Origin of the sequence: Halomonas sp. BL6, assembly GCF_006228115.1 — a bacterium.
Lineage (GTDB): Bacteria > Pseudomonadota > Gammaproteobacteria > Pseudomonadales > Halomonadaceae > Vreelandella > Vreelandella piezotolerans.
Map to the genome: position 1 here is coordinate 306,546 of NZ_VDGL01000002.1, position 226,711 is coordinate 533,256.

Here is a 226,711-nt window from a genome sequence, read left to right on the forward strand (position 1 = left end):
AGCTGCACGACTTTTCTTGTGATTAGCGGGCGCTCGCCCGAGACGTCCAGGGTGTAGAAGCTCGTGCCGAAGAAGCTGTCCGTCTTCTTGTAGCGGTGGCTCAGCGTGTGCCAGTTGAACCGCAGCTCGGCCGTCTGGTCGTCTTGCGACAGGATTTCGAGGTTGGTCACCTGGTGCGTGGTGCGCGGCTCCGGCGTGCTCGCCCCGCTGCGCTCGGTCTTGATCCGGTAGACCCGATCTTCCAGCCCTTCGCGGTTGGGGTAGTAGATCAACGAGATCTCGCTGTGCGGATCGCGGGTGAGCTGATCATCGTCGTCCCAGGCGGGCATCCAGAACTCGGCGTCCTTACGATACAGCGCAAGCCACTCGTCCCACTCGCGGTCATCTAGTAGGCGCGCTTCGCGGTATAAAAAGGCTTGGATGTCGTGATAGCTGATGCTCATGGCGTTCTCTCCTCTCTTCTGGCATCGGACGTTTAGGCGGTCGCCGTGGCGATGAACTGGCGACGCTCTTTGTCGATGGCGCGCAGCATTTCGCTGACCCAGTGTTGGTGGTGCAGCACGTAGAGCCCTTCGTCTTCGGGGGAGGCGCCGCTGAGCAGCGGTTTCATGTCGATGGCCTGGGCGTTCTCATCAGCCCCTTCGATCCATTGTTGGGCGCCGCGGGAGAGGTCGTTCCATTCGGCCAACGCGCCGTTGTAGCCTTCTTGGCAGGCGCGGAACTCTTCGAGGTCGTCCGGCGTGCCCATGCCGGAGACGTTGAAGAAGTCTTCGTATTGGCGGATACGTACGCGACGGTTTTCGGCCGACTCGCCTTTGGGGGCGAAGCAGTAGATCGTAACTTCGGTTCTGTTGACGTCGATGGGGCGCAGCACGCGGATCTGTGTGGAGAACTGGTCCATCAGGTAGACGTTGGGGTAGAGGCAGAGGTTGCGCGTCTGGTTGACGATGGCGTCGGCACGCGCCTCGCCTAGCTGCTCTTGGATCCACTCTTTTTCTTGGTAGACCGGGCGCACCTCGGGGTTGAGTAGCCGGGTCCAGAGCATCATGTGGCCGTTTTCGTAGGAGTAGAAGCCGCCTTTACTCTTCGACCAGCCGTCGGCGTCCACCGCCTTGGTACCACCGGCGTCGTAATTGCGGCGCTCCATGGTGGAGGCGTAGTTCCAGTGCACGGAGCTGACGTGATAGCCGTCGGCGCCGTTTTCGGCCTGCAGTTTCCAGTTGCCGGTGTAGGTGTAGGAGGAGGTGCCACGCAGCACTTCCAGACCCTCGGGGGCTTGGTCGACGATGTTGTCGATGACCTTGGTGGTTTCGCCCAGGTGCTGCTCGAGGGGCAGCACGTCGTCGCTGAGGCTGCCGAACAGGAAGCCTTTGTAGTTCTCGAAGCGCGGTAGGCGCTTGAGGTTGTGGGAGCCGTCTTGCTTGAACTGGTCGGGGTAGGCGCCAGTCTTTTCGTTTTTGGCTTTGAGCAGCTGGCCGTCGTTTTTGAAGGTCCAGCCGTGGAACGGGCAAGTGAAGGTGCCTTTGTTGCCGCGCTTGCGGCGGCATAGGGTGGCACCGCGGTGGGCGCAGGCGTTGATCAGGCCGTGCAGTTCGCCCTGCTTGTCGCGGGTGATGACGATCGGCTGACGGCCAACGGTGGTGGTGAAGTAGTCGCCCGGCTCGGCCACTTGGCTCTCGTGGGCCAGAAAGACCCAGTTGCCTTCGAAGATGTGCTTCATCTCCAGTTCGAAAAAGGCGGGGTCGGTGAACATGCTGCGGTGGCAGCGGAAAATGCCGTGATCCGGGTCGTCTTGTACCGCTCCGCGCACGCGGGCTTCGAGTTGATCAAGCTGTGTGGTCATGATCGCTCTCCTCGTTAGGATGTCACGCTGTTAGGGCGTCAAGGCGGGCCAAGGGGAAGGTCCGCCTCTTGAACAGGGGGGGTTATACCTTGGCCGTTCCGGCCAGTTGACTGGCCAGATCCTGCTCGTCTTCCTTGGCGCGGGGGCGGGCGTGGCGTACCTGCAGCTCGGCGGCGTCGGTGGGCGCTAACTCGACATCGAACACCACATGGGCGAAGGGGCCGTCCAGGTCGCGTTGGGCGATCTCGGTGGGATCGTCGATGCGCTCGGCGGGCACCACCAGCTCTTCGCGCGTGGCAAAGGCGAAGTCATCGAAGGTGTAGGGGTCACCGGCGAGGTTGATCTGAGTCGTCAGGTGTTGATGGCCGGGGGCCGAGACGAAGTAGTGAATGTGCGCCGGACGCTGGCCGTGGCGGCCCAGCGATTTGAGCACGACGTCCGTGGGGGCGCCTTCGGGCACACCGTAGCCCGACGGGACGATGCTGCGGGCGGTGTAGCGGCCGTCGCGGTCGGCATAGATCGTGCGGCGCATGTTGTACTCGTCCTGGGAAGGGTCGAAGAACGAGTAGCCGCCTTTGGAGTTGCAGTGCCAGATCTCGACCTTGGCGCCGGGGATCGGCTGGCCGTTCACGTCGCGCACTTGGCCGGTCAGCCACATGGTCTCGCCGTCGGGATCGCTGCCGTCGTCCATCCGGGCGAAGCCGTCAGCTTCCGGGGCGCCGGCCACGTAGAGCGGGCCTTCAATGGTGCGCGGGGTGCCGCCGGTGCGCTTGGCTTCGGCGTCGATGGCGTCGTGGCGCATGTCGAGGAAGTGGTCGAACCCCAGCCCCGGCGAGAGCAGGCCGAACTGGGTCTGGCTACCCAGCGCGTTGAGCAGGTTCACGGCGGCCCAATACTCTTCTTCGGTGACATCGAAGTCGTCGATCAGTTTGAACAGGTCACCTACCAACCGATGCACGATCTGCTTGGCGCGGTCATTGCCGCCTGCCTGATCCAGGCCGGCCACGGCGTTGAGAAAGTCTTGAACCTCGGGCGTGTCGAAGATTTTTACGGTCATGGTTAAAGCCTATTGTTAGTTTTATCGTTATTTATCTCCCAATCACCGAATGGACGTTTGTCGATGAAGTGATTGAGTATCTACTTAGGACATGAGGACACTGTGTCTCTGTACTCTTCACGACAATATCGAACAAACACCCATTAACAGACCAATATCGTTTGAGTTCTCACCCATACTTCGAAGGTATCTCAAGCAGCGTTCGTTTTTTGTGCGGTCGCACACAGGACATCACACGAAAAGCACAACCTTTTGTTTTTATTTAATAAAAAACCAAACACAAGGATAGCAAGCTAACAAATAAACCCACCTCTCAACGCATTATCGAGTATATCCCGTCGCGCAGGTAAGGATGGGCTAGGAACGGCCAACACACTCTGTCCAAAGTCGGGGTGGGATACGACCAAAGCACAAAGGTCTCAACGGGCATCCATAGAAAAAAGCCCGCACTGCCTAAGCATGTACGGGCCAAACGCATCAAAAGAGTAACAAAGCAGAACTTGCTATCCGCTATGTTTCTGGGCCGCTCTACGCGTAAACATGACGTCAAAATCTTTGGTTTCAAAAATGGCCGATACTACCACTCCAAGGACCAGGGCCCAGAACGTTGCGCCGATTCCCAATATTTGAATACCGGAAGCGGCAATTAAAAAGGCGAACAGCGCTCCTACTTCGTGTTTCTTGCCCGCAAACGCAATGGTCATGGAGGACGTGATGACACGCATCAGCGCCAAGCCAGCGATGATGGTGATGAAGTAGCGAGGCGTGGCTTCCAGCAGGCTGACCACATAACCATAGAAAGGCGCCGCCACGATAAAAATAGCCCCGGCAATGACCGCTGCGACCCAGCGTTTGTCATGGGCACCGGCCTCCGGTGAGGCGCATACCCCGGTCATGGGTGCCGCGATGCAAGTACTGTGTAGATTGAAGAACGATGACACGATGGTTCCGATGCCACCCACGGCCGTGATCGCGTTCGCGGGCGCGTCCTTATAGCCCATTCCTTTGACCAAGCCCACGCCTGCCGGCGTCTCCATCCCAACCAGAATAATCGCGAGCGGCAACCCATAGGTGAGAAACGCCTCCAGAGTGAACGTCGGCAGAGTGAACTCCGGAAACCGGATGGTCGCTTGGATTCCCGAAAGATCCACTCCGGTGACTGTCAGGTAAGCAAGCCCTGCCGCCATGGCGATGATGAGCGGGGGAATTTTGCGAAAGACTCTCGCCGAGATAAAGAAAGCCAACATCATGATCGCGGCTGGCACCATCGCGTTTTCCAGCGGCTTGACCATGTTGAGCCCAAAGCTAAGCAGCATACCGCCGACCATGCCCATCACGATTGGCATCGGTATCAACCGCATCACGATGCCCATGACACCGGTCACGCCCGCTATCAGCGTAATGATGCCAGCGATAAGACCAGCGCCCAAGGCCGCTTCTAGCCCGATCACCGGAATGACCGCGGCAAACATCAGCGCACCTGGAATGGAGTTTGCCATCGGCAGCGGTAGACGGTAGTAAGCGGGCATGAACAGCCCAAACAAACCGTTGATCATCAAATAGCTGATGACCCAGATCATGATGAAGGAGGGGTCGAGACCTGCTGACGTGCCCGCACTGATATGGACGACGCCAACGCTGAGACCTAAGATGCCGGCGACTAACCCAGTACTGGCATTCTCAGCATTGAGGTCACGTAGAAAATCGCGAGGCGCATGCAGTAAGCTCACGCCTTTTTCTATATGTTTCACGGTGTGCTCCAGGGGTTTTTGTAGTATTTAGCGTTATTTTGACAACGGGTTTACGACGATGGCTAACGGTTCGATTAGCCTTGATCACCCCCACCGACCGGTAGAACGCTCCCTGTGATGTAGCTCGCCTCATCGGACGCCAGAAACAGAATGGGGGCGGCCATCTCATCGAGCGTACCGTAGCGCTTCATGAGGCAGCTTTGCTTGGTCTGGTCGATGTGGGCTTGGAACCAAGCGCGCTCGGTGTCATTACTGGGCTCGGGCGTTCCACGAGAGATGCGGCGCGGTGGCGCTTCGGTGCCGCCAATGCCCGCCGCCACGACACGAATGCCCGCCTCAGCGTACTCAAAAGCCAGCGACTCAGTGAGTGCGTTGACACCGCCCTTGGCCGCCGAGTAAGGGATACGATGAATCCCTCGTGCCGCCACGGAAGAGACGTTGACGATCACACCCGCGCCCTGGGACACCATCGTTGGCAGCGCCGCGCGGCAGCACCATAGCGTCGGCATCAGGGAGCGGGTGATCTCTGCGGAAATTTGCGCTTCGCTAAACTCCGTGAAGGGTTTGAAATTGATGGCGCCCCCCACGTTATTGATCAAAATATCGATACGCCCAAACGCGGTGACCGCCGACTGCATCGCCTGCTCGGCACCTGCCCAGGTCTCCAGGTCTGCTTGTACCGCCACCACCTCACGACTGCCCTGACGGATGTCTTCCACGACCTCGTGGATATAGTCAGAGCGGTCTACCAGCACCAGGCGCGCGCCTTCCATCGCCGCACGTTCGGCCACCCGCCGCCCAATCCCTTGAGCGGCCCCGGTGACGATCATTACTCGGTCCTGAAATCGAGCCCTATCCAAACGTTGATCGCTCATGCTGACGCTCCCGCCTGGTTAGGCGTAAACTTTTCATAGTGGAAGCTTTGCGGTTCGATGCCTTCCGTGTCGAAATGCTTGAGCACTGCGTCGACCATCGGAGGCGGCCCACACAAGTACACATCCACATCCCCGTCATGCATCACGGCGGCATCCATATGGTGGGTCACATACCCTTTTCGCGGGTGCTCGCTGGCCTCGTCCACCACCACGGTGGCGTAGCTAAAGCTGGGCAGCTTCTCCGCGATCGCCTCCAAGGCATCGATTTTTACCAGATGATCGTCTTTATTGACACCGTAAATCATGTGGATGGACGCGTCACAGCCCTTCTCGACCAGCTGCGCTAGCATGGACAAAAAGGGTGCCAGCCCCGTACCGCCTGCCAGCATCAGTATCGGGCGCGTGACTTCACGTAGGTAAAAGCTGCCTAACGGGCCTGTCAGTGTAAGCTTGTCACCCACGGCGGCACGGTCGGTCAGATAGCCACTCATCACCCCATTGGGGATATTGCGAATCAGGAACGTGGCCCGCTGATCGCCTGGCTGAGAGCTAAAAGAGTAAGAGCGATGCAGCTCCGTGCCAGGCACGTCGATATGGATGTACTGGCCAGGCAAAAAGGCAAGCTCCTGACCCTCCTCCAGTTCGACTACCAGCTCGATGCTGTCTTCGGAGAGCTGCTCGACGGCAGCGACCGTTCCCTCGACCTTGCCCACCTGGGTTTTACACATCGTAGACGCGACGGGCACTTGGATAACGCAGTCTGAAGAGGGCACCATCTGGCAGGTCAGCACTTGGCCTTCGGCCGCTTCCTCATCAGAGAGCGCCTCCTCCAGATACTCGTCGCCCATATCGAACTCGCCCTGCTCGCAGTGGCCTTTGCAGGTGCCGCATACGCCGTCGGAACAGTCCATCGGAAGATTCACTTTCTGGCGGTAAGCCGCGTCAAGAACGGTTTCCCCTTCTTTACAGCCGATGAAACGCGTCACGCCGTCTTCGAAGTTGAGGGCAATGGTATAGCTCATGATGAAATCTCCTCTCCCATCGAGTCACACGTGATACACGTCGATGACTTGATGGATGTAGTCGTTGTTCAACTGCACGACTTTTCTTGTGATTAGCGGGCGCTCGCCCGAGACGTCCAGGGTGTAGAAGCTCGTGCCGAAGAAGCTGTCCGTCTTCTTGTAGCGGTGGCTCAGCGTGTGCCAGTTGAACCGCAGCTCGGCCGTCTGGTCGTCTTGCGACAGGATTTCGAGGTTGGTCACCTGGTGCGTGGTGCGCGGCTCCGGCGTGCTCGCCCCGCTGCGCTCGGTCTTGATCCGGTAGACCCGATCTTCCAGCCCTTCGCGGTTGGGGTAGTAGATCAACGAGATCTCGCTGTGCGGATCGCGGGTGAGCTGATCATCGTCGTCCCAGGCGGGCATCCAGAACTCGGCGTCCTTACGATACAGCGCAAGCCACTCGTCCCACTCGCGGTCATCTAGTAGGCGCGCTTCGCGGTATAAAAAGGCTTGGATGTCGTGATAGCTGATGCTCATGGCGTTCTCTCCTCTCTTCTGGCATCGGACGTTTAGGCGGTCGCCGTGGCGATGAACTGGCGACGCTCTTTGTCGATGGCGCGCAGCATTTCGCTGACCCAGTGTTGGTGGTGCAGCACGTAGAGCCCTTCGTCTTCGGGGGAGGCGCCGCTGAGCAGCGGTTTCATGTCGATGGCCTGGGCGTTCTCATCAGCCCCTTCGATCCATTGTTGGGCGCCGCGGGAGAGGTCGTTCCATTCGGCCAACGCGCCGTTGTAGCCTTCTTGGCAGGCGCGGAACTCTTCGAGGTCGTCCGGCGTGCCCATGCCGGAGACGTTGAAGAAGTCTTCGTATTGGCGGATACGTACGCGACGGTTTTCGGCCGACTCGCCTTTGGGGGCGAAGCAGTAGATCGTAACTTCGGTTCTGTTGACGTCGATGGGGCGCAGCACGCGGATCTGTGTGGAGAACTGGTCCATCAGGTAGACGTTGGGGTAGAGGCAGAGGTTGCGCGTCTGGTTGACGATGGCGTCGGCACGCGCCTCGCCTAGCTGCTCTTGGATCCACTCTTTTTCTTGGTAGACCGGGCGCACCTCGGGGTTGAGTAGCCGGGTCCAGAGCATCATGTGGCCGTTTTCGTAGGAGTAGAAGCCGCCTTTACTCTTCGACCAGCCGTCGGCGTCCACCGCCTTGGTACCACCGGCGTCGTAATTGCGGCGCTCCATGGTGGAGGCGTAGTTCCAGTGCACGGAGCTGACGTGATAGCCGTCGGCGCCGTTTTCGGCCTGCAGTTTCCAGTTGCCGGTGTAGGTGTAGGAGGAGGTGCCACGCAGCACTTCCAGACCCTCGGGGGCTTGGTCGACGATGTTGTCGATGACCTTGGTGGTTTCGCCCAGGTGCTGCTCGAGGGGCAGCACGTCGTCGCTGAGGCTGCCGAACAGGAAGCCTTTGTAGTTCTCGAAGCGCGGTAGGCGCTTGAGGTTGTGGGAGCCGTCTTGCTTGAACTGGTCGGGGTAGGCGCCAGTCTTTTCGTTTTTGGCTTTGAGCAGCTGGCCGTCGTTTTTGAAGGTCCAGCCGTGGAACGGGCAAGTGAAGGTGCCTTTGTTGCCGCGCTTGCGGCGGCATAGGGTGGCACCGCGGTGGGCGCAGGCGTTGATCAGGCCGTGCAGTTCGCCCTGCTTGTCGCGGGTGATGACGATCGGCTGACGGCCAACGGTGGTGGTGAAGTAGTCGCCCGGCTCGGCCACTTGGCTCTCGTGGGCCAGAAAGACCCAGTTGCCTTCGAAGATGTGCTTCATCTCCAGTTCGAAAAAGGCGGGGTCGGTGAACATGCTGCGGTGGCAGCGGAAAATGCCGTGATCCGGGTCGTCTTGTACCGCTCCGCGCACGCGGGCTTCGAGTTGATCAAGCTGTGTGGTCATGATCGCTCTCCTCGTTAGGATGTCACGCTGTTAGGGCGTCAAGGCGGGCCAAGGGGAAGGTCCGCCTCTTGAACAGGGGGGGTTATACCTTGGCCGTTCCGGCCAGTTGACTGGCCAGATCCTGCTCGTCTTCCTTGGCGCGGGGGCGGGCGTGGCGTACCTGCAGCTCGGCGGCGTCGGTGGGCGCTAACTCGACATCGAACACCACATGGGCGAAGGGGCCGTCCAGGTCGCGTTGGGCGATCTCGGTGGGATCGTCGATGCGCTCGGCGGGCACCACCAGCTCTTCGCGCGTGGCAAAGGCGAAGTCATCGAAGGTGTAGGGGTCACCGGCGAGGTTGATCTGAGTCGTCAGGTGTTGATGGCCGGGGGCCGAGACGAAGTAGTGAATGTGCGCCGGACGCTGGCCGTGGCGGCCCAGCGATTTGAGCACGACGTCCGTGGGGGCGCCTTCGGGCACACCGTAGCCCGACGGGACGATGCTGCGGGCGGTGTAGCGGCCGTCGCGGTCGGCATAGATCGTGCGGCGCATGTTGTACTCGTCCTGGGAAGGGTCGAAGAACGAGTAGCCGCCTTTGGAGTTGCAGTGCCAGATCTCGACCTTGGCGCCGGGGATCGGCTGGCCGTTCACGTCGCGCACTTGGCCGGTCAGCCACATGGTCTCGCCGTCGGGATCGCTGCCGTCGTCCATCCGGGCGAAGCCGTCAGCTTCCGGGGCGCCGGCCACGTAGAGCGGGCCTTCAATGGTGCGCGGGGTGCCGCCGGTGCGCTTGGCTTCGGCGTCGATGGCGTCGTGGCGCATGTCGAGGAAGTGGTCGAACCCCAGCCCCGGCGAGAGCAGGCCGAACTGGGTCTGGCTACCCAGCGCGTTGAGCAGGTTCACGGCGGCCCAATACTCTTCTTCGGTGACATCGAAGTCGTCGATCAGTTTGAACAGGTCACCTACCAACCGATGCACGATCTGCTTGGCGCGATCATTGCCGCCTGCCTGATCCAGGCCGGCCACGGCGTTGAGAAAGTCTTGAACCTCGGGCGTGTCGAAGATTTTTACGGTCATGAGATAGCTCGCTACATTATTATAGATGTTATGGATCAGTACCTTGGCGTGCTCCGCCGAGCATTAGCTGTCGTCGTCACGCACGGACGAGGGGTGGCGGCAAAGCGGCTTGACGCTGATCTCCATGTAGGGGAACAGCGGCAGGTTACTGACCAGCTCTTGAAGCTCGGCATTGTCCTCTACGTCAAAGATACTGACGTTCGAGTAGCTACCGGCCACCCGCCACAGGTGGCGCCATTTGCCTTGACGCTGTAGGTCCTGGGAGTACGCTTTTTCGGTTGCCTTGATACTCGCGGCCTGCTCGGCGGGCATATCGGTCGGCAATTTGACGGTCATCTCGACTTGAAACAGCATATCGATGGCTCTCCTTTTCGTTTGCGGTCTTTGCGTGCGGCGCGTTGGCTAGCGCGCGTAGTGCGCCAACTTATCTTCATCCAAGGTGATCCCCAGACCTGGCCCAGGCGGTAAGGCCACCCCAAATTCGCTGTAGTCGAGAGGCGACACCACGATATCGTCTTGCAGCAAGAGCGGGCCGAACATTTCCGTTCCCCAGGTCATGGTCGGTAGCGTTGCCCACGTATGCAGCGACGCGGCGGTACCGATCGTGCCTTCCAGCAAGGTGCCGCCATACAGGCCGATGCCAGCCGCCTGGGCGACATGCGCGAGCTCCAGTGCGCCATAAATCCCGCCCGACTTGGCGAGTTTCAGTGCAAAGGCTCCGCTGAAGCCGCCGCATACCAAATCAAGGCCGTCACGCGCATCCTGGACGGCCTCATCGGCGAGCATGGGCACATTGAAGCGGTTCGCCAAACGCACCAACCCCGCATGCTCACGCGCGCCGATGGGCTGCTCGATCAACTCGATACCCGCCTCTTGTAACGACTGAATACCGCGAACGGCGGTGGATTCGTCCCACGCTTGATTGACATCGACGCGCACGCTCGCCCGGTCTCCCAAGGCCTCCTTGATGGCCGCTACGTGGCGGACGTCCTGGCCCACGGGATTGGCGCCAATTTTCAATTTGAAGTCGCAGTGCCGACGCTGCTCTAAACGCAGCATGGCTTCATCGATATCTTTCGCGGTATCGCCACTCGCGAGCGTCCATAGCACGGGGATATGATCCTGACGCACGCCTCCCAGCAGCTCGGCCACGCTCAACCCCAGGCGCTTGCCTTGGGCATCGAGCAGCGCCATTTCCAGTGCGGATTTAGCGATCATGTTGCCGCGCGCATGCCGATTGAGCAGCGCGCGGGCGTGGTGAATGTTCTGGGAAGGCTGGCCAATCAGCAGAGGTGCCAAGTACGTATCGATGTTGCGCTTGATGCTCTCGGGACTTTCCGGGCCATAGGCTAGGCCGCCGATGGTCGTGCCTTCGCCCAACCCCTCGATACCGTCTGAGTGATGCATGCGGATGATCACCATGGTCTGGCAGGCCATGGTGGTCATCGATAGTTTATGAGGACGGATGGTCGGTAAATCGACCAGAAGCGTCTCTATTCGTTGGATAACAGTTGACATGGCGGCTCCGGCATCAGGCAATCGTTTCGCTATCGAGCAGTTTGCGTGCCCGTGCAAGCCGGAACCAATATTGTTTAAGTGCGCGTCCATACCAAGGAGGTATCACAAGCGCATGACAGGCTCGGCTATTCAGCCACTTTTTCCCCATAACCCCGAGTGCGAGAGCCGCTGCACGAGACGTGCCCTCGCCAGGGGCGCTCAGCGCCGGATAAAGCGCGTATCGATACGCAACCGCGTGTTAAAGAGCCACGCAATCACTTCGCCGTGATACAGAGCGCCATAAGACAAAAGAATGATCCAAGCGTGTTGCTCGACGCGCACTCGCCTCAAGCGGAGTTTCTAGAGACGGTCTCGAGATACGGTTTCGAGATACTGCCGAGCCGCAATGACATCGTCGTGTGGATCGTGATTCCACAGCCAGTCGAAGCGATTTTCCAGATCGTGGATGAGCTTGCTCTCATCGCCCCCAATGCCTTTTCCCGAATATTCATAGACATCGCCGGCGTCGTGGGAAGTACGCTGCGCTCGACACGTGCGTGCATGGCGCACGTGCTCGAAAGCGGCCAACACATCGCTCACGGGGCGGTGATCGCAGCGGACGTCTGTCAGTAGTGTCGCCAGCACGTAGGCATCTTCGAGCGCCTGTCCAGCCCCCGCCCCTTGGTGGGGCACGAGCGCATGGGCGGCGTCGCCGACAACCATGACGCGCTCGCGCCGATAGAAGGGAAGCTCGGGTAGCTCATGCAGCGCCCAGCGCGTTGGTTCGGCGATGGATGCGAGAATGGCCTGGCAAGCCGGGCTCCAGCCTTGGAAGACGTGTAACATTTCCTGCTGGCTGACGGCCTGAACCCACTCCTCCCCGTCGGGTAGCCGCGGGTGAGGAACCGAGCGGTCCGTGATGAAGGCTACGACGTTGACGAGCTGGGACTGTTTGACCGGAAACGTCAAAATATGGCGATCTTTACCGAGATACATTTGCGGCACCCATGCCAAACGTTTCTCGCTGCCATTAGCCTCGAGCGCTGTCTCTAAGGTGTGGGTGGGGATCATGCCACGATACGCGTAAGTACCGCTCCAGAAGGGCGCAATATCGCCAAACTGGTCGGGCGGTAATACATGGGAGCGAACCGCCGATTTGATGCCGTCAAAGCCGATGATGACATCCCCCGTAAAGTGCGTGCCATCATCGAAGTGGGCAGTGGCGCTAGCGGCGTCTTGCGTCACCGCGACACAGCGTTTGCCGAAATGCGCGATGCCCTCCGGCAGATGGGCCACGATCGCATCCAGGAAGTCGGCACGGTGTACCGAGGATTGGCCAACGCCCGGCGCTAGGCTGGCCGTCAAGTAGGTATCATCACTGCCTCGGCGCCACTCGAACCACACATCTTCGAAGGGGGCTGGTGAGGCGTCGGCAATACGTTGATAGGCCGCTTCCAACCCCAACAGCTGAATGGCTCGTACCGCATTGGGGCCAAAGGAGACCCCAGCGCCGATTTCGGAGAACTGGGGAGCGGCTTCGAATAGCTGGACATCAAGGCCGCTATCTCGCGACAGCGCAACGGCAAAGGCGACGCCACCGATCCCGCCCCCCACAATGCCAATGGAGAGACGTTTTGGCTGGGTATGTTTGACGTGCATGCTTCACTCCCTTTCACAGTGTATCGTTATCATGTCGAGCCTCACGCTCTACTGATAACGCTATTAGGAGGAGGCAACGGTCACCACACAGCCCTCTTCATGTAAACTATAAACGGCGCTAATAACGATATGAAACAAAGAGTTGAGCTAGCACTCCGCGACAGAAGTAGACAATCGTCGCATGCCCGTCAGAGGCCATTGTGATGATCAAGCTTGCCGATATCGATCTCAACTTGCTGGTGGTGTTCGATCTGCTCTACCAAGAGCAAAACACACAGCGTGTCGCGCTACGCCTGGGCATTACCCAGCCTGCGGTCAGCCATGCCTTGAAGCGTTTACGTCTTCTATTGAACGACGAACTCTTCGAACGCACCTCGCAAGGGTTACAGCCCACGCCCCGCGCAAGCCAGCTTTATCCCGGGTTTGCCGACGCGTTAGGGAAAGTGAATGACACGCTGAACCTACACAACGATTTCAACCCAGCCCTTAGTAGCCGTACCTTTCACCTCAACATGACCGACATTGGGGAAATCGTTTTCCTGCCCCGTTTACTGCAGCATTTATCCCAGGTGGCTCCCAGCGTCTCGCTCCACACCGCTCGCAGCAGCCATCACGCGCTGAAGTATGAGATGGAAGAGGGGCAGATCGATCTAGCCGTTGGGCTGATACCGCAGCTGGGCGCTGGCTTTTATCAACAGCGGCTATTCGAGCAGCGCTATGTTTGCCTGATGCGTGACAACCACCCACTCGCCAAGGGCGATTTTGGTCTCGAGGAGTTTCGCTCAGCCCATCATGCCGTCATCGTCGCGAGCGGTACCGGTCATGGCGTGGTAGAGGAGCAGCTCGCCAACGCGGGCATTCAGCGCCCGGTGAGATTGACGCTGCCGCATTTCGCTGCCATTCCCTACATCGTGGGCAGCAGCGATCTCGTCGTGACGGTTACGAATAAATTGGCCGAAGCGACTTGCGAACGATTTGGCCTCACCGTTCGCGAGCACCCGCTGGCCTTTCCAGACATTCCCATCAATCTTTTCTGGCATCGCCGTTTCCATCAAGACCCCGGCAACCGCTGGCTAAGGGGGGTTATATTTAGCATGTTTTCCGAGTAAGCCACCTAGAGCGGCATCTGCCTTAAAGAGGACGGTCTTGTTAAAACCCCTCTGTCGCCATTTGGATAAAATTATCGAGCACCGGCAATACATTACCAGCTCGCCACGCTAACCACAGTGGCATATCGCAGGCGGTTAGCTCATCCAGCTCAATAAAATGAATGCCGGGCATGGGGTGACTTCGGCTAGCGGCCGGTACGATTGCCAACCCTAATCCAGCCGCCACCATGCTAAGAATCGTAATATTATCAGCGCCATACTGCACCACACGAGGCTCAAAGTTGAACCGCGAAAAGTGCGCCACCACCCGATCGTAATAGACCGGTGAAATGCTGCGGTACCCCCAGACAAATTCAGCATCGGCAAGCTCTGCTAGTTTTTTAGGTGGCACTTGCACCCATGTCGAGGTAGTGGGGACGGCAAGTATCAGGTGGTCGTGCTGGAGTAAACGTGCTTCGATATCTGACTGTGCATGATCATCAAGATAAAGAATACCGACATCAAGGGTGCCCTGTTGCAGCCTATCCAACTGTGGGCCGGAAAGTAGCGGAAAGACATCCAGCGCCACATGAGGAAAGCGACCACGATAGCCGCCCATGAGCTTAGCTACTCCGGGAACCCATAAGTGCGTGACGGTGACTCCTAGACTGAGCTTGCCCGTTTGACCGCTACCAAGTGCCAGTAGTCGCGCTTTGATATCAGAGCGCTCGTCTAGCATCCGTGTGGCTTCACTATAAAGTGCTTGCCCCGCAACCGTCGGCCGAATCCCCCGAGCATGGCGATATAGAAGCTGGGTACCTACATCCTCTTCCAACAACCTCATCTGGCGAGTCAGCGCTGGCTGCGCAACATACACTTTCCGGCTAGCAGCGGAAATTGAGCCTGTTTCTACCACGGCAATAAAGTACTCCAACTGGCGAAATTCCATTGTTGTTATCTCCCCCCAATCAGTCACTTTTCTTCTTCAACTTACTACTTAACATACCTATATGATATGGCTAGCATCTAAAATCTATATTTTTGGTATCTCTATTCTTGTTTCATAGTGACACAACAACTCATAACAAGACTCGCCATGGCGAGCAGGACTCTGCTATGAACAACAAGTACCACCTTGTAACGGGGTTGCATTTTGCGGTGTGCACCCTGGCGATGATCTGGCCCGGCGCACTGATCGCCAATCGTATCGAACCCACCGTGCTCGGACTGCCCTTTCTATTTTTCTGGTACATCCTATGGATGCTGATCCTATTTATCGGCATGTGGGTCGCCTTTGCCGTTCGCCACGGAGGTGGACGCCATGAATGATTCGATCATTGTTGTCGGCATCACTTTGACCTATCTCGCCTTGATTCTATGGGTGGGGCTTCGCGCTCGCGGTCAGGAAAACTCCAGCTTGGAAGGTTATGTCGCGGGCGGTCGCCACGTGGGCGTCGTGATCCTGTTCTTCATTCTTGGCGCTGAAATCTTCTCCGCTTTCGCCTTCCTGGGCGCTCCGGGCTGGAGCTATCAGCATGGCGCGCCAGCCTTCTATATTCTCGCCTACCTCTCCCTGGTTCCCATCACCATCTGGGCCATGGGGCCGCGTGTAGCCAAGCTAGGTCGCGAGCGAGGTTACCTCACCCAAGGCGATATGATTGCCGATTACTACCAAAGCAAATCGCTGGGCATGTTGGCGGGCGTGATTGGCGTGTTAGCACTGGTGCCCTACCTCACCATCCAGATTGCCGGTGCAGGCCTGCTGTTTCAGGCAGCAACGGATGGGGTGATCCCCTTCTGGCTGGGTGCGCTGCTGGCTTTCTTAGTGGTTGCTGCTTATGTCTTCTGTAGTGGCCTAAACGGCATCGGTTGGACCAACCTCATTCAGGGCATCATGATGATAGCCATCGCTTGGTTCCTGGGTCTTAGCATCTCCGAACGCCTCTACGGCGGCGTGGGCGACATGTTCAGCCAAATCCAACTGACGATGCCCGAGTACCTCACCATGCCAGGCGCAACGGGCATGAACTGGGGCTACTTCAGCACGGCGGTATTGGTCAGCGCGTTCGGCGGCGCCATGTGGCCGCATCTGTTTATGAAGTTCTACTCGGCTGATAGCGGCAAAACGCTGCGCAAAGTCAGCGTCTTTTACCCCCTCTACGCCTACCTACTGGTACCGCTGCTGTTTATTGGCTTTGCTGGCATCATAGTGTTTGCTGACACACCGTTAGAGCGCTCCGACACAGTGCTACTGCGCATGGTGATGGACGTGGCCAACTTCTCGCCCTGGGTTATCGGCTTAATGCTCTCTGGCGCGCTGGCCGCCGCTATGTCGACCGGCGCCAACTTAGCGCATACCGCGGCGGTGGTATTAGTCCGCGATGTGGTCGGCCCAACCATGATGAAAGACGCCAGCGAGAAGGCGGTCGTCAGCGCAACACGTTGGAGCGTACTCGGCCTGTCGCTGATTGCTTACCTGTTTGCACTGGCTAACCCCTCATCCCTGGTACTGCTGCTACTCGGCGCTTACGGGTTGATTGTCCAGCTATTCCCTATGGTGATCGGCGCGCTGTTCATGCCACAGCTGCGCCGCGCCAGCGTGATGGCGGGTGCTCTTTTCGGCAGCGTGGCCTACCTGTTGATGGAATTCGCCTGGAGCTCACCTTTTGGCTGGCACGCTGGCGTCTGGGCGATGCTGCTCAACGTCGCTGTCGTGGTGGTTTGGCAGTGGCTCACCAAGCCCACTGTTACCAACCCCACCCCTTCCCATACTTAAGAAGTGCCAGGAGAACAGCATGAGTATCCAGACAGATCACTTAGATTTAAAGAGTGCCATCGCCTCTCAACTAGAGGCAGCATTCGACGATATTCAGTCGCTCTACCACCAGTTACATCAAACGCCCGAGCTGCCCTTTCAGGAACATAAGACCAGCGCACGGCTCGCCGACGCTTTGGAAAGTTTTGGCTATGAGGTGAGCCGCAACGTTGGCGGTACGGGTGTCGTGGCATTGCTGCGCAACGGCAAGGGCCCTGCCGTCATGCTCCGCGGCGATATGGATGCCTTACCCATCAAGGAAGAAACGGGGCTAGATTTTGCCAGCTGTGAAATGGCCACCTCAGAAACGGGTAGTGAAGTGCCATTGATGCATGCCTGCGGACATGACCTACACAGCAGCTGCATCGTCGGCACCGCGGCCGTCATGGCAGGACTAAGGGAGCAATGGGTCGGCACCTTGATGCTGATTTGTCAGCCCGCCGAGGAGATATTTGGCGGGGCAAAAGCAATGCTTGATGACGGCCTCTATACGCGCTTCCCTCGCCCAGACATTATTCTTGGCCAGCACAATATGCCCGCTCTTGCAGGCACCGTTGGACACCGTCCGGGTAGCGCTATGGCCGCTTGTACCAATTTGGCCGTTACCATACACGGCAACGGGGGCCACGGCTCCATGCCCGCCCAAACGGTGGATCCCGTGGTCATTGCCGCCCATGTGGTCACCCGCCTGCAGACCGTCGTTGCTCGCGAGGTTCCGCCGGAGGAGACCGTGGTGGTCACGGTTGGCAAGCTTCACGCTGGCACCCAGGCCAACATCATTCCGCACTCGGCAGAGCTTGAGATCAATATCCGCAGCTTTGATGACGCATTACACAGCCAAGTGGTTGAGTCGATCGAGCGTATCGTTCGTGCGGAGTGCGATGCGGGAAGAGCGCCCAAGCCCCCGACCTTAAAGGTGCTCAATGAAACCATCGCCTTGAACAACGACGCGATAGCGGTTGAGCATGTACGTCGCGCCCACGCAGAGCATTTCGGTGACGCCAACCTTTATGACATGCCACGGCTTAACGGCAGCGAGGATTTTCCGTTTTTTGGGAATGCAAAAGCAGCCGGTTTTGGTGGCGAGGATATTCCATACGTGTACTGGTTTATTGGCTCCACCCCCGCAGAACGCTGGGCAAACACCCCAGGAACGAACGTCTCACAGAAAATGCGTCATCTAGAAATGCCTCATTCGCCCTACTACTTCCCAGGCAATGACGTAACACTGCGCACAGGTATCGAAGCCATGGTCGTAGGCGCAATGGCATATCTAACGTAGCAGCGTTAAAAACGAAACGGCAGTGCGAGGCCCTGCCGTTTCATTCCGTCGGTATGCCTTTGCCGCGCGTTTACGGCTGGGCCCAGGATGCGCGGCTGCTGTGCGCAGCCGTCTTATTGGTAATTTTCCATTTACCATCGATTTTGATCAGCGCAATCACATCGACCCAAGAATCTTCAAGGTTGTCGCTATTATCGAAGCCTAATAGCACGCTGGCGACCTCTCCGGCCTGGGTGATGGCAATGAAACGGCTCTTGACCTGCCGCTGGCTATTCGCCCATCGCTCAAAACGGTCGCTAATGAGATCGGTTGCCAAGGCACCCGCCGCGTCCAGCGCAAAAATCCACGCCTCTTGATGAAACGCCTCCTCCAGCTTCTGCCTACTGCCTCGAAAACCATCGACATATAGCTGCACGACTCGTTTAATCTCGTCGATGTCAGGTGCATCACCGACCATCGTGGTATCTACCATCTCGTCACTCCTGCTTATCAAGTGGTTGTTTCTTATCGTTATAACCCAAGCATCTCACGCGCTTGCTGCCAAGTAGCCACCGGGCGCTGATACTTTTCGCAAAGGGCTACGGTGCGCTCGACCAACACCGCGTTGGAGGGCGCCAAGGTGTCACTATCCAAGCGCACATTATCTTCGAGCCCCGTACGGGTATGGCCGCCAGCCGCAATCGACCACTCGTTGAGTAGGTACTGATGGGCACCAATGCCTGCACCGCACCACTGCGCATCCGGCGCCAGCCGCTTGAGCGTCTCGATGTAGAAATCGAAGGTGGGCTTGTCCGCTGGCATCGCATTCTTCACCCCCATGACAAACTGCACATAGAGCGGCGTCTTTAGCTTGCCTTGCTGGGAAAGACTCACGGCTTGATGGATATGCGACAGGTCGAACGCTTCGATTTCAGGCTTGACGCCGTACTTGAGCATCTCATCGGCCAACCACTCCACCAGTTGGGGCGGATTCTCGTAGACACGATTGGGGAAATTATTGGAGCCCACCGAGAGGCTGGCCATATCAGGCTTCAGCGGGAGCATCCCACCCCGGGCTTCTCCTGCCCCGGAACGCCCGCCGGTGGAGAGCTGAATAATCATTCCCGGGCAGTGCTTCTTAAGCCCTTCCATCAGGCGGCCAAACTTTTCTGGGTCAGATGAGGGGGTTTGGTCATCGTTGCGCACATGGCAGTGGGCAATGGTCGCCCCTGCTTCGAACGCTGCCTGGGTGCTCTCAACCTGCTCCTCGACCGTAATCGGTACGGCTGGGTTGTTCTCTTTGCGTGGCAGGCTGCCGGTAATGGCGACACAGATAATGCAGGGCTGGGACATGGGAGCCTCTTTGTTCTTATTGCGAACATTAATTTGTATAACGAACACTTTAGGCTGTCTATCCGGTATCGTCAAATCAACAGGGCGACCAACGACATTGAGCATCACGGTTTAGAAAGAGACATCGAAGACCAGCGGTACGATGGTGTAGAGCGCCACCATGATCACCAGCAGGCCGATGACATTGAGCCAGACACCTGCTCGAATCATGCTTTGGATAGGCAGATCTCCCGTGGCGAACGCCACGGCATTGGAAGGCGTTGCGACCGGCAGCATGAAGGCACAGCTCACAGCAAAGGTGACCACGATGGTCATCAGGAAGGGCTCGATACCCAGCCCCACGGCAATCGATCCCATGATCGGGAAGAAGGCCGCCGCCGTCGCCGTGTTACTGGTGAGTTCGGTCAATAGAATGATGACGAAAGCCGTGATGGCGAGAATCAGGATCGGCGGTAGCCCCGATAATCCCGATACGCTTTCGCCCACCCAGGCACTCAAGCCAGTGGCAGTGAACTGGGCTGAGAGTGTTAGGCCACCGCCAAACAAAATCAGGACTCCCCAGGGCACATCGCGGGTGGCCGACCAATCCAGCAATGCCCCCTTTCCCTTAGAGGCGGGAATCACGAACATCAGAATCGCCGCGAGGATCGCCACACTGGTGTCGTTGATATTGGAGAGCCAGGGTAAGACGTTCTGCACCGACAAGATTCGCGCTATCAAGGGTAAACATACCCAGCAGAACACGGCCCCGCCAAACACCATCAGTACGCGCGCCTCTTCAGGCGATAGGCGGCCCATCCTTTCGAGCTCCGACGCGATCATCGCTCGACCGCCCTGAATGTTTTCGACTTCCGAGCGGAACACCAGCTTGTTCAGAACGAACCAAGCCAACACTAGCATGGTGAATGAGAATGGCACTCCCACCAGCATCCAGTGGCCAAACCCGATACTCAGCCCGTGGGTATCTGCCATGTATGCGCGCATTAGCGCCATCGGCGGCTGACCAATCAGGGTGGCCATGGAGCCGATGGTGATGGCGTAGGCAATACCCAGTAAAACAGCGGCGGAGAACTTGGGCGTGTCATCACCGTTACCCAGTGATGCCACCAGCGCGATGATCGAGCCGCCGATGGGTACCATAATGACGGCGGTGGCGGTATTGCTCACCCACATGGTGATAAACCAGCTAGCGAACATCAAACCGAAAACGATTTGCGCAGGCTTGGTACCCACCGTTAGCACCGTCAGTAGCGCAAAGCGGCGATGTAAATTCCAGCGCTGCGTTGCCAAGCCCAGCAATACGCCACCCAAGACGAGAAAGACGATGCTATGGGCATAGGGCGCAGCGGTCACACCGACCGACGCAATATCGAAAAAGGGGAACAGTACGAGCGGAAGCAGCGATGTCGCCGGAATGGGAATCGCCTCTGTCATCCACCAGGTGGCCATCAGCATTGCAATGCCAGCGACGAGACGCGCATTGAAGGTCAGCGTTTCGGGCAAAAGGAAGAAAACTCCCAAACTTACTAGAACGCCCAGAACAAGAGACATCGGCTTGAAAGCCGAGGCTTCAGTAGAGGGCGCTGGCTCAACGGCCCCAGTGGAGTGCGACATGGCAATGACCTGCATCGGAATAGAAATAACGTGCAAATCAGTGTCACGACGGACGCGCAATGCCGCCAATACCTCTCAGGTTGATGTGCATACCCGGACAAACCGCACCGCCCAAGCACACACCCTCCCTACACAACAGAAACGATGAATCGAGCTTCCAGGGGCTATCCACTTCCCATCTTTTTGGGAGAAGACTGCCAACACATCGTCTCCGTGCTCATCCGTGCGACGTATGGCTTACGACTAATGGATTTTACGATTAGTCCTTATTGCCGAGCGAGGGCCATTGACGTATCAACGCGCTCCCTTTTGGTACAGGTTGAGGCATTAAAGGCCCAACTGAGTGGTAAAAAGTCCTAACGAGGCGCCAGGAATTGAGTACAAAGAGCACACAACGTGCTACGCTCTACCTATGAAAACGATCACATGGAACCCAGAGAAGAACAAACTTCTCCAAGTGGAAAGAGATATCTCGTTTGAGGATGTGGTTTTTCACATCTCGATCGGAGGTATCCTAGATACGTTTGAGCATCCGAATCAGGAGCGGTATCCGGGTCAACAAATCCATGTGATTGAGATAGAGGAGTATGCATACCTCGTACCCTTCGTGGAGTCAGAGGATGAGGTTTTTCTGAAAACGATCATCCCGAGCCGGAAGGCGACCAAAACCTATTTGGGAGGTCCGAAATGAGCAGGTTGGATAAAGAAGAGCTGGAAATCCTGGATGCTTTTGAAGCAGATGAAATGCAGCGCGCACCAGATGTAAAGGATAGGAAAGCGCGGCATCAACAGTACGCCGACGCTATGTTCAAAAAAGATGCCCGTATCAACATCAGGCTTTCTTCCAAGGATCTCAGGGGGCTCCAGAAGAAGGCGCTGGCCGAAGGTATTCCCTATCAAACACTGGTTGCCAGTATCCTTCACAAGTATGTGGAAGGTCGCTTACATGAGGATCGGTAGCTAATACACTGTTGCGGCGCCTATTACGTAGCGCCTTAGGTTTCATTACATGGGGCACATGCTACAAGGGCTGCATGGGATTATCTAAATAATCGCTCATAAGCGAAGCCAGCCAAACAAAAATGGCCTGCGAGAAATCGCAGGCCATTTTTTCAATTTGGCGCGCCCGGCAGGAATTGAACCTGCGACCTTCGGCTTCGGAGGCCGACACTCTATCCAACTGAGCTACGGGCGCTTTGGATGCGTATCGTACCCGTGTGGGCGGGCCGTGTCTAGCGGCGGGGCGGTTTTAGGCCGCCTTGTGATTGACCGTTTTCCCTGCGGTGGTGCATGCTCTGTGGGCACTTTTGCACCTCTTAACCCCCTTGGTCATATTGGGAACATAATAAATGAAAACATTTGCACGTAGTACGCTGGCACTGGGCATCTCACTGGCGCTGGTCAGCGCCGCGAACGCCAACGATTTTGCGGATATGGACCCGGTCACGCTGCGCCTGGCCCACGTGGTCAACGAGCAGGATGGCTTCCATATCGCGGCCACCAAGTTCGAAGAGCTGGTGGAAGAGCGCACCGATGGCAAGGTGAATATCGAGATCTTCCCCAACGCCTCGCTGGGCGATGAGCGCACGCTGCTGGAAGGCATGCAGATCGGCACCGTGGACATGGGCGTGATCACCAACGGCCCGGTGGCCAACTTCGTGGAAGAGATGGCGGTCTTCGAACTGCCCTTCCTGTTCCCCACTCCCGAAGCCGCCTATGGCGTGCTGGATGGCCCCATCGGTCAGGAGCTGCTGGACAAGCTGGCCGACGTGAACCTGAAAGGCCTGGCCTACGCCGAGCGTGGCTTCCGCAACCTGACCAACAGCGAGCGCGCCGTGAATTCGCCGGAAGACCTGGATGGCCTGCGCATTCGCGTGATGGAAAACCCGGTCTACACCGACACCTTCCGCGAGCTGGGGGCCAATGCGATCCCCATGGCCTGGACCGAAGCGCTTACCGCCATGCAGCAGGGCACCATCGACGGCCAGGAGAACCCGGTGAACGTGATCCACTCGTTCAACCTGGATGAAACCCAGAACTACATGACGCTCTCGCGCCACACCTACGCACCGGCGATCTTCGTGATGGGCATGCCCGCCTGGAACCAGCTCCCCGAGGCTGCCCAAGCAGTATTGGAAGAAGCCGCCCAGGAAGCTGCCGAGCACGAGCGCCAGGTGAACGCAGAGATGGAAGCGGAGCAGTTGCAGGCGCTGCGCGACGCGGGCATGGAGATCAACGACACCCCGGACATGGAAGCCTTCCAATCCGCCGTTGCGCCGGTGTACGAGAAGTACGGTGAGCAGTTCGGTGACTACCTGCCGCGTATTCAGGAGGCGCTGCAACAGTGATGTCGTTTGCACAGCCTCTGTTGACGCTGCTGCAACGCATTGAACGCGGGCTGGATGCCATCATCCAGCCCGTGGTGTTTGCGGGCATGGCGGCGTTGATCGGTGTGATCACGCTACAGATCGTTTCGCGGGTGCTGTTCAGCGCCGTGGGTTGGACCGAAGAGGTCGCGCGGTTTCTGCTGGTGTGGATCACCTTTCTCGCGGGCACGCTGGCGTTTCAGCGCGGGCGACATATCGCGGTCAGTTTCGCAGTGGATGCCTTGCCCCTCCCGATGCGCAAGCTGGCCAGGCTGGCGGCGCTGGCGATTGTGGTGGCGTTCATGATCACGCTGATCGTCATCGGCTACCGCTATATGCAGGTGCAGAGCTTCCAGAAATCCGCTTCGCTACGGCTCTCGATGACCTATGTCTACGCCGTGATGCCCGTCTGCGCGGCGATCATGGCGTGGTATGCGCTGGTCGATATGGTCGAGCTACTGGTGAACGGCGAGATGCCCCCGTCCCAGGAGGCGTCGTTATGACCCTGCTGCTGTTCGGGCTGTTCTTTCTGTTCATGCTGCTAGGCGTGCCGATTGCCTTTGCGATTGGGGCCAGTACACTCTACGCGCTGTATCAATCCGGCGTGCCGCTGATGGTGGTCACCCAGCAGATGTTCCAGGGCATCAACTCCTTTGCTCTGGTGGCCATTCCGATGTTCATTCTGGCCGGGGATTTAATGGCCCAGGGCAAGGTTAGCGAGCGCCTGGTGAGCTTTGCCGATTCGCTGGTGGGCTTCATGCGCGGCGGCTTGTCGGTGGTGTCCGTCATGGCGGGCATGTTCTTCGCGGCCATTTCTGGCTCCGGCGCGGCCACCACGGCGGCGGTGGGCTCAAGCCTGGTGCCGGAGCTCAAGCGCAAAGGCTACGACCCCGCCTCGGCGGCCAGCCTGATTGCCGCCAGCGGTACCATTGGTGTGGTGATTCCCCCGTCGGTGCCGATGATCATCTACGCGGTCATCGCCCAGCAGTCGGTTTCCGAACTGTTCTTGAACGGCTTTTTGCCGGGGCTGGCGATGGGCGTGGCCCTCATGGCCATCGCCATTACCCAGGCGTACAAACGCCAGTACCCGAAAGGGACCCCGCTGTCGCTGGCCACCATGTGGCACACGTTCAAGGCCGCGAGTTGGGGCTTGATGACCCCGGTGATCATTCTAGGGGGCATCTTTTCGGGGATTTTCACGCCGTCGGAAGCGGCCGTGGTGGCGGTGAACTACGCCCTGCTGGTGTCGCTCTTCGTGTATCGCGACTTGACCCTGCCCCAGGTTTACAAGCTGTTGATTCGCTCGGCGATGACCACGGCGGTGATCATGCTGGTGATCGCCATGTCGGCGGTGCTGAGCTGGACGCTCTCTAGCTGGCAGGTGCCCGGCGCGATTGCCCAAGCGGTGCTGTCGCTCTCCACCAACCCTTACGTGATCATGCTACTGATCGTGGGAATCATTCTGCTCACTGGGGTATTCATCGAAACGGCCAGCGCTTTGATCATCCTCACACCGGTACTGCTGCCGCTGGTGCTGCAGCTGGGCATCGACCCGATCCATTTCGGGCTGATCATCGTGGTGGGGCTATCGATTGGCATGATTACCCCGCCCGTGGCGATCAACCTGTACGTGGCGTCGTCCGTGACCCAACTGCCGCTGGAGCGGATCACCCGCGCCATCATCCCCTATCTGCTAGGGCTGATTGGCGTGCTGCTGCTGGTGGTTTACGTGCCTATCCTGCTGGGCTGGTCGGGAAGCTGACGCCAAGCACCGAGCTCACGCGCGGTTTACTGCGCTTGGCCACTGGCTTGGCACGACTTCCGAAACTGGCCGGGCGTGACGTCGAACAGTTGATAAAAACAGCTGCGAAAATGGGAGATACTGACGAAGCCCGTGGCCACCGCCACCTCGGCCACGGGCTTGTTGGTTTGCTGCAGCAGCTGCCGCGCGCGGGTCAAGCGAAGCTCCATGTAGTAGCGCGAGGGGCTGGCATCGACGTACGTGCAAAACATACGCTCTAACTGACGTCGCGAAATGTTGACCCAGTTGGCGATTTCGGCAATCGTCAGCGGCTCTTCGATATTGTTCTTCATGAGCTGCAAAGAGACTTTGAGCTTTTCGGGTAGGGTCGGGTTTTGGTCGACGTTGAGCGTCGAGATATCCGGCGAATCGAGCCCCTTGTCGCAACTCAACATCTCCTCCACCGCCGCGACCACGGCGTTGCCGCAGTCCGCGCGCACCACCTCGAGCATCATGCTCAGCGAACTGCTGGCACCGGCGCAGCTCAGCCGGTTGCGGTCCACGATGAAGCTACGGCTGGTCACGGCGACATCCCAAAACTGCTCGGCCATCATCGCCCGGCCATCCGGATGATAAGCGCACTGATAACCGCTCAGCAGTCCCGCCTCCGCCAGAAAATAGGCACCGTTCCACAGCCCACCCAGCACGATGCCCTGAGCATCAGCACTTCTCAGCCGGTTACGTAGCAGCGGCGTCGACTTGGGCTGCACGCGCAGCCCCCCGCAGACGATCAACACATCGACCGGCGGCGAGGCGCTATCGAACGCGTCGAGCGATAGGTCGGTGGCCACCTCGATGCCCAAGTCGGACATCGTGGCGCCCGACTCGCCGCCCACCACCACCACGTCGTACAGCGTGGCGGCTTTCATCAGGTTGGTGGTCACCAGCGCATCCACCGCACCGGTAAACGCCATCATCGAAAAGTGCTCCAACAGAACGAATGCGACGCGACGCGTGCCGTGGGGCGTATCACGCTCCTCGGAAGGCGTAATGTAGGGCAAATTCTTGCTCTTTAACGTGCTAGAGAACCGGTCTCGCATGTGCCCTCGGTGTTCATTGGCAGCCGTGGTTTTTCTCGAACGTCGTTCACGAAGGAGGGTCGATCGCGTCGAGCACTTCGTCTACCGACATCACCTCACCGCACCGGCTGGGGGCGTACCCCGGTAGTTGGCTAACGGCCTCCTGGAAAGGCGTACCGCGCAGCGTCTTCAAAAAGAGCTGAACGCGGGGCTCTTTCAAGGCGCGGTGGTGGCAGGCCAGCAGGTAATCCTCGGTGGCCAGCGGAAGGAAATCGAGCCCAAATTTTTGGGCGGCTGCCTCCACCCCAAAACCGACGTCGGCCATGCCGGCCGCCACGTAGGCGGCGACGGCGGAGTGGGTGTACTCCTCGATATCAAAGCCGCGAATCTGATGACTAGGCACGTGCGACTCTTCCAATAGGCAGTCTAGCAGCGAGCGTGTACCTGACGAGCGTTGACGATTCACGAAGCGAATGCCGCTCGCGTTCAGCGAGGTGATCGCGTCGATACCCAGCGGGTTTCCTGGGGCCACCATCAGTCCCTGGGTGCGGGCAATGAAGCCGATCACCCGATGCTGCTGAGGCTTGAGTAGACCGTCATACGTGGCCCGCACACGCTCACCGACCGACCCACGCGGCAGATGAAACCCTGCTACGTCGCACGCCCCCCGTTCGAGCGCGGCCAGCGACTCATGGGGGCTGCAGTACTGCAGGTCCAGCGGCAGCGCTTCCAGGTGCTTGGGCAACAGCTCCACCGCAAAGCCGTGGCTGGCGTGCAGCCGCAGCACCGACGAGGCTCCCTGGCAAAGCTGCTGAATGGTGAGGTTGAGCTCCGAGCCGAGACTCTCCAGCTGTGGCCCTAGACGAGCCATCGCGCGCTGTTCGGCCCACAGCAGTTTTTCGCCGAGCAGCGATAGCTTGGCACCGCGTCCCCGTTGGAGTTCCACGAGCGGCACGCCAAAAAAATCGTCGCCCTGACGCAATAAGTTCCAGGCATGCCGGTATGAGACACCCACCTCTGCGGCGGCTTTGGTTAACTTACCCCGTCGATAGACCGCGCCCAGCAGGCGAAGTAACTGTACGTCGAGCTGATGTCCCGCCTCGTCTCGAAAGCACCAGCTAGGAATGACGGAGATTTTTTTCATTGGCACAAACTTTCATATTTTTTAGCTCGTAACTTGATGCTAGCGTGAAATTAACCGTGATGCACGCGAAATGACCATTCAAATATAGGCAAAAACGTGCATATTTATAATCAACAATTTGCACCGGGGAGAGACATGATGAACGGGTCTCCAAAATGGTCGCTGCCGTCGATCCAAGCCGAGATCGATGCGCTCAAACACCTACCAGGCGCGCTGCTACCGATCCTCCACGCCTTGCAGGATCGCTTCGGCTTCGTGCCATCAGACGCCATTCCCCTGATCGCCGAGTCGCTGAAGACGACCCGCGCGGAGGTGCACGGCGTCATTACCTTTTATCACCATTTTCGCACCACGCCGCCAGGCCGCCACGTAGTACAGGTGTGCCGCGCCGAAGCCTGCCAGGCGGTGGGTGGGCGGGCGCTCGAAGTCCACGTTAAATCTCGCCTGGGGATCGATTACCACCAGACTACCCCGGATCGAGAGATCACCCTGGAAGCCGTTTACTGCCTGGGCAACTGCGCCTGCGGCCCGTCGGTCCGCGTGAACGACGAGGTACGCGGCCGCATCACGCCCGAGGCGTTCGATACCCTAATGGACGAGCTACAGACGCAGCCCCTGGAGATGATCTCATGAGCGTGCGCGTCTTCGTTCCCCGGGAAACCACCGCGCTGTCATTAGGTGCCGATACCATCGCGCGACGCCTGGAGCGCGACGCCGCCGCCCGGCACGAAGGCATCACCCTGGTACGCAACGGCTCGCGAGGGCTGTTCTGGCTCGAACCCATGATCGAGGTGGAGACCCCCAAAGGGCGCTTCGCCTACGGGCCGGTCACGCCTAGCGACGTCCCCGAGCTGCTCGATAGCGGCATGCTGGAAGGCTGCATTAGTCACCCGCTAGCGCTGGGGCCGGTCGACGAGATCGAGTACCTCGCCCGTCAGCAGCGCCTGACCTTTGCCCGTATCGGTATCACCGACCCGCTCTCCATCGACGACTATCAAGTCCACCGCGGTTTCGCCGGTTTGGAGGTCGCCTTGGCGCTGACGCCCCAGGCCATCGTCGATGAAGTGAAGGCCTCCGGGCTACGCGGGCGCGGCGGCGCGGCGTTTCCCACCGGCATCAAGTGGCAGACGGTGCTGGATGCCCCCGCCGACCAGAAGTACATCGTCTGCAACGCCGACGAGGGCGACTCCGGCACGTTCGCCGACCGGCTGGCCATGGAGTGCGACCCCTACATGCTCATCGAGGGCATGACCATCGCCGGGCTCGCCGTGGGCGCCACACAGGGCTATATCTACCTGCGCTCCGAGTACCCGCTGGCGAAAAAAGTGCTCGACGAGGCCATCGCCCGCGCCGAACGGGCGGGCTTCCTGGGTGACGACATTCGCCACAGCGGCCACACCTTCCACCTGGAAGTCCGCCTGGGGGCCGGTGCCTATATCTGCGGCGAGGAAACCTCGCTGCTCGAAAGCCTGGAGGGCAAGCGCGGTCTGGTACGCTTCAAGCCACCGCTGCCCGCCATCGAGGGGCTCTTCGGCCGCCCCACCGTAGTCAATAACGTTCTCTCCTTAGCAGCGGTGCCGTTCATTCTGGCCGAAGGGGGCGACGCCTATGCGAACTACGGCATGGGCCGTTCGAAGGGTACGCTGGCGCTTCAGCTAGCGGGTAACGTCAAGCGCGGCGGACTGGTGGAGCTGGCCTTTGGCACCACTTTGCGCACGCTGATGGAGGAGTTTGGTGGCGGCACGCTCACCGGTAAGCCGTTGCGCGCCGTCCAGGTAGGCGGCCCGCTATGCGCCTATCTGCCCGAGAGCCAATGGGACATGCCGCTGGATTATGAAACCTTCGCCGAGGTAGGCGCAGGCATTGGTCATGGCGGCGTGGTGATGTTCGACGACAGCGTCGACATGGCCGAGCAGGCGCGCTTCTCGATGGAGTTCTGCAAGGTGGAGTCCTGCGGCAAGTGCACCCCGTGCCGCATTGGCTCGACCCGTGGCGTGGAGGTGATCGACCGCATTCGCGCGGACGATGATCGTGAGGCCAACCTCGCGCTGCTCAGTGACCTTTGCGACACGATGGTGGATGGCTCGCTCTGCGCCATGGGCGGCATGACCCCCTTCCCGGTACAGAGCGCGTTGAAACACTTCCCCGGCGACTTCCAGCGCCCGGCGAATGGAGAGTACTCATGATCCAACATTTCGATCCCCGCCGTCAGGCCAACAGCGTCGACTTCAGCCGCGACTTCGGCACCCCCGCGCCAGCCCCCGGTGCGGCCAACGTCAACCTCGAGATCGACGGTGTCACGCTCAGCGTGCCGGAAGGCACCTCCGTACTGCGCGCCGCCGCCCTTGCCGATATCAGCATCCCCAAGCTCTGCGCCACCGACAATCTCGAGGCGTTTGGCTCTTGCCGCCTGTGCGCCGTCGAAATCGAAGGGCGTCGCGGCCTGCCCGCCTCCTGCACCACGCCAGTCGCGGAAGGCATGAAGGTAACGACGCAAAACGCGCGGCTCGCCAAGCTGCGCCGTAACGTGATGGAGCTCTACATCTCCGACCACCCGCTGGACTGCTTGACCTGCCCGGCCAATGGCGACTGCGAACTGCAGGACATGGCGGGTAGCGTCGGCCTGCGCGAGGTGCGCTACGGCTTCAGCGGCGAGAACCACCTGGAAGCGGTCAAGGACGAGTCCAACCCCTACTTCACCTTCGACCCGAGCAAGTGCATCGTCTGCTCGCGCTGTGTGCGCGCCTGTGACGAGGTGCAGGGCACCTTCGCGCTGACCATCGACGGCCGGGGCTTCGACTCCAAGGTGTCGGCGGGCCAGAACGACGCCTTCATGGACTCGGACTGCGTCTCCTGCGGCGCCTGCGTGCAGGCCTGTCCCACCGCCACGCTGATGGAGAAGAGCGTAATCGACCAGGGCGTGCCGGACAGAAGCGTGGTGACCACCTGCGCCTACTGCGGCGTGGGCTGCTCCTTCGAAGCGCAGATGAAGGGCGACAAGCTGATCCGCATGGTGCCCTACAAAGGCGGCGACGCCAATCACGGTCACTCCTGCGTCAAAGGGCGCTTCGCCTTCGGCTACGCCACGCACAAGGATCGCATCCGCGAGCCCATGATCCGTGACAGCATCGACCAGCCTTGGCGCAGCGTCTCCTGGGAGGAGGCCATCGGTTTCGCCGCCCGCCGCCTACAGGAGACCCAAGCGCGCTACGGTCGTGAAAGCATCGGGGGTATCACCTCTTCCCGCTGCACCAACGAAGAGACCTATTTGGTTCAGAAGCTGATCCGTGCGGCGTTCGGCAACAACAATACCGATACCTGCGCGCGGGTATGCCACTCGCCCACCGGCTACGGCCTGAAGACCACGCTGGGCGAGTCGGCCGGCACGCAAACCTTCGACTCGGTGATGAAGGCCGACGCGATCATCGTGATCGGCGCCAACCCCACCGACGCCCACCCGGTGTTCGCCTCGCAAATGCGCAAGCGCCTGCGCCAGGGCGCCAAGCTGATCGTCGCTGACCCGCGCCGTATCGATCTCTTGAAAACGCCGCACATGGGCGAGGCCCAGCACCTGCCGCTGCGCCCGGGCACCAACGTAGCGCTGGTCAACGCGCTGGCCCACGTGGTGATCAGCGAAGGCCTCGAAGACACGGCGTTCGTCGCCCGTCGCTGCGATAGCGAGGCGTACCAGAGCTGGCGCGCCTTCATCGAAGACCCGCGCCACTCGCCGGAAGCCAGCGAAAGCATCACCGGCGTGCCCGCCGAGGCCGTGCGCCAAGCGGCACGCACCTACGCCACCGCCGACAACGGCGCGATCTACTACGGCCTGGGCGTCACCGAGCACAGCCAGGGCTCGACCATGGTGATGGGCATCGCCAACCTCGCCATGGCCACCGGCAACATCGGCCGCGAAGGCGTGGGCGTGAATCCGCTGCGCGGCCAGAACAACGTGCAGGGCTCCTGCGACATGGGCTCTTTCCCCCACGAGTTGCCGGGCTACCAGCACGTCGCCGACCCCATCGCCCGTGGCCGCTTCGAGGCCGTGTGGGGCGTGAAGCTCGACGACGAACCGGGCCTGCGCATTCCCAACATGTTCGATGCCGCCATCGAAGGGAGCTTCAAGGCGCTCTACGTACAGGGCGAGGACATTGCCCAGTCCGATCCCAACACCCAGCACGTCGAGGCAGCGCTCTCGTCGCTGGACTGCCTGATCGTGCAGGATATCTTCCTCAACGAGACGGCCAAGTTCGCCCACGTACTGCTGCCGGGATCGAGCTTTTTAGAGAAGAACGGCACCTTCACCAACGCCGAGCGGCGCATCAACCGGGTACGTAAAGTGATGCCCGCCGTAGCCGGTATGGAAGATTGGCAAGTCACCCAGGCGCTGGCCAACGCCCTGGGCGACCCGATGCACTATACCCACCCCTCCGAGATCATGGATGAGATCGCGCAGCTCACCCCGAGTTTCGCGGGCGTTAGCTACGCCAAGCTGGAGGAGCACGGCAGCCTGCAGTGGCCATGTAACGCCGACTACCCGCTGGGCACGCCGACCATGCACGAGCATGAATTCCCCATTGGCCTGGGCCGCTTTGCGATCACCGAGTACGTGGCGACGGAAGAGCGCACCAACCGCCGCTTCCCGCTGCTACTCACCACTGGCCGCATTCTCAGCCAGTACAACGTGGGCGCCCAGACCCGGCGCACCGACAACCAGTACTGGCACGACGAGGATGTGCTGGAGCTACACCCGTCTGACGCCGAGGTACGCGGCGTGCGCGACGGCGACTGGCTGGGTATTACCAGCCGCTCAGGCCAGACGGTACTGCGCGCCCGACTCAGCGAACGTATGCAGCCCGGAGTCGTCTATACGACCTTCCACCATCCAGGTAGCGGGGCGAACGTGATCACCACGGACAACTCGGACTGGGCCACCAACTGCCCCGAATACAAAGTGACCGCCGTGCAGGTAGAAAAAGTCAGCCAGCCATCGGCTTGGCAACAGCGTTTCAACGCCTTCGATCAGGCCCAGCGCGACCATTTGGCCAAGGCGCACCAGGAGGCGCCATGAGCGCAGCGGACACCCGCCATGCCTCGGCTTCGGCCGAGGCCGCGCTCATGCGCCTGCCGGTGGAGGAGCGCCGCGGCAGCAACGGCTGGCATGCCGACACCCACGAGGATGGCCTGGCCCTGGAGCAGCCGGTCGCGCTGGTCTACAACGGAATTTCGCACGCGGTGATGATGGCCAGCCCGACGGATTTGGAGGCGTTCGCGCTGGGGTTCAGCCTGACCGAAGGCATTCTGCACAGCGCCGACGAGTGCTACGACCTAGAGGTTCACGAAGCTCCAGGCGGTTTGGCCATTCACCTCACCATCGCCAGCCAGCGAATGGCCGAGCTCAAGCAGCGACGGCGCAGCCTGACGGGGCGGACCGGCTGCGGGCTGTGCGGCACCGAAGCGCTGGAGCAGGCCATCCGCCCGATCCCAGCAGTCACCGCGCCGTCGCTGAGCGACGCCGCCATCCAGCGCGCGCTTCAGGAGCTGTTCGCCCACCAGCCGCTCCAGGCCGTGACGGGCGCCAGCCACGGCGCGGCCTGGTGCGATCTTCAGGGGCGCGTCCAGTGGCTCTGCGAGGACGTGGGTCGCCATAACGCCCTCGACAAACTGGTTGGCACTTTAGCGCGCGAGAACGCGCCTTTGGCCAGCGGCTTCGTACTGGTCACCAGCCGTGCCAGCTACGAGATGGTCCATAAATGCGCCAGCGTGGGCATCGGTGCCCTGGTGGCCGTCTCGGCGGCGACGTCGCTGGCCGTTGAGCAGGCCCAAACCGCAGGGCTCTTTCTGGCAGGCTTTGCACGGCCCGGCCGCCACCTGATCTACCATCGCCCCGCCACGGCGGCGGTGGCCCACGGCTAAGGAGCCACATCATGTCGTCGAATCACACCACGCAACTAATCAGCATGACCAACCAAATCGCCGCTAACCTAGGCGGCGGTCGCGATGAAGAGGCCGCCGCCGCAGCCACCTGCCGCCACCTGGAAACCTTCTGGGCACGGTCGATGAAGCAGCGCCTGGTCGCCACCCTGGAGCACGACGATACCGAGCTCTCTCCACTAGCGAAACGTGCCGTCGTTCTACTCAGTGAGCGGCTCGCCGAGCGCCAGGCGGGGTAGTAAATCGGGCGCGCAGATACAAACGGGGGTGGCCAGTCGACCACCCCCGTTTGCATCGTCATGATGGGACAGATCAAGCCTCAGCCAAATTATGCCCGGTCTGGCCTGCGTCGAACGCCAGTACGTTATCGAACGCATCGCCAAAATAGAGCTCGTAGCTATCTTTCTCTACATAGCCCAGGTGAGGCGTGGCCAGAAAGTTGGGCAGCGCCAGCAGCGTATGTTCCACCACCGGTTCTTCATCGAACACATCCACGGCGGCCATGCCAGGGCGACCCGCTTTCAGCGCTGCTTCCAACGCGCCCGCCTCCACTAACGGCGCGCGGCTGGTATTCACCAGCACGGCGGTTGGCTTCATGCTGGCCAAATTCGCGGCCGTGACGATGCCGCGGGTTTCCGGGTTCAAGCGCAGGTGCAGGCTGAGCACATCGCTGCGCTGGAAGAAATCCTCTTGCGAGGCCGCGACCTCAAGCCCCGCCGCAGCGGCCCGCTGGCGGGTGCCTTCACGTCCCCATACCAACACGTTCATCTCGAACGCCTGGCCGTAGCGGGCGACCAACTGACCAATTTTGCCGTAGCCAAATACGCCCAGCGTGCGCCCTTTCAAGCCAGTGCCCAGGGTCCGCTGCCAGCGGCCTGCCTTGAGGTTTGCCATCTCTTCGGGAATGCGTCGCATGGCCGAGAGCACCAGCCCCCAGGTCAGCTCGGCCGCCGCAAAGGGCGAGCCGGTACCGGCCAGTACCACCACACCGTGCTCGCGGCAGGCGGCCATGTCCACATGGGCCGCGCCGCCGCCGGTTTGGCTGATCAGCTTGAGCTTGGGTAGCCGCGCCAGCAACGACGCGGTGATCGGCGTGCGCTCGCGAATCAGCACTAGCGCGTCGGCGTCTTGAAAGCGCTCGACCAGCGCGTCTTCCTCGCTGACGGTGTCGTTGTAAATGGTGACCCGGTGCCCCGCCAGCTTGGCGAAGGCATCGAGTTCACGCACGCAATCCTGGTAATCATCGGGAATGACGATGTGCATCAAAGCGGCTCCTTGCTCGGTGAACGCGCTAAAGAGCGATCCCCTTTAGCGGAATGGCTGAAAAACCGCTGCCAGGCGAAGATGCCGACGATGACGGCAATACCTACGACGTCCGTCATGACCTGACCGTTGATCAGCATCAGCGCGGCAAACAGCAGCAAACCGCGCTCTATCCAGGAGCAGGGGCGGGCAAAGTAGCCGATCGTCGAGGCCGCCAAGGCGATGATGCCCAGCACTCCCGAGGCCACCGCCATGGCGATGTCCAGCTTGGAGCCCTGCCCGAGCAGCGGTGGATGGTAGATAAACATAAACGGAATCAGGAAACCGCCCAAGGAAATTTTCGTCGCTGTCAGTGCCGTACGGAACCAGTGGGATCCCGCAATCGCCCCGCCAATGTAGGCCGCCAGCGCCACCGGAGGCGTCACACCCGACAAAATTGCAAAGTAGAGAATGAAGAGGTGAGCAGAGAGGCTCGGCAAGCCCGCCTCGACGAACGCAGCGGCGACCACTGACGCCGCCAGCATATAGGCGGCCACGGTGGGCAAGCCCATACCGAGAATGATGGCCACCACCATCGCTAGTAGTAGTGTGACCAGCACGTCACCGCCGCTCACCATCAAAATCAGCGAGGAGACTTTCAACCCTAGCCCGGTGATGCTGATCACCGCCGCAATGATCGCTACGCTGCCGATGATGACCGCAATCATCGCCGCGGTCATTGCCCCAGCTTCCAACGCGGCCGGTAGCGATTTCACCCGCTCCCAGAGCGTGCCTTGGCTGCGCGGCGACACCAGGTATAGCCCCATGGCGGTGAAGTAAGCCGCCACGGCGGCGGTAGTGGGCGTGTAGCGCAGCACCAGCATGGTAATCAGTACCACTAGCGGCAGCAGCAGGGTTTCGACATTGAAAAGCCCCTCCCGCAGCGTCGGGCGCTGGTCTTTCGGAATCGGGTTCAACCCCAGGCGTTTGGCTTCGAAGTGAACGCTCATCCAAATGGCAAGGTAGAACAACAGCGCAGGAATCAGCGCGGCGCTGATGATATCCAAATAGCTCGTGGAGATGACATCGGCCATCACGAACGCCGCGGCGCCCATGATCGGCGGTAGGATTTGCCCACCCGTCGAGGCAGAGGCCTCCGTGGCGGCCGCAAAGCGCGCGCTGTAGCCGTTTTTCTTCATCAGCGGAATGGTGAATACGCCGGTAGTGGCGACGTTGGCGGCGGTACTGCCGCTGATGCTGCCGAACATCGCGCTACACAGCGTAGCGGCTTTGGCAGGGCCACCTGCCATACCGCCCGTCGCGGCATTGGAGAGACGCATGAAGGTGTCACCGCCACCGGTGGTGACCAAAAGCGCGCCAAACATGATGAACACGACAATGACGGTGGATGAGGTGCGCATCAGACTGCCGAAAATGCCGGTCGGCCCTAAATAGAAGGTGGCAACGAGGTCATCCCAGCGGAACCCACCGTGCCCCCAGACGCCGGGCAGATGTTGCCCAAAGGCGGCATAGGCCAACGCAATCAACACCAAAATGGGGAACGCGAGGCCAATCGCCCGACGGCAGGCTTCCAGCAACAGTAGAATCGCGCTCACGCCGAAGACAAGATCCAGCGTCGTGGGCATTAAGTAGCCCAGCTGATAAATGATGCGATCAAAGTGATAAACGTAATAGGCGCTGATCACCACGCTCAATAAAATCGGAATGACATCGAACCACGGAATGCGCTGGGTATCCCGCACGCGGCAGTGGTACGCCAGAAAGATCAACGGCAGCGCAAACAGCAAATGCACCGCATTTTGGGTGTTCACCGGCCCAGTGACGGCGGTATAGAGGTGGAAAATGGCCATTGCCACCGCCGCCGTGCGGGCCACCATAAACCAGGCGCCGGTAAGCTGCCGCTTGCCTGCATCCTCCTGGTATTTTTCGACGACTGATACTTTTGCGGTTTCCATGGGGAACTCCCGCGCCGCCTATCAAGGGGAGGCTAGGCGGCGCGTCAGGCTAGTAGCAAACCACCCCGCCCGTAAAGGAGCGGGGTGCATGGGCGGGTTACTGCGCTTCAGGTGGAATGATGTCGGCGGGGATCTCCAGCCCTAATTCCTGGTAGTAGCGCAGCGCGCCAGCATGCAGCGGGAAGGTGGCCGTATCGACCACGGTTTGAGGATCGACGCTGCCCGCAGGTTTGAAGGAAGCAGCCACTTCGTCGTGATTTTCCCAGTAGGCTTTGGTGAGTTCATACACGGTGTCGGCATCGAGGTCGGTGGTGGCCGCAATGCCCATGTAAATGCCCAGCGACTGCGCTTCGCTCATGCCGGTGTAGGTGTCGGCCGGCACGATGGCGGGCGACAGGAAGGGCAGCTCAGTGGTCACCGTCGATACTTGCTCATCGGTGAGTGACAGCAGCTGTAGCGGCCGCGAGGAGTGCACTTCGGTGAACAGCGGAATGGGCGGTACGCCGTTATAGCTAAAGCCCACTAAACGACCATCGGTGACCCCTTCCGCCGCATCGTTGACGCGCATGCGCTGGAAATCGGGCTCGATGCCTAGGATGCCGAACACCTGCTCGGTGATGTACTCGCCACCCCCGCCGATGCTGCTGGGGTTGAAGCGCTCACCGTTGAGGTCTTCGAAGGTCTCGATGCCACTGTCCTGACGAACGGCCCAGTGCATGGTCGAAGGCGCAATCCAGTACACCAAGCGCACATCGGGGTTGGGCATATCGGCAAAGCGGCCTTCTCCGTTGTACTGCTCGTAACCCACTAGCGCCTCGGTGAAGGCCAGATCCAGTTCACCGTTGGTGAGGCGAATGGCGTTTTCGCGGGTGCCGCCGGTTTCCCGCACGGTAATTTCGTAGGGCGTGTTGGCGCTGATCACCCGTGCGCCTTCAGAAATACCAAAGAACCATCCCGTGCCCGTCGGCACCGAACCCATGTTGAGTGCCGTTTGCGCTTGGGCAGTCGCAGCGGTCAGCGCGCTGACGGCTAGCAGAGAAGCAGGAAGTACGTGGCGTAATTTTAGCGTCATCATTGTTATGTCCTCAAAGCGTCGGGAAGCATGTTGTGATGTTGTGTGCTGTGGGAGGCCTGGACTGCACCTCTCCCGAGAACCGAGTCAGCAAGGGGAGTCGCTTAACGGTGACTAAAGTGATACCGCCAATCCAGAGAGCTGTACATTGGTCATTGATGAACCTGCCTTCTCCAAACGCGAAAGCAGCGCCGCCAACGTGGCGTCAAAGCGTCGTTGCAGCGCCGTTGGCGGCCTGAGTCAAATGCTCCACCAGCACTCGCGCCGCCATGGAAAGCCGGTCTAAATCTTTGACATAAATACTCAGCTTGCGCCGTGCCCAGTCGTCCTCGATCGGTAACACGGTCACGTTGAGCCCATCCACGTACTGACGAATCGCCCCACGAGGCAGCACGCCGACGCCTAGCCCCGCCTGAACCATCAGGCAGAGCGCATCGTAGCTGGTCACCTGAATACGAATACGTAGCGTTTTGTTGGCTAGGCTGGCCGCCCGCATGATCTCTAAGTTAATTGCGCTGGCGGTGTGTAGACCCACGTGGGGGTAGTCCAAACATTCTTGAAAAAACACCCTCTCCCGCGTGGCCAACGGGTGATGCTGGGGCACCACCAGCACCAAATCATCGACATGGTAGGGGAACTCGATCAGGTCATAGCCGTGTAGCATCTGCGCGCAGACCCCGATGTCGGCGTTGTTGTTCATCACTTCACGGGTGATGATCGGGCTGACCTTCTCTTCCAACTGCACGCCAATATCCGGATGCCGCTCGAAAAAGGCACGCATTTCATGGGGCAGGTATTGGGTGATCGCCGACATATTGGCGAAGACCCGCACGATGCCTCGCTGGCCGCTGGCGTAATCGCGCATCTGCAGGTCGAGGTCTTCTAAGTTGTGCAGAACGCCTCGGGAAAGATTGAGCAGTGCGCTGCCCGCAGGCGTTAGCTCGATGCCCCGGTTATTGCGCTTGAGCAACGGCGTATTGAAGTACGCCTCCAGCTCGCTCAGGCGCTTACTCACCGCAGAGGTCGCCATGAACGATGCATCCGCCGCGCCAGTGATGGTGCCCAGCTCGGCCACTTTCACGAACAGCTTGAGCGAGGTGGGATCGAGTTTCATGAGAGCTGCCGCGCCAAGTCGATAAAATCTTCTGCGACCAGATCAAAGCAGGGGTCGACGCTCAAGTCCGGCGTGGAATCGGGCCCAAACTCTAACGGGCGCTTCACGAAGGCGGTGCGCATACCCTCCCGGTGAGCGGCCTGTAAATCGTCTTGATGGGCGGCGACCATCAATATTTGCGACGGCTTCAGGTCGAGGAGATGGGCCGCCATGTGGTACACCTCCGGGTCGCGTTTATAGTGCCCGGCAAGCTCCGAGGAGAGCACGCAGTCCCAGGGTAGCCCCGCATGGCGCGCCATGTTCACTAGCAGCGAGATATTACCGTTGGAGAGCGTGGCCAAAATATAGCGCTGCTTGAGCTGCGTTAGACCGTCCACGCTGTCTGGCCAGGGCGTCAAGCGGTGCCACACGCGGTTGAGATGCGCTTTTTCGGCGTCATCCAACTGCTCGGCAATATCAAAGGCGACCAGCAGACGGTCGAGGGTCATGCGGTGCAGGTCATCCAATTTGGTCCAGGGCAGCTCGCCTTGGCGGACACGGTTCATCGCGGGGGCGTAGCCTGCCCGCCACTCATCGGCAAACCGCGCCCAGTCGATAGTCAGCCCTTTGGCCTGGTTCAACCGTTCGCCTTCGCGGATGACGCTACCGCGCCAATCCACCACCGTACCGAACACATCGAAAGTGAGCGCTTTAATCTCGTGGGCAATGCCTGTTGTTGTCATGGAGTCTCTCCGATGGCGCCTGTGGAAGTGAGCAAGTGATCGACCAAGTGGCGAGCCACTACGGGCAGCGCTGCGTAGTGGCGCATACCGATCACCAGCTCGCGGGTGGCCCAGTCGTCGGCCAGCGGTATCATGCGCAGCTTGAGATCGTTCAAATCGCGGTACAGCGTGCGCTGCGGCAATACGCCGATGCCCATCCCGTAATGAATCATGCGGCAAATGGCATCGAAGCTGCGCACCTGTATACGCATGCGCAGGGTGCGTCCCGCTTGGCTCGCTTGCTCGTGGAGCAGGGATTGCAGCGAGGCATCCTGCTGCAAACCGACAAAGTCGTACTCAGCGGCCTGATGTAAATAGAGTTTGTCATGCACCGCCAGCGGATGGTCGTGGGGAGTCACCAGCACCAGCTGATCGCGCCGGTAAGGACGCACTTCCAGCTCGTCGGCAGCGACGTGGCTGGCGAAGATGCCAATATCCGCCACGCCATCGCGTACGGCGGTAATCGCCTCGCTGCTGGTGCGCTCCTGCAAATCGATTTTGATTTGCGGGTACTCCATGGCAAAGGCGCTCAAGTCTTGCGGCAAAAACGCAATGATGGCCGAGGTATTGGAGTGAATGCGCACATGCCCCCGCACCCCTTCCCCATACTCGCTCAGTTCCGCCTGTAGCCGTGCCACGTCTTCCAAAATACGTCGGGCGTGGTGTAGAAATGCGCGCCCCGCCGGGGTCAGCTCCACGCCGCGGGGGCGGCGATAGAGAAGCTCGGTGCCCACCAGCGTTTCTAAATCGCTCACCCGCTTGCTCACGGCCGCCAGCGCCAAGTGTTCGCGCTCGGCAGCGGCGGTCAAACGCCCTTCGTCGGCAATAGCGACGAACAGCCTTAGCGTTACAAAATCGAATCGCAGCATCACGTTTACCACGTCGTTATGGGGTAGGCCGTACCGGTCGCCTGCGAAAGGGTTCGTCGCTGGCGAACGTCTAGTTCCTGATTGCCTAATTGTGATGCTCAGCAGGCTCACAGATGCTTGAGGAACAACAAGGCATACAGACACGCTGACGCGACGGCTCAGCATTACCAGGAGCGTTCATTATGACCACCCGCCAGCTTCCTCTCGATGGCCTTAAAGTCGTAGAGCTTGGCCAGCTCATCGCCGGGCCGTTCGCCACCAAGCTGTTGGGCGAATTTGGCGCCGACGTGATCAAAATCGAGCCGCCCGGCACCGGCGATCCCCTTCGCAAATGGCGTATTCTCGAAGAGGGCACCTCGCTGTGGTGGCATGTGCAAAGCCGTACCAAGCGCTCGGTCACGCTGGATCTGCGCAGCGAAGAGGGGCAAGAGATGGTGCGCCGCTTGGCCGCCGAGGCCGATGTCATTGTCGAAAACTTTCGCCCGGGCACGCTAGAGGGTTGGGGGCTGGGGTATGAGGCCCTCTCCACGATCAATCCTAAACTGATTATGGTGCGCGTATCCGGATTTGGCCAAACCGGCCCCTACCGCAACAAGCCAGGCTTTGGGGTCATTGGTGAAGCCATGGGCGGGCTGCGCTATTTAACTGGCCACGCGGGTGAGCCGTCGGTACGCGTAGGCGTGAGCATTGGCGATTCGCTCTCGGCACTTTACGCGGTCATTGGCACGCTGCTGGCCCTACAAGAGCGCCAGCGCAGCGGCCTAGGGCAAGAGATCGATGTCGCTCTGTACGAATCCGTGTTCGCCATGATGGAGAGCCTGCTGCCGGAGTTCGATGCCACCGGCCAGGTGCGGGAACCGAGCGGCAGCGCGCTGCCCGGCATTACCCCCTCCAACGCCTACCGTACCTGCGAAGGCGAGTATGTGCTGATTGCCGGTAATGGCGACAGCATCTTCAAGCGTTTGATGGGCGTGATTGGCCGTGACGACCTCGCCAACCATCCTGCCATGGCCCACAACGATGGCCGCAGCCAGCACGCCAACGAGATCGACGCGGCCATCGAAGCCTGGACCCAGACCCGCCGCCGCGACGATATTCTCAGCGCCTTGGACGACGCCCGCGTACCGGCGGGCTTCCCCTACACCGCCGCCGATATCGCCAACGACCCCCACTACCTCGCCCGGGAGATGATTCAAACCGTCACCCGCGCCGATGGCCGCCCGCTCAAGGTACCGGGCGTACTGCCCAAACTCAGTGCCACGCCCGGCAGGCTGGGGCAAGGCGGGCCGTCGCTCGGCGCGCATACCGATGACGTACTCGACGAGCTGGGCATCGATGCCGCCACCCGCGACAAGCTACGCCAAGCGGGCATCATCTAAGTGGAGACCCCCATGACGACGTTACAAATCAACGAAGTGGCCCCGCGTGATGGCTTTCAGAGCGAAGAGCGCTTCATCCCTACCGAGCAGAAAATTGCGCTGATCGATGCCCTCACCGCCACCGGCATTGCGCGTATCGAAGCGACGTCTTTCGTTTCGCCCAAAGCCATTCCCAACCTGCGCGATGCCGCCGACGTGGTGAGCGCCATCCAGCGCCGCGAGGGCGTGGACGTGACCGTGCTGGTGCCCAATCTCAAAGGGGCCGAGCAGGCAATGGCGTGTGGCGTGGACGAGATCAACCTAGTCATGTCGGCCAGCAACGCCCACGGCCGCGCCAACCTGCGCATGACCCCGGAAGAGTCGCTGACACAGTTCGGCGCCATCCTTCAGGCGGTGCGCGGTAGCGGCGTCTTCATCAACGCTTCGCTCTCCACCACCTTTGGCTGCCCGTTCGAGGGGCACGTGCCCGAGGCACGCGTGTTCTCCCTCGTCGAGCAGCAGCTAGCGCTGGGCGTCGAGGGCGTCACGCTGTGCGATACCACCGGCGTGGCAAACCCCGCCCAGGTAGAGGCGCTTTGCCGCCAAGTGCTCGAACGCTTTCCCGGCGTGCCGTTTACGCTGCATTTTCACAACACCCGCGGCATGGGGCTGGCCAACGCCTTAGCGGCGTGGCAAGCGGGCATTACCCGGTTCGATGCCTCGCTGGGCGGCTTGGGCGGCTGCCCGTTTGCCCCTGGTGCCACGGGCAATGTTTGCACCGAAGACCTCGTGCATATGTTCGAGCAAATGGACGTTGCCACCGGCGTGAATTTGCCTGCCTTGCTGGACATATCCGCCACGCTACCGGCATTGATTGGCCATGAAACGCCCGGACAAGTGGTGAAAGCCGGCAGCGCAGATCGTCGTTACGCCCTGCCTTGAATACGTTTTTCCCCTACCTCCTCTGAGCTTTCGATAACAACGACAATCGGATAACTGACCATGACCTCAACCTCCTCTGCTCAACCGTTAAATCTTGCCCAGCAACTGCTCCAACGCCATCTCGTCAGCGGTGAGCTAACCCCGGGCAGTGAAATTGCCCTTCGCATCGACCAAGCCCTGCTGCAAGACGTGCTAGGCACGCTGGTCATGTTAGAACTAGAAGCCATGGGGCTCGATCGTGTGCATACCGAGCCCAGCGTGCAGTACATCGACCACGGCTTGGTGCAGGCCGATAACCTGAACGCCGAAACTTACTTGTTTTTGAAAAGCGCCTGCGAGCGCTTTGGCGTGTGGTATTCAGGCCCCGGTAACGGCATTAGCCACCCGGTGCATATGGAAAACTTTGGCGTGCCGGGCCAATCCATCGTCGGTTGCGACAGCCACACCACGGCGGCGGGTGCGCTCGGGATGCTGGCGATTGGTGCGGGCGGCATCGAAGTAGCCATGGCGATGGCCGGCGAACCGCTGTATGTCACCATGCCGAAAATTTGGGGCATCAAACTGGAAGGCCAATTGCCCGATTGGGTCTCGGCGAAGGACATCGTGCTGGAACTTTTGCGACGCCACGGCGTGGCGGGTGGCAAAAACACCATGATCGAGTATTACGGACCGGGGCTTGCGCATCTTTCTGCCATGGACCGCCATGTATTGGCCAACATGGGCACCGAAATGGGCGCCACGGCCACGGTCTTCCCCAGTGACGAAGAGACCCGGCGCTTTTTAGCCTCCCGAGGCCGGGAAGCCGACTGGGTGGCGCTGGCCGCCGAACCCGGCTGCCACTACGACCTGCACGAAACGCTCGACCTCAGCCAGTTGGAGCCCATGATTGCGCTACCTTCTAGCCCCGATAACGTCGTCACCGTGCGCGAGGCAGCAGGCCAGCCGCTGCATCAGGCCTACATCGGGTCGTCGGGCAACCCGGGGTTTCGAGATTTTGCCGTGGTGGCCGAGATTGTACGCGGCAAGCAGGTGGCCGACGGAGTTTCGCTCGATATCAATCCCTCTTCCCGCCAGGTGCTGACCTCGCTCATCGAGCAGGGTTACCTGGCCGACCTGGTCGCCAGCGGCGCTCGGCTGCACCAGGCGGGCTGTAATGGCTGTATCGGGATGGGCCAAGCACCCGCCGTGGGGCTCAACAGTCTGCGTACCGTGCCGCGCAATTTTCCCGGGCGCTCCGGCACGCGGGAAGACAGCGTGTTCTTGTGCAGCCCTGAAACGGCGGCGGCCTCGGCCATCCAGGGTGTCATCACCGACCCGCGAACCCTCGACATGCCTTACCCCCGCCCCCAGGAGCCCGTCCAGGTCAAGGTGGACCGTGACATGTTCAAGGCTCCGCTTCCCCTTGAAGAAGCCCGGTTGAAAGCGCTGCAGAAAACCGACAACACCCCCGCGCTGCCAGAACTCAGCCCGCTGCCCCATCGTCTCGACATTCCCGTCCTGCTGGTCACGGGAGACAATATCTCCACCGACGACATCATGCCCGCCGGACAGCGGGTGCTGCCGTATTGGAGCAGCGTGTATGCGTCGGCGCCGTTCACGTTCGAGGCGGTCGACCCGACCTACGCCGAGCGCGCAGACAGCACCCGCACCCAGGGCGGGCACGCAATTATTGGCGGGGCGAATTACGGGCAAGGCTCCAGCCGCGAGAATGCCGCACTGGTGCCACGCTATTTGGGGCTACAGGTGGTGGTCGCGAAGAGTTTTGCGCGGATTCACTGGCAAAACCTGATCTGCTTCGGGGCTCTACCACTGACGTTTACCCGCGAGCAAGACAATGCCCTACCCGCAGAGGGCGACCGCTTGGTGATCGAAGATCTCTATGAGCAACTGGAGTGCGGGGACACGCTGACCGCGCATGTCCCCGGTAAAGGCGAGCTGACGCTACATCATGGTCTCAGCCCCCGCCAGCGGGAGCTGATCGCGCAAGGTGGCGTGATCAACCACCTGCGCCAGCGTCACGCTTAGAACTCTTCCCAGTCGTCTGCGCTATGCTCGGCAGACGACGGCTTGGCGGCCAGGGCTGGACGCTTGAGCTCCTGGCCCGCCCCCGTGCCGTTGGCGCCGCTGGCGGGCAACGCTTGGCGCGCCCCGCTGCGTGACGGCGCTGAGGCGCTGTCTTCTCCTAGCACGAACGAGTTGATCAGTTCGTTCAGGTGCTCGGCGTGGCGGCGCATGTCCGCTGCGGCGGTGGTGGCCTCTTGCACCATGGCGGCGTTTTGCTGCGTCATGGTGTCCATCTCGGCCACGGCGGTGTTGATCTGACCAATGCCACTGCTCTGCTCTTTGGCCCCCGCGCTGATTTCACCGATCACGTCAGTGACCTTCGAGACGCTTTCGACGATGTCACGCATGGTGGCCCCTGCACTGCGGACCAGCTCCGCACCGGTGTGGGTGTGCTGTACGGATGCATCGATCAGCTCGCGGATCTCTTTCGACGCGTTACTGGAGCGACTGGCTAGCGTGCGAACCTCCTGAGCCACCACCGCAAACCCACGACCGTGCTCCCCTGCGCGGGCGGCTTCGACCGAGGCATTAAGCGCCAGAATATTGGTCTGGAAGGCAATCGCGTCGATCATCGTGATGATGTCACTGATACGCGAGGCGGAGTCGTTGATATCGCGCATGGTGCGCTCGACCTGCCCCATGGCCTCTTCGCCTTGGTGCGCCACTTCGGCGGTGGACTGCACTAACTTGTTGGCCTGCTGGGCATTATCGGCGCTGTGGTTCACGGTGGACGTGATCTCTTCCATGGAAGCCGAGGTTTCTTGCAAGTTGGCCGCTGCCTGCTCGGTGCGCGTCGCCAGTTCTTCCGAGCTGTGGGAAATGTCGCCCGCCGAGTGGTAGACGCTTACGGTGCTGCGGCGTACGTCGCGCAGGGTATCCTGCATGCGGCCAGCAAAGGCGTTGAACTGGACAGCGAGATTCCCCACTTCGTCGTTGCTCTCTATGGTAAGACGACGGGTTAGGTCACCACGACCCTGGGCAATATCAAGCATGGCATCAGCAGCGCGTTTAATCGGGCCTACCAAACGACGAACGAAAGCATACGTCAGCATGGCTATCGCGATGAACAAGGCAGCCGCCATCAGGACAGTGATCCCGATAGAGTCACGTAAATCGCTCATTGCCCGTGTTTCGATCTCGGCCAAGGCGTTTTCCATATCCACCACATAGACCCCCGCACCGATCAGCCAATCCCACTTTTCGAGGCGCCCCACGAACGAGTGCTTCGTTTCCATGGCTTGCGTGCCGGGGTGATCCCATACGTAGCTATAATAACCACCTCCGCTACGAGCAAGCTCGATGATGTCACGAATCAAATAGGTGCCATCGGGCGTTTGCGCATCGATCATATTGGTTCCCTCTCGCTCTGGAGCGGGTGCCGTGACGATATTGTTACCGTCGAAGTCATAAATGAAGAGATAGTTGTTATCTTCAAACCGCATAGCACGGATGATACTGGCCACTTCTTGTTTCGCCGCTTCATCGTTAGGCCCTGCTGCCTCATAGATCGGGGCAATGGCCGTCATGGCCACTTGGACAATGTCTTGGACGGCTGCTCGGCGCTCTTCGATCAACATGTTGCGCTGTTCGGCCAACATCTCCTGAGTATCTTGCGTGCGGCTATACGCATCAAACGACACCAGCGCAACGGTGACCAGCAGCAAAGGAAGCAGCACCAACATCAGTACTTTGGTTTGCAGACTCGAACGGCGCTTTTTCAGCGTGGAGGGGGGATTACTCGTCATGACGTTTCTTCCAATGGAGTCGTGGTCAGATATTTGAATTTTTGTAAATTCATTATCGACCTACTTGCCATCAGCTTTAGCTTGGGATGCGTTTTTTAGTTTATGGACAGTAAATTAGCGTATGAACAGCCGTTTCATAACATGGGTTAAGGTTATCGATCGATTATCGGTTCATGGTGTCGAAGTGGTGGCCAGGGACGGCCCGTTTTGGCGCGGTGCCAGCCACGAAACAACGCTGCCCAGCACCGGGTTTCCCGGGCTGGGCAGCTTTTTTATGCGTCTTTTATGCGTCGAGCGTCGTGAGCAGTTAGGCCGTGGCCACCTGCGGGCGTCGCTCCTCCAGCATGCCTTTATCGAGAATGAAGCGAATGATCTCTTCGAGGCCCACGCCGTCGTAGAGATTGGTGAACACGAACGGCCGCTCGCCGCGCATTTTCTTCGAGTCGCGCTCCATCACCTCCAGCGAGGCGTGTACCTGCTCGGCGATGTCGATCTTGTTGATGATCAGAAGGTCCGATTTGGTGATGCCCGGGCCCCCTTTGCGGGGAATCTTATCGCCAGCGGACACATCGATGACGTAGAGCGTCAGGTCGGAAAGCTCGGGGCTAAAGGTAGCAGAGAGGTTATCCCCGCCGGATTCGACCAGCACCAGCTCCAACTTAGGATGACGGGCGTGTAACTCATCGATGGCCGCCAAGTTCATGGAGGCATCTTCCCGAATCGCCGTGTGCGGGCAGCCGCCGGTTTCGACACCGAGAATGCGGTCGGCGGGCAGCGCATCGTGCTTGAGCAGGAAATCGGCGTCTTCGCGGGTATAGATATCGTTGGTGACCACGGCGATATCGTAGTGGTCGCGCAGTGCCGAGCAGAGTTGCTTGAGCAGGGCGGTTTTGCCGGAGCCGACCGGGCCACCCACGCCAACGCGTAAACAGTGAGTCATGATGTTTCTCCTAATGGATAACGCCCGCTAACTTCGAAACAGGCGGGAGTATTGGGTTTCGTGTAGAGCGCTGGCGAGCGCGACGCCTGGCAGAGCGGGGCCAAGCTCGTCATCGTCGAGTTGATGCGCTTGGTCGACCGCCGTCACCAGCTCTCCCCGTAACCGTTCGATGATGCGTTGCGCCGCCGTATGGCCCAGCGGTAATGCCTTACAGGCCACCGCAAGCTGGTTTTCCAGCCACGCCCAGCCAAACCCCAGCAGCGCTTGACGCACCGGAATGCCACGCTGGTAGGCCGCCCAGGCAAACAGCGTGACATAGCCTGCCTGAGGCGGCAGCAAGGGCGTGAGTGAGTCTTCACTAGGCAGCCGTTCATGTTGGGGTAACAGGTCGAGACTACCCAGCAGCCGCTTGAGCGAGGCGCCAAGGCGGCTATCTTCGGCGGCGAGTTCGGCGGTTTCACGGGTAGCGGCCAGCCAGTCATCCCATTCGGCAACGGCGGTGCCATCCTGCTGTTCGAAAGCGCGATGTAGCCGCTCGATCACGGGCAGCTCGCAGCGGCTCAAGCCATCGTCCAGCACGCCGGAGAGCCACTCGGCTAGGCTCTGCTCGTCACTCACCCAGCCCAGCTCAAAGGCGCTCTCCAGCCCTTGCGAGAAGGCAAAGGCACCGATGGGCAGCGCGGGGCTAACGAGCTGCATCAGCCCGAGCAGCGCGAGGTCGGATGGCGGCTCAGTGGGCATGGTGGTGGTGCACATGGTCGTGGTCGTGGTCGTGGTCGTGGGAATGAGCGTGGTGATGACTGTGCGAATGCCCACCACCCACTTGATTATAGGCGCCGGGTTCGGGGTCGAAGGTGGCGTTGTGGTGCTCGAGCGTCGCGCCTAGCAGCTCGGCCAGCTCTTCGAGGACGTGGTCGGGTGGAAAACGTACCCAGCCGCCCTGCTCGTCTTCACCCAGTGCCAGCTGCACATGGCGATTGCCGAGGTGGTACGCCAGCCGGGCCAGGGGTAAGCCAGTACTCACTCGCGCGGTCACTACAGGCTCGATCGCGGCGCACACGCGGACGACCTCCCCATTGTCGGCCTTCAGGCCATCGCCATCGCGCAATACCGGGCCGCGATCCAGAAACAACCCCAGCTCGCGGCCGCTATCGCTCTCGGCTTTCAAGCGGCCACGAATGCGCAGCTCGAAGGGCAGTGTCAGCGTGTCGCTGGCGGTGCTTTCGTCTATCGGCCCTAAGCGCTCAATTAATTTCAGCATGCTCTCATCCTTTCTCGATCCTTGAAGGCTGAGCCGGGGGTAGGCCGTAGAGAGGGTCTTTTGCCATGGATGGCAAAAGTAGCGTACAGGGACGTATTTACAGCGCCCTCTCGTAGGCCTACCCCCGGCGCCCCGGGCAACAACTCAATCAAAACAAGTGATACCGCTGCGCCAGCGGCAGTTCGTTGGCGGGCTCGCAGGTGAGCAGTTCGCCGTCGCAGCGCACTTCGTAAGTTTGCGGGTCGACGGTGAGCTCTGGGCAGGCGTCGTTGAGCTTCATGTCCTTTTTACGCACGCCGCGCACGTTCTTGCAGGCGGACAACGTGCTTTGTAGGCCAAGCCGCTCCTGGATGCCCGCATCGATGGCGGCCTGGCTGACGAAGTTGAGCCTTACCTGACTGGCCGCGCGGCCAAAGGTGCCGAACATGGGGCGGTAGTGCACCGGCTGCGGTGTAGGAATCGAGGCGTTGGGGTCGCCCATGGGTGCAGCCGCAATCATGCCGCCTTTCAAAATCAGCGATGGCTTCACGCCGAAGAACGCGGGCTTCCACAGCACCAAATCCGCCAGTTTACCTACCTCAATCGAGCCCACTTCATGGGCGATGCCGTGGGTAATCGCAGGGTTGATGGTGTACTTGGCAATGTAACGCTTGGCGCGCAGGTTATCGGCCCCCATCGCCTCGTCTTCCGGCAGCAGGCCGCGCTGCACCTTCATTTTGTGCGCCGTTTGCCAGGTGCGGCAGACGACTTCGCCCACCCGGCCCATGGCCTGGGAGTCGGAAGCGATCATCGAGATCACGCCCAGGTCGTGCAGGATATCCTCGGCGGCGATGGTTTCGCGACGAATACGTGAATCGGCAAAGGCCACGTCTTCGGGAATATTGGGGTCCAGGTGGTGGCACACCATGAGCATATCCAAGTGCTCGTCGATGGTGTTCACCGTGTAGGGACGTGTGGGGTTGGTGGAGGACGGAAGCACATACTCCTTGGAGCAGGCGGTGAGAATGTCCGGGGCGTGACCGCCGCCTGCGCCTTCGGTGTGGTAGGTGTGGATGCCGCGCTCTTTGAAGGCCGCCAGGGTGTCTTCCACGAAGCCGGATTCGTTGAGCGTATCGGTGTGGATGGCGATCTGCACGTCGTACTTTTCCGCCACGCTCAGGCAGTTATCGATAGAGGCCGGGGTAGTCCCCCAGTCTTCGTGGAGTTTGAGGCCCATGGCACCGGCTTCCAACTGCGCTTCGAGCCCCTCCGGCAGGCTAGCGTTGCCCTTGCCGAGCAGGCCGATGTTCATGGGCAGATCGTCCACTGCTTGCAGCATCTTGCCAATGTGCCACTCGCCGGGGGTGCAGGTGGTGGCGTTGGAGCCGGTGGCGGGGCCGGTGCCGCCGCCGAGCATGGTGGTGACGCCGCTCATCAGCGCTTCTTCCACCTGCTGGGGGCAGATGAAGTGGATATGCGCGTCGATGCCGCCTGCAGTGAGAATTTTGCCTTCGCCCGCGATCACTTCGGTGCCAGGCCCGATCACGATCTCAACATCGGGCTGGGTGTCGGGGTTGCCGGCTTTGCCGATGGCGGCGATGCGGCCGTTTTGCAGCCCCACATCGGCTTTGACGATGCCCCACCAGTCCAGAATCAGCGCGTTGGTGATCACGGTGTCCATCACCGAGGCATCCTGGCGCTGGCTTTGGCCCATGCCATCGCGGATCACCTTGCCGCCGCCGAACTTCACTTCTTCACCGTAGTGGGTGGCGTCTTTTTCGACTTGGATCCAGAGTTCGGTGTCGCCTAGGCGCACGCGGTCGCCTACCGTGGGGCCGTACATATCGGCGTAGGCTTGCCGACTGATCTTGTTTACCGATTTCATATTTGCCTCTGCCTCAAGCGTTGAGTCCAGTGCTGGGCGGTCATCGGCTGTGTGAACAGTCACCCAGCCGATGCCCGCCCTACCGACGGTTGTTCTTTATTAATCCGTTGGCTAATCGAGCGGCCCCATCACATCGCCACGGAAGCCGTAGATTTCCCGCTTGCCGACGAACGGTATCAGCGTGACGTCGCGGGTTTGGCCAGGTTCGAAGCGGATGGCGGTGCCGGCGGCGACGTCCAACCGGTAGCCACGGGTCTTGTCGCGGTCGAACACCAGCGCCGGGTTGGCCTCGGCAAAGTGGTAGTGGGACCCCAGCTGAATGGGGCGGTCGCCGGTGTTGGCCACCTCGACGGTGATGCGTTCTCGGCCCGCGCACAGCTCGATATCACCTTCTTGCAACTGATACTCACCGGGAATCATGGCGCTCTCCTAGCGGTGGACGGTTAATTGATTGGGGTGTGAACGGTGACCAGCTTGGTACCGTCGGGGAAGGTGGCCTCCACCTGCACTTCATCGACCATCTCCGCCACGCCCTCCATCACGTCGTCGCGGGTCAGGATCTCGCGGCCGTAACTCATCAAATCGGCCACGCTCTTGCCATCCCGTGCGCCTTCCATGATCTCGAAGCTGATCAGCGCCACGGCTTCGGGGTAGTTGAGTTTCAGGCCGCGCGATTTGCGGCGTTCGGCAAGCTGAGCCGCGGTAAACAGCATCAGCTTGTCTTTGTCTCGTGGGGTTAACTCCATAGGGCTGCTCTCCAGCAGTGCTCGAAAGATAGATTCAGGTTAGCCAAATACGCGGCGTGTGCGCCTTGCGCTCGATCCAACGGGGCCGCAGTAGGTGCCAGGCCTGCTCACACAGCGCCCAGGCCTCATTTCGGGATGCACCTAAATAGCGCAATAGCAGTACGCCATGGCGAACGGTCACCGCCCAGCGGGAGTTGCTCGGCAGCGCTTCACGCAATGCTTCAATAGCCGCAGCGGCATCGTCGATGCCCACCGCCCAGAGCGTGGCCTGCACCGTTGCGCCGCCTTGGCCCCAGCGGCCCACAAAGCGTGGGTGCCCGGGGTCGAGCGGCTGGCGTTCAAGCCACAGCGGTTTGCCATCCAGAGTCAAGCGAAAGTGCTGCTCGATGCGCCCGGAGACATAGGGCAGGTCGCTTGCCGGGCGGCCGAGGGCCATTACCTCCCAGCCTAAGCAGCGGGCTCGGCCCTGTAGCGCGATATGGGTGCGCTGAGTGCCCTTTGAGCCATCGAACGCGATGGTTTCCTGGGGCAGCCACTCCAAGGCGCCGCCCTCTTCGACCGTCAGCTCGGTGTTCTGGGTCCAAGCCACACCTTGGCTGTCAGCTTTGTAGAGCTTGTTGGCAGCGGGGGTGGTGAGCAGCGCGTGTGCGCCGCGCTCGACATGGGCACGAATGGTCAGCGCATCGCCGCTCACCAGCCCCCCGGGCGGGTGTAGTACGTATACGTGGCACGCCTCATGGCTGCCCTCTGGATAGAACGGGCGCTGCACCCGTAACGGTCCTTGGTGGCGCGCCTGCACTAGCCGGGTAACACCATCGCGATGGGCAAAGCGTAGCGCCAGCGAGGCGGCCCAGCGGCGCTCGGCATCGAAACGGTGGCCTGAATCGGCGGCGGGTGGGGCAAGTTCGCTCAGCATCATGGGGCGCTATCGCTTCCTTGTGGATACATCATTGCCTTACGAATGCAAAGAGTGCGCCAAAATGGTGAAAGCGTGGTATCGGCGCTGCGCAGCCACCCACATCGCGGTCTACCTCTACCGACATGCGTTTCATTACCGCTCTCAAGCACCAAAAAAGAGCACCGCCATCCGATATTGCACCAAATAGTCTCAATGACCGAAGGCGTCCTTCGCGGCAATACACCACAGCGTTCATATACGGCACTGAGTGCGCTGCTCACGCGTCAAGCTGTACAATTCTCTCTCTTTAAGCCGCTTACAAAGCATAGTGTGAGATGCGACCTTTCCGCTCGGCAAATTCCATGGGGTACCGTGTAGCGCTCTACTTGGCGTTCGCGGCGCTCTTTCTGGTATTTGCCGGGCCGCTCCTCTCGCAGTTTCAAGCGCAGGGCCACGCTACCGCGCATGCCCATGGCCAGCATGCCACGCATTCTACGACGTCGCCCGCCCCGTCGCCGCACGACCATGATCCGCTCCACCGCTGGTATCACCCCTGTGATTATTGCGGCTTATGGCAGCATACGCCGACCGCCCCTCAACACTTACCCGCCATTGGCAGCACGGCATTTCCATCGCGTACACCCCTGCCCTCGGTGTTCGCTTCGCGCGCTGCAGTGTCACGTCACTATCCCCACGCTCACTCCCGCGCCCCACCGTCGCCACGCCTCATTTAACGCACCGATCTTTCCCCTTTGCCACCCCATGACGGGCCACCCCATAACGGGTGTGGCTAACCACTTATTTTGCCCGTGACGTCGCTGGTACGCCCGGCGCGGCGCCACGGGCACTTGGAGCGTTGTATGACGATGCCGTCTTCCCAGGTGGCGCGCAAAGCGTCACTCGATCTGTATCGCGCCGTTTGGCGCTGGCACTTTTATGCAGGCCTGTTAGTCCTGCCTTTTTTGATTACTCTGTCGCTGACCGGAGCGCTTTACCTGTTCGATGACGAGCTGGATGGCCTCATCCACTCCGATCTCAAGCGCGTGGAGGCACAGCAGGACGTGCAGCTACCCGCAACGCTCGTGAGCGCCGCGCTGCAGGCGCACCCCGGCACGGCGGTGAAGTACACCTCCCCCACCACGCCGGAAAGCTCGGCTGAAATTACCGTCAATGCCCTTAGCGGAGAACGGTTGGCCGTCTATGTGAACCCGTACACTGCCGAGGTGCTGGGCTCGCTGGATGACCGGGGCACGGTGATGTGGACCGTGCGCTACCTGCATAGCTTTAAATTTTTCGGGCAAACGCCGCGCAAGCTGATCGAGATGGCCGCGGGCTGGTCGATCTTGCTGGTCGCCACGGGCATCTATCTGTGGTGGCCACGCAAAGGTAGCGGCGGCGTGGTGCGCGTGCGCGGCAAGCCCAAAAGCCGCGTATTCTGGCGCGACCTGCACGCGGTGCTGGGGCTCTTTGTCGGCGGGTTTATCGTCTTTCTGGCCATTACCGGCATGCCGTGGTCGGGGGTGTGGGGCGCGCAGGTGAATGAGTGGGCCAACGGCAATAACTTTGGCTACCCGTCCGGCGTGCGTGTTGAAGTGCCGATGTCCAACGCCTACCTGAGCGACCAGGGCAGCACGAGCTGGTCGCTGGAGCAGGCGCAAGTGCCGGAATCGACACCGCCCGCCGCGCCCACCCCGCGCATTGGGTTGAACAACGCCGTGGCGCAGCTGGAAGCGCTGGGCTTGCAGCAGGGCTACACGGTCAACCTACCTACCACGGCCGCCGGGGTGTACACCGGCTCGATTTATCCCGATGACTTGTCCCAGCAGCGCGTGGTCCACCTCGACCAGTACAGCGGCAAGCCGCTAATCGATATGCGCTACGCCGACTACGGCCCGCTCGGTCGCTGGCTGGAGTTTGGAATTAATGTACATTTGGGGCAGGAGTTTGGGCTGATCAATCAGCTCGTGCTGCTGGCGGTGTGTATCGCGATCATCGTGATGTGCGTGGCGGCCGGTGTGATGTGGTGGAAACGCCGTCCTTCGGGGGGCATGGGCGTGCCGCCCTTGCCCACTGATAAGCGCGTGTTTCGTGGGCTGATCGCCATGTTAGTGATAGGCGGCGTGCTGTTTCCGCTCGTTGGGGCGTCGCTGCTCGTGATGCTGATCATCGACTGGCTGATCGTGCGGCCATTGCAAGAGCGCCGCCCCGCTCGCCAAGGCTAGCGGGGCGGTAGACTGACGCGGCGGGCTGCTTAGTGCGCCGCGTGATTATGGCCATGACTATGACCACTTTCATGGTGGTGACCCTCTGGAGACTCCCCTACGGGCAGCACCCGAAGCTCGATCTCCATCGGCTCGGCGTGTTGGAACTCCAGCGTCACGGGGACGGGCTCACCCTCGACGATGGGTGAGTCCAGTTCCATCAACATCAAGTGCAAGCCGCCCGGCGCGAGCGTCACGCTCCCACCTGCCGGTAACTCGATGCCACCGGGCAGGGGGGCCATGCGCATCACATCGCCGTCCATCTCCATGATGTGAATCTCGACACGCTCGGTGACCGGACTGGTCGCTCCTATCAGCATGTCGTCGCCATCGCCGTGATTGGTAAGGGTGACGAAGCCACCGCCCGCCCCCGCTCCCGGCGGCGTGGCACGGGTCCAGGGTTGCTCCGCTTCGATAGCGGAGTGCCCTGCCATCGCCTCAGAGGAATCGCCACCGTGATGGGCCGCCAACAGCGGGGTACTCATCATCAACAGTGCTGTAAGTAGCGTAGCGCGCATCGACATGGTGTTCTCCGTAGATAAATGACCGAAACAAGGCAGACAGCGATATTACTCAGTGGCAGCGGCCACCACCACCCGGTCGCGCCCACTGCGTTTCGCTTGGTACAGCGCTTGGTCGGCACGCTGCATCGAGCGCTGGTAATCGGGGTGACCATCGTGCAGCGTGACACCGATACTCACCGTGACGTTCAGCAGCGTATCGGCAGCGGCCAACATCGGCTCTTTGGCCACGGCGTGGCGCAGCCGCTCGGCAAACAGGCGGCTACCGTCTTGGTCCGTATCCACTAGCACGATCAAAAACTCTTCACCGCCCATGCGGAACACGTAGTCACCGCCCCGGGTCGAGCGGTCGAGAATGCTGGCCACCTGCTGCAGCACATGGTCGCCCGCGTCATGGCCGTGGGTATCGTTGATCGCCTTGAAGTGATCGATATCCACCATGAGAAGCGCAAAACACTTTTCCGAGTGGCGCGCGATCTCTATTTCACGGTTCAGCACCACCGAGAGGAACTTGCGATTGAGCAAACGCGTCAGGCTATCGCGGCCTGCTTCGAGCCCCGAGGCGCGATCCAGAACGTCATCCAACAGCATCAAGATCGTGCGAGCCGCATCGCGAATGCTGCTCAACGCGGTCAGGCGACGCTGGCTGTCTGAGTCGCCTAGCTGGGCGAGCCACTCCTCGTCCACGCGGCGAACATGCCGTGAAATGGTGGTAATTTCCGGCGCGCCCTCAAAGGCGTGACACGCCTTGTGGTGATACCAAAGCCCAAACTCGGAACTGGCTAATCGGGGTAAAGCCGTCGTTGCCTGCTGCGCAGCGACGGCAAACATCAGTGCGTTTTCCCAATCGAGCAGCGCCGAACGCTGCCGCTCGCGCTCATCGCCGATGCTCTGGGTCAAAGAGAACAGCTTATAGGCTTCTTCGGTGCGGGTATTGCGATTGTTGGCCACGGAGTAGGCGTGGCTCATGATTTCCATCGCCATATCGATATGATCGGACACATACACCGCCGCCTCGCCGGAGGAGAGTTCCGCCCCCAGGGTAGCGTGAATGTGCGCATACAGCGCCTGCTTCAACTGTCGCGCGCCGTTGAGCACTAAATTCACGGGAATATCGATACGCGCATGCACTTGGCCAACCTTTTCCTGCTGCTCGACCAGCGATTCGAAATCCGCATGCTCGACGGCAAACATAGCACTGAGCCAGCGCTGCATGGAGGGGTGCAGCCGGTTTTTTACCTGCTCATTGGAGAGAAACAGCGACGCGTGGGGGTCTTCCAACATCACTTGATAAAAATGATCGGCAAAGATATCGCGGCGGGATTCCACCAGCGTCTCCACCGCCTGGCGAAGCGCCACCGGCGTGCGCTCCAGGAGTGCCTGCCACTCGGCAGCGAGCTGATGTTTGTCTTTATAACGCATACCCCACCCAACGATTGTTGTTGAAACTGGCCATGTTACACATAAAACGCAGCGCCAAAACCTACTCAGCGCAGGGTTTTAAGCAAAAAGCCCCCTCTTTTCTACATGAAACGAGAGGGCTATTAGAGTGTGCTCAGTAAACAGGAAAAGAAAGGTTAAAGGGGGTGTGGATAACTCAAACCGTCAAATGCTGCTTGATCAGCTCGTTGGAGAGTTCGCTGATCTCGCCTTTGGCCACCGGACGGCCGCGGTCCATGATGACGAAGCGATCGGCGTATTTGCGGGCAAAGGGCAGCTTTTGCTCGACCAGCAGCACCGTCAGGCCGTCCTCTTTGATCAGTTGGCGAATCACCTGGCCGATTTGGGCGACGATATTGGGCTGAATGCCCTCGCCGGGCTCGTCCAGAATCAGCAGCTTCGGTTCGATCACCAGCGCGCGGCCAATGGCAAGCTGCTGCTGTTGCCCGCCGGATAGGTCACCGCCACGGCGGTGCTTCATCTCCTTGAGCACTGGAAATAGCTCGTAGATGCGCTCGGGAATTTTCTTCAGCCCGTCGCCTCGGGCGGCCAAGCCGGTGCGCAGGTTCTCCTCCACCGTGAGCAGCGGGAATATCTGCCGCCCCTGTGGCACGAAGCCGATGCCCAGTCGCGAGCGCGCTTCCACGGCTTTTTTGGTGAGTTCGATCTCGCTGCCGTCGCCCTGGTAGCGCAGCTGGCCACTTTTCACCGCGACTTCGCCCATGATGGCTTTCATCAGGGTGGTTTTACCCACCCCGTTGCGGCCCATCACGCAGGTGCACTGCCCGGCGGGCACGTCTAGGTCTAAGTCCCACAAGGTGTGGCTCTCGCCGTAGAACTGGTTGAGCTTTTCAATGGCTAGCATCAGGCGCTCTCCTCTTCATCCGACCCTAGATACACCTCGACCACTTTAGGGTCGTTGGAGACCTGATCCATGCTGCCCTCGGCCAGCACGCTGCCCTGGTGCAGCACGGTCACCTTGCGCGCAATCGAGCGCACGAAGCCCATGTCGTGCTCTACCACCACCACCGACTGCTTGCCCGCCAAGCCGGTGAGCAGCTCGGCGGTGCGCTCCATCTCCTGCTCGGTCATGCCCGCCACCGGCTCATCCACCAACAGCAGACGCGGGCGCTGCATCAACAGCATGCCGATCTCCAGCCACTGTTTTTGGCCGTGGGAGAGGATCCCGGCGGGCTGAAAGCGCAGCTCGGTCAGGCCGATGGTTTCCAGCACGTCGTCGATGCGGTCTTTGATCTCCCCAGTCATGCGGGCGGTCAGCGTGGGGAAGATGCGCTTGTCAGCGGCCATCGCCAGCTCCAGGTTCTCGAACACGCTGAGCGCTTCGAACACCGTGGGCTTCTGGAACTTACGGCCAATGCCGAGGCTAGCAATGTCTGGCTCGTTCATTTGCAGCAGGTTGTGGCGGCTGCCGAACCACACGCTGCCCTCGGTAGGCCGCGTCTTGCCGGTGATGATATCCATCATGGTGGTTTTACCGGCCCCGTTGGGGCCGATGATGCAGCGCAGCTCGCCGTCGTCGATGGTCAAGTTCAAGTTGTTGATCGCCTTGAAGCCATCGAAGCTGACGGTGACGTCTTCCATATACAGAATCGGGCCGTGGCGCACGTCGACCGGCGAGGACTGGGTCGCCATGAAATCGAACACCCTATCCCGCGCTTTTAGCGATTGTAATAGGCTCATGCGGTGGCCTCCTTGGGTGGGTGATCCTCCTCTTTACGGCGCTTTAGGTGGCCTAACAGCCCCGCTACACCTTTCGGCAGCAGCACCGTGACCAGCACGAACAGCGCACCCAGGGCGAACAGCCAGGCGTCGGGCATGATGCCGGTGAAAATGGTTTTGGCGTAGTTGACCAAAATCGCGCCGATCACCGCGCCGTACAGCGTGGCCCGGCCACCCAACGCCACCCACAGCACGATTTCGATGGAGAACAGCGGCGAGAACTCGCTGGGGTTGATGATACCCACCTGCGGTACATAAAGCGCCCCGGCAAGGCCTGCCAGCATGGCCGAGACCACGAACACGAAGAGCTGGAAGCGCTCGACGCGATAGCCTATGAAACGCGTGCGCGCCTCGGCATCCCGCGTGGCCACACAGACCCGGCCCAGCTTGCTGGTGACGATGGCGCGGCAGAGGATATAGCCCAGCGCCAGCGCCACGCCGGTGGCAATGAATAGCCCCAAGCGGGTGGCGTCGCTACGCAGGTTGAAGCCCAGCAGCTCGCGGAAATCGGTCAGGCCGTTATTGCCGCCAAAGCCCATCTCGTTGCGGAAGAAGGCCAGCATCAGGGCAAAGGTGAGCGCCTGGGTGATGATCGAGAGATACACCCCCGTGACCCGCGATCGGAAGGCCAAAAAGCCGAACACCAGCGCCAGCATCCCCGGTGCCAGTAGCACCATGGCAAAGGCGAACCAGGCCATGTCGAAGCCGTGCCAGTACCAGGGCAGGCTGTCCCAGTTGAGGAACACCATGAAGTCCGGTAGGACCGGATGGCCGTAGGTGCCGCGATCACCGATTTGGCGCATCAGGTACATGCCCATGGCGTAGCCGCCAATGGCGAAAAACGCCCCGTGGCCCAGGCTCAAGATGCCCAAATAGCCCCACACCAAATCCACCGCCACCGCGAGCAGCGCGTAGCTCAGGTACTTACCGAACAGGTTGACGGTGTAAGCGTTCACATGCAGCGGATGCCCCTGGGGCACCGCCAGATGCAGCACGGTGACCAGCACCAGGGCGCTCAACAGGACGCCGAGGAAAAGTTGCGTGGCCCGCTCACCGAACGGGCGTGTCAGCCAGAATTGACTGGACGTCGATTGCATCGTCATCACTTAGCCCTCCGCAGCCCGGCCCTTCTGCGGGAAGAGTCCACGCGGGCGTTTTTGAATGAATAGAATGATGAACACCAGCACGATGATCTTGGCCAACACGGCACCGGCCCAGGGCTCCAGCACCTGATTGATCACGCCCAGCGAGAGCCCCGCCACCAGCGTGCCCCACAGGTTACCCACGCCGCCGAATACCACCACCATGAACGAATCGATGATGTAGTTCTGGCCGAGGTTGGGTCCCACGTTGGTGAGCTGGGAGAGCGCCACGCCCGCCAACCCCGCCACGCCCGAGCCCAAGGCAAAGGTCATGATGTCCACGCGAGTGGCACGAATGCCCATGGAGCGTGCCATGGCGCGGTTCTGGGTGACGGCACGCACTTCGAGTCCTAGTCGGGTGCGGCGCATGATCAGCATCAGCGCGGCAAACACCACCAGCGCAAAGCCCAGCACGTACATGCGATTGAGGGTCAGCGAGAGCGCGTCGTTGATCACCAGCGAGCCGCTCATCCACTCCGGCGTCACCACGGTGCGGTTGAGCGGTGAAATGACCGTGCGCACCAGCTGCTGAAGAATCAAGCTGATACCGAAGGTGGCCAGCAAGGTTTCCAGCGGGCGGCCTTTGAGGAACTGAATCACACCCCGCTCGATGGCAATGCCTACCAGGGCGGCCACCATAAAGCCCGCCGGAATCGATAGAATCAGCGCCAGCCCCGGCTGGCCCGGCAGCAGCTGCTGCATCATCCAAGTGGTGTAAGCGCCCAGCATCATCAGCTCGCCGTGGGCCATGTTGATCACGCCCATAACGCCAAAGGTAATCGCCAGGCCAATGGCTGCCAGCACCAGCACCGAGCCCAGGCTCAAGCCGAAGTAGAGCGTCTCCAGGCCGCGGTTGATCTTGAGTTGCTGCTCAATGCCAGCCAGCGCCGCTGTTGCTGCATCGGCAACAACAGCGTCGTCGCTGTTCGCCGCACGGCCCAGCGCCACGCGAGCTCGCGGGTGTAGGCTGCCGGTGAGGGCTTCTACGCCTGCCATCTCACCCTGTTCCGCGCGGTATATCGCCACCGCTTGCGCCAAGCGTGTGCGCACGTACTCATCTTCTGCGTCGGCAATCACCGGTGCCAACGTCTCGGCAAGCTCGCCGTCCACTTCACCCAGCAGACGGTCGGCGGAGGTGCGGCGGCGCTCGACGTTGGGGGAGTAGAGATCCACCACGGCAATGGCGCTACGCAGCTGGTTACGCAGCGCATTGTTGATGCCGATGCGGTCCAAGTCGCGGCGAGACATGTCGCCCAGCGGCTCGTTGGTCAGCGCATCGGCCACCGGCCAGTCGCGGCCGCGATTATCCAGCACCAGCACGAAGCGGCCATCGTCGGTGCGCTGCAGGCGGCCATCCAGCAGCGCCTGCAGCCAGTCGCGGGCGCGCTCGTCGTCGCTTTGCAAAATGGCGGTAATGGCGTCGCCTTTATCGCGGTAGGAGTCCACATCCAGCGCTGTCAACAGCGCGAGGGCTGCTTGGTCATCGGGGGTCGAGGAGCTGCTTTGTGCCTGCGCCGTCAAGGCGGTGCCGAGTAGCATCAGACACAGTAGCCCCAAGGAAAGGAAACGCCTCATGGGGTTCTTCCTTTGGTGATCGAAGAGGGGAGATAGCGTGCTCCCCTACTGCACCGATAAACAGGCACAGTAGGGGCAAGGATTGCCCGGCGAGCGTTATTCGGCGAGCGCTGCTTCGGCTTCTTCTGCGGCGGTGCTACCCCCGCACGAGCCGTTCACAACGTTGAAGTTGCCGCACTCCATGGGCTTGCGCCAATCGGCGATCAGGTCGCGGGAGCCCGGTAGGTAGTCCGACCACGCATCACCGGCCACGGTAGAGGGCGTTTGCCAAACGATATCGAACTGCCCGTTATCCTGAACTTCACCAATCAGCACTGGTTTGGTGATGTGGTGGTTGGGCATCATCGCCGCATAGCCGCCGGAGAGGTTCGGCACGGTCACGCCGATAATCGCGTCTTTCACCGCGTCCACGTCGGTGGTACCCGCTTTACGCACCGCTTCGGCCCACATGTTGAAACCGATGTAGTGCGCTTCCATGGGGTCGTTGGTCACCGACATCTCGTCACCGGTATGCTCGATCCAGGCATCGATGAAGTCGTAGTTGGCGTCGGTATCCACGCTCATGAAGTAGTTCCAGGCGGCCAGGTGGCCCACCAACGGCGCGGTATCGATACCGGACAGTTCCTGCTCGCCCACCGAGAAGGCGATGACCGGAATGTCGGCGGCGTCGATACCCTGGTTAGCCAGCTCGCGGTAGAACGGCACGTTGGCGTCGCCGTTAATGGTAGAGATCACGGCGGTGGGCTTACCCTCTTCGCCAAAGCGGCGGATTTCGGAGACGATGTTCTGCCAATCCGAGTGGCCGAAGGGCGTGTAGTTGACCATGATGTCCTCTTCCGCCACACCGTGCTCATCTTTCAGGAAGGCTTCTAAGATGCGGTTGGTGGTGCGCGGGTAGACATAGTCGGTACCGATCAGCGCGAAGCGCTCGATGCCCACTTCGTTGATCAAATACTCCACGGCAGGAATGGCCTGCTGATTAGGGGCAGCCCCGGTGTAGAAGACGTTTTCCGACGACTCTTCGCCCTCGTACTGCACCGGGTAGAACAGCAGGCCGTTGAGCTCTTCGACCACAGGCAGCACCGCTTTACGGGAGACGGAGGTCCAGTTGCCGAAGATCACATCCACCTCTTCCTGGGCCAGCAGCTCACGGGCGCGTTCGGCAAACAGCGGCCAATTGGACGCAGGGTCGACCACCACGGCCTCTATCTGACGGCCCAACAGGCCACCGGCCTCGTTCTGCTGCTCGATGAGCATTTCCACGGTGTCTTTCAGGGTGGATTCACTGATGGCCATGGTGCCAGAGAGCGAGTGCAGAATACCGACTTTGATGGGGTCGTCATCTTGGGCGACCGCTTGGGCGCTCGCGCTTATAACGGCGGCGGTGATCAAGGCAGTAGCGAAACGGCTAAGGGTACGAGGGTGTGTCTTGCGCTGCAGTGTGGTCACTTGAACCTCCTTGCGCCCCTTATGGTTGGGGCTCGTGTTTGGGGTACCGCGGCCAAGCGTTGTCGTTATCGAGGCGACGGAGCACTTGGTGCGTCCACTCGTGGGTAGCGAGTTGCTGCTCGTTCTTCACACGTCGCTCTACACACTGCAAGGGGTGCGCCAATGTGGAACAAAGACCATGATTAAAAACACAATCAACCACTTAGCCGTATACAAAAAACATGCTCCAGGCCACTTAGCACCAAAATAGCGCAATACAGTAGCGCGCATGCACGGTTGTCATGCACCAACAAGATGCTTTGCACCACAGGCGGTGATATAGCATAAAAAAAAGCGTCCTCGCAGACGCGAGGACGCTTTAGGGTTCCGCCATAGCGGGTCAGTTAGCAGCGGTGGCCGCTTTGTTGCGCCGCTTTTTGAGCAGCGGCAGCCCCAGCGACAGCACCGCAATCACCAGTAGCGCCAGCGAGATGGGCTTGTCGATGAAGGTGGTCCAGTCACCGCCGGAGATCTGCAGCGCCCGGCGCATGGACTCTTCCATGATGTTGCCGAGGATCAGCGCCAGAATCAGCGGCGCGGTGGGGAAGCCAAACAGACGCATACCCAAGCCCAACAGGCCAAAGCCCAGTAGCAGCAGCAGATCGAACACGCTGAAGCTCATGCCGTAAACGCCGATCATGCAGAAGATCAGGATCATCGACAGCAGCAGCGGGCGCGGCAGGTCGAGGATTTTGGCGATCAGCGGAATCAGCGGCAGGTTGAGTACCAGCAGGAAGATGTTGCCGATGTACATACTGGCAATCACGCCCCAGAACACGTCTGGGCGCTGCTCCAGCATCATCGGGCCAGGCGTGACGCCCATCACCAGCAGCGCGCCCAACAGCACCGCCGTCGTGCCGGACCCCGGCACCCCCAGCGTCAGCAGCGGTACGAACGAGCCGGTACACGCGGCGTTGTTGGCCGCTTCCGGCGCGGCCACGCCTTTGATGTTGCCTTGACCAAAGGTGTCGCCATCTTTCGCCAGGCGCTTCTCCATGCTATAGCCCAGGAAGGAGCCAATGGTGGCGCCCGCCCCCGGCAATACGCCGGTAAAGAAGCCCAGTACGGAGCTGCGGCTGATGGGGCCAGCGATCTTCTTCACTTCGCCACGGCTCAGCTTCAGCGAGCCGATCACGTTGCGTGGCACTTCTTTACCACCGCCGCCGCGTAGCAGCATGTAGAACACTTCCGCCAGGGCGAAGATACCCAGCGCCACGACCAGGAAGTCGATCCCGTCGAGCAGCTGGATCGAGTCGAAGGTAAAGCGCTCGGTGCCGGTTTGCGTGTCGATCCCGACGATCGAAATCATCACGCCGACGACCGCCGCAATCAGGCCTTTGACCAGCGACTTGTCCGACAGTGATACGACCGCCGTCAAGCCCAGCACCATCAGGGCGAAGTACTCAGCCGGGCCAAAGCTCACCGCCACTTTGGAAAGCAGCGGGGCCACCAGCATCAAAAAGATCACCGACACCGTGCCGCCGATGAAGGAGGCGTAAGCGGCAATGGCCAGCGCCTTACCCGCCATGCCCTGCTTGGCCATCGGGTAGCCATCGAAGGAGGTAGCCACCGTGCCCGCCACGCCCGGGGCGTTGAGTAGGATGGAGGAGGTCGAGCCGCCGAAGATGGCGCCGTAGTAGACCCCGGCCATCAGAATCAACCCGGAGGAGGGCTCCATGGCAAAGGTAATCGGAATCATCAGGGCCAGCGCGCTGATCGGCCCTAGGCCGGGCAGCATGCCGATGATGGTACCGGCAAACACACCGGCAAATACGTAGGCGATATTGATGGGCTCTAGCGCGATGCCAAAGCCGTACATCAGATTGTTCAAGGCATCCATGGGAGTGTCTCTCGTTAAAGCCTGCTAAGCGTGCGCTTGCACACCTGCTTAGAACGGCAGTAAGCCGGTGGGCAGATAAACATCCATTACCCGCGTCATGGTCAGGTAAAGGGCCAGTACCACGCCCAGCGACGCCGCCAGGTTGACGCCATGGCGTCGATAGCCGTAATAGGCGGTCAACCCCACGCTCAGCAGCGTGGAGGCCAGCACGAAACCCAGCGGCACCAGCAAGAAGGCATAGGCGGCAATGGCCAGTGCCGTCACGATGACGCGTGCCCAGGGAGTGAATAGGAGCGGACCTCGGGTGGCCTCATGGTCGATCTCATCGGCCCCAGCGATGGCACTCGGCTTCTCGAAAAACAGTAGCGCAGCCAGAATCAGCAGCGACACACCCAGCACTTTGGGGAAGAGGTCCGAATCCACTGGGCGCGGCAGAGGGAACGTCGGAATTTGCCAGGCCATGGCCAAGTAAACAGCCGCCACTAGCGCCAGCACGAGCGCTAGCCACTGGTTGATATTCAATCGAGTCATTGGGATTTCTCCGAAGACACCAGCGCTGACGCGCTGGCTCTCGCGGTAACAGATAGACGCATCCGGCGGCGCTTGGCCGCCGGCGTATCGCTAACGGGTGTTGGCGCTTATTGGCGCAGCAGGCCCAGGTCGGTCAGCACGCTGCTGAACTGCTCTTGCTGCTCATCCAGAAAGGCGCCGAACTCTTCGCTATTCTGGTACGCATCGATCCAGCCCAGCTGGTCGCTGGCTTCGCGCCATGCGTCGGTTTCGAGCATGTCAGCAAACAGCGTTTCGTAATATTCGACCGCCTCTTCCGGCATTTCTGGCGCGCCCATCACACCGCGCCAAATGTCGAAGGTGTAGTCGTAGCCCTGCTCTTGGTAGGTGGGCACGTCGGCCAAGCCGCCGCCCAGACGCTCTTCGGAGGAGACGCCCAGCGCACGCAGTTGGCTGCCTTCGCCTAACTGACCCACCGCTTCACCGGCACCGCCGATCACCGCTTCGATGTGGCCGCCCATCAGGTTGGTCATGGCATCGCCACCGCCGGAGAACGGAATGTAGTTCACTGCAGACGCTTCCATTCCCGCTGCCGAGGCCAGGCCCGCCATTGAAATGTGATCCATGGAGCCAGGCGCACTGCCGCCGCCTACGCTCAGGCCGGGGTTGGCTTTGAGTGCTTCGAACAGGTCATCGAGGGTTTGGTACTCGGAGTCCGCCGCCACCAGGATGATGGAGTAATCGGTATTGATTCGCGCGATCGGCGTAAAGTCGGTGTGGTCATAGCGGGAAGCGCCTGCCAGCGGCACCAGAATCATCGGCGGGCTGGTGGCAAACAGTTTATGCGGGTTGCCGCTATCACGGGCGACCTGGGCCCACGCCACTGCGCCGCCGCCGCCGGGTACGTTGATGGCCGCGAAGCTTTCGTCTGCCAGAGACTCCTGCTGAATCACGCGGGACATGGTGCGTACCAGCGTATCCCAACCGCCGCCGGGGTTGGCGGGGGCGATGAATTCGATGGACTTGCTCGGCGTCCACTCCTGCGCTTGGGCAGCGGTCGTCATGGCCAGGGCCGCCATCGGCAGGGCCAGCACGGCGATGCGCTTCAAGGAAAGCGTAGTCATTGGCGTTCTCCACGTTTTTGTTCAGGCGTTATTGTTCAAACGGTGTTTTGGTGGGCGCGGTTTGTTGTGTGCGCCGAACGAACCAAAAGCACGGCTAACCAGCAGCGCTTGGCACTCGATGATTAGCTTTGTGTGGTTACGCCCTGAACGTTAGAAGAGTGCCACCCTCCTCGACAAGCTTATGGCCATTAACGACAAACTGTTCTTTTTGTGCGTTTTGTTCATTTTGTTCACGCTGTGCTGCTCATAGCGTTTCCAGCCATCCTTTGGCGGCGCTCAATAGCCGATAGCGCCGCTCGGGACGGCCTACATCGCCATAGCCCAGCTCGGCACTGACGGCCTGCTCGGCGACCAAAAACTCCAAATAGCGACGCGCCGTCGAGCGGCTCGCCCCCATGGTGCGCGCCACCTGCATGGCCGTGAGCGAATCGGACTCGCAGGCCAGCGCGTCTACGACCCGACGCAGCGTCAAGCGGTCGATACCTTTGGGCAGCGTTCGGCTTGCCGTGCGCGTGGGCTCGCTGGGCGTCATCCGGGACAGCACGTGATCCAGTTCGTCCTGGCTCATTTCCGCGCGATTGGCCAGCGCCTCACGCTCACGGCGAAAGCGGGCCAGCATCTGGTTCATGCGGGTCGCTTCGATGGGTTTGATCAGGTAGTCGAACACGCCGCCACGCAGCGCTTCGCTGATGGTTTCCACCTCTTTGGCGGCGGTGACCATGACGATGTCCACATGAACATGATCCCGTCGGATAGCCCAGAGTAGTTCGAGCCCCTCCACGTCGGGCAAGTAGGCATCGAGCAAAATGAGCTGAATATCGGCGGCGTGCTGTGCCATTAGCGCCTTGGCTTCGCTGCCGTTGCGCGCCATGCCGACCACGTAAAACCCTTCGCTCTGCTCGATGAAGGCGCGATGGATATCGGCAATGCGAAAATCGTCTTCGACGACCAAAATGCCGTATTGCGTCGTAGACATGCGGTGTCCTCTTATTATCGTCGTGTGCTCGTCATGAAGTCAGGGAAGAGTTGGCGGAGTCTGCGCATAGCGCGCGATCCAGCACGGCGATGAAGCACGCCCCCCCCAGCTCACTCTCCTCCAGCGTCACCGCACCGCCATGCTGACGGCAAAGCCTGGCCACCAGGGCGAGACCAATACCCCGGTGTTTGCCGGTCTTGGTGGAGAACCCGTCGACGAAGATCGACTCGGCATGCTCGGCGGGCACGCCGGGTCCGTTATCTTCCACTTCGATGAGCAACTGCTCGCCAAGATCGGTAAAGAATAGCCGCACCTGGGGCTGGTCACCGTGCGGCCCGTTGAGGGCGGCGTGGCAGGCGTTATCCAACAGATTGCCGACCACGCTCATCATCACTTCCTGGCCCGTTGGGGTCAGCGGACAGGAGAGCGAACTCTGCTCGTCGATCTCCAGCGCAACGCCCAGCTCGCGGGCACGGGTGAGCTTGCCCAGCAGTGTACCGCTCAGTACGGCATCCGCCACGTGGCGCATTAAAAAGCTCATTTGCGCCTGGGCACGCTCGGTTTCCTGGTGAATTAGCGCCAGCGCCTCCTCGATGCGCTGAAGCTGCAGCAGTCCCGAAATGGTGTAGAGCTTATTGGAAAACTCATGGGCCTGGGCGCGTAGCATGTCCACATCGCGGCTCGCCTGGGTCAACGCTTGAGAGAGGTCGATGATCTCCCGACGGCTGCGAAAGGTAGCGACGGCCCCCTCTATTTCGCCTTCATGCACAATCGGCACGCGGTTGACCACCACCGGATGATCGCCGAGCCACATCTCCTGGTCGAACTCCTGCTCACCGCGCTTCAAGACTTCCAGTAGCCGCGAGTTGGGCACCACCTCCCGAATGGGCTGGCCTAACAGCACATGCTCGTCGGGCAGCGCCAAAAAGCGCCGTGCCTGCTGATTGACCAGGGTGATATGGCCCTCTCGATTCACCGCAAGAATACCTTCGTGAATCGACTGCAGAATGGCCTCTTTCTCCATGGCCAAGCGAGCGATTTCATAGGGTTCCAAGCCTAAAATGATCTTCTTCAAATGCTGTGAAAGCCAATAAGCACCCGCGAAGCCCAACACGATCATGAGCGCCACGAGGGCCCAGCCCAGACTGGTGTAGCGGGCAACGTCCATATCGACCCGTTCGAGCATGAAGCCCACCGATACCACGCCGATGATATTGCCCTCTTCGTCCCATACCGGTGTCTTGCCACGCATGGCCGTGCCGAGCGTGCCGGTCGCTTCCGAGACATAGGACTGGCCATAGATCAGCGCCTGCTCGTTATCGCCGCCTACCATGGGCTGGCCGATCCGTTCGGGAACGGGATGGGAGTAGCGGATAGACTGGGCATTGCCCACCACCACATAGCGCGCGCCGGTCTCATGGCGCACGCGCTCGGCGAGCGGCTGAATGATGGCAGAGGGGTCAGACGTCGCAAACGCGTTGACGATCTGCGGCATCCCGGCCACGGTCTTGGCCACCGCCAGCGCCCGCTCGCCCATTTGATGGGTGATGATCTCGGCTTTGCGGTGGTTGAGATACGTGCCCTGGGCCAGCAACATCCCCGCCAGCAGCAGCCCCACCAGCATCATGACTTGCAGGCGAAAACTGCGTTTGTACCAGCGGCGCTTGGCACGAGTGCGGCGCCAGCGCTGTAATTCGGCCAGTGTTCGGGGGCGAGGAGCAGTCATAACGGAACTCATGGTGCGCGACCGCGTCATTATGGCACGCAGCGCCTAATGGCCGTTAGTCGTTGCGCTGCTGCCTCACTGTGCTTATATAGCAGCCTCTTAACGACTCTACGCTCAAGGAGGAGTGTCGTGCGACACCTATTTTGCTCCCTGATGTTTGGCACCACGCTCCTGTGGACAACCGGGGCCATAGCTTATCCGTTCTACGCTCCGCCACCGCCCAAAGAGGACTCGCCGGTGTTCAGCGGCGACGCCGAGCTCGGCTTTACCCACCTGTCGGGCAACACCGATAGCCAAACACTGATCGGCAAATCGCGTCTGACCTGGCTGACCGGTCAGTTGACCCATTCGCTGCGAGGGGAAGTGCGTAACGTCAGCAAGGATGGCGAAACCAGCGCGGAGCAATATCTGCTCGCAGGGCGTGAACGCTACGACTTTAGCGGGCCGCACTACCTGTTTGGCTTTGCCCGCTGGGAGAAGGACCGTTTTGCCGGTTACGACCAGCAGCTCTCGGTGATTGGCGGCTATGGGCGACAGCTATTGGAGAGTAAGCGCCATACGCTATCGCTAGAAGCAGGGCCCGGCTATCGCAACGACCGCCTGCGAGATACGGATAACGAGCAGCTCGCCGTCGCCTATACCGCGCTGGATTACCGCTACCGATTCTCTGAATTCGCCGATCTCGCCCAGGAGATGTCGGTGGAGTACACCGAAGCCAACACCACCGCTCGCTCGCTGACCTCTCTCACTGCCCGGCTGAATGCCAAGCTGTCGCTGCGACTCTCTTACGAAGTGAAGCACAACTCTCAACCGCCCGAAGACGCCAGCGAGCGCACCGATACCACCACCAGCGCCTCGCTGCTATATAGCTGGTAAACAGCAGTGGCTGCTAGCGGTTCTGCCCTCGGTGAGCCCAACCGGTCATGCGCTTTTCCAACAGCGCGAACAGCTCGTACATCACCATCGCCATGGCGCTGATCACCAGCAATCCGGCGAACACCAAGCCCATGCGCATCTGTGAGCCAGCGCTCATCATCAAGTAGCCAATGCCTTGGTTAGACGCCACGGTTTCCGACACCACCGTGCCCACAAACGCCAGGGTGATGGCGATTTTTAGCGAAGCAAAAAAGTACGGTAGCGAGCGCGGCAGGCCCACCTTGAGCAGCACGTCGATACGCCGCGCACCCAATACGCGCAACACGTCCTCCATTTCCGGCTCCAGCGTCGCCAGCCCCGTCGCCACGTTCACCACGATGGGAAAGAAGCAGATCAAAAACGCGGTGAGGATGGCGGGCACGGAACCGATCCCAAACCAAACCACCAGAATGGGCACGAACGCGACTTTTGGGATGGCGTTGAAACCCACCAAGAGCGGGTAGCAGGCGTTATAGAGAAAGCGTGACGATCCCACGATGAAACCCAGCACCAGCCCCACCACGACCCCCAACCCAAAACCAATCAGCGTGGTCCAAAAGGTTTGCCAGGAGTGCATGGCAATCGGCCCGGAATACGTCATCAGCGCCTGCAGGGTGTCCAGCGCACTGGGAAAAATGAAGCTCGGTACGTTGAAGAGCCGTACGGAGGCTTCCCAGACGGCCACGAGAACGGCCACAGCGATCCAGGGCGCGAGCCGTTCAATCAGCTTGCTGTTATGGGTCATGTTCATATCCGTTAGGTGCTGCGCACGTCGCCAATCTGGGCGCGTAAGTCCTGCACTAGGTCGATAAAGGGCTTTTCGTAGGTGGTTTCCAGCGCTCGCGGGCGAGGCAGTTCGATACGGCGCCGTTCGATGACGCGGCCGGGGCGGCGGCTCATGACGTAGACCGTGTCGGCCAGGAACGCGGCTTCGCGGAGATCGTGGGTCACCAGCACGACGGTAAAGCGCTGGGCTTCCCATAAGTCCCGCAGCACGCACCACAGCTCTTCGCGGGTAAAAGCGTCTAGCGCGCCAAAGGGCTCGTCCAACATCAGCAGGCGCGGCCAATGAATCAGCGCGCGGCAAATGGAGGCCCGCTGCTGCATACCCCCCGAGAGCTGCCAGGGATACTTATCTTCGTGCTCGGCCAAGCCAACCGTGGCAAGCAACGCCCGCGCCCAGCCTTTGAACTCCTCGCGGCGCTGCCGAAACTGCCGCCGATACGGCTCGACGATCTCCAGCGGCAGCAGCACGTTATCCAGGGTAGTACGCCAGGGAAGTAGATTGGCGTTCTGAAACGCCATGCCCGAGATCTTCAGCGGTCCGGTCACGGGTGCATCGTCCACGCGCACGCTGCCCTGGGTCGGCGCGTGCAGCCCGGTACATAGCTTCATGAAGGTGGATTTACCGCACCCGGAGGGCCCCACGAAGGCGACGAACTCGCCTTCGTGGATAGCGAGATTGATATCCTCGATGGCGTTGCCGGTGCCATCATAGGCCAGGCTTACGTCATCGAAACGGACAAACGCTGCCGACATCACTCGGTCTCCGATAGCAGCATGCGCTCTTCTACCGGCGGCAGGTAGCGGGAATCGAACACTTGATCGGGCGACGGCAGCGTCGGCAAATCATAGGCATCAGCGACCAGTTGAATCGCCTGCATCAAGCGCTCGTCATCCACGCCGCCTACGCCAAACTCGCGGGCATCCGGGGTGTCCACCACGCTCTCCAGCGCCAGTTTCAAACGGCGGGTCTCCATCTCCACATCGATCAAGCCATCGCGGTTTTTCACGTACTCGATGGCGGCGTCTGGGTCGGCCAGCGTTTCTCCTAGCGCACGGTTAAAAGCACGCAAAAATCCCTGAACCGCCTCGGGATTGTCTTGGGCAAAGGCTTCGCTAGCCAATATCGCGTTGCCGTAGAGCGGCACGCCATAGTCAGGGAACGGCATGATGGTCAGATCCTCTTCGCTCATTCCCCGCTCTTCCAGGTTCAGCAGGCTGGTGAAGTAGAACCCGGTGATGGCATCTACGTCGCCACGGGTCAGCAGGGTTTCCCGTAGCGTGGGGTCGACGTTTTGCCACTCCACGGCATCGGTTTCTAGCCCGTTGGCAGCCGCGAAAATGCCCCAGGCGCGGTAGCCGGTATCGAAGGCGGGCGCGGCAATGGTTTTGCCTGCAAGATCGGCGGGGCTTTCAATGCCGCTCTCTTTGCGGGCAAATACCGCCGCTGGCGTGCCGTCATAGACGATGTAGACCCCCTGGATGCCAGGGCCTTCGGGATTTTCGGCCAGGAACTCGATCAACGCGTTCAGGTCGCCAAAGCCCATTTCGTAGGCGCCTGACGCCACCCGATTCACCGCACCTGCCGAGCCGCTGCCGGAATCGATCTGCACGTCCAGGCCTTCTTCGGCGAAATAGCCCTTTTCAGCCGCCATCAAGAACGGTGCAGCGGGGCCTTCGAATCGCCAGTCGAGCTGGAAACGGATAGGGGTCATGTCTGCCAGAGCGCCCATCGGCAGCAGCGATAGCGCTAAGCCGCCTAGCGTGCTGGAGATCGTGCTGGAGATTGAGCGGGGTGAAGCAGAACCAGGGCGTTGTGTCATGGCTTGAGGCACCTTGTATACAATGATGCCCTGCCCGTTGCAGCAATACTGCCATTTTTCGATTTTTACTATTTTTTCATAGCGTTATAGGGCTGCCGATAGCGGAAGGCGCTCCGTAAACGTTCAAAATGGTGCAATCACTTTGCGGCACGCACCATTTTTAAACATTTCCGCTCTAATCGTTAGACTTTGGTCTAATTCATCGGTACACTGTGCTCAGTTTCCTGTCCTCGCGCCATTCATTGAATGGCGCTTTTTTTTGTCCTGAAAATTTGTCCTGAAAACGGGCGGCGACGACGGGTATCGCATCCAATGCTCCTGGGCCGTTAAGTCGGCTCACGCAGCGGTTTGTTAAACTCGTGGTTCTGCTTCCGCATTTCTCCCTGCCACTCCCATCCATAGGTGTTCATCATGAACCAACCTCCTCGACACGCCGAGGGGTCTTCGCGTTTCTCCCTCGGCGATCCTATCGTGCTGCTGCTCAGCATCGGCTTTATCGTGGCGTTTCTTGGGCTCTCGTTTTATGACATCGAACGAGTCGCCAGCTCGATTAGCGCAGGCTTCGCCTGGACGGCCCTCGTCCTGGGCAGCTATTTCCAACTCCTGCTGTTACTGACGTTTTTCATTGCGATGGGCGTGGCGTTGACGCCCGCGGCGAAAGCCAAGATCGGTAACCTCGATGCACCCGAAATGAGCACGTTCAAGTGGCTTTCGATCATTCTGTGTACCCTGCTAGCCGGTGGCGGCGTGTTTTTTGCCGCAGGCGAGCCGGTGTATCACTTCGTCGTGACACCGCCTGCGTTCGATACCGAACCGGGCACCGCCAACGCCGTTGCCGGTGCGTTGGGTCAATCGTTCATGCACTGGGGCTTCATGGCCTGGGCCGTGCTGGGCTCGCTCACCGCCGTGGTGCTGGCCCATGCGCACTACGTAAAAGGCCAGCCGCTTCAGCCGCGCACGCTGCTCTACCCGGTGTTGGGCGAGCGCTTGATGCGTGGCCCGCTGGGCAGCATCGTGGATGCCTGCTGTGTGATTGCTCTGGTGGCGGGCACGGTCGGCCCCATCGGCTTTTTGGCCACGCAGGTGAGCTTTGGCTTGCATGAGTTGTTTGGTCTGCCGGAGGGCTACACGGGCCAGCTCATCATCCTAGGCGTATTGGGCGTTATCTATGTGCTCTCTTCCATGAGCGGCGTCCACAAGGGCATTCAGCTGTTGAGCCGTTTCAACGTGCTGCTGGCGCTGGCCATCGGCGCCGTCATCATCGTATTCGGCCCCACGCTGTTTTTGGTCAATACCTATCTGTCCAGTATGGGGGCCTATATCAGCGAGTTTTTCACCATGGCGACGATGACCGCTGAAACCGCCCCGGCGTGGTGGATGCAGTGGTGGACGGTGTTCTTCTTTGCCTGGTTCATTGGCTATGCGCCGCTGATGGCGATCTTCGTGGCGCGCATTTCACGGGGCCGCAGCATTCGCGAGATGATCGTGGCCGTGGCGGTGCTCGCCCCGATTGCCACCACCGTGTGGTTTACGCTGCTGGGCGGTTCGGGCATCTATTACCAGCTCACCGGTGTGATCGACCTCAGCGAAGCGCTCAACAACTTCCAATTCGACGTGGCGACGCTCACGGTGGCCCAGGCGCTGCCCGGCGGCACCTGGATGGCGCTGGCGATTCTGCTGCTAACGACGATTTTCGTGGCCACTACCGGCGATTCGATGAGCTATGCCATTGCCGTCGTCGGTGCGGGACACGATGCCCCCAGTCCCTACATGCGCGCTTTCTGGGGCATTGCCATGGCGCTGATGGCGGCCGTGCTGCTGTACATGGGCGCAGGGCAAATCAGCGCGCTGCAGCAGTTCATCGTGATCACCGCGATCCCGGTGTCGCTGATACTGCTGCCTTCGTTATGGAACGGGCCGCAGGCGGCTTATGCCATGGCACGGGAACAGGGCATCATCGACGAACGCTGATCGGCGGCTCGTCGTTATAGCCCCTCCAGCAGCCGCAGAATCAGCTGTGGCTGCTGGTTGACCCGGGTCAGCATGGCGATACCCACCTGTTGTAGCAGTTGGGCACGAATCAGATTGGAGACTTCTTGCGCGTAGTCGGCGTCTTGGATACGCGACTGGGCGGCGGAGGTGGTGATGATGTTGGTATTGAGGCCGTCGATGACGCTCTCGAAACGGTTCTGTACCGCGCCAAAATAACTACGCTGACGATCGACCTGCTTCATGGCCTCATCCACGACATCCATCGGGTTGGGCGTGGCCGAGCCATCGTCCAATACGCTGAAACCGTCCATGCCCAAGGCCTGGCGCCCCATTCCCGAAAAGCGCACGCCAATCACATCTCCGGCGTTGGCGCCCACCTGAATGTTGAGGGTTTTATCGCTCTCGACCAGCCTGATGCCGTTAAAATTACTCTGCCCAGCGACGCGATCGATCTCCTCCAGGCGCTGGTCGATTTCCAACTGAATAGAGGCAAGATCGTCTGACGAATTGGTGCCATTGAGCGCCTGAACGCTCAACTCGCGAATACGCTGCAGGCTGTCGTTGATCAGGTTCAGCGAACCTTCGGCAGTTTGCACCATGGAAATTCCGTCATTGGTATTACGGATCGCCTGGTTCATGCCGCGGATCTGCGCGCCCATGCGATTAGCGATGGCCTGACCCGCAGGGTCGTCTTTGGCGCTATTGATACGCAGCCCAGACGACAGACGCTCCATGGAGGTCTGCATCGCTTGTTGGCTCGTACGCAAATGGTTCATTACCAGTAGCGACGTGATATTGGTCGCAAGGCTGATCACATAAGTGACCTCGACGGTAAGCGCGAAGGCGCCGTTAGCATCGTTATCGGCCAATGGCCAAAAAACATGAGGCCTGCAGCATCGACGACACCTCACATGCTGGCGATGGCAGGGCTACGAGACGGGGCCTGCGCTTATGGAGCGCCCGCTGGCGCTCAATACCGCATCGACCGGGCCACGCACGTACTGATGCTTGAAGTAACCGTCGTCGACGATTTCACCGTCCCACGCCACGATGTCTAGATCCATGGTTCGAGGACCGGATTTGATCGGCCCGCGCACCCGTCCCAAGCGATCCTCGACCTCTTTCAGATAGGCTTTGAAGGCGTCCCGATCCAGCGCAGTGCGCACCACCAGCGCGGCATTGAGAAAATCGGGCTGATGTTGAAAGCCCACCGGCGACGTACGGACGGCGGACGAGCGGGCCACCAGCTCGCACTCGCTGCTCAAAATCTCCAGCGCTTGAGAAAAGTGGTGTTCGGGTTCGATATTGGACCCCACTGAGATCACGCACTCATGGTGCATGCTGCCGGTTGTTGCATGCGACGACGTTGATGACATAGCGACATTCCATAGATAAGCCGATGATGGTGTAACGAGGTCAAAACGCTTTCACACGGCCATGCACTCATCCAAAGGCCGATAGACGCAAGCAGGCTGCGTTTTCACAGAGTAGAACGTGGGTCATTTTGTTCAAGCTCTGTACAAGTTATTGACAAACGCTGCGCTCACGCAGAGAGTCTTCGTTATTGCTCCACCACCATTCACTTCCTATCGACAGCGAGGGATTCGTCATGCCGACACCTGCGGCACTCGTCACCGGCGGCGCCACACGGCTTGGTCGCCACTTTGCAGAAGCCTTGGCCGACAAAGGTTTCGATATTGCTCTGCACGTGAACAGCTCACGCGGGGAGGCTGAAGAGGTCGCCACGGTGATTCGCGGCAAAGGGAGGGAGTGCGAGATACTACCCTGTAACTTTCTGAGCGACTCGCTGGAGAGCCTGATACAACAGGCGGTAACACGCTTCCCCGGCTTGAACGTGCTGCTCAATAGCGCCTCGGCCTACGAGCCCGCGCCCATCGCAAAGACCGAGCTGGCAATGCTGGAGACCCAATTTCGGGTCAATATGTTCACCCCGCTGCTTCTCACACGCCATTTTGCCGATGCGGTAGCGCAGGGCCAGGTGATCAACATCATCGATAACAAGGTGGCCTATCACCAGTACCCGTATGCGGCCTACTTGCTCTCCAAAAAGAGTTTGGCCGAGATGACGCGGATGGCCGCGCTGGAGTTTGCTCCACGCCTGCGCATCAACGGTATTGCGCCGGGAGTGGTGTTACCCGCCTCTCAACGCACCAGCGACTATATCCAGTGGCGCATCGACGGGATTCCGGTGGATCACCAGGGCGATCCAGCCCACCTTGTACAAGCCTTGCACTATCTACTGGACAACGCCTTCGTCGCCGGACAAATCCTGTTCGTGGACGGCGGCGAGTCGATCAACCTCGAAGGTCGCCACTCCGAGAACTATCATCCCAAAAACCATCACTCCAAAAACCAACCCGGCGACCGCTGACCCAACGCAAAGAGGCCGCCCGGAGGCGGCCTCTCGTAGGTCACGATATCAATGCTTAGGTCTCATCGACATCGTCATGATCCGGCTTGTGATGCTCCGGGTTATGCTGTAGTGCGTCTTCGCTGCGCTCTGACAAGGGCGCCGTTTCGGTCCGTTTTTTCTCGGCTTTCGCCTCCAAAATACGCACGTTGGCGGGCGGCGTCTTGCCCCCTTTGGTTTCGCCAAAGTAGAGCGTGGTATGCGGGAACGGAATCTCGATGCCCGCGGCGTCGAAGCGCAGCTTGACCAAACGATTGTAAGCGCGGCCCACGGCCCACTGATCGCCTGGCGTGGTCTTGATCACGACACGGATATTGACCGAGCTGTCGGCCAGCGCGGTGACACCCGCCACGGTCATGTCCGCCAACAGTTTATGACCATGCTCTTCGCTGGCTTTAAGATCTTCGAAGGCTAGCTGTAGCTGCTCGATCGCCTCGTCGATACTTTCGTTGTAACCAATGCCGTACTCGCCCACATGGTTGCCGTACTCACGCATGTAGTTGGAGACGGTATCGACGCTGGAGAACGGTACGATATGGTAGGTACCGGACAGGTCACGAATGCCCACCGAGCGGATACTCAAACGCTCGGCCGTGCCGGTCACGCCGCCCACGGTGACCACGTCGCCGGTGTTCATGGCGTTCTCTACCTGAATGAACACCCCGGTGATCACATCCTGCACCAGCTTCTGCGCACCAAAACCAATCGCCAGACCCAGCACACCGGCACCGGCAATCAGCGGCCCGATGTTGATGCCGATTTCCGACAGCACGATCATGCCGGTGATGGTCACCATGGCAATTGCCAGCGCGTTACGGAATAAACTCAGCAGCGTTTTGGCGCGAGCCGACGGCTCACCATGTCCGGTTTCCGGGTTGAGCTTGTGCTCGATCAGGCTCGCCAGCCCCAGCCAGACACCGAGAGCCACGATCAGAATGACGGCCACGCTGATCAGGTTACCCACTAGGTTGGCGCCACGCTCGGAAGCATACCAAGCGGCGAGGTTAAAGGCTCCCCAGGCGTCCAGCACGACCATGATTACCGCGACGACGATCACCGTGCGCAGCACGCGCAGCGCGTTGGGCACGTAGCTATTCAAACGCACTTCCAAAAGCGGCAGTTTGCGGCGCAGATCGTCGGAGAGCTGGATACGACGGCCAATGGTTTGCGTCAGAAACGCAGAGAGCAGCAGGCCTACGACCACGGCCCCCAAGGTTTTTAGTGTCGCGTAAAGTACGAAGGGCAGCGCATCGCCTGGACGGGTCAGGGTCAGCACGAACACCATCAGGAAGTAGATCAATGCAAACAGGTGCCACGTCCGGGCAAACAGCTGCAGCGACACACGGCTCGCCGTCAGCGTCGAGCGCGCGCTCATTTGATTTAGATTATCGCGCAGGCGCACGCGGTTTTTGAGCACCACGCCCACCGCATAGATAAACGCCAGCAGCATGATCAGCGTGCCGACCGCTTGTCCCAGGGTGGCGGCCACATAGAAGTTGACCAGCGGCACGACGACCATCAGGCCGTACCCCACCATGCCAATCAGGCGCGCCAGCCAGCGGTTCCAATACGAGGCTTCTTGAGCTGAAATCGGTAATAAGCGAAGACCCTCGTAACGCGAGGAGAAGAGCATTCGTACACCGGCTTTGAGCAGTTCGATGATCAAGAAGGCATTTAAAAAGAGCGACGCGCGGGTAGAGAGTTCACCGGTCTCTCCCACGGCAAAGGTGGCCACCAAGTTACCGCCAACGTACGCCAGGGCGATCAAAAGAATATCGACGACCGCGGCGACCGCGACACACAGCACTAAACGTAGCACCGGCGTCAGTCCCGTGCCCTGCTGTGACCAGCCGCTGATTTTGGTGAACAATGATTTTGCCAACCGGCGGAACACCATAAAAATGGCGAAGGTCGCCACGATCACGATGCCCAGGTTGATGGCTGCGCTCATGAAGGCCGCCATATCGAAGCTGCTGCCCGTGCCTTGGCCGGTGAACATATTGCCGACGATCGCCGCAGCCTGCTCGATCTGACCGCCCACATCACCTACTACACGGCTGGTCAACTCTGCCAACTGGCGGGGTAGTGAGACGTCCTCGGGCGCTACGTTGCCCCCCGCGGCAGCGGCTTCCGGCGACAGCTCGGCCGCAACGCCAGCAGGCAACTCAGACGCTTGATTACGCAGCAGTTCAATGAGCTCCTGGCGGGCCTGCTCGTCTTCCAGCAGGTCGGCCAGCGCCGCATAAGAGGGCTGCTCTTCAGCGACGGACGCATCGCTCTCGGCGCTTAACGTGGTTTGCGCCATGGCTGGCCCGGCCAGCATGGCGAACAGCGCCAGCATCCAGACGCTGAGCCAGGGGAGTAAACGTAGTGACGTCACACCATAACCTCCTTTTGGGTGAGTATTTGCCATCCTGCCCTCGTTAAAATTCAACCTAAGAATGTTAAACACAGGATAGTGCATCCAATGGAAATGCAAGCTTTGTATAACGCTCGATCCAAAGTGACTAGCGTAACATGACTCGAAGAAAGAGACGTTAACGCGACTGTTTTTTGCGCGCCATATAAGACAAGGTAACCTTCAGTGGCAGTAAGGGGCTAACCACTGCTGAGCCATGGTGATCAACAGAGCGTAACGCGCCCCTTTGGCCAATACGATCCACAACATCGCCCGCCACCAAGCAAGGCGCATCACCCCTGCCAGCACGGTGAGCGGATCGCCAATCACGGGTAACCAAGACAGCAGCAGGCTCGCCTCACCAAAGCGGTGATACCAGCGCTCGGCGCGGGCCAGCCCCTCAGGCGACGCCGGAAACCAGCGGCGATCTTGAAACTGACGAGCGTAGCGGCCCAGGGCCACATTGATCAAACTGCCCAGCGTGTTACCCACGGTAGCCACAGCCCACAACGCCAGCGCAGGCTCGCCCACACACCATAGCCGCGCCAGCCACACTTCCGAGCCACCGGGTAGCAGCGTGGCGCTCGCCAGCGCCACCCAAAACAGGCTGAACACGTTACGCGTCCTCTCTCGCTCAGCGGGGCAACTGCCCCCCCAGCTGTTGCGTGATCTCTGACGCGACCTGGCGCACTAGCGCACCGAGCACGAGCAGGCGCTCTTCGGGGATACGCGCCATGGGGCCCGAGACAGAGATGGCGGCCAGCGGCGTGGCGTGCTCATCGAAGATGCAGGCCGCCACACAGTGCAGGCCAATGGCGTGCTCTTCTCGATCACAGGCAAAGCCCTGGGCACGAATGTCGGCCATTTCTGTCTGCAGCGAGTCCGTTCGGTAGAGGGTGTTCTCCGTGACGCGTGCCAGCTCATAGCCGCCTTCCAGCAGTGCACTACGCTCCTCTTCGCTCGTCCACGCTAGCAGCGCCTTGCCCACGCCGGAGGCGTGCAGTGGGGCGCGGGAGCCCAAGCGCGTAATCATGCGCATCATCTGCGGAGACTCGTTTTGAGCAAGAAAGACCGCCGTGGCCCCGTCGCGAATACCTAGATTGGCCGTCTCACCGGTCTCCGCGGTGAGGCGGCGTAAAAAGGGGCGACTTTTAGCCACCACGTCGCGGGCCTCTAGAAAACTGTTACCAATACGGAAGGTTTTGACATCGATACGCCACAGGCCCTGGTCACTCTCCTGGGTCACGAAGCCCTGGCCTTGTAGCGCTTGCAGCAGGCGATGGGTGGTCGAAGGGGCCAAGTCGGCCATCTCCGCCAGCTCCGAGAGTGCAAGGCCCAGCGGGCTAGCGGATAGGTATTCGAGCAGCGTGAGGCCACGCACCAACGATTGGCTATGCCCTCCGCTCGCTTTCGTGGCTCCCGCCGGACGTCCGACTGATCTGCGCTTGGCTTCACTCACCTGACTACTCTCCTGACGGCGCTCAATACGTAAAAAGCCAGCAGGATAACGCGCCGCAGGGGGCGCTGTCGCGTTTACGGAAACAAATTCCACCAATGGCTAGCAGCGTGTACTAGCGATGCTGCCAGCGAGGCGCGCGCTTTTCGATAAACGCATCGATGCCTTCTGCCACATCCTCGGCCAGCATGTTGCACGCCATGGTGTCGCCCGCAAAGGCATAGGCCTCTTCCAGCGGCATAGCGAGCTGGCGGGCAAACATCGCTTTGCCGGTACGCACCGCCACCGCGCTTTTACCACCAATGCTGGCCGTTAGCGACGCCACGGCACTGTCTAGCTCGCCCTCTTCGGCAACACGATTGATCAGCCCCCACTCGGCGGCGGTGTCGGCGCTAATGAAGTCACCGGTCAATAGCATCTCCATGGCGCGTTTACGGGGAACATTACGCGAGAGCGCTACGGCGGGCGTCGAGCAAAACAGGCCCACGTTAATGCCGGAGACGGCAAAGCGGGCGCTGCTGGCGGCCACGGCCAAGTCGCAGCTGGCGACGAGCTGGCAGCCGGCGGCGGTCGCGATGCCCTGTACTTTGGCAATCACAGGGACAGGACAATGAACAATGCTTTGCATCACCTGGCCACAGCGCGCGAAGAGCGCTTGGTAGTATGCTTCGTCGGGGTTCGCGCGCATCTGCTTCAGATCGTGGCCTGCACAAAACGCCTTGCCGTTGGCCGCTAGCACCACACAGCGCACCCGATCGTCTTGGGCAATGTCATCCAGCGCCGTTTGCAGCGCGTCCAGCATCGCCTCTGAGAGCGCATTGAAGCGCTCGGGCTGGTTGAGCGTGAGGGTGACGACGCCCTCCTGCGCGGTGCGCATTAGGCAGTCGTTGGATGGGGATGCATGAGTGGGCGACATGGCAGGCTCCTGGGCAGATGTGGCTACCCAGTCTAGCGCTTGCTGGGGCCGCCGAGGGCGCGCTACGACCAAAGTGGCCTCCCGGTCAGCGGCAGGCCACCTCTGGGTTACGCCTTCTCGCGGGCGTCCTGGCGAGGGTTGTAACCCAGCGGGTGAGGTTCGCCGCGCGCTTTGGCCAGCTCGATCTGACGCTGACGCTCGCGGGCGGCGGCGCGGGTTTTCTCGGGCAGCGAGTCGATGCAGTGGGGACAGCTGATGCCTGGCTCGTAGGCCGACGACTGCATATCCTCCTGGGAGATCGGCATCCGGCAGGCGTGGCACTGCTCGTGCTCGCCTTCGCTAAGATCGTGACGCACGGTGACTCGGTTATCGAACACGAAGCACTCGCCCCGCCACAGCGACTGCTCTTCCGGTACTTTTTCCAGATAGTTCAACACGCCGCCTTTCAGGTGGTAGACCTCTTCGAAGCCCTCTTTCAGCATAAAGCTGGAGGCTTTTTCGCAGCGGATACCGCCGGTGCAGAACATGGCGACTTTTTTATGCTGTTCCGGATTGTAGTGCTCGCGGACATACTCCGGGAACTCGCGGAAGGTGGTGGTTTTTGGGTCGATCGCCCCCTCGAAGCTGCCAATCGACACTTCGTAGTCGTTGCGCGTATCGATGACCAGTACGTCCGGGTCGGAAATAATAGCGTTCCAGTGCTCTGGCTCGACATAGGTGCCCACGGTGTCGTTCGGGTCGATACCCGGCACGCCCAGCGTCACGATCTCTTTTTTGAGCTTTACTTTGGTGCGATAGAACGGCGGCTCGTCACAAAACGACTCTTTGTGGTCGATATCGGCCAGGCGCGGGTCGGCGGTCAGCCAGGCCAGCAGGGCGTCGATGCCCTCGCGGCTCCCAGCCACGGTGCCGTTGATGCCCTCTTTGGCGAGCAGCAGCGTGCCTTTTACGTCGTTATCGACCATCGTTTGACGCAGCGGCTCGCGCAGCGCTTCGAAATCGTTCAGAGTAACAAATTTGTACAGCGCCGCCACCACGATGGGCGGCGTTGGGGTCGGGGTCGTCATGGCGTGCTCCTGGTAGTCGCCCTCGCAAAGGGCGGACCGGGTTAAATGAACGCGCGTATGATAGCAAAAAGTGCGCCTTCGGCGCATCTCGGCGAGGCTGACCCAGATCAAAGACGTGTCAATCGTCGATTATTTCGACGCCATCATTGAGAAAGCTTCATCCCACGACGCACACACTCGGTCGTATAGTAGACGGCAACTCGACTCCGTCATTGAGGTGCTTTCATGAAGATTCGTCGTTCCAACGAGCGGGGCTACGCGGACCACGGCTGGCTGCGCTCCTACCACACCTTCTCCTTCGCCAACTATATGGATCCCAACCATATGGGCTTCCGTGCGCTGCGGGTGATCAACGAAGATCGCGTCGCACCCGGCCACGGCTTTGGTGCCCACCCCCACCGGGATATGGAGATCATTTCCTACGTGCTCGAAGGCGAGATGGAGCACAAAGACAACATGGGCAATGGCGAAGTCATGCGCCCTGGCGACGTGCAGCGCATGTCGGCGGGTACCGGCGTCCTGCACAGCGAGTTCAACCACTCCCAGGAAAACGGCCTTCACTTTTTGCAAATCTGGATCGAAACCGCCCAGCGTGGCATTCGGCCCAGCTACGAACAGAAGCACTTCCCCAGCGCCGAGCGGCAGGGCCAGTGGCGTTTGGTCCTCTCCCCCGATGGCCGTGATGGCTCGGTGAGCGTGAACCAAGACGTCAACCTTTACGCCAGCCTGCTAAGCGCCGGGGACCACCTCACGACACCGCCCTCACGCTACGCATGGCTACATGTGGTGAAAGGGACCATCGAGGTGAACGGCGAACGGCTCACCACCGGCGATGCCGCTGCGTTTACGCCGGATGAGCACGTCGAGCTCACCAGCAGCGACGCCAGCGAAGTGCTGCTGTTCGATCTAGCCTGATAACGTCTTGTTAGGTCATTGATGAAACGCAAAACGGCCCCTGCGGGGCCGTTTTGGTGACAAGCGCTAACTCACTATTTACTTAGCTATTTTGCTTGCTTAGCTATTTTGCGCCGAGTAGAGCACACGAATCTTCAGCGTGTGTTCCACTTCCTTCAGCGCTTCCAGCGCCTGCGGGCCGTAGGCTTTATCGACATCGATGACCACGTAGCCGACCTTATCGTTGGTCTGCAGATACTGGCCCGAAATATTGATGCCGTTTTCCGACAACACGCGGTTGATCTGAGAAAGCACGCCGGGCACGTTGTCGTGAATGTGCAGCAGACGGTGCTTGTCCGGATGGGCGGGCAACGCCACTTCGGGGAAGTTGACCGAGGTGACCGTGGTACCGTTGTCCGAGTAAGTGATGAGCTTCTCGGAGACTTCGATACCGATATTCTCCTGAGCCTCCAACGTCGAACCACCGATGTGTGGCGTCAGAATCACGTTGTGCAGGCCACGCAGCGGGCTTTGGAACTCTTCGTCGTTGCCCTTCGGCTCGACTGGGAAGACATCGATGGCCGCGCCATTGAGTTTTCCCGCTTTGATCGCCTCGGCAAGCGGCTCGATCTCAACTACGCTGCCGCGGGCGGCGTTGATCAGAATCGCTCCGTCCTTCATGGCCGCGATCTCTTTGGCACCGATCATCCAGCGGGTCGAGGCCAAGTCCGGCACGTGCAAGCTGACCACGTCAGCGCGGCCGAGTAGCTCTTCCAGGCTGCCTACCTGATTAGCGTTCCCCATACCCAACTTGGTAATCACGTCGTAGTAAATGACGTTGAAGCCCAAGGATTCGGCCAATACGGAGAGCTGCGCGCCAATGCTGCCATACCCCACGATACCGAGGGTTTTGCCACGCGCCTCGTGGGAGTTTTTCGCCGATTTCAACCAGCCCCCCTGGTGAGCACGGGCATTCTTTTCGGGGATACCGCGCAGCAGCATGATCGCTTCGGCCAGCACCAGCTCAGCCACCGAGCGTGTGTTGGAGTACGGCGCGTTGAAGACCGCGATACCGCGCTTGAGCGCCGCATCCAGGTCGACCTGGTTGGTACCGATACAGAAACAGCCCACACTCACCAGCTTCTCGGCCGCCTCGAACACGCGCTCAGTCAACTGCGTGCGGGAGCGGATACCGATGAAGTGAACATCGCGAATCTTCTCGATCAGCGCCTCTTCATCCAGCGAGGTCGGCAGAAGCTCGATGTTCTCGTAACCGGCGTTGTGAAAATTGTCCACCGCGCTTTGGTGGACGCCCTCGAGTAGCAGGATCTTGATCTTGCTCTTTTCCAGGGACGTTTTGGCCATGGCTGAATCAACCTCTATGGTCGGCGGCATGCGCCGTGTATCGGTTCACGGGAGGCGCATATGGTAGCACAGCCGCTGGCGCTCTCGGCGGCCTGGTGTGATGAAAAGTGTGCGCTTTCAAGATGAACGCAGCGCAAGTCGATCAATCAACCCATGGTGAGGGCAGACGCCGCCCCCTCGCCTCGGTGTATACTGTGCGTTTATTTGACAGCACGCAGCCACACTCGTCGCCCTGGCGGACACTAGGGCGCCCGGAAAACGGTAGGCACTGCCCGATGAGCGACACGACACCCCCACACGATTTTGCCGCAACGGTGGCCCAACTCGAGACCATTGTGGAACGCCTGGAGTCCGGCGAACTCTCATTGGAAGATGCGCTGACCGCCTTCGAGCAAGGCGTACGACTCACCCGCGACGCCCAGCAGCGGCTCGACAGCGCCGAGCTGAAGGTCCGGGCGCTGAGCGAAGATGCCGACGGCAAACTCGACGTCGCTCCCTTTGCCAGCACCTCGGAAGCAGGCGATGACAGCGAGGAGACGCCGCCATGGTAACGGCTCAAGCTTCCCGGCTTACCACGCTGCGCCACGCCAGCAGCCGCCGTGTCGACGCGACGCTTGCCGCTCTGTTCGACGCTCGCCCCGCCGTCGATGCGCGCCTGGAAGCCGCCATGCGCCACGGCCTGCTGGTCGGTGGTAAGCGCCTACGTCCACTGCTGGTCTATTTAGCGGGCCAAGCCCTCGGGGCGAGCGACGACGACCTTGACGCGCCAGCGGCCGCCATCGAACTGATTCACGCCTACTCGCTGATTCACGACGACCTGCCTGCCATGGACGATGACGACTTGCGGCGCGGTCAGCCCACGGTGCACAAAGCCTTTGATGAGGCCACCGCCATTTTGGCGGGCGATGCCCTGCAAGCGCTGGCATTCGAAGTGCTCGCGAGTCGCCCATCTCCTCGCCTGAGCCAACTAGTCACTACCCTGGCAGTCGCCTCGGGCCGTGACGGTATGGTGGCGGGGCAAGCGCTGGATCTGGCCGCCGTGGGCGGCCACCCGGATGCCGAGGCCATGGCCCACATGCATGCCCATAAAACCGGCGCGCTGATCGTCGCTGCCGTCCGGCTAGGGGGGCTCGTCGCCGTGGATGACCACGATCCGCGCCTGGCGGCGCTGATTCGCTACGCCCGCGCCATTGGGCTAGCCTTCCAGATTCATGACGACATCCTGGATGTGACGGGTGACACCGCCACGCTGGGCAAAATGTCCGGCGCTGACGCTGCCCGCGCCAAACCTACTTATCCCAGCTTGCTGGGTCTGGAAGGGGCGCAGCGTAAAGCGAACACGCTTATTGACGAGGCCATTGCCGCCCTCGCCCCGCTAGGCGAGCAGGCCGCACCCCTGGCCGACCTTGCCCACTATATGATCGAGCGCGACCACTAACGATGCCTATGAAGCTGTTCGACGAGATACCCCGCGAGCGCCCGGCGACGCCACTGCTCGACTCCTTTGACCACCCCGCCGCGCTGCGGGCCATGAACGCCAAGCAGCTCGCCCAGCTCGCCGACGAGCTGCGTGCCTACTTGCTCTACAGTGTCGGCGTTACCGGCGGCCACTTTGGTGCCGGGCTAGGCGTTGTCGAGCTCAGCGTCGCGCTGCATCACGCCTTTCACACACCGAAAGACCGCTTGGTATGGGACGTGGGCCATCAGGCCTACCCGCATAAAATCCTCACTGGGCGGCGCGATGCCATGCTCAGCATTCGCCAGCACGGCGGCTTGGCGGCATTTCCACGTCGAGCCGAGTCCGAGTACGACACCTTTGGCGTGGGCCACTCCAGCACCTCGATTTCTGCCGCGCTAGGCATGGCTCTGGCCGCCCAAGCGCAGCGAGACCCGCGCAAGGTATGCGCCATCATTGGCGACGGCGCGCTGACCGCGGGAATGGCGTTCGAAGCGCTGGCTCACGCAGGCCACGTCAATGCCAATCTGTTGGTCGTGCTCAATGACAACGAAATGTCGATTTCCGAAAACGTCGGCGGCATTGCCACCTACCTTGCTCGGGTGCTCTCCAGCAAGCCCTACCTCAAAATGCGCGAAGAGGGCAAAAAGGTGCTCTCGCACCTGCCCGGCGCGCTGGAGCTTGCCAAACGTACCGAAGAGCACATGAAAGGCATGGTCAGTCCCGCCACGCTATTCGAAGAGATGGGCTTTCACTATGTCGGCCCCATCGACGGTCACGACTTGGAAGCGCTGACCCAAACGCTGCGTAACCTGCGCGACCAGAAAGGGCCGCAGTTTCTGCATATCAAAACGGTCAAAGGGAAAGGTTTCCTGCCCGCCGAAGCGGACCAGATTGGCTACCATGCGATCACGAAGCTGGAAAAAACCAGCGCAACCGTGAGCGCCCCGCTGGTGAGCAAACCGGCCAGCCCCAGCGCGCCGAAGAACGCCCCCAAGAAAAAGTACTGCAACGTGTTCGGCGACTGGCTGTGCGATATGGCCGCCGCCGACCCACGCCTGATGGGCATTACACCTGCCATGGGTGAGGGCTCGGACTTGATACGCTTCTCGCAAACGTATCCCCAGCGTTACTTTGACGTGGCGATCGCCGAGCAGCACGCGGTGACTCTCGCCGCAGGGATGGCCTGTGAAGGTATGAAACCGGTGGTGGCGATCTATTCCACCTTTCTGCAGCGCGGTTACGACCAGCTGATTCATGACGTGGCGGTGCAACATCTGGACGTGACGTTCGCTATCGACCGTGCAGGTCTCGTGGGCGAAGACGGCCCCACCCACCACGGCAGCATGGATCTTTCGTTTCTGCGCTGCGTGCCGGGCATGGTGATTCTGGCGCCTGCCGATGAAGCCGAATGCCGCGCCATGCTCAGCGCCGCCTACTACCATCCTGGACCAGCCGCCGTGCGCTACCCCCGCGGCACCGGTCCTGGGGCCGTCATTCCAGAGCACCTAGAGCCGCTGGCGATTGGCGAGGCCCAGGTGCGTCGCGAGAGCACCAGCGACGGCGTGCGCATCGCGCTGCTGGCCTTTGGCAGCGTGAACAGTGCCGCCGCCGACGTGGCTGAGAAGCTCAATGCCACCCATATCAACATGCGTTCCGTAAAGCCGCTGGACCGCGACGCGGTGCTTCACGCGGCGGACGAACATGAGCTGCTGGTCACCTTGGAAGAGAACGTCGTTGCGGGCGGTGCAGGCAGCGCAGTCAACGAGCTGCTCAACGCCGAAGGCGTTCAAGTGGAAGTCCTTAACCTAGGCCTGCCAGATGCCTTCGTAGAGCACGGCACGCCCGCCGAGCTACTGCGCGACTGTGGCCTGGACGCGGAAGGTATCGAGCGCGCCATTCGTGCCCGGCTGCCGTAACGTTCATGCGCACCCCACGTGAATATAAACTATCGAGATCTCTATGTTATTTCTAATCATTGTGTTTGGTTTGATTGGCCTCGCCATCGGGGGCCCCATTGGCCTCCTGGTGGGTGGGGGCCTAGGTTGGTGGCTGGGACGGCGCATTAGTCGTCGCTTGCACGCAGCTCGCATGCAGCTTCAAGAAGGCTTTTTGGAGTCGATCTTTTCGGTGATGGGCTGCCTGTGCCAAGCGGACGGCAAGGTTACCGAAGGCGAGCTCGGCGTGACCGAAAAGCTCTTCGATCAGATGCGTTTGCAGGGTGAACACCGCGCCAAAGCGCGCGCGGCCTTCGAGCGTGGCCGCGCCGATGATTTCGATCTGGAAGCGGAGCTGGCCAAGGTCAACCGCCTGACCCAGCGCCAGCCGGTACTTCGTCAAGTCTTTTTGCAGGTTCAATTGAGCGCCATTGCCGCCGATGGCGTGCTGCACCCTGCCGAGCACGAGATGATACTGCGTGTGGCTCGCGGCGTTGGCTGTAGCGATGCCGAGGTGCAGCAAATCGAAGCCATGCTGCACGGTGCGGCGGCCAATTCTCAAGGCGCCAGCGAGGAGGCGTTGAAAGATGCCTACCGCGTGCTTGGGGTATCGGAAGATGCCAGCGACGCCGAGATCAAGAAAGCGTATCGTCGCCTGATGAGCCAAAACCATCCGGACAAACTGGCCGGCAAAGGGCTGCCGGAGAGCATGCGCGACGTCGCCCAGGCACGCACTAGCGAAATCGGCAACGCTTACGAACGTATCCGCGCAGCCCGCGGCCAATAGTCGGTCCGTGACAGACGGCAAGGGAGTCGCTACATTGAAAGCTTCACGGTACTGCCTGGAGCCGACGAATGATCTCGCTATACAGCTTTCCCAACTCCCGCTCTTTACGAGCCGCCTGGACGCTTGAAGAGCTGGGTCTGCCATACCAGTGCCACCACGTTGCGCTGGATAAAGGCGAAGGGCAAAGCACCGAGCATCTCGCCCGCCATCCGGATGGCAAAGTACCGGTACTGGAAGACGGGGAGCTAACGCTATTCGAGTCAGCCCCCATCTGCCGCTACCTCGCCGAGCGATATGGCGAGGGGCAACTGCTGCCACAGCACGAGACCGAACGCGCACAGGTCGACCAGTGGCTTAGTTTCATCGTTACCGAGATCGAGCAGCCACTGTGGCTGCAAGCCAAGCACAAATTCGCCCTGCCTCAAGACAAGCGCGTCCCTTCAGTGCTACCCACCGCCGCTTGGGAATTCCAGCGAGCCCTGCTCGCGCTCGAGCGCCGCTATCGTGGCCAGGAAAATCTGGTGGGCGATACCTTCACGTTGGCGGATCTGTTCTTAACGCACACGCTCACTTGGGCCACAAGCATGAAACATCGCTTGCCGGAGCCGCTGGTGGCCTATCGCGCCCGCCACGCCAATCGCCCAGCGCTTGCCCGCGCCGCCGAAAAAGAGCAAGCAGCGGCGCAAGCGAACCAATAATCACGCATGAGGCGCAGGAAGCCGGGGTGGCAACTGCGCCTGACCCTCTTCGGCGCGGGCGGCACCCCAGGCACTCTTCAAGCCCCCCGGAAAACCACTTCGCTGGCTATAATCTGGGGTGATACCGCCTTGATAGGCATGGCGTTGGCTCAGCGCTTTGGCGCAGCCATAATCCACTATCGTCAGCACGCCTACGGCGGTGAGTGCCAAATAAAGGTTCTCTTTATGCGACGGGTGACGCTTCAAGGCAAACGTAAGCGCTGAAAAGTCGAGCACATCCCCCACCACGCGGCTCCATATCGCGCGGGTCGGATTATCAGACAGCGCGCCGATGCCGCTGACGACTCCGCGGGCACCGCACGCGCGTATTTTATTGTGCCGCTGCGGCATTCCCAGCGCTCGGCCTAGCCGACGCGGCGCCACTAACTGATACAACCCCATCCCTAGGCTTAACCACCCCAAACCTCTGGCCAGCTTGTCCGCTGGTGACATCGAGCGTGTTGATGAGCGGGAATGGCGTTTCATCGGTGTGTTCATGCACTCCTCCCTGGGTAGCATCACGGTTTCAGTATGACTTTGACGCAGCCATCCTGTTTATCTCGAAAGGTTTGATACATTTCAGGCCCCTGGGCCAAATCCACCGCGTGGGTAATCACAAACGAAGGATCGATTTGTCCCTCGTCGATACGCCGTAACAGATCGTCCGTCCAGCGGTTGACGTGGGTTTGCCCGGTGCGCACGGTGAGGCCTTTGTTCATCAGTGCCCCCATAGGAATTTTATCGACCAACCCGCCATACACCCCGGGAATGGATAGAATACCGGCCGGACGGCAGACGTAGATCATTTCACGTAACACGTGAGCGCGGTCGGTTTCTAACCACATGGCCTGCTTTACCCGGTCGTAGACCGAGTCCAGCGAGCGCGTGGCGTGGGCTTCTAGCCCCACCGCGTCGATGCACTTTTCAGGCCCTTTACCGTGAGTCAGCTCCTGCAATCGGCCGAGTACGCTCTCGTGGGCAAAATTGAGCGGAATCGCACCGCCGGCAGCAGCCATCGAGAGTCGCTCGGGCACGTTATCAATGACCACGACCTGCTTGGCGCCCAACAGTACCGCACTGCGAACGCAGAACTGACCAACCGGGCCTGCGCCCCAGATCACGACGGTATCGGTGGGCTGAATGTCACACTGCACGGCGGCCTGCCAGCCGGTGGGAAAGATATCGCCTAGAAACAGCACCTGCTCATCGGTGAGCGTATCGGGCACTTTAATGTGGGTGGTATCGGCGAAGGGCACCCGCACAAACTCGGCTTGGCCGCCTGCATAGCCGCCAGTGAGTTGAGAGTAGCCAAATAGTCCAGCACCGCCATGGCCAAAGACTTTATCTGCCAGAGACTTGTTACGATTGGAGCGTTCGCAAACCGAGTAGTTACCGCGCTGACACTGCTCGCATTCGCCACAAAAAATGGTGAAAGGCACCACCACCCGGTCGCCTACCTTGAGGTTTTTCGTCTCGCTGCCCACCTCCATCACCTCGCCCATGAACTCGTGGCCGAGGACATCGCCACAGGACATACCGGGCATATAATGGTCGTAAAGGTGCAAATCAGAGCCGCAGATGGCGCAGCTACTCACATTGATAATGGCGTCGCGGGGATGTTCGATTGCGGGGTCGGGCACGGTGTCGTAACGAACATCGTTCTTACCGTGCCAGCACAATGCTTTCATGACGGCTTCTCCTGACTAAGGTGCATATAGCGTCCTGCTACGTATCACCATAGCTCAGACACCCAACAACCAAAGTTAAGAAAAGCAGGTTATTGCACGTTCGAAGAAAAACGCGCTTTTAACGGGCAACTTAGATTAAAAACGCGATCAATAAAGGTTAGCTACTTAGCCTTTGCGCTCGATATCCACATCGCTGGCTTGGGTAAAGTCGTCCAGCGCCATCATATGGCCAAGCTTTCCCGCCTTGGTGGAAAGATACTGCTCGTTGTGGGGATTCAAGCCAGTGGTGATCGACAGCCGCTCGACGACGTTTACCCCATCGCGACTCAACGCATCCACCTTACGAGGGTTGTTGGTCATCAGCTTAAGCGCGGTGATGCCCAAGTGGTCGAGCATCGGGACGCAGAGGTCGTAGCGGCGCATGTCGGCACCGAAACCGAGTTGCTCATTGGCCTCTACGGTATCGGCCCCCTGGTCTTGCAGATGATAGGCACGGATTTTATTGAGCAGCCCAATACCCCGCCCCTCCTGACGCAAGTAGAGCAGCACGCCGCGCCCCTCTTCGGCGATGCGCTTCAGCGCTTCTTGCAGCTGGTAGCCGCAGTCGCAGCGCATGGAAAACAGCGCATCGCCCGTCAAGCACTCGGAGTGTACGCGCCCTAGTACCGGCTCGCCGCCGCTCACATCGCCCAACGTCAAGGCGATGTGGTCCTTACCCGTGGCGTCGTCTTCGAAGCCATGCATAGTGAATGTGGCCCAGGGAGTGGGCAGCCGAGAGGCAGCAATGAAGCGAATGGTCACAGGTTTCCTCGCTGATTAACCAAACCAGTTAACCACACCAGTGTTGGCGAAGTGGGCGGACAGTTTATCAGGAAGCCGCGCGGGCCTCACGGTCTTCGCAGGGTACGACGATGTTGGCCACGGTTTGCGCCGCCATCCCCGGCGATCTTCACGTACAATTCCTATCTTCAGGTAGAATGACTCCCTTACAATGCGGGCAAATTTCTCAAGAGCAAGTGTTTATGACCACCACACCTTTGCAAAACGACCGTTTTCTTCGCGCGCTGGCTCGCCAGCCCGTTGACCGCACTCCGGTGTGGATGATGCGTCAAGCAGGACGCTACCTGCCGGAGTACCGCGCCAGCCGCGCCGACGCGGGTAGTTTCATGGACCTGTGCCGCAATCATGACCTGGCTTGCGAAGTCACCCTTCAGCCGCTGGAGCGCTACCCGCTCGACGCCGCGATTCTGTTCTCGGACATTTTGACCATCCCCGACGCCATGGGGCTGGGCCTCTACTTCGAAACCGGCGAAGGCCCCAAATTCAAGAAGACCGTGCGCACGCCGGAAGAAGTAGCGGCACTGACCGTGCCGAACGCCGAGCGCGATTTGGACTACGTGATGCGCGCGGTGTCCACTATCCGCCGCGAGCTGAATGGCCGCATGCCGCTGATCGGCTTCTCCGGCAGCCCTTGGACGCTGGCGACGTATATGGTCGAGGGCGGCTCCAGCAAGGATTTCCGTCATCTGAAAACCATGCTGTACGACACGCCGGACACCATGCACCAGCTACTGGATACCCTGGCGCAGGCGGTCACCGACTATCTGAATGCGCAGATTCGTGCGGGCGCTCAGGCCGTACAGATTTTCGACACCTGGGGTGGCGCGCTCTCCACGCCGGCGTATCTAGAGTTCTCGCTGCGCTATATGGAGCAGATCGTCTCCGGGTTGATCCGCGAGCATGACGGCCGCCACGTGCCGGTGATCCTGTTCACCAAAAACGGCGGACAGTGGTTGGAGCATATCGCCTGTGCCGGTGCCGATGCCCTAGGCATCGACTGGTCGACCGAGCTATCCGATGCTCGTGCACGCGTGGGCCATAAAGTCGCCCTGCAGGGCAACCTGGACCCCAACGTGCTGTTTGCCCGCCCCTCGGCCATTCGCGCCGAAGTGGCACGCGTGCTGGAAAGTTACGGCCACGGTCCGGGTCATGTATTCAACTTGGGCCACGGCATCAGCCAGTTCACCAACCCCGATCACGTCACCGCCTTCATGGAGGCGCTGCACGACCTAAGCCCGCAGTACCATCAGGGCATTCCGACCCAAACGAACGATCAATGCCCAGGAGCCAAGTAATGAGCGACCTACGCGACGACCAGTGGTTTACCGAAGTCTTCGATAGCCATGGCAGCGCTTTCTCGCTGAAAGTCACCGAAAAACTGCTGGATGTACAGAGCCCCTACCAACACCTGGAAGTCTACGCCACGGAGACCTACGGCCACCTGATGGTGCTGGATGGCTGCGTGATGCTGACCGATCGCGATAATTTCCTGTATCACGAAATGATTGCCCACCCGGCGCTGTTCACCCATCAAGACCCCAAGCGGGTGGTGATCATTGGCGGCGGCGACTGCGGCACCTTGAAAGAAGTGTTGCGCCATCCGGGCGTCGAGAAGGTCACCCAGATCGATATTGATGAAGAAGTGACCAAGGCGGCTGAGCGCTTTTTCCCGTCGCTGGTGGAAGCCAACGGCGACCCCCGCGCCGAGCTGCTGTTTGCCGACGGCGTGAAGTGGGTCGACGACGCCGCCGACGAGAGCATCGACGTGCTGATCATCGACTCCACCGATCCGGTCGGCCCTGCCGAAGGCCTGTTCAAGACCGACTTCTTGAAACGCTGCCACCGTATTCTGAAAAGCGGCGGGGTGATGGTACAGCAGAGCGAATCGCCGCTTTATCATAGCGGTTCGATCATCCGCGAACTGCGCAACGACATGCGCGAAGCAGGCTTCGATAGCGTCGCCACGCTACCCTTCCCCCAACCGGTGTATCCCTCGGGTTGGTGGAGCGTGACGTTGGCCGGTAAAGCGACCAGCGTTGAAAGCTTCCGCGAAGAGGCTGCCGCCGATCATGAAATGCCGCTACAGTACTACACAGTAGATGCCCACCGGGGTGCCCTGGCGCTGCCGCCCTTTATGCGTAAAGCCTTCGCATAAGCGGGCAGCTACGCTAGGTATCTGGCCGGGCTCTGCCCGGCTTTTTTATGCGCCAATCATCGTGCGCGCCACGTTAAGGAATAACAAATGAACACCACGCGTTGGTTTGGATGGGGAGTCACCCTGTTAGCGCCCGCCCTATGGGTACCCACGGCCATGGCCGATACGCTACAAACGGTGCAAGAGCGCGACAGCGTGCGCTGCGGCGTCAACGCGGCTCAGCCCGGCTTTTCGTCCTTAGACGATAACGACGAGTATCGCGGTCTGGATACCGATGTGTGCCGTGCCGTGGCGGCCGCCGCGCTGGGTGATGCCAGCAAGGTCAACTTCGTGCCGTTGGATTCGGTGGAGCGCTTTGCCGCGTTGCAATCAGGTGAAGTAGATGTCCTTTCTCGCACCACCACCTGGACGTCTAGCCGCGACACCACACTGGGCATGCACTTTACCGGTGTGAGCTACTACGACGGCCAAGCCTTCATGGTGGCCAGCGACTTGGGCGTGCAGAGCGCGCAAGAGCTGGATGGCGCGGCGGTGTGTACGCAGTCGGGCACTACCAGCGAACTCAATCTTTCCGACTACTTCCGTATCAACGACATGACCTACGATGCGGTGGTGTTCGATTCACCCGAGCAGTCGATTGCGGGCTTCGAAGCAGGCCGCTGCGACGTCTTGAGTTCGGATGCCTCGCAGCTCTACGCCCAGCGCATTCAACTGGCCGATCCCAACATGGCCGTCGTCCTACCGGAAATCATCTCTAAAGAGCCGCTAGGCCCCGCCGTACGCCAAGGCGATGATCAGTGGTTCAACATCGTGAAGTGGTCACTGTTTGCCATGCTGAATGCCGAAGAGCTGGGCGTCAGCCAAGCCAACGTGGATGAGCAGCTAAGCTCAGAAAATCCCGATGTGATGCGCCTGCTTGGGCAAGACGGTGATTTTGGTGAGGCCATGGGCCTACAATCAGATTGGGCTTACCAAATCGTCAAACAGGTCGGTAACTATGCGGATATTTATGAACGCAACGTGGGCACCCACTCCGACTTCAACATTGCCCGTGGCCTGAATGCCCTGTGGAAAGATGGGGGCATTCAGTACGCGCCGCCCATTCGCTAGTGCGCTCGGTCACTCGCCAGCGGCTGCGCACCAAAAAGGCGCAGTGCGTAGCCGCTGGCGCACTTTTTTGCACCAAGACCTTCGTTAAATTCGCTGATTTTACGTTGAAAAGCGCTGAATTTGACGACATATCTTTTTTGGCACCTTCCTTGCTAGCTTTTAGTGATGCATCACCATGCATAACGACACTAAATCGAGGAAGGGGAACACAACATGATCAATAAGAAACACCTGGTACTTCTGGCCTCCGCAGGCGCCATCTCTCTTGCGGGCGTGGCGACCGCCCAAGCCGATACGCTGGAAGATACCCGCGAACGTGGTGCCGTACAGTGTGGCGTCAGCGACGGCCTGCCAGGTTTTTCCGCCCCGGACGATAACGGTAACTGGCAGGGCCTCGACGTTGACGTATGCCGTGCCGTGGCCGCTGCGGTACTGGGCGACGCCGATGCCGTCAACTACATCTCTTTGAACGCCGTCGAGCGTTTCACCGCGCTGCAGTCCGGCGAAGTGGACGTTCTGTCTCGTAACACCACCTGGACCACGACCCGCGACACTACCCTGGGTCTGAACTTCACCGGCGTTAACTTCTACGACGGCCAGGGCTTCATGGTCTCTCGCGACCTGGGTATCACCAGCGCGGCCGAGCTGGATGGCGCGGCGATTTGTATTCAATCAGGCACCACTACCGAGCTGAACCTGGCTGATTACTTCCGTGCCAACGGAATGGAGTTCGACCCCATCGTTTTCGATACCTCCGAGCAAACCGTAGGTGGCTTCCAGGCTGGCCGCTGTGACGTTCTGACGTCTGACACTTCTCAGCTGGCGGCCCTGCGCATTCAGCTCGACGACCCGTCGGGCGCGATGATTCTGCCCGACGTCATTTCCAAAGAGCCGCTGGGCCCGGTCGTACGTCAGGGGGACGATCTGTGGTTCAACATCGTGAAGTGGTCGCTGTTCGCCATGATCAACGGTGAAGAGTACGGCGTGACCAGCGAGAACGCAGAAGAGATGCTCAGCTCCGATAACCCGGACGTAGCGCGTCTACTCGGCCAGGACGGCAACTATGGTGAAGGCATGGGTCTTGACGCCGACTGGGCCTATAACATCCTGAGCCAAGTGGGTAACTACGGTGAAAGCTTCGAGCGCAACGTAGGTATGGGTTCACCGCTGGAAATCGAACGCGGTGTCAACGCCCTGTGGAACCAAGGCGGCTTCCAGTACGCACCGCCGATTCGCTAAGCGTCTCGCTTGACCCCGGCCCGCCACCCTTTTTGGTCATGGCGGGCCATTTGATTGACCTTCCGTATCGCGGAGACGCCACCCATGTCCGTAAGACCTAACGCTCGCCCCGTTGGCCAAAAGCCACCGTTCTGGCGAGACCGCGCCAAACGTGCGCTCATCTTTCAATGTCTGCTGATTGCCGCTGTCATCGCTTTTCTGTTCTATATCGTCGGCAACGTGCAAGACAACCTCTCCTCACGGGGTATCACCACAGGTTTTGGCTTCCTGAGTAATACCGCCGGTTTTGGGATCGTTCAGAGTCTGATCGACTACTCTTCCCAAAGCACCTATGGCCGCACCTTCTTCGTTGGCCTGCTGAATACGCTGCTGGTGGGTGGGTTGGGCGTTATTGCCGCCACCATCATTGGCTTTATCGTCGGTATCGCTCGTCTATCGCCCAACTGGCTGATCGCCAAGCTAGCCGCCGCGTATATCGAAACCTTTCGTAACATTCCGCTGCTGCTGCAGATTTTCTTTTGGTACTTTGCCGTGCTGCGGGCGCTCCCCAGCGCTCGAGAAAGCCTCGCGTTCGGCGAGGCCGTGTTTCTTAACGTACGCGGGCTTTATCTACCTGAGCCGCTGTTCGAATCGGGCTTCGGGCTGATTCCTGTCACCTTCGTGATCGCCATCGCGGCCAGTATTGCGCTGGTGATATGGGCAAAACGCCGTCAGGAAGCCACGGGGCAGCGAATTCCCGCTTACTGGATCTCCTTTGTACTGATCTTTGGGCTGCCCCTGTTGGTCATGTTGGCCACTGGCGTACCCATTACTTGGGAAATGCCCGAGCTGCGTGGCTTCAACTTCCGCGGCGGCATCACGGTGATTCCTGAGTTTCTGGCGCTGTGGTTCGCACTCTCGATCTACACGGCGTCGTTCATTGCCGAGATCGTGCGCTCCGGTATTCAGGCCATTTCACATGGCCAAACCGAAGCGGCGCAGGCACTGAGTCTGCCGCGCAACCTGGTGCTGCGCCTCGTCATCATTCCTCAGGCATTGCGGGTCATCATCCCCCCGCTCACCAGCCAATACCTGAATTTGATCAAAAACTCGTCGCTGGCCACGGCCATTGGCTATCCGGACCTCGTGTCGGTGTTTGCAGGCACCACGCTGAATCAGACGGGCCAGGCCATCGAGGTCATCGCGATGACCATGGCGGTGTATCTGACGATCAGCCTGCTGGTGTCGATGTTCATGAACTGGTTCAACGCCCGCGTGGCGCTGGTTGAACGCTAGGCTGAGGCGAGGAGCCACACATGATTCATAATCAAACGATGATCGAACAGCGGCCAGCGCCCAGCAACTCCGTTGGCGCGATTGCTTGGCTGCGAACGAACCTATTCAACGGGCCGATCAATACGATCTTCACGTTAATCGGCCTCTATATCCTCTATCTGCTCGTCGTGCCTACCGTGCAGTGGGCGTTCATCAACGCCGATTGGGTAGGCACCACACGCGACGACTGCTCACGGGAAGGCGCTTGCTGGGTCTTCATCAACGCACGTTTGACGCAGTTTATTTATGGCCTATATCCCAGTTCAGAGATCTGGCGCGCCAATATCGTGTTCGCCATGTTCTTTACGCTGATTGGCTGGCTGGCGATTCCCAAGCTGCCTTTCAAGCGCTGGGTGGCCATCTTTGCGCTGGTGGCATTCCCCATTATCTCGTTCGTACTGCTTTACGGCGGCTACTTCGACCTTCCCCAGGTGCCTACGCACCGCTGGGGCGGCCTGATGCTAACGCTGCTGCTGGCCACTGTGGGCATGGTAGGCGCGCTACCGATCGGCATCGTACTGGCGTTGGGACGTCGCTCGAACATGCCGATCGTCAAAAGCTTTTGCGTGGTATTTATCGAATTCTGGCGCGGCGTACCGCTGATCACCGTGCTGTTCATGGCCTCGGTGATGTTGCCGCTGTTCCTTCCTTCGGATATGAGCGTCGACCGCCTGGTGCGCGCTTTGATCGGCTTGACGCTGTTCCAAAGCGCCTACATGGCGGAGGTCATTCGCGGGGGCTTACAGGCCATCCCTAAAGGCCAGGAAGAGGCGGCAGCGGCTCTCGGCATGACCTACTGGAAACGCATGGGGCTGATCATCCTTCCCCAGGCGTTGAAGATGATGATTCCAGGCATCGTGAATACGTTCATTTCGCTGTTCAAAGATACCACCCTGGTCATGATCATCGGCCTCTTCGACCTCTTGGGGATCGTGCAAGCGGCTCTAGCCGACTCACGCTGGCTCGGCTTCTCGTTGGAAGGTTACGTGTTTGCCGCCTTCATGTTCTGGATCTTCTGTTTCAGCATGTCGCGCTACAGCCAGTACCTAGAACGCAAGCTGCATACCGGCCACAAGCGCTAACGCCGCTTTTATCAACGATTTTTTAGCAGGATAGTGACATGACTCAAGCAGCGACCAACACCCCTGGCACCAGCCCCTCTGACCTAATGGTCGAAATGCGCGGCGTGAACAAGTGGTACGGCGATTTCCACGTGCTGCGGGATATCTACCTGGAAGTGAAACGCGGCGAGCGGATCGTCATTTGCGGGCCTTCTGGCTCGGGCAAATCCACCATGATCCGCTGCATCAATCACCTAGAAGAGCACCAAAAAGGCGAGATCGTGGTGGGTGGCGTACCGCTGACCCAAGACGTCAAACGCATCGAGCAGATTCGCCGCAGCGTCGGCATGGTATTCCAGCATTTCAACCTGTTCCCTCACCTCACGGTGCTGGAAAACTGCTGTATCGCGCCAATGTGGGTACAGAAGAAGCCCCGCAAAGAGGCCGAAGCCATGGCCATGCAGTATCTGGAGCGGGTGCGTATTGCCGAGCAGGCCAAGAAGTATCCCGGCCAGCTCTCCGGCGGCCAGCAGCAGCGGGTAGCGATTGCCCGCTCGCTGTGCATGCATCCGGACGTGATGCTGTTCGATGAGCCCACCTCGGCCCTCGACCCGGAGATGATCAAGGAAGTACTGGACGTGATGATCGAACTGGCCGAAGAGGGTATGACCATGCTCTGCGTGACCCATGAAATGGGCTTCGCCAAGACCGTGGCCGACCGCGTGATCTTCATGGACCAAGGACAAATCATCGAAGAGAACGCGCCGGAGCCGTTCTTCAACAACCCGCAGTCCGAGCGTACCCAGCTCTTCTTGAGCCAGATTCTGGGGCATTAAGTCAGCTTACAGCGCCCCACAGTGCTGAACCTGGGCCTCCTATGAGGCCCATTTTTATGGGTTTTCTACGCCACAACACCACAACGAGCGAGTCATCATGGAAAAGCTATTTATCGATCGTGCACCGCAACCCATTGCGCCGTTTTCACACGCCTGCCGCGTGGGGGATTTGGTGTTCATCACCGGCCAGATGCCCACGGTGCCGGAAACCAATGAGATGCTGCTAGGCACCTTTACCGAACAAACGCACCGGGTGATGCAGAACCTGGCCATCGTACTGGAAGAGGTGGGCAGCCGCTTCGAGTACGTGGTGCAGTCGCGGGTGTTCATCACCAATATGGGGCACTTCGATGAAGTGAACCGGGTCTACGCCAGCTATTTCGACAAGCCGCTGCCCACCCGCACCTGCATTGGCGTGACTGGGCTTGCGGGCGGCGCGGATGTGGAGGTGGATATGATCGCCTGGATTCCTCCCAAAGAGGGTGCTTAACCGCCGACGAGGGTAATGCTGGCGGGTAGCAGCGCAGGCTGCTCCCGATGCTGTGTCAGCGGCTTGCCCGCCAGCGCCGTGAGCAGAATTTGTAGCGGATCGCCGTGGCTGACGATCAGCACCGTTTCGTTAGTAAAGCGCTGCTCCAAGGCTTCCAGCACGGCACACATCCGTGCTGCTACTCGGCTAACCGGCTCTACCTGCCACTGGGTATGCTCGGCGCTCTTGGCATCGAAGGCCCACACGTCTGGGTAGTGGCTATCCGCCTGCCCCTCCAATTCGCCAAAGTGGCGCTCCCTCAAGCCCGCCTCTTGCTGCATTCCCACCCCAAACGCGGCGGCCACTCGGGCGGCGGTGTGTGTCGTACGTAAAAAGTCCGAATGCACGATCTGTGTCGGCACCGGCCAGGACCACTGCGCCAGCGCTTCGGCGAGTTGCTGTTCACCCTGCTCTGATAACCCGTAGTTCGCCAGGCCCTGCTCCGGAGAGCTGATGATTTTCCCCTGAGCGTTGGCCTGGCTATGGCCATGGCGCATCAGCAGATAGCGGTTTCGCCAATGGTAGGAGGGGGTCAGGAAAGTGTTTGACATATCTTTGTAACAAACCCTAGATTGAAGATGCTCGTTTTCGAAAAATAAACATCTGCGCTTTTAAATGTCCATTTGCGAAACAGACGCTGATCGAAGCACACACTTGCGACGCAGCAGTGGGCATACGCGACAACAATAATGCACGTAAGAGGCTGACTATGAAAACGCTACATCTGCGCAAGCGTCCGCTTGCCATGCTCACGGCTATCTCGCTACTTCCCCTTGCGTTACTCTCCAGCCCTGCCTACGCCGAATGCGAGCGGGGCGACTTGGACACCCTTTACTGCGATGAAAATGGTGACATGGTCGCCGACCGCCCGGCCGATGAGTCGGAATGGGCCAACCCCGACACGCTGATTTTTGCCTATACCCCAGTGGAAGATCCCGCCATTTATTCCGATATCTGGCAGCCCTTTATCGACCACTTATCGGACGTCACCGGGCGCGATGTGCGCTTCTTTGCGGTGCAGTCGAATGCCGCCCAGGTAGAAGCCATGCGCAGCGGTCGTCTTCATATCGCGGGGTTCTCTACTGGCCCAACGCCGTTTGCGGTCAACCTAGCCGGTGCCGTGCCCTTTGCGCTGATGGGCTCTGATGACGGCCAGTTCGGTTACACCCTGCAGCTATTTACCCACGTCGACTCGGACATCGAGACGCTGGAAGACTTGAAAGGGAAGCGCGTGGCGCATACCTCGCCCACTTCGAACTCGGGCAACTTAGCGCCGAGAGCGCTCCTGCCCGAGCTGGGCATCACGCCGGAAAAGGATTACGAGGTGGTTTACTCCGGTAGCCACGATCAATCCATGCTGGGCGTGGTAGCCAGAGATTACGATGCTGCTCCGGTCGCCTCTGAAGTCGTCGAGCGCATGGCCGCGCGTGGCCTTTACGATACCGACGATGTTCGACTGATCTACGAATCCGATCGCTTCCCCACTACCTCGTATAACTACGCTTATAACCTACATCCTGACCTAGTAGAGAAAATCGAAGAAGCGTTTTTTACTTTCGATTTCGTGGGCACCGAGCTAGGTGACGAATTCGAAGGCGTCGAGAAGTTCATCCCCATCACCTACAAAGACAACTGGCAGGTGATTCGCACCATTCAGGCCGCCAATGGCGTGACCTACACGCCTGACAACCTGGAGTAACGCGTGCTGCGCCGCTTGTCGCGGCGCGGTTCTTCGTCTTTCGATGGATGCGGACACATGCTGGAAATCACGAATTTGGTCAAACGATATGGCCACAGCGAGGCCGTGCTGAAAGGCCTCGATTTGAAGGTGGAGGGCAACAGCGTGGTGTCTATCGTAGGTGCCTCCGGCGCCGGTAAAAGCACCATGTTGCGCTGTATCAATCGCTTGGTAGAGCCCACCTCTGGCTCAATCAAACTCAATGGCACCGAACTTGTGAACCTGAAAGGGGCCGAACTGCGCCGGGCACGCCGTAAAATTGGCATGGTGTTTCAAGGATTCAACTTACTTGATCGGTTAACCGTGATGGAGAACGTGCTGGCAGGGCGGCTAGGCTACGTCAGCTTTTACCAAGCCATTTCACGCCGCTACCCACCCGCCGATATCGAGCGTGCGTTTGTGCTCATGGAACGCGTAGGCATTGCCCACTACGCTAACAAGCGCGCAGACGAGCTGTCTGGTGGCGAGCGCCAGCGGGTGGGCGTTGTACGTGCTTTGATGCAAGAGCCGGACGTGTTGCTGGCAGATGAACCCACCGCCTCGCTGGACCCGCGCACCTCCGAGCAAATCATGATGCTGCTACAGAGCCTGGCGAACGAGCTGTCGCTGCCGGTATTGATCAACATCCATAACGTCGCCCAAGCCAAAACCTATACCGAGCGCATCGTGGGCCTGCGTCACGGCAAGATGATTTTTGACGGCCAGCCTGGGGATTTCAATAAAGACGCGTTGGACGCCATTTATGGCGGCATCGAAGCGCCGGACGATGCCATCACCGAGACGCCGGGCACCGCCGTGGAGGGGGCACGCCATGACGCCGTCTAACCCGCCCACGCCTAGAGCCTGGAAAAAGCCACCGTTTATCGCCAACCCACTGCTGCGCTACGGATTACTCGTGATGACAGTAGGGTATCTGGTGTGGGCGTTTGGCTCGCTGCCCTTTAACTGGGAACGTATTTCGGAGGGTCTCCCCCGCGCGGCGCGCATTTTTAGCGGCGGTTTTCCGCCGAACCTAGAGCGCTATGAGCTACTGCTCACCGGGTTTAAAGAGAGCTTTCAAATTGCCATTCTCGCCACGCTATTAGGGGTGTTGCTCTCGATTCCATTTGCGGTGATGGCTGCCCGTAATATCGCGCCGCTGCCTGTTTACCTGTTAGGGCGCAGCATCATCATTATTTCGCGTAGCTTTCACCCCGTGATTGTCGCCATCCTGTTCGTTGCCGCCGTGGGATTTGGCCCGCTGGCGGGAATACTCACGCTGACACTCTACTCCATTGGCTTTGTCGGTAAGCTGCTCGCTGAAGAGATAGAGGAGATCGACTGGGGCCAAGTAGAGGCCATGCGTTCGACCGGGGCTGGCTATCTCGTTACGCTGTTTTATGCGGTGTTCCCACAAATTCTGCCACGCCAAGTCGGTCTGTCCATGTACCAGCTCGATAGTAATCTGCGTGCTTCTGCCGTCGTGGGCATCGTCGGTGCAGGCGGCATTGGTGGCACCTTGATGAATGCCTTTGGGCGCTACGATTACGACTTTGCGTTTGCCATCTTACTGGTCATTATCGCGGTGATTCTGCTCAGCGAAGGGATCAGCGGCTGGGTGAGGAAAAAAATATGGTAGATCGCGAACAGCTACTCGCTGACCGTATTTGGCAGCGTTACGACCGCAAAGAGCGGCTGATCCGTTACGCCGCCCTGCTCGCCACGCTGATGCTGGTGTTTTGGGCCGTGCGTGATATCGATATTTTTTGGCCCTGGGTGTGGGATGCTCCCAACCAAATATCGAACCTCGGGGCGCGCATGTGGCCGCCAAGCGCGGTCGGACTCAGCGGTATTCTCAATGCGCTCATGGAAACCGTGCATATCGCCACGCTGGCGACGTTCCTGACGATTTTTCTAGCCTTACCTGTTGCCTACATGGCGGCCCAAAACACCACACCTAACCGCGCTTGCCTGTGGTTAGGCCGTTTCATTTTGGTCTCTAGCCGCTCGGTGAATACGATCATCTGGGCCCTGCTGTTCGTGGCCATTTTTGGGCCCGGCGTGCTGGCGGGCATTCTGGCCATCGTCTTTCGTTCCATTGGTTTTATCGGCAAACTCATGGGCGAAGCCATCGAAGAGATCGACCGCCGCCCCGTGGAAGCCATGGAGGCGACGGGAGCATCGAAAGCGAAAGTCGTGGCCTACGCCATCGTACCCCAGGTGATGCCTGCCTTTTTTGCCATCGTGGTGCTGCGCTGGGATATCAACATTCGTGAATCCACGGTATTGGGCTTGGTAGGCGCAGGGGGCATTGGGGTCATTCTGCAAGGCGCGATCGATACCTTTGCCTGGCCAACCGTGGCGACCATTCTCATCGCCATTATCGTGCTGGTACTGCTCGGCGAAGCGGTGACCAGCCTGCTGCGCAGTAAGGTACTTTAACGGGCCTTGGGGCAAATGGGCAGGCGTTTGACCAAACCCTAAACGCTTGCCATGGTTAAAGGGTAATCAACGACATGGAGGACGTATGACAATGACCACCTATATCGTGGTAGCCGATGCCGCACGCGCACGTATCTTCACCCGTGATGCGCTCCATCTCGCCGAGCAGGAGAGCTTGGTACACGCCGCAGGCAGACTGCATGAAGGCGACTTGATCACGGACCGTCGCGGTGCCGACGTCCACGAGTCGACGTCGACGTCATCACGCTCCTCTGGCGAAGAGGGCGCAGCCTCTCAACATGAAAACGAGCTATTTGCCAAAGAAGTCGCCCAGCGACTCTATGCTGCCCGGGTAGACAACCGCATGGAGAAGCTGATCATGGTCGCGCCTCCCAAGTTCTTGGGTCTGCTCAAAGAAAAACTCGATAATCCCACGCAAAAGCTGGTCACGCATACGCTATCGAAAGATTTTAGCAAGGCCTCGTTGGCCGACATCCAACAGGCGGTCAGCGATTTGCGTTAGTCAACGCAGTTAGCACTTACTTACTATTTTCCTGCTTTTTGCTAAAGACAGCGTCGCTCTCGCCGATACCCATCATGAATCCTGATGATCCCGAGAGCGACCATGTTTTCCTCCCTACGTACACGCATCCTTCTGGCGGCCCTCATGGCTATCGTGTTGGCTTTGACGGCCAATGGTATTGCCAGCTACACCACCGTTAAGCATCATAATAGTGAACAGGTAAACCGCAATCTCAGCGCTGTTGTGAATGGAAACACACAGGCCATTAACGAATGGTTCAACGCTCGCTTTACGATGCTGGCCAGCATGGAGCATGCCGTTGGTAGCGAGGCACCGCTACAAGCGCTGCGGCAGCTAGCCGACTCTGGCGACTTTATGACCGCCTACATCGCGTACCCGTCTACCTCAGAAGGGATTTTCTCAGACGGCTGGCAACCTCCCAGCGATTATGACCCGCGCCAGCGCCCTTGGTACCAAGGTGCCGTGAGCGCACAGGACACCATCATTACTGCCCCTTATGTCGATGCGCAAACAGGCGGTTTGATCGTGACCTTCGCTCGGCCTTTCTATCAGAATGGTGACCTCACCGCCGTGGTAGGCGCCGACATCACGATTGCCGACGTCATCGATATCGTCGCTAGTATCGCGCCGACCCCATCCAGTTTCGGCTTTCTAACGACGAGCGACGGCACTCTGGTCGCCCACCCCGACGCGTCACTGACGCTGGAGCCTGCAAGCGCGCTTAGCGATGCGCTCACCCCTTCCGACCTGACACGCATCGTGCAAGCGGACACCCCGCAACCGCTCACCCTACAAGGCAACGACAAACTCCTGATGGGCAGCAGTGTAGGTGGCAACAGCGGTTGGCAGTTGGTCGTGGCGCTGGATGACGCAGAAGCCACGGCAGGTCTACGCGCCATTGCGACAACGTCCATCGTGACGCTGCTGATCGTTGCGGCCATCACGGCCGTCGTGTTTGGCATGCTGCTGTCACTGCTGCTGCGTCGTCTACTAGGCGTCCGCAATGCGATGGATAACATCGCCTCGGGTGAAGGGGACCTGACTCAGCGCTTGCCGGAAGAAGGCACCGACGAAGTCGCCCAAATCGCCAGTGCTTTCAATCGCTTCGTGGGCAAGATGGAAGCAGTCTTGATCGACGTGCGTACCAGCAGCGAATCGGTGCACCACGCCGCCAACGAGATTGCCATGGGTGGACAAGATCTTTCCCGCCGCACCGATAACGCCGCTTCGAGCCTGCAGCAGACCTCGGCGTCAGTCGAAGAGATCACCAGCACCGTGGCGCATACGGCGGCCTCGGCCCAGGAAGCCAACAAGCTTTCCCACGCGGCCACCGAAGTCGCCAAAGAGGGTGGGCAGGTCGTGTCGAACGTAGTCACCACCATGGAAGACATCTCCAACGCCTCCCATAAGATTGGCGAGATCGTCACGCTGATGAACAGCATCGCCTTCCAGACCAACCTGCTGGCCCTCAACGCCTCGGTCGAAGCCGCCCGCGCAGGCGAACACGGTCGCGGTTTTGCCGTCGTGGCGGATGAAGTGCGCAAATTGGCAGGCCGTAGTAGCGATGCAGCCAGCGATATCCAGCAATTGATCGAGGACTCCCAAGCCAAGGTGAATAACGGCACCTCCTTGGTGCGTAATGCTGGCAGCACCATGCAGGATATCGTCGCACATATCACCCGCGTCACCGACGTCCTGGAAGAGATCAACGCGGCCACCAGCGAGCAGAGCGACGGCATCAAACAGGTCAATATTGCGGTCGCCGAACTGGACCGGATGACCCAAGAGAACGCCGCCATGGTCGAAGAGTCAACCACCGCCGCCGAGCAGTTGAAAGAGCAAGCGGATCACCTAACCGGCACGATCAGCAGTTTCAAACTTTCTAAAGCGGCATCACCCACGCTACAAGCGCCGCAGGATCGCCTACCGCGCACTACAGAGAGTTTCTAACCGTTAGTCACTCATGGCCGCTTCCGCCCTCACGTCTGCGGAGGCGGCCATGTCACGCGTTAGCCATGAATCTTTGTTCTACTGATTCGAAGATGGCACCCGATAGGCTCTTTCGCCGTTTGCTGAAACAGGACCGCGCTTCTATGCACTTTCGCTCCCTTCGCTCTCTCGTTTTGGCGTTGGCAGGCCCTTGCCTGCTCGCCGTTGTTGCCGCGCTGGTGGTTTATAACCTCATCGCGGCCGCCCGCACCCAACAAACCGTCGAAGAGCACACCCAAACGCTCATGCAAAGCGCACTGGACGCGCGACTCGATGCCATTGCCCAAGCAGAAGGGGAGCGGATTCAACGCGAGCTGGACAAGGCCATGACGTTGGCCAGCCAGCTCGCCACCACCAACGCCCTCATGGGCGTGGAAGATGCCGAAGGCCAGCGCGCGCTCTATCTGAGCCGCCGTCAGCTCTCCAATTTGGTGCGGCAAACGGTGGCTGACAACCCGGCGCTATTGGATGCCTTCATCGGCTGGGAGCCCAACGCCTTTGGTGACGATGCCCGCTTTGCTGGCGACGAGCGCTACGGCCACGATGGCAGCGGCCGCTTCATGCCCTGGTGGTACCGCACCGGGGATGGCTCGCTCGACGTCTTGCCACTGGGTGACACCATGGAGAGCGACACCCGCCTAGCCAGCGGCGTGCGAGAGGGAGAGTACTACCTTTGCCCGCGCGAAACGCTCGCCCCCTGTGTGATCGACCCAGCCGCCTACGATTACGACGGCGAGACACAGCTGGTCACCTCGTTTAACGCACCGATTTTGGTGAATGGCGAATTTCGCGGCGTGGCTGGGGTCGACCTCTCGCTGAACTTCATCCAAACGCTGCTGAGCGACGCTAACGCCGCGCTATATGACGGCGCAGGCCGGATGGCGCTGGTTGCCGGGCGCGGCGGCTTGGTGGCGGACACCCACGGTGAAGAGGCCCTGGGCCTGCCTGCCAGCAACGCACTGAGCGACACGGCGCTTGACGGCATTGCCGAAGCCACGACACAAGGCAGCCTCTACAGCAGCATGGCCAACGGCATGTTTCAGCGCTACCAGCCGCTGACCATTGGCGATACCGAACAGCCATGGGTGCTGGTACTACAGTTGCCCGAGTCCGTCGTGCTCGCCGAACTCAACGCGCTACAGAACGTTTTGAGCGACCAGCGCCAGCAAAACACCCTGGGCATGACGCTGGTGGGGCTGCTAGTGGCAGCCATCGGCATCGCCGCACTGTGGTGGATTGGTGGCCGCATTGCCCGACCGCTCAAGCGCTTAGCGAACAGAATGGAAGAGATCGCCTCTGGAAATGGCGATCTCACTCAGCGCCTGCCCGTGCATGGCCGCGATGAAAGCGCCGCCGTGGCCGAGCAGTTCAACGCCTTTGCCGAAAAAATTCAGGCCATCCTTCTGGACGTGCGGCGCAGCAGTGAGGCCGTGAACCACGCGGCCAGCGAGATCACCCAGGGCGGCCATGACCTCTCACGGCGCACCGAGCAAGCCGCTGCCAGCCTGCAAGAAACGTCGGCAGCGATGGAAGAGATCAGCAGCACCGTCAGCCACACCACCCACGCTTCCCAAGAGGCCAGCGGGCTGTCCAACACCGCCTCGCAGCTAGCTTCCCGTACCGACAAAGCGTTTGTTGAGGTAGTCTCGACCATGGATGACATCCGTGCGACCTCGGCAGAGATTCAAAGCATCGTCAGCGTGATCGACGGCATTGCCTTTCAAACCAACCTGCTAGCGCTCAACGCCTCAGTGGAAGCTGCGCGAGCTGGCGAGCACGGGCGCGGCTTTGCCGTGGTGGCCGATGAAGTGCGCAAGCTGGCCTCGCGCAGCAGCGACGCCTCTAAGGATATCCGCCAGCGCATCGATGCGTCTGCCGACAAGGTCGAAAGCGGCACGCAACTAGTACGCGATGCCGAGGCCGCCATGCACGAGCTGGCCGATAGCGTGACGCGCGTCACCCACATGCTCGGCGATATCAGCACCGCCGCCGGTGAGCAAAACGATGGCATCAATCAAGTCAGCATCGCGGTGAGCGATCTGGACCAAATGACCCAGCAAAACGCCGCTCTAGTGCAAGAGTCCACCACCGCAGCGGAGCAGCTCAAATACCAGGCGGACAGGCTGGCCGCGCTGGTGGGAGGCTTTACGCTAGAAGCATCACAGCAACCGGCCCAGACGCTGCCAAGCCCTGACGAGGCCAAGGTTTAGCCGCTAGGGAATCGGCGGCAGCGGGATATCGTCGCTGCGCTTGGCCCCGGCGGTCATTTCGCGACAGAGACGTAAAAACTCGCGCACGCCGGTGGTCAGGTACTTGTGACGATGCCAGATGAACGTGAACTGGCGTTTTAAATCCAACTCCGGCGTGGGCAGCGGCACCAGGCTGCCGCGCCGGAAGGCATCGCGCAGCGCCAGCCGCGAAACGCAGCCAATGCCCAGCCCCGATTCCACCGCGCGCTTGATGCCCTCGGTATGCTCCAGCTCCAGCAGGGTATTGAACCGGCTGCGGCGGTGGCGGGCGGCATGCTCCAGCGTCATGCGTGTCCCCGAGCCCTCCTCGCGCATGATCCAGTCTTCGCGCAGCAGTTGATCCAGCTCCAGGTGCTCGCGTCCCGCCAGCGGGTGACGCGGCGAGCAGAACACGCACAGCTCATCCTCGACCCAGGGCTGGCTGATGATCATGTCGTCATCGCACTGCCCCTCGATCAGCCCTAAATCCAACGAGTGCTGGCGCACGCCTTCGATGATATGCCGCGTGTTGCGCACCGCCAGCCGAACTCGACTGCCGGGATAGCGCTGCATGAAATCGCTGATCAGCAGCGTGGCGAGATAGTTGCCGATGGTGAGCGTGGCCCCCACGTCCAAAGCTCCCACGCCCTGTTGGCCCCGCAGCAACTCTTCGACCTCCTCGGCGCGGTCCAGCAGCGCCACCGCCTTGGGCAGTAGCTGAAAGCCGAGCGCGTTGAGTTTCAGCCGTTTCCCAATGCGGTCGAGCAGCTGGCAGTCGAACTGGCGCTCCAGCTCGGCCAGCGCCGTACTGGTGGCCGATTGCGACATGGCCAGCGCACGCGCCGCGTGGGAAACGCTCTCGTGCTGGGCAACGGCCACGAAGACCTCTAGCTGCCGCAGGGTGTAATGCATGACCAAAACCTCTCTGTCGAGTGAGCGGCGAAGGGCTATATCGATTTTAAAGATAAGCGTTATCAAGATAATTTGCTTAACAGATATACCACCCTTTATTTAGAATTAGCAGCAACCTATAGAGATAATTTTTATTCTTTTTTGGAATATGGCGAGCAAGGCTTAGGCTGCGCCGCCTCTGGAGGAGTGAGCATGAGCAAGTTTGCCCTGGAAGAAGTGCTAAGCGTTCACCACTGGAACGATACCCTGTTCAGCTTCCGCACCACTCGCGAGCGCAGCCTGCGCTTCAAGAACGGCCAGTTCGTCATGATCGGCTTGGAAGTGGACGGCAAACCGCTGATGCGCGCTTACTCCATCGCCAGCCCCAACTACGAAGATCACCTGGAATTCTTCAGCATCAAGGTGCCGGATGGCCCGCTCACCTCGCGCCTGCAGCACCTGCAGGTAGGCGACCAGATCATGGTCAGCCGCAAGCCGACCGGCACGCTGGTGTGCGACGACCTGCTGCCAGGTCGTAACCTCTACATGCTCTCGACCGGCACCGGCTTGGCGCCGTTCATGAGCCTGATTCAGGACCCGGAAGTCTACGAGCGCTTCGAGAAAGTCGTGCTGGTACACGGCGTGCGCGAAGTCTCCGAGCTGGCCTACGCCGACTTCATCACCAAAGAGCTGCCCGCCCACGAATACCTGGGCGAGGAGATCGCCGAGAAGCTGGTGTACTACCCCACGGTGACTCGCGAAGAGTTTCACACCATGGGTCGCCTGACCGACCATATTCGCACCGGCAAGCTGTTCGAAGACACCGGCCTACCGCCCATCGACCCGCGCCAAGACCGCGCGATGATTTGCGGCAGCCCGGCGATGCTGGACGACACCAGCGCCCTGCTCGATGAGCTGGGCCTGAACATCTCCCCGCGTATGGGCGAGCCGGGCGACTACGTCATCGAACGCGCCTTCGTTGAGAAGTGAGCCCCGTTCGAAGGGTGAAGGGTGAAGGGTGAATAGAAAATTGTAGCCCGTGTCATCGTCGCCTTATGCACAAAGCCCCTGTGGATATTATCCACAGGGGCTTTGTCGATTCAGCGCGACTCACTGTTCACGCCTTACCATTCACCGTGGTTAGACAGCGTCTTTACCGGTTTCGCCGGTCCGGATACGGATGACCTGCTCGAGCGGCATCACGAAGATTTTACCGTCCCCGATTTTGCCGGTATTGGCGACCTGGGTAATCGCGTCGATCACCTGCTCGGCCATAACGTCGTCGACGGCGACTTCCAGCTTCACCTTGGGCAGGAAATCCACCACGTACTCTGCGCCACGGTAGAGCTCCGTGTGGCCCTTCTGGCGGCCAAAGCCTTTCACTTCCGTGACCGTAATGCCTTGCACGCCGATATCCGAGAGCGATTCGCGTACGTCATCAAGCTTGAAGGGCTTGATAATGGCTGAGATCAATTTCATTGCGACATCCTCTAGCTTGGTGGCCCGCTGTCATGCAGACAGCGTTATTAACCGATTGTCATAACCATCGAGGTTAGCGGGGCGCTCACGTAGCCAAGCCCGTTACCCAGTCGATTAAGCATACACCGCCAAGGGCGGAGAATAAAAAACCCGAACGTCACTAGCTCATAACCACCGACGTACCGCGTATCCATCAACGACAAAAAGGCCTCCCACTCGGGGAGGCCACAAGGAGCACGCCAGCTCACATGATTAGCGCAAGCTTATTTCTTGACGCTAAACTCGGGATAGGCTTCCAAACCGCATTCAGCGATATCGACGCCTTCATACTCTTCTTCTTCGCTCACGCGAATGCCCATGACCGCTTTCAGCACCAGCCATACCACAAGGCTTGCGATGAAGACCCAGCCAAAGATGCCCACGATACCGATTAACTGTGCACCGAAAGAGGCATCGCCATTGGTGAGCGGCACAGCCAGCACGCCCCAGATACCGACCACACCGTGAACGGAAATCGCACCCACCGGATCGTCCAGCTTCAGCTTGTCCAGCGTGACGATCGCAGCGACGACGATCAGGCCACCTACTGCGCCGATGATGGCGGCACCCAGCGCCGAGGGAGAGAGCGGATCCGCCGTGATGGCGACCAGGCCAGCCAGCGCACCGTTCAGCGCCATGGTGAGATCTGCTTTACGGAACCACAGTTTAGCCAGCACCAGAGCGGCAATCACACCGCCTGCTGCCGCAGCGTTCGTGTTGACGAATACTTGCGCAACGTTGTTGGCAGAGCCGATATCGGACATTTTCAGCTCGGAACCACCGTTGAAGCCGAACCAGCCCATCCATAGGATGAAGGTACCCAACGTGGCCAGCGGCATGTTGGCACCGGGAATTGCGTGGATAGAGCCGTCTTTACCGTACTTGCCTTTACGCGGGCCCAGGACGAGTACACCTGCCAGCGCGGCGGCCGCACCCGCCATGTGGACGATGCCAGAACCGGCATAGTCAGAGTAGCCCACTTCAGACAGCCAGCCGCCGCCCCAGGTCCAGTAGCCCGACACCGGGTAGATGAACGCCGTCATCACCACGGCGAAAGCCAGGAAGGCCCACAGCTTCATACGCTCAGCAACCGCACCCGAGACAATCGACATGGCGGTGGCAACGAACACCACCTGGAAGAAGAAGTCAGAACGCATGGAGTAGTAAGGCGCATCGTCGCCACCGGCCAGCACCGCATCGACGCTGTTCTCGGTACCGATCAAGAAGCCCAAGTTCGGCAAGAAACCGCCTGCGCTGCTGGAGTACATGATGTAATAACCCACCAGCAGGTACATGGTGCAAGCAATCGCAAACAGCGCGATGTTTTTGGTCAGAATTTCGGCGGTATTCTTGGAGCGAACCAAGCCCGCTTCCAGCATCGCGAAGCCAGCGGCCATCCACATGACCAGCACGCCGCAGATCAAGAAGTAGAACGTATCGAGCGCATAGCTCAAATCAGCTAACTCATTCATGAGGTGTTCCCCGTTGGTACTTAAGAAGAGGTACTTGGAAGATGTACGTGGCAGCGCGGCGACATCATCAGCCGCCCAGCATTACCCTTACACGGCATCTGCACCGCGCTCACCGGTACGAATACGGATCACATCTTCCAACGGCGTGACGAACACTTTGCCGTCGCCGATCTTGCCGCTATTCGCTGCGTTACAGATGGCGTCCAGCACGCTTTCCAGGCGTGCATCGTCCACGGCGACTTCCACTTTCACCTTTGGCAGAAAATCGACCACGTATTCCGCGCCGCGGTAGAGTTCGGTATGACCTTTCTGGCGGCCAAAGCCTTTCACTTCGGTTACCGTAATCCCTTGAACGCCGTTGTCGGCGAGTGCTTCACGAACGTCGTCAAGCTTGAATGGCTTGATGATAGCGGTGATGAGTTTCATCCCGGATCTCCCCTGCTGGATCAGTCCCACTCGGTGAAAAGCGGCATGGCCGCCCGAATTTAGTGCTTGCCCTACTAATGCGCATACCGTGCCACCCGCTTTTTTATTATTAACTTTCAATTACTTAAAATAATTATATAAGCAATTCACGGTAGCTTAGACGTGCTACCCAATGAGGCTCACCCTGGCTTTGCACCATTAATGAACATTAATAAAAGCTAGCCGCTCCATTTCGATGCATTGATTCTTCCCGCTCACCACGCTTAATTCACACGCGGCGCATGCGAATCGGCGTCGGGTTGCGTATCCTTACTGACAAGCAGTTCATATTCATGCATGCCCTTTCAAGGAGAGAGCCATGGCGCCCCAAGATCGCATTAGCCGCTTAGCCCAGCAGATCGGCGACCGTCTGCAGAATGCGTCGCAAGCCCCGGAAGATATTCAAAAAGGTGTCCAGCAGGTGGTACGCGGCGCCTTTGACCGCCTGGAGCTGGTATCGCGGGAAGATTTCGATATTTTGATGGATGTGCTGCAGCGCACGCGCTCGCGGGTTGAAGCCTTAGAGCGCCAAGTGGCCAGTCTGGAAGCGGCCGTAGAAGCCTCTAGCAACACCGCGTCCACGCCCGTAGAAGCCGAAGTGCCGCCCGCCCCTGTGCACCCCTCCGGGACGACGAAACCAACGTCCGATAAACCGTCCACTGACGATACTGAGTAAGCCGCCGTTGTGCTCAGAATGGGGCAGGCTGAGCTGCCCCAAATTAGCGAACAAGAATCACTATCATTGACTCCCGTCGCGATAGTGCTATCGTGCGTTGATTGGCTGCCTCATTCACGATAGCGACGGCTCAGATGCCCCCGCAGGAACGCCTCATCACGCCCGAAATCACCCACCGCTCGCTGGTCCAGCTTGGCCAACGATTTGGCATTCACTACCGCGTGGACGGCACCCCTTTACAACACCAGCCGGTCGCGCTGGGCCATGTGCACGATGTTGGCTTACCCCAAGGGCTGCACCTAACGCTGTCTAATCTGCAAGTAGAGCGCGGCTATACCTCCACGTCTTACCAAAGCGTCCCCTGGTTCTTTAGCATTATTTTGGAAGGCACGATTCAACTACAAATAGGCCAGCAGCACCTGCAGCTAGGTGCCGGGGAGGGAGTGTGCGCTCACTTTGATGCCCACCAACCGCTAACGGTGCACCAACCGGCTCAGCCGCGCCTGAGTACCGTGAATATTGCGGTGCGTACGACCGCACCGTTAGGGCTTCCCGCTCCCGGCAGCCAACCGGCCTTGCACCGTTGGCGGCTGCCGAGTGCCTTACACCAGCACCTTTGCACCATAAGTGAGCAACCACCCACCACCTGGCGCCAGCCCCTCGTGTGGCAAGGTCTCGCGATACAACTGATTGGCCTGGGACTACCGGAAACGACGCCCGCACTCCCCAAGCATCACGGCCTCTCCACCCGAGACAGACGCCGCCTAGCAGCGCTGCACGCGCGCATCACTCAGCATCCCGCCGAGCCCTATAGCCTCGCGGCTCTAGCCAAAGAGGCCGCCATGAGCGCCAGCAGCCTGCGGCAGAAATTTCGTGCCTACTACGGCTGCACACTGTTCGACTACATTCGCCAAGCGCGCCTGGAGCAGGCGCACGCATCGTTGCGCCAAGGCCACAGCGTTCAACACACGGCCCACCGCTGCGGTTACCGCCATGCCAGCAATTTTTCGAGCGCCTTTAAGCGCCACTTCGGTATTTCCCCTCACGAGCTTCAACGAGACAAGCCATAAGCCATCGTTCCCTTGATGCGATCACTTATGACAGCGCGCATAGCTGGCTTGGCACAACGCATACCTTTACGATGCCATAAAAAGTAATAATTCTCATTGCTCAATAAAACTGATTCCACTTCCTCTCAGGATCACTTATGGCCTCCCCCCATCGTCCGTTCTTATTGGCTCCACTCACTAGCACGCTGCTGATGGTGCTGATGTCACCCGTGGCGGCACAAACCAGCACGCCCTTGGCCACGGTTACCGTGACGGCTCAACAAGCAGCCACCAAAGTCGCCACGCCTTTTATTGAAACGCCGCAGAGCGTCTCAACCATCACCGACACGCAGATGACACAGCGCGGTGTCACCACGGTGCAACGCGCTACCGACTACACGCCCGGCGTGTACAGCAATCAAATAGGGGCTTCCAACCGTTTTGATTACCTGGTGCTGCGCGGCTTCTCCGATGGCAGCTTGAGCAACACCTTTTTAGATGGTTTGAAGGTGATGGGGGACGCCAACTCCCATAGCAGCATGCGCATCGACCCCTGGTTTCTAGACAGCATCGAGGTGGTGCGCGGCCCGGCGTCCGTGCTGTATGGCCGTGCCTCACCGGGCGGCGTGGTGGCTCTTAACAGTAAACGCCCCGAGTTCGAGCCGGGCGGCGAGCTGCGCTTCAGAGTCGGCAACAATAACCAGCGCAGTGCCGCGTTCGATCTCACGGGCCCGCTGGGGGCAGAGCAGCGCGTCGCGTTTCGGCTCACCGGCATTGCCAGCGCCGCCGATACCCAGTTTGGCCCAGCCGAGGAGGAGCGCTACGCCATTGCGCCACGGCTGACCTGGGACATGACCGACGCTACCAGCCTCACCGTAGAAGCCTACCTGCAAGACGAACCAGAGGGCGGCTACCACTCCGGCGTACCCTATGAAGGCGCGGTGATCGCTCGCAATGGCCGCCAAATAAGCAATAACTTCTTCGATGGCGAAGCCGACTACGACGCCTATCAGCGCACCCAGCGCATGCTTGGCTATACCCTCGAACATCGCTTTAACGACCGCGTGTCCGCCCGCCAACTGCTGCGCTATCTCAATTCAGACGTGACGCTGAATCAGGTGTACGGCTTTGGCTGGGCATCGCCGACCTCCAACGAACTGGCCCGCTACTACTCCGGCAGCGAGGAGTCGCTTCAGGCCCTGACGGTGGATAATCAGTTAGAAGCCCGACTGACCAACGGCTTCATGGAGCACACCCTGCTGCTCGGCGCGGATTACCAGCAGCGCGAGAACGAGGTTGCTTGGCCTTCCGGCGCGTTCCCCTCGCTGGATGCCTTCAACCCAGTCTACGGTAGCGAGCCGCTGGTGTTCTACGCGCCCGTTCGGGAGAACCACGAGCTGGAGCAAACCGGGGTCTATCTGCAGGATCAGATCGCCATTGACCAGTGGCGCGTGACGCTGGGCGGGCGTTTTGACTGGGTCAATATCGACAACACCAACCGCGACAGCGGCGCGACCAGCGCGCTCAGCGACACCCAGTTTAGCGGCCGCGCCGGGGTGGTGTACCTGTTCGATAACGGCATCGCACCCTATGCCAGCTACTCGACGGCCTTTACCCCCACCAGCTTTGTGGATGCCAACGGCGACCTGCTTTCTCCCATGGAAGGCGCGCAGTGGGAAACCGGCGTGAAATACCAGCCCAACGAACAGCAGCAGTACAGCGCAGCGCTGTTCCACATCAGCCAGGAGAACGTGGCGACCAAAGAGCAGCCCACCGACCCCTACCGCGCTGTAGGCGAGATCGAGTCGCAAGGTATCGAACTGGAGGCCCAAACGCAGCTCACCGAGGCGCTCTCGCTTCAGGCGGGCTACAGCTTTACCGACATTACTTACGCCAAGAGCGACGACGGCAACCAGGGCAATCACGCCATTTACTCACCCCGCCACCAAGTGCAGCTGTGGGGTCACTATGCCGTGCAGGAAGGCTGGCTGAGCGGTGTGGATGTTGGCATAGGCGTGCGCCACTACGCAGACATTGCCGCCGACCGCGCCAACACCGCCACGGTGCCGGATTACACATTGGTTGACGCCACGCTGGGCTACGACTGGCGCCAAGTAGGCTTGAACGGCGTCGAAACCCGCCTGAATGTGCACAATGCGTTGGACAAAGCGTACGTGGCATCGTGTAACTCACTGGAGTACTGCTACTTCGGTGCCGAACGCGGTATCACTGCCAGCGTTCACTACCGCTTCTGAGCAGCGCCCACCAAGCCCACACCCAGGCCTACGCAACCTGCGCTTGCCTGGGTGTTTCTATTTGCAATTGATAAATAGACTCGTTTAAATAAGGCGCTTATTGCTAGGTACTAATGCCATGCGCCGTTTTCCCCGACTGCTTATCCTGGCTCGCCACGGCCTTCTCGCGGCAAGCCTGCTGCTGTCTACCGCCAGCCACGCCCAGTGGGCCACCATCGACTGGACCATTGCTGAAACGCTGCTAGCCATTGATGCCCCCGTGAGCGGCATTGCGCAGCAACCGGCCTACCACGACTGGGTGGGCGAGCCGCGCATTCCCGAGGGCGTGATGGATATTGGCCTGCGCACCCAGCCCAACTTCGAGCTGCTGGCCCAATCGCCCCCCGAGCAAACGCTGCTCTCGCCCATGTTTACCGGGCTCATTCCCCGGCTGGAGAAAATCGCCCCAGTGGGCACCTTCGCCCTCTACTCACCGGGTGCGGATACGTGGCAAGAGATGCAGAGCCTCACTCGCCAACTGGGCGAGCTGACCGACCGCAACGCCGAGGCCGATGCGCTGATCGAGAACACCCAGCAGCTGATGGCCGACCTGCGTCGCCAGCGCAGCGACTCGCCCCCACTGCTGATGGTGCAGTTCATGGATGCCCGCCATGTGCGCGTGTTTGGCGAGAACAGCCTCTACAACGCCGTGCTAGAACAGCTCGAATTGCCCAACGCCTGGGATCAGCCCACCAACGCCTGGGGATTTTCACTGGCCGGTATCGAAGCGCTGGCACGCTACCCCGATGCCACGCTGGTGGTCGTCGACCCACTCCCCGCAGGCGTGGAAGAGCAGCTGGAAGGGAGCGGCCTCTGGCAGCACCTGCCGAGTATTCAAAACGGCAACCTGCTGCGCCTGCCCCCGGTGTGGAGCTTTGGCGCTCTCCCCTCCGCCCAGCGCTTTGCCCGCGAACTGACCACTGCGCTGAACGCCCATTTTGCTGGGTAGTCCCAACCGGCCCTTACTGCCTCAGTAGCGCTCAACGCTTGAAATAAAGTAGGCTTAGCCAACAAGCAGGCTCATTAAACTGAGTGAGCCGATTGAGAGACGTTGCGAGGGAGCGCCATGACACTAGCGATTGTGGCCACGCGGGCAGGCGTGGGGTTGGAAGCACCGGCGGTACATGTAGAGGTTCATTTGGCTAACGGTTTGCCGGGATTAACCCTGGTGGGCTTGCCGGAAACCGCCGTGAAAGAGAGCCGCGAACGCGTGCGCAGCGCCTTGATCAACGCGGGCTTTGACTTCCCCAATACCAAGCGCATTACCCTCAACCTCGCCCCGGCGGATCTACCCAAAGAGGGGGGCCGTTTTGATTTGCCGATTGCGCTGGGCATCCTCGCCGCCTCTGGCCAAATCCCGGTAGATGCATTAGAAGGCATGGAGTGCGCGGGCGAACTGGCCCTGGATGGCAAGCTGCGGGCAGTGCCCGGCGTGCTGCCGTTTGCCCTGGCGACCCGCCGCGCCAATAAAGCGTTGATCGTCCCCCGCGCCTGCGCCGATGAGGCCGCCCTGGCAGGCGATTTGTCAGTGCTGCCCGCCGACTCGCTTTGGCAAGTGGTCGCCCATTTGCTGGGCCAGGAGAAAATTCAGCCCCACCAGCTCTCAGCCTCCGTCAAATCCACCGCCCCGGTGGCGGACTTAGCCGACGTGCGCGGCCAGCATCAGGCCCGCCGGGCGCTGGAAGTAGCCGCGGCAGGGGGCCACAACTTATTGCTGGCAGGCCCACCCGGCACCGGCAAAACCATGCTCGCCAGCCGCTTGCCCGGCATTCTGCCGCCGCTGTCAGAAGATGATGCGCTTCAAGTGGCAGCCGTGCGCTCGGTATGCGGCTTGCCGCTGGAAGCCGACTGGGGCCAACGGCCCTTTCGCCAACCCCACCACAGCGCGAGCGCCGCCGCGCTGGTCGGCGGGGGCTCGAAACCCAAACCGGGTGAAATATCGCTCGCGCACCACGGCGTGCTGTTTTTGGACGAGCTGCCGGAATTTTCTCGTAACGTCTTGGAAGTATTACGCCAACCGCTGGAAACGGGCGAAATCCACCTCTCCCGCGCCAGCCAGGAACGTCGCTACCCCGCCCAATTTCAGCTCGTTGCCGCCATGAACCCTTGTCCCTGCGGCCACCTGGGCGACCCGCGCCAACGCTGCCAGTGCAGCGCCAGCCAAATTCAGCGGTATCAGGCACGCCTCTCTGGCCCGCTGTTGGATCGTATTGACCTGCAAGTGGAAGTGCCCGCTCTGCCCCCCGAGCAGCTCACCGCACAAACGCAAGGCGAGCCTTCCAGCGCGGTGCGCGAGCGGGTAATGGCGGCTCGTGAGCGGCAAATGGCCCGGGGCGCACTCAACAGCCAGCTCAGCGGTAAAGCGCTGGAAGCCGCCTGCGCCCTCAATGAAGAGGAGCGCGCCTGGCTCGCTGGCGTGCTTGAAAAGCTCAAGCTCTCCGCCCGCGCCTACCACCGCGTGCTGCGCGTCGCGCTCACCCTGGCCGACCTGCAAGGCGAACCCAAGCCCTCACAGCCGCACTTTATCGAAGCGATCGGTTACCGGCAGTTGGATCGGCTGTTGAAAGGGGCGTAAGCCCCCTTCGTCATTGGGCGTGCGTTGCTGCAAGGGCATCGACCAAGCGCTGGCACAGCGCATCCAGCTTTTGGCCCGTGGCGTCATCGTGCAGCGCGCCGCTGTCGTTGAAGGCGCTGCCCGCTTTAGGCAGCGAGAGCGGCTGGGGCAGTACGGTGAGGCTCAAGTTGGCCAGTAACTGCTGGCCCAGCGGCAGAGCGCGAATACCGCCCAGGCCACCGGGGGAAGCGGCCACCAGCGCTGCCCATTTACCGTCAAACAGCCCCAGGCCAGGCGTATCGCCGTAGGGGCGCGATAGCCAGTCCAAGGTATTTTTCAGTAGCGGCGTGATAAAGCCGTTGTACTCCGGCGAGGCGATCAACAGCGCTTGGTGGTCCGCCAATATCTCGCGCAGTTTCAGCACGTTCTCCGGCATCCCTTGGGCTTCGATATCTTCGTCGAACAGCGGGCAGGGGTACGCTTTCAAATCGATGAACGTGGCCTTGCCGCCTAACGCCTCGATGCGCTGGGCAGCTAGCTTGGCGAGCTGTTTATTGAGCGAGCCTTCACGGGCGCTGCCAGCAAAAACCAGTACTTTGGGTGGTTGAATGGCGGTCATGGCCTCTCCTTCGTTGGGGTCAATGCACGTTCTCGACGAAATGGTCGAGCGCTTCAAACAGCTGTTGACGAATCGGCTCTGCTTCGTTCACCAAATGGTGGCGCGCTTCCGGATGACGATGAACCTCCGCATTGGGAAATTTCTCCGCCAAAATGGTCAGGTTCCACTCCCAATCCACGGTGAGGTCCTGTTCGCCCTGCAGAATCAGGGTAGGCAACGGATTGGGTTCGAGCGCCAAGAGGCGCGGCATCCAGCGGCGCATGGCCGTGATCCAGGCCACGCTCAAGCGCTCGGGCTGTAGCGGGTCCTGGTCGCGTAGAAAGGCGGTGAACGCTTCATCGGTGGAGTTGGGACGATACTTGCGCGGCAGCTCTTTGACAAAGGGGCTGGCGATTAAATGCAGCCAGCTGGCTTGGCTCCAGCGCCAAGGGCGCACCAGCGGTGCCAACAGCACGATACCGGCCCAATGGGCGGCTTCTCGGCGGGTGAGCGCATCGGTGGCTAAAATCGCCGCGCCGGTGCTCTGGCCCACGCCCAGCCACGGTGTGGGCGCCATGTCGAGCGTTTGCAGCGTCTTTTGCAGGTGCGCTAGGCAGTGCTGGTAATCATCGAAGTCTTCGATTTCCGCCCGGGGGCCGCTGGAAAGGCCGTGGCCGGGTAAATCCCACAGCACCACGCGCCAGCCTTTGGCCAGCAGGCAACTGAGCAGGTGGCGGTACAGGCCCAAATGATCGAAATAGCCATGAATGACAAAGGCGGTGCCGGTAGGCTTGGGTGGGCTCCACACTTGGCACCACAGCGCGAACCGTCCGGTATCGACAAATCCGGCATGCACTTCGCTAGTGTCGTTGAGCAGCGCCTCGAGACCGTAGTGGCGAAAGTAGTCATGCACAGCGTCCGTTAGCGCGTCGCCTGGCGTCAAGCGGGAGAGCGACGACTCCCCTTGCGCCTGCCGGAACAGGTCTTCCAAGTGCTGGAAATTATGCATTGACGTCTCTCCGTGAACACCACACTTCCATGGGCTGAGTAACAGCACAAAATAACAGCGGCGGTGCCGCCCGCTCTTATCATTTGGTCGAGCATTTTACCGCTTTAGGGTCTACGCTGTTTACATGCCAACGCAGGTGTGGAAGTATTTTCCATAAATCACCATTCACCCTGACCGTGGCACTTCAACCCACCACGGGCACCTTCACAGGAGAACCCCATGAGCGAGCGTATCACGCGTCACCGTTTACAGGTGGCAGCCGACCTAGATCGTTTCATCAACGAGCAGGCTCTGCCGGGCACCGGCGTCGACGAAAGCGCCTTATGGGCCGGTGTCGATGCCCTGTTCCACGATTTGACCCCAAAAAACCGCCAACTGCTCGAAGAGCGCGACACGCTGCAAGAGAAGCTGGACGCTTGGCACCGTGAAAACCCCGGCCCGGTCAGCGACATGCCCGCCTACCGTCGCTTCCTCAAGGAGGCTGGCTACTTGGTAGACGCACCAAACAGCGTCAAAGCCACCACGGCCAACGTCGATCGCGAAGTCGCCACACAAGCAGGCCCGCAGCTGGTGGTACCGGTGAGCAATGCCCGTTACGCCCTGAACGCGGCCAACGCCCGCTGGGGCAGCCTGTACGACGCCCTATATGGCACCGACGCCATCTCCGAAGAGGACGGCGCGGAAAAAGGCACCAGCTTCAACCCGAAACGTGGCGAGAAAGTCATCGCTTACGCCCGCGGCGTGCTGGACCGCGCGGCTCCGCTGGCCACTGGCTCGCACCGGGATGCGGTGAAGTACGCTATCCGCGACGGCCACTTGGTCGTCAGCCTGGAGGGCGGTCGTGAAACCGGCCTGAAAGACGCTGGCAAGCTGATTGGCTTTAACGGCGACGCCGCTGCGCCCGACTCGATTCTGCTGGCCAATAACGGCCTGCACCTGGAGATTCAGGTCGATGCCAACCACCCCATCGGCAAGACCGACCCGGCCCATGTCAAAGACGTGGTCGTGGAAGCCGCGCTGACCGCCATCATGGACTGCGAAGACTCCGTCGCGGCGGTGGATTCCGAAGATAAAGTCGGTGTGTACAGCAACTGGCTCGGCCTGATGAAGGGCGACCTGGAAGAGAACATCGAAAAGGGTGGTAAAACCTTCACCCGTAAGCTGCACGCCGACCGCACTTGGCAAACCACCGATGGCAACACCGTCACGCTGCCGGGCCGTTCGCTGATGTTCGTGCGCAACGTGGGCCATCTGATGACCACCCCGGCGATTCTGGACGAAAACGGCAACGAGCTGCCGGAAGGCATTCTGGACGCAGTGGTGACCTCGCTGCTGGCGCTGCACGACTTGAAGAAAGACGCCGACCAGCCGCGCAACTCCCGCGCGGGGTCGGTATACATCGTCAAGCCGAAGATGCACGGGCCAAAAGAAGTCGCTTTTGCCAACGAGCTGTTTGGCCGCGTGGAAGACATTCTTGGCATGAGCCGTGACACCCTGAAAATGGGCATCATGGATGAAGAACGCCGTACTACGGTCAACCTCAAGGCATGTATCGCCGAAGCGACCTCGCGCGTGGTCTTCATCAATACGGGCTTCCTGGACCGCACTGGCGACGAAATGCACACCGCCATGGAAGCAGGCCCGATGGTTCGCAAGGGCGACATGAAGAGCGCCGCCTGGATCACCGCCTACGAGAAGAACAACGTGCAGGTTGGGTTGGCCTGTGGCCTGCGCGGCCGCGCCCAAATTGGTAAAGGCATGTGGGCCATGCCCGATTTGATGCACAGCATGCTGGAGCAGAAAATCGGCCATCCGAAAGCCGGTGCCAATACGGCGTGGGTCCCTTCCCCCACCGCCGCGACCCTGCACGCGCTGCACTATCACCAAGTCAGCGTTGCCGACGTTCAGCGCGAGCTGGAAGCCCAGGGCGAGCCGGACTTCTTGGACGACCTGCTCACCGTGCCGGTGGCCGAAAACGCCAACTGGTCCGATGACGAAATTCAGCAAGAGCTGGACAACAACTGCCAGGGCATTTTGGGATACGTGGTTCGCTGGGTAGAGCACGGTGTCGGCTGCTCCAAGGTACCGGATATTCACAACGTCGGTCTGATGGAAGACCGTGCCACGCTGCGTATCTCCAGCCAGCACATTGCCAACTGGTTGCACCATGGCATCGTCGATGCGCCCCGTGTCGAGGAAACGCTCAAGCGCATGGCGAAAGTGGTCGATGAGCAGAATGCTGGCGACCCCACCTACACCGCCATGAGCGCCGACTTTGAAGGCTCTACCGCGTTCAAAGCCGCTTCTGACTTGGTGTTCAAAGGCCGCGTGCAGCCGTCTGGCTACACCGAACCGCTCCTGCACGAATGGCGTCAGGTACATAAGGCTAAGTAAGCCTCATCGCTCAATGGCCCCCAGCCCCAAGGCTCGCGCCTTGGGGCTTTTTTATTTATTCTGATTTACGTTGACGTAAAAGAAGCACACAGCAAGCTACGCGACAATTAGATGCGCTGGCAGTATGTTGCCGAGAGGGTCTTATGCCAGGGATGGCATAAGTAGCGCCCAGGGATGGGTTCACAGCGCCCTCTCGGCGGCCTACTGGCAGCGGACTCCCAGCCTGTCAGAGTGAATAACAACAATGACCGTGATGACCGTCGAGCAGATCGAGCACTTTCTAGATGAGGTCTTTCCCCAACGGATGGGCAACATAGAGAGCGTGGGTGAAATGTGCGCCACCATGCGCCTCAACATTGGCCATGAGCATCTGCGCCCCGGCCCCCGCGTGTCCGGCCCTACCATGATGGGCTTTGCCGATGTGGCGCTCTACGTGGCCATACTGGCCCAAATCGGCCCCGAAGCGATGGCCGTGACCAGCGATCTGAACTGCCACTTTCTTCGCGCGGCCTCAGGCGATCACGACATCATCGCCCACGCCAAGCTGATCAAGCTGGGCCGCCGCTTGGCGGTGGGAGAGGTGCAGATTTTCTCCGCCAGCGATGACACGCGTCCCGTGGTGCATGTCACCGCCAGCTATGCGCTGCCGGATAACACCTAGGTGGCCCAACAGCGGGGCCGTTCACGTCTCAACGCGCTCAACTCACTTTGGGGAGCTGGTCGATCAGCCTATCCAGCGTCATCGGATAGTCGCGCACACGAATGCCGGTGGCGTTATAGATCGCGTTGGCCACCGCCGCCGCCACACCGCAGATGCCTAGCTCCCCCACACCCTTGGCTTTGAGCGGGGTCGAGGCGGCATCGGTGGTGTCCAGAAACATGACCTCCTGCTCGGGAATGTCCGCATGCACCGCCACCTCGTAGCTGGCGAGGTCGTGATTGACGAAAAAGCCGCGCTCCACATCGGGGGTGAGCCCCTCCATCAAGGCCGCGCCCACCCCCATGGTCATCCCTCCAATCACCTGGCTGCGCGCCGTAACCGGGTTGAGAATGCGCCCTGCGTCACACACCGCCAGCATGCGGCGTACACGGGTTTCCCCCGTGTGGGCGTGTACCGCTACTTCTACAAAGTGCGCCGCGAAGGTGCCAATTTGTAGCGTTTCCTTGAAGTCGCCAAAGTGAATGGTGTCTTCCGCCACCAGCTCTTCGCCGTTCGCTACCTCGGCTAGCGCCACGCCGGTGGTGCCTGCGATCACCCGGCCCTGCTCAAATCGTGGCGAGTTCATACCAAGGCGCTGGGCAATCTCCTCTTGAAGCTGCAGGCAGGCCGCGTAAACACCGGCGGTCGCGCTGGCGGCACCAAACTGACCGCCGGAACCCGACGAGACTGGGTAGTCGCTGTTGCCCAGCCGTACCTCTACATCCTCTAGCGCCAAGCCCATGGCTTCCGCGGCGGTTTGAGCGATGATGGTGTACGAGCCGGTGCCGATATCGGTCATATCGGTCTCTACCACCAGGCGCCCAGCCTGCAGGCGCACCCGCGCGCCGGAATCCATGGTGGGCGCGCCGCGATAAGCACCGGCCATGCCGTGGCCGATCAGCCACTGCCCTTCCCGCTGGGCGCCTGGGGTGCGGTTGCGCGCCTCCCAGCCAAACGCCTCGGCCCCTTTTTGCAGGCACTCCACGTAGTGGCGGTCGCTAAACGGTTTACTGGGGTCTTCCGGGTCGACCTGAGTATCGTTGAGGATGCGAAATTCTACCGGGTCCATGCCCAGCTTCTCGGCCATTTCGTCCATGGCGATTTCCAGCGCGGCAAGGCCAGAGGCTTCGCCGGGGGCGCGCATATCCGCCGACTCAGGCAAGTCCATCTCGATGGCCGTGTGGGCCACGCGGCGGCTTGCACCGGCGTAAAAGGCGCGAGTTTGGTTGACCGGGTTCTCGCCGCTGCCGCCGGGCAGCGTATGGGAGAACGCCGAGTGGTCGAAGGCGGTGATCCGGCCGTCGGTATCGGCAGCGATACGCAGGCGCTGGACAGTGCCAGAGCGGTGGGTGGCGTTGTTGAACACCAGCGGGCGCGGTAGCGCCAGCTTGACCGGCCGACCGGCCGCCCGCGAACCCAGCGCGGCCAGTACGGTATCTGCTCGCAGCCAGAGCTTGCCGCCGAAGCCACCGCCCACGTAGGGGCTCTCTAGGCGAATGGTCTCGGGGTCGATTGCCAAGGTGGTGGCCAGCGCTTCGCGGGTCCAGGCAATCATCTGATTGGAGGTCCAGACCGTCATTTGCCCGCCATCCGACCAATCCACGATGGAGGCGTGGGGCTCCATCATCGCGTGGCTTTGGGAGGCGGTGCGATAGACTTCATCCAGCGTTACCGCAGCGTTTTTAAAGGCCTCATCCACATCGCCCACGTCAGAAATTGGCTCGTCGGGTGTTTGCTGATCCCAGGCGGCGTCTAAATCAAACACGCCTTGCTCGTCTTGGTAGCGCACCTCGATCAGTGCGGCGGCGCTTCTCGCCTGCTCTAGGGTGTCGGCCACCACCACCGCAATCGCTTGATGATAGTGAGCCACCGTATCGCCACCAAATAGACGCGCCTTGTTACTTTTGGCCTTCGCCAGCGGTTCGACCTCCAACGTGGTCACCACCGCCGCCACCCCAGGTGCGGCGCGGGCGGCCGTGGCATCCATATGGGTAATGCGCCCTTTTGCGATGGTGGCACATAGCGGATAGCCCACCAGCTGATGGGCCGCTACGTCGTGGCGCTCATAGGCGTAGGGGGCTTGGCCGGTCACTTTGAGCGCGCCGTCGATGCGCGCATGGGGCTTACCAACGATACGGGCGTGATCGAACAGGTTATCGTCGGTCGATTGATTGAAATCCATCGGTTACTCCTCGGCCAGCAGCGCGGCAAGCGTTCGCTCTGCCAGGGTCAGCTTGTAGGCGTTCTCGTCGGTGGGGCGAGCACCGTCCAGCAGTTTGGCCATCACCGCTGCTGCGCCCTGGGGCAGCGCGGCGTCTGCCGCATCGCGACGCCAGGGCCGGGGGGCCACACCGCCTAGCGCCACGCGCCCCGTGCCGTCCGGCGCGTGAATCAGTGCTACCGAGACCAGCGCAAAGGCGTACGAAGAGCGGTCGCGCACCTTGAAATAGGCATGACGCCCCTCCATCGGCGCGGGCAGCACCACCCCGGTAATCATCTCGCCTTTAGCCAGCGTGCTTTCCACCTCGGGAGTGTTGCCAGGCAGCGGATAGAACGCATCCAGCGTCAGACTGCGAGTCTCGCCCTCGGGGGTGACGGTTTCCACGCGAGCATCCAGCGCTTGTAGGGCCACGGCCATATCGGAGGGGTGTGTGGCAATACACGCACCGGATGTACCAATCACGCCCAGATGCCGGGTGGTCGCGCCTTTTCCCAGCGCCGCGCAGCCAGCGCCCGGTGAGCGCTTGTTGCAGGGCATGGCGGTGTCGTAAAAGTAGGGGCAGCGGGTGCGCTGCAGCAGGTTGCCGCCGGTGGTGGCTTTGTTGCGCAGCTGGCCAGACGCCCCCGCGACCAGCGCCCGACTCAACACGCCATACGCTTCGCGCACACGGGGGTCGGCCGCCAGCGTGCTGTTGCTGACCATCGCCCCCACCCGCAGGCCGCCCTCTTCCGTGGCCGTAATGTCGTCCAACCCCGTGCTGCGCACATCGATGAGATGCAGCGGAGTTTCGATCTCGTGCTTCATTAAATCCAGCAGGTTGGTGCCCCCGGCAATGAAGGTCGCGCCCGGCACCTCGGCCGCGCGGGCCGCCGCTTCGGCAGGGCTGGCAGCACGCTCGTAGGAAAAGGCTCTCATGCGCGCTCCTTGGCAACCTGGGTAATGGCCTTGAGGATGTTGGCGTAAGCGCCACAGCGGCAGAGATTGCCCGACATCCGCTCGCGAATCTCGGCATCGGTGATCTCGATCGGCGCGGTGAGATCCGCTGTGACATGGCTGGGAATATTGGCGGCGATCTCCTGCAGTACGGCGTTGGCCGAACAGATCTGCCCCGGCGTACAGTAGCCGCATTGAAAGGCGTCGTTATCCACGAACGCCTGCTGCATGGGGTCTAGGTGCTCTACCGTGCCCACGCCTTCGATGGTAGTGATCTCGTCACCTTCGTGCATCACCGCCAAAGTAAGACACGCGTTGATGCGCTCGCCATTCACCGACACGGTGCAGGCGCCACACTGGCCGTGGTCGCAGCCTTTTTTGGAGCCGGTGAGCGCTAAGTGCTCCCGCAGGGTATCTAGCAGTGTGGTGCGGTTATCGAGCGTCAGCGTGTGCCGGGTGCCATTGACCATCAGCGTCACGGTCGAGCGCGGTACGTTTTGCGATGTCTGATCGCGGCGCTGTTCAGCGCTAGGTTGAGCGTTCATAACTCGGTGCCTTCCCTGATCATTGCGGTTGCTTATCGACGGTCTCGCCCTTCAGCATAGTCATAAATCAGCGGCGGCGACCTAACGCTTAACGCAACGACCCGCGCTAGGCTGGCAAGACGACTCAGGACAGGAGACGACATGGATACAACGGCGGGATCGGCAGATGATTGAACGTACTCGGCAAAACGGGCAGTGCGCGGCGAGCGCTCATCACGTCGTCGCGCTCGTGATGGCAGCAGGTTACTCACGGCGCTATGGCGACGCCGATAAGCGCCAAGCGCGTCTTGCCGATGGCAGAACGCTGTTGGCCACGACGGTGGCACGCATTGAGCAGGCGTTTCTCCAGGTAAGGGTTGCGATTCGAGAGGAAGACGACGTGCTTCAGCTCGGCTTGGCGCCGAGCACGCCGCTGATTCGACTGCATCGGGCGCCACTGGGTTTGGGTGCGAGCCTTGCCGAAGCGGTGGCAGCGTTGAGTCGTGATCGTCGCCTAAAAGACGCTCAGGCCGTCGCGGTGCTGCTAGGCGATATGCCTCGCTTTCAGCCCGGAACGCTGCTGACGCTGCAGCAGTGCATCACCCGAGACACCATCTGGCGGCCATGCTTCCGCGGCCAACCTGGCCATCCGGTACTGTTTGGGCGGGATTTTTGGCCAGCCCTGGCGGGCATCGACGGCGAGTCAGGGGCAGCGTCTTTGCTTCGGCAATATGCTTCACACTACCGTACCCATGACGTGGACGATGCCGGGGTGATATTCGATGTTGATACGCCAGACGCACTCGCCAGCCTCAAGGACGTCCTGTAGATCAACGCATCTTTCTCACAGTATCGATAGCCTTCCGGCCGCAGAGCGTTTAAACCTCCCGCGATTTTAAGAGCAAGACATTAATAAACATTATAAAGTACTGTACGTATGCCACTGCCACACGGCGACTTACCCATGATACTGCCCAACCTGTTATTGGAACCGCAGGCGCTGAGTGCTCTGCAGGGAAAACACGATATCCCACTGGTCATTTTATCGTGGTTAGTCGCCTTGGCCGCCTCGTTTGCTAGCCTTGAAATCATTCGCCTGGTGGGCAGCACCTCATCGACACTGTGGCGACGCACGTGGCTCATCGCCGGTGCCAGCGTCATGGGCACTGGGGTCTGGAGTATGCATTTCGTCGGCATGCACGCTTATCGCTTGGATTTCCACGTCAGCCACAGCCCTTTGCTCACGCTGCTGTCGATACTGCCCGCCACGATCGGCAGCTTGGTTGCAATGACGCTGCTGTGTCGCGAACCGTTATCGCATCGCACGCTGGTCATAGCGGGCACGAGCTTAGGCCTAGGCATTGGCGTCATGCACTATAGCGGCATGGCCGCCATGCGCATGCCCGCAACGCTGTTCTACGCCCTGGACCTATTTCTCGCCTCTTTGGTCGTCGCCATCGGGCTGGGCGTCTTGAGCGCTTACGCGTACCGCCTATGCCGCCTGGATAACGGCAAAACTCACTATCAGCGGTATGCTTTCGTATCTGCCCTATGCATCTCGGTTGCGGTGAGCGGCATGCACTACGTGGCCATGCAGGCGGCCTGGTTCGTGCCGGATGGCACCATCGGCCAAGCCCCAATAGAGACCTCGCACTGGCTCATTTATGTCATCAGCGGCACTGCCGTCTTTGCGGCATTGCTTACGTTGATGGCGATCAAAATTCAGCGCCGCCTACAAGACAGCGAGCGCCACGGCTATATGACCCAGCAGCGGCTGCTGGAGGTGATTGCCGCTCTACAAGACGGCGTGGTGCTTTTTGACGATAGTGCTCGCATCCGGCTGTGTAATAACGCTTTTGAGCAATTAACCGGGATGACCCAAGCCCAGCTCATCGATGCGGATATCACTCAGGTGCCTTACGCCAAAGAGAGCCAAGCACTGACTCCCACCATACAGCGCGCGCTGGTGTCACAAGGTGAGTGGAGCGGCATGGTGACGGCGGTACGCTCCAATGGCGACGAATATCCTGCGTGGATCAGCATCAGCCGAGTGAACTACGCCAACAGCAAAGACAGAGATTACGTGGCCCTGTTCAGTGACCGCACCGACGAGCAGAACGCGCAGCAGCGTATCCGCTACTTGGCCTATCACGACATATTGACCGGTTTGCCGAACCGGCTGGCCCTTCAAGAGCATCTCTCTACTCATTTGAAAAGCCCCTTAACGAAAGGGGGCTACTCCGTGTTCGCACTGCTGGATCTCAACCGATTCAAGGTGTTGAACGACAGCATGGGACAAGATATTGGCGACGAGCTTTTGCGGCAGCTAGGCCGCCGTTTACAGCAAGCCGACGATCACATTTATGCAGCCCGGCTGGACGGCAATGAGTTTGCGCTTTTCGCATCCATCGCAGCCACCGAGCACACCGCTGCAGAACGGCTCGCCCATCAATACATCGAGCGAGTGCTGGCACTGTTGACGGCTGACTATCAATTGCACGGTCACACCCACCCATGCAAAATCAACACAGGCATGCTGATCTTTTGCCCCCGTGAGGTCGAGAGCGTTGGGCAGTTGTTCAAACGCGCCGGACTCGCACTACTGGAAGCCAAACGCCAGCGAGACGGCGAACCCAAGCGTTTCTGCTCCGCACTGGAGCAAAAACTGGAGGAGGACATCACCCTGGAGCGCGAATTGCGCCTAGCGATCGAGCGCGGCGCCCTCAGCCTTCATCTACAGGCGCAGGTGAATGGGGAGCATGAGGTCATTGGCGCCGAAGCCCTCCTGCGCTGGCAACACCCGGAGCGGGGGATGATATCACCCGGCCGTTTCATTCCCATCGCCGAACAAACCGGGCTGATACTTCCTTTAGGGGCTTGGGTGCTCGAAGCGGGCTGCCGACTGCTTGGCGAATGGCAGCACGATCCACGTCTGAGCCGCTTGAAGCTCTCGCTCAACGTTAGCGTGCGTCAATTCCAGCAACCCACTTTTGTCGAGCAGGTCATGAGCACTCTAACGTCGACCGGCGCACCGCCTGAACGCTTGACACTAGAGCTAACGGAGTCGCTGCTGATGAGCGACCCAGAAGGCACCATCGATAAAATGCTGCGCCTGCGGCAGTTGGGAATTCGCTTTGCGCTGGACGACTTTGGAACAGGCTATTCGTCGCTGGCGTATCTGAAATCGCTGCCGCTGAACACGCTCAAAATCGACATTGCCTTCGTCAGGGATTTGACCCTGGATATGCAGGCAACGCCGATTGCCGCCACTATCATCGCGCTGGCCGAGAGCCTAGGTCTGGATGTCGTGGCCGAAGGCGTAGAAACCGTCGACCAAGCCACCGTACTGGCTCGCCTGGGCTGCCATGTGTATCAGGGCTACTACTTTGGCAAGCCCACTCCCGCGCAGGCGTTTACCCAACACAACGGTGCCTCTTCGTTTACAGCGTCATGAACGGCTGGGCGTTGTGGTCGCTAAACGTGTAGACGTGGTAAGGCTCACTCTGCGGCCCAGGCATGCCCGGAGTGCCTATCGGCATACCGGCCAAACCAATACCATCCACCTCGGGCTGCTGTTCGAACAGCGCTTCGACCGCTTCCAACGGCACGTGCCCTTCAATCCAGTAGTTACCTATCTCGATGGTGTGACAGGCGCCCATGCCGTAAGGCACGCCTGCCTGCTGCTTGATCTCACCCAGCTCGACGTCATCGATAATGGTGACGTCTATACCCAACGCTTCCAGATGACGCGCATACTCATCGCAACAGCCGCATTGCGGGTTCTTATACAGCGTCGCCTCATCGGGCAGCGCGGCATGGGCCGTGGCTGCACCGAACATCAAAGCACCGGATACTAGCAGCGCCGTGGTATGTCGTTTCATATGGCTCTCCTATGACAATCTTTTTTTATAGCTTACAACCTAGGGGCTACCTGCAGGTCAAGCCCCAAGCAACCGCGATCCCTTCATATTTGACCTATGGGCGACACCGGGTTCTATGCTTGTAAAAGGATGTTGATCGTAAGACGACAAGGAGGCTGATCATGGCAGCAACGCCCCACCCCCACGCTCAGGTATATCGGATGAAAACCGCCGAGCATCTGTGTCCGTTTGGTTTGAAAACCGTTGATTTACTCAAACGCAAAGGCTACACGGTGGACGATCACACGCTCACGTCCCGCGAGGAGATCGACGCGTTCAAGGAGCAGGAGCACGTCGATACGACGCCGCAGGTCTATATCGACGGGGAGCGGATCGGCGGCTACGAAGAGCTGCGCGACCACCTGGGGATGAGCGTTCCCAGCGCCAAAGAGACTACCTACCGCCCGGTCCTGGCCATTTTTGCCGTCGCCCTATTGATAGGCGTGGCGATGAGCTGGGCGATACAGGGCACGCTGTTGACGGCGCGCATGCCGGAGTTTGCCGTGGCGACTGCGATGGTGCTGCTGGGCCTGCAAAAGCTGCAGGATATCGAGAGTTTTAGCACCATGTTCCTCAACTACGACCTGCTCGCCCAGCGCTACGTGCCCTATAGCTACGTTTACCCTTACGCCGAGACCGCCGCCGGGCTATTGATGCTGGCAGGCACGCTGATATGGGTGGCCGCGCCGCTGGCGCTGTTCGTCGGCACCGTAGGCGCGGTATCAGTGTTCAAAGCGGTGTACATCGACAAGCGCGAACTCAAGTGCGCCTGTGTGGGTGGCAACAGCAACGTTCCGCTTGGCTTTGTGTCACTCACCGAGAACCTAGTAATGATCGGTATGGGCGTGTGGATGCCGCTGCGCATGCTGCTGGGCTAACGTCGATTAAGTGCGGCTAAGGAGCGCCGTGACCCCCAGGGCCAACCAACCGGCCATCAGTAGAAGCCCGCCGATGGGTGTCACGATCCCCACGCTCAACCCGACCAGCGCCATCAGGTAGAGCGAACCAGCAAAGGTAAGTACACCTAATGCCCATAAGGCGAGGACGACCTGCTGACCAGGGAGCGGGCGGTGGCTGCGCCACGCAAGCACCGCCAGCATGGCCAGCGTGTGCCACGCTTGGTAGCGCACCCCGGTTTCCACGATATCCACCATGGCGGCGCTGGTGCGGGCCGCTAGACCGTGGGCGGCATAGGCCCCCAGCATCACCATGACGGCCCCCGATAGCGCCACCACACACCACCACAGTTTGTCGGTTCGCTGCACGCCCTGCTCCTTTTCACGCATGTTAGCGGCCACACGCCGCACTGTTAATCATCGAGATATTCACTCCGTTGCATACCTTGCACGGGGTGAAACCGCTACAATAGAGGCCGTTTTGCCTCATCCACCAGGGTGCTTATTGTTTATGTCTACCCCCCATGAGTCGATACAGCTTACGCTCAACGGCGAACCCTACGCCATGACTGCGGGCCTGACCGCTGCCGATTTGGTCGAGCAGCTGGGCCTGAGCGGGCGGCGGATCGCTGTCGAAATCAACGAACAGATCGTGCCCAAAAGCCAACTGGCCGCGACCCCGCTGGCCGCAGGCGACCAGATCGAAGTGGTCCACGCCATTGGCGGCGGCTAGCTGCCGATGCTTTTTCAAGGAATCGCTATGACGCAACTGACCGATACACCGTTCACCATTGCCGGACGTGATTTTCGCTCTCGCCTGCTCGTAGGCACCGGCAAATACAAAGACTTTACCGAAACCGGTGCTGCCATTGCCCAGAGCGGTGCCGAGATCGTCACCTTTGCCGTGCGCCGCACCAACCTTGGCCAAGATGCCGATGCCCCAAACCTACTGGACGTCATCTCGCCCAAGCAGTACACCCTGCTGCCCAATACCGCGGGCTGCTACAACGCCAAAGATGCCGTGCGTACCTGCCGCCTGGCCCGCGAACTGCTGGATGGCCACAATCTGGTGAAGCTGGAAGTGTTGGGCGATGATCATACCCTCTACCCCAACGTGGTCGAGACACTCAAAGCGGCAGAAACGCTGCTGGCCGACGGTTTCGACGTGATGGTGTACACCAGTGATGACCCGATCGTTGCACGCGAGCTGGAAGCCATGGGCTGCTGCGCCATCATGCCGCTGGGCTCACTGATTGGCTCGGGCCATGGCATTCAAAACCCACATAACGTGCGCCTGATCGTCGAGCAGAGCCGCGTGCCGGTGCTGGTGGATGCCGGCATTGGCACGGCGTCCGATGCGGCCATGGCCATGGAGCTTGGCTGCGACGGCGTGCTGCTCAACAGCGCCATCGCCCATGCACGCGACCCGCTGCGCATGGCCAACGCCATGAAGCTCGCCGTCGAGGCTGGCCGCGATGCGTTTTTGGCGGGCCGCATGCCGCGCCGCCAAAGCGCCGACCCCTCTTCGCCTTTTGCAGGCCGCATCAACGGCTGATACAGAGACACCATGACTGATACGAACGATACCGCGCCCGAGAGCAACACCACTGGCCCCGAAAGTGCCGACGCACCGCTGCACCGTCGCGGCATTAAAAGCTATGTGATTCGCGCCGGACGCATGACCCAGGCCCAAAGCCGCGGACTTGAAGAGGTATGGCCGCGCCTTGGGCTGACCATTGCCGATGGCCGCCAGGAGTTAGACGCCCTCTTCGGCCGCCAAGCCCCTCGCGTGGTGGAAATTGGCTTTGGCATGGGTAACTCGCTGATCGAGCAGGCCGAAACCCACCCGGATACCGACTTTATCGGTATCGAAGTGCACGCCCCTGGCGTTGGCAAACTGCTCGACGAAGCCGACAAACGCGGCCTGACCAACCTACGGGTTTACCGTGAAGACGCCCTGGCCGTGCTGGAGCAGTGCCTACCCGAAGGCTCGTTGACTACCTTGCAGCTCTTCTTCCCCGACCCGTGGCCGAAGAAGAAGCATCACAAACGGCGCATCGTCCAGCCCGCCTTCGTGGAGCTGATTCGCACGCGCCTCAAGCCCGGGGGCACGTTCCACATGGCCACCGACTGGGAAGCCTACGCCGAGTGGATGGCGGAAGTGATGGACGCCGCCCCTGGCTACGTCAACACCGCAACGCCCGAGACCGCACCTTACGTGCCGCGTCCGGCCTTCCGCCCGCTCACCAAGTTCGAAGCGCGCGGCGAAAAGCTCGGCCACGGCGTGTGGGACTTGATCTACCGCCGGGAAGCCTGACGTTCGATTGGCAGCAGGCCACGCGCGGCCCTGCGTCTGCCGCCGCGACGAACTCGTACAAAAGCCCTACCCATCAAAAAAAGAAAGCCGCTCCAAAGGAGCGGCAAAAGACCGTGACTAGCAATGAGAGGGAGAAACCATGACAGGAAACTGGCGGTTTCTGTCGTGGTTGCCAGCGTCTCATCAAACGCCGACCATCACAATATAATCATTCTCATTTACCCCGTCAACACAAATGCGAATACTTTTTATTTATTTTTTTAAATCAACTGATGAGCTGGAGCCACAACGGCAACGTCAGCATAGCGAGCAGCGTTTGTCCGGTAATGATGGCGGCCATCAATTCCGCATCGCCGCCAAGTTGACGGGCCAGAATATACGCCGAGGTTGCCGTGGGCAGGGCGGCAAACAGCAGTGCGACGTCTCGGCTGACGGGGTCGAGCCCCAGCAGCCAGGCTAACGACAGCACGAAAGCGGGCATGAGCAGCAGCTTGATCGTATTGGTCGCCATCACACCGCGGTCGAGGCGCAGCAGCGCCATGGGTCGAAGTGCCACCCCCACTGCCACTAGGCCCAGCGGCAGCGCTGCGCGGCCCAGCAACGAGACGGTTGCTTCGCTCCAACCTGGCAGACCAACACCGCTAAGGTTTAGCCCAATACCGGCCAGACACGCCAAAATAAGCGGATTTTTCGCCAATGCCAGTGCGCTCTTGCCCAGACTTGCCCTGCCTAGAGTGCCCGCCGCCACGAAACTGGCGACGCACATGACGTTTACCACGGGCACCATTAGCGCCACGGCTACCGCTGCCGTGGTGGCGCCTAGCGAACCATGCAGCGCGGCCGCTCCCGCCACGCCTACGTAGGTGTTGAAACGCACGGCGCCTTGAAACACGGAGGTAAACGCCGCCGGGCCGAGCCTTAACCAGCTACGTCCATGCCACAACAGCATGCCAAACAGCGCCATCGCTCCCAGCAGCGCCAGCGCCAATCGGCCGACGGGCACTTGGCTCACATCGGCCGTGGCCAGCGTGCCTACCAGCATGGCGGGGAACAGCACGAAATAGATCAGCCGCTCCATCTGCGCCCAAAAATCCATAGTAGGCCAGCGGGCATACCCTAAGCCTGCCCCCAATAAAATCAGTAAAAACAGGGGCCCTAGTGCCCCGGTAATGCTCTCCATTGTCATTCCTTATCAAGTGCGACATCCCAGCACAGAGACATCTGCAGGATAGCTGTTACCATGATTTGCATACCCTGACACAAATGACACGCCTTATGGCCTGCGTAGCGACTATTCTGCCATGAAGAATTTGCTTAAACCTGTCGAGGTGACGGGTTTTCCAGCGCTGAAAGTGCTTATTCTAGTGACGGGCATCGCGCTGGCCGCGTGCACGTGGTACGTCTTTGCTAACTGGCTGCGCGATGATCGCGATATCGTGTGGTTCACCCCCAATGGCGAATGCAACTTGCATAGAGCGCCCTGTTCGGCAACGCTGGGCGATAAAGGTGAACTGACACTGACCATCGATGCCGATGGGCGTATCGAGGCACTTGAAGTGCTGCCGCTGGATGTCGAGGTAGAGGGCGTTAGCCCTCGCCATGTGACGGTCGATTTCGTAGGTCGCGACATGGATATGGGTCTCAACCGCTTCGCCCTCACCGCCACCGCGCCGGGGCACTTCCACGGCCAGGGACAAGTGGGGGTGTGCACGCAAGCCGTGATGCCATGGCGGGCGCGAGTGATCTTGGAAACCCCGGACGGTAAGCTAGGCAGCTGGTTCGATTTCGATGTGACAAGGAGTTAGCGCATGGCAATTCGCAAGCCGCTTTGGCTAGGTATCGCCCTCATGGCTCTTCTGCTGGTCGTGGCAAGCGTTGGCCTGTACCAACTACGCGCAGGGGAGGATCCCGACGAACCAACAGGCGGGCCCATTGCCATGCCGTCGACGCAAGGCGATTTCTCCCTGGATCAGCTCGGCAACGACGAGATTGCCATCGTCTCTTTCGGCTATACCTACTGCCCCGATGTCTGCCCCATGAATCAGGCGGTCAAGCGCCAAGCGCTGGCACAATTGAGCGATGCCCAGCGTGAGCGAGTGGTGCCTGTCATGATTACCGTCGATCCAGAACGCGATACGCTGCCCCGCATGCGCGAGTACATGCAGTTTTTCGGCGAAGAGTTCATTGGTTTGGTGGGTAGCCAGGCGCAGCTCAACGAGGTGGCCGGGCGCTATGGTGTGATTTGGCGACGGGTCGAGGCGCCGGAGTCGGCCATGGCCTATACCATCGACCACAGCGCCTCGCTGTTTTTGGTCAACCGCGAGGGGAAGATACTGCAGCGGGTGCTCTACTCACCAACGCCCCATGGGTTGGTATCGGCGCTCGAGCGCGAACTAGGCAGTTAACGCTCTAAAACGGCTTGATGCGTTAGCGACACGGCGGCTATTCGGCCGTCGTCGCCTCCTCCGTCTGATCGGCTTGCAGCCGATCCAGCATGGCCATCAGCGCCTGTACTTGGGTGCCGTCTCGAGTATCGTGTAGCGGGTTGATCTGCCACGTGCTCTCCGCGAAACCCCACCAGTCCCAGCACGCTTGCGGATTGGCCATGCTGCTTTCGGCCTGTGGATACAGCACCACTTGGCCATGCGTCGCCGCCCAACGGTTCAAGCCGCTGTAGCGAACGAAGGTATCGCCGATGGTCTCTGCGTTCATCTGGCAACCGTGCAACGCTACGGTGACCGGACACCCCCCCAACTCACACGTCTCGGGCACGAACAGATAGCCTGTATCGGCCACCCCCTTCACCGCGAAATCAGATTGATCGAAGGCCAGCAGCTCGCCTTCGCTAGCGTTCGCCTCACGCTCGGGGTAGAGCCACGCCAGCATCTCCCCCGCGACGTCGTCGCCACAGGCCAACACGTGACTACCACCTCCATTATGGCAGTCACCTAGCGACTGCGGGTCGATAGGCGCATCTTTGGGCATCGCCACCGGCCAGCCGTGCCCGGTGTTTTCCCGTTGAACGAAGCGTAGCTGCTGCTCGGGGTCCGCCAGCCAGCGCTGCCACTGCTGCGCGAGCAGGTCGCCCAGCGCAGGCGAGACCGTCTCGTCCGACGTACCATGCCACACAAAAGCACGCAGCGAGCGCAGCGCCTCTTGGCTGCCGACTTGCTCCATCTCTGCGTAGCGCTGGCGACGCTGCTCCAGCTCGTCGAGCGACGGCAGGCCGCGCCGGGTCATCATGCACTGATTGAGAGCCGTACTCAAAGCCCCCTGCGCGCAGCCCCAAGGACCTGCTGCCAGTACGCCCAGTCCGCTAAAGCGCTCGGGCCAGGCCACCGCAAGCTGAGTGGCCATGTAGCCCCCCGCGGAGACGCCCACGACGCTTGCTTGATCGTTAGCCGCTGCCAGCGCTGGGAGCTCAATAGGTGCTTCCTGGGCCTGGGCAGCGCCGCTGCCCAACACAATAAGCGCCGCCATCCAGAGGCGCTGACGAGAGGCCATACCCATGGCTTATTCGATACCTAGCAGTTCGACGCGGAAAGTGAGCATTTCATTCGGACCAATCGGGCCCTGGCCGCGTTCGCCGTAGGCGAGATCCGCCGGGATGTAGAGCATCCAGCTGTCACCCACGCTCATCAGCTGCAGGGCTTCTTGCCAGCCCTCGATCACTTGGTTGACCTGGAAACTCACCGGCTCACCGCGCTCGAAGGAGCTATCGAACACGGTGCCGTCCAACAGCATGCCTTCGTAGTTCACTTCGACGGTATCTTCCGGGCCAGGCGTTGCACCATCTCCTGACTCGATGACTTCGTACTGCAGACCAGACTCGGTCACTTCGACCTCGTCACGCTCGGCGTTTTCGGCCAGGAAGTCTTGGCCCTCTTCCAGGTTCATCTGCGCCAACTCAGCGGCTTGCTGCTCGCGCGCTTCCATCGAGCGCTCTTGGAACGCCATCAGCGCTTCCATCATCTCCTCTTCGTTCATCGCTAGCTCGTTGCCATCAAAGACATCGCGCATACCGTCGGTGAACGCATCCAGATCGAGATCTTCGATGTCTGCCTGCATGCTTTCGCCCAGGGTCACGCCCAGGCTATACGCCAAGCGCTGCTCGTCGGTTTCCGGGGCAGCGGCGGCAAACGGTGCGACTAGCAGCAGGCCAGTGAGCGCGGTAGAAGAGAGTAGTGCTTTCATGGAAAAAACCTTATCCAGCGGCGCAGCGCGCCAAATATTTTGGGGTGCTTCAAAGACTAACACCCGCCGCCTCAGGCTGCATTACCTGAAACGGCGGGTGCTGCTCAGACCACACGATTGCGTAGAGGTTTAGCCGGTCGCCTTCACACTAGACCACCAGCGTGGGGCAATGAGCGGCACCGGCCACGCGTTGGGAAACGCTGCCCAGCAGCAAATTCTTTTCCCCATTGGTTCCCTGTGCGCCAATTACGATCAGGTCGCACTCCCGCTTACGAGCAAAGCGCACGATGGTACGGGAGGGACGTCCGCCTTTGACAAAAGCTCGCACGCGAACGCTATCGGCGCCCAGTTCGATGGCGTGGGATTTGGCGTGCACGGCAATCTCCGTTGCGTACTCCTTGAGCGCGTCATCGGGGATATCCAACCGGTTGGGGCGCACCATGGAAAGCGACGCCTCCAGCAGGCTGTGATGTTTGAACACACACAGTAGGTAGAGCTCTGCCCCGGTGAGCAGATGCAGACCAACGGCTTTTTCGAGCGCCTTGATGGCCCCCTTTGAGCCATCGACAGGGATCAAGATGCGATTGAACATCCGCGTTCTCCTTGTGACTGCTTAACGGAAGGCAACATCACGCAGGAACAGCGCAATTTGCGGGAACATGATCAACAGCGCCGCCGCCAGAATCAGCATGAAGATGAACGGTGGCGTGCCCTTGATCACCTCCCAATAGGGGCGTTTGAAGATCGCGATGGCGGTAAAGATATCGCAGCCAAAGGGTGGCGTGGCCGACCCAATCGCCACCTGCAGCGTAATCAGGATACCGACCAGTACGGGATCGAGCCCGGTGGCTGCAATCGCCGGGGCAAAGATCGGCGTCAATACCAGAATCACCACGATGGGGTCGACGAACATGCACGCCACGAAGAATGAAATACAGATGGCGATCAACACCCCCGTGGGTCCGGCCTCGTTGACCCCCACGGCTTCGAGGATCGCTTGGGGAATCTGCGCAAACGAAATGATCCAAGAGAAGCCATTGCCCACGGCCACCAGAATGAACACCACGGCGGTGATCAGGCCAGTAGACTTGGCGATGGTGTAGATATCGCGCATTTTCAGCGAGCGAAAGACGACGAACTCTAACAGCACCGCATACAGGACACAGGCGGCCGCCGCTTCGGTAGGACTGAAGATCCCGCCGTAAATGCCGCCCACGATGATCACTGGGAAGCCGAGCGGCCAGAGCGCTTTCTGAACGGCCGTGGCCCGCTCTTTCCAGCTTGAGCGCTCTTCGGTAGGCACGTCTTTTACGATGGCGTAAATGATGCAGTACGTGGAGAACATGAACAGGATAAGCAGGCCGGGACCAATACCGGCGATGAACAGCTCGCCAATCGAGGTGCCGGAAATGACCCCGTAAATGATCATGCCAATGCTGGGGGGAATCAAAAAGGCAATATCACTGGCATTGATGATCAGCGCCAGCGTAAAGGGATCGGAGTAGCCCGCTTTGAGCATCTTCGGACGCAGCGGCGAGCCTACCGCCACTACAGTGGCCTGGGTCGACCCCGACACGGCGCCGAACAGCGTACAAGAAGCCGCCGTGCTGACCGCCAACCCCCCTTTGATATGGCCAATGAAGGACATCACCATATCGATGAGGCGATTCGCAGACTGCCCTCGGGTCATGATGTCGGCGGCCAGAATGAACATCGGCACGGCGATTAGCGACGCCGGGCGTATGCCCGCCATCATCTGCTGAATCAGCGTATCCATTTGGCCGAAGCCGTTGAACATCATATAGAAGCCGATCACTGCCGCAGTGATCAGCGGGATCATCATTGGAAAGCCCAGCAGCAGCAGGGCAATCATGGTGACTACCATTATCGTCGTCATAGCGTTCCCCTAAGGTGCAATCCCTGCTTTACACTTCTGTTTCGGTGTCTTTATAGCCGTCTACCACCCCGGTAGAGAGGTAGACGTCTCGGGTGGTGAGATTCTTGATCGCGGTCAGTAGGTACTGAATCCCGGTGATCAAAAAGCCCATGGGCACCCAGACGTAGATGATCCATACCGGTAAGCCCAGCGACGGCAGTACGCGCCCTTTGCTATACAGGTCGAGGATGTACACGACGGAGTAGTAAAGCAGGAAGAACATCACCAGCGAGGTGAAAAACGCGATGCCGATCATTAGCACTTTGCGACCGCCCACCGGCAGCGCATCGTAAATCGCCGACATGCGAATATGGCGACCGTGGCGGGCAGCGTAGCCAATACCCGCAAAGGTGATCATGATGATCAGGATACGGTTCAGCTCGCCTGAGAACATGATGCTATTGCCGAACACGAAGCGGGCAACGACGTTGGTGACCGTATTCAGCGCCATTAGCAAAACCCCCATCGCCAGTATGACTGACTCGATTTTGCTAATTGCAGTGTCGATCACTCCTAGTACGCCGGGCAAACCCGAGCGGTAGTTCTTTTCGGACTCTTCTTCGGACATGGCCGTTCTCCTTTGAACGCAGCGTGGTCGCTTGCTCGATGGCGACGCGACCTTCCCATCACTGACACCGAACGGAGCAGGTTCGGCCTTGCTCATTTTGTAGCGTAATGGGTAATGACTCTTTTCGCTTCAACGCTGGATGGACGTAGATTTTTCTGTGTTCGCCCCCGCGAGCATGTGTTTTTTCGCTAGAGGGGTGGACAACAAAAAAGGGGCAGCGCTGGCTGCCCCTTGGCGACGTCATGTGATTAACGCAAGCGCGCTAACCGATTAGGACTCGCTTTCGACGGCTTCGAGGTCCGCTTTGAACTGCTCCAGCAGCTCGGCACCGCGCTCGCCCGTCATTTCGAGGAAGGCTTCCTCGACCTGCGGTGCGCGCTCGCGGAACGCTTGGATCTGCTCTTCGTTCAAGCGTGTCACGGTGACTTCGTCAGACGCTTCCTGGATTTTGGCCAGCGCTTCATCGGCTAGCCCTTTGATGTGCTCGATAGTGTGGTCGTAGGCCGCGTCCGAGGCGTTCTGGACCAGCTCTTTGTCTTCATCGGACAGGCCTTCGTAGAAGTCCTGGTTGGCCATCATCGCGGTGGTGAACCAACCGTGGCCAGTGAAAGTCAGGTGCGGAGACACTTCGTACAGACCGCCAGACTCGATCCAGAAGATCGGGTTTTCCTGACCATCGATGATGCCGGTCTGCAGGCCACCGTAGACTTCGCCCCACGGCAGCGGTGTCGGCGTCGCGCCAAAGGCGTCGTAGGTTTCCGACAGCAGCGGGTTGGTCATGGTGCGGATTTTCTTGTTATTCATGTCTTCCGGCGAGCTAATCGGCTCGTCGGTGGTGACCACCATTTCACCCTCGGGGTACATTTTTAGAAGCTCGAGACCCTGCTCGGCGTAAAGCTCCGGGAACATTTCATTGATGGCTTTACTCTCGTCGAAGAACGTTAGAACGGTCTCTTCGTCGGTCGGCAGCAGATACGGAATGAAGAAGATTTGCGCTTCTGGGATCAGCGCACCGGTAAAGCCAGGTGACTGATTGACGAACTGGAGGATGCCATTTTGCGTCTGCTCCATGATGTCGTCGGATTCGCCAAGCTCACCAAAGCGATAAACTTGGACGGTGTGATCGGAGTTCTCTTCGATGTACTCCTTGAATGCGTAAGCGAAGACATCCTGCACGTCGCCTTCGTACTCTTCGTGTGCGTAACGCCAGTTATCTGCCTGAGCGGTCGCGCTCAAACCCAGCAGCAGTGCACCCACGCTTGCCGTGGTGAGCAACTTGGTGGTGACGGAACGAGTCGAAACTAATGTGCTTGCCTTCATGCAGAGTTCCCCTAGCAGTGGTAAGCGCGCCGTACGAGAGCGCAAGGATCTTAGTGTTTGTATATCCCGAGTCGCTCCACTTTTATTCAGCGTTTGTTCAGCCGCTAACACGCAGTAACGTCGTTCATTGCTGTGGGTTAGCGGACGATCGCCAGCGAAGCTAACACGGGTTATTCAAAAACAGCTTAATTTCAGGCTAGCGTGGTGATTCACAGCGGTCAAGCTGGCTTGCCAGGGCAAAAAGGGCCGCTCTCGTACTCTCGCGCCCGCGTGGCGCGCGACACAAATCGTTGTCAAGCGGCGTCGAAAACAGCGTATCTTGCAGCCACTGTGCAACATTGTGCTGGCTTATGTCGCTTTTTGTTAAGCGCGCGTCCGCGTCTGATGAGCCGAGCGCCCACTGCTGCCAACGTTGAAGGTTTTCACGCTCTGCCTGCAGCTCGGCACTCTGCAGCGTGGCACGCAACGCTTTGACGGCCTCGTTGTGGGCGGCTTCGGGTTTCAACCGGCGGCGAAGCGTTCGTAGCGTCACCGTCACCTGCTGCTGCCAAGCCATGCGCTCGGCGCGTATGGTAGCGAGCGGGCCTGGCGAGGCCGCCAGACCCTGCTGATAGAGCCAGCAATGGAACAGCAGCTCACACACATCCACACCAGCCTCATCCTGCAACGTGAGGCAGGCCTGCTCGACGCCGGGCCTGGCATAGAGCGCCAAAGCAAAATCCCACAGCGGCCTCTGCTGCAAGCGCTGCAATCGGTTAGAATCGCGCATTGGTTTACCCACTTTTTTCGGGAGAAAACATGATCGCACTGCGCCAAGTCGCCCTGCAACGGGGTACGCAAACGCTCCTAGAAAACGCCGATCTGACGCTCCATAACGGCGTCAAGGCCGGCATCATTGGGGCGAACGGTGCCGGTAAGTCGAGTCTATTCAAACTCCTGCTGGGCGAGCTGGGCCCTGATCAGGGTGACGTCGAGATGAGCGGTGGCCAGCGGATCGCCCACATGGCCCAGGAAGTGGAGGCGCTGGATCGCCCCATCGTGGAGTACGTGCTGGATGGCGATCACGCATTGCGCAAGGCGCAAGCCGACTTGCTCGCCGCTCGGGAAGCGGGCGACGCCCATCGCGAAGCGGAGCTACACGGGCTGATCGAAACGCTGGATGGCTACACCGCCGAATCCCGCGCGGCCCAGCTACTGGTGGGGCTGGGCTTCGTCCAGGCGGACCTGATGCGCCCGCTGTCCGATTTTTCCGGCGGCTGGCGAATGCGGGTCAATCTTGCCCGTACGCTGTTCATGCCTTCCGACTTGCTGCTGCTCGATGAGCCGACCAACCACCTGGATCTGGACGCCCTGCTGTGGCTAGAGCAGTGGCTCACCCGCTACCCCGGCACGCTGCTGCTGATCTCTCACGACCGGGACTTTCTGGATGCCGTGTGCGACCACATCGTCCACATGCATCATCAAACGCTGGAACTCTATCGGGGCAACTACTCTCGATTCGAGCGCACACGGGCGGAGAAGCTCGCCCTGCAGCAGGCCGAAGCAGCCAAACAGCAGGCGCGCCGCGAAGAGATCGAGCGTTTTATCGCTCGCTTCAAGGCCAAGGCCACTAAGGCGCGTCAGGCGCAGAGCCGCGTCAAGATGCTGGAGCGCATGGAAGATATCGCCATGGCCCACGTGGACTCTCCCTTTCACTTCACCCTGCCCGCGGCAGATAAGACCTCTCACCCGCTGCTAGTGCTGGATCAAGCCACGCTAGGCTACCGCAGCCAGGCGGGCGACGTCGCACAGCTCGACAAGGTGAACATTACGCTGCTTCCCGGCAGCCGGATCGGCCTGCTGGGACCCAACGGCGCGGGTAAATCCACACTGATCAAGTCGCTCACCGGCGAGCTGGCGCTGCTCGACGGCAAGCGCGTGCCCGGCGAGCACCTAGCGATTGGTTACTTTGCTCAGCATCAGCTGGAGGGGCTGGACGTGACCACGACGCCGTTCGTCCACGTGCAGCGGCTCTCGCCCACCGCCAGCGATCAAGAGATTCGCAATTTTCTAGGCGGCTTCGGTTTCAAGGGCGACGACGCCTTCGGGGAAGTCGCCACCTTCTCGGGCGGTGAGAAAGCGCGGCTGGCACTGGCGCTGGTCGCTTGGCAAAAACCCAATCTGCTGCTGCTGGACGAGCCGACCAACCACCTGGATTTGGAAATGCGCGAGGCGCTCACGGAAGCGCTGGCAGGCTTCGAGGGCACGGTCATTTTGGTCTCCCACGACCGTCACCTACTGCGCGCCACGGTCGATGAGTTTTGGCGGGTCGCCGACCACCGGGTCGAGCCCTTCGACGGTGACTTGGAGGATTACCGGGCTTGGCTCAAGGCGCGGTTGGAAGAGAACCGCCGCGACGCCCGTAGTGAAAAGAGCGAACGCCAGAGCCAACAGCCCAGCGGCGACCGTAAAGCCGCCCGCAAAGCAGCGGCCGAGCTGCGCGAGAAGCTGCGCCCTTTGAAAAAAGAGCGCGATAAGGCGGAAAAGGCCATGGAAAGAGCGCAGCACTCGCTCGAGGAGGTCGAGGCCATACTCGCCGACCCTGAGCTCTACACTGACGGCGCCCGCAAAGCGGAGCTGACCGATGCGCTGGCCAAGCAGGCAACGATCAAAGCGCAGCTAGACGACGCCGAGCAGTCGTGGCTCGCCGCCGAAGAGGCACTGGAAGCCATGGAAGCCGAATTGCTCGCCAGTGAGAGTGCCTAGAGCGCTAGCTCTTCAGCAGAAACGTGACCGGGCCATCGTTCGTCAGCGCAACCTGCATGTCCGCGCCAAACTGGCCAGTCGCCACCTGGGGCCAAGCAGCGCGCGCTCGATCGACGAGGTAATGAAACAGCCGCTGCCCCTCCTCGGGCGGCGCGGCGCTGGAAAAACTGGGGCGCAGCCCCTTGTGCGTGTCGGCCGCAAGCGTGAACTGCGACACCAGCAGCAAGCCTCCTTGGGCCTGCTGCAAGTTGTGATTCATCTTGCCCGCGTCGTCGCTGAACACGCGGTAATGCAGCAGCTTGTGCAGCAGTTTATCGGCCTCCGCCTCGCTGTCGCCTTTCTCGACACCTACCAGTGCCAGCAACCCGTGGTCGATCGCACCGATGGTGCTGCCATCCACCGTGACGCTGGCGTGTTTGACCCGCTGAATCAGTGCTTTCACGCTTACCCCTTTGTCCGTTCATTGGCGCTGTCGAAGAGGGCGAGTGTAAACTGAGGCGAGGGCTGGCCCAAGCGAGATGGTGCGTGGTCAGCCGCTATCCGTCCACGCCCAGTAGCGCGTCGCGAAACTCTTCACCCAGCGGGCGCTCGCCCAGCCAAATGCCGAACATCGCGCTGGCAAACTCGGCGCTGCTATCCTCGTAGAGCGTCTCACCGTTGAGGGCAAGGCGTAACTGCTCACCGTCCCAGCTCAACAGGTACCGATCACCGGGTACCACATCCCGGTACCGTTGATTCAACTGCGCCATGTTCTCTTTCACCTGATTGAACTCGTAAAGCGTCAACGAATCGTCGAGCGTTTTCTCTGTCGCCTCGGCAAAGTCGTCGGCAGCAATCTCATGAAAGTAGGCAAGTTCCAAACGGCGGGGTACATCGCTTAACGGCTGAGGCTCGCGCTCCCCCTCCAACTGATAATACGCCCCCGCATAAGCGGTCCATATCATGTAACGAAATACGCCGCTTCCCAGCAGCACATAGCGCTGGCCATTCTCTTCCACCACACGGTCGAAGCGTTCGCCCCGCTCGGTCACGCTTTCGGCTTGGGCGCTACTGACCGCCACGGTGGTTCCTATGAGCAAACAGGTCGACAGTAGGGCTGTCACAAGGCGTGGTTGCACGGTGTCCTCCTCCCGTATTGGCTTGGCTGGTTTCACGTATAGCTATACATACTCGCCAAGACAATAAAGGTTCCGTACAGTCATGCTCGAAACGGCACTAACGGCTACCAAGGTCGACACACCATCACGTCGCAGTGGGGTTCGCTCAGCAACATGTCGGTGAGCGGGTTGGGTTGATGCGGTCGGCAGCGGCTACCCAACATGACCAAGTCTGGCGAGTGGCGCTTGATATAGTCGTGCAGCACGTCGCAGGGCTGGCCCGGTTCCAGCACCAGCTCGATATCGGGTATGCCGTCTAGTTCGCGCATGAGGCTTTCGACCTCGTTGTCCAGCGCTTCTCGTAGGCGGGCGACCTCATGATCACGCCACTGGGCATAAAATGCCTGGTTACCCAGCTCTCGCTCACCGGGCAGGTTCCACGCGTGCAGCAGCGTGAGCTGAGCGTCGGGAAAGCGGATCAGTGCCTCTTTTAGCGTTTGTCGAGCGGTGAGAGAAAAGTCGATCGGCACCACGATATGCTGCCACGGCTGCGTCGGTCGGTATGACGCTACCACCACGGGGCAAGGGGTACTGCGCAGAATACGCATCAAGGTCGTGCCAAAGAGTAAATCTTTCTCACCCCGCTTACGGTGCATGCCAAGCACGATTAGCGATGCATGACGCTCATGGGCTTCGCGAACGATCTCCACATGGGCATCGCCCACCACCGTTTGAATCATCAGCGAAGGGAGTTCGAGCGCGTAATCCTCACGAAGATCGGTGAGCGTCGCGCTAATGTCATCGCTGACCGCGCGCTCCAGGTCGTGAAGCATCCGATGGGGAAGGTAGGGGTCGAGCACGTGGAGCACGTCCAACTGCGCGCCCTGCTGATGGGCAAGGCGCAGCGCACGGGCAAAGGCCGCGCGATTTTCCTGTGACAGGTCAGTGGCAAATAGCAGCGTGCGAGACATGGCTAGCTCCTTGGCCGAATGGCTCAGCCTGATAGGCAAACAAACGGGCACCCTTCAGCATGGTGCCCGCTGCCCTATCTCGCAAGGAGACTCTGCGCCGCCTTTCCCCTCGATCCGACGTTTATTCTGCGTGGCGCTCGCCCACCGGCCTACCACCACGCATGGAAGTGGTGTACCGGACCACGCCCTTTGCCAACGGTTAAACGGTGGCTGGCCGCCAGTGCGCTATGCAGCCACTGCTTTGCCTCGGTAATGGCCTGCTCTGGCGCATCCTCTTCAGCCGCGTCAGGCAGCTTTGCCAGGCAGGCAGCAATGGCAGAAGAGAGCGCGCAGCCCGTGCCATGAAGATTCTCAGTAGCAATGCGGGAAGCCGGTAGCCACTGCTGTCCGCTGGGAGTGGCCAGCAAGTCGGGGCAGGTATCGCCACGCAAATGGCCGCCCTTTAGCACCACAAAGGGCGCGCCAAGGGCCACCAGCTTAGGCAGCAGCGCTTCCATTTCGTCCAAACTGGTGGGCGCAGGTGCGTCCAGCAGCACGGCCGCTTCCGGTAGGTTGGGGGTAATCACGTCAGCGAGCGGCACCAGCACTTCCCGCACGGCACGAATGCCCGCGTTATCGACCAGGATATCGCCGCTCTTCGCTACCATCACCGGGTCGAGCACGATCCAGCGCGGACGCCGTTGGCGTAGTACGTCTGCAATGACTTCCGCCACGTCACGACTTGCCACCATGCCGATTTTCACTGCATCGATAGTCACATCGTTCAACAGATGCTCGAGCTGCTCACGGATCGCTTGGGGCGATACAGGGTACACCGAGGCGACGCCACAGGTGTTCTGGGCAATCACCGCCGTGATCACGTTCGTGCCATAAACGCCAAGGGAGGAAAATGTCTTGAGATCGCCCTGCAGACCGGCACCTCCAGAGGGGTCGGAGCCAGCGATGGTCAATACATTACGCAAGCGAGCGTCGGCAGGTCGTGAAGGCGTGAGCATAGCGGGCGTGGACATGGGGCTCCTTACCAAGCAGAACAGTATCTGCATAGGATACTCAAGCCGCCGCACTTACGCTGCCTTAATCTCACGAAAAGGCCGCCCGAGGGCGACCTTGTGGAGGCATGGCGTTACTGGGTGGTATCGCCGTCCGGGTTGCGGGCGTTGTAATACGCCTGCTCGGAAATCGCGTGGTAATCCTCGACCTTGTCCTGGAACTCGCGATAAGAGTCATAGATGCGGGTCGCCAGCTCGCTGGATGCAGCCAGCTCACCCACTACGTCGGCTGAGTGTTCGCGAGCCTGGGCCAGCACGTCGTCAGGGATGCGGCGCAGTTCGACATCGTGCTCGTTGACCAGGGTTTCCAAGGCGTCGTTGTTTCGGGCGGTGTACTCATCCAGAACGCTTTGGTTGATGTCGCTGATGGCAGTGCGCAGAATCGCCTGAAGGTCGGCGGGCAGTTCCGCCCATGCCTCTTCATTCACGATGGCTTCGAACATCACCGTCGGCTCATGCCAGCCTGGGTAATAGTAGTAATCAGCGGCTTGGTGCAAACCAAAGGCGAGATCGTTGTAGGGGCCGATCCACTCGGTGGCGTCGATGGCACCGGACTGTAGCGACGTGAAGATTTCACCGCCGGGCATGTTGACGATGGCCACGCCCATGCGGCTCATCACTTCGCCCCCCAGACCCGGCATGCGCATTTTCAAGCCTTCCAGGTCGTCTACCGAGTTGATCTCTTTGTTGTACCAGCCGCCCATCTGAACACCGGAGGCCCCTGCGACCAACACATCGACGCCAAAATCATCATAAAGCTCGTTCCACAGCTCCATACCACCGCCGTAGCTGAGCCAAGCATTCATTTCCTGAGCGTTCATGCCAAACGGTACGGCAGCAAAGAACTGGGCCGCTGGCGCTTTGCCTTTCCAGTAATAGGAGGCGGAGTGGCCCAGCTCGGCGGTGCCGTCTGCCACCGCATCGAACACCTCGAAGCCTGGCACGAGCTGACCTGCTCCGAAGACTTCGATGGTCAACCGGCCATCGGACATCTCCTCGACGAGCTGGGAGAGCCGCTCAGGGCCTTGGCCCACACCGGGGAAGTTTTTCGGCCAGGAAGTGACCATTTTCCAGCGAAAATTCTCTTGTGCCTGGGCCTGGTTATCGAAGCTGGATACGACCAGCAGACTGGCAGAAAGAGCGGTCGTCATGGCAATGGCGACAGGCAGTGCTTTGGCTTTCATGCGTTAACCCTCTTGCTTGTTTTATTGCTGTTATGGGTAGGGAATACCCCACTTGGCGTGTGCCACCAAGCGGGTTGTTACAAGCCATTGTGTGTCTGCAGCTTGGCTGCTTTTAGTGAAGGTTGCCACTCTCTTGCGTTGATAGCAGCGTTATTTTTCAACTAAGTGCGTCTTAGAACTGTGTCGGCAGCCAGGTCGCCAACTGCGGGAAGAACGTCAGCAACAGCAACATTCCTAACTGCATCAGGATGAACGGCACCACGCCACGGTAGATGGCCGAGGTGGGCACCGACGGTGGCGCCACGCCGCGCAGATAAAACAGCGCGAAACCGAACGGAGGCGTCAGGAAGGAGGTCTGCAGGTTGATGGCGATCATGATGCCCAACCAAATCGGGTCGAGTCCCATCGCCAGCAGGATCGGACCGACGATTGGCACCACCACGAAGGTGATTTCGATGAAGTCGAGAATGAAGCCAAGCAGGAAGATCACCAGCATGACGATAATCGTGGCTCCAATCACGCCCCCTGGCATGCTCTCGAACAGCTCGGTGACCATGTGCTCACCGCCATAGGCGCGGAAAACCAGCGAAAACAGTGCCGCGCCGATCAGAATCAGGAACACCATCGTGGTGACATGGGTGGTCGAACGCAGCACGTCTTTGAGGGTTGCCCAATCCAGTTGACGATAAGCCAATGCCAGCACTAAGGCACCAAAGGCACCCACCGCCGATGCCTCAGTGGGCGTTGCAAAACCACTCAGGATAGAACCCAGTACGGCGACGATCAGCACCACTGGCGGCACCAGGCCTTTGAGTAGCAGGATGCCCAAGCCCGAGGTGTGGCCAAGCTCGGCCATCAGCTCTTCGCGGTCTGCCGCTGGCGCCATGCTGGGACGGAAAAACGCCACCAAGCCCACGTAGATCATGTACATGACGACGAGAATCAACCCTGGCACGAGCGCCCCCATGAACAGGTCGCCCACGGACACCGTTTTCGGGCTGAAGATGCCCATGTCGAGCTGGGCCTGCTGATACGCAGACGACAAGACATCGCCTAGCAGTACCAGGGCAATGGAGGGCGGAATGATCTGCCCCAGCGTGCCGGTAGCGCAAATGGTGCCCGTGGCCAGCGACGTACTGTAGCCACGCTTGAGCATGGTGGGCAGCGACATCAACCCCATGGTGACCACGGTTGCCCCTACGATGCCGGTAGAAGCGGCCATTAGCATGCCCACCAGCGTGACCGAAATCCCCAGGCCGCCACGCATGGAGCCAAAGAGCAGCGCCATGGCATCCAGCAGCGTTTCGGCGACTTTGGACTTCTCCAGCAGCACGCCCATCAAGACGAATAGCGGTACCGCCAAGAGCGTCTGATTGGTCATGATGCCGTAAAGACGATTGGGTAGCGCGGCTAGATAGCCGCTATCGAAGTTGGCGTCGATGCCAATGGCTTCCAGCCCCAGCCCCATGCCTGCAAACAGCAACGCAGTGCCCGCCAGCGACAGAGCCACGGGAAAGCCGAACATCAATACGATACAGATGGCGGCAAACAGAATAAGCGGCATAAATTCGAGCATCAAACACGCTCCTCGAGGTGATTGTCAGCGGCAGTTGGCGGCGTCATTCGCCCGGTGAAGACATAGCCATTGCGCACGACTTCGATCAGCCCTTGAAGGATCATCAAGACCGCAAACACCGGAATCAGCGTCTTCAGTGCAAATACGGCGGGTATGCCACCGTAATCCGAGGAGGTTTCCATGATGCGCCAAGAGTTCGCCACATAACCATAGCTGGACGCGATGACGAACAGCATCACCGGAATCATCAGCAACAGAATACCCACTATATTCACCAGCGCCTGTCGGCGAGGTGTCATCCCACGATAGAAAATATCGACGCGGACATGGCCATCGTGGCGAAAGGTATAGGCAGCAGCGAGCATGAAGACGCTAGCATGCATGTACATCACCAGCTCTTGCATGAAGATACTATTGATACTGAACATATAGCGAAGCAGAACAATCGCGAACTGAATCAACATCATGATGATGATCAGCCACGCAAGGGTACGCCCGAACCAATCCGAAGCGCGGTCCAGCGCACCGATAAACGCAGGTAGTTGTGTTGTGTCCGACATGGAAGTGTCTCGCGTAAAACGGCTAAGGGGAGTCAGCGCCCCAGACAATAGCGCATATACGCAGACAATGCAGCGCCCCAAAGACGCTCTTACGGCTTATTGTTCAACGTTCGCGCTGATAGACGAGAGACACGCCGCTGGCAGCGGCAGATCCACCGCGATCGGCAGATGGTCGGAAAAGAGATGATCCAGTACGCGCACCTCGGCGGCTTCCAGCGTTTGCGACAGCAAAATATGATCCAACGCGCGGCGCGGTTGCCAGGAAGGGTAGCTGAGTAGCGGTTTGACAGGGTGCAGCGGTAGTGAGGTGCTAAACCGCTCGTGGGCATGAAGCTGATCGGGCGTGCAGTTCAAGTCACCCATGACCACCACGTGTCGCAGCGGCTCGATGATGTCGCTGAGGTAGTCGAGCTGACGCACGCGACCACGGTGGCTAAGCGCCAAATGGGCGACGAAGATATGCAGCGCATCTGGGCCTTCGCCGTAACGCACGTGAATCGCGCCGCGGCCGGGCAACATGCCGGGCAGCCGATGCTCTTCGATGTGGCTAGGCGTCAAACGAGAAAGCAGGCCGTTGCTGTGCTGGGCAAACTGACCCAAATTGCGGTTGAGCTGTTGAAAGTAGTGCGGAAACTTCGCCTGGGCTGCCAAGTACTCCACCTGATTGACTCGGCTGGAGCGAAAGCTGCCGCCATCGACCTCTTGAAGCCCTACCACGTCGAACTGCTCCAACACGCTGCCCACTAGCGCCAACCGCTTGATACGCTGGGGGTTGGGCAGCACATGCTGCCAACTCCGCGTGAGGTAGTGGTGGTAGGCAGAGGTTTGAATACCTACCTGCAAGTTGAAGGTCAGCAGCCGAAGATGGCCGCGTTCCAACAGCGCGGAGGAGGGAAGCGCTCCGGGCGAGCGAGTTGGCCCGCCCGTGTGACCGTGCTCAAGCACCGTTATTGCGCACGCTCGCTGCGAACTTTGTCGATCAGCGCATCGGCGATTTGTGGCATGTTTTCCAAGCTGCCAGCCGACTGGGGCGATACCACGTAGCGGCCATCCACGATCAGTGCTGGCACGCCCATAAGACGCATGTCACGCATACGGCTGTTGGCCTTGTTGACCTCGCTACGCACGCTGAACGCGGTCAGCGCTTTTTGGGCTTCTTCTTCGCTCACGCCGTAATCAGAGAAGAAGTCGGCGATGTCGTCTGCTTCGGTCAACGAACGACCGTCTTGGTGAATGGCGTCGAAGAAGTCCTGGTGCAGCTCTTCTTCGATTCCTAACGACTGGGCAGCATAGAAAGCCGTCGCATGGGTATTCCAGTCACCGCCCATGGTGGCTGGCATTTTCACGATGCTTACGTCATCGTCCAGCGTTTCGTACCACTCATTCACGGACGTTTGCAGCCGGTAGCAGTGCGGGCAGCCAAACCAGAACGCTTCGGTCACTTCGATCTGATCATCGTCTACCTGGGTCGCCACCGGCGACTCCAGCAGCGTGTAGTGTTGGCCTTCGACCAGTTCTTGAGCGCTTACCGCTGCAGACAAGCCCAGACCGGCCAGTGCGACCATTAACGTTTTCAACATAGCGAGAACTCTCCAAAAAAGCAGGCCAACAAAAAGTGTGGCTATGACCCCTGGCGGGCCAGGCAGGTTCCCCATCCGGCGGATATTTCACAGGATAGGGAAACCGGCGGAGGGGAAATTAGTTCAAGCCCAGCACGTAGTTGGCGACGGCTTCCATGTCTTGGTCGCTCATCTTGGAAGCGATATCGCCCATGATGTTGTTCGGGCTATTGGCGCGCTCACCGGAGGCAAAGTCTTGCAGCGTGGAGACGGTGTACTCTGCATGCTGGCCGGACAGCGCCGGATAGACCGCACTGCCGATGCCGACACCCGTGGGCGTATGACAGGCGCTACAGGCGGGAATGCCTTTGGACATATCGCCTGCGCGATACAGCTCTTCACCGCGGGCTAGCAACTCAGCGTCTTCATCGCTGGTTTGACCGAGGTTAGCCTCTTGGCCTGCAAAGTGGGCAGCGACGTCCCAAGCATCTTGGTCTGAGTAGTCATCGACCAAACCGGCCATCTGTGGGACGACACGGTTGCCGTCACGAATGTCCATGATCTGTTTGGCCAGATAGGACATCTGCTGTCCTGCCAGGTTGGGGAAGGTACCCACTGCGCTAATGCCCTGCTGGCCATGACAGGCGGCACAGGTTTGCGCAAGTTCGCGACCCGCCGCTGCATCAGCGTCGGCTTGGAGGTCCGTTTGGGCGTGGGCGGTGCCAACGGCACCCATGGTAATTGCCAGGCTTGCCAGTAACTTTCTCATTGCTATTCCACTATGCCGTTTGATTATTGACTGGTACGCACCCTGGGCGCTGCCCAGGTTCAGCACATTACCAGGGTCAGCTCCGCCAAAACGAACAACATATCGCGTTGGTCGCTGCTGGCTAGAGCGCGATGGTACACTAGCGCCCCAGGTCGCAGTTATAAACCGCTTGCATTATAACGAATCACCCTAGCGGCGGGAATGCAAGTCCAGGTCTGCTTTTGGGGTAATTCGTCGCGGTACCGCCCTCGCTCACTCGAGAGTGCCCGGGCAGGCCGTGTCATACGTTTGTTTTTCAGGATGAACTCCATGTCTACCCCTCATGATAGCCCAGTCCCTCGGCTAAACTATCCCACTGCGCGCTTTATGATCAGCGCGCCGACCTTGGCGCTATGCCCAGACGATACGGGGGCAGAAGTGGCCTTTGCCGGGCGCTCCAATGCCGGTAAATCCAGCGCTATCAATGCGCTTACCCGGCAAAACGCGCTAGCGCGCACCTCGCGAACACCCGGCCGCACCCAGCTCATCAACTTCTTCACCGTGATGAACGATACGTCGCGTCGCTTGGTGGACTTGCCCGGCTACGGCTACGCCAAAGTACCGGAAGCGGTCAAGCTCGAGTGGCAGCAGCACTTGTCCGACTATCTGCGCGGCCGTTTTAGCCTGCGCGGCCTCGTACTGCTCATGGACGTTCGCCATCCGCTGACCGAATTCGACCAAATGATGCTCGATTATGCCGACCAGCGCGGCATGCCGGTGCACATCCTGCTAACCAAGGCCGACAAACTGAAACGCGGCCCGGCCAGCGCCGCCCTCCAAAAGGTGCGCTCTCGCTTGAGGGAGTGGGAAGATTTGGTATCGGTCCAGCTCTTCTCGTCGCTGAAGCGTGACGGCGTCGACATGCTCTCCCAAAAGCTCGACCAGTGGCTCTACACCCCTGAAGACGCCAACGAGTAACGGGCCTAGGCTTGTCGCTCCAGCCATGCGATCAGCTCGGGTAACTCTTTGACGTGGGCAATACGATGTACCCGCTCGGGCAGCGCTTGGTCGCCGCGCTCGGCCACCCAAGCGGCGTGCATACCGAGCTGCTGAGCGGGAAGTACGTCTTCTTGCCAGGAGTCACCCACGTGCATGGCCCGTCTCGGCACGGTATTCAGGCGCTCCAACGCGGTGAGAAACGGCTTGGGATCCGGCTTCGGTGCCAGCAGCTCACCCGCTGCAATCGCCACTGGAAAGTGCGCCGCCAGCGGCTGACGTTTGAGGTGAATGTTACCGTTAGTAATCGCCGCGAGCCGATAGCGCTCGGCGAGCGCCGAGAGCAGCCCGGCCGCTTCAGGGTGCGGGGTGACCTGCACACGCAGACGGTGGAACTCGTTCATGGCGGCAGCGGCCCATAGTAGCGCGGCGCTACGTGCCAAGCCGCTCTCCTCCAACTGGGCCTCCAGCGCTCGCAGACGCAACCACGTGAAGTCGCCACGTCGTTCGGGCACCTGGTGGGCCCACTGCTGGCGACGCTTTAAATAGTCTTCTACCCCCTCCTCGTAGGTGAGTGGTAGCGGTGCCTCCTGACGCGCCGACCGCCACGCGGTGAGCGCTTCCAGCAACCAGCGGTAGTGCCCTTCCTCGGTTTTCAACATCACGCCCTGGTTGTCCCACAGGGTGTCGTCCAAATCAAAGGTGATGGCGTCTAACGTGATCATGATTCACTCCCACTGGGGCGGCGTTTGGCGCGGGGATGCGCGGCATCGTAGCTCTCGGCAAGATGCTGCCAATCCAGCCGCGTGTACACTTGGGTCGTCGATAGATTGGCGTGGCCCAACAGCTCCTGCACAGCGCGCAAGTCCTGGCTGGACTCCAACAGATGGCTGGCAAAAGAGTGGCGCAGGCGGTGGGGGTGAAGGTGTTCGGGGAGGCCGCGCATCACTGACAGTTGCGCCAAGCGTTTCTGAATCGCCCGATGGCCCAACCGCTGCCCGCGCTGCCCGACGAACAGTGCCGTTTCAGCACTGTCTACCCAACTGGCCCGGCAGGCGAGCCACGCGGTGAGCGCCTGCTGGGCACGCCGTCCCACCGGCACTTGGCGAGGCTTACTGCCTTTACCCATCACCCGCACATGGTTGGCCGCCAAGTGATTCACGTCCAGCGCCGCGAGCTCTGCTAAACGCAGACCGCTGGAGTAGAAAAGCTCCAACATGGCCTGGTCACGAAGCGAGAGCGGCGAGCCGTCGTGGGGAGTGTCCAGAAAGCGCGACAGCGCGTCTACGTCCAACGGTTTGGGCAGGTGGCTGGGCTGCTTGGGGGTGCGCAACAGTTGAATCGGGTTATCCACCAGCACATGGCGTTCTACCAAGGCATCGGCGAAACGCGACAGTGCCGCGCGACGGCGGGCCAGCGTTCGGGGCGCCAGCCCCCGGCTACGCTCGGTACCGAGGAAAGCTCTTGCCAGCGTCGTGTCCAGCGCGCTGGCCTGAGTCACGCCGCGCTGGTCAGCAAACTGACAAAACGCCGCCAGATCCTGGCGGTAGGCTGCCACCGTTGCGGGACTGGCGTGAGTCGCCAGTTGCGCTAGGTACTCTTCAACGGCGTTTGTCAGCGTCGCTTGGCTAGCCATGCTGCTCCACGCCGTGGGGGCCTAATCGCAGCAGCAGGCGCGCGACGATATCGCCCAGGTACTCGGTAAATAGCGTATCCATGCTGGCGCGATAGCTGTCGGGGTCGGGGCTTGCAAGCAGCAAATAGCCTAGCTGCTCTCCGGCCGAGAGTCGCGTGATGGCACAGGAGCCCGCCTTGCGGGGCGCTTTGGTATGGGGCAGCAGACACTTCCAGTCGCTGACGCTTAGCTTGGCGCAGCGGCTGGTTCGACCATCCAGCAGCGCTGCCAAGCGGGCGCTGGCGTGCTGATCCAGCACGTGGCGCGGTGGCTGAGGCGGCGCCGGTTCCGCATCGCTCAACGAGGCGGGGCACCACAACGCCATCGCGGGGGTTTGAAAACGCTCGCTCAACTGCGTCGCCAGCGCTTGAGCGAGGGCATCGCGGTCTTCCGCTTCGACCAAGCTGAGCAGCGTCTCCCGCAGTCGGCGGTACTGCGACTCGTTGTGCCGCGCGGTTTCCAACAAATGCTCAAGCCGCCCTTCCGCCGTTTCGGCGCGCTGGCGAAGGTCGATCACCAGACGCTCTAATAGCGATACGGCGCCTTCGATATGCGGATGCGGCACTTTGAGTTGCTGCAGCAGCCCTTCACGACCAATGAAAAAATCGGGGTGTCGGGCCAGCCAAAACGCTACTTGATCCGGATCGAGCGTTTTACGCGGCTCAGGAGCTTGAGACATCGCCGTTCTCCTCGCATTAGTTGAGTGATACCCGACCGTCAAACACCCGCGTGGCGGGGCCCACCATGACCAGCGACGCCTCAGGGTCCGGCCACTCGATGCTGAGTTGCCCGCCGGGCAAATGCACTTTCACCGGACTCTTCAAAAGACCCTGACGAATACCGCTGGCCACCGCCGCACAGGCACCGGTGCCGCAGGCCAGGGTTTCACCGCTGCCTCGTTCGAATACCCGCAGGCGAATTTCGCTGGGCGAGACCACCTGCATGAAGCCCACGTTGACCCGGTTGGGAAAGCGCGGGTGCGCCTCCAACAGTGGCCCCAGGCGCTCCACCGGCGCGCTATCGACGTTCTCGACCTGGAGAACCGCATGGGGGTTGCCCATGGACACCACACCAATCTGCAGCGTCTCACCGTCGGCTTCCACCTCGTGCAGCGGCTGGTCACCCGGCGCCTCGAAAGGCAGCGCGGTTGGGTTGAAGCGCGGCCTGCCCATGTCCACGCGTACCATGCCGTCGTGCTGTACGTGGAGCACCAGCGGGCCTCCGGCTGTTTCGACGTGGATGTCATGCTTGTGGGTCAAGCGCTGGTCGCGCACGAAGCGGGCAAAGCAGCGCGCGCCGTTGCCACAGTTCTCCACTTCGCTACCGTCGGCGTTGTAGATACGGTAGCGAAAATCCATGTCCGGATCGCGGGGCGGCTCGACGATCAGCAGCTGGTCGAAGCCAATGCCGAAGCGCCGGTCCGCCAGCTGGCGAATCTGCTCGTCGCGCAGGCGCGCCCGCTGGGTGACCAGATCCACCACCATGAAGTCGTTGCCCAAGCCGTGCATTTTAGTGAAGTGCAGCAGCATCAGCGCGCTCCTTCGGGCAGCAGCGCCTCGCCGGCCCACAGGCTTTCCAGCGCTTCCCGAGCGCGCACCACGTGAAAGGTATCACCATCCACCATCACTTCGGGGGGACGGGGACGGCTATTGTAATTGGATGCCATGACGAAGCCGTAAGCACCGGCGGAGCGCACCGCCAACAGATCGCCCTCGGCAATCGCCAGCTCGCGCTCCTTGCCCAGGAAGTCGCCCGTTTCGCACACCGGCCCTACCACGTCGTAGGTGGCGGTGTCCCGTGCTTGGCGGGTGTCCACCGGCACGATCGCCTGCCACGCCTGGTACAGCGCCGGGCGAATCAAGTCGTTCATGGCCGCATCGACGATGGCAAAGTTCTTGGTCTCGCCAGGTTTCAAAAACTCGACGCGGGTGAGCATCATCCCAGCGTTGGCGGCGATGGAGCGGCCCGGCTCGAACAGCAGCGTCAACGTTTCACCGCCTTCCCAGCGGGAGAGGCGCGCCAACAGCTGGCTGGCGTAGTCGAACGGCTGGGGTGGCTTCTCGTCGCGGTAGGGCACGCCCAGGCCACCGCCTAAATCGAGGTGGTCGATCTCGATGCCGTGCTCGCGCAGGCGCTCCATGAGCACCAGCAGGCGCTCCAGGGCATCCAGGAACGGCGCAGTTTCGGTGAGCTGTGAACCGATGTGGCAATCCAGTCCCGTCACCCGCAGGTTGGGCAAGCTAGCGGCCAACTGGTACACCTCCAACGCGTCGTCGACGGGAATGCCGAACTTGTTGTCCTTCAAACCGGTGGAGATGTACGGGTGGGTACCCGCGTCCACGTCGGGATTGACGCGCAGGGATACCGAGGCGACTTGGCCCAGCTCCCCTGCCACGGCGTTCAAGCGCTCGAGCTCGGGGCGCGACTCGACGTTGAAGCACTTGATGCCGACCTCCAGCGCCCGCGCCATTTCCTGGGGCTGCTTGGCGACCCCGGAAAACACGACTTTGCTGGGGTCACCACCGGCTTTTAGCACCCGCTCCAGCTCGCCCACGGAGACGATATCGAAACCGGCGCCTAGGCGGGCCAGCAGGCCCAGCACGGCTAGGTTGGAGTTGGCTTTCACCGCGTAGCAGATCAGGTGCGGATGGCCGCCCAGCGCTTCGGTGTAAGCGCGAAAGTGGCGCTCCAACGTCGCTTTGGAGTAGACGTAGCAGGGCGTGCCCAGCTTGTCCGCCAGTTGCGTTAGCGGAACGTCTTCGGCGTAGAGCACGCCGTCGCGGTAGTTAAAGTGATCCATTACCCCTCCTGCTCGGCGGCCGAATCGGATGTGTCGTCAGGCAAATAGAGCGGCCCTTTCTGGCCACAGCCGACGAGTAGCAGCGAGGCCAGCAGCAGCGCGCCGAGTGTGATCGTATAGCGCTTCATGACGTCCCCTTGAGCGCCGCCAGCGCTTCACGGGCACGACTTGCGGCCGCGCGTACTTGGTCGGGCGCTGTGCCACCAATGTGGTTACGGGCCGCCACCGAACCTTCCAGGGTCAGCACCTCGAACACGTCCTGCTCGATGGTATCGGAGAACTGCTGAAGCTCTTCCAGGCTCATTTCTGAGAGGTCTTTCTTGGTTTTTAGACCGTAGGCGACGGACAGCCCCACGATCTCGTGAGCATCGCGGAACGCGACGCCTTTACGTACCAGATAATCCGCCAGATCGGTCGCGGTGGAGAAGCCGCGACGCGCCGCTTCGTACATGCTCTCTTTCTTGGGCTCGATGGCGGGCACCATGTCCGCAAAGGCTTTCAGACAGTCGCGCACGGTGTCGACGGCGTCGAACAGCGGCTCTTTGTCTTCCTGGTTGTCCTTGTTGTAGGCCAACGGCTGCGATTTCATTAGCGTCAGCAGCGCCATCAGGTGGCCATAGACACGCCCGGTTTTACCGCGCACCAGCTCGGGCACGTCGGGATTCTTCTTCTGCGGCATGATGGAGGAACCGGTGCAGAAGCGGTCGGGCAGGTCGATGAAGTCGAACTGGGCGCTGGTCCACAGCACCAGCTCTTCGCTCATGCGGGAGAGATGCATCAGCAAGATACTGGCAAAACTGGTGAATTCGATGGCGAAATCGCGATCCGACACCGCATCCAGCGAGTTTTCCGCCGGGCGGTCGAAGCCGAGCAGGTCCGCGGTGACGTGGCGGTCGATGGGGTAAGTCGTGCCCGCCAGGGCCGCGGCGCCCAGCGGCATCACGTTTACGCGCTTACGACAGTCCAAAAGCCGCTCATGGTCGCGGGCCAGCATTTCCTGCCACGCCAGCAGATGATGGCCGAAGGTGACCGGCTGCGCGGTTTGCAGGTGGGTGAAGCCTGGCATGATGGTGTCGGCTTCGCGCTCGGCCAGTTCGATCATGCCGTCGCGCAGGCGTGTCAGCTCCGCTTCGATCACGTCGATCTCATCGCGCATGAACAGACGAATGTCGGTGGCCACCTGGTCGTTGCGCGAGCGTCCGGTGTGCAGCTTCTTGCCGGTAATGCCGATTTTGTCGGTCAGGCGTGCTTCGATGTTCATGTGCACGTCTTCCAGCGGCACCGACCAGTCGAACTCGCCGCGTTCGATCTCGCCCTGGATCTCGGTCAAACCGTTGATGATCGCATCGCGCTCGTCGTCGGTGAGCACGCCTACCCGCGCCAGCATGGTGGCATGGGCGATCGAGCCCTGAATATCCTGGCGCGCTAGGCGCTGATCAAACGTCACGGACGCGGTGAAACGCGCAACAAAGGCATCGGTGGGCTCGCTGAAGCGACCGCCCCAAGACTGGTTCGTAGCTTGGCTCATCGGAGAGATATCCTGCTGACAAATCTAATGGAGTCGTTAAAAGAAAGTGTACCAGAGTCACCGCCTGGAACGGCATGCCGTTTTGCAGCCGTCACGCTCAGGAGATGGGATCAGCGGCGCTGGCCGTGGCGGCGGATGGCGAGTCCAAGAAGTGCTTGAGCACGCTCAACGCCATTGGGCGAGCGAAGTAGTAGCCTTGGAAGTGATCGCACTGCAGCATGCGCAGATGATGAAACTGCTCGGCCGTTTCGACACCTTCGATGAGGACTTCTAGTCCCAACTTGTCGGCCATGGTGACGACCCCCTCGACGATGGCCGCATCACGGGAGTCGGTCGCCACGTCGCGTACGAACGAGCGGTCGACCTTCAATTTGTTGATGGGCAACCGTTTCAGGTAGCTCAGGCTGGAAAAGCCGGTGCCGAAGTCATCGAGGGCGATATGCACACCGAGCTGGCGCAGTGCTTTGAGCGCTTGAATGGTGTGCTCGGCGCTATCCATGAGCACGCCCTCGGTCAGTTCAAGCTCCAGCAAGGCCGGTGGCAAACCGCTGCGCGCCAACACGTTCTTCACCGAGTCCAAAAAGCCGGGACGCTGAAACTGCATGGGCGAGACGTTGATCGCCATGGTCATGGGCGTCGCACTCTGCGCATTGAGCACCATCGCATCGCGACAGGCCGTCTCTAGCACCCACTCGCTGATTGGAATGATTTGACCGGTATCCTCGGCCAGCGAAATGAACTGCCCCGGCGGGATGTTGCCACGCTCGGGGTGGCGCCAACGAATGAGCGCTTCGACCCCGGCGACTCGACCGCTGTGATGAATTTGCGGCTGATAGTGTAGTTCGAACTGCTGCTGTTCGATGGCCTGCTGCAGCGCATGGCGTAAGCTCACCCGCTCGGTGACCTTGCGATTGAGCTCGTCGGTATACCACTGGAAGGTGTTACGCCCTCGCCGCTTGGCCTTGTACATGGCCAGGTCGGCCTGCTGGATCAGCTGGCGCGGCGCTCGAATCGTGCCGTCGTCGGTGGCGATACCGATACTGGCGGTAATGCGCAGCTCGCTGCCGCGATACCAGTAGGGAGCAGACACTCGCGTCAGCAGCCGCTCGACGACCTGTAGCACGTCATCCTCTTGCGCCAAGTCCGGGAGCAAGACGATGAATTCGTCGCCACCAAAGCGCGCCACGGTGTCCCAAGGCCGCAGCTCTTCTTCTAGGCGCTTGGCCACTTCGCGCAGGATAAAGTCACCGACCTCATGGCCAAGAGTGTCGTTGATGGGTTTGAAGTCATCCAGATCGATGAACAGTACGGCCAAATAGCGATGATAGCGTCTGGCGAGCAGGCACCCTTGGGCCAAGCGCTGATCGAGCATGAGCCGATTGGGCAGCCCCGTCAGCGCGTCGTGGTTGGCGTTATGGCTGAGTTGAGCCTGGTACTCACGCTGGGCGGTGATGTCGTTTTGCGCGCCAATGAAGTGCGTCACCACGCCCTCTTCGTCGCGCACTGGCGAAATATAAAGATCGTTCCAGAACGGCTCGCCACTGCGACGGTAGTTGCGAATCACCACATGCACATCGCGCTGCGCTTCGATGCCTTTGCGAAGCTGCGCCAGGGTGGCGGGATCGGTGTCGACGCCCTGTAAGAAGCGGCAGTTGCGGCCCAGCACATCGTCACGCGAGTAGCCGGTAATGCGCTCGAAAGCGGCATTGACGTAGACCATGGGTAAATCGGGGCGCTGTGCGTCGACGATGACCACGCCGTTGGTACTGGACTCGACGCTGCGCTCCAGCAAGGTGAGCTGCCGCTCGGTGTCTTTACGTTCGGTGATGTCTTGAGTCGAGCCCTGCACCTGAATGATCTGGCCCAGCTCGTCACGCACCGCGCGGCCAATCACGCGCACCCAACGTCGCCGCCCGTCTCGGGTCACGATCTCGAGCTCTTCGTCAAAGCTCACGCCCTGCTCGCAGCAAGCAGTAAAGACGGAACGAATACGCGGCTGCACACGAGGCGTGTAGAAGCCGAGCGCTTCGTCGAGGGTGGGTTGGTGCCCCACCGGCATGTCGTGCAGACGGCACACTTCTTCGGACCATATGGGTAGCCCTACGGCCAGGTCCATGTACCAGCCCCCGATATGGGCCGTTTCACCGGCAATGCGAAACAACCGCTGGTTGCGCCTCAACTGCTTTTCGACCGCTTTTCGCCGCGTAACGTCCCGTGCGATGACATAAATGACTTGGTCGCCGCTGGAGGCCGATACCTCAAGCCAAATACGCTGGCCCTCGACCGTCCGCGCGCATACGTCGAAGGTATTTACCTTCTCACCACGGCACAAGCTCGCTAGTGCCGCTTCGATCACGGGATGATCGCGTGGCTCGACGACGACACCACAGGGCTTACCCAATAGCGCATGTGCTGGGTAACCGAGCAACGACTCGAAGGTAGGATTGACGCTCAGCAGCGTGCCCGCAAAGTCAATGCAGCAGAGCAAATCCTGCGATAACAGGAAGAATTGGTCTAGCTTGCCTTGCGGTTCGACAGAGGGCATGGCGTTTCCTAGCAGGCGTTAAAGGCTGTCAGCGCTGGCCCTAAATATGGCCGGTTATTTTTACTGTGTGGCTGGGTGCTTTATGATGAGAATTATCACAGTTCGACGCGCCGTGTCAGCGGCAAAGGGAGAATCAGGTGTCATCCATCACTAAATTGCGCATTGCCACACGTAAAAGTCAGTTGGCCATGTGGCAGGCCGAGTACGTCCGCGACCGCTTGATGGCGGCCCATAGCGGACTGGACGTCGAGCTTGTCCCCCTCTCCACCAAAGGCGACAAAATCCTCGATACGCCCCTTTCCAAAATTGGTGGCAAAGGGCTGTTCGTCAAGGAGCTCGAAGACGCCATGCTGGATGGTCGCGCCGATATTGCCGTGCACTCCATGAAAGACGTACCCATGCACTTCCCCGAAGGCTTGGGGCTATCGGTGATTTTAGAGGGGGCAGACCCCACCGATGCGTTCGTGTCTAACCACTATAACAGCATCGACGAGCTGCCCGAAGGTGCGCGCATCGGTACCGCCAGCCTACGTCGTGGCCTACAAATGCGTGAAGCCCGTCCGGACCTGCAAATCCTCAACCTGCGCGGTAACGTCCAGACTCGCCTTGGTAAGCTCGACGATGGCGAGTTCGACGCTATCATTCTGGCCACCTCTGGCCTGCAGCGCCTGGGGCTCGACGCGCGAATCGCCCAAGCACTGCCCCCCGAAATCTGCCTGCCCGCCTGCGGCCAGGGCGCACTAGGCATTGAATGTCGCTTGCACGACCCCGAATTGATTGCGCTACTGGCCCCCTTGGACGATCAGGATACCGCCACCCGCGTGCGCGCCGAGCGCGCCATGAACACGCGCCTAGAAGGCGGCTGCCAAGTGCCGATAGCCGGACACGCCATTCTGGATAAAGGCAACGAAACGCTGTGGCTTCGAGGGCTTGTCGGCAACCCAGAAGGCACAGAAGTGCTGCGAGCCGAGGGGCGTGGCTCGATTCACGAGCCGGAAGCGCTCGGCATCCGAATTGCCGAAGAGCTTCTAGATCAAGGCGCTGGCGATATCTTGGCAGAGGTCTACGGTCGCCACGTATGAACCAACCGGTTCTGATTTGCCGCCCAGGAGAGCGTGGACAAGCCCTGGCGGATGCCCTGCGCGAACGCCACGACTGGGTAGAGTCCCTTGACGTCATGCGCTTGGAGGCTTTGCCCGAAGCGGCGGCCCAACGCCAAATATGGTTGGATATCGATCAGTACCATAAGATAGTAGTGGTCAGCCCCTTTGCCGCACACTGTTTGAGCGAGGCATTGGATCGCTACTGGCCACAGCTGCCCGTTGGCATCGATTACTATAGCGTTGGGCGGGCCACTGCCAGCATACTGTCCGACCAGCTCGGGGTTAAGGTTCGTATACCCCCGCCCCATCGGGGTGAAGACACCAGTGAAGCGCTGCTCTCGTTGGCGTCGCTTCGCCAATTGGCGCACCAGCGGGTGCTGCTGGTGGCCGGTGAAGGCGGTCGCACGCTCATCGCCGACACGCTGACAGCACGCGGCGCCCAGGTGACGCGTCTAGCAGTCTATCGGCGTGTGTATCAACCGCCGCTCCCCGCCCTGCGCGAGCGCCTTCACGGTGGTGACTACCGGGCGCTCATCGTCACCAGCGGCGAACTGCTTGAATATCTGGCAAAATGGTGTGGTCCAGCAGCGTTGAACCAACCGCTAATCGTTTCCAGTCACCGTTTAGCTACACTGGCCGGTAAACTGGGTTTTTGTGACCTCAAGGTGGCGTCGGGAGCAACGCCGGCTGCGCTGGTGGCCGCGTTGGATCGGTCCTGCAACCCATAGGGTGCCGATGTCGATCAAGGAACTTAATAAGGGCTAGCGACAGATGAGCAAACAACCAAACGAGCAGGAAGGCGTCAACAATACGTCTGCCGATACATCCCAAGCGAACACGCCGTCGAGCGATACTGCGGCATCATCGTCGAAAAGCGAGTCGACTGCTAGCAGCGCCTCCTCGTCTTATGCGGCCAAAAATAGCCGTTCGCGCCGCCGCCATAAGAGTGGCAACAGTGCCTCTTCGGCACCGCAAACCGGCACGGCGAGCCATAACGGGCCGACGTCTGACTCGGCCAAAACGTCCGCCGCTAGCAACACCAAGGACACGAAAGACACGAAGGACACGAAGGACGCCAAGAACAGCGCCGCCGACACCAAGCCAGCCGCTTCGTCAGGCAGTGCCGGTAAGCCAATCCCGCCCGCCTCTACAGCCGGTAGTGGCGGCAGCAAAGGCGGCGGTCTTGCCATCGCGTTGGTGATTATCCTGGCACTCGCCCTGGGCCTGATCACTTGGCAAGGCTGGCAGCGCCTGGATAGTCAGCAGCAGCGCCTGGACGAATTGGCCCAGCAAGCGCAAAACAGCGCTTCCCAGCAAGCGGTCAGCGAGCTTGAGTCACGGATCGAAGAGGGCGAAGCCGAACGAAGCCAAGCGCTGGAGAGTACCGTGAGCGAACTGCGCAGCGAGCTGGATAGCTATCGCAGCGACGTCAACAGCACGCTGGACGAGGTGCTGACGCAGCTCTCACAAGAGCAGGACACCGACGAGCGCGATTGGCTTCACGCCGAAGCGGCCTACTTGCTGCGTTTGGCGAATCAGCGCCTGCAGCTGGAGGGTGATGTGGAAGGTGCCGCCGCTCTGCTGCGCACCGCCGATGCCCGTCTGGCCGATGCCGATAACCCGGCGCTAACGCCCGTGCGTCGTGAAATTGCCAACGAGCTCGCCGCGCTGGACGCCGTTCCTCAAGTGGATCGCACAGGCATTTACTTAGCTCTGAATGCCCAGCAAGAGCGCGTAGCGGGTCTGCGCCTATCTCAAGAGATCGAAGAGCGCGCCGTGACGTCGAGCATTGAGCAGCCGCCTACCGGCACCTTCCAGCGCCAGCTCGCCCGCTTCGGTGAAGAGCTAAAAGATCTCGTGGTCATTCGTCAGCACGATGAAGCCCTGGAAGCGTTGATCACGCCGGAGCAGGAGTCCTACCTGCGCCAGAGCCTGCGCCTGATTCTCGAGCAGTCTCAGCTGGCGCTGCTCAAAGAGGAGCCCGAGCTGTACGAAGCGAGCATCGAAAAAGCCCTGGAGCTGCTGAACGGCTACTACGACACCGAGCGTGAAGAGACCCAGAGCGTCATAGCCCGCCTTCAAGAGCTGAAGCAGGCCGAAGTAAAGCCCGAGCTGCCGGATATCAGCGCCTCACAGCAAGCGCTGGCCAGCTTCATCGACAACCGTTTCGAGTCGCGTCGTCAGGATGGAGGTGATGCATGAGAAAACTCATCCTGCTGATCGTCGCGGGCCTTGCGGTTGGCGCGCTCTTTGGGCATCTGATGATGTCGGTGCCCGGTTACTGGCTGATTCGAGTGGGCGACACGTCGGTACAAACCTCGTTCTGGTTTGGGCTAGTGCTGCTACTGGGTGCCTTTATCGTCCTGCACTTCGCGCTGCGCCTGCTCACTGGCATCATTCGTCCGGTGGGCCGCTTCCGTACCTGGAATAGCCGTGCTCGCAACCGCCGCGCCATGAAACGTACCGTGCGTGGTTTGGTGGCACTTACCGAGGGCCGCTGGAAGAAAGCGGAGAAAACCTTAGTTCGCGCCGCGGATGACTCTAGCACGCCGCTCGTTAACTACCTCTCGGCAGCGTTGGCCGCGCACTACCAGGGCCATCATGAGAAGTCCCAAGAGCACCTGAACCAGGCCCAGTTGACTACCGACGGCGCGGATACCGCCATCGGCTTGATGCAGGCGCAGCTGATGATCGACCGTCAGCAGCCGGAAGAGGCGCTGGCCATCCTCAACCGCTTGGACAAGCAGCTCACCAATCATCCCCAGGTGCTGAAGCTGCTGAAACAGGTCCACCTTAGTGTCAACGACTGGGAGGGCCTGCGCCGCTTGATTCCACGCCTGGCGGCGCAAAAGCTGATTACGCAACAAGAGCGTGAACAGCTGGAGTTCAAGGCGTATCGTGAGCTGATCATCTTCGAAGCGCAAAACCCCACCAACATCGAACGGGTTCGCGGGCTGTGGGCCGATATGCCTGACTACCTGCGCGGCAATACCGAGCTGATCGTGCTCTACACCGAAGCACTGCTGCACGCCAACGAAGAGCCGATTGCCGAACGCCTGCTGAACCACTCGCTGGATCATCACTGGGATGCACGCTTGGTCAAACGCTACGGTTTGCTCAACGTGGACGCCGCACGTCAGCTCGCCAAGGCAGAGAAATGGCTGCAAGAGCGCCCCAACGACCCCGAACTGCTGCTCGCCTGTGGCCGCCTGTCGCTGCGTGTGGGCCAGTGGGAGAAAGCGCTGGAGTACTTCGAAGCCAGCCAGCGCCAGCGCCCCAACGGCGAAGTATGCGCCGAGCTTGCGCGCCTTTACGCAAGCCTAGGCGAGCATAACAAGAGCCAGCTCTACTATCGCCACAGCGTCGATATGCTGGCGAAATCATTGCCGTCGCTGCCACAGCCGAGCGATGCCAGTGATAGTAAGCAAACGGATAAGAAAGCGGCGAAAAAGACGGCTTAACGGCCCTCTTCAACGTCAAAAAGGGTGCCCATTGGGCACCCTTTTTGATGGCGACTCGCCAGGAAAGCTGACCGCGAATCACACGGACTCCATCGGTTTCTCTGGCCTCGCTACCTGTAGCTCAGAGGTGCAATGCCCGCAGCGAACGGCCTTGATGGGTACCACCATAAAACAGTAAGGGCACGGTTTTTCGGTAGGGTCTGCAGGGGCCACCGCCTCTTCACGCTTCAAACGGTTGATGGTGCGCACCAGCAAGAACACCACGAACGCGACGATGGAGAAGCTCACCACCGCGTTAATGAACAATCCCACGTTCAGCGTCACCGCTCCCGCCGCCTGGGCGTCCGCCAAAGTGGCATAAGGGGCCTCCGCCACGCCCTCCCGTAACACGACAAACAGGTTCGAAAAATCGATACCGCCCACCAGTAAACCAATCAGGGGGTTCATGACGTCTTTGACAAGGCTTTGCACGATCAGCGTAAACGCTCCGCCAATGATGATGCCCACCGCCATGTCGATGACGTTGCCCTTGACGGCAAACTCGCGGAACTCCCGAAAAAACTTAGCCATACGCCCTCTCTCCTCACCCAGCTAATGAAACGCTCAAGGGCGACACTGCCCAGAAAGAAGAATGGGCCAAGGCCAACAGAGCGACAAGAGGCAGCGGTCAGATAAAAAACCCAAACCGTGGGGTTTGGGCAAGGAGGAAGAGCGCCAGCGTCGCTTATTCGAGCGATTCGTAAGGCAGCCCCACATAGTTTTCTGCGATGGTCGTCAGCCCTGCCGCTGAGCTGGTCACGTAGTCCAGTTCGGCCAGCTGCATGCGACTATTGAAATCCTCCTCATCGGAGAAGTTGTGCAGCATGGAGGTCATCCACCAGGAAAAACGCTCTGCTTTCCAGATACGCTTCAAACAGGTTTGCGAATAGCGCTCTATCAGATCGGTACGGCCTTCCTGATAGACCTTGACCAGTAAGCGATAGAGCGTATTCACATCGCTGGCGGCCAGATTGAGTCCCTTGGCGCCCGTGGGAGGCACGATATGGGCGGCATCGCCCACGAGGAATAGCCGCCCATACTGCATCGGTTCCACCACATAGCTACGCAGCGGCGCGATACTCTTCTCGATGGAGGGCCCTGTCACGAGCTTTTGCGCCACATCGTCCGGCAAGCGCCGCTTGAGTTCCTCCCAAAAACGCTCGTCCGACCAGTCTTCTACTTTTTCATCCAGCGGTACTTGCAGGTAGTAACGGCTGCGAGTGGCGGAGCGCATGCTGCATAGGCTAAAGCCACGCGCATGGCGCGCGTAGATCAGCTCATCGGACACCGGCGGCGTATCCGAGAGTAGCCCTAACCAGCCAAAGGGGTACACCTTTTCGAACTCTTGGATGCGATCCTGAGGAATCGCTTGGCGGGAGACGCCGTGGTAGCCATCGCAGCCCGCGATGTAGTCGCAGTCGAGTCTGACGGTTTTGCCTTGGTGCTCGAAGGTAAGATACGGACTATCGCTCTCCAGATCGTGGGGCTGGACGTTTTCTGCCTCATAGAGCGTAGTCGCACCAGCGGCGGCGCGGGCCTCCATCAGATCCCGCGTGACCTCGGTTTGACCATAGACCATGACCTTGCTGCCGCCGGTCAGCTCGTCCAGCGCAATGCGCACGCGGCGGTTATCGAACACGAGCTCGAAACCGTCGTGGGGCAGGCCCTCTTCATCCATGCGCCGGTCCACACCTGCTTCACGCAACAGATCGACCATGCCCTGCTCGAGCACACCTGCGCGGATACGGCTCAACACATACTCACCGCTGCGCCGCTCGACAATCACGTTATCGATACCTTGACGCTGGAGCAGTTGCCCCAGCAGTAAGCCTGACGGCCCGGCCCCAATAATGGCGACCTTCGTTTTCATAGGGATGCCTCGTCGTTGTCATTGTCAAAATCAGATAACTTGTATTTTTCAATGAAACACGTCGCTTAATAAGGCATGATCTAGATCAATTATTGGACATTCGACATTGCATCACTCAACCTTAGTCGTAAAGGAGAGCCCCCATGACGCCCTCGTCGAACGCCGCCGTCCCCGTCTTCAAGCTCTATGGCGAAACGCAGCACTGGCCGACGCCCGACTTGCTCCACTGTGAGTCCATTCCCGAGCGCAGCCGCCTGCATGATTGGCGTATCCGCCCCCATCGCCATGCCGACTTGGTGCATATTTTATTGATCGATCAGGGGAGCGTATCGCTGGAGTTGGAGGGCACGCGTCATGAGCTGCAGAGCGTGACCGCCATTGTCGTTCCCGCCATGGCGATTCACGGCTTTCACTTTTCACCCGACGTACAAGGACACATCATTACGCTGGCCAAGCCGCTGGCCGAACACTTGCATATTCTGCTGGGCGAAAGCAGCGCCCTTAAAAAGGCCGATTTCTTTCGCCTATCGCTGGCTCATGAGCAAACGCGCATTACCACGCTCGTGACCCAGATCGATCGCGAGTATCGCCAGCCAGCGCCTGGACGCAGCCTGCTACTCGAAGCGCTGATCCAGGCACTCGTCGTCGAGCTTTCGCGGCTTGGCCATGCGGTCGGTAGCCCTAAAAGGCGCTATACCCCTCGCCAAAATGACAAGGGGCAGCAACATGTCGAGCAGTTTCAAACGCTCATCGAAACGCATTACCGTGAGCAGCCCAGCATCGAGTGGCTGGCCGGGCAAGTGGGGGTGAGCAGTGCACATTTGAACATGCTCTGCCGCCAACTCGCCGGGCGCAGCGCCCTACAGTTGCTACACGAACGGCTACTGCTGGAGGCCAAGCGCCAGCTTACCTACACCAACATGACCATTGGGCAAGTTTCTGACAGCTTGGGCTTCTCCGAACCGGCCTACTTCACGCGCTTTTTCAAACGTAATACGGCGCTGTCACCTCGCGATTTCAGAACGCGTCAATCGCAAGGGCGTTAACCCGCCTTAGAGCAAAAAGAAGGTCGACAGCACCGGAAAGAGGATCAACAGCGTCAAGCGGAGCAAGTCAGACACCACGAACGGCGCCACTCCTTTAAATATCTCCCCAAGCCCGACGTGCGGTGCCATCGCTTTGATGACGAACACGTTCATCCCCACCGGCGGGGTCATGAGGCCCAGCTCAACGGTCAACACGGTCAATATACCGAACCACACCGGGTCGATGCCCATCGCCTGAATGATCGGGTAGACCACCGGCACGGTGATCACCAGCATGGCGATGGAGTCCATGAACATCCCCAGCACGAAGTAGAGCGCCAGGATGCACAGCACCACAACGATGGGCGTGAGGTCCATGCCGTAGAGCAGATCCGTGATGGAGAACGAAATGCGCGATACGGAGATGAAGTAACCCAGCGTTTCCGCCCCAACCAGCATAAAGAACACCACCGCAGAAAGCGCCAGCGTCTCCTGTACGCTATGCCATAGCTGGGCACCGCGCATGCCTTTCGCCAAGGCGTAGAGCAGCGTTGCAAATGCGCCGACACTGGCCCCCTCGGTGGGCGTAAAGGCACCGAAATAGATCCCTAGAATCATCACCAGGAAGACGCCAAAGAACGGCACCAAACCGGTCAGCGAGAGTAGCTTCTCTTTCCAGGCAGTGGGTTGACCCGCTACCGCCAGGGAGGGGCGCAGGTACATCACCACGGTAATGGTCAGCGAGTACATCACCAGTCCCAGCAGGCCGGGAATCAGCCCCGCCATGAACATATCGCCCACGGACTGTTCGGTAAGAATGGCGTAAATCAGCAGCGCGATACTGGGCGGAATCATGATACCCAGTGTGCCGCCAGCGGCCAGCGCACCGGTCGCCAAGCCACGGTTATAGCCGTAGCGCTCCATTTCGGGCAGTGCCACCCGCGTCATGGTGCTCGCCGTCGCCAGCGATGAACCGGAGATGGCGGAAAAGATGCCGCAAGAGCCCACCGCGGCAATCGCCAAGCCGCCTTTCCAGCCACCGCAAATGATCCGGGTCGAATCAAACAGCTTACCGGCCATCCCCGAGTGAGCCGCCAGTACGCCCATTAAAATGAACATGGGCACGGCGCTGAAGCTATAGTTGGAGAGCACCTCGACCGGTACGGTTTTCAGTTGTGCAATGGCGGCGTCCCAACTGATGATCTGAGCAAACCCCACCACACCGACGATCAGCATGGTCAACGCGACCGGGACGCGCAGAATCATCAATACCAATAATAGCCCTAGCCCAATGGCACCAATCGCTTCACTCCCCATGAGCTGCCTCCTCACCGGCCGCATAGATCATGCCTAGCAAGGCGTGAATGGCGCTGCGCAATCCCAATAGCAAACTCAGCACCGCTGCCAATTGGTAAATCGGCCCCATGGGCAACCGCAGGTCTTGGGTGACCTCCCCGTGCCGCGTCGCCGCGGCAGCAGAATCCAGTAGCCCCACGAACAGGATGAGTCCCAGCGCCATGAAGCCGAGTAAAAAGACGCCCTGCACACGATTTTTGATGGCTTGTGGCAAGCGGTGTGAGAACGCTTCGACCACCACTTGGCTTTTTTCGACATTGGCCGCCATCGCGGCCAATAGCGCGAACAGCATCAAGTAGCTCACCAGCTCCACACTTCCGGAGACACGCAGCGCAATCGCGCCCTCGGTCAACCGGGAAAGGTAGCGTGTGCTGACATCGGCCATGGTGACCCCCAGCAGGCCAATCAAAGCGACCCCGGCCACTAAGCGACAAATGAGGGCCAGCCAATGGCTGGCCCGATAAAAAGTAGACTGCATGACACATTACCCCTATTGGGCGCTGCAAGACTCGCTGGCTGCCAACGCCGCCTGATAGACGTCGCGCGCCTGATCGAGACCACGCTCTTCCAACTGCGTCAGGTAGTTTTCGATACCTGTTTGAAGCGGCGCCTGCCAGTCGGGATGCTCCAGCGGATTTTCGATTTCGCGAATCGTGTGGCCCGCTTCGACGGCCTCTTGCTTGCCTTCTACGTCGAGTCGGTCAAACACTGCACCGGCGTTTTCGGCCCACTTCATACCGGAGTTATTGTCGATCACCGCCTGCTGCTCGGGGGTCAGGCTGTCGTAGCTGCGCTGATTCATGGTGGCCACGAAAATCAGCGTGTAGAACGGCACCTCGGTGTGGTAGTTGACGAGTTCGTTGATACGGAAGCCTTTCAAACCCTCCCACGGAAAGCTCAGGCCCTCGATCACGCCGCGCTGCATGGAGGTATAAATGTCGGGTGCAGGCATGCCTACCGGACTCGCCCCCATATTTTCCAGCATCTCACCCGCCACTGCGGTGGGGCGACGAATGCGCAGACCCTGCAGATCGGCGGGGGTTTGCACGTCGGTATCGATGGTGTGGATGCCACCCGGGCCCGTGGTAAACATGAAAAGCGGACGAGTATCTTCGTATTCGCTGTCCAAATGGCCGTCGTCGTAGAGCGTCTGCAGCACACAGGCCCCTTGGGTCGCGGTGCTGGCGACGCCCGGTAGCTCAACGATTTGCGACAGCGGGAAACGGCCCGCCGTATAGCCCTGGGCGGTAGCGCCGATATCGGCAATCCCATTGGCGGCGGCTTCGTAGATGGAGTCCGGTTTGGCTAACGTACCGGCGGGAAACATCTGAATGGTCAGCTCGCCGTTGGACTCTTCAGCAATGGTATCGGCCCAGGCCTGCAACACGTCCTGGTTGACGCCCGACGGGCCAGGCCAGAAGTGGGCCATACGTAGAGTGGTTTCTGCCTGCGCAGCGCTAATGGAAAGTCCTGCAATGGCGGCTGCCAGCACGCACCGAGCAAAGGTATTTTTCATAGGGGGGACTCCAGGCTTATTTGGATTATTGTAAGTTCGCAGAGCGAATACTAGTTCGCTTTAAGGGATCACATTAGTCCACTATCAGGCGTAAGGCTAATCGACATTCGTCTATGTCCAAGCAGCATAGGACGCCTTGCTACCCGCGCCATCACTATCAAGCCGTGTTCCAGCCCTCTGATCTTTGCTAACAGCAAAATAGAATCAAAAAATTGGACTTTTACCAGATAGATTCACGACCATCGTCGAATGACCAAATACCCACAAGATTTGCTCTCTCCTGATACATCCATAAAAAAAGCCGCCTTCACTAATACGAAGACGGCCTACTGACAAACGCAAATACAGGCTACATTGTCTGCTCGGTATACTTCTCTACCAATCGGGTCGCCTCATCATACAGCAGTTGACCATCAAAGCCTCGGCTCCCCATGTCGTCAATCCACTGGGCCGTGGCCGTTTCAGCCGCTGCCTGCCAGGGCGCCAGTGAGTCTTGAGCGATGTAGAACATTTCACCTTCACCACTCGCTTCAATGGCTTCAATCGCCCTCTCTTCCGCTTGATCCATGACCTGACCGATACGCTGCGCTTCTTGAAGCCCTGCATTATCGTCAATCACCTGTTTCAGTTCCGGCGAAAGTGCATCATAGCTAGCTTGGTTTAAACCCAGCACCATCATCGCCGTATATAAACCCTGCTCACCCTCGAAAAAGGTGTGGTTTTGGGCGATATCCAACACACCCAATGCCGCCGCACTTTCGAAGGGCAGCGTCAGCCCATCGATCACCCCGCGGGAAATCGCTTCTGGAATTTGTGGCATCGGCATACCCACTGCTTGAGCGCCAAGCAGCCCCAGGTAGCGATTCATGGTCTTTGAGGGCGCGCGCATGGCTAACCCTCTCAAGTCCTCGGCACTCTCTATCGACGCACCTCTGGTATGAATTTTGCCCGGCGTGTGCGCGAATACGGCGATGGGGTAAACACCCTCGAAGGCGTCTTGCATATGCGTTGTTGCGAACTCATGGGCCGCCATACTGGTCGCCTCCCCTGTGGTAGGCAGGAAGGGTTGATCGAATGCTTCAGACTCGGGGAAGCGATTCGGCGTATAGCTGAGTAGCGTCCAGGCAATATCGACTACCCCGTCCTTGGCCTGGTCGTAGAGCGATGGCGCCGCCCCTCCCAGTTGCATGGCTGGGAAGATTTCCACCTTGATAGCCCCTTCAGACTGCTCTTCGATTCGCTTGGCCCAGGGTTCCAGATACTCGGTCTGCACGGGCGTGGCCGGGGCAGCAAAATGGTGCAAACGCAGGGTCACCGTGTCCTGGGCGTAGCCACTACTGCTGAGGAGCATGCCAGTTAACAACGTGAGGCTGGCGAGTGTGGGTTTTATTGTCATTGTAGTAACCTCCTTACTTATAGCCTTATTAAAAGAAATAGCGTCAGGCGCTTATCTAAATGGGGTAATGGCGCGGGCCAAGCTGCAGGGTCATCCAGCGCAGGTCGGTGAACTCCTCAATTCCGGCCTTACCGCCAAAGCGCCCATAGCCGCTCGACTTAACGCCGCCAAAGGGCATCTGGGGCTCGTCGTGCACGGTGGGGGCGTTGATGTGGCAAATACCCGACTCAATGCGCTGGGCAAACTGCATCGCCCTGGCGGTGTCGCGGCTGAAGACGGCGGCCGAAAGGCCATATTCGCTATCGTTTGCCACGCGCAGGGCTTCCTCTTCATCCTTGACGCGCATCATCGCTACCACCGGGCCAAACGACTCTTCGCCATACAGGCGCATCGCCTTGGTCACCCCGTCCACCACGGTGGGCTGCATGATGACGCCTTCGGCCTGACCACCGCAGGCGATACGAGCGCCATGCTGCTGGGCGTCGTCCAGCAGGGCGTTGAGCTTCTCGCCCGATTCGCGATTGATCAGCGTACCCAGCGCATTGCCTTCACCACGTGGATCACCCGCGCGCAGCGTTTGCGCCTTGCGAGCCAGCTTGTCGACGAAGGCGTCGGCGACCGCATCCACCACGATCAACCGTTCGGTGGACATACAGATCTGCCCCTGGTTGAAGAAGGCGCCAAAGGCGGCGGCCTCTACGGCAGCGTCCAGATCGGCATCGTCAAGCACCACGAACGGCGCTTTACCGCCTAGCTCCAGCAAGACCGGCTTGAGATGACGCGCTGCTTTTTCGGCAATGATGCGCCCCACCTGGGTAGAGCCGGTGAAATTGATACGCCGTACGGCGTGGTGCTCGATCAGCGCCTCGACGACTTCGGCGGCCTGTGGCGGCGCATTGGTCACCACGTTGACGATGCCATCGCCCAACCCCGCCTCGATCAACACCTCCCCTATCAGGTGGTGGGTCGCGGGGCACTGTTCCGAGGCCTTGAGAATCACCGTGTTGCCACACGCCAGCGGGGTGGCAATGGCCCGGGTACCCAAAATGATCGGCGCGTTCCAGGGAGCGATCCCGACCACCACGCCGCAGGGAACCCGCACGCCCATCGCCAGGTTATCGGGCACGTTGGAAGGGATGACCTCGCCATTCACTTGCGTGGTCAGCGACGCCGCCTCGCGCAGGATGTTGGCGGCGACCATGACATTGAAGCCCGCCCAACCCGGCGTGGCGCCGGTTTCGTCCACCATGCGCTCGATGAAGTCGGCCTGGCGCGCCTCCATGATCTCGGCCGCCTTGAGCAGCTTGGCGCGCTTTTCGCCGGGGCCGGTCGCTGACCAGGCCGGAAAGGCCTTAGCCGCCGCTTCAACCGCCCGAACCGCATCGCCAGCGGATGCCGCCGCAGCCTGGGTGACAACATTACCGGTGAGAGGGTTGGTTCGAGTAAAGGTCGCGCCTTGGTGAGCAGCACACTGCTCACTACCCATTAAAAGATGAAGCTCCATGATCTGACTCTCCTCAAAAGGGTGGTCGAGTATTGTTATAAAGCCCTTACCGCTGATAGCTCTCCAACCCCGGCTTGATGCTCTTGTCATCGAGGAACTGTTTAAGCCCTTGGGCGCGACCCTGCTCCGGGTCAAGCTGCTGTGCCTGATCGAGCTTGGCGTAGAGGTACTCTTCGTTCTGCTCCCAGGTCAGTTCGCGGCACATTTTGAAGCCAGTCTTGGCAGCACGCAGCACAACGGGGTTCTTATCACGCAGCGTAGCGGCTAACTCGCGGGTGGCTTCGCGTAGCTCGGAGAGCGGCACACTTCTATTAACCAGTCCCATTTTGGCTGCCTGGGTGCCGGTAAAGGTTTCCCCGGTCATGATGTAGTAGAGCGCTTCCCGGTGGCCCACGGTATCGGCCATGGCTTTACTCACCAGGTTACCGGGAGGGATACCCCAGTTGATTTCGGAGAGACCAAACACCGACTCATCGGCGGCAATCGCCAAGTCACAGGCCACTAGTGGCGAGAAAGCCCCACCAAAGCACCATCCATTGACCATCGCGATGGTGGGCTTGGCGTAGTGGCGCAGCAGCTTCCACTGCCAGGTAGAGGCATCACGCCGCACCTTGACTTGCACGATCTCGGGGCTGGCATCGATCTCGCGGAAGTACTCTTTGAGATCCATACCGGCCGAAAAGGATTCACCCTCGCCGGTCAATACCAACACGTGGGCCTCTTGATCCAGTTCGATGGTCTCCAGCACTTCGGTCATTTCACGGTTAAGCGTTGGGCTCATGGCGTTGCGCTTTTCAGGCCGATTCAACGTCACCCAGGCAATACCCTCTTCAACGTTAACTTTTACGGTTTGCCAGCGATCTTGGTAGTTACTCATCTCTTGCTCCTTGGGTTTTATCAAACGGCTTATTCAAACGTTAATGTTTAAGCATCTACTCAGCGGTGAACTGGTCGATTAACTGTCGGGCGTCGTTATATAGCGCTTCACCATCGAGCCCTTTCTCTTCGGCATCGGCGATCCACTCATCAGCCACTTCCTGTCCCACGGCTTGCCAACGGGCAGTCTCTTCACTATCTAACTGGGTAATCGTGCCGGGCTGTTCGCCATCCTGAATGGCCTGGATCTGCACCTGGTCAGCGTCATCCATGATCTGACCAATTTTGCGGGCCTCTTGGATGCCGGAATGAGCGTCGATAATCGCTTGTAGATCGGCGGGCAGCGCGTCGTATTTACGCTGGTTCATGGCGACGATCATCATCGTGGTATAGAGCGCATGATCACCGCTGAAAACCGTATGTTCGGTGGTAATATCCGCTAATCCCATGGCGGTAATCGCTTCGAAAGGGATCACCGTTCCATCCAATACTCCCCGTGATAACGCCTCCAGTGCCTGGGCGACGGGCATACCAATGGGCTCAGCGCCCAATTTGGCAAGATAGCGATTCACCAAGCGGCTGGGGCCGCGCATCTTGAGCCCCTCTATGTCGTCGAGCGATTCGATGCGCGTCTCTTTGGTGTGCAGCGCCCCTGGGCTATGGGTATGGACGGCGATGGGGTATACGCCCTCTAACTCATCCTGCATGTGCGTCATTGCATACTCATGGGCGGCCTGGCTTGTCGCAGCACCGGTGGTGGGTACAAACGGCAAGTCGAAGACCTCTGCCCTAGGGAAGCGACCCGCGTTATAGCCCAGCACCGTCCAGATAATATCCACCTGGCCGTCTTTCGCTTGGTCATAGAGCGACGGGGGCGTACCGCCCAGTTGCATCGAGGGGTACAGTTCAACCTCCAAGCGCCCGTTGGACGCCTCCTCGATGTCCTCTTTCCAGGGAATAAAATACTCCTGGTGAACCGGCGCTGAAGAGGGGAAGAAATGATGCAGCCTCAGCGTGTACTCGGCCTCCTGGGCGCTGGCCTGCCCAGCACTCCACGCCAGTGGTAAAGCGATAGCGAATGCGAGTAAACGCCGGTTTAGTATTGAAGCGGTCTGCTGGATCATCAGAAGTACCTCGTTGTGATTGTTGTTTAAGCGGCTGAGTACAAGGGCTTAATTCACCGCGAATAAATCGATCAACACGTTCTCACGGGTACGCTCGGCAGCGCCGATAAAGATCGTACGTGTTAGCCAGGCGTAGTCTGGGCTGGAGGTATAAAAGCGCGGCGTGGTGTGAAAGTAATACTCATCAGGCGCAACGGGCTCACCGCGCTGAAGGCGCTGCATCACCGCAGCCGCACCGTGCCGAAATCCGGTGTTCTCCACTTCGATGCGCTCGCCACTATCGGTTTCAAGAAAGTAGCGGGCATGCAGTTCGGCCACCCCATCGGTACGCAGGGTCTGCCAATCGCCACCACCAGGCAGAACCATGCCGCTCAACCGCTCACCACGCACCTGACCGCCGGTGATCGCAATGAAGCGACGCTTGCCTTGAGCGTTTTCACCCAGCTCCAGCGGTGCATCGACATCAACCGTTAAGCGCGCGATAAAAGTAGGCGTCGGCATTCGTTGATACGCGCCATGGGACATGTCGAACCTCCTTGCTCAATTGATTAAATAGACGAAGCCAAGCGAGATGGCGGGGAAGAGCACCAGCAAAATAATGCGAATAAGATCGGCCGCTAAAAAAGGCAGGATGCCTTTAAAGGTTTCCGTTAAAGGAATGCGGGGAGCCATGGAGTGAATAATGAAGATGTTCAGCCCGACTGGAGGCGTGATCATGCCAACCTCGACGACCACCAGCGCTAAGATGCCGAACCATATCGCCACATCGGTGGCGGGCATGCCGAAGTCCATCCCGGTGACGATGGGCAGAAAGATAGGCACGGTGAGCAGGATCATCGAGAGGCTGTCCATAAAGCAGCCGAGCACCAAATAGCAGAACAGAATACCCGCCAGCACCACCCAGGGGCTGATTTCGAGCCCTACGATCCAACCAGCAGTCATTTGGGGTAGCTGAGTCAATGCAAGGAAGCTATTGAAGATACTGGCGCCCAGGACGATGAAAAAGATCATCGCCGAGGTCACCGCGGTTTCAAGGACACAGTCCCGCAGGCCGTTCCAGCGCAGCCCACCTCGTGTTATTGCCAGGGTACCGGTGGAGACCGCACCGACGGCGGCGGCTTCGGTAGGCGTAAAGATACCGGTATAGATGCCCCCAATCACCACGATAAAGATCGCCGCGCCAGGCCATACCTCTAGTAGTGAGCGCCAGCGCTCGCCGCGAGAGGCTTTTGCCTTGCTCGGTGCACTGTCAGGAAAAAAGCGCACATAAAGCGAGATGGCCAACATATAGCTGAATACCGCTAGCAAACCCGGCACGAGGGCAGCGGCAAACATTTCGTTAATGTTTTGTTCGGCTAAAATGGCGTAGATCACCAGCACCACCGAGGGAGGAATCAAAATACCCAGGGTGCCGCCCGCGGCCAAGGCGCCAGTCGCCAGGCTACCGCGGTAGCCTTGCCGCTCCATCTCGGGAAGCGCCACTTGGGTCATGGTGGCGGCGGTCGCCAGCGACGAGCCGCAAATGGCACCAAATGCACCGCAGGCGCCAATCGTCGACATCGCTAGCCCACCGCGACGATGGCCCAGCCAGTCGTTGGCTGCCTGAAACATGGCTCGAGAAAGACCGGCTCTCGCCGCGAACTGCCCCATCAGCAGAAATAGTGGAATGATGGAGAGTGTATGGCTGGAAAAGTGCTCGTAAGGCAGCGACTTCAAGCCATTTAGAATGCCCATCGGGCCGGTGATCAGCATCATACCTACGGCGCCCACCACCAGCATGGCCAGGCCGATAGGAATACGCGCCGCCATCATAAAGAGCAGCACTACAAAACCGCTAGCGCCCAACGTGAGAGGTGTCATCACATACCTCCCTGATCGGCATTTTCTTGCGCCGAATCGCTCTGCGGCGGGGTATACGTAAAGGCATTGCAGGTGCGATAGAGACATACCAGCGTCAATAGCGCGAAACCCACCAGGCCGCCGACATACCCCCACCAGAGCGGTATATCCAGCAACATGCTGGTTTCCATATAGCGGCGTTTATCGAGCAAGCCGTGATAGAGGCGCCAAGTCATCAACCCTGCCACTACCAAAAACAGCGTTTCGGCGACAACGGCAAGCAAGCGTTGCATCATGGCCGGCGCATGCATGACCAGTAGATCCACCGTGACATGCCCACCGCGAAGATGGCAGTAAGGTAGAAATAGAAAAACGGCAATGGCCGTGCCCATTTCCACTAGCTCATAATCGCCGGTGATGGGCCCCACCCACGCCAGCATAGCGATATCGCTTAATACTGGCGCACCGGCTACCCACCGACCAAGAATGCTAACGACGGTGATGATAGCGAGTGCAGTGATCATTAATCCGCCGCTTATCGCGGCAACCCTACAGGGAATCTCAAGGCTACGGCGCATCCATGCAGTGCCGATTGTCGGAACCGTCGCTAAGCTGCTCATCGCTTCGTCTCTTGTTTTTGGAGTTCGCTGTCTGGTAGAGCCTACCTGGCACTACGCACCACCAGGTCTTCGCACCAAACTAGTTATACAACACAATTAAATACCTTTGAGAGAGCATGCAAGCGTTACCGACAAAAATGCGCCTAAAGTTTTATTCCTCGCTGGTTTCCGGAGCGTATATTTTCACTAAAAGAGACAGTAGCTGGCGCCTTTCTATTTCACTAAGTGATTGAGTTGCATGTATATCACTCTGCTCAGCTAGCGCTTTTAGCTGCTCGGTCAGAGCTTCTCCCTTCTTGCTAAGAAAAATCCCGTGAGAGCGCTTGTCCCTCTTACATCTCACCCGCAAAGCCAGCCCCCTTTCCTCAAGATGATTTATGAGGCTAACGACCCTAGGTGGATCAATATCCAGCATCTTGGCCAAATTAGTCTGGGTGATACCTGGATACCCCTCGATCACTACGAGCGAAGAGAACTGCGCAGGGCGTATCTCATGCTCCTGCATGGCCTCGTTAAAATGCTTGAAAACAGTAAGCTGCGCTCTTCTCAGGGCGTAACCAAGACGATTTTCGAGCACTAGCCCGGCAACGGAAGTCGGCTCTTTTTCGTCGGGCTCGACTTGCTGGATCGACGTGCTCTTCTTAGATATGGACATACGCTACTTCCTATCTCGTTCGAATAATTACAACTATGGTCTTAAATACGCATCCTAGCCAACCAATTAGTTAACAACTATAACTATATTCGCCAAGATGAACGTACACAACAAATCCAAGATCGTTTGCTATGGAGCCGCTCATGCCCCTCCCCCCTGCGCTGACCGACACGTTAAAAGAGCATCGCCTAAATGGTGGCGACGCTCCCGCTTACCCACACGGCATGACCCAGCGCCTTGCCCACTGGTCCAACAAAACACCCCTGAATATTTTTTTGGGCGAACGAGAAAAGGGCCAGCACAAGTGGCGAACGCTCACCTTTGGTGAAGCAATGCCACAGGTGATCCGTCTGGCACAAGCACTGATTGATCATGGCCTGTCGACGGAGCGCCCACTGATGGTGCTGTCGGGAAATAGCATCGAGCATGCTCTGCTTGCCTGTGCCGCCATGCATGTGGGTATTCCCTACGTGCCGGTGTCACCCTCTTACGCGCTGCTATCAGAAGATTTCGTTAAGCTGCGACACACGGTGGAGCTGGTGACCCCAGGAATGCTATTTGTCGATGAGGAGGCGCGCTTCAGCCGGGCATTGACGGCCGTTTGCAATGATGACGTTACCTGTGTAGCCAAGATACCTGCCCAACGAGCCCTGGCCCTTGGCTCACTCACCGCGACGCTAGCCACTGACGAGGTGGATGATGCCCACGCAAACGTGACGCCTGACACGATCGCCAAACTACTGTTTACCTCAGGGTCGACGGGTATGCCCAAAGCGGTGATCAATACTCACCGTATGCTGTGTAGCAATCAAGCCATGCTAGCGAAACAGCTGAGCTTTCTAGAGCAGCACACCCCGGTGTTAGTCGACTGGCTGCCCTGGCACCACACCTTCGGCGGCAATACGATTTTGGGGATGGCGATCCATAACGGCGGGGCTTTATACATTGATGATGGCAACCCCACCGCTCAGGGGGTGCAGCGAACCATCGAGAACCTGCGCGAGATATCGCCCACATTTTACTGCAATGTTCCCAAGGGATTCGAAGCGCTGGTGGAGCATTTGCGCAACGATGATTTCCTGCGCGAGGCCTTTTTCCGCGACCTGAAAATGCTGCATTTCGGGGGCGCCGTGCTTCCCGCCCATGTGCGCACCGCTCTGGCAACGCTCGGTAAACAGACGCTCGGAGCTGCCGTTCCCATGCTGACAGGACTGGGCTCTACCGAAGCATGCCTGGCTTTTTGCACCGAAGAGCCTAGCGACACACCGGGCTTGATCGGTAAGCCTGTGCCAGGCATGGCGCTGAAACTGGTGGCGACGGACGATAAGTGGGAGGCGCGCCTCAAGGGCCTCAACATCACACCAGGTTACTGGCGCGACAAACAGCGAACTAGCGAAGCGTTTGACCACGAAGGTTACTACTGTACCGGAGATGCCATGCGTCTCGTTGATCCCAATCACCCTGAACGGGGACTCATCTTTGACGGTCGTCTAAGCGAGAATTTCAAACTGGTGACCGGCACCTGGGTCAATGTGGGCACCCTGCGACTGCACCTTGTGGAACACTTCGCACCGCTGATACAGGACGTCGTGGTGGTCGGCGAAGGGCGCGACTACCTGACGGGTATCGTCGTGCTGAACCTTACCGCCTGTGAGCAGCAACTGGGCAAAGTGGGCACACCTCTTGATACTCTGGCCTCAGACGCCGGCCTGCATGAGTGGTTCGCACAGCGCCTGATCACTCACTGCCGCGGCCAGTCAAGTTCCATGCGGCTGGAGCGCCTGCTAATACTCAATCAACCGCTCTCCATTGACCGTGGGGAGCTGACCGACAAAGGCTCGGTAAACCAACGACTTGTGCGCGAGCGCTACTCGGATCTCGTGGCCAGCCTATACGCAGAGCCCCCCCAGGATCCGCGCATTATCCTATCCCCGACTCACTCAGCCTCTTAATAGCAGGACTTTTTATCACCAGTCCTTTCAACATCAGAACGATAGCCACCACGACTGGAGCGCATGGGCGGCCTTTTGCCGCTCGCTACGTAATTTGGGGAGAATATCGATGACACGCGGACACTATACGGCATTCGAGGATACCCATTTAGTTGCCGCTGTACGCACGCCGTTCACCGACTTGAAAGGTGTGATGGGGGCGGTCTCGCCCACTGACCTGGGCATCAAGGTTGCCAAGGAAGTGCTCAGCGTGAGCAGTTTCGCACCGGCAGACGTTGATTCGGTAATCGCCGGATCCGTGGCCCAAGCGAGTTTCGACGCCTACTTACTCCCTCGTCATATTGGACTGTATGCGGGCGTCCCTCGGGAAGTGCCTGCCCTGCACGCTCAGCGCGTCTGCGGTACCGGCTTTGAATTGTTGAAACAAGCCGCAGAACAGATTGCGCTCGGACAAGCCGAATGTGTGCTGTGCGTCGGCACGGAATCCATGACCCGCAATCCGATTGCAGCCTACACCCATCGCGACGGATTTGGGCTGGGCGCATCGGTAGCCTTCAAAGACTTCCTATGGGAAGCGCTAATGGATCCGGCACCCAATCTGTCGATGATTCAGACTGCCGAAACATTGGCGCAGCGCTACGCCATCACCCGCGAGCAGGTAGACGCCTACGCTGAGCGCAGCTTCTCACTAGCGGTCGAGGCCCAAGCGCAAGGCACCCTCTCTGCGGAGATCATTGCGGTTGAAAACGAGACCTTCTCCCTCCCCGGCTATAGCGATAGGCGCATTCGGCTACCGCGCAACATCACCAGCGTCAACCAGGATACCCATATTCGGCCTTCGCCTCGACAGGTGTTGAGCCAATTATCGCCAGTATATGCTGGGGGTCTCCAAACGGCAGGCAACAGCGCCGCCGTTGTCGACGGCGCTGCAGCGGCGCTGGTCATGGCAGGTCCCCACGCAGCCAGATCATCTCTAGCGCGCCTATGCGCCACGGCCGTGGTAGGCGTAGCCCCCGAGATCATGGGCATGGGACCCGCCCCCGCCATTCGGCTGCTGCTGGAGCGTAGCGACCTCACACTCAACGATATTGACCGAATAGAGATCAATGAAGCTCAGGGTGCCCAAGTGCTCGCTGTCGCCCGTGAGCTGGATCTCGACCTGGCCAAGCTCAACGTACAGGGTGGTGCTATCGCCATCGGCCACCCATTGGCCGCTACGGGTTTGCGCTTGGCGATGACACTAGCCCGGCAGCTCAAACGTGATGGCTTGCGCTACGGCATAGCGGCAGCTTGCATTGGCGGAGGCCAAGGCATGGCCATCCTGCTGGAACACTCAACCGTATAAGCCACACGTTGAGAGCGTAAAATACGCCCTTTTGCGCCGCGGGATAAAACAGGCTAGTGCATATGTGGCCCAAAAAAGGCTGGCAGAGCGCCAGCCTAAAGCGTGATCGAAACAGCAGCACGGCATTTCCTCACGGGAATGCTTAGAGCGCTAGAACTGGAAGGTGGCACTCGCTTGAAAGCGACTCGCATCGTTGGAGACACCATTCACCTGCTCGATATCCGCATGCTGGTACTCAAGACCGACTGACATACGCTCGGTAACATCCCAAATCACATTGGCAAACCCATAGTCGAGGGTTTCAAAATGATTGCCATAAGCGGCGGGTAAGTCTTGCTCAAGCCGCGAAACCCCCACAGAGCTGAACCAGCTATCCGTCCAGTAGTGATTAAGCGAGAGACCAAATGCCTGCGTTTCGATCGTTTCAAGGCTGTTACCCTGCACATAGACATCAGGTGCGTTGCGGTGCCCTATGTTGCCGGGATTGCCCATATAGTTACCGATACCCTCACCGTAGGTGGCACTGCCGCGCAAGCTGGTTGACGCATTAAAGGGCAAATTGAACTGCGCCTGCACGCCGTACCCGGTGACGTCGTCATCAAGGGTATTGGTGATGTTATTGGTCGAAAGCTGACGCGCTATCCCGGAGATCGCGAATAAACGCTTATATTCATAGCGCAGCGTCAAATCGGGAAGCTGGCTTTCCCCATCAGCTACTGAAGCATCATTGCGGGCAATGACCGTGGTGGGGTTTTCCAAGGCAACAGAGAAACTCCCCTCCCCGACAGGCTGCGTATAGCGCAGCTGAGCCTGCCGCTCAAAGGCGTAGCCCTTAGGATCCCCTAGTGCCAGGGTGCGTGTGCCGCCCACGAAGCTCATGAAATTTGACCATGTTTGCCCGGCGAGAAAACCATTCAGCTCGCCATACGCATGGCGCAGCCCGAACTTACCATCGGGCACAAAATGCCCTTCGAAGTAAGTGGTTAAACGCCCATAGTCAGTGGCGGTGTGGGTACGGAAATTCAGGCGAGACTCATAGGCTGTAAAGCTGGTTCGACCATCGGTTCGATTACCCGGATTCATAACGGCGTAAGGATCCGTTGATGTGCCCAGGTCATAGTCGAAGTCGTAAAACGCATCGAGCTTGACGTACCCGCCAAAGGCGATATCGGTTTGGGTGCCTGGAATATTCATCGTTGATCGATGATTCCAGGGTGGGCCGACACGGCTTGGTTCACCGGTCACAACAGGCTGTCCAGCCTCTACCACATCAAACGCATGAGCTTGGGCAGCAAGCGCACAGGGAGCGAGAAGGGCGCATGCAACAAAGTGATTAATTTTCATTGTTTGTCTCTGCTTTGGTCGTAGTGGTTAGTTGTAATTGTTCTTAATGCGAACGCTGATCCGCACTACGTACCAAAGTTGCCAAAAAACATAATCATGTCAATTAAAATTGAGAAAACCATCCAAATAAAAATATAAACCATTGATTTTAAATATTTTATATAAATTAATACTTTTGTTTAATTACATATTACAACTAAAGAATCCACCTTTTTATCTAGTACCCGCCAGCAGCTCAGGGTAACGCAGCCCAATCAGCGCATGTTCACGCATCAGCATTTCTGCTCTCGCTCCCTCTCCTTGGCTAAGCGCTTGAAATATAAGCTCATGATGGAGTTGCGCTAACTGTAGCTTTTTAAACTCTCGCTCTAAGTCATCGCGATCAATGATGATGGAGTCAGCGGCGGCAAAGGGTAGATGATTATTTCGTGCAATGGCATCTGCCACGACACCGCTACCGATGGAATGAATGATAATGCTGTGGAAGTGAGCATTAAGCTCACTCCATTGATTGATATCGGACTCTACAAGGTACCCTTTGGCAATTAGCTTTTTTCCTTTTTGGATCCAAAAATTCAATTCCTTATGGACGCTAGGCGGCAGCCCTTGCTCAGCCAGGCGCCGAGCAGCCAGCCCCTCCAGCACCCCACGCACCTCAACCGCACAGTGCACATCTGCTTGGGTAAACTCGCGCACCATAAACCCACGCTTGCCCGCCTGCTGCAGCAACCCCTCCTGTTCCAAAGTTCGAAAAGCCAGCCTTACCGGCGTTCTCGAAACACCCAGCTGCTCCGCAACCGCGACTTCACCAAGGCGCTCCCCTGGAGCATATGCCCCCTCACTGATCAATTTACGCAGCCGACTGACGACACTTCTATCGTTGCTACTCATTTATTTTTTCTCTCATATCAACACTGTTTTACGCTCTATAGACGGGCTCTACGAAAGTATAGGTTGACGACAAAAACCTTCCTAGCCTTTACTTTGGATCCAATAATCATAATGACAAGACTAAACCAAAAAGGAGTTTACCGTGACTCAACAAGCCCCCTTTCCTTTGAATACCTGGTACGTTGCCTGCACCCCCGATGAGCTTACAGAGAAACCGCTCGGGCGAACTATTTGCAACAAGCAACTAGTTTTCTTTCGCGGTGACGAAAACCGTGTGGCCGCCGTCGAGGACTTCTGCCCCCACCGTGGCGCTCCACTCTCTTTGGGCTTTGTACGTGATGGCAAGCTGGTGTGCGGCTACCACGGCCTTGAAATGAACTGCAGCGGTAAATGCGACAGCATGCCCGGCCAGCGGGTTCGCGGCTTTCCAAGCAATCGCGCCTACCCCGTCGAAGAGCGCCACGGCTTTATTTGGATCTGGCCCGGCGACCCCGAGAAAGCGGACGCCGACCTGATTCCCGAGCTGCACTGGGCCAACAACCCGGACTGGGCCTATGGCGGCGGCCTCTACCATATTCAGTGTGAATATCGCCTGATGATCGACAATCTCATGGATCTTACCCACGAGACTTATGTGCACGCCTCCAGCATTGGTCAACCCGAGATAGAAGAAGCGGCACCGGAAACGACGGTTAACGGCGATGAGGTGGTCACCAGCCGCGAGATGGAGAATATACCCGCGCCGCCTTTCTGGCAGGCCGCCCTCAGAGGTAACGGACTTGCTGATGACGTTCCCGTCGACCGCTGGCAAATTTGCCGCTTTACCCCTCCTAGCCATGTGCACATTGATGTCGGTGTGGCCCACGCGGGCAATGGCGGCGCTAAAGCACCGGCAGATGTAAAAGCATCCAGCATCGTGGTCGACTTTATCACTCCGGAGAGCGATACCTCTATCTGGTACTTCTGGGGCATGGCCCGCAACTTCAAGCCGGAAGATCAGGCGCTCACCGACAAGATCCGCGAAGGCCAGGGCAAGATCTTCGAAGAAGACCTCGAAATGCTTGAGGCACAGCAGCGCAACCTGCTCAAATACCCCGACCGCCAGCTGCTAAAGCTCAATATTGACGGCGGGGGCGTACAAGCGCGCCGCATCATTGATCGCATCTTGAAAGAGGAGCAGGCCGAGCAACCCCAGGAGGCCACGGCATGAGCCACCCCTCTCTATCGCTTATCGTCGAGGTAAAAGCTCGTCACGAAGAGGCGCTGGGCATTGCCACCTTCGAGCTTGCCGACCCACACGGTCGACCGCTGCCCCCCTTTAGCGCCGGCGCCCACATTGATGTACAGGTGAAAGAAGGGGTCATCCGGCAATACTCGCTGTGCAACCACTCTGAAGAGCGGGATCGCTACTTGATCGGCGTATTGCGTGATGAGGCCTCCCGAGGAGGCTCCATCGCCATGCACGACGAGATTAAAGTGGGTAGCCTGCTACTCATCAGCGCGCCCAAAAACCACTTCCCGCTCAAACCCGCAAAGCGCACTTACCTACTGGCGGGCGGGATTGGCATCACCCCGCTGCTGTGTATGGCGGAGCGATTGGCGCGCACCGAGGCGGATTTCGAGCTGCATTACTGCGCCCGCTCCGCCGAGCGCATGGCCTTTCGCAAGCGTATCAACACATCGGGTTTCGCCGATAGAGCCTACTTCTACCTGGACGACGACACCGCCTCTCCACGTCTTGATCTGGAAAAACTGCTCAGCGCGCCCAAGGATGACGCCCAGGTCTACGTCTGCGGCCCTAGCGGATTTATTAACGCCGTCTTGTCCACTGGCAAACAGTGCGGCTGGCCAGCCGACCAACTGCATACCGAGTACTTTGCAGGCGCTGAGACAACATCTGCTGATGACGGTAGTTTCGAAGTGCGCATTGCCAGCAGCGGCGCGTCCTTGACCGTGCCTGCCGACAAAACCGTCTACCAAGTGCTGGCGGAAAATGGCATCGACATCATGGTCTCCTGCGAGCAGGGAGTCTGCGGCACCTGCCTTACCCGTGTGCTAGAAGGCGAACCCGACCACCGGGATTTATACCTGGATGACGATGAGCACGCGGCCAACGATCAATTCACGCCCTGCTGCTCCAGGGCCAAGAGCAAAACCCTTGTGCTGGACCTTTAAGCCGTCTCCAGCACCGTTTCAAAAAAGCTGCAAAAACAATCATAAAAACGTGCCCCGTTGACTAGCCATCAGGATAACGACAATGAAAAAAATACCCACTCACCTAGCCAAGGCGACGCTACTTGGCGTGTTCGCCGCTTCATTCATGGCCCCCGCCGTGGAAGCAAGCACTACACTGCGGGTAGCGCATGTCTGGCCGGGCGGCTCCATGATAGACCGTGAGCTGTTTCAGGCCTGGGCTGAAAGCGTCGAAGAGGCGTCGAATGGGGAGTTGAAAGTAGAAGTGTTCCCCAGCCAGACGCTGGCAAAATCGGCTCAAACCTACGAAAGCGCGGTGATGGGCATCGCCGATATAGGCGCTTCCGCCCAGGGCTATACCGCCGGCCGCTTTCCGCTCACACAAGTCGTCGAGCTGCCGGGGGTCTCATCGAGCGCCCGCCAAGGAGCCTGCATACTCCAGTCGCTTTACGATCAGGGGCATTTTGAGCAGGAGTACGCCGATACACGCCCGTTGTTCCTGTTTACCACCGGCCCCGGTTACCTGCATACCAAAAACCAGCTGATTGAAACACCGGCGGATCTTGAGGGCCTTCGCCTACGCCGCCCCACGCCCGTGGTGGGTGATATGTTTGAACGCTTAGGTGCCCAGGCGGTGGGCATGCCAGCACCGGATGTGTTTACCTCCATGCAGCGCGGCGGCGTCGACGGACTCAGTTTCAACTGGGAAGGCATGAAGACTTTCCGGCTGAATGAACTGGCGCAGTACCACACTGAAGTTCCCCTGTATGACCTTTCCCTGTTCGCCACCATGAGCCAGCGCAGTTACGACAGCCTGCCGGCCGATTTGCAGCAAGTAATCGATGACCACAGCGGCTTGGAATGGTCGCTGCGTGCAGCAGAGGTTTACGACGAGATGATACGCCAAGGCCGTGAAGAAGCCGTTGAAGCGGGGCATGAGTTTGTGGTCATTGAAGACGCCCTGGAAGATCCCGAATGGGGCACGGTGCTGCAGCAAACCATTGATGATTACTTAGATGACATTGGTGGCTCTGCCAACGACATCTACGAAGCTGCGATGGATTTACAGCAAAGTTGCCCGACCTAGGTTTGAATTAATCGCCGTTTTATACATAGCGTATGGGCAGCCAATTGGCTGCCCATATCATTGTGTTCATACCCGCCTGCTTAAAATCAAAAATCAAAAAACACCGTCTCACCCTCACCCTGTAAGCGGATATCCAGCCGGTAACGCACCTTGCTACCCAACTCTTCGCGCTGGGCGATCAGCGTTTGGCGGCGCGTCGGTGACTCGATGCGCGAAAGCACCGGGCACTGAGCGTTCGCTTCGGCCTCATCGTCGAAGTAGAGGCGCGTTTGCAGGTGGATGTTCACTCCACGGGCAAAGAGCGTCAGGTTGATGTGTGGCGCCATCAACTGCCCACTGGGGTGTTTCACCGCGCCGGGCTTGATGGTGGTCAGCGACCACTCGCTGCCGTGATCGAAGGTGGTGGCGGTGCGGCCAAAGCTATTGAACGGCTTGTTCAGGTCATAATCGGCCTGGTAATCACCATTAGCATCGGCTTGCCATGCCTCAATAAACGCATCGCGTACCAGATCGCCGTTGCCGTCGATCACGGTACCTACCACTTCGATATGCTCGCCCTCGGCGTCGGGCTTGGCCATCTCGTTCCAGATTTCTTCGTCGCGCACGGGGTTACCCGCCGCGGCGAGGGCAAGACCGATATGTACGTAGGGGCCAGCCGTTTGCGAGGCGGTTTCCCGCAGCATCAGATCGCTGGCCGGCTGGGTATTGGGCTGAATAGCGGGCTGTTTCATGAGATTCCCCTAGCCTTACTGGTTTTCGAAATAGGTTTGCAGCTCACCGCGCACCACGATGTCAAAACGGTAGGCCAGACAGTCCATCGGCTTGCTATGGGCCATATCGAGCCTTCCGATCATGGTGTCCACCGCGTCGGGGTCCCTGAGTGTGTGCACGATGGGGCACAGGGGAATCAGCGGGTCACCCTCGAAGTACATCTGGGTGATCAGCCGCGTCGAGATCGAAGGCCCGGTGACCGAGACGTGAATATGCGCGGGCCGCCAGCTATTCATATCGTTGGGCCACGGGTAGGGGCCGGGCTTGATGGTGCGAAAACGATAAAAGCCCTGCTCGTCGGTCAAACAGCGCCCTACACCGCCGAAATTAGGGTCCAGCGGTGCCAGGTACTTATCGTTTTTGTGGCGGTAGCGCCCACCGGCGTTGGCCTGCCACATTTCTACCAGGGTGTGCGGTACTGGCTTGCCAAACTGGTCGACCACGCGGCCAAACATGATGATGCGCTCGCCCTGGGGCAGCCCGCCTTGACCTGGATCCTGACGGAAGTTCAGCAGCAGGTCGTTATCGTGGGGTCCCATGCGCAGGTGGCTAAAGTCCGGGCCGGTCAGTTCGGAAGCAGTGGGTTGCTGCATACTCACCAGCGCCTGCTGCGGCGAGCGCGGTACGGAGGTTTTGTAGCCCGGCGCATAGGCGGGCGGATGCCAGTTGCGGTCGCGTGCCACAAAGCGTTTGTTGTCGTGGGTCATCGCCCTTACCTCTTATCCATGATGTTGATTCGCTACTCGCCCCACCCCAGCTCTTTGGCGAGGGCAAAGGCGTGGTTGGCCGCCGGAACGCCGCCGTAAATCGCCACATGCATCAGCACTTGGCGCAGCTCGGCGTCGGTCAGTCCAATCCGCTTGGCGGTTTTCAGGTGCAGCGTGAGCTCTTCGCGACCCAGGGCGGCGAGAATGCCGGTGGTGATCATGCTGCGCTCACGGCGGGTGAGATCGTCGTTGCTCCACAGCTCGCCCCAGGCCAAGCGGGTAATCATCTGCTGGAAGGGCGCATCCAGGCGGTTGGCGTTGGCGGTGGAGCGCGCGACGTGCTCCTCGCCCAATACCTGCTTGCGCGTCTCCAAGCCGGTCGCATAAGCTACGCCGTGGTTGGCCACGTCGCCTAAATCCCTCATTAGTACGGCGAGGAGTTTCTCCGCAAACAGCGCCGGGGCTTCCACCGAAGGCACATGGCCAACGCCGTCAAAAATCTCTAGCGGTGCGCCATCGAGCTCTGTCGCCAGGCCGTCCAGCGTCGCGGGGGGCGTGGCCATATCTTCACTGCCGCCAAACAGCTGCACTTTCGTGCTCTTGCCTGAGAGCTTGCCAGTAAAGGTATCGCGGCCCAGCATTTCGCACAGCTGGGCGTAGGATTCATCGTCGCCACGGCCCATCTGAGTACACCAGCCCGCCTTCAGCGCGGGGCTTGCCTCGAACGCCGCTGGGGCAAACCAGCGCGGCACGATCTCTTCAGACATCGCCGCCAGGCCCTCCTGGCGCACGCGGCCGGCGCGCGTGTTCCAGAGATCCGGGTTGCCGATCACGGCGCCGGTGTTGGTCAGCGTTGCGGAGAACAGGCGGTCGGCATGTTCGGCAATCAGCTGCTGGCCCACTACCCCTCCAATGGAGGTACCGGCAAAGTGAAAGCGCTGCGCGCCCGCCAGGTCTACCAGCGCCAATGCCTCCGCCGCGAGATCAGCAGGGGCGATGCGATCCCCACTCACCGCTTGGCTGGCCCCGTGGCCGGGGAGATCCCAGGTCAGCACCCGATAGCGGGGCAGCAGTGCGGGAATGACGTCATCCCACACCGCTTGGCTCATGCCCAACGGGTGCGCCAGTACGACCAGCGGGTTGCCTTCTGCGCCGAGCAGGCGGTAAGCCACGCCGCGGCCATTGATGGTATGAAATGCCATGACGGCCTCCGTTAAGCGCGTTCGATCAGGGTAGCAATTCCCTGCCCCACACCTACGCACATGGTGCACAGCGCGTAGCGCTTGCCGCTGTTGTGCAGCTCATGAGCCGCGGTCATCAACAAGCGCGCACCGGACATACCCAGCGGGTGGCCCAGCGCAATCGCGCCGCCATTGGGGTTCACACGGGGGTCGTCGTCTTCAAGGCCCAAGTCGCGCATACAGGCCAGCGCCTGGGCGGCAAACGCTTCGTTGAACTCGAATACATCGATCTCATCCATCGAGATACCGGTGCGTTCGAGCAGTTTCTGCACCGCTGGTACCGGGCCGTAGCCCATGATGCGCGGCTCGACGCCCGCCGTGGCCATGCCGATGATTTTCGCCATCGGCTTGAGACCGTGCTGCTTGACCGCCGCCTCGCTGGCGACCAGCATGGCTGCCGCGCCGTCGTTCACACCGGAGGCGTTGCCAGCGGTGACGCTGCCGCCATCACGGAACGGCGTCGGCAGCGCCGCTAGTTTTTCCAACGTGGTTTCCCGCAGGTGCTCGTCCTGATCGAAGATCAGCGGTTCCTGCTTGCGGCGGGGAATCTCGATGGCCGTAATCTCTTGGGCAAAACGCCCGGCTTTTTGGGCCGCCGAGGCTTTCTGCTGGGAGCGCAGGGCAAACGCATCCTGGTCTTCCCTAGAGATATTGAACTGTTCGGCGACGTTTTCTGCCGTTTCCGGCATGGAGTCGATGCCAAAGGTTTTCTTCATCAGCGGGTTGACCAAGCGCCAGCCGATGGTGGTGTCTTCGATTTTCTGGCCGCGGGAAAAGGCGCTGTCGGCCTTGCCCATCACGTAGGGCGCGCGAGACATGGATTCCACGCCGCCTGCCAGCGCCAGCGCCATCTCACCGGCTTTGACCGCGCGAAACGCCGTGCCCACCGCATCCATGCCCGAACCGCACAGGCGGTTCATCGTGGTGCCGGGCACCGAGGTGGGAATGCCCGCCAGCAGCGACGACATCCGCGCCACGTTGCGGTTATCTTCGCCGGCCTGGTTGGCACAGCCCATGAACACTTCTTCGATGGCGGCGGGGTCGAGACCCGGCGCTTCCGCTAATACCGCTTTAAAAATCGTGGCGGCGACATCATCCGGACGCACGCTCGCCAACGTGCCGCCAAAGCGGCCAATCGCGGTGCGGCGGGGATGACATAGATAAACGTCACTCATGGCAAACTCCTCATGCGCCCGCGTGGGCTTGCTCGGTGCGGGCTTTTAGCTCGCGCAAAATGGTCAGCTCGTGGGCACTGGGCTCGGGAGTGCTTTCGAGCTGCTCGGCAAAGCGGATGTCCCAGCCGGTCGCATCGATGACGTCTTCGCGGCTAACGCCAGGATGCAGCGAGACGACGACCAGCTCCTTGGTGTCGGGGTCAGGCTTCATCACGCACAGGTCGGTGATCACCCGAGTCGGGCCCTTGCCGATGTTGGGTACGTTGTCGCGGCCTTTGCCGTCGCGGCCAAAGCCTAGCGTGGTCACGAAATCGACGTCTTTTACAAAGGCGCGCTTGGAGTGCTTCAGCGTGATGAACACCTCGCCAGCGTTGGTGGCGATTTCCGGCGCGCCGCCGCCGCCCGGCAGTCGTACCTTGGGCGCTTTGTAATCACCAATCAGCGTGGTATTCAGGTTGGCAAAGCGGTCGATTTGCGCGGTGCCCAAAAAGCCCACGTCGATTTTGCCGCCCTGCAGCCAGTAGCGGAACATCTCCGGCACCGCCACGGTGGTCAGCGCCGACTCGCACAGCTCGCCATCGCCTATCGAGAGCGGCAGGGTATCGGGCTTGGTTTGCAGCGTGCCGGATTCGTAAATCAGCACCACGTCCGGCGCATGGGTGAGACGCGCCAAATTCGCGGCTTCAGAAGGCAGGCCGATGCCGACGAAGCAGGTCATGCCGTTTTCGAGCGCCCGCGCCGCGGTGACCGACATCATTTCAGAAGAGGTGTATTCCAGACTCATCAGGCTTGGCCTCCTGCATTAAAGACGTTGTCGTCGAGCCACTGGGTAAAGGTGTCGCGGTCGCGAGCGATGGCATCCCACTCTTTGTAGAAGCGGTTGCTGCGGCCGTAGTAGCCGTGGGTATAAGAAGGCAGGGCCCCTTTTTCAGCGACGGCGATGGCGCTAATGGCCCAGCTGGGAATCACGCAGGCGTTGGGAGTCGCCCTCAGGTCATCGACAATCTCTTCCACCGTGACGATGCTGTGCTTGGCAGCCAGTACCGCCTCTTTTTGTACCCCGACGATACCCTCGACCAGCACGTTGCCCTGGCGATCCGCCCGCTGGGCGTGAATGATCGACACATCCGGCCGCACCGCAGGAACCGCGGCCAACCGCTCACCGGTGAACGGGCAGTCGATGAACTTGATCTGGTCGTTGACGCTGGGCAGCTCGCTGCCGATGTAGCCGCGGAACACCGCCAGCGGCAACCCGGCCGCCCCCGCTTCGAAGGCGCAGGCCATCGCCGCGTGACTATGCTCCAGAATCTCGATCTTGCACGGCCAGCCTTTCTCGACGGCATCACGCAGGCGGTGCAGCGAGCCGACACCAGGGTTACCGCCCCAGGAGAAGATGACTTTTTTGGCACAGCCCGCGCCGATCATTTGGTCGTAAATGATATCGGGGGTCATGCGAATCAGCGTCAGGTCACGCTTTTTCTGACGGATCACTTCGTGACCTGCCGCAAAAGGAATCAGGTGGGTAAAGCCTTCCATGGCCACGGTAGCGCCGTCTTCGACGAAGCGCGCTACCGCGTCATGCAAGCTGAGAAACTCGGCCATGATGGGTGCCTCTTAGCTGGTCGTTGCCATACTTGTTGGTATTTGTTCGTCAGACGAACACAGATTCTCAATACGAACAAGTTACTTCCGAACACCTATCGGGTCAAATGGCGGTGGCGTTTCCCAGACAGCGAGCGAACGGCACGGACAAATCGAGTGAATCAAAAAAACATGGATAAACAGACGCTTAATCCGACATCAGCCAGGCACGGGCACGCTTCACCTGCTCCTTGCTGCTACCAAGGTATAAAGCTGGGTCGCAGGCATCTCGCAGCGCATCGGCGTCGATGACGTCTTTCACGTCAGGATGGCTCGAGAGCACGTCTGCGTAGGCGCGGGCTTCTCGACGCGCGGTCTCCGCCGCGTCGGCACTGACGGCTTTGGCCTTCTCGGTGCCTAACGTGGGAGCCAACAATCGGGCGACCGGTTCGGCCATGATGCCCCCGCCCGTGGCCGTCAAATTGCGCGCCATGTTCTCAGCGTTCACGTCGAGCCCCTCCAGCAGCACGGCGACCTGCTCCAAGGCGCCTTCTACCAGTAGAGCGCTTTCGATCAACGGCGCCCACTCGGCATGCCATTCGCCCAGTCCACGCTCGAGAGGTTGCGCCGCAGCGCTCATCACGACGCTGGTATGGCCATGCACGAGCCGCGCGGCTCCCTTGATCAGTGCGCTACGTACCGGGTTACGCTTATGCGGCATCGACGAGGACTCGCCCATGCCGGGCGCGGAGGGCTCCGCCACTTCGCCCACTTCGGTTTGCGTCAGTAGCGACACATCCAGGGCGATTTTTTCAGCGGCTCCCGCGACGGCATCCAATGCCGTACCGAGGGCATGGATCGGGTAGCGGTCGGTATGCCAGGGGAGCACCGGCGACGCCAACCCTAGCCGCTCGGCCAGCGCGTCCATCCAGTCGAGCCCCAAATGCCCCCAGCCCGAGTGCACGCCCACTGCGCCGCCGAACTGTACGGGCAGCGCCACGTCCATCAAGCGGCGTCGACTCTGCTCTAGGCCAATCGCCCAGTGGGCCACCTTTACTCCGAAGGTGATCGGCAGCGCCTGCTGCATCAGCGTACGCCCCACCATCACGGTATCCCCATGCGCGCTCATCAACGCCAGCGCCGCCGCACGGCAGCGCAGCAGTAGGTCGTTCAGCGCGGCCAAACGCGGTGTCAGTAGCAGCATCAGCGCCGAATCGACGACATCCTGGCTAGTCGCTCCTTGATGCCAGTAGCGTTTCAGCTCATCAGGAAGCAGTGATCGCCCCTGCTTCACGAAGGGAATTGCTACATTGCCACCACTGGCAATGCCTTCTGCCATGGCATCGACGCTGAAGGTGGCCTTTTCTAACCGATCGCGTATTTGCTGGCTCACCCCGGCAGGTACGGCTCCACTGGCTTCCTGCACTTCCGCCAGGGCGAGCTCGAAGGCCAGCATGGCCTTCACCATGGCCTGCTCATCACAGGCGTCCAAGGCAGGCTGGCTCATGAAGGGGTGTTGGGTAAAGATGGCGGGCATGGCAACGACGTCTCCGTTAGCAACGCCTTGGCAACTGCGTACCAAGAGGCAAGGGTCCTGAGCGCACGCACACATTTGTACTTATGTTCGCTCAACGAACTATAGGCTAAAGAGACCGCTACCTATCAAGCAACCAAAATTTAACAATAGGCGCTACGCTGCTCACGATGACGTTGCTAGGGGGTTGCCATCGCAGGGTCATCCGGCAGCACGTATCGCATCACCATGTCCGTGACATGGTCTTCCAATTTGCGCTGATTCTCCGGCGTCATTTGTTGCCAGTCGAAAATGCGCGAAAACGTATGCTGATTGGAGACATTGAAAAATGAGAGTGCGCTAATCAGCCAGTGCAGCTCGCGGGGGTCGAGCCCTTCACGAAAACAGCCCGCCTCGACACCGCGGCTGTAGACGTTGGTAAGCGCGTCGATCACGCCTGCGTTCAGCGATTGGATCAGTTTCGATTGCGCCAGATAGCGGCCATGATGGATGTTCTCGATCATCACCAGGCGAATGAAGTCGGGATTTTTGGCGTGATGGCAGAACGTAAACCGCACCAATCGGCTCAGCGCCTCTACCGGAGCCAAATGATTTAGCTGCAGTTCCGTTTCTTGTAAACGCACTTTTTGATACGCCGCTTCCAGCGTATGCAAGTAGAGCGTCTCTTTGTCTTTGAAGTAGTAGTAAATCATACGCTTGGAGGCACGCGTCTTTTCGGCGATTTCGTCTATGCGTGCCCCTGACAAGCCTTTTTCCGAGAATTCGCGCGTGGCGACGGCAAGAATGTCGGCCTGGACAGACTCGGGGTCGTTTTTACGACCGCGCCGTGGAGAAGGGGACGAAGAAGCGTTGGATGTGGCGGTCATCGAGGGGCCTTTATTATCGTGATCGTCTTTGGTCTAGTATGCCACACCTTGACTGAACGTACCATTTCGTACATTGTTGTTTTGGACACGGTGAAATGGCCATGTGCGCCACCTTCATGGCTTTTCAAACCCCATGACAATGGCTCGATAAGAGGACAACAATAATGTCTCTACGCCCCCTGCTCTCACTACCAACAACATCCATGAAACGCACGCTGACAGTGACGATTGCTTCAGCAGCACTGCTGACGGCGGCGAATGCCTCGGCACAAACCCTACGTTTTGCCCATGTGGACCCCGACGACTGGACGACCTCCAAAAAAGGGGCCGCCGGTCAGGTCTTCAAAAACCTCGTCGAAGCCGAAACCGACCTCACGGTCGAGCTCTATCCGGCGGGTGCGTTAGGTGGGGAAACCGAACTCATCGAAGGCGCGCAGGATGGCACCATTAGCATTGCGATGGTGTCCGGCGCCTATGCGAACTTCTGCCCGGCCGTCGCCGTCACGGACATTCCGTACACCTTCCCGTCAGCGCCCGTTGCCTGGGAAGTCATGGACGGTGAATTCGGTACGGCACTCGCCGAACACTGCCTAGAGCAAACCGGCCTGCGCACCCTGGCCTATGGCGAAACCGGCTTCCGTCATTTCACCAACTCCGTGCGCCCCATTCATACCCCCGAGGACATGCAGGGGCTGAAGTTCCGAGTACAAACCATCCCTCTCTACTTGGAAATGGTCAGCGCACTCGGCGGAGTGCCGCAGGGAATTGCCTGGGGTGAAGTACCGACGGCGCTGGCGACCGGCGTGGTCGATGGCCAAGAGAACCCCATCTCGGTGATCTACGGCAACAATTTCTACGAGTTCCAGGACTACCTGACCCTCGATCGCCATGTGTACGGTGTCGATCACATCCTGATCAACGATGAGATCTTCCAGTCGCTCTCCGAAGAAGAGCAAGCCGCCGTGAAGCGCGCGGCAGTGGTGGCAGGCACCACCGGTCGCGCCATCCAGCAGTTCAATTCCGCCGAGGGCATCACCAAGCTGCAGGCAGAAGGCATGGAGATCACTCAGCCCACCGCCGAGCAAATGGACGCTTTCCGCGAAGCCGCTCAGCCACCGGTTCAAGCCTATCTGCGCAACGAACTGGGCGATGATGCCGAGTGGATCGACCGCCTCGCATCCGCCGTGGATGAGGCCTCCTCACGCTTCTAACCGCCGTTTAACGTACGTGCTTGCGAGTAGGCACCGCGCCTACTCGCCTCCTTGCGTGCCTGACCATCGATCGAAGGTGCCCTTATGTCTGCTCTTCTCCGCCGGACACACCGTGGCCTCATACTTTTCAATGGCAGCCTGGCGGGGCTTGCCATTATGCTGATCTTCCTGCTGGTCGCGGGTAATGCCTTTGCGCGTTACACCTATGGCGGCTCCATTAGCTGGGGAGAAGACACCGCCATTTACCTGATGATTTACGGCCTGATGTTCGGGATGTCCTGGGCCTATTTGCAAGACAAACACATCGGCTTCGATCTCATCCGCCGTTTACTGCCCGCGCACTGGGTGCGTTGGCAGGCGGTTACGGTCGACGTCGTCGTGCTCGCCGTGGGTGTCGGCTTGATGGTATCGGCGGTCGAGTTCATCTCGGCGCGAGGCGGGCGCACGTCGTCGAGTACCGGCATGCCCATGTGGCTGTTTCAAGCGTCCATGTTGCTGGGCGGCGGGTTACTGAGCCTCTCGGCGCTCGTTATGGGCGCGCTGCGACTGAGCCAGCCAACCCATGAGGAGGCATCCTCATGATTTTCATACTGCTCATCGCCCTCGTGTTATTGGGCGTGCCGTTTGCCTTTGCCATCCTCGGTTCACTCACGGTACTGATGGGCGCCGGCGATTTGCCCTACCATATCCGTATCGTCTCGCAGCAGTTTTTTGGTGGCATGGAGTCGTTTCCACTGCTGGCCATTCCGCTCTTCATTCTAGCGGGCGAGCTGATGAACGAAGCCGGTATCACCCACCGCATCATCAACCTTGCCAGCGCCATCGTGGGCCGCCTCAAGGCAGGGCTTGCCCACGTCAATATCTGGGCATCGGTGATTTTTGCCGGACTGTCCGGCTCCGCGATTGCGGATACGTCCGCGCTTGGCCGGGTGTTCATTCCCTCGATGGAAAAAGAGGGCTACCCGCGTGACTTTGCCGCCGCCCTCACCGCGGCGTCGTCCGTGATTGGTCCCATCATTCCGCCGAGCATTCCGGTCATCATCTATGCATTGACGGTCTCGGGCGTCTCCGTGCCAGGGCTCTTTTTGGCCGGCATCGTCCCTGGTGTCTTACTCGCCCTTGGGCTGTCGATTTACGTGTACTTCTTTGCAGGCGACCTGAGCACGGCGACGGTAAAGCAACAGTCACGGCGTCATGCGTTACTGCATGGCCTGCTTCCCGCACTCATGCCGGTATTCGTGGTGGGCGCCATTCTCGCGGGCATGGTCACCCCCACCGAGGCCGCTGCGTTTGCCGTGGTGTACGCGCTGATTCTCGGCGTGGTGCTCTATCGCAACATCAAACTGATCGACCTACCCGCCATTTTTGCCCGCGCCATGCGCGATAGCGCGGTGATCATGGTCATCATGGGTGCCGTCGCCGCCGCCAACTGGGTGTTAACGTTCGAGCGCGTGCCCAACATGCTGACGGAATGGGCCTTGATGAGCATCGATACCCAGTGGACGTTCCTCATTGCCGTCATTCTGCTGCTGCTGGTGGTCGGGCTATTTTTGGAAGGGATTGCCGCTATCTTGGTGCTCGTTCCCATTCTTCACCCGATTGCCATGGCGCTGGGCATCGATCCCTTGCACTTCGGCATCGTGGTGATCTTCAACCTGATGATGGGACTGATCACACCGCCCATGGGGCTCTGCCTCTTCGTGGCGGACTCCGTGTCGGGCGTAGGCATGGGGCCTATCATCCGTCGCATCATGCCCATGCTCGCCGTTCAGTTCCTGATCCTGCTGCTGATTACCTTCGTACCGTCCTTAGTCACGTTCCTGCCGCGTTTGGCGGGCTACTGATCGCCACTCTTACAAGGAGCATGATGCCATGTACTCATCGATTGCTACCGTTTGCCTCAGCGGTTCGCTGGAGGAAAAAGTCGATGCGATTGCTCAGGCGGGTTTCGAGGGGCTCGAGCTGTTCGAAAACGACTTGACGGCCTTCTCAGGCACGCCTCGGGAAGCCGGCGAACTCATTCGCTCCCGCGGCTTGAAGCTGGTGACCCTGCAACCTTTTCGCGACTTCGAAGGACTGCAGGGCCGCGCGCGGGAGCGCGCCTTTGATCGCGCCGAGCATAAGTTCGATCTAATGGAAGAGCTCGGCACCGATTTGCTGATGGCCTGCAGCACCGTCCATCCGGATGCCCTGCCAGGCATTAGCCGCGCGGCCGATGACTTTTTCGAGCTGGGCGAACGCGCCGCAAAACGGCAGTTACGCGTGGCCTACGAAGCCCTGGCCTGGGGCCGACACATCCACGACTACCGCGATAGCTGGGAAGTGGTACGCCGCGCGGCGCATCCGCACGTGGGCCTGGTGCTGGATACCTTCCATATCTTCTCGCGCCAGACGGAGCTGGGCACCCTGGGCCGCATTCCCGGTGACCGTATCTTTTTGGTCCAGACCGCCGATGCGCCGCGCCTGTCGATGGATCACCTATCGTGGAGCCGACACTACCGCTGCTTCCCGGGACAGGGCGAGCTACAGATGGATCGTTTCATGGCCATGCTGGACGAGACGCGCTACGACGGTCCGCTCTCCCATGAGATCTTTAACGATGTGTTCCGCATGGGCCACAGCGACCAAACCGCGCGCGATGGGCTGCGCTCCTACCATTTACTGCGCAGTATGCAGGGGGATAGCGGCATTCCCGCACCGCAGCCCATCGAGTCCGTCGCCTTTCTCGAAATAGCCGTCGAGCCCGAGGACTTGACGCCGCTGCGCGAGCTGCTGAGCGCCCTGGGCATGGCCTGCGTCGGTCGACACCACACGCTGGACGCCGAGCGCTGGGCGGCGGGCGACGTCAACCTGGTGCTGAATACCGAGTCGAGCTTTACCGGGCGCGTACCGGGCCGTGACGCTACGGCCGTGACGGCGATTGGCCTTCGGGTGGGTAACGCTTATGAAGCGTTCAAGCGGGCCGATAAACTCGGTTACGAGATCGTCGAGCCTGAAGACGTGGGCGCGAGTCACCGCATGAGCGCGCTGCGTAACGTCGATGGCAGCCTCTCGTATATCATCGACGACTCGCAGCTGAGCCGTACATGGGATCGCGAGTTTCCCCTAGAGCGCCAGCCAGTGCCTCAAGGATCGCTGGTGGATATCGACCATATCAGCGTGGCGCTCTCCTACCATGACTACCTGTCGCTGATGCTGCAGTACCGCGCCATCTTCCAACTAGAGGTGACTCCCTCGTTCGACGTCACCGACCCGCGCGGTTTGATTCAAAGCCAAGTACTGCAAAACGGCAATGGTCGTTTTCGTTTAGCGCTCAATGCCAGCGCCTCACCAGACACGGCCAGTAACCGCTTCGTTCGCCAGTACGGCGGGTCGGGCGTTCACCATATCGCTCTGAGCACCACGTCCCTGCGTGATACCAGTGCTGCGTTACATAAGGCAAACACCCCCGTGCTGCCGATACCCAGCAACTACTATCGCGACCTGGCGGCGCGCTTCGACCTACCGGCGCAAACCCATGCCTGGATGCAGGAGCACCACATCCTGTTCGACCAGGACGCTCACGGCGACTTCCATCAGCTCTATACGCAACCCAACCACAAAGCCTTTTTCATCGAATTAGTGCAGCGAGAAGGCTACCAGGGGCTCGGCGCGCCGAATGCCTTCGTGCGGGTCACGGCACAGCAACGCCTGGAAGCAGATCGCATAGCCTCAGATATCAATAGCGACACGGGAGAGCGCCCCGCATGATCACGTTAGGACTCGTCGGCGAAGGTATCGCCAAATCACAATCTCCCGACCTTCACGAACGCCTAGGCGCATCGCTGGGTCTAGCCGTCCGCTACGACTTGGTCGACAGCCTGGGTATCGCGGATTTCGACTTTGCCAGCGCCATTCAACAGCTGCGCGCAGAAGGATACCGGGGCACCAACGTCACCTTTCCCTTCAAAGAGACAGCCGCCAAATTAGCGGACATCTGTGGAGCCGGTGTGCAGCGGGTCGGCACCGCCAATACGCTCTTGTTCGATGAACAGGGATTGCGTGCCGAAAACACCGACTATACCGGGTTCATCAGCGCCTACCGCCATTCGTTTGGCAACCAGCCGGCGGGCGATGTCTTGTTGATCGGTGCCGGTGGCGTGGGACGCGCCGTGGCGTGCGCGCTCGGCGAACTGTCGGCCCGCTGCATCCATATTTTGGAGCGCGACGCGCAGCGTGCCGACACCCTATGCCAGGATCTGAATGCCATGGGCATTGCCGCCACGTGCGTGTCAGCCGAACAGGCCACGCGCGAGCTGCCCACCTGGCAAGGGGTCGTGAACTGCACCCCCATTGGCCACATCAACCATCCCGGCTGCCCCATCGACACCGCAGGCCTGGGTGCCCAGCACTGGGTATTCGATGCGGTATACATTCCGGCCCATACCGAGCTCTTGAAAGCGGCGCACGAGGCCCATGCCAACACGCTCTCCGGCGTCGACCTGTTCGTCTTTCAGGGAGTGGATGCGTTTCGGTTTTTTACTCAGGGGCAGCTCGACCCAGAGCAGATCACACCGCATGTGATTCCCCTGCGCACTCACTACGTCGAGCAACTCGTTGCACAAAAACCCCAGCGCGCTTCATGACACCCCCATAAATTAGCGTACAATAATTCGCTCATCGAACGCTCATTGCGCGCCGCACCGGGGAGCCGACCATGCTCGATATTCTAGCCATTACCACGCCCATTTTTTTGCTCATGGGTATTGGCTATGTGGCGCGCTGGGGCGGGATCATTCAACGCGAACAGCTGCAAGGCGTGGGCGTTTTCGTGCTGTACTGCGCCTTGCCCGCCCTGGTGATTCGCGCGCTGACCCAGCAGCCGCTGAGCGACATTTTTCAGCCGAGCTACCTGTTGGCCTACGGGTTGGGATCGCTCTTCGTGCTGTGCGCGGGCTTGGTGCTCTGCTGGAAACTACAGCGCCAACCGCTGAACGCGAGCGCCATGCAGGCACTCGGCATGACCGCCTCCAATAGCGGATTCGTCGGCTACCCGGTCGCCGCCATGGTCATCGGCTCACCGGCAGCGGTGCTCTTAGCGCTCAATATGCTGGTGGAAAACCTGCTGATCATTCCCGCCGCGCTCATTCTTGCCGAGATGGGCAACCAGCAGGGCTCGAACGTGTGGCAGACCCTGCGACAGACGGCACGGAATCTGGCGAAAAATCCTTTGCTGATCGGCTTGACCGTCGGGGTCGTCATCGCAGGCACGGGTATCGACATGCCTCTCCCCATCGAGAAAGCGGTCCACATGCTGGCCGAAGCCGCCGGGCCCGCCGCCCTCTTCGTGATTGGTGGCTCGCTATTTGGTCTGCGTGCACAAGGTATGATGAGGGACGTGGGCCAAATCGTGGTGGGCAAGCTACTGCTTCACCCGCTGGCCATTTTGGTCGCGTGTCTCCTGGTACCGAGTATCGAGCCCGTCTACATGGCAGGCGCGCTGCTCTTTGCCGCGGCACCGATGATTAGCATCTATCCTCTATTGGGCCAGCGTTACCACTTGGGAGACGTGAGCGCTGCCGCCATGCTGGTCGCGACGGTCGCCTCCTTTTTTACGCTTAGCCTGCTGATTTGGCTCATGACACTGAGTGATTTAGTCGCCTTTTGAGCCTTTTGCCACATCGCACACGAGGAAGCATGCATGAGTCACGAACGTTCCCAACAAGACGTTGCCGTCGTCACGGGCGGAGCACGTAACATCGGCCAAGCCATTGCCCTGCGCCTTCAGCAGGATGGCTATCGCGTCATCGTATTGGATATCGTCGAGCCGGAAGCGGAATCGCTACAGGCAGACGCCTACCAAATCGACCTTGCCGACGCCGAAACGACCCGCCACCTCATGACGGATATCGCCAAGCGCTATCCCGTCACCCGGCTGATCAACAATGTCGGCATCGTGGCGCCCGCCCTGCTAGAGGAGGCGACCCTCGAGGATTTCGATACGCTGATGCAGCTGAACGTCCGCTCGGCGCTGATCTGCACCCAAGCGGTGCTGCCCGCCATGAAGGCGCAAGGTAGCGGACGCATCGTCGTGAACGCCAGCCGCGTGGTGCTCGGCAAAGAAGCGCGCTCCATTTACAGCGCCACCAAGGGGGCGCTGCAATCCATGGCCCGCACCTGGGCGCTGGAGCTGGCCGAGCACGGCATCACCGTCAACTGCGTTGCGCCAGGCCCCATTGCGACCAGTGCCTTTTGGCAAAACAATCCGCCCGACTCTGAGCGCGCGCGACGCATCATCGACAACATTCCGCTACGGCGCATGGGCCAGCCGGAAGACGTGGCCCAGGCAGTCAGCTTCTTTTGCGACGAGCGCAGCGGCTTCATCACCGGCCAGACGCTCTATGTGTGTGGCGGCGTCACGGTCGGGTAACCGCTGCCGCCCAGTGTAGCGGTAACGCCACTGGCCTCGTTTCACGATGGGTCGGTGGCAGCTCATGCGGCGCGGCGTGCGGACAGGAAACGGTAAAGCGCCAGGCCAATCGACCCTACCGTCAGGGCAATGAAGGCCCAGGTAATCGGCCCGCGCACGAAGATGGACAAGTCGTTGTGGCCGATCAGCAGCGAGCGGCGCAGGTTGTCTTCGAACATCGGGCCGAGAATGAAGCCGATCAAAAAGGGCGCTGCGGGTATCGCCGCTCGATTGAAGACATACCCCAACACCCCGAACGCCAGCATGAGCCATACGTCGAAGGTGTCGTTGTTCACGGCATACGCTCCGTAAACGCAGAACATCAAGACGATGGGAAAGAGGATCGACTTGGGAATGTCGGCAATGAGCGAAAAGTACTTGATGGCGACGTTGCCCACCACCAGCAGGACCACCGAGCTGAACATGATGCCCATGAAGAGCGCGTAAATCAGCGATAGATTCTCTTGGAACATGAGCGGGCCGGGCGTCAGACCGTGAACCATGAAGGCGCCCAAAATGATGGCCGTGATCACGTCGCCGGGGATACCGAGCGATAGCAGAGGAATCATCGTGGCACCGGCGACGCCATTGTTACCGGCCTCGGCCGCCGCGACGCCTTCCACTTCGCCCTTACCGAAATTCGCCTTACGAGGGGAGCGGCGGCGGGCGTCGCTATAAGAAATGAACGCCGCCGCCGTGGCGCCCGTCCCTGGAATGGCGCCAATGATCACGCCGATCAAACTCCCCCGCACGATGGTCGTCATGCAGCGTTTCAATTCAGCAAAGGCCAAACCCGCCCCGCTCGCTTTCGCCTTGATATGCGGTAGCGCTTTTCTGCGGTAGAACTCGATGATTTCTGGAATGGCAAATAGGCCGATCAGCAGCGGAATGAACGAGATGCTGTCCATCAAGTTGTAATTGCCAAAGGTAAACCGCTGAGAGCCGAAGACGTCGTCCAGCCCTACCAACGAGAGCAGAATACCCAGCAGTGCCGCCATCAACCCCTTGATCATCGAGCCGCTGGCCAACGAGATGATGATGGTGAGCGAAAAACAGATGAGCCAGAAGAATTCCGGTGCGCCAAAATTCAAGGCGATTTTCGCCAAGTAGGCGGCAAAAAAGATCAGCGCAATGTTCGAGATGAAATCGGCAATGACGGAGGAGTAGAGCGCCGTTTTCAGTGCCTTCTTGGCATGCCCCTGTTGTGCCATGGGGTAGCCATCGAGCAGGGTACAGGCGGAGGCGGGAGAGCCGGGCGTTCTGATCAAGATCGCCGTAATGGAGCCGCCGTACATCCCCCCTTTGTAGATACCCACGAGCAGTAAAATCGCCGCCACCGGCTGCATGGAGAAGGTGAACGGCAGCGCGAGCGCGACCGCCATGGTGGCGGTCAGCCCAGGAATCGACCCCACCACTACGCCGATCACGACCCCTAGCGCAATGGCGACGAAGTTGTCCAAACTAAAGAACAGCGCGACGACTTCCGAAAAATTTTCCATAGCTCACCCGAAACGTTGACAGCCCATCAGAAACCGATCGGCGATAGTGGAAGCGGTACATTCATCACGTTGACGAAGAGAAGTGTCACTGCGATAGGAAAGACAAAGGCCAAGCCATAGGCCCACCAGGTACGCACGGGATGCGCCACGAACAGGATGAGCGTTGCCAGGATACCGGTGAGTACCGCCCCCATCGCTTCGAACAGCGCGACATAGGTCAACAGCGCCGCCACCATCAGTACGAAGCGCCGCGTTGGACCTTTCTCGATCTGTCGTTCGTCGTCTTCGTGACGTCTGTCGAGCAGAAACCCTTGCAGAATCAGCAGAACCGAAAACAGCACGATCAGCCAGCCCACGATCCCCGGTAGCCAGCGCGGTGACATCATGGGGTTTTGTAAAATCGGCGGTTCATTGATGTAGTTCGGCACCAGATAGAACACCAGCGCCAATGAGAAGCACAGCAGGATGCCCCCTGCTATCACATCATTGACGTCTTTTATCCTTCGCTTAGCATCTGAGCGTGTCATGACGGCATTCCCCAGGGAAACAAGAAAGGCGAGAACGCAGGTTCTCGCCCCAGTGCACAACGTGAAGTGGTGTGACTTACTGGCTAATACCCGCCTGCTCGGCAACGTTTTCCCAGCGCTCTACTTCCGCAACGATGAACTGCTTGAACTCCTCGCCGGATACCTGACCCGGTTCAGCGCCTAGCTGTTCGACGAAGTCTAAAAACTCTTCACGTTCCATGACCTTGTTCAGGGCCTCTTGCATGGCGCTCTGGGCTTCTTCGGGGAAGGAGTTATGCGCAATCAAGCCAAACCACGCCGTGGTGATGAACTGATCGAGGTTATACTCACCAATTTCAGACAGCGTGGGCACATCCGGCAAGAATTCAGAGCGCTCGGCGGAGGTGACGGCCAGTGCGCGCAAATCACCCGAGCGGATATGCGAGAGCACGGTGGGCATGTTCTCGAACGAGACATCCACGTCCCCCCCCAGCAGCGCAGGCAGCGCGGCGCCACTTCCCGCAAACGGTACGGCCGTCATGTTGGTCTCGGTCAGCGTTTTGAACAGCTCGCCAGACATATGGATGGAGCTGCCCACGCCGCTGTGGCTAAACGTCATGTTCTCTTCTTTGGCGGCTTCCACGAACTCGATGACGCTTTCATAGGGACTGTCGGCGGGCACCACCATGACGTTGGGAATGTCGATCATGTTTTGCAGAAAAACGAAGTCGTTCACCGGGTCATAGCTCAGGTCGGGATAAATGGCTGCCCCAATCGTATGGCCTGGAGACGCCATGAGAATGGTGTGATCGGCGTCCCGGCCGCCGCGCGCAAGACGCCCAGTCCCTACCGTCGACCCCGCACCCGGGCGGTTTTCGACGACGACATTCGCATCGAGCTCTTGTTGCAGAAGGTCAGCGACGCGCCGAGAAAGTACATCCGTGGTACCGCCAGGCGCGTAAGGGACCACCAAGCGGATGTCATCGGTGGGCCACTCGTTGGCCGTGGCAGACGATACCGTCAGGCCCAAGGTGAGCGTGCTACCGACGGCAGCGAGACAGGCAGTGCGGAGGAGCTTGTTCATTATTATCATCCTGTGCGTTAATTATTGTTCGTATCACGTACATATATTCGCAGTATATGCCTTGAGATTACGTTGTTGCTAAGCGTTTAAAAAACACAACTTTAGTAGCATTTCGTCCAATAAGACCCAAAGCACCGGGACAACTCTATAAGTTCGCATAACGAACTTTTTTACGTTACCCTTTTCGGATGCTTTCGAACACAGTGGATATCGAACATGCAAGAAGAGATGCTTAGTACGGAGAGCCGCGACTTTGTCACTGCCTTAGCCAGCGGTTTGGAGGTCATACAAGCATTCGACGCTGAGCACCCGCGCATGACGTTGAGCGAAGTCGCCTCGCGCACCGGCATGAATAGGGCCAAAGCGCGACGCTTTTTGCTGACGCTGCATGCCTTGGGCTACGTACGCAAGGAGCAGCGCTACTTCGAGCTAGCGCCCCGCGTGCTCCAGCTAGGCTATGCGTTTTTGTCCGCCAATAATTACCAAGGCGTCATTCAGCAATACTTGGAAGAAATCACCGCCGAGACCGGCGAGTCGTCCTCGCTGGGCGTGCTAGACGGTCACGACGTGACCTATGTCGCGCGCTCGGCTGCCAAACACCGCCTCATGGCCATCACCCTATCGGTAGGCACACGGCTGCCCGCCGCGTACACCTCCATGGGGCGCATACTGCTGGCTCAACTCAGCGATGAAGCACTCGATCGCTTTTTGGCGACGATTACGCTCGAGCCCTTCACCGATAAAACCGTGACCGATGTCAACGAACTGCGCCACCGCATCGTCGAGGCACGCCAGCAAGGGTATGCCATTTCGGATCAGGAGTTGGATTCGGGCCTACGCTCCATCGCGGTACCGGTGTACGACGCTAAAAAGCACTTGATGGGGGCCATCAACATCAGCACCAACGCGGCTCGAGTCGACCTCGACACGTTGGTGAACGTTTACTTACCGGTGATACGGAGCAAAGTCGCCCACATACGTGCGACCATCAACTAGCCATCACCGCCTCGAGCGCCGCTTTATAGCCCTGCACGCCAAGCCCCGCAATCACGCCATCGGCGCGTAGCGAGACGTAGGAGTGGTGACGAAACGACTCGCGCTTATGCACGTTGGAGAGATGCACTTCGATGACGCGGCCATCGAAGGCGTTCAATGCATCGAGAATCGCCACCGAGGTATGCGTATAGGCCGCCGGATTGATGATGATGGCCCGGGTGCCGTCCACCCTCGCCGCGTGGATGGCATCGATGAGCGCTCCTTCGTGGTTACTCTGCAGGCACGTGATCTCCCAGCCGCCCATCACCGCTTTTTCGCGCAGCAGGTTATTCACGTCGTCTAGGGTGTCGAAGCCATAAATCTCTGGCTGACGTGTGCCCAGTAGATTGAGATTAGGCCCATGTAACACCAATACTTTGTCCTGCTGCATCGTGCCCTCCTAAGGTGATGTGATCGAATCATGGCAAACGTTGGTCGCCACGTTCTAACACCTTCCTTTGAGCACTGCCAGCGCCGCGTCCAGCGATGCCTGCTCGCGGCTTGCGTAGAGCGCAATTTCATCGATCACATCGGCCCCTAGGTCGTGCTCGAACTGCGCTTGGTTGGCCTGACTGGCGTATTCGTCGCGCTCCTCGCCGCCCAGATTGGACTGGAAGATACCCGCCGCGCTGACCGGCAGGAAATCTTCGTAGATCATGGGTTGGCAGAACAACGCTCCCTGATCGACGAGTGCTTCCAAGGTCTCCGCATCGATGTGTTCAGGCAGCGATACCTTAGCGTCAGGAGCGGCGTAGTAGTGGAAGAAGGCGAGCCCTTCACGACGCAGCGTATCGAGATCATCGGGGAACGCTTGAAACACCTCGGCCAGCTGCGCTTGGTGGGTGGCGTTATCCTGGGCAGCGGGTAACTGCCGCGACTGGGCCAAGAGCTGGTCGTAGAGCGCTCGTCCTTTCTGCGTCAAGGCAACGCCGCGCTGCTCGATTTCACCGAAGCGGGCGGTGTGATGACCGGCCACGCTATCGGCAAAGGTAATCGTCTCTTCCAGCGCTTTGAAGCTGGTTTGGCGAAGCAGAATCGGGCAGCGTCGACGGGGCGGGCCTTCGATCACCGCCTTAGGGTCGATGCCGACGCTCGGCATCTGCTGCTGTACCGCATCGATATCCAAGGTGCGCGGCGTCAGGTGATTGATATGCGGGCCGTGAAAACTCACCACGTCGGCAATCAACCGATGCTCTTGATGCAAACGGTCGTAGGTGGCGCGGTCGACGGTGGCATCGTGATGCCAGCGGAACGTATCGAGCGCGGCCTGCACGAACGCTTCGGCATCGGCAGCGTTCAAGCCCCCTTGCGCTTCGCAGCGGGCAATCAGCGCTTGCGCCTCGGGGGTGACGATCTCACGATGGGAGAGAATTTCCCGCGCCTGCTCGCGAAGCGCTGCGTTTTCGATGAGCTCTAGACGCAACAGCGAGGTAAAGACGCGGAAGGGATTACGCCTCAACGCGTCGTCGTCCACCGGACGAAAGGCCGTCGAGTGCACCGGCACACCGGCAGCCGCCAAGTCGTAGTAACCCACCGGATACATGCCCATGACCGCAAACATGCGCCGCAGCAGCGCCAGCTCTTCGGGCAGGCCGACCCGGATCGCTCCATGACGCTCGACGCTCAGGCGCGCCAGCTCGTCGGACGCTTCGAGCGAGCGGGCGAGGTCGGCATCGTCTGCCAGCACGTCACGATTCACACGCTCCACCAGCGATAGCAGCGTGCCGTATTGCGGTACTTCCTGTTGATACATCGCCGACATCGCTTTGGAGAAGTGATCGCGAATATCGTCGGCGCTTACATAAGCAGCATCCATGGGGCGTTCCTGTCGATTGTCTTGTGAGCGTTGTAATGATCGCCATAGTAGCGCTGTAGCGACGGGGAGAGTTTCATAAATGTGGCCGTTATCTTCATGAACACGCCTTGCACCACCGCCACAGCGGGCGATGTTAAGGTTACACTAACTTTTTTATACGTTACTTTGGCTACTGTCGACAAAGGCTACCGTTGCGATGACCGCCCCATGCTCGCCCCTACCGCTCTATCTTGGCTTGCCCATGTGGGCCAATCAGGATTGGCAGGGTGGCCTCTACCCGCGCCAGGCCAAAACCGACCTGCTGAGCGACTACGCAGCAGTGTTTTCCAGCGTCGAGGGCAATACGACGTTTTACAGCGGTGCGCCCAAATCCGACACCATCGCTGCTTGGGCCCGCCAAGCCCCAGCGCACTTTCGCTTCTGCTTCAAACTGCCCGCGAGCGTGACGCATGACCAGCGCCTCGGCAGTTTGACCGCTGCTTGGAAGTTCATCGACGCACTGACCCCGCTTCATGACCGGCTAGGTCCGACCATGGTGCAGCTACCGCGCGATTTTGGCCCTTCAGAGCTGCCTAAGCTGGAAGCGCTGCTTGCCCACTGGCCAGTGCATCTGCCCTGCGCCGTGGAGGTGCGCCACCCTGTTTTTTTCCACAAGGGTGAGGAGGAGAAAGCCTTCAACCAATTGTTGATAACTTATGGCGCCAACCGTGTGATGCTTGATGTGCGCCCCGTGTTCTCGACCCCTGCCAATGGCCATGCAGGTCTCGCTCACGCCCAACAGGAAAAGCCGAAACTCCCGCTACACGTGCTCTCCACGGCAGATCGACCGATCATTCGCTTCATTGGCCATATTGACAAAGCCATCAATACTCGCTACTTCGAGCCGTGGATAGATCGTCTCTCCCTGTGGATAAATCAGGGGAAAACCCCTTTCTTATTTGTGCATACAGCGGATAACCGAGCGTCGCCAGAGATGGCTCGCCATCTTTACCACACCCTCCAACGGCGCATTTCACTACCGCCACTCGCCCTCTTCGCTGACGAAAAGCAGAGCCAGCTATTCTAAGGCCTCTTTTTAGACGAGCTGACTGGCAAGCCCCCCTATGATCGGATAAATTGCGCGTTCTTTCGGAAAAGCACGCTGGCAATCTCTCTATTTCCGAAAATCGGTGCAGTGCGCCGACAACGACTCATTACAATCGAACTTCACATAGGTGATTTATGGCAAAACTTGCACATGCACAGTGGTCGTCACGCATGGGCTTCGTGCTGGCGGCTGCGGGTTCCGCCGTTGGCCTGGGCAACATCTGGCGCTTCTCTTACATGGTGGGCGACAGCGGCGGTGCGGCGTTCGTACTGGTGTACTTGGCATGCGTCGCGCTGGTCGGCCTGCCCATTTTGGTCGCCGAATGGATGATTGGCCGTCGCGGCCAGAAAAATCCCATCAACACCATGTCTGATTTGGCCGCTAGCCACGGCAAGACGCGCGCTTGGGCAACGATCGGGGTGAGCGGCGTGCTCGCCGCCTTCTTGATCTTATCGTTTTATAGCGTGATCGGCGGCTGGTCGTTGAACTACACCCTGAGCTCGGTGATTGGCACCTTCAACGGCCAAGATGCGGACAGCATTGGTGCGCTGTTCAGCGGCATGCTGGGCAGCCCGACGACACTGCTGCTGTGGCACACCGCCTTCATGGTGCTGGTGATCGGCATCGTGGCCCGCGGCGTCACCAAAGGCCTGGAAAGCGCGGCCCGCACCATGATGCCTGCGCTGGTGGTACTGATGCTGATCCTGGTCGGCTACGGCATGACCAGCGGCTACTTCGGTGAAGCGCTGAGCTTCATGTTCAGCCCGGACTGGTCAGCGCTGAATGGCGGCGTGGTGCTGGCGGCCATGGGCCAAGCGTTCTTCACCCTCTCGCTGGGCATGGGCATCATGATGGCCTACGGCTCTTACCTGGGCGAAGACGTCAACCTGATCAGCACCGCGCGCACCGTGATCATACTGGATACCGCCATTGCCCTGCTGGCCGGCTTGGCGATCTTCCCGATCGTGTTTGCCAACGGCTTGAGCGCAGGCGAAGGCCCCGGCCTGATCTTCGTGACGCTACCGCTGGCGTTCGGCAACATGACCGGCGGTACGATTCTGGGCCTGATGTTCTTCCTGCTGCTTACGTTTGCAGCGCTGACCTCTGCCATCTCGCTGCTGGAGCCGGTGGTGGAAACCCTGGAAGAGCGTACCTCGATGTCGCGATTGGTAGCGACGTTTGCGAGCGGTATTGCGGTGTGGGCGCTAGGCGTTGCCGCCCTGCTCTCGTTCAACGTATGGGCGGAGGTGCTGTTCTTTGGCTTGAATATCTTCGACCTGCTCGACACCTTCACCAGCAAGATTCTCCTGCCGCTGACCGGCCTGGGCGCGATCCTGTTCGCCGCCTGGTGTTTAGAGCGCAAGAGTGTCGAGACTGAGCTTGGGTTGTCAGCCGCTGGTGTGGGCGTGTGGAACATACTCGCACGCTTCGTCGCGCCCGCAGGTGTCATCGCCGTGTTCGTGGCCGGCTTGATCTAAGCCGTCACGGCCCCGCTAAGCTGGCGGGGCCGTATCATCACACGCTGTTTTAGTGCAATTCGCTCTCTTGCGGTTCGTCATCGTCCGGCAAGGGAGCGATATCCCGCGACAATTTCTGGAACTCCCGATGCAGCTCGATCCCTCTGCGTGCTCTTAGGCTACGCTGGGCGGCGCTGCGCCGACGTTGGGCATGCTCATCGACCTCCATACTCATGAATATGTCGAGCAATTCGCTTTTTACCGAGGTCATTCGTTCGACGTTTCTCATGATCGACGCTCCTCCAGGTGAAGTTGCCTACGTCCACCTGCATCCGTGACCACTGATTTTTTGAATGATGCAGTGCGGCACGTCACTTCTTACTATAACCTACTTGACAAAATGATGACGAATCTTGAAGAAATGGGTTAACGCCCTTTTAACGGCAGCCCCGGTGGATGATTACCGCTACCCTCTTCCCGTCACTCAGGCATACTGTGGCCACCTAGGCCTCATAAGCACGATCAAGAATTTAAGGAGCTGAACGTGAGCCGCGCCCTGTTCGATGAAATGAGACGCCGCATGGAGCATTTCCGTCGCTCCGAGCAAAAGGTAGCGCGGTTCGTGCTGCGTAATCCCGATGAAGTGATCCATATGCGGATCGTGGACCTGGCCACCGAGGCGAAGGTGAGCGAGCCCACCGTGGTGCGCTTCTGTCGCGCCCTTGGCTGCAACGGGTTTCAGGATTTCAAGCTCCAGCTCGCTCAGATGCTGGCCAGCGGCAGCCAGTTTGCCCAGTTCTCCATGAACGATAGCGACTCGGTGGCGGAGTTTTCCCACAGCATTTTCGACTCCACCGTGGGCACGCTGCTGTCGGTACGCGACCGGCTCGACAACGAATCGCTGGGGCGGGCCGTGAACGCGCTGGCCATGGCCAACCGGGTGGAGTTTTACGGCTTTGGTGCCTCCGGTGCCGTCGCCTTCGATGCCCAGCACAAGTTCTTCCGCCTGCAGATATCGACCTCTGCCTACGCCGACCCGCACATGCAGAACATGTCGGCGGTGACGCTGCAAGAGGGCGATGTAGTGGTGGCGATTTCGCAAACCGGGCGCACCAAGGCGCTGGTGGCCAGCGTACGTTTGGCCCGCGAAGCGGGGGCCACGGTGATTGGCCTGTGCCCCAGCGAGTCGCCGCTGGCCCACGAAGTGAGTCTGCCGCTGTTCATCGATGTGCACGAAGATACCGAGATTTACACGCCGCTCAGCTCGCGCATCGCGCACTTGGTGCTGATCGACGTGCTGGCCGTCGGTGTCGCCAAAACCCGCGGCCCCAAGCTTGCCGAACAGCTCAAAGCGGTGAAAAAGAGCCTGACCACGCTGCGTTACCCAGACGATCAATAAACGCAGCCCAACGCGACGTACGCTGTATACCCAGCCAGTGGGCGGGCTGTGCTAAACTGGCCGCCCATTTTTCGAACCGGCAGCGGCTTATATGGACGACGTCACGGCGATACTCGATCAGCTCAACCCCGCCCAGCGAGAGGCCGTCAGTGCCCCCCAGGGCAACCTACTGGTACTGGCGGGCGCGGGCTCCGGTAAAACCCGCGTGCTGGTTCACCGCATTGCCTGGCTGATGCAGGCCGAGGGGCTGTCTCCTTACGCGCTGCTGGCGGTGACGTTTACCAATAAAGCGGCGCGCGAAATGCGCACGCGCCTGGAAGCGCTGCTGGGCATCTCCATGCGCCACGTGTGGGTCGGCACCTTCCACTCCATTGCCCACCGGCTGCTGCGCACCCATTGGCAAGACGCCCGCCTGCCGCAACACTTCCAAATCATCGATTCCGATGATCAGCTCCGGCTGATCAAACGACTGCTCAAAGATTATTCGATCGACGACGAGCGCTTCCCGCCCCGCCAGGTGCAGGGGTTCATTGCGGGCTGCAAAGAGGAAGGGCTGCGGCCCCACCAAGTCAACGTCAACGGTGATGGCTATTTGGCGCAAATGGTCGAGCTCTACGAGCGCTACCAGTTCACCTGCGAACGCGGCGGGCTGGTGGATTTTGGCGAGCTGCTGCTGCGCAGCCTGGAGCTTTTGCGCGACAACCCGCCGCTGCTGAACCACTATCGCGAGCGTTTCGGCCATGTGCTGGTGGACGAGTTCCAGGACACCAATACTCTGCAGTACGCGTGGCTGAAACTGCTGACCGGCCAGCAAACGCCGATGACGGCGGTGGGCGATGATGACCAGTCGATTTACGGCTGGCGGGGCGCCAAAGTGGAAAACATCCGCCGCTTCGAAGAGGAGTTTCCCGATACCCACACGGTGCGTCTGGAGCAGAACTATCGCTCGACCAGCGCCATTTTGGACGCCGCCAACGCGCTGATCAGCCACAACAGCGAGCGGCTGGGCAAAAACCTATGGACCGATGGTATCGAGGGCGAACCGATCTCGGTCTACGCCGGGTTCAACGACCTGGAAGAAGCCCGCTACATCGTCGACACCATCAAAGAGAAGGTCGATGAAGGCTTCCACCGTCGTGATGTCGCCATCCTATACCGCTCCAACGCCCAGTCGCGGCTGCTGGAAGAGACGCTGATTCGCCAAGGGATGCCCTACCGCATCTACGGCGGCCACCGCTTTTATGAGCGGTTGGAGATCAAGAACGCCCTGGCATACCTGCGCCTGCTGCTCAACCGCGACGACGACGCTTCGCTCGAACGCGTCATCAACGTCCCCACCCGAGGCATCGGCACCCGCACGGTGGAAATCGTTCGCCACCGCGCCCGCGAGCAGAGTGTCTCGCTCTGGCAGGCGCTCCACGACGCGATTCAGGATGGCACCTTGAAAGGCCGCGCGGGCAACGCCGTTCAAGCCTTCGCCAACCTGATCGAGCAGCTCGATAACGACGCCGCCGGGCTACCGCTACATGAAATCATCGATCATGTCACTGCCCATACCGGGTTGATCGAACACCATCAAAGCGAGCGTGGTGAAAAGGGCCAGGCCCGTGTCGAAAACTTGGAAGAGCTGGTCACCGCCGCCCGCGCCTTCACCCATGGCGACGCCTTCGAAACCCCGGAAGCGGGCGAAGGCATGGCAGCACTGGAAGCCTTCTTATCAGAAGCCGCCCTCAACGCGGGCGACCACGAAGCCGAAGAGTTCGAGGACAGCGTGCAACTGATGACGCTGCATTCGGCCAAGGGCCTGGAGTTTCCCGTGGTGTTCATCGCGGGCGTGGAAGAGGGGCTGTTTCCCCACAAGATGTCCGTGGAAGAGCCTGGGCGGCTCGAAGAGGAGCGTAGGCTTTGCTACGTGGGCGTCACACGCGCCATGCAGAAGCTCTACCTCACCCACGCGGAAACCCGCCGACTGCACGGTAAAGAAGTGTTTCCACGCCCATCGCGCTTCTTGCGTGAGCTGCCGCCTCATCTGCTGGAGGAGGTCCGCCTGCGAGGCCATGTATCTCGCCCGGTGACCGCCTCGCGGCAAAGTTTTGCCCAAACCAATATCGAGAGCGACGGCGAACTCCCTGCGCTGCACGTCGGCCAGCGAGTCGAGCACCCGGTATTCGGCGAGGGCATCATTCTCAACGCCGAGGGAGAAGGCGCCCGTGCGCGGGTGCAGGTGAGCTTCGATGGCGAAGGCGTGAAGTGGCTCGTGCTCGGTTTTGCCAAACTGACACCGCTTTAAACGTAGCGCCGTTTTCACCTCGTAAAAGGGCAAGTGAAGACAGGGACTTGCCCTATAAAAGCGGCTTAGCGCATACTGGCAGGCGGACACTGCGCTCACTGCGCTTATAAAAAAACAGCCTATAATTTCGGAGTCATGCCCGCCATGCAACGCCGCCAATTTTTGAAAACCGCCGGCCTAGGCGCCGCCGGTGTCGCTGCTGCCCCCTTTGTTTCTACCGCCAGCGCTAACGAAACCTACACGTGGGATATGGTCACCTCCTGGCCGAAGAACTTCCCCGCCCTCGGTACTGGCGCCAACGACTTTGCCCGCCGAGTGGAGCAGCTCTCGAACGGCCGTATGCGCATTCGCGTTCATGGTGCAGGCGAGCTCGTGCCAGCACTGGAAGTATTTGACGCCGTCGCCGCAGGCACCGCCGAAATGGGCCACTCCGCCTCTTATTATTGGCGCGGCAAAGTGGCTGCCTCTCAGTTCTTCACCGCCGTGCCCTTTGGCATGACTACCACCGAAATGAACGCGTGGCTATATCACGGCGGTGGCCAAGAGCTGTGGGATGAGATCTACGCCAACCACAATCTGAAACCCTTTGCCGTGGGCAACACCGGTACGCAGATGGCGGGCTGGTTCAAAAAAGAGATCAACTCCCTCGAGGACATGCAGGGCCTCAAGCTGCGCCTGCCGGGGCTCGCCGGGGAAGCCATGAACGGCATCGGTGTGAGCACCGTGAACATGGCCGGTTCTGAAATCTTTACCTCACTGCAAACCGGTGCGCTCGACGCGGCGGACTGGGTCGGCCCCTATAACGATCTAGCGTTCGGCCTGCATCAAGTGGCGGATTACTACTACACGTCCGTGTGGAACGAGCCCACTGCCGTTCTCGAAGGCACCGTCAACCTGGATGCCTGGAACGCGCTGCCGGAAGACTTGCAGGACGTGATCCGTGAAGCGGCGCGCGCTTCTAACCTAGCGATGATCAGCGAGTTTGCCTACCGCAATGCTCAGGCACTGGAAACGCTGGTGGAAGAGCACGGCGTGCAGCTACGCACGTTCCCGGAAGACGTCATGGCCGCGCTGTACGAGTCCTCCAAGCAGGCGATTCAGCGTCAGGTAGAGAGCGATGAAGAGTCTCGCCGCGTTTACGAGTCCTATTCGGCCTTCCAGGAAGTGGTGCGCCCGTTTAGTGACGTAGGGGAGTACGCCTACCTGAAAAGCCGCGACAATGTCGGTGCTTAACGTATTAGCCAATGTGAAAGGGCGCTTCGGCGCCCTTTTTTGCTATAAGGTTACGCTTACGATGTGACGGACTAGCCATGGACGGCACGGATACGACCGTTATCGTCCAACGCCACCATGACGAAACGCGCTTCGGTGACTTTCTGGCGCTCTTCAATGTGGCGGCCATGGGGTGGGCGCACCCACACCTCGACATCGATTTTGATCGAGCTATGGCCAATATCCTGCACTTGGGTATAGACACTCACCATGGACCCGACCCGCACCGGGCTCAAAAAATCCATGGCTTCGATGGCGACCGTCGCGGTGCGGCCACCGGCTTCACGCCCGGCAGCCAGCTCCGCCGCTTGGTCCATATGATTCACTAACCAGCCGCCAGGAATATCGCCATAGAGATTGGTATCTTGCCGAGAAGCCAGTAACTTTAAGGTGAGCTGCCCTTTGGGGGCCGGTACGTCGTCCAAGTCGGTATCCAGCGGTGTCATAAGGTGGTCGCTTTGTAAGGTTATTGTTGTAGTGAAACGCTGTAGTAAAACCGGTACTCAAAACCGGCACTACGCAAGTGCATCACGTTGCTGCATCGCAACAGGGTAGCGATAGTTAATCATAAGAGGGGTGATGTTTGAAGGGCAATCGTTGGGCGTGCCATTGCGAGCGGATTCATCGCTGTTGTCGCCGTTGGGTGGCCATGGGCGTGCTGCTCTGCTCCACGGTTGCCTGGGGGCAACCTGCACCGGTGAGCGGCACCTTGGGTGCCGTAGGCTCCGACACCATGGCGGGGCTGATGCTCCGCTGGGGGGAAGCACTCAACCACCGCTACCCGGATATTACGCTGCAGTTTCAAGCAGGTGGCTCTGCCAGTGCACCGACCGCGCTAGTGGCAGGAACGACGCGCTTTGGCCCGATGTCGCGCCCCATGACCGATACCGAGCGTCAACAGTTCATCGAGCGCTACGGCTACCCGCCCCGTGAATTGAGCGTTGCCCGAGATGCCCTACTGCTGGTGGTTCACCGCCACAACCCTCTGGCATCGCTCACCCGCGAGCAAGCCGATGCGATTTTTTCCACCACCTTGGCGTGTGGGGGGCAGCAGCCAATCCGTCGCTGGGAAGAGTTACTGCCTGTGGCGCAGTGGCCCTACGGCAAGATTGCGCTACATGGCCGTAACTTGGCCTCTGGCACCCACGGGCTGTTTCTGGACCGGGCTCTATGCAACGGCCAATTCCGTCGCGATATCAGCGAACACCCTGGCTCGTCGGCGGTGATCGCCGCCGTAGGCGAGTCACCCAATGCCATGGGCTACGCAGGCTATAACCACGTGAATGCGATGGTTCGTGCCCTGCCGCTGATCGACGAGGCCGGCCGCGCTATCCGGCCAACTGTCTCGACGATCCAGGACGGCACTTATCCGTTATCGCGAAACCTCTACCTCTACGTGAATCTGCCGCCAGGGGAGACGCTACCGCCTGCCGAACAGGCTTTCATCGAACTGATCTTCTCCGACGAAGGTCAGCAAATCGTTCGAGCTGCGGGCTTCGTACCGCTGCCCCAAGCGCTGCGACAGCCGCCGCTGCTGGCGCCTTAGATTGTCATTTAAATGTCATAAACATGCCGTAGGGTGAAGAACTTCTGCCATGTACGTACTTTTTTGCGACGCTACTCGTTTCTTTATGATGTCGACATGACTCCCCCACGGCTACCTCTTTCGCGTCAGCCGCTGCGCCTCATTCATGACCGTATTGCCACTGGCCTGATTACCGCCGGTGGTATCGGTGTTCTATTGGCCATTCTTGCCATTGGCGTGTTTCTAATATGGGAAACGCTACCGCTGCTGTCGTTTGGCGACACCTTATCTCTCAGCACGTTATCGCCACTGGCATGGGGTACGCTCAAAGCGGCCCTCGCTGCCATGCTGTTCGCGACCCCCATCGCGCTGGGCGCGGCCATGTACTCGGCGCTGTTCATGTCGGCACGGCTACGCAGCCGTATCAAGCCGCTATTGGAGCTCATGGAAGCCATTCCCGGCGTGGTCGTGGGCTTCATTGCCGGTTTGCTGCTGGCCCCTTGGGTAGAGCGTCATCTCGCCAGTACGCTACTGGTGTTTATATGGCTGCCGCTAAGCGCTGGAGTGGCAGGCTCGCTCTGGTATTTCGCCGGTTCGCGTGTGCGTCGGTGGCTGCCGCTCTCTTGGGCGGGCCTCTGGCTGATGCCTTGGCTCGCCATCATGATCACCTTGGCGCTGTGGTTGGCACCGCTCTTGGAACAGCTCTGGTTCGGCGGCGACCTACGGCTCATGCTCGATCAGCAGTACGGCCTCGATTACGCCACCCGTAACGCGCTGATCGTGGGGATCGCCATGGGGTTTGCGGTGATTCCTAGCATCTACTCGCTGGCCGAGGACGCGCTCGCCGATGTGCCTGCCAGCTTGATGGAGGGCGCTCAAGCACTGGGTGCCAGCCGCTGGCAGGCGCTGTGGAAAGTCGCGCTGCCTACCGCAGGCCCAGGGGTCTTCTCGGCCGTCATCATAGGTGCCGGGCGCGCGGTGGGCGAAACCATGATCGTCTTGATGGCCAGCGGCAATACCGCGCTGCTCAGCGCAAGTCCCTTCGAAGGGTTGCGCTCGCTATCGGCATCGATTGCTATCGAGCTTCCAGAAGCCGCTCCCGGTGGGATGACCTATCACCTGCTGATTTTTGCAGCTCTGACGCTGTTTCTCTTTACTTTTTTGGTTAACACCCTTGCTGAGATGGTGCGCCAACGCCTACGTCAGCGCTATCAGCGCATCGGTGGGAGTCGCTAATGCGCTGGCACCGGAAGCCCCCCCGCCTTACGTCCGTGGGCAGCCTGTTGTGGCCTTGGCTATGCGCCGCTAGCGTTGCGCTGTCGCTGCTGATGCTGGCAACACTTCTGACGTTGCTGGCCGCCCGTGGCCTGGGCCACTTTTGGCCTGCCACGCTGGAACAAGTCACTCTGCGCTCTGGGGAGACGGTGATCGGTCAGCCGGTGCGGGAAGCCCCGCTGCCCAACGCAGCAGGGACAGAACGCCTCTACTTTACCGGCAACCGGGATCTTGACGGCGACAGCTGGCGCTGGGTCGCCCTCGGCGATATCGCCGACATTGCGGAGCCCAACGACCTCATCCGCTTGGAGCGTGCCCCATGGGGGGACTTCATCGGGCGCCTAGACGTCGTCGAGAGCGCAGGTCAGCGTTTTGAGGGTGAGGCTGCCTGGGCATTCGTTGCACAAGCGCTTAGATTGCCTGACGGACAACGGCCGATCGCACGGCTGCAGCTTACTTCCGCCCAGGGCGACACCGTGAGCCAACCGTTAGCGGGCGTCACTCGATTTCAAGCACCAAACGCCATGTCCTGGGGCCAAAAAGTCGCCGTTTGGTGCAAGCGTATATGGCAATTTCTTAGCGAAGGTCCCCGCTCGGCCAATACCGGCGGCGGCGTGTGGCCCGCCATCTTCGGTACGGTCATGATGGTGATGCTGATGTCGGTCATCGTGACGCCGTTTGGCGTACTGGCCGCCATTTATCTCAATGAAATCGCGCATCAAAACCGCCTGACCCGCTTGGTGCGTATCGGCGTACGCAACCTTGCCGGTGTGCCGTCGATCGTTTACGGAGTGTTTGGCTTGGGCGTTTTCGTTTACGGGATCGGGGGCTCCATCGACAGCTGGTTTTTCGACGATACGCTGCCTTCCCCCACGTTTGGCACGGGCGGCCTGCTCTGGGCATCGCTGACCCTGGCGCTGCTCACCCTGCCGGTCGTCATCGTGGCCACCGAAGAGGGCCTGGCACGCATTCCCGATGCGCAGCGAGAAGGTGCGGTCGCACTGGGCGCCACCCGCCTGGAAATGCTGGTCCGCGTGGTGCTGCCCATGGCGACCCCGGCCATGCTCACCGGCGTGATTTTGGCCGTGGCCCGAGCCGCTGGCGAAGTCGCCCCGCTGATGCTGGTGGGCGTCGCCAAGCTGGCTCCCCAAATGCCTGTGGATGGCGAGTTTCCCTACTTGCACCTAGAGCGCAAATTCATGCACCTTGGCTATCATTTATTTGATACCGCTTTTCACGGCGAAGATGTCCAGGCCGCCATTCCCCTGGTGTTTGCTACTGCGCTGCTGCTCGTATTGATCGTGCTCGTGCTTAATCTAACTGCCATATTTCTGCGTCATTATTTAAGGCGTCAACGAGGAAACGAATGCTAGCGTTATCGTCCGCCAACCCGCCTCATGCATCGGTGACTCGCTTTACTGCCGAGACCTGCTGTTTGAGCATCAACCAGTTTCACCTCGCCTATGCGGGGAAAACGGCGTTGCGTGACCTAACGCTCGATGTGCCTCGCCACCGAGTCACCGCTTTCATCGGCCCGTCGGGCTGCGGAAAATCGACGTTACTACGTGCTATCAATCGGCTGCACGATCTTAACGAGTCGGTGACGCATCGAGGTCAGATTCAGCTGGAGGGTCAGGACATTCACGCCCCACAGATGAACGTCACCGAACTGCGTCGCCGTGTGGGCATGGTGTTTCAGACGCCCAACCCATTCCCAATGTCCATTTATGAAAACGTCGCCTTTGGGCTGCGTTTGCAAGGGCGCATGCCCAAGCGCAAACGCGACGACATCATCGAGTGGGCATTGACGTCCGCGGCCTTGTGGGACGAGGTGAAAGATCGCCTGCACCGCTCGGCGTGGCAGCTATCCGGGGGTCAGCAGCAGCGTTTGGTGATTGCCCGGACGCTCGCCGTACAGCCCGACGTGCTGCTGCTCGACGAGCCCGCCTCGGCGCTGGATCCGATCTCGACGCTGAAAATCGAAGAGCTGATTCGTAACCTGAAATCCCAGCTCACGCTGGTATTAGTGACGCACAATATGCAGCAAGCCGCACGGGTATCCGACTACACGGCTTTTTTGCAGCAAGGTGAACTCGTTGAATACGGGCCAACGGATCAAGTGTTCACCAACCCGCGTTTACAGCGCACCGAAAATTACATCACCGGCCGCATGACCTAGGCCCAACCGACGTTACGTCAGGAGTGCTCAATGGATATTACGAGCGATACCCACAGCCAGCATATCTCTCGCCAGTTCAACCAGGAGCTGGAAGAGCTGAAAACCCACCTGATGGCCATGGGCGGTCTGGTGGAAAAACAGGTGCAAGATGCCGTTCACGCGCTGCTGGAAGGCGACAGCCGTCTCGCCGAAAAAGTGCGTGACAACGACCGCCAGGTCAACGACCTGCAGCTACAGATCGATGACGAATGTACCCGCGTCCTAGCGCGTCGTCAGCCAGCCGCCTCTGACCTGCGCTTGGTACTAGCGGTCATTCGCGCCACGTCGGATCTCGAGCGGATAGGCGACGAAGCCAGCAAAATCGCCCGTAACGCACTTTTGCTGAGTGAGAACAGCAGCAGTATTCGTGGTTTGGTAGAAGTGCGACATATCAGTGAACACGTGCGTAAGATGCTACGCGATGCGCTGACGGCCTTTGCCCGCTTCGATACCGAGCTTGCCATGCAGGTCGTGCGGGAAGACGAGTCCGTGGATGACGAATACGGCAGCGCCATGCGCTCGCTGATGACGTTCATGATGGAAGACTCGCGCTCGATCAGTTCCGTGTTGAGCATCATGTGGGTTCTCCGAGCATTGGAGCGCGTGGGCGACCACGCCAATAATCTGGCGGAGTACGTGGTCTACCTGGTGAAAGGCTTGGATATTCGCCACAGCGACCCCGACACCCTAGATCAGAAGATGCTGAAAAAGCCTTGACCTGACAGGTCATTGCTCCTGCAATACGCCCAGATGACTCATCTGGGCGTTTTTAAAGGAGACAACATGGTGGATGCCATCACGGCGTTGAGCCAAGGCACGCGTTTGGTGTATCAAAAAGGGCTGCGGCGCTACATTTTCCTCCCCATCCTGGTCAACCTCATCGTCTACGCCAGTATGCTCAGCGTCGTATTCCAGGGCTTTTCAGGCTGGTTGGATAGCGCCATGACCATGGTGCCCGGTTGGCTGGAGTGGCTCTCCTGGCTGATTTGGCCGCTCTTTTTCGTTAGCCTGCTGGTGGTGATCTTTTTCACCTTCACCCTCGTGACTCACCTCATTGCCGCACCGTTTTACGGCTTTCTTGCCGCAAAAGTCGAGCGACAAGCCACCGGGCGGGAACCGCTGGACG

215 protein-coding genes and 1 tRNA gene (1 of these 216 running past the window's edge) are annotated in these 226,711 nt (G+C 59.8%); 89 read left to right on the forward strand and 127 right to left on the reverse strand.

The genetic code is table 11. From position 1 onward, the window contains the following. The 12 genes from benB (FHJ80_RS04960) to salA form a co-directional block, all read right to left on the reverse strand. On the reverse strand, positions 1–443 hold a 443-nt coding region (gene benB, locus FHJ80_RS04960; protein WP_139526234.1), incomplete at its 3' end, for a benzoate 1,2-dioxygenase small subunit. Positions 444–475: 32 nt separating this feature from the next. Further along, positions 476–1,843 carry a Rieske 2Fe-2S domain-containing protein gene (locus tag FHJ80_RS04965; RefSeq protein ID WP_139525922.1) on the reverse strand — a complete coding sequence of 456 codons (1,368 nt, stop codon included), beginning with the start codon at positions 1,841–1,843 and terminating at the stop codon, positions 476–478. A gap of 82 nt (positions 1,844–1,925) precedes the next feature. Further along, the gene (gene catA / locus FHJ80_RS04970; RefSeq protein WP_139525923.1) at positions 1,926–2,900 is read right to left on the reverse strand and encodes a catechol 1,2-dioxygenase; all 975 of its coding nucleotides are present in this window, start codon (positions 2,898–2,900) and stop codon (positions 1,926–1,928) included. Positions 2,901–3,403: 503 nt separating this feature from the next. Continuing rightward, complete coding sequence (locus tag FHJ80_RS04975; protein WP_139525924.1) at positions 3,404–4,651, reverse strand: benzoate/H(+) symporter BenE family transporter; 1,248 nt, start codon at positions 4,649–4,651, stop codon at positions 3,404–3,406. 74 nt (positions 4,652–4,725) lie between these two features. Then, complete coding sequence (gene benD / locus FHJ80_RS04980) at positions 4,726–5,526, reverse strand: benzoate diol dehydrogenase BenD (protein WP_231125687.1); 801 nt, start codon at positions 5,524–5,526, stop codon at positions 4,726–4,728. Beyond that, positions 5,523–6,548, reverse strand: coding sequence for a benzoate 1,2-dioxygenase electron transfer component BenC (gene benC, locus FHJ80_RS04985; protein WP_139525925.1), 1,026 nt, complete (start codon positions 6,546–6,548; stop codon positions 5,523–5,525). Before benC ends, benD begins: the two co-directional genes overlap by 4 nt. 24 nt (positions 6,549–6,572) lie before the next feature. Continuing rightward, the gene (gene benB / locus FHJ80_RS04990; protein WP_096921910.1) at positions 6,573–7,061 is read right to left on the reverse strand and encodes a benzoate 1,2-dioxygenase small subunit; all 489 of its coding nucleotides are present in this window, start codon (positions 7,059–7,061) and stop codon (positions 6,573–6,575) included. A gap of 32 nt (positions 7,062–7,093) precedes the next feature. Beyond that, complete coding sequence (locus tag FHJ80_RS04995; RefSeq protein WP_139525922.1) at positions 7,094–8,461, reverse strand: Rieske 2Fe-2S domain-containing protein; 1,368 nt, start codon at positions 8,459–8,461, stop codon at positions 7,094–7,096. 82 nt (positions 8,462–8,543) lie between these two features. Continuing rightward, entirely contained in the window at positions 8,544–9,518 is a 975-nt protein-coding gene (gene catA, locus FHJ80_RS05000) for a catechol 1,2-dioxygenase (RefSeq protein ID WP_139525923.1), read from the reverse strand. A 63-nt stretch (positions 9,519–9,581) separates the two neighbouring features. Next, positions 9,582–9,872 (reverse strand): muconolactone Delta-isomerase, encoded by a 291-nt coding sequence (catC, locus tag FHJ80_RS05005; RefSeq protein WP_044630238.1) that lies wholly within the window; start codon positions 9,870–9,872, stop codon positions 9,582–9,584. A gap of 48 nt (positions 9,873–9,920) precedes the next feature. Further along, a complete protein-coding gene (locus tag FHJ80_RS05010) occupies positions 9,921–11,036 on the reverse strand; it encodes a muconate/chloromuconate family cycloisomerase (protein ID WP_139525926.1) in 1,116 nt (371 codons plus the stop codon). A gap of 339 nt (positions 11,037–11,375) precedes the next feature. Then, positions 11,376–12,674: a salicylate 1-monooxygenase gene (salA, locus tag FHJ80_RS05015; RefSeq protein ID WP_139525927.1), complete on the reverse strand. Its 1,299-nt coding sequence runs from the start codon at positions 12,672–12,674 to the stop codon at positions 11,376–11,378. Positions 12,675–12,877: 203 nt separating this feature from the next. On the opposite strand from salA, the gene FHJ80_RS05020 reads away from it, so the two are divergent. Continuing rightward, positions 12,878–13,783: a LysR family transcriptional regulator gene (locus tag FHJ80_RS05020; protein WP_139525928.1), complete on the forward strand. Its 906-nt coding sequence runs from the start codon at positions 12,878–12,880 to the stop codon at positions 13,781–13,783. 40 nt (positions 13,784–13,823) lie between these two features. On the opposite strand, the gene FHJ80_RS05025 is transcribed toward FHJ80_RS05020, so the two are convergent. Beyond that, the gene (locus tag FHJ80_RS05025; protein WP_139525929.1) at positions 13,824–14,711 is read right to left on the reverse strand and encodes a LysR family transcriptional regulator; all 888 of its coding nucleotides are present in this window, start codon (positions 14,709–14,711) and stop codon (positions 13,824–13,826) included. A 167-nt stretch (positions 14,712–14,878) separates the two neighbouring features. Between FHJ80_RS05025 and FHJ80_RS05030 the strand changes: the two genes are divergently transcribed. The 3 genes from FHJ80_RS05030 to FHJ80_RS05040 are packed head-to-tail and all read left to right on the forward strand — an operon-like array spanning position 14,879 to position 17,859. Then, on the forward strand, positions 14,879–15,091 hold the full coding sequence (locus tag FHJ80_RS05030; protein WP_139525930.1) for a DUF3311 domain-containing protein: 213 nt from the start codon (positions 14,879–14,881) through the stop codon (positions 15,089–15,091). Further along, positions 15,084–16,538: a sodium:solute symporter gene (locus FHJ80_RS05035; RefSeq protein ID WP_139525931.1), complete on the forward strand. Its 1,455-nt coding sequence runs from the start codon at positions 15,084–15,086 to the stop codon at positions 16,536–16,538. Before FHJ80_RS05030 ends, FHJ80_RS05035 begins: the two co-directional genes overlap by 8 nt. Before the next feature lie 19 nt (positions 16,539–16,557). Continuing rightward, on the forward strand, positions 16,558–17,859 hold the full coding sequence (locus FHJ80_RS05040) for an amidohydrolase (protein WP_139525932.1): 1,302 nt from the start codon (positions 16,558–16,560) through the stop codon (positions 17,857–17,859). A 70-nt stretch (positions 17,860–17,929) separates the two neighbouring features. Here the strand turns inward: FHJ80_RS05040 and FHJ80_RS05045 are convergent, their stop codons facing one another. The 3 genes from FHJ80_RS05045 to FHJ80_RS05055 all read right to left on the reverse strand — a co-directional run bounded on the left by FHJ80_RS05045 (position 17,930) and on the right by FHJ80_RS05055 (position 20,820). After that, positions 17,930–18,331: a nuclear transport factor 2 family protein gene (locus FHJ80_RS05045; RefSeq protein WP_139525933.1), complete on the reverse strand. Its 402-nt coding sequence runs from the start codon at positions 18,329–18,331 to the stop codon at positions 17,930–17,932. A gap of 38 nt (positions 18,332–18,369) precedes the next feature. Continuing rightward, on the reverse strand, positions 18,370–19,191 hold the full coding sequence (locus FHJ80_RS05050) for a 3-keto-5-aminohexanoate cleavage protein (RefSeq protein ID WP_139525934.1): 822 nt from the start codon (positions 19,189–19,191) through the stop codon (positions 18,370–18,372). Positions 19,192–19,302: 111 nt separating this feature from the next. After that, a complete protein-coding gene (locus FHJ80_RS05055; RefSeq protein WP_331272617.1) occupies positions 19,303–20,820 on the reverse strand; it encodes a DASS family sodium-coupled anion symporter in 1,518 nt (505 codons plus the stop codon). Positions 20,821–21,492: 672 nt separating this feature from the next. Between FHJ80_RS05055 and FHJ80_RS05065 the strand changes: the two genes are divergently transcribed. Next, complete coding sequence (locus tag FHJ80_RS05065) at positions 21,493–21,765, forward strand: antitoxin (protein WP_044630232.1); 273 nt, start codon at positions 21,493–21,495, stop codon at positions 21,763–21,765. 158 nt (positions 21,766–21,923) lie between these two features. Here the strand turns inward: FHJ80_RS05065 and FHJ80_RS05070 are convergent. Continuing rightward, positions 21,924–22,000 (reverse strand) — tRNA-Arg (locus FHJ80_RS05070). Positions 22,001–22,154: 154 nt separating this feature from the next. Between FHJ80_RS05070 and FHJ80_RS05075 the strand changes: the two genes are divergently transcribed. From FHJ80_RS05075 to FHJ80_RS05085, 3 genes are read left to right on the forward strand one after another with little or no spacing between them, the layout of a single operon-like run. After that, positions 22,155–23,153 carry a TRAP transporter substrate-binding protein gene (locus FHJ80_RS05075; RefSeq protein ID WP_139525937.1) on the forward strand — a complete coding sequence of 333 codons (999 nt, stop codon included), beginning with the start codon at positions 22,155–22,157 and terminating at the stop codon, positions 23,151–23,153. Further along, positions 23,153–23,674 (forward strand): TRAP transporter small permease, encoded by a 522-nt coding sequence (locus tag FHJ80_RS05080; RefSeq protein ID WP_139525938.1) that lies wholly within the window; start codon positions 23,153–23,155, stop codon positions 23,672–23,674. The genes FHJ80_RS05075 and FHJ80_RS05080 overlap by 1 nt, the downstream gene beginning before the upstream one ends. After that, a complete protein-coding gene (locus FHJ80_RS05085) occupies positions 23,671–24,933 on the forward strand; it encodes a TRAP transporter large permease (protein ID WP_139525939.1) in 1,263 nt (420 codons plus the stop codon). The genes FHJ80_RS05080 and FHJ80_RS05085 overlap by 4 nt, the downstream gene beginning before the upstream one ends. A gap of 26 nt (positions 24,934–24,959) precedes the next feature. On the opposite strand, the gene FHJ80_RS05090 is transcribed toward FHJ80_RS05085, so the two are convergent. After that, positions 24,960–25,973, reverse strand: a complete 1,014-nt coding sequence (locus FHJ80_RS05090) for a GlxA family transcriptional regulator (protein WP_231125647.1) — start codon at positions 25,971–25,973, stop codon at positions 24,960–24,962. Between the two features lie 85 nt (positions 25,974–26,058). Further along, positions 26,059–27,135 (reverse strand): substrate-binding domain-containing protein, encoded by a 1,077-nt coding sequence (locus tag FHJ80_RS05095; protein ID WP_139525941.1) that lies wholly within the window; start codon positions 27,133–27,135, stop codon positions 26,059–26,061. Positions 27,136–27,273: 138 nt separating this feature from the next. On the opposite strand from FHJ80_RS05095, the gene FHJ80_RS05100 reads away from it, so the two are divergent. Genes FHJ80_RS05100 through FHJ80_RS05120 form a run of 5 tightly spaced genes read left to right on the forward strand, consistent with a single transcriptional unit; the run spans position 27,274 to position 33,305 of the window. Beyond that, positions 27,274–27,768 carry a formate dehydrogenase subunit gamma gene (locus tag FHJ80_RS05100; RefSeq protein WP_139526236.1) on the forward strand — a complete coding sequence of 165 codons (495 nt, stop codon included), beginning with the start codon at positions 27,274–27,276 and terminating at the stop codon, positions 27,766–27,768. Next, the gene (locus tag FHJ80_RS05105) at positions 27,765–29,321 is read left to right on the forward strand and encodes an NADH-quinone oxidoreductase subunit NuoF (RefSeq protein WP_139525942.1); all 1,557 of its coding nucleotides are present in this window, start codon (positions 27,765–27,767) and stop codon (positions 29,319–29,321) included. The genes FHJ80_RS05100 and FHJ80_RS05105 overlap by 4 nt, the downstream gene beginning before the upstream one ends. Further along, positions 29,318–32,203: a formate dehydrogenase subunit alpha gene (gene fdhF / locus FHJ80_RS05110; protein WP_139525943.1), complete on the forward strand. Its 2,886-nt coding sequence runs from the start codon at positions 29,318–29,320 to the stop codon at positions 32,201–32,203. Before FHJ80_RS05105 ends, fdhF begins: the two co-directional genes overlap by 4 nt. Then, positions 32,128–33,048, forward strand: a complete 921-nt coding sequence (gene fdhD, locus FHJ80_RS05115) for a formate dehydrogenase accessory sulfurtransferase FdhD (RefSeq protein ID WP_231125646.1) — start codon at positions 32,128–32,130, stop codon at positions 33,046–33,048. The genes fdhF and fdhD overlap by 76 nt, the downstream gene beginning before the upstream one ends. Positions 33,049–33,059: 11 nt before the next feature. Then, on the forward strand, positions 33,060–33,305 hold the full coding sequence (locus FHJ80_RS05120) for a formate dehydrogenase subunit delta (RefSeq protein WP_139525944.1): 246 nt from the start codon (positions 33,060–33,062) through the stop codon (positions 33,303–33,305). A gap of 73 nt (positions 33,306–33,378) precedes the next feature. Here the strand turns inward: FHJ80_RS05120 and FHJ80_RS05125 are convergent, their stop codons facing one another. From FHJ80_RS05125 to FHJ80_RS05150, 6 genes are all read right to left on the reverse strand, one after another. Beyond that, on the reverse strand, positions 33,379–34,329 hold the full coding sequence (locus FHJ80_RS05125; RefSeq protein ID WP_139525945.1) for a D-2-hydroxyacid dehydrogenase family protein: 951 nt from the start codon (positions 34,327–34,329) through the stop codon (positions 33,379–33,381). Continuing rightward, positions 34,329–36,284 carry a TRAP transporter fused permease subunit gene (locus tag FHJ80_RS05130; protein WP_139525946.1) on the reverse strand — a complete coding sequence of 652 codons (1,956 nt, stop codon included), beginning with the start codon at positions 36,282–36,284 and terminating at the stop codon, positions 34,329–34,331. The genes FHJ80_RS05125 and FHJ80_RS05130 overlap by 1 nt, the downstream gene beginning before the upstream one ends. A gap of 97 nt (positions 36,285–36,381) precedes the next feature. Next, positions 36,382–37,359 carry a TAXI family TRAP transporter solute-binding subunit gene (locus tag FHJ80_RS05135; protein WP_139525947.1) on the reverse strand — a complete coding sequence of 326 codons (978 nt, stop codon included), beginning with the start codon at positions 37,357–37,359 and terminating at the stop codon, positions 36,382–36,384. 202 nt (positions 37,360–37,561) lie between these two features. Further along, positions 37,562–38,470, reverse strand: coding sequence for a LysR family transcriptional regulator (locus FHJ80_RS05140; RefSeq protein ID WP_139525948.1), 909 nt, complete (start codon positions 38,468–38,470; stop codon positions 37,562–37,564). Next, on the reverse strand, positions 38,467–39,192 hold the full coding sequence (locus FHJ80_RS05145) for a haloacid dehalogenase type II (RefSeq protein WP_139525949.1): 726 nt from the start codon (positions 39,190–39,192) through the stop codon (positions 38,467–38,469). Before FHJ80_RS05145 ends, FHJ80_RS05140 begins: the two co-directional genes overlap by 4 nt. Then, a complete protein-coding gene (locus tag FHJ80_RS05150; RefSeq protein ID WP_139525950.1) occupies positions 39,189–40,100 on the reverse strand; it encodes a LysR family transcriptional regulator in 912 nt (303 codons plus the stop codon). The genes FHJ80_RS05145 and FHJ80_RS05150 overlap by 4 nt, the downstream gene beginning before the upstream one ends. A gap of 182 nt (positions 40,101–40,282) precedes the next feature. Here FHJ80_RS05150 and FHJ80_RS05155 point away from each other — a divergent pair, with 182 nt between their 5' ends. Genes FHJ80_RS05155 through FHJ80_RS05165 form a run of 3 tightly spaced genes read left to right on the forward strand, consistent with a single transcriptional unit; the run spans position 40,283 to position 44,425 of the window. Then, on the forward strand, positions 40,283–41,479 hold the full coding sequence (locus FHJ80_RS05155; RefSeq protein WP_139525951.1) for a CaiB/BaiF CoA-transferase family protein: 1,197 nt from the start codon (positions 40,283–40,285) through the stop codon (positions 41,477–41,479). Positions 41,480–41,491: 12 nt separating this feature from the next. Then, entirely contained in the window at positions 41,492–42,400 is a 909-nt protein-coding gene (locus FHJ80_RS05160) for a hydroxymethylglutaryl-CoA lyase (RefSeq protein WP_139525952.1), read from the forward strand. 60 nt (positions 42,401–42,460) lie between these two features. Continuing rightward, entirely contained in the window at positions 42,461–44,425 is a 1,965-nt protein-coding gene (locus tag FHJ80_RS05165) for an aconitate hydratase (RefSeq protein ID WP_139525953.1), read from the forward strand. Here the strand turns inward: FHJ80_RS05165 and FHJ80_RS05170 are convergent. The 8 genes from FHJ80_RS05170 to FHJ80_RS05205 form a co-directional block, all read right to left on the reverse strand. Next, positions 44,422–46,209 carry a methyl-accepting chemotaxis protein gene (locus FHJ80_RS05170; RefSeq protein WP_139525954.1) on the reverse strand — a complete coding sequence of 596 codons (1,788 nt, stop codon included), beginning with the start codon at positions 46,207–46,209 and terminating at the stop codon, positions 44,422–44,424. The two genes, FHJ80_RS05165 and FHJ80_RS05170, sit on opposite strands and share 4 nt — an antisense overlap. 307 nt (positions 46,210–46,516) lie before the next feature. After that, positions 46,517–47,149, reverse strand: coding sequence for an urease accessory protein UreG (gene ureG / locus FHJ80_RS05175; RefSeq protein ID WP_139525955.1), 633 nt, complete (start codon positions 47,147–47,149; stop codon positions 46,517–46,519). Between the two features lie 27 nt (positions 47,150–47,176). After that, positions 47,177–47,890 carry an urease accessory protein UreF gene (locus FHJ80_RS05180; protein ID WP_139526238.1) on the reverse strand — a complete coding sequence of 238 codons (714 nt, stop codon included), beginning with the start codon at positions 47,888–47,890 and terminating at the stop codon, positions 47,177–47,179. Continuing rightward, positions 47,880–48,410 carry an urease accessory protein UreE gene (gene ureE, locus FHJ80_RS05185; RefSeq protein ID WP_139525956.1) on the reverse strand — a complete coding sequence of 177 codons (531 nt, stop codon included), beginning with the start codon at positions 48,408–48,410 and terminating at the stop codon, positions 47,880–47,882. The genes FHJ80_RS05180 and ureE overlap by 11 nt, the downstream gene beginning before the upstream one ends. 148 nt (positions 48,411–48,558) lie before the next feature. Next, entirely contained in the window at positions 48,559–50,274 is a 1,716-nt protein-coding gene (gene ureC / locus FHJ80_RS05190; RefSeq protein ID WP_139525957.1) for an urease subunit alpha, read from the reverse strand. A 111-nt stretch (positions 50,275–50,385) separates the two neighbouring features. After that, on the reverse strand, positions 50,386–50,694 hold the full coding sequence (locus FHJ80_RS05195; RefSeq protein WP_139525958.1) for an urease subunit beta: 309 nt from the start codon (positions 50,692–50,694) through the stop codon (positions 50,386–50,388). Positions 50,695–50,717: 23 nt separating this feature from the next. Further along, positions 50,718–51,020, reverse strand: a complete 303-nt coding sequence (ureA, locus tag FHJ80_RS05200; RefSeq protein ID WP_139525959.1) for an urease subunit gamma — start codon at positions 51,018–51,020, stop codon at positions 50,718–50,720. Positions 51,021–51,054: 34 nt separating this feature from the next. Beyond that, a complete protein-coding gene (locus tag FHJ80_RS05205) occupies positions 51,055–51,939 on the reverse strand; it encodes an urease accessory protein UreD (protein WP_139525960.1) in 885 nt (294 codons plus the stop codon). Positions 51,940–52,280: 341 nt separating this feature from the next. Here FHJ80_RS05205 and FHJ80_RS05210 point away from each other — a divergent pair, with 341 nt between their 5' ends. Together FHJ80_RS05210 and FHJ80_RS05215 are read left to right on the forward strand one after the other, a co-directional pair. After that, positions 52,281–52,652, forward strand: a complete 372-nt coding sequence (locus FHJ80_RS05210; protein WP_176558217.1) for a DUF2946 family protein — start codon at positions 52,281–52,283, stop codon at positions 52,650–52,652. 126 nt (positions 52,653–52,778) lie between these two features. Further along, positions 52,779–54,140 carry a PepSY domain-containing protein gene (locus tag FHJ80_RS05215; protein WP_139525962.1) on the forward strand — a complete coding sequence of 454 codons (1,362 nt, stop codon included), beginning with the start codon at positions 52,779–52,781 and terminating at the stop codon, positions 54,138–54,140. Positions 54,141–54,169: 29 nt separating this feature from the next. On the opposite strand, the gene FHJ80_RS05220 is transcribed toward FHJ80_RS05215, so the two are convergent. From FHJ80_RS05220 to FHJ80_RS05275, 12 genes are all read right to left on the reverse strand, one after another. Further along, positions 54,170–54,703, reverse strand: coding sequence for a copper chaperone PCu(A)C (locus FHJ80_RS05220; protein WP_139525963.1), 534 nt, complete (start codon positions 54,701–54,703; stop codon positions 54,170–54,172). Between the two features lie 45 nt (positions 54,704–54,748). Then, positions 54,749–56,122, reverse strand: a complete 1,374-nt coding sequence (locus FHJ80_RS05225) for a diguanylate cyclase (RefSeq protein WP_139525964.1) — start codon at positions 56,120–56,122, stop codon at positions 54,749–54,751. A gap of 175 nt (positions 56,123–56,297) precedes the next feature. Then, a complete protein-coding gene (urtE, locus tag FHJ80_RS05230) occupies positions 56,298–57,005 on the reverse strand; it encodes an urea ABC transporter ATP-binding subunit UrtE (RefSeq protein WP_139525965.1) in 708 nt (235 codons plus the stop codon). Next, positions 57,005–57,841 (reverse strand): urea ABC transporter ATP-binding protein UrtD, encoded by an 837-nt coding sequence (gene urtD, locus FHJ80_RS05235; RefSeq protein ID WP_139525966.1) that lies wholly within the window; start codon positions 57,839–57,841, stop codon positions 57,005–57,007. The genes urtE and urtD overlap by 1 nt, the downstream gene beginning before the upstream one ends. Continuing rightward, positions 57,838–58,983: an urea ABC transporter permease subunit UrtC gene (gene urtC / locus FHJ80_RS05240; protein ID WP_139526239.1), complete on the reverse strand. Its 1,146-nt coding sequence runs from the start codon at positions 58,981–58,983 to the stop codon at positions 57,838–57,840. The genes urtD and urtC overlap by 4 nt, the downstream gene beginning before the upstream one ends. Before the next feature lie 3 nt (positions 58,984–58,986). Continuing rightward, entirely contained in the window at positions 58,987–60,597 is a 1,611-nt protein-coding gene (gene urtB, locus FHJ80_RS05245) for an urea ABC transporter permease subunit UrtB (RefSeq protein WP_139525967.1), read from the reverse strand. 96 nt (positions 60,598–60,693) lie between these two features. Beyond that, positions 60,694–62,046 (reverse strand): urea ABC transporter substrate-binding protein, encoded by a 1,353-nt coding sequence (gene urtA, locus FHJ80_RS05250; protein WP_139525968.1) that lies wholly within the window; start codon positions 62,044–62,046, stop codon positions 60,694–60,696. A gap of 379 nt (positions 62,047–62,425) precedes the next feature. Then, complete coding sequence (locus FHJ80_RS05255) at positions 62,426–63,925, reverse strand: tripartite tricarboxylate transporter permease (protein ID WP_139525969.1); 1,500 nt, start codon at positions 63,923–63,925, stop codon at positions 62,426–62,428. A gap of 48 nt (positions 63,926–63,973) precedes the next feature. Next, positions 63,974–64,456: a tripartite tricarboxylate transporter TctB family protein gene (locus FHJ80_RS05260; RefSeq protein ID WP_139525970.1), complete on the reverse strand. Its 483-nt coding sequence runs from the start codon at positions 64,454–64,456 to the stop codon at positions 63,974–63,976. Between the two features lie 107 nt (positions 64,457–64,563). Next, positions 64,564–65,559: a tripartite tricarboxylate transporter substrate binding protein gene (locus tag FHJ80_RS05265; protein ID WP_139525971.1), complete on the reverse strand. Its 996-nt coding sequence runs from the start codon at positions 65,557–65,559 to the stop codon at positions 64,564–64,566. Between the two features lie 244 nt (positions 65,560–65,803). Continuing rightward, the gene (locus tag FHJ80_RS05270) at positions 65,804–66,535 is read right to left on the reverse strand and encodes a response regulator (protein ID WP_139525972.1); all 732 of its coding nucleotides are present in this window, start codon (positions 66,533–66,535) and stop codon (positions 65,804–65,806) included. A gap of 31 nt (positions 66,536–66,566) precedes the next feature. Further along, the gene (locus FHJ80_RS05275; protein ID WP_139525973.1) at positions 66,567–68,261 is read right to left on the reverse strand and encodes a sensor histidine kinase; all 1,695 of its coding nucleotides are present in this window, start codon (positions 68,259–68,261) and stop codon (positions 66,567–66,569) included. 153 nt (positions 68,262–68,414) lie between these two features. On the opposite strand from FHJ80_RS05275, the gene FHJ80_RS05280 reads away from it, so the two are divergent. Then, the gene (locus FHJ80_RS05280; RefSeq protein ID WP_139526240.1) at positions 68,415–69,137 is read left to right on the forward strand and encodes a YdiY family protein; all 723 of its coding nucleotides are present in this window, start codon (positions 68,415–68,417) and stop codon (positions 69,135–69,137) included. A 13-nt stretch (positions 69,138–69,150) separates the two neighbouring features. Here FHJ80_RS05280 and FHJ80_RS05285 read toward each other — a convergent pair whose 3' ends face one another. Genes FHJ80_RS05285 through FHJ80_RS05295 form a run of 3 tightly spaced genes read right to left on the reverse strand, consistent with a single transcriptional unit; the run spans position 69,151 to position 71,782 of the window. Further along, complete coding sequence (locus FHJ80_RS05285; RefSeq protein ID WP_139525974.1) at positions 69,151–69,921, reverse strand: ABC transporter permease; 771 nt, start codon at positions 69,919–69,921, stop codon at positions 69,151–69,153. An 11-nt stretch (positions 69,922–69,932) separates the two neighbouring features. Then, a complete protein-coding gene (locus FHJ80_RS05290; protein WP_139525975.1) occupies positions 69,933–70,715 on the reverse strand; it encodes an ABC transporter ATP-binding protein in 783 nt (260 codons plus the stop codon). Beyond that, entirely contained in the window at positions 70,715–71,782 is a 1,068-nt protein-coding gene (locus tag FHJ80_RS05295) for an ABC transporter substrate-binding protein (protein ID WP_139525976.1), read from the reverse strand. The genes FHJ80_RS05290 and FHJ80_RS05295 overlap by 1 nt, the downstream gene beginning before the upstream one ends. Positions 71,783–72,193: 411 nt before the next feature. On the opposite strand from FHJ80_RS05295, the gene FHJ80_RS05300 reads away from it, so the two are divergent. Beyond that, positions 72,194–73,753 carry a BCCT family transporter gene (locus tag FHJ80_RS05300; RefSeq protein WP_139525977.1) on the forward strand — a complete coding sequence of 520 codons (1,560 nt, stop codon included), beginning with the start codon at positions 72,194–72,196 and terminating at the stop codon, positions 73,751–73,753. A 14-nt stretch (positions 73,754–73,767) separates the two neighbouring features. On the opposite strand, the gene FHJ80_RS05305 is transcribed toward FHJ80_RS05300, so the two are convergent. Beyond that, positions 73,768–74,589, reverse strand: a complete 822-nt coding sequence (locus tag FHJ80_RS05305; RefSeq protein WP_139526241.1) for a flagellin — start codon at positions 74,587–74,589, stop codon at positions 73,768–73,770. 114 nt (positions 74,590–74,703) lie between these two features. Then, positions 74,704–75,150: a 2-amino-4-hydroxy-6-hydroxymethyldihydropteridine diphosphokinase gene (folK, locus tag FHJ80_RS05310; RefSeq protein ID WP_168444476.1), complete on the reverse strand. Its 447-nt coding sequence runs from the start codon at positions 75,148–75,150 to the stop codon at positions 74,704–74,706. Between the two features lie 233 nt (positions 75,151–75,383). Here folK and FHJ80_RS05315 point away from each other — a divergent pair, with 233 nt between their 5' ends. Continuing rightward, positions 75,384–76,166 carry an SDR family oxidoreductase gene (locus FHJ80_RS05315; RefSeq protein ID WP_139525978.1) on the forward strand — a complete coding sequence of 261 codons (783 nt, stop codon included), beginning with the start codon at positions 75,384–75,386 and terminating at the stop codon, positions 76,164–76,166. Positions 76,167–76,221: 55 nt separating this feature from the next. On the opposite strand, the gene ybiO is transcribed toward FHJ80_RS05315, so the two are convergent. The 5 genes from ybiO to FHJ80_RS05340 all read right to left on the reverse strand — a co-directional run bounded on the left by ybiO (position 76,222) and on the right by FHJ80_RS05340 (position 82,042). After that, positions 76,222–78,585, reverse strand: coding sequence for a mechanosensitive channel protein (gene ybiO / locus FHJ80_RS05320; RefSeq protein WP_139525979.1), 2,364 nt, complete (start codon positions 78,583–78,585; stop codon positions 76,222–76,224). 201 nt (positions 78,586–78,786) lie between these two features. Continuing rightward, the gene (locus FHJ80_RS05325) at positions 78,787–79,218 is read right to left on the reverse strand and encodes a YqaA family protein (protein ID WP_139525980.1); all 432 of its coding nucleotides are present in this window, start codon (positions 79,216–79,218) and stop codon (positions 78,787–78,789) included. A 19-nt stretch (positions 79,219–79,237) separates the two neighbouring features. Then, positions 79,238–80,062: an IclR family transcriptional regulator C-terminal domain-containing protein gene (locus FHJ80_RS05330; protein ID WP_139525981.1), complete on the reverse strand. Its 825-nt coding sequence runs from the start codon at positions 80,060–80,062 to the stop codon at positions 79,238–79,240. Between the two features lie 112 nt (positions 80,063–80,174). After that, positions 80,175–80,975, reverse strand: a complete 801-nt coding sequence (locus FHJ80_RS05335; RefSeq protein ID WP_139525982.1) for an enoyl-CoA hydratase — start codon at positions 80,973–80,975, stop codon at positions 80,175–80,177. 107 nt (positions 80,976–81,082) lie between these two features. After that, positions 81,083–82,042: a rhodanese-related sulfurtransferase gene (locus tag FHJ80_RS05340; RefSeq protein WP_139525983.1), complete on the reverse strand. Its 960-nt coding sequence runs from the start codon at positions 82,040–82,042 to the stop codon at positions 81,083–81,085. Positions 82,043–82,267: 225 nt separating this feature from the next. Here FHJ80_RS05340 and FHJ80_RS05345 point away from each other — a divergent pair, with 225 nt between their 5' ends. Continuing rightward, on the forward strand, positions 82,268–82,957 hold the full coding sequence (locus FHJ80_RS05345; RefSeq protein ID WP_139525984.1) for a pirin family protein: 690 nt from the start codon (positions 82,268–82,270) through the stop codon (positions 82,955–82,957). A 99-nt stretch (positions 82,958–83,056) separates the two neighbouring features. On the opposite strand, the gene serA is transcribed toward FHJ80_RS05345, so the two are convergent. Continuing rightward, positions 83,057–84,301 carry a phosphoglycerate dehydrogenase gene (gene serA, locus FHJ80_RS05350; RefSeq protein ID WP_139525985.1) on the reverse strand — a complete coding sequence of 415 codons (1,245 nt, stop codon included), beginning with the start codon at positions 84,299–84,301 and terminating at the stop codon, positions 83,057–83,059. A 275-nt stretch (positions 84,302–84,576) separates the two neighbouring features. Between serA and FHJ80_RS05355 the strand changes: the two genes are divergently transcribed. The 5 genes from FHJ80_RS05355 (at position 84,577) to FHJ80_RS05375 (ending at position 89,179) form a co-directional block, all read left to right on the forward strand. Beyond that, complete coding sequence (locus FHJ80_RS05355; RefSeq protein ID WP_139525986.1) at positions 84,577–84,852, forward strand: exodeoxyribonuclease VII small subunit; 276 nt, start codon at positions 84,577–84,579, stop codon at positions 84,850–84,852. Then, positions 84,846–85,739 (forward strand): (2E,6E)-farnesyl diphosphate synthase, encoded by an 894-nt coding sequence (gene ispA, locus FHJ80_RS05360; protein WP_139525987.1) that lies wholly within the window; start codon positions 84,846–84,848, stop codon positions 85,737–85,739. The genes FHJ80_RS05355 and ispA overlap by 7 nt, the downstream gene beginning before the upstream one ends. 2 nt (positions 85,740–85,741) lie before the next feature. After that, complete coding sequence (gene dxs / locus FHJ80_RS05365; protein ID WP_139525988.1) at positions 85,742–87,676, forward strand: 1-deoxy-D-xylulose-5-phosphate synthase; 1,935 nt, start codon at positions 85,742–85,744, stop codon at positions 87,674–87,676. A 43-nt stretch (positions 87,677–87,719) separates the two neighbouring features. After that, a complete protein-coding gene (djlA, locus tag FHJ80_RS05370) occupies positions 87,720–88,481 on the forward strand; it encodes a co-chaperone DjlA (protein WP_139525989.1) in 762 nt (253 codons plus the stop codon). A 68-nt stretch (positions 88,482–88,549) separates the two neighbouring features. Continuing rightward, positions 88,550–89,179 (forward strand): glutathione S-transferase family protein, encoded by a 630-nt coding sequence (locus FHJ80_RS05375; protein WP_139525990.1) that lies wholly within the window; start codon positions 88,550–88,552, stop codon positions 89,177–89,179. Here the strand turns inward: FHJ80_RS05375 and FHJ80_RS05380 are convergent, their stop codons facing one another. The 3 genes from FHJ80_RS05380 to ribA all read right to left on the reverse strand — a co-directional run bounded on the left by FHJ80_RS05380 (position 89,180) and on the right by ribA (position 91,707). Beyond that, on the reverse strand, positions 89,180–89,716 hold the full coding sequence (locus FHJ80_RS05380; protein WP_231125645.1) for a hypothetical protein: 537 nt from the start codon (positions 89,714–89,716) through the stop codon (positions 89,180–89,182). Positions 89,717–89,736: 20 nt separating this feature from the next. Then, positions 89,737–90,906, reverse strand: coding sequence for a zinc-dependent alcohol dehydrogenase (locus tag FHJ80_RS05385; protein ID WP_139525991.1), 1,170 nt, complete (start codon positions 90,904–90,906; stop codon positions 89,737–89,739). Positions 90,907–91,071: 165 nt separating this feature from the next. Next, complete coding sequence (gene ribA, locus FHJ80_RS05390; RefSeq protein WP_139525992.1) at positions 91,072–91,707, reverse strand: GTP cyclohydrolase II; 636 nt, start codon at positions 91,705–91,707, stop codon at positions 91,072–91,074. Between the two features lie 221 nt (positions 91,708–91,928). Between ribA and hemE the strand changes: the two genes are divergently transcribed. From hemE to FHJ80_RS05430, 8 genes are all read left to right on the forward strand, one after another. Further along, a complete protein-coding gene (gene hemE, locus FHJ80_RS05395; RefSeq protein WP_139525993.1) occupies positions 91,929–93,041 on the forward strand; it encodes a uroporphyrinogen decarboxylase in 1,113 nt (370 codons plus the stop codon). Then, the gene (speE, locus tag FHJ80_RS05400) at positions 93,041–93,901 is read left to right on the forward strand and encodes a polyamine aminopropyltransferase (protein ID WP_139525994.1); all 861 of its coding nucleotides are present in this window, start codon (positions 93,041–93,043) and stop codon (positions 93,899–93,901) included. The genes hemE and speE overlap by 1 nt, the downstream gene beginning before the upstream one ends. A gap of 87 nt (positions 93,902–93,988) precedes the next feature. Beyond that, positions 93,989–95,011 (forward strand): amino acid ABC transporter substrate-binding protein, encoded by a 1,023-nt coding sequence (locus tag FHJ80_RS05405; protein ID WP_139525995.1) that lies wholly within the window; start codon positions 93,989–93,991, stop codon positions 95,009–95,011. 213 nt (positions 95,012–95,224) lie between these two features. Next, entirely contained in the window at positions 95,225–96,250 is a 1,026-nt protein-coding gene (locus tag FHJ80_RS05410) for an amino acid ABC transporter substrate-binding protein (protein WP_139525996.1), read from the forward strand. Between the two features lie 84 nt (positions 96,251–96,334). Continuing rightward, on the forward strand, positions 96,335–97,525 hold the full coding sequence (locus FHJ80_RS05415; protein WP_139525997.1) for an amino acid ABC transporter permease: 1,191 nt from the start codon (positions 96,335–96,337) through the stop codon (positions 97,523–97,525). 20 nt (positions 97,526–97,545) lie between these two features. Then, entirely contained in the window at positions 97,546–98,646 is a 1,101-nt protein-coding gene (locus tag FHJ80_RS05420) for an amino acid ABC transporter permease (protein WP_139525998.1), read from the forward strand. Between the two features lie 38 nt (positions 98,647–98,684). After that, a complete protein-coding gene (locus tag FHJ80_RS05425) occupies positions 98,685–99,461 on the forward strand; it encodes an amino acid ABC transporter ATP-binding protein (RefSeq protein WP_269202181.1) in 777 nt (258 codons plus the stop codon). Positions 99,462–99,558: 97 nt separating this feature from the next. Next, positions 99,559–99,951 carry a RidA family protein gene (locus FHJ80_RS05430; protein WP_139525999.1) on the forward strand — a complete coding sequence of 131 codons (393 nt, stop codon included), beginning with the start codon at positions 99,559–99,561 and terminating at the stop codon, positions 99,949–99,951. Here FHJ80_RS05430 and FHJ80_RS05435 read toward each other — a convergent pair. After that, a complete protein-coding gene (locus tag FHJ80_RS05435; protein ID WP_139526000.1) occupies positions 99,948–100,541 on the reverse strand; it encodes a histidine phosphatase family protein in 594 nt (197 codons plus the stop codon). The two genes, FHJ80_RS05430 and FHJ80_RS05435, sit on opposite strands and share 4 nt — an antisense overlap. 158 nt (positions 100,542–100,699) lie before the next feature. On the opposite strand from FHJ80_RS05435, the gene phnD reads away from it, so the two are divergent. The 7 genes from phnD to FHJ80_RS05470 all read left to right on the forward strand — a co-directional run bounded on the left by phnD (position 100,700) and on the right by FHJ80_RS05470 (position 108,892). Next, a complete protein-coding gene (gene phnD, locus FHJ80_RS05440) occupies positions 100,700–101,689 on the forward strand; it encodes a phosphate/phosphite/phosphonate ABC transporter substrate-binding protein (protein WP_139526001.1) in 990 nt (329 codons plus the stop codon). A 57-nt stretch (positions 101,690–101,746) separates the two neighbouring features. Further along, a complete protein-coding gene (gene phnC / locus FHJ80_RS05445) occupies positions 101,747–102,553 on the forward strand; it encodes a phosphonate ABC transporter ATP-binding protein (protein WP_139526002.1) in 807 nt (268 codons plus the stop codon). Further along, on the forward strand, positions 102,540–103,346 hold the full coding sequence (gene phnE / locus FHJ80_RS05450; protein WP_139526003.1) for a phosphonate ABC transporter, permease protein PhnE: 807 nt from the start codon (positions 102,540–102,542) through the stop codon (positions 103,344–103,346). The genes phnC and phnE (FHJ80_RS05450) overlap by 14 nt, the downstream gene beginning before the upstream one ends. Continuing rightward, entirely contained in the window at positions 103,340–104,149 is an 810-nt protein-coding gene (gene phnE / locus FHJ80_RS05455) for a phosphonate ABC transporter, permease protein PhnE (protein WP_139526004.1), read from the forward strand. The genes phnE (FHJ80_RS05450) and phnE (FHJ80_RS05455) overlap by 7 nt, the downstream gene beginning before the upstream one ends. 91 nt (positions 104,150–104,240) lie before the next feature. Then, positions 104,241–104,672, forward strand: a complete 432-nt coding sequence (locus FHJ80_RS05460) for a host attachment protein (RefSeq protein WP_139526245.1) — start codon at positions 104,241–104,243, stop codon at positions 104,670–104,672. Between the two features lie 102 nt (positions 104,673–104,774). Next, the gene (locus FHJ80_RS05465; protein ID WP_139526005.1) at positions 104,775–106,643 is read left to right on the forward strand and encodes a methyl-accepting chemotaxis protein; all 1,869 of its coding nucleotides are present in this window, start codon (positions 104,775–104,777) and stop codon (positions 106,641–106,643) included. 143 nt (positions 106,644–106,786) lie between these two features. Further along, entirely contained in the window at positions 106,787–108,892 is a 2,106-nt protein-coding gene (locus FHJ80_RS05470; RefSeq protein WP_139526006.1) for a methyl-accepting chemotaxis protein, read from the forward strand. Positions 108,893–108,895: 3 nt separating this feature from the next. Here the strand turns inward: FHJ80_RS05470 and FHJ80_RS05475 are convergent, their stop codons facing one another. Further along, positions 108,896–109,822, reverse strand: a complete 927-nt coding sequence (locus tag FHJ80_RS05475) for a LysR family transcriptional regulator (protein WP_044629892.1) — start codon at positions 109,820–109,822, stop codon at positions 108,896–108,898. A gap of 192 nt (positions 109,823–110,014) precedes the next feature. Between FHJ80_RS05475 and FHJ80_RS05480 the strand changes: the two genes are divergently transcribed. Next, positions 110,015–110,791 carry a ferredoxin--NADP reductase gene (locus FHJ80_RS05480; RefSeq protein ID WP_139526007.1) on the forward strand — a complete coding sequence of 259 codons (777 nt, stop codon included), beginning with the start codon at positions 110,015–110,017 and terminating at the stop codon, positions 110,789–110,791. A gap of 150 nt (positions 110,792–110,941) precedes the next feature. On the opposite strand, the gene FHJ80_RS05485 is transcribed toward FHJ80_RS05480, so the two are convergent. The 3 genes from FHJ80_RS05485 to FHJ80_RS05495 form a co-directional block, all read right to left on the reverse strand. After that, complete coding sequence (locus FHJ80_RS05485; protein WP_139526008.1) at positions 110,942–111,280, reverse strand: P-II family nitrogen regulator; 339 nt, start codon at positions 111,278–111,280, stop codon at positions 110,942–110,944. A gap of 263 nt (positions 111,281–111,543) precedes the next feature. Next, a complete protein-coding gene (locus FHJ80_RS05490) occupies positions 111,544–112,791 on the reverse strand; it encodes an ammonium transporter (protein WP_139526009.1) in 1,248 nt (415 codons plus the stop codon). Between the two features lie 87 nt (positions 112,792–112,878). Continuing rightward, a complete protein-coding gene (locus tag FHJ80_RS05495; RefSeq protein WP_058579766.1) occupies positions 112,879–113,217 on the reverse strand; it encodes a P-II family nitrogen regulator in 339 nt (112 codons plus the stop codon). 358 nt (positions 113,218–113,575) lie between these two features. On the opposite strand from FHJ80_RS05495, the gene FHJ80_RS05500 reads away from it, so the two are divergent. The 5 genes from FHJ80_RS05500 to FHJ80_RS05520 all read left to right on the forward strand — a co-directional run bounded on the left by FHJ80_RS05500 (position 113,576) and on the right by FHJ80_RS05520 (position 119,850). After that, positions 113,576–113,932, forward strand: coding sequence for an accessory factor UbiK family protein (locus tag FHJ80_RS05500; protein ID WP_139526010.1), 357 nt, complete (start codon positions 113,576–113,578; stop codon positions 113,930–113,932). A 134-nt stretch (positions 113,933–114,066) separates the two neighbouring features. Beyond that, positions 114,067–115,002 (forward strand): AraC family transcriptional regulator, encoded by a 936-nt coding sequence (locus FHJ80_RS05505; RefSeq protein WP_139526011.1) that lies wholly within the window; start codon positions 114,067–114,069, stop codon positions 115,000–115,002. Between the two features lie 137 nt (positions 115,003–115,139). Then, positions 115,140–117,236, forward strand: a complete 2,097-nt coding sequence (locus FHJ80_RS05510; protein ID WP_139526012.1) for a TonB-dependent siderophore receptor — start codon at positions 115,140–115,142, stop codon at positions 117,234–117,236. Positions 117,237–117,354: 118 nt separating this feature from the next. Beyond that, positions 117,355–118,224 carry an ABC transporter substrate-binding protein gene (locus FHJ80_RS05515; RefSeq protein WP_139526013.1) on the forward strand — a complete coding sequence of 290 codons (870 nt, stop codon included), beginning with the start codon at positions 117,355–117,357 and terminating at the stop codon, positions 118,222–118,224. A 117-nt stretch (positions 118,225–118,341) separates the two neighbouring features. Further along, entirely contained in the window at positions 118,342–119,850 is a 1,509-nt protein-coding gene (locus FHJ80_RS05520) for a YifB family Mg chelatase-like AAA ATPase (RefSeq protein ID WP_139526014.1), read from the forward strand. 10 nt (positions 119,851–119,860) lie between these two features. On the opposite strand, the gene FHJ80_RS05525 is transcribed toward FHJ80_RS05520, so the two are convergent. Next, positions 119,861–120,448, reverse strand: a complete 588-nt coding sequence (locus FHJ80_RS05525; protein WP_139526015.1) for an NADPH-dependent FMN reductase — start codon at positions 120,446–120,448, stop codon at positions 119,861–119,863. Between the two features lie 19 nt (positions 120,449–120,467). Then, positions 120,468–121,436, reverse strand: coding sequence for an alpha/beta hydrolase (locus FHJ80_RS05530; protein WP_139526016.1), 969 nt, complete (start codon positions 121,434–121,436; stop codon positions 120,468–120,470). A gap of 219 nt (positions 121,437–121,655) precedes the next feature. Between FHJ80_RS05530 and FHJ80_RS05535 the strand changes: the two genes are divergently transcribed. Both FHJ80_RS05535 and FHJ80_RS05540 read left to right on the forward strand, forming a co-directional pair. After that, positions 121,656–123,830 (forward strand): malate synthase G, encoded by a 2,175-nt coding sequence (locus tag FHJ80_RS05535; RefSeq protein ID WP_139526017.1) that lies wholly within the window; start codon positions 121,656–121,658, stop codon positions 123,828–123,830. A gap of 244 nt (positions 123,831–124,074) precedes the next feature. Beyond that, positions 124,075–124,491 carry a PaaI family thioesterase gene (locus FHJ80_RS05540; protein WP_139526018.1) on the forward strand — a complete coding sequence of 139 codons (417 nt, stop codon included), beginning with the start codon at positions 124,075–124,077 and terminating at the stop codon, positions 124,489–124,491. Between the two features lie 37 nt (positions 124,492–124,528). Here FHJ80_RS05540 and paoC read toward each other — a convergent pair whose 3' ends face one another. From paoC to FHJ80_RS05555, 3 genes are read right to left on the reverse strand one after another with little or no spacing between them, the layout of a single operon-like run. Continuing rightward, on the reverse strand, positions 124,529–126,712 hold the full coding sequence (gene paoC, locus FHJ80_RS05545) for an aldehyde oxidoreductase molybdenum-binding subunit PaoC (RefSeq protein WP_139526019.1): 2,184 nt from the start codon (positions 126,710–126,712) through the stop codon (positions 124,529–124,531). A 3-nt stretch (positions 126,713–126,715) separates the two neighbouring features. After that, on the reverse strand, positions 126,716–127,666 hold the full coding sequence (locus tag FHJ80_RS05550) for a xanthine dehydrogenase family protein subunit M (RefSeq protein ID WP_139526020.1): 951 nt from the start codon (positions 127,664–127,666) through the stop codon (positions 126,716–126,718). Further along, positions 127,663–128,229, reverse strand: coding sequence for a 2Fe-2S iron-sulfur cluster-binding protein (locus FHJ80_RS05555; protein ID WP_139526021.1), 567 nt, complete (start codon positions 128,227–128,229; stop codon positions 127,663–127,665). The genes FHJ80_RS05550 and FHJ80_RS05555 overlap by 4 nt, the downstream gene beginning before the upstream one ends. A gap of 166 nt (positions 128,230–128,395) precedes the next feature. On the opposite strand from FHJ80_RS05555, the gene FHJ80_RS05560 reads away from it, so the two are divergent. Together FHJ80_RS05560 and FHJ80_RS05565 are read left to right on the forward strand one after the other, a co-directional pair. Then, entirely contained in the window at positions 128,396–129,037 is a 642-nt protein-coding gene (locus FHJ80_RS05560; RefSeq protein WP_139526022.1) for an NTP transferase domain-containing protein, read from the forward strand. Between the two features lie 108 nt (positions 129,038–129,145). After that, positions 129,146–131,662 (forward strand): EAL domain-containing protein, encoded by a 2,517-nt coding sequence (locus tag FHJ80_RS05565; RefSeq protein ID WP_255303881.1) that lies wholly within the window; start codon positions 129,146–129,148, stop codon positions 131,660–131,662. Here FHJ80_RS05565 and FHJ80_RS05570 read toward each other — a convergent pair. Next, positions 131,649–132,089, reverse strand: coding sequence for a DUF411 domain-containing protein (locus tag FHJ80_RS05570; RefSeq protein WP_139526023.1), 441 nt, complete (start codon positions 132,087–132,089; stop codon positions 131,649–131,651). The genes FHJ80_RS05565 and FHJ80_RS05570 overlap by 14 nt on opposite strands. A gap of 161 nt (positions 132,090–132,250) precedes the next feature. Here FHJ80_RS05570 and FHJ80_RS05575 point away from each other — a divergent pair, with 161 nt between their 5' ends. After that, positions 132,251–133,006: a glutaredoxin gene (locus tag FHJ80_RS05575; protein ID WP_218013966.1), complete on the forward strand. Its 756-nt coding sequence runs from the start codon at positions 132,251–132,253 to the stop codon at positions 133,004–133,006. 6 nt (positions 133,007–133,012) lie between these two features. On the opposite strand, the gene FHJ80_RS05580 is transcribed toward FHJ80_RS05575, so the two are convergent. Continuing rightward, positions 133,013–133,393, reverse strand: coding sequence for a DUF423 domain-containing protein (locus FHJ80_RS05580; protein WP_139526024.1), 381 nt, complete (start codon positions 133,391–133,393; stop codon positions 133,013–133,015). A gap of 142 nt (positions 133,394–133,535) precedes the next feature. Between FHJ80_RS05580 and thiS the strand changes: the two genes are divergently transcribed. From thiS to trmB, 3 genes are read left to right on the forward strand one after another with little or no spacing between them, the layout of a single operon-like run. Next, positions 133,536–133,757, forward strand: a complete 222-nt coding sequence (gene thiS, locus FHJ80_RS05585; protein WP_139526025.1) for a sulfur carrier protein ThiS — start codon at positions 133,536–133,538, stop codon at positions 133,755–133,757. A 27-nt stretch (positions 133,758–133,784) separates the two neighbouring features. After that, the gene (locus tag FHJ80_RS05590; RefSeq protein WP_139526026.1) at positions 133,785–134,579 is read left to right on the forward strand and encodes a thiazole synthase; all 795 of its coding nucleotides are present in this window, start codon (positions 133,785–133,787) and stop codon (positions 134,577–134,579) included. Positions 134,580–134,591: 12 nt separating this feature from the next. Further along, complete coding sequence (trmB, locus tag FHJ80_RS05595) at positions 134,592–135,341, forward strand: tRNA (guanosine(46)-N7)-methyltransferase TrmB (RefSeq protein ID WP_139526027.1); 750 nt, start codon at positions 134,592–134,594, stop codon at positions 135,339–135,341. Positions 135,342–135,606: 265 nt separating this feature from the next. On the opposite strand, the gene FHJ80_RS05600 is transcribed toward trmB, so the two are convergent. Further along, complete coding sequence (locus FHJ80_RS05600; protein WP_139526028.1) at positions 135,607–136,521, reverse strand: AEC family transporter; 915 nt, start codon at positions 136,519–136,521, stop codon at positions 135,607–135,609. A gap of 121 nt (positions 136,522–136,642) precedes the next feature. Here FHJ80_RS05600 and FHJ80_RS05605 point away from each other — a divergent pair, with 121 nt between their 5' ends. After that, positions 136,643–137,146 carry a hypothetical protein gene (locus FHJ80_RS05605; RefSeq protein ID WP_139526029.1) on the forward strand — a complete coding sequence of 168 codons (504 nt, stop codon included), beginning with the start codon at positions 136,643–136,645 and terminating at the stop codon, positions 137,144–137,146. 3 nt (positions 137,147–137,149) lie between these two features. Then, positions 137,150–137,746 (forward strand): SCO family protein, encoded by a 597-nt coding sequence (locus FHJ80_RS05610; protein ID WP_139526030.1) that lies wholly within the window; start codon positions 137,150–137,152, stop codon positions 137,744–137,746. A gap of 37 nt (positions 137,747–137,783) precedes the next feature. On the opposite strand, the gene FHJ80_RS05615 is transcribed toward FHJ80_RS05610, so the two are convergent. From FHJ80_RS05615 to FHJ80_RS05645, 7 genes are all read right to left on the reverse strand, one after another. Further along, positions 137,784–138,851: a PHB depolymerase family esterase gene (locus FHJ80_RS05615; protein WP_139526031.1), complete on the reverse strand. Its 1,068-nt coding sequence runs from the start codon at positions 138,849–138,851 to the stop codon at positions 137,784–137,786. A 3-nt stretch (positions 138,852–138,854) separates the two neighbouring features. Next, a complete protein-coding gene (locus FHJ80_RS05620; protein WP_139526032.1) occupies positions 138,855–139,535 on the reverse strand; it encodes an FKBP-type peptidyl-prolyl cis-trans isomerase in 681 nt (226 codons plus the stop codon). Positions 139,536–139,683: 148 nt separating this feature from the next. Further along, entirely contained in the window at positions 139,684–140,127 is a 444-nt protein-coding gene (locus tag FHJ80_RS05625) for a universal stress protein (protein ID WP_139526033.1), read from the reverse strand. Positions 140,128–140,148: 21 nt separating this feature from the next. After that, positions 140,149–141,432, reverse strand: a complete 1,284-nt coding sequence (locus FHJ80_RS05630) for a TRAP transporter large permease (protein WP_139526034.1) — start codon at positions 141,430–141,432, stop codon at positions 140,149–140,151. Between the two features lie 28 nt (positions 141,433–141,460). Further along, complete coding sequence (locus FHJ80_RS05635; protein WP_139526035.1) at positions 141,461–142,039, reverse strand: TRAP transporter small permease; 579 nt, start codon at positions 142,037–142,039, stop codon at positions 141,461–141,463. Between the two features lie 270 nt (positions 142,040–142,309). After that, entirely contained in the window at positions 142,310–143,359 is a 1,050-nt protein-coding gene (gene dctP, locus FHJ80_RS05640; RefSeq protein ID WP_139526036.1) for a TRAP transporter substrate-binding protein DctP, read from the reverse strand. A 196-nt stretch (positions 143,360–143,555) separates the two neighbouring features. After that, positions 143,556–144,128 carry a TIGR02444 family protein gene (locus FHJ80_RS05645; protein ID WP_139526037.1) on the reverse strand — a complete coding sequence of 191 codons (573 nt, stop codon included), beginning with the start codon at positions 144,126–144,128 and terminating at the stop codon, positions 143,556–143,558. A 29-nt stretch (positions 144,129–144,157) separates the two neighbouring features. On the opposite strand from FHJ80_RS05645, the gene FHJ80_RS05650 reads away from it, so the two are divergent. Next, complete coding sequence (locus FHJ80_RS05650; protein ID WP_139526038.1) at positions 144,158–146,104, forward strand: ABC-F family ATP-binding cassette domain-containing protein; 1,947 nt, start codon at positions 144,158–144,160, stop codon at positions 146,102–146,104. Positions 146,105–146,108: 4 nt separating this feature from the next. Here the strand turns inward: FHJ80_RS05650 and dtd are convergent, their stop codons facing one another. From dtd to FHJ80_RS05700, 10 genes are all read right to left on the reverse strand, one after another. Next, complete coding sequence (dtd, locus tag FHJ80_RS05655) at positions 146,109–146,546, reverse strand: D-aminoacyl-tRNA deacylase (RefSeq protein ID WP_139526039.1); 438 nt, start codon at positions 146,544–146,546, stop codon at positions 146,109–146,111. Between the two features lie 94 nt (positions 146,547–146,640). After that, positions 146,641–147,222, reverse strand: coding sequence for a chalcone isomerase family protein (locus FHJ80_RS05660; protein ID WP_139526040.1), 582 nt, complete (start codon positions 147,220–147,222; stop codon positions 146,641–146,643). A 104-nt stretch (positions 147,223–147,326) separates the two neighbouring features. Beyond that, a complete protein-coding gene (locus FHJ80_RS05665; RefSeq protein WP_139526041.1) occupies positions 147,327–148,172 on the reverse strand; it encodes a universal stress protein in 846 nt (281 codons plus the stop codon). Between the two features lie 149 nt (positions 148,173–148,321). Next, the gene (gene thiD / locus FHJ80_RS05670; protein WP_231125624.1) at positions 148,322–149,182 is read right to left on the reverse strand and encodes a bifunctional hydroxymethylpyrimidine kinase/phosphomethylpyrimidine kinase; all 861 of its coding nucleotides are present in this window, start codon (positions 149,180–149,182) and stop codon (positions 148,322–148,324) included. A 113-nt stretch (positions 149,183–149,295) separates the two neighbouring features. Further along, positions 149,296–150,405, reverse strand: coding sequence for a TRAP transporter substrate-binding protein (locus FHJ80_RS05675; protein ID WP_139526042.1), 1,110 nt, complete (start codon positions 150,403–150,405; stop codon positions 149,296–149,298). Between the two features lie 172 nt (positions 150,406–150,577). Further along, positions 150,578–151,981, reverse strand: a complete 1,404-nt coding sequence (locus FHJ80_RS05680) for a TRAP transporter large permease subunit (RefSeq protein WP_139526043.1) — start codon at positions 151,979–151,981, stop codon at positions 150,578–150,580. After that, positions 151,981–152,541, reverse strand: a complete 561-nt coding sequence (locus FHJ80_RS05685) for a TRAP transporter small permease subunit (RefSeq protein ID WP_139526044.1) — start codon at positions 152,539–152,541, stop codon at positions 151,981–151,983. The genes FHJ80_RS05680 and FHJ80_RS05685 overlap by 1 nt, the downstream gene beginning before the upstream one ends. Positions 152,542–152,637: 96 nt before the next feature. Then, positions 152,638–153,486 carry an endonuclease/exonuclease/phosphatase family protein gene (locus FHJ80_RS05690; RefSeq protein ID WP_139526045.1) on the reverse strand — a complete coding sequence of 283 codons (849 nt, stop codon included), beginning with the start codon at positions 153,484–153,486 and terminating at the stop codon, positions 152,638–152,640. A gap of 2 nt (positions 153,487–153,488) precedes the next feature. Next, on the reverse strand, positions 153,489–154,121 hold the full coding sequence (locus FHJ80_RS05695) for a thiol:disulfide interchange protein DsbA/DsbL (protein ID WP_139526046.1): 633 nt from the start codon (positions 154,119–154,121) through the stop codon (positions 153,489–153,491). Positions 154,122–154,239: 118 nt separating this feature from the next. After that, positions 154,240–154,869: a cytochrome c gene (locus FHJ80_RS05700; RefSeq protein ID WP_139526047.1), complete on the reverse strand. Its 630-nt coding sequence runs from the start codon at positions 154,867–154,869 to the stop codon at positions 154,240–154,242. A gap of 309 nt (positions 154,870–155,178) precedes the next feature. Here FHJ80_RS05700 and yihA point away from each other — a divergent pair, with 309 nt between their 5' ends. After that, on the forward strand, positions 155,179–155,826 hold the full coding sequence (gene yihA, locus FHJ80_RS05705; RefSeq protein WP_139526048.1) for a ribosome biogenesis GTP-binding protein YihA/YsxC: 648 nt from the start codon (positions 155,179–155,181) through the stop codon (positions 155,824–155,826). A 5-nt stretch (positions 155,827–155,831) separates the two neighbouring features. Here the strand turns inward: yihA and FHJ80_RS05710 are convergent, their stop codons facing one another. The 8 genes from FHJ80_RS05710 to FHJ80_RS05745 form a co-directional block, all read right to left on the reverse strand. After that, complete coding sequence (locus FHJ80_RS05710; protein ID WP_139526049.1) at positions 155,832–156,569, reverse strand: HAD family hydrolase; 738 nt, start codon at positions 156,567–156,569, stop codon at positions 155,832–155,834. Beyond that, positions 156,566–157,480, reverse strand: coding sequence for a tyrosine recombinase XerC (locus FHJ80_RS05715; RefSeq protein ID WP_139526050.1), 915 nt, complete (start codon positions 157,478–157,480; stop codon positions 156,566–156,568). Before FHJ80_RS05715 ends, FHJ80_RS05710 begins: the two co-directional genes overlap by 4 nt. Further along, on the reverse strand, positions 157,473–158,198 hold the full coding sequence (locus tag FHJ80_RS05720; RefSeq protein WP_139526051.1) for a DUF484 family protein: 726 nt from the start codon (positions 158,196–158,198) through the stop codon (positions 157,473–157,475). The genes FHJ80_RS05715 and FHJ80_RS05720 overlap by 8 nt, the downstream gene beginning before the upstream one ends. Before the next feature lie 16 nt (positions 158,199–158,214). Then, on the reverse strand, positions 158,215–159,048 hold the full coding sequence (gene dapF, locus FHJ80_RS05725) for a diaminopimelate epimerase (protein ID WP_139526052.1): 834 nt from the start codon (positions 159,046–159,048) through the stop codon (positions 158,215–158,217). Beyond that, complete coding sequence (lysA, locus tag FHJ80_RS05730; RefSeq protein ID WP_139526053.1) at positions 159,048–160,319, reverse strand: diaminopimelate decarboxylase; 1,272 nt, start codon at positions 160,317–160,319, stop codon at positions 159,048–159,050. The genes dapF and lysA overlap by 1 nt, the downstream gene beginning before the upstream one ends. Next, positions 160,319–160,447 carry a lipoprotein gene (locus FHJ80_RS05735; protein ID WP_139526054.1) on the reverse strand — a complete coding sequence of 43 codons (129 nt, stop codon included), beginning with the start codon at positions 160,445–160,447 and terminating at the stop codon, positions 160,319–160,321. The genes lysA and FHJ80_RS05735 overlap by 1 nt, the downstream gene beginning before the upstream one ends. After that, positions 160,444–161,847, reverse strand: coding sequence for an argininosuccinate lyase (gene argH, locus FHJ80_RS05740; RefSeq protein WP_139526055.1), 1,404 nt, complete (start codon positions 161,845–161,847; stop codon positions 160,444–160,446). The genes FHJ80_RS05735 and argH overlap by 4 nt, the downstream gene beginning before the upstream one ends. A 97-nt stretch (positions 161,848–161,944) precedes the next feature. Then, positions 161,945–164,392, reverse strand: coding sequence for an EAL domain-containing protein (locus tag FHJ80_RS05745; RefSeq protein ID WP_139526056.1), 2,448 nt, complete (start codon positions 164,390–164,392; stop codon positions 161,945–161,947). A gap of 137 nt (positions 164,393–164,529) precedes the next feature. Between FHJ80_RS05745 and hemC the strand changes: the two genes are divergently transcribed. From hemC to FHJ80_RS05765, 4 genes are read left to right on the forward strand one after another with little or no spacing between them, the layout of a single operon-like run. Next, positions 164,530–165,474, forward strand: a complete 945-nt coding sequence (gene hemC / locus FHJ80_RS05750) for a hydroxymethylbilane synthase (protein WP_139526057.1) — start codon at positions 164,530–164,532, stop codon at positions 165,472–165,474. After that, positions 165,471–166,223 (forward strand): uroporphyrinogen-III synthase, encoded by a 753-nt coding sequence (locus FHJ80_RS05755; RefSeq protein ID WP_139526058.1) that lies wholly within the window; start codon positions 165,471–165,473, stop codon positions 166,221–166,223. The genes hemC and FHJ80_RS05755 overlap by 4 nt, the downstream gene beginning before the upstream one ends. Before the next feature lie 43 nt (positions 166,224–166,266). Next, the gene (locus tag FHJ80_RS05760; RefSeq protein ID WP_176558218.1) at positions 166,267–167,697 is read left to right on the forward strand and encodes a uroporphyrinogen-III C-methyltransferase; all 1,431 of its coding nucleotides are present in this window, start codon (positions 166,267–166,269) and stop codon (positions 167,695–167,697) included. Further along, positions 167,694–168,956, forward strand: a complete 1,263-nt coding sequence (locus FHJ80_RS05765) for a heme biosynthesis HemY N-terminal domain-containing protein (RefSeq protein WP_139526059.1) — start codon at positions 167,694–167,696, stop codon at positions 168,954–168,956. The genes FHJ80_RS05760 and FHJ80_RS05765 overlap by 4 nt, the downstream gene beginning before the upstream one ends. 78 nt (positions 168,957–169,034) lie before the next feature. Here FHJ80_RS05765 and mscL read toward each other — a convergent pair whose 3' ends face one another. Then, positions 169,035–169,526, reverse strand: a complete 492-nt coding sequence (gene mscL, locus FHJ80_RS05770) for a large conductance mechanosensitive channel protein MscL (protein WP_139526060.1) — start codon at positions 169,524–169,526, stop codon at positions 169,035–169,037. Between the two features lie 154 nt (positions 169,527–169,680). Then, entirely contained in the window at positions 169,681–170,865 is a 1,185-nt protein-coding gene (gene pobA / locus FHJ80_RS05775) for a 4-hydroxybenzoate 3-monooxygenase (RefSeq protein WP_139526061.1), read from the reverse strand. A gap of 143 nt (positions 170,866–171,008) precedes the next feature. Between pobA and FHJ80_RS05780 the strand changes: the two genes are divergently transcribed. After that, a complete protein-coding gene (locus FHJ80_RS05780; RefSeq protein ID WP_139526062.1) occupies positions 171,009–171,911 on the forward strand; it encodes a helix-turn-helix domain-containing protein in 903 nt (300 codons plus the stop codon). 6 nt (positions 171,912–171,917) lie between these two features. Here the strand turns inward: FHJ80_RS05780 and FHJ80_RS05785 are convergent, their stop codons facing one another. The 11 genes from FHJ80_RS05785 to FHJ80_RS05835 all read right to left on the reverse strand — a co-directional run bounded on the left by FHJ80_RS05785 (position 171,918) and on the right by FHJ80_RS05835 (position 182,776). After that, positions 171,918–173,207: a TRAP transporter large permease gene (locus tag FHJ80_RS05785; RefSeq protein WP_139526063.1), complete on the reverse strand. Its 1,290-nt coding sequence runs from the start codon at positions 173,205–173,207 to the stop codon at positions 171,918–171,920. Beyond that, positions 173,197–173,724, reverse strand: a complete 528-nt coding sequence (locus FHJ80_RS05790) for a TRAP transporter small permease (protein WP_139526064.1) — start codon at positions 173,722–173,724, stop codon at positions 173,197–173,199. The genes FHJ80_RS05785 and FHJ80_RS05790 overlap by 11 nt, the downstream gene beginning before the upstream one ends. A gap of 12 nt (positions 173,725–173,736) precedes the next feature. Beyond that, positions 173,737–174,762, reverse strand: coding sequence for a TRAP transporter substrate-binding protein (locus FHJ80_RS05795; RefSeq protein WP_139526065.1), 1,026 nt, complete (start codon positions 174,760–174,762; stop codon positions 173,737–173,739). A gap of 349 nt (positions 174,763–175,111) precedes the next feature. Next, positions 175,112–176,158 carry a TRAP transporter substrate-binding protein gene (locus FHJ80_RS05800; protein ID WP_139526066.1) on the reverse strand — a complete coding sequence of 349 codons (1,047 nt, stop codon included), beginning with the start codon at positions 176,156–176,158 and terminating at the stop codon, positions 175,112–175,114. Positions 176,159–176,213: 55 nt separating this feature from the next. Continuing rightward, positions 176,214–177,662, reverse strand: a complete 1,449-nt coding sequence (locus FHJ80_RS05805; RefSeq protein ID WP_176558219.1) for an aldehyde dehydrogenase — start codon at positions 177,660–177,662, stop codon at positions 176,214–176,216. 46 nt (positions 177,663–177,708) lie between these two features. Beyond that, positions 177,709–178,539 carry a p-hydroxycinnamoyl CoA hydratase/lyase gene (locus FHJ80_RS05810; protein WP_139526067.1) on the reverse strand — a complete coding sequence of 277 codons (831 nt, stop codon included), beginning with the start codon at positions 178,537–178,539 and terminating at the stop codon, positions 177,709–177,711. A 55-nt stretch (positions 178,540–178,594) separates the two neighbouring features. Then, a complete protein-coding gene (locus FHJ80_RS05815; RefSeq protein WP_139526068.1) occupies positions 178,595–179,662 on the reverse strand; it encodes a TRAP transporter substrate-binding protein in 1,068 nt (355 codons plus the stop codon). A gap of 48 nt (positions 179,663–179,710) precedes the next feature. Next, on the reverse strand, positions 179,711–180,187 hold the full coding sequence (locus FHJ80_RS05820; RefSeq protein ID WP_139526069.1) for a DUF3237 domain-containing protein: 477 nt from the start codon (positions 180,185–180,187) through the stop codon (positions 179,711–179,713). 15 nt (positions 180,188–180,202) lie between these two features. Continuing rightward, positions 180,203–181,522 carry a TRAP transporter large permease gene (locus FHJ80_RS05825; protein ID WP_139526070.1) on the reverse strand — a complete coding sequence of 440 codons (1,320 nt, stop codon included), beginning with the start codon at positions 181,520–181,522 and terminating at the stop codon, positions 180,203–180,205. After that, entirely contained in the window at positions 181,522–182,025 is a 504-nt protein-coding gene (locus FHJ80_RS05830; RefSeq protein ID WP_255303882.1) for a TRAP transporter small permease, read from the reverse strand. The genes FHJ80_RS05825 and FHJ80_RS05830 overlap by 1 nt, the downstream gene beginning before the upstream one ends. Positions 182,026–182,272: 247 nt before the next feature. Beyond that, on the reverse strand, positions 182,273–182,776 hold the full coding sequence (locus tag FHJ80_RS05835; protein WP_139526072.1) for a MarR family winged helix-turn-helix transcriptional regulator: 504 nt from the start codon (positions 182,774–182,776) through the stop codon (positions 182,273–182,275). A 143-nt stretch (positions 182,777–182,919) separates the two neighbouring features. Between FHJ80_RS05835 and FHJ80_RS05840 the strand changes: the two genes are divergently transcribed. Beyond that, positions 182,920–184,728: a feruloyl-CoA synthase gene (locus tag FHJ80_RS05840; protein ID WP_255303883.1), complete on the forward strand. Its 1,809-nt coding sequence runs from the start codon at positions 182,920–182,922 to the stop codon at positions 184,726–184,728. 109 nt (positions 184,729–184,837) lie between these two features. After that, positions 184,838–186,073 (forward strand): thiolase family protein, encoded by a 1,236-nt coding sequence (locus FHJ80_RS05845; RefSeq protein WP_139526074.1) that lies wholly within the window; start codon positions 184,838–184,840, stop codon positions 186,071–186,073. Positions 186,074–186,223: 150 nt separating this feature from the next. On the opposite strand, the gene FHJ80_RS05850 is transcribed toward FHJ80_RS05845, so the two are convergent. Further along, on the reverse strand, positions 186,224–187,417 hold the full coding sequence (locus FHJ80_RS05850) for a DcaP family trimeric outer membrane transporter (RefSeq protein ID WP_139526075.1): 1,194 nt from the start codon (positions 187,415–187,417) through the stop codon (positions 186,224–186,226). Positions 187,418–187,630: 213 nt separating this feature from the next. Then, entirely contained in the window at positions 187,631–188,308 is a 678-nt protein-coding gene (locus FHJ80_RS05855) for a GntR family transcriptional regulator (RefSeq protein ID WP_139526076.1), read from the reverse strand. A 142-nt stretch (positions 188,309–188,450) separates the two neighbouring features. Here FHJ80_RS05855 and FHJ80_RS05860 point away from each other — a divergent pair, with 142 nt between their 5' ends. The 3 genes from FHJ80_RS05860 (at position 188,451) to FHJ80_RS05870 (ending at position 191,588) form a co-directional block, all read left to right on the forward strand. Beyond that, a complete protein-coding gene (locus FHJ80_RS05860; protein ID WP_139526077.1) occupies positions 188,451–189,518 on the forward strand; it encodes an aromatic ring-hydroxylating dioxygenase subunit alpha in 1,068 nt (355 codons plus the stop codon). Beyond that, on the forward strand, positions 189,515–190,483 hold the full coding sequence (locus FHJ80_RS05865; RefSeq protein WP_139526078.1) for a PDR/VanB family oxidoreductase: 969 nt from the start codon (positions 189,515–189,517) through the stop codon (positions 190,481–190,483). Before FHJ80_RS05860 ends, FHJ80_RS05865 begins: the two co-directional genes overlap by 4 nt. 82 nt (positions 190,484–190,565) lie before the next feature. Further along, a complete protein-coding gene (locus FHJ80_RS05870; protein ID WP_139526079.1) occupies positions 190,566–191,588 on the forward strand; it encodes a TRAP transporter substrate-binding protein in 1,023 nt (340 codons plus the stop codon). Between the two features lie 86 nt (positions 191,589–191,674). Here FHJ80_RS05870 and pcaG read toward each other — a convergent pair whose 3' ends face one another. The 8 genes from pcaG to FHJ80_RS05910 all read right to left on the reverse strand — a co-directional run bounded on the left by pcaG (position 191,675) and on the right by FHJ80_RS05910 (position 199,463). Further along, positions 191,675–192,319: a protocatechuate 3,4-dioxygenase subunit alpha gene (gene pcaG / locus FHJ80_RS05875; protein ID WP_176558220.1), complete on the reverse strand. Its 645-nt coding sequence runs from the start codon at positions 192,317–192,319 to the stop codon at positions 191,675–191,677. Positions 192,320–192,334: 15 nt separating this feature from the next. Continuing rightward, on the reverse strand, positions 192,335–193,066 hold the full coding sequence (pcaH, locus tag FHJ80_RS05880; protein ID WP_139526080.1) for a protocatechuate 3,4-dioxygenase subunit beta: 732 nt from the start codon (positions 193,064–193,066) through the stop codon (positions 192,335–192,337). Positions 193,067–193,098: 32 nt separating this feature from the next. Then, complete coding sequence (locus FHJ80_RS05885) at positions 193,099–194,268, reverse strand: alpha/beta fold hydrolase (RefSeq protein ID WP_139526081.1); 1,170 nt, start codon at positions 194,266–194,268, stop codon at positions 193,099–193,101. An 11-nt stretch (positions 194,269–194,279) separates the two neighbouring features. Next, positions 194,280–195,482, reverse strand: a complete 1,203-nt coding sequence (gene pcaF / locus FHJ80_RS05890) for a 3-oxoadipyl-CoA thiolase (protein WP_139526082.1) — start codon at positions 195,480–195,482, stop codon at positions 194,280–194,282. Positions 195,483–195,492: 10 nt separating this feature from the next. Next, positions 195,493–196,260: a CoA-transferase subunit beta gene (locus tag FHJ80_RS05895; protein WP_304363348.1), complete on the reverse strand. Its 768-nt coding sequence runs from the start codon at positions 196,258–196,260 to the stop codon at positions 195,493–195,495. A 5-nt stretch (positions 196,261–196,265) separates the two neighbouring features. Beyond that, entirely contained in the window at positions 196,266–197,084 is an 819-nt protein-coding gene (locus FHJ80_RS05900) for a CoA transferase subunit A (RefSeq protein WP_139526084.1), read from the reverse strand. Positions 197,085–197,271: 187 nt separating this feature from the next. Then, positions 197,272–198,600 carry an adenylosuccinate lyase family protein gene (locus FHJ80_RS05905; RefSeq protein WP_139526085.1) on the reverse strand — a complete coding sequence of 443 codons (1,329 nt, stop codon included), beginning with the start codon at positions 198,598–198,600 and terminating at the stop codon, positions 197,272–197,274. Positions 198,601–198,776: 176 nt separating this feature from the next. Next, positions 198,777–199,463, reverse strand: coding sequence for a TetR/AcrR family transcriptional regulator (locus FHJ80_RS05910; protein WP_139526086.1), 687 nt, complete (start codon positions 199,461–199,463; stop codon positions 198,777–198,779). Positions 199,464–199,627: 164 nt separating this feature from the next. Between FHJ80_RS05910 and FHJ80_RS05915 the strand changes: the two genes are divergently transcribed. The 7 genes from FHJ80_RS05915 (at position 199,628) to FHJ80_RS05945 (ending at position 207,083) form a co-directional block, all read left to right on the forward strand. After that, entirely contained in the window at positions 199,628–200,674 is a 1,047-nt protein-coding gene (locus FHJ80_RS05915; RefSeq protein WP_139526087.1) for a DctP family TRAP transporter solute-binding subunit, read from the forward strand. Positions 200,675–200,758: 84 nt separating this feature from the next. Continuing rightward, positions 200,759–201,256: a TRAP transporter small permease gene (locus FHJ80_RS05920; protein ID WP_139526088.1), complete on the forward strand. Its 498-nt coding sequence runs from the start codon at positions 200,759–200,761 to the stop codon at positions 201,254–201,256. Next, positions 201,253–202,518, forward strand: a complete 1,266-nt coding sequence (locus FHJ80_RS05925; protein ID WP_139526089.1) for a TRAP transporter large permease — start codon at positions 201,253–201,255, stop codon at positions 202,516–202,518. Before FHJ80_RS05920 ends, FHJ80_RS05925 begins: the two co-directional genes overlap by 4 nt. A 28-nt stretch (positions 202,519–202,546) precedes the next feature. Beyond that, complete coding sequence (locus FHJ80_RS05930) at positions 202,547–204,424, forward strand: bifunctional sugar phosphate isomerase/epimerase/4-hydroxyphenylpyruvate dioxygenase family protein (protein WP_139526090.1); 1,878 nt, start codon at positions 202,547–202,549, stop codon at positions 204,422–204,424. Then, a complete protein-coding gene (locus FHJ80_RS05935; RefSeq protein ID WP_139526091.1) occupies positions 204,421–205,299 on the forward strand; it encodes a shikimate dehydrogenase in 879 nt (292 codons plus the stop codon). The genes FHJ80_RS05930 and FHJ80_RS05935 overlap by 4 nt, the downstream gene beginning before the upstream one ends. A gap of 71 nt (positions 205,300–205,370) precedes the next feature. Next, positions 205,371–206,321: an AEC family transporter gene (locus tag FHJ80_RS05940; protein WP_139526092.1), complete on the forward strand. Its 951-nt coding sequence runs from the start codon at positions 205,371–205,373 to the stop codon at positions 206,319–206,321. A 33-nt stretch (positions 206,322–206,354) separates the two neighbouring features. Next, positions 206,355–207,083 (forward strand): SDR family NAD(P)-dependent oxidoreductase, encoded by a 729-nt coding sequence (locus FHJ80_RS05945; protein WP_139526093.1) that lies wholly within the window; start codon positions 206,355–206,357, stop codon positions 207,081–207,083. Positions 207,084–207,145: 62 nt separating this feature from the next. Here the strand turns inward: FHJ80_RS05945 and FHJ80_RS05950 are convergent, their stop codons facing one another. From FHJ80_RS05950 to FHJ80_RS05960, 3 genes are all read right to left on the reverse strand, one after another. Beyond that, positions 207,146–208,621 (reverse strand): tripartite tricarboxylate transporter permease, encoded by a 1,476-nt coding sequence (locus tag FHJ80_RS05950; RefSeq protein ID WP_139526094.1) that lies wholly within the window; start codon positions 208,619–208,621, stop codon positions 207,146–207,148. A 26-nt stretch (positions 208,622–208,647) separates the two neighbouring features. Beyond that, positions 208,648–209,148, reverse strand: coding sequence for a tripartite tricarboxylate transporter TctB family protein (locus FHJ80_RS05955; protein WP_139526095.1), 501 nt, complete (start codon positions 209,146–209,148; stop codon positions 208,648–208,650). Between the two features lie 76 nt (positions 209,149–209,224). Continuing rightward, a complete protein-coding gene (locus FHJ80_RS05960; RefSeq protein ID WP_139526096.1) occupies positions 209,225–210,211 on the reverse strand; it encodes a tripartite tricarboxylate transporter substrate binding protein in 987 nt (328 codons plus the stop codon). A gap of 216 nt (positions 210,212–210,427) precedes the next feature. Here FHJ80_RS05960 and FHJ80_RS05965 point away from each other — a divergent pair, with 216 nt between their 5' ends. Then, on the forward strand, positions 210,428–211,207 hold the full coding sequence (locus FHJ80_RS05965) for an IclR family transcriptional regulator C-terminal domain-containing protein (protein ID WP_139526097.1): 780 nt from the start codon (positions 210,428–210,430) through the stop codon (positions 211,205–211,207). On the opposite strand, the gene aroQ is transcribed toward FHJ80_RS05965, so the two are convergent. Continuing rightward, complete coding sequence (gene aroQ, locus FHJ80_RS05970; protein ID WP_139526098.1) at positions 211,200–211,637, reverse strand: type II 3-dehydroquinate dehydratase; 438 nt, start codon at positions 211,635–211,637, stop codon at positions 211,200–211,202. The genes FHJ80_RS05965 and aroQ overlap by 8 nt on opposite strands. A gap of 54 nt (positions 211,638–211,691) precedes the next feature. Next, positions 211,692–213,062 carry a VOC family protein gene (locus FHJ80_RS05975; protein ID WP_139526099.1) on the reverse strand — a complete coding sequence of 457 codons (1,371 nt, stop codon included), beginning with the start codon at positions 213,060–213,062 and terminating at the stop codon, positions 211,692–211,694. A gap of 196 nt (positions 213,063–213,258) precedes the next feature. Here FHJ80_RS05975 and FHJ80_RS05980 point away from each other — a divergent pair, with 196 nt between their 5' ends. Together FHJ80_RS05980 and FHJ80_RS05985 are read left to right on the forward strand one after the other, a co-directional pair. Beyond that, a complete protein-coding gene (locus FHJ80_RS05980; RefSeq protein ID WP_139526100.1) occupies positions 213,259–214,128 on the forward strand; it encodes a DUF72 domain-containing protein in 870 nt (289 codons plus the stop codon). A gap of 155 nt (positions 214,129–214,283) precedes the next feature. Next, positions 214,284–215,627 (forward strand): sodium-dependent transporter, encoded by a 1,344-nt coding sequence (locus FHJ80_RS05985; RefSeq protein WP_139526101.1) that lies wholly within the window; start codon positions 214,284–214,286, stop codon positions 215,625–215,627. Between the two features lie 49 nt (positions 215,628–215,676). Here FHJ80_RS05985 and FHJ80_RS05990 read toward each other — a convergent pair whose 3' ends face one another. Beyond that, complete coding sequence (locus tag FHJ80_RS05990) at positions 215,677–215,895, reverse strand: PA3496 family putative envelope integrity protein (RefSeq protein ID WP_062374507.1); 219 nt, start codon at positions 215,893–215,895, stop codon at positions 215,677–215,679. A 255-nt stretch (positions 215,896–216,150) separates the two neighbouring features. On the opposite strand from FHJ80_RS05990, the gene hexR reads away from it, so the two are divergent. The 3 genes from hexR (at position 216,151) to FHJ80_RS06005 (ending at position 220,528) form a co-directional block, all read left to right on the forward strand. Further along, positions 216,151–217,005 carry a transcriptional regulator HexR gene (gene hexR, locus FHJ80_RS05995; RefSeq protein ID WP_139526102.1) on the forward strand — a complete coding sequence of 285 codons (855 nt, stop codon included), beginning with the start codon at positions 216,151–216,153 and terminating at the stop codon, positions 217,003–217,005. Positions 217,006–217,096: 91 nt separating this feature from the next. Next, the gene (gene uvrD, locus FHJ80_RS06000; protein ID WP_139526103.1) at positions 217,097–219,295 is read left to right on the forward strand and encodes a DNA helicase II; all 2,199 of its coding nucleotides are present in this window, start codon (positions 217,097–217,099) and stop codon (positions 219,293–219,295) included. 144 nt (positions 219,296–219,439) lie between these two features. Next, positions 219,440–220,528 carry a TRAP transporter substrate-binding protein gene (locus tag FHJ80_RS06005; RefSeq protein ID WP_139526104.1) on the forward strand — a complete coding sequence of 363 codons (1,089 nt, stop codon included), beginning with the start codon at positions 219,440–219,442 and terminating at the stop codon, positions 220,526–220,528. A gap of 71 nt (positions 220,529–220,599) precedes the next feature. Here FHJ80_RS06005 and FHJ80_RS06010 read toward each other — a convergent pair whose 3' ends face one another. Continuing rightward, on the reverse strand, positions 220,600–221,013 hold the full coding sequence (locus FHJ80_RS06010) for an acyl-CoA thioesterase (RefSeq protein ID WP_139526105.1): 414 nt from the start codon (positions 221,011–221,013) through the stop codon (positions 220,600–220,602). 203 nt (positions 221,014–221,216) lie between these two features. Between FHJ80_RS06010 and FHJ80_RS06015 the strand changes: the two genes are divergently transcribed. The 6 genes from FHJ80_RS06015 to cysZ all read left to right on the forward strand — a co-directional run. Beyond that, a complete protein-coding gene (locus tag FHJ80_RS06015) occupies positions 221,217–222,113 on the forward strand; it encodes a PstS family phosphate ABC transporter substrate-binding protein (RefSeq protein WP_139526252.1) in 897 nt (298 codons plus the stop codon). 96 nt (positions 222,114–222,209) lie between these two features. After that, positions 222,210–223,328 (forward strand): ABC transporter permease subunit, encoded by a 1,119-nt coding sequence (locus tag FHJ80_RS06020; RefSeq protein ID WP_139526106.1) that lies wholly within the window; start codon positions 222,210–222,212, stop codon positions 223,326–223,328. Beyond that, positions 223,328–224,740 (forward strand): phosphate ABC transporter permease PstA, encoded by a 1,413-nt coding sequence (gene pstA / locus FHJ80_RS06025; RefSeq protein ID WP_139526107.1) that lies wholly within the window; start codon positions 223,328–223,330, stop codon positions 224,738–224,740. Before FHJ80_RS06020 ends, pstA begins: the two co-directional genes overlap by 1 nt. Next, entirely contained in the window at positions 224,734–225,546 is an 813-nt protein-coding gene (pstB, locus tag FHJ80_RS06030) for a phosphate ABC transporter ATP-binding protein PstB (RefSeq protein ID WP_139526108.1), read from the forward strand. Before pstA ends, pstB begins: the two co-directional genes overlap by 7 nt. Before the next feature lie 30 nt (positions 225,547–225,576). Further along, on the forward strand, positions 225,577–226,302 hold the full coding sequence (gene phoU, locus FHJ80_RS06035) for a phosphate signaling complex protein PhoU (RefSeq protein ID WP_139526109.1): 726 nt from the start codon (positions 225,577–225,579) through the stop codon (positions 226,300–226,302). Between the two features lie 66 nt (positions 226,303–226,368). Further along, on the forward strand, positions 226,369–226,711 hold the beginning of the coding sequence (gene cysZ, locus FHJ80_RS06040) for a sulfate transporter CysZ (protein ID WP_139526110.1). Its footprint extends 389 nt past the window's final position; only the first 343 of its 732 coding nucleotides appear in the window; it begins with the start codon at positions 226,369–226,371; the stop codon falls past the right edge of the window.

Bases quoted from the DNA above. Each gene is read 5' to 3' on its own strand.
- FHJ80_RS04965 (WP_139525922.1), bottom strand. From the start codon at position 1,843: ATGACCACACAGCTTGATCAACTCGAAGCCCGCGTGCGCGGAGCGGTA.
- catA (WP_139525923.1), bottom strand. From the start codon at position 2,900: ATGACCGTAAAAATCTTCGACACGCCCGAGGTTCAAGACTTTCTCAAC.
- benD (WP_231125687.1), bottom strand. From the start codon at position 5,526: ATGAGCGATCAACGTTTGGATAGGGCTCGATTTCAGGACCGAGTAATG.
- benC (WP_139525925.1), bottom strand. From the start codon at position 6,548: ATGAGCTATACCATTGCCCTCAACTTCGAAGACGGCGTGACGCGTTTC.
- benB (WP_096921910.1), bottom strand. From the start codon at position 7,061: ATGAGCATCAGCTATCACGACATCCAAGCCTTTTTATACCGCGAAGCG.
- FHJ80_RS04995 (WP_139525922.1), bottom strand. From the start codon at position 8,461: ATGACCACACAGCTTGATCAACTCGAAGCCCGCGTGCGCGGAGCGGTA.
- catA (WP_139525923.1), bottom strand. From the start codon at position 9,518: ATGACCGTAAAAATCTTCGACACGCCCGAGGTTCAAGACTTTCTCAAC.
- catC (WP_044630238.1), bottom strand. From the start codon at position 9,872: ATGCTGTTTCAAGTCGAGATGACCGTCAAATTGCCGACCGATATGCCC.
- FHJ80_RS05010 (WP_139525926.1), bottom strand. From the start codon at position 11,036: ATGTCAACTGTTATCCAACGAATAGAGACGCTTCTGGTCGATTTACCG.
- salA (WP_139525927.1), bottom strand. From the start codon at position 12,674: ATGCACGTCAAACATACCCAGCCAAAACGTCTCTCCATTGGCATTGTG.
- FHJ80_RS05020 (WP_139525928.1), top strand. From the start codon at position 12,878: ATGATCAAGCTTGCCGATATCGATCTCAACTTGCTGGTGGTGTTCGAT.
- FHJ80_RS05025 (WP_139525929.1), bottom strand. From the start codon at position 14,711: ATGGAATTTCGCCAGTTGGAGTACTTTATTGCCGTGGTAGAAACAGGC.
- FHJ80_RS05030 (WP_139525930.1), top strand. From the start codon at position 14,879: ATGAACAACAAGTACCACCTTGTAACGGGGTTGCATTTTGCGGTGTGC.
- FHJ80_RS05035 (WP_139525931.1), top strand. From the start codon at position 15,084: ATGAATGATTCGATCATTGTTGTCGGCATCACTTTGACCTATCTCGCC.
- FHJ80_RS05040 (WP_139525932.1), top strand. From the start codon at position 16,558: ATGAGTATCCAGACAGATCACTTAGATTTAAAGAGTGCCATCGCCTCT.
- FHJ80_RS05045 (WP_139525933.1), bottom strand. From the start codon at position 18,331: ATGGTAGATACCACGATGGTCGGTGATGCACCTGACATCGACGAGATT.
- FHJ80_RS05050 (WP_139525934.1), bottom strand. From the start codon at position 19,191: ATGTCCCAGCCCTGCATTATCTGTGTCGCCATTACCGGCAGCCTGCCA.
- FHJ80_RS05055 (WP_331272617.1), bottom strand. From the start codon at position 20,820: ATGCAGGTCATTGCCATGTCGCACTCCACTGGGGCCGTTGAGCCAGCG.
- FHJ80_RS05065 (WP_044630232.1), top strand. From the start codon at position 21,493: ATGAGCAGGTTGGATAAAGAAGAGCTGGAAATCCTGGATGCTTTTGAA.
- FHJ80_RS05075 (WP_139525937.1), top strand. From the start codon at position 22,155: ATGAAAACATTTGCACGTAGTACGCTGGCACTGGGCATCTCACTGGCG.
- FHJ80_RS05080 (WP_139525938.1), top strand. From the start codon at position 23,153: ATGTCGTTTGCACAGCCTCTGTTGACGCTGCTGCAACGCATTGAACGC.
- FHJ80_RS05085 (WP_139525939.1), top strand. From the start codon at position 23,671: ATGACCCTGCTGCTGTTCGGGCTGTTCTTTCTGTTCATGCTGCTAGGC.
- FHJ80_RS05095 (WP_139525941.1), bottom strand. From the start codon at position 27,135: ATGAAAAAAATCTCCGTCATTCCTAGCTGGTGCTTTCGAGACGAGGCG.
- FHJ80_RS05100 (WP_139526236.1), top strand. From the start codon at position 27,274: ATGAACGGGTCTCCAAAATGGTCGCTGCCGTCGATCCAAGCCGAGATC.
- FHJ80_RS05105 (WP_139525942.1), top strand. From the start codon at position 27,765: ATGAGCGTGCGCGTCTTCGTTCCCCGGGAAACCACCGCGCTGTCATTA.
- fdhF (WP_139525943.1), top strand. From the start codon at position 29,318: ATGATCCAACATTTCGATCCCCGCCGTCAGGCCAACAGCGTCGACTTC.
- FHJ80_RS05120 (WP_139525944.1), top strand. From the start codon at position 33,060: ATGTCGTCGAATCACACCACGCAACTAATCAGCATGACCAACCAAATC.
- FHJ80_RS05125 (WP_139525945.1), bottom strand. From the start codon at position 34,329: ATGCACATCGTCATTCCCGATGATTACCAGGATTGCGTGCGTGAACTC.
- FHJ80_RS05130 (WP_139525946.1), bottom strand. From the start codon at position 36,284: ATGGAAACCGCAAAAGTATCAGTCGTCGAAAAATACCAGGAGGATGCA.
- FHJ80_RS05135 (WP_139525947.1), bottom strand. From the start codon at position 37,359: ATGATGACGCTAAAATTACGCCACGTACTTCCTGCTTCTCTGCTAGCC.
- FHJ80_RS05140 (WP_139525948.1), bottom strand. From the start codon at position 38,470: ATGAAACTCGATCCCACCTCGCTCAAGCTGTTCGTGAAAGTGGCCGAG.
- FHJ80_RS05145 (WP_139525949.1), bottom strand. From the start codon at position 39,192: ATGACAACAACAGGCATTGCCCACGAGATTAAAGCGCTCACTTTCGAT.
- FHJ80_RS05150 (WP_139525950.1), bottom strand. From the start codon at position 40,100: ATGCTGCGATTCGATTTTGTAACGCTAAGGCTGTTCGTCGCTATTGCC.
- FHJ80_RS05155 (WP_139525951.1), top strand. From the start codon at position 40,283: ATGACCACCCGCCAGCTTCCTCTCGATGGCCTTAAAGTCGTAGAGCTT.
- FHJ80_RS05160 (WP_139525952.1), top strand. From the start codon at position 41,492: ATGACGACGTTACAAATCAACGAAGTGGCCCCGCGTGATGGCTTTCAG.
- FHJ80_RS05165 (WP_139525953.1), top strand. From the start codon at position 42,461: ATGACCTCAACCTCCTCTGCTCAACCGTTAAATCTTGCCCAGCAACTG.
- FHJ80_RS05170 (WP_139525954.1), bottom strand. From the start codon at position 46,209: ATGACGAGTAATCCCCCCTCCACGCTGAAAAAGCGCCGTTCGAGTCTG.
- ureG (WP_139525955.1), bottom strand. From the start codon at position 47,149: ATGACTCACTGTTTACGCGTTGGCGTGGGTGGCCCGGTCGGCTCCGGC.
- FHJ80_RS05180 (WP_139526238.1), bottom strand. From the start codon at position 47,890: ATGCCCACTGAGCCGCCATCCGACCTCGCGCTGCTCGGGCTGATGCAG.
- ureE (WP_139525956.1), bottom strand. From the start codon at position 48,410: ATGCTGAAATTAATTGAGCGCTTAGGGCCGATAGACGAAAGCACCGCC.
- ureC (WP_139525957.1), bottom strand. From the start codon at position 50,274: ATGAAATCGGTAAACAAGATCAGTCGGCAAGCCTACGCCGATATGTAC.
- FHJ80_RS05195 (WP_139525958.1), bottom strand. From the start codon at position 50,694: ATGATTCCCGGTGAGTATCAGTTGCAAGAAGGTGATATCGAGCTGTGC.
- ureA (WP_139525959.1), bottom strand. From the start codon at position 51,020: ATGGAGTTAACCCCACGAGACAAAGACAAGCTGATGCTGTTTACCGCG.
- FHJ80_RS05205 (WP_139525960.1), bottom strand. From the start codon at position 51,939: ATGATGCTGAGCGAACTTGCCCCACCCGCCGCCGATTCAGGCCACCGT.
- FHJ80_RS05210 (WP_176558217.1), top strand. From the start codon at position 52,281: ATGGGGTACCGTGTAGCGCTCTACTTGGCGTTCGCGGCGCTCTTTCTG.
- FHJ80_RS05215 (WP_139525962.1), top strand. From the start codon at position 52,779: ATGACGATGCCGTCTTCCCAGGTGGCGCGCAAAGCGTCACTCGATCTG.
- FHJ80_RS05220 (WP_139525963.1), bottom strand. From the start codon at position 54,703: ATGTCGATGCGCGCTACGCTACTTACAGCACTGTTGATGATGAGTACC.
- FHJ80_RS05225 (WP_139525964.1), bottom strand. From the start codon at position 56,122: ATGCGTTATAAAGACAAACATCAGCTCGCTGCCGAGTGGCAGGCACTC.
- urtE (WP_139525965.1), bottom strand. From the start codon at position 57,005: ATGCTAGCCATTGAAAAGCTCAACCAGTTCTACGGCGAGAGCCACACC.
- urtD (WP_139525966.1), bottom strand. From the start codon at position 57,841: ATGAGCCTATTACAATCGCTAAAAGCGCGGGATAGGGTGTTCGATTTC.
- urtC (WP_139526239.1), bottom strand. From the start codon at position 58,983: ATGACGATGCAATCGACGTCCAGTCAATTCTGGCTGACACGCCCGTTC.
- urtB (WP_139525967.1), bottom strand. From the start codon at position 60,597: ATGAGGCGTTTCCTTTCCTTGGGGCTACTGTGTCTGATGCTACTCGGC.
- FHJ80_RS05255 (WP_139525969.1), bottom strand. From the start codon at position 63,925: ATGGATGCCTTGAACAATCTGATGTACGGCTTTGGCATCGCGCTAGAG.
- FHJ80_RS05260 (WP_139525970.1), bottom strand. From the start codon at position 64,456: ATGACTCGATTGAATATCAACCAGTGGCTAGCGCTCGTGCTGGCGCTA.
- FHJ80_RS05265 (WP_139525971.1), bottom strand. From the start codon at position 65,559: ATGACTACGCTTTCCTTGAAGCGCATCGCCGTGCTGGCCCTGCCGATG.
- FHJ80_RS05270 (WP_139525972.1), bottom strand. From the start codon at position 66,535: ATGTCTACGACGCAATACGGCATTTTGGTCGTCGAAGACGATTTTCGC.
- FHJ80_RS05275 (WP_139525973.1), bottom strand. From the start codon at position 68,261: ATGACTGCTCCTCGCCCCCGAACACTGGCCGAATTACAGCGCTGGCGC.
- FHJ80_RS05280 (WP_139526240.1), top strand. From the start codon at position 68,415: ATGTTTGGCACCACGCTCCTGTGGACAACCGGGGCCATAGCTTATCCG.
- FHJ80_RS05285 (WP_139525974.1), bottom strand. From the start codon at position 69,921: ATGACCCATAACAGCAAGCTGATTGAACGGCTCGCGCCCTGGATCGCT.
- FHJ80_RS05290 (WP_139525975.1), bottom strand. From the start codon at position 70,715: ATGTCGGCAGCGTTTGTCCGTTTCGATGACGTAAGCCTGGCCTATGAT.
- FHJ80_RS05295 (WP_139525976.1), bottom strand. From the start codon at position 71,782: ATGACACAACGCCCTGGTTCTGCTTCACCCCGCTCAATCTCCAGCACG.
- FHJ80_RS05300 (WP_139525977.1), top strand. From the start codon at position 72,194: ATGAACCAACCTCCTCGACACGCCGAGGGGTCTTCGCGTTTCTCCCTC.
- folK (WP_168444476.1), bottom strand. From the start codon at position 75,150: ATGTCATCAACGTCGTCGCATGCAACAACCGGCAGCATGCACCATGAG.
- FHJ80_RS05315 (WP_139525978.1), top strand. From the start codon at position 75,384: ATGCCGACACCTGCGGCACTCGTCACCGGCGGCGCCACACGGCTTGGT.
- FHJ80_RS05335 (WP_139525982.1), bottom strand. From the start codon at position 80,975: ATGTCGCCCACTCATGCATCCCCATCCAACGACTGCCTAATGCGCACC.
- FHJ80_RS05340 (WP_139525983.1), bottom strand. From the start codon at position 82,042: ATGACGACCCCGACCCCAACGCCGCCCATCGTGGTGGCGGCGCTGTAC.
- FHJ80_RS05345 (WP_139525984.1), top strand. From the start codon at position 82,268: ATGAAGATTCGTCGTTCCAACGAGCGGGGCTACGCGGACCACGGCTGG.
- serA (WP_139525985.1), bottom strand. From the start codon at position 84,301: ATGGCCAAAACGTCCCTGGAAAAGAGCAAGATCAAGATCCTGCTACTC.
- FHJ80_RS05355 (WP_139525986.1), top strand. From the start codon at position 84,577: ATGAGCGACACGACACCCCCACACGATTTTGCCGCAACGGTGGCCCAA.
- ispA (WP_139525987.1), top strand. From the start codon at position 84,846: ATGGTAACGGCTCAAGCTTCCCGGCTTACCACGCTGCGCCACGCCAGC.
- dxs (WP_139525988.1), top strand. From the start codon at position 85,742: ATGCCTATGAAGCTGTTCGACGAGATACCCCGCGAGCGCCCGGCGACG.
- djlA (WP_139525989.1), top strand. From the start codon at position 87,720: ATGTTATTTCTAATCATTGTGTTTGGTTTGATTGGCCTCGCCATCGGG.
- FHJ80_RS05375 (WP_139525990.1), top strand. From the start codon at position 88,550: ATGATCTCGCTATACAGCTTTCCCAACTCCCGCTCTTTACGAGCCGCC.
- FHJ80_RS05380 (WP_231125645.1), bottom strand. From the start codon at position 89,716: ATGAACACACCGATGAAACGCCATTCCCGCTCATCAACACGCTCGATG.
- FHJ80_RS05385 (WP_139525991.1), bottom strand. From the start codon at position 90,906: ATGAAAGCATTGTGCTGGCACGGTAAGAACGATGTTCGTTACGACACC.
- hemE (WP_139525993.1), top strand. From the start codon at position 91,929: ATGACCACCACACCTTTGCAAAACGACCGTTTTCTTCGCGCGCTGGCT.
- speE (WP_139525994.1), top strand. From the start codon at position 93,041: ATGAGCGACCTACGCGACGACCAGTGGTTTACCGAAGTCTTCGATAGC.
- FHJ80_RS05405 (WP_139525995.1), top strand. From the start codon at position 93,989: ATGAACACCACGCGTTGGTTTGGATGGGGAGTCACCCTGTTAGCGCCC.
- FHJ80_RS05410 (WP_139525996.1), top strand. From the start codon at position 95,225: ATGATCAATAAGAAACACCTGGTACTTCTGGCCTCCGCAGGCGCCATC.
- FHJ80_RS05415 (WP_139525997.1), top strand. From the start codon at position 96,335: ATGTCCGTAAGACCTAACGCTCGCCCCGTTGGCCAAAAGCCACCGTTC.
- FHJ80_RS05420 (WP_139525998.1), top strand. From the start codon at position 97,546: ATGATTCATAATCAAACGATGATCGAACAGCGGCCAGCGCCCAGCAAC.
- FHJ80_RS05425 (WP_269202181.1), top strand. From the start codon at position 98,685: ATGACTCAAGCAGCGACCAACACCCCTGGCACCAGCCCCTCTGACCTA.
- FHJ80_RS05430 (WP_139525999.1), top strand. From the start codon at position 99,559: ATGGAAAAGCTATTTATCGATCGTGCACCGCAACCCATTGCGCCGTTT.
- FHJ80_RS05435 (WP_139526000.1), bottom strand. From the start codon at position 100,541: ATGTCAAACACTTTCCTGACCCCCTCCTACCATTGGCGAAACCGCTAT.
- phnD (WP_139526001.1), top strand. From the start codon at position 100,700: ATGAAAACGCTACATCTGCGCAAGCGTCCGCTTGCCATGCTCACGGCT.
- phnC (WP_139526002.1), top strand. From the start codon at position 101,747: ATGCTGGAAATCACGAATTTGGTCAAACGATATGGCCACAGCGAGGCC.
- phnE (WP_139526003.1), top strand. From the start codon at position 102,540: ATGACGCCGTCTAACCCGCCCACGCCTAGAGCCTGGAAAAAGCCACCG.
- phnE (WP_139526004.1), top strand. From the start codon at position 103,340: ATGGTAGATCGCGAACAGCTACTCGCTGACCGTATTTGGCAGCGTTAC.
- FHJ80_RS05460 (WP_139526245.1), top strand. From the start codon at position 104,241: ATGACCACCTATATCGTGGTAGCCGATGCCGCACGCGCACGTATCTTC.
- FHJ80_RS05465 (WP_139526005.1), top strand. From the start codon at position 104,775: ATGTTTTCCTCCCTACGTACACGCATCCTTCTGGCGGCCCTCATGGCT.
- FHJ80_RS05470 (WP_139526006.1), top strand. From the start codon at position 106,787: ATGCACTTTCGCTCCCTTCGCTCTCTCGTTTTGGCGTTGGCAGGCCCT.
- FHJ80_RS05475 (WP_044629892.1), bottom strand. From the start codon at position 109,822: ATGCATTACACCCTGCGGCAGCTAGAGGTCTTCGTGGCCGTTGCCCAG.
- FHJ80_RS05480 (WP_139526007.1), top strand. From the start codon at position 110,015: ATGAGCAAGTTTGCCCTGGAAGAAGTGCTAAGCGTTCACCACTGGAAC.
- FHJ80_RS05485 (WP_139526008.1), bottom strand. From the start codon at position 111,280: ATGAAATTGATCTCAGCCATTATCAAGCCCTTCAAGCTTGATGACGTA.
- FHJ80_RS05490 (WP_139526009.1), bottom strand. From the start codon at position 112,791: ATGAATGAGTTAGCTGATTTGAGCTATGCGCTCGATACGTTCTACTTC.
- FHJ80_RS05495 (WP_058579766.1), bottom strand. From the start codon at position 113,217: ATGAAACTCATCACCGCTATCATCAAGCCATTCAAGCTTGACGACGTT.
- FHJ80_RS05500 (WP_139526010.1), top strand. From the start codon at position 113,576: ATGGCGCCCCAAGATCGCATTAGCCGCTTAGCCCAGCAGATCGGCGAC.
- FHJ80_RS05505 (WP_139526011.1), top strand. From the start codon at position 114,067: ATGCCCCCGCAGGAACGCCTCATCACGCCCGAAATCACCCACCGCTCG.
- FHJ80_RS05510 (WP_139526012.1), top strand. From the start codon at position 115,140: ATGGCCTCCCCCCATCGTCCGTTCTTATTGGCTCCACTCACTAGCACG.
- FHJ80_RS05515 (WP_139526013.1), top strand. From the start codon at position 117,355: ATGCGCCGTTTTCCCCGACTGCTTATCCTGGCTCGCCACGGCCTTCTC.
- FHJ80_RS05520 (WP_139526014.1), top strand. From the start codon at position 118,342: ATGACACTAGCGATTGTGGCCACGCGGGCAGGCGTGGGGTTGGAAGCA.
- FHJ80_RS05525 (WP_139526015.1), bottom strand. From the start codon at position 120,448: ATGACCGCCATTCAACCACCCAAAGTACTGGTTTTTGCTGGCAGCGCC.
- FHJ80_RS05530 (WP_139526016.1), bottom strand. From the start codon at position 121,436: ATGCATAATTTCCAGCACTTGGAAGACCTGTTCCGGCAGGCGCAAGGG.
- FHJ80_RS05535 (WP_139526017.1), top strand. From the start codon at position 121,656: ATGAGCGAGCGTATCACGCGTCACCGTTTACAGGTGGCAGCCGACCTA.
- FHJ80_RS05540 (WP_139526018.1), top strand. From the start codon at position 124,075: ATGACCGTGATGACCGTCGAGCAGATCGAGCACTTTCTAGATGAGGTC.
- paoC (WP_139526019.1), bottom strand. From the start codon at position 126,712: ATGGATTTCAATCAATCGACCGACGATAACCTGTTCGATCACGCCCGT.
- FHJ80_RS05550 (WP_139526020.1), bottom strand. From the start codon at position 127,666: ATGAGAGCCTTTTCCTACGAGCGTGCTGCCAGCCCTGCCGAAGCGGCG.
- FHJ80_RS05555 (WP_139526021.1), bottom strand. From the start codon at position 128,229: ATGAACGCTCAACCTAGCGCTGAACAGCGCCGCGATCAGACATCGCAA.
- FHJ80_RS05560 (WP_139526022.1), top strand. From the start codon at position 128,396: ATGATTGAACGTACTCGGCAAAACGGGCAGTGCGCGGCGAGCGCTCAT.
- FHJ80_RS05565 (WP_255303881.1), top strand. From the start codon at position 129,146: ATGCCACTGCCACACGGCGACTTACCCATGATACTGCCCAACCTGTTA.
- FHJ80_RS05570 (WP_139526023.1), bottom strand. From the start codon at position 132,089: ATGAAACGACATACCACGGCGCTGCTAGTATCCGGTGCTTTGATGTTC.
- FHJ80_RS05575 (WP_218013966.1), top strand. From the start codon at position 132,251: ATGGCAGCAACGCCCCACCCCCACGCTCAGGTATATCGGATGAAAACC.
- thiS (WP_139526025.1), top strand. From the start codon at position 133,536: ATGTCTACCCCCCATGAGTCGATACAGCTTACGCTCAACGGCGAACCC.
- FHJ80_RS05590 (WP_139526026.1), top strand. From the start codon at position 133,785: ATGACGCAACTGACCGATACACCGTTCACCATTGCCGGACGTGATTTT.
- trmB (WP_139526027.1), top strand. From the start codon at position 134,592: ATGACTGATACGAACGATACCGCGCCCGAGAGCAACACCACTGGCCCC.
- FHJ80_RS05600 (WP_139526028.1), bottom strand. From the start codon at position 136,521: ATGGAGAGCATTACCGGGGCACTAGGGCCCCTGTTTTTACTGATTTTA.
- FHJ80_RS05605 (WP_139526029.1), top strand. From the start codon at position 136,643: ATGAAGAATTTGCTTAAACCTGTCGAGGTGACGGGTTTTCCAGCGCTG.
- FHJ80_RS05610 (WP_139526030.1), top strand. From the start codon at position 137,150: ATGGCAATTCGCAAGCCGCTTTGGCTAGGTATCGCCCTCATGGCTCTT.
- FHJ80_RS05615 (WP_139526031.1), bottom strand. From the start codon at position 138,851: ATGGGTATGGCCTCTCGTCAGCGCCTCTGGATGGCGGCGCTTATTGTG.
- FHJ80_RS05620 (WP_139526032.1), bottom strand. From the start codon at position 139,535: ATGAAAGCACTACTCTCTTCTACCGCGCTCACTGGCCTGCTGCTAGTC.
- FHJ80_RS05625 (WP_139526033.1), bottom strand. From the start codon at position 140,127: ATGTTCAATCGCATCTTGATCCCTGTCGATGGCTCAAAGGGGGCCATC.
- FHJ80_RS05630 (WP_139526034.1), bottom strand. From the start codon at position 141,432: ATGACGACGATAATGGTAGTCACCATGATTGCCCTGCTGCTGCTGGGC.
- FHJ80_RS05635 (WP_139526035.1), bottom strand. From the start codon at position 142,039: ATGTCCGAAGAAGAGTCCGAAAAGAACTACCGCTCGGGTTTGCCCGGC.
- dctP (WP_139526036.1), bottom strand. From the start codon at position 143,359: ATGAAGGCAAGCACATTAGTTTCGACTCGTTCCGTCACCACCAAGTTG.
- FHJ80_RS05645 (WP_139526037.1), bottom strand. From the start codon at position 144,128: ATGCGCGATTCTAACCGATTGCAGCGCTTGCAGCAGAGGCCGCTGTGG.
- FHJ80_RS05650 (WP_139526038.1), top strand. From the start codon at position 144,158: ATGATCGCACTGCGCCAAGTCGCCCTGCAACGGGGTACGCAAACGCTC.
- FHJ80_RS05665 (WP_139526041.1), bottom strand. From the start codon at position 148,172: ATGTCTCGCACGCTGCTATTTGCCACTGACCTGTCACAGGAAAATCGC.
- thiD (WP_231125624.1), bottom strand. From the start codon at position 149,182: ATGTCCACGCCCGCTATGCTCACGCCTTCACGACCTGCCGACGCTCGC.
- FHJ80_RS05675 (WP_139526042.1), bottom strand. From the start codon at position 150,405: ATGAAAGCCAAAGCACTGCCTGTCGCCATTGCCATGACGACCGCTCTT.
- FHJ80_RS05680 (WP_139526043.1), bottom strand. From the start codon at position 151,981: ATGCTCGAATTTATGCCGCTTATTCTGTTTGCCGCCATCTGTATCGTA.
- FHJ80_RS05685 (WP_139526044.1), bottom strand. From the start codon at position 152,541: ATGTCGGACACAACACAACTACCTGCGTTTATCGGTGCGCTGGACCGC.
- FHJ80_RS05695 (WP_139526046.1), bottom strand. From the start codon at position 154,121: ATGTTGAAAACGTTAATGGTCGCACTGGCCGGTCTGGGCTTGTCTGCA.
- FHJ80_RS05700 (WP_139526047.1), bottom strand. From the start codon at position 154,869: ATGAGAAAGTTACTGGCAAGCCTGGCAATTACCATGGGTGCCGTTGGC.
- yihA (WP_139526048.1), top strand. From the start codon at position 155,179: ATGTCTACCCCTCATGATAGCCCAGTCCCTCGGCTAAACTATCCCACT.
- FHJ80_RS05710 (WP_139526049.1), bottom strand. From the start codon at position 156,569: ATGATCACGTTAGACGCCATCACCTTTGATTTGGACGACACCCTGTGG.
- FHJ80_RS05715 (WP_139526050.1), bottom strand. From the start codon at position 157,480: ATGGCTAGCCAAGCGACGCTGACAAACGCCGTTGAAGAGTACCTAGCG.
- FHJ80_RS05720 (WP_139526051.1), bottom strand. From the start codon at position 158,198: ATGTCTCAAGCTCCTGAGCCGCGTAAAACGCTCGATCCGGATCAAGTA.
- dapF (WP_139526052.1), bottom strand. From the start codon at position 159,048: ATGCTGCTGCACTTCACTAAAATGCACGGCTTGGGCAACGACTTCATG.
- lysA (WP_139526053.1), bottom strand. From the start codon at position 160,319: ATGGATCACTTTAACTACCGCGACGGCGTGCTCTACGCCGAAGACGTT.
- FHJ80_RS05735 (WP_139526054.1), bottom strand. From the start codon at position 160,447: ATGAAGCGCTATACGATCACACTCGGCGCGCTGCTGCTGGCCTCGCTG.
- argH (WP_139526055.1), bottom strand. From the start codon at position 161,847: ATGAGCCAAGCTACGAACCAGTCTTGGGGCGGTCGCTTCAGCGAGCCC.
- FHJ80_RS05745 (WP_139526056.1), bottom strand. From the start codon at position 164,392: ATGCCCTCTGTCGAACCGCAAGGCAAGCTAGACCAATTCTTCCTGTTA.
- FHJ80_RS05755 (WP_139526058.1), top strand. From the start codon at position 165,471: ATGAACCAACCGGTTCTGATTTGCCGCCCAGGAGAGCGTGGACAAGCC.
- FHJ80_RS05760 (WP_176558218.1), top strand. From the start codon at position 166,267: ATGAGCAAACAACCAAACGAGCAGGAAGGCGTCAACAATACGTCTGCC.
- FHJ80_RS05765 (WP_139526059.1), top strand. From the start codon at position 167,694: ATGAGAAAACTCATCCTGCTGATCGTCGCGGGCCTTGCGGTTGGCGCG.
- mscL (WP_139526060.1), bottom strand. From the start codon at position 169,526: ATGGCTAAGTTTTTTCGGGAGTTCCGCGAGTTTGCCGTCAAGGGCAAC.
- pobA (WP_139526061.1), bottom strand. From the start codon at position 170,865: ATGAAAACGAAGGTCGCCATTATTGGGGCCGGGCCGTCAGGCTTACTG.
- FHJ80_RS05780 (WP_139526062.1), top strand. From the start codon at position 171,009: ATGACGCCCTCGTCGAACGCCGCCGTCCCCGTCTTCAAGCTCTATGGC.
- FHJ80_RS05785 (WP_139526063.1), bottom strand. From the start codon at position 173,207: ATGGGGAGTGAAGCGATTGGTGCCATTGGGCTAGGGCTATTATTGGTA.
- FHJ80_RS05790 (WP_139526064.1), bottom strand. From the start codon at position 173,724: ATGCAGTCTACTTTTTATCGGGCCAGCCATTGGCTGGCCCTCATTTGT.
- FHJ80_RS05795 (WP_139526065.1), bottom strand. From the start codon at position 174,762: ATGAAAAATACCTTTGCTCGGTGCGTGCTGGCAGCCGCCATTGCAGGA.
- FHJ80_RS05800 (WP_139526066.1), bottom strand. From the start codon at position 176,158: ATGACAATAAAACCCACACTCGCCAGCCTCACGTTGTTAACTGGCATG.
- FHJ80_RS05805 (WP_176558219.1), bottom strand. From the start codon at position 177,662: ATGGAGCTTCATCTTTTAATGGGTAGTGAGCAGTGTGCTGCTCACCAA.
- FHJ80_RS05810 (WP_139526067.1), bottom strand. From the start codon at position 178,539: ATGAGTAACTACCAAGATCGCTGGCAAACCGTAAAAGTTAACGTTGAA.
- FHJ80_RS05815 (WP_139526068.1), bottom strand. From the start codon at position 179,662: ATGATCCAGCAGACCGCTTCAATACTAAACCGGCGTTTACTCGCATTC.
- FHJ80_RS05820 (WP_139526069.1), bottom strand. From the start codon at position 180,187: ATGTCCCATGGCGCGTATCAACGAATGCCGACGCCTACTTTTATCGCG.
- FHJ80_RS05825 (WP_139526070.1), bottom strand. From the start codon at position 181,522: ATGACACCTCTCACGTTGGGCGCTAGCGGTTTTGTAGTGCTGCTCTTT.
- FHJ80_RS05830 (WP_255303882.1), bottom strand. From the start codon at position 182,025: ATGATCACTGCACTCGCTATCATCACCGTCGTTAGCATTCTTGGTCGG.
- FHJ80_RS05835 (WP_139526072.1), bottom strand. From the start codon at position 182,776: ATGTCCATATCTAAGAAGAGCACGTCGATCCAGCAAGTCGAGCCCGAC.
- FHJ80_RS05840 (WP_255303883.1), top strand. From the start codon at position 182,920: ATGCCCCTCCCCCCTGCGCTGACCGACACGTTAAAAGAGCATCGCCTA.
- FHJ80_RS05845 (WP_139526074.1), top strand. From the start codon at position 184,838: ATGACACGCGGACACTATACGGCATTCGAGGATACCCATTTAGTTGCC.
- FHJ80_RS05850 (WP_139526075.1), bottom strand. From the start codon at position 187,417: ATGAAAATTAATCACTTTGTTGCATGCGCCCTTCTCGCTCCCTGTGCG.
- FHJ80_RS05855 (WP_139526076.1), bottom strand. From the start codon at position 188,308: ATGAGTAGCAACGATAGAAGTGTCGTCAGTCGGCTGCGTAAATTGATC.
- FHJ80_RS05865 (WP_139526078.1), top strand. From the start codon at position 189,515: ATGAGCCACCCCTCTCTATCGCTTATCGTCGAGGTAAAAGCTCGTCAC.
- FHJ80_RS05870 (WP_139526079.1), top strand. From the start codon at position 190,566: ATGAAAAAAATACCCACTCACCTAGCCAAGGCGACGCTACTTGGCGTG.
- pcaG (WP_176558220.1), bottom strand. From the start codon at position 192,319: ATGAAACAGCCCGCTATTCAGCCCAATACCCAGCCGGCCAGCGATCTG.
- pcaH (WP_139526080.1), bottom strand. From the start codon at position 193,066: ATGACCCACGACAACAAACGCTTTGTGGCACGCGACCGCAACTGGCAT.
- FHJ80_RS05885 (WP_139526081.1), bottom strand. From the start codon at position 194,268: ATGGCATTTCATACCATCAATGGCCGCGGCGTGGCTTACCGCCTGCTC.
- pcaF (WP_139526082.1), bottom strand. From the start codon at position 195,482: ATGAGTGACGTTTATCTATGTCATCCCCGCCGCACCGCGATTGGCCGC.
- FHJ80_RS05900 (WP_139526084.1), bottom strand. From the start codon at position 197,084: ATGGCCGAGTTTCTCAGCTTGCATGACGCGGTAGCGCGCTTCGTCGAA.
- FHJ80_RS05905 (WP_139526085.1), bottom strand. From the start codon at position 198,600: ATGCCCGCCATCTTTACCCAACACCCCTTCATGAGCCAGCCTGCCTTG.
- FHJ80_RS05910 (WP_139526086.1), bottom strand. From the start codon at position 199,463: ATGACCGCCACATCCAACGCTTCTTCGTCCCCTTCTCCACGGCGCGGT.
- FHJ80_RS05915 (WP_139526087.1), top strand. From the start codon at position 199,628: ATGTCTCTACGCCCCCTGCTCTCACTACCAACAACATCCATGAAACGC.
- FHJ80_RS05920 (WP_139526088.1), top strand. From the start codon at position 200,759: ATGTCTGCTCTTCTCCGCCGGACACACCGTGGCCTCATACTTTTCAAT.
- FHJ80_RS05925 (WP_139526089.1), top strand. From the start codon at position 201,253: ATGATTTTCATACTGCTCATCGCCCTCGTGTTATTGGGCGTGCCGTTT.
- FHJ80_RS05930 (WP_139526090.1), top strand. From the start codon at position 202,547: ATGTACTCATCGATTGCTACCGTTTGCCTCAGCGGTTCGCTGGAGGAA.
- FHJ80_RS05935 (WP_139526091.1), top strand. From the start codon at position 204,421: ATGATCACGTTAGGACTCGTCGGCGAAGGTATCGCCAAATCACAATCT.
- FHJ80_RS05940 (WP_139526092.1), top strand. From the start codon at position 205,371: ATGCTCGATATTCTAGCCATTACCACGCCCATTTTTTTGCTCATGGGT.
- FHJ80_RS05945 (WP_139526093.1), top strand. From the start codon at position 206,355: ATGAGTCACGAACGTTCCCAACAAGACGTTGCCGTCGTCACGGGCGGA.
- FHJ80_RS05950 (WP_139526094.1), bottom strand. From the start codon at position 208,621: ATGGAAAATTTTTCGGAAGTCGTCGCGCTGTTCTTTAGTTTGGACAAC.
- FHJ80_RS05955 (WP_139526095.1), bottom strand. From the start codon at position 209,148: ATGACACGCTCAGATGCTAAGCGAAGGATAAAAGACGTCAATGATGTG.
- FHJ80_RS05960 (WP_139526096.1), bottom strand. From the start codon at position 210,211: ATGAACAAGCTCCTCCGCACTGCCTGTCTCGCTGCCGTCGGTAGCACG.
- FHJ80_RS05965 (WP_139526097.1), top strand. From the start codon at position 210,428: ATGCAAGAAGAGATGCTTAGTACGGAGAGCCGCGACTTTGTCACTGCC.
- aroQ (WP_139526098.1), bottom strand. From the start codon at position 211,637: ATGCAGCAGGACAAAGTATTGGTGTTACATGGGCCTAATCTCAATCTA.
- FHJ80_RS05975 (WP_139526099.1), bottom strand. From the start codon at position 213,062: ATGGATGCTGCTTATGTAAGCGCCGACGATATTCGCGATCACTTCTCC.
- FHJ80_RS05980 (WP_139526100.1), top strand. From the start codon at position 213,259: ATGACCGCCCCATGCTCGCCCCTACCGCTCTATCTTGGCTTGCCCATG.
- FHJ80_RS05985 (WP_139526101.1), top strand. From the start codon at position 214,284: ATGGCAAAACTTGCACATGCACAGTGGTCGTCACGCATGGGCTTCGTG.
- FHJ80_RS05990 (WP_062374507.1), bottom strand. From the start codon at position 215,895: ATGAGAAACGTCGAACGAATGACCTCGGTAAAAAGCGAATTGCTCGAC.
- uvrD (WP_139526103.1), top strand. From the start codon at position 217,097: ATGGACGACGTCACGGCGATACTCGATCAGCTCAACCCCGCCCAGCGA.
- FHJ80_RS06005 (WP_139526104.1), top strand. From the start codon at position 219,440: ATGCAACGCCGCCAATTTTTGAAAACCGCCGGCCTAGGCGCCGCCGGT.
- FHJ80_RS06010 (WP_139526105.1), bottom strand. From the start codon at position 221,013: ATGACACCGCTGGATACCGACTTGGACGACGTACCGGCCCCCAAAGGG.
- FHJ80_RS06015 (WP_139526252.1), top strand. From the start codon at position 221,217: ATGGGCGTGCTGCTCTGCTCCACGGTTGCCTGGGGGCAACCTGCACCG.
- FHJ80_RS06020 (WP_139526106.1), top strand. From the start codon at position 222,210: ATGACTCCCCCACGGCTACCTCTTTCGCGTCAGCCGCTGCGCCTCATT.
- pstA (WP_139526107.1), top strand. From the start codon at position 223,328: ATGCGCTGGCACCGGAAGCCCCCCCGCCTTACGTCCGTGGGCAGCCTG.
- pstB (WP_139526108.1), top strand. From the start codon at position 224,734: ATGCTAGCGTTATCGTCCGCCAACCCGCCTCATGCATCGGTGACTCGC.
- phoU (WP_139526109.1), top strand. From the start codon at position 225,577: ATGGATATTACGAGCGATACCCACAGCCAGCATATCTCTCGCCAGTTC.